The 161,792-nt window shown below is 47.5% G+C and carries 151 protein-coding genes, 6 pseudogenes and 1 riboswitch; of the genes and pseudogenes, 112 read left to right on the forward strand and 45 right to left on the reverse strand.

All coding sequences use genetic code 11. The annotated features are described in order from the left end of the window. The first annotated feature begins 44 nt into the window (after positions 1 to 44). The 5 genes and pseudogenes from JO375_RS05825 to JO375_RS05845 form a co-directional block, all read left to right on the forward strand. Positions 45 to 792 (forward strand): annotated as a pseudogene (locus tag JO375_RS05825) (NAD(P)H-binding protein). Between the two features lie 80 nt (positions 793 to 872). Continuing rightward, positions 873 to 1,253 carry a RidA family protein gene (locus tag JO375_RS05830; protein WP_229523563.1) on the forward strand — a complete coding sequence of 127 codons (381 nt, stop codon included), beginning with the start codon at positions 873 to 875 and terminating at the stop codon, positions 1,251 to 1,253. Between the two features lie 227 nt (positions 1,254 to 1,480). Further along, positions 1,481 to 1,591 (forward strand): annotated as a pseudogene (locus JO375_RS05835) (bile acid:sodium symporter family protein); the annotation flags it as partial. A 251-nt stretch (positions 1,592 to 1,842) separates the two neighbouring features. Beyond that, positions 1,843 to 2,967 carry an NADH-dependent flavin oxidoreductase gene (locus JO375_RS05840; protein WP_229523564.1) on the forward strand — a complete coding sequence of 375 codons (1,125 nt, stop codon included), beginning with the start codon at positions 1,843 to 1,845 and terminating at the stop codon, positions 2,965 to 2,967. Between the two features lie 108 nt (positions 2,968 to 3,075). Beyond that, positions 3,076 to 3,263: pseudogene (locus JO375_RS05845) on the forward strand (GNAT family N-acetyltransferase); the annotation flags it as partial. Here the strand turns inward: JO375_RS05845 and JO375_RS05850 are convergent. The 4 genes from JO375_RS05850 to JO375_RS05865 are packed head-to-tail and all read right to left on the reverse strand — an operon-like array spanning position 3,229 to position 6,209. After that, complete coding sequence (locus tag JO375_RS05850) at positions 3,229 to 4,854, reverse strand: response regulator transcription factor (RefSeq protein WP_229523565.1); 1,626 nt, start codon at positions 4,852 to 4,854, stop codon at positions 3,229 to 3,231. The pseudogene JO375_RS05845 and the gene JO375_RS05850 overlap by 35 nt on opposite strands. A gap of 6 nt (positions 4,855 to 4,860) precedes the next feature. Further along, positions 4,861 to 5,271, reverse strand: a complete 411-nt coding sequence (locus tag JO375_RS05855) for a sensor histidine kinase (RefSeq protein ID WP_229523566.1) — start codon at positions 5,269 to 5,271, stop codon at positions 4,861 to 4,863. After that, positions 5,231 to 5,641: a cache domain-containing protein gene (locus JO375_RS05860; RefSeq protein ID WP_229523567.1), complete on the reverse strand. Its 411-nt coding sequence runs from the start codon at positions 5,639 to 5,641 to the stop codon at positions 5,231 to 5,233. The genes JO375_RS05855 and JO375_RS05860 overlap by 41 nt, the downstream gene beginning before the upstream one ends. Positions 5,642 to 5,699: 58 nt before the next feature. Then, entirely contained in the window at positions 5,700 to 6,209 is a 510-nt protein-coding gene (locus JO375_RS05865; RefSeq protein ID WP_229523568.1) for a hypothetical protein, read from the reverse strand. Positions 6,210 to 6,412: 203 nt separating this feature from the next. On the opposite strand from JO375_RS05865, the gene JO375_RS05870 reads away from it, so the two are divergent. The 3 genes from JO375_RS05870 (at position 6,413) to JO375_RS05880 (ending at position 9,617) form a co-directional block, all read left to right on the forward strand. After that, positions 6,413 to 7,294: a carbohydrate ABC transporter permease gene (locus JO375_RS05870; protein ID WP_229523719.1), complete on the forward strand. Its 882-nt coding sequence runs from the start codon at positions 6,413 to 6,415 to the stop codon at positions 7,292 to 7,294. 1 nt (position 7,295) lies between these two features. After that, positions 7,296 to 8,132, forward strand: coding sequence for a carbohydrate ABC transporter permease (locus JO375_RS05875; RefSeq protein WP_229523569.1), 837 nt, complete (start codon positions 7,296 to 7,298; stop codon positions 8,130 to 8,132). 186 nt (positions 8,133 to 8,318) lie between these two features. Next, positions 8,319 to 9,617, forward strand: a complete 1,299-nt coding sequence (locus JO375_RS05880) for an ABC transporter substrate-binding protein (RefSeq protein WP_229523570.1) — start codon at positions 8,319 to 8,321, stop codon at positions 9,615 to 9,617. A 211-nt stretch (positions 9,618 to 9,828) separates the two neighbouring features. On the opposite strand, the gene JO375_RS05885 is transcribed toward JO375_RS05880, so the two are convergent. Beyond that, on the reverse strand, positions 9,829 to 10,368 hold the full coding sequence (locus tag JO375_RS05885; protein WP_229523571.1) for a dihydrofolate reductase family protein: 540 nt from the start codon (positions 10,366 to 10,368) through the stop codon (positions 9,829 to 9,831). Positions 10,369 to 10,475: 107 nt separating this feature from the next. Here JO375_RS05885 and JO375_RS05890 point away from each other — a divergent pair, with 107 nt between their 5' ends. The 9 genes from JO375_RS05890 (at position 10,476) to JO375_RS05930 (ending at position 20,619) form a co-directional block, all read left to right on the forward strand. Next, positions 10,476 to 11,396, forward strand: a complete 921-nt coding sequence (locus JO375_RS05890; RefSeq protein WP_229523572.1) for a helix-turn-helix transcriptional regulator — start codon at positions 10,476 to 10,478, stop codon at positions 11,394 to 11,396. A gap of 152 nt (positions 11,397 to 11,548) precedes the next feature. Next, positions 11,549 to 14,674 (forward strand): DEAD/DEAH box helicase, encoded by a 3,126-nt coding sequence (locus JO375_RS05895; RefSeq protein WP_229523573.1) that lies wholly within the window; start codon positions 11,549 to 11,551, stop codon positions 14,672 to 14,674. A 21-nt stretch (positions 14,675 to 14,695) separates the two neighbouring features. After that, on the forward strand, positions 14,696 to 15,412 hold the full coding sequence (locus JO375_RS05900) for a phosphoribosylglycinamide synthetase (protein ID WP_229523574.1): 717 nt from the start codon (positions 14,696 to 14,698) through the stop codon (positions 15,410 to 15,412). A gap of 148 nt (positions 15,413 to 15,560) precedes the next feature. After that, positions 15,561 to 16,466, forward strand: coding sequence for a M15 family metallopeptidase (locus JO375_RS05905; protein ID WP_229523575.1), 906 nt, complete (start codon positions 15,561 to 15,563; stop codon positions 16,464 to 16,466). A gap of 92 nt (positions 16,467 to 16,558) precedes the next feature. Beyond that, a complete protein-coding gene (locus tag JO375_RS05910; protein WP_229523576.1) occupies positions 16,559 to 17,083 on the forward strand; it encodes a hypothetical protein in 525 nt (174 codons plus the stop codon). Then, positions 17,083 to 17,424, forward strand: a complete 342-nt coding sequence (locus JO375_RS05915; protein ID WP_229523577.1) for a hypothetical protein — start codon at positions 17,083 to 17,085, stop codon at positions 17,422 to 17,424. The genes JO375_RS05910 and JO375_RS05915 overlap by 1 nt, the downstream gene beginning before the upstream one ends. Position 17,425: 1 nt before the next feature. Continuing rightward, on the forward strand, positions 17,426 to 18,862 hold the full coding sequence (locus tag JO375_RS05920; protein WP_229523578.1) for a glutathionylspermidine synthase family protein: 1,437 nt from the start codon (positions 17,426 to 17,428) through the stop codon (positions 18,860 to 18,862). A gap of 71 nt (positions 18,863 to 18,933) precedes the next feature. Further along, positions 18,934 to 19,347 (forward strand): DUF350 domain-containing protein, encoded by a 414-nt coding sequence (locus JO375_RS05925; protein WP_229523579.1) that lies wholly within the window; start codon positions 18,934 to 18,936, stop codon positions 19,345 to 19,347. Between the two features lie 195 nt (positions 19,348 to 19,542). Then, on the forward strand, positions 19,543 to 20,619 hold the full coding sequence (locus JO375_RS05930; RefSeq protein ID WP_229523580.1) for a Gfo/Idh/MocA family protein: 1,077 nt from the start codon (positions 19,543 to 19,545) through the stop codon (positions 20,617 to 20,619). 1 nt (position 20,620) lies between these two features. Here the strand turns inward: JO375_RS05930 and JO375_RS05935 are convergent, their stop codons facing one another. Then, positions 20,621 to 22,093, reverse strand: coding sequence for an MFS transporter (locus JO375_RS05935; RefSeq protein WP_229523581.1), 1,473 nt, complete (start codon positions 22,091 to 22,093; stop codon positions 20,621 to 20,623). Positions 22,094 to 22,257: 164 nt separating this feature from the next. Here JO375_RS05935 and JO375_RS05940 point away from each other — a divergent pair, with 164 nt between their 5' ends. Together JO375_RS05940 and thrS are read left to right on the forward strand one after the other, a co-directional pair. Further along, positions 22,258 to 22,680, forward strand: a complete 423-nt coding sequence (locus tag JO375_RS05940) for a MarR family winged helix-turn-helix transcriptional regulator (protein WP_229523582.1) — start codon at positions 22,258 to 22,260, stop codon at positions 22,678 to 22,680. A gap of 527 nt (positions 22,681 to 23,207) precedes the next feature. Next, positions 23,208 to 25,121: a threonine--tRNA ligase gene (gene thrS, locus JO375_RS05945; RefSeq protein ID WP_229523583.1), complete on the forward strand. Its 1,914-nt coding sequence runs from the start codon at positions 23,208 to 23,210 to the stop codon at positions 25,119 to 25,121. A gap of 186 nt (positions 25,122 to 25,307) precedes the next feature. On the opposite strand, the gene JO375_RS05950 is transcribed toward thrS, so the two are convergent. The 3 genes from JO375_RS05950 to JO375_RS05960 all read right to left on the reverse strand — a co-directional run bounded on the left by JO375_RS05950 (position 25,308) and on the right by JO375_RS05960 (position 30,135). Further along, complete coding sequence (locus tag JO375_RS05950) at positions 25,308 to 26,108, reverse strand: GTP pyrophosphokinase (RefSeq protein ID WP_229523584.1); 801 nt, start codon at positions 26,106 to 26,108, stop codon at positions 25,308 to 25,310. A gap of 415 nt (positions 26,109 to 26,523) precedes the next feature. Next, a complete protein-coding gene (locus JO375_RS05955; RefSeq protein WP_229523585.1) occupies positions 26,524 to 26,784 on the reverse strand; it encodes a hypothetical protein in 261 nt (86 codons plus the stop codon). 921 nt (positions 26,785 to 27,705) lie between these two features. After that, a complete protein-coding gene (locus JO375_RS05960; protein ID WP_229523586.1) occupies positions 27,706 to 30,135 on the reverse strand; it encodes a UvrD-helicase domain-containing protein in 2,430 nt (809 codons plus the stop codon). A gap of 309 nt (positions 30,136 to 30,444) precedes the next feature. Here JO375_RS05960 and JO375_RS05965 point away from each other — a divergent pair, with 309 nt between their 5' ends. Beyond that, positions 30,445 to 31,287, forward strand: a complete 843-nt coding sequence (locus JO375_RS05965; RefSeq protein WP_229523587.1) for a zinc ribbon domain-containing protein — start codon at positions 30,445 to 30,447, stop codon at positions 31,285 to 31,287. A 65-nt stretch (positions 31,288 to 31,352) separates the two neighbouring features. Then, positions 31,353 to 32,141, forward strand: a complete 789-nt coding sequence (locus JO375_RS05970; RefSeq protein WP_229523720.1) for a TrmB family transcriptional regulator — start codon at positions 31,353 to 31,355, stop codon at positions 32,139 to 32,141. A gap of 8 nt (positions 32,142 to 32,149) precedes the next feature. Here the strand turns inward: JO375_RS05970 and JO375_RS05975 are convergent, their stop codons facing one another. Then, positions 32,150 to 32,782, reverse strand: coding sequence for an NUDIX hydrolase (locus JO375_RS05975; RefSeq protein WP_229523588.1), 633 nt, complete (start codon positions 32,780 to 32,782; stop codon positions 32,150 to 32,152). 172 nt (positions 32,783 to 32,954) lie between these two features. Here JO375_RS05975 and JO375_RS05980 point away from each other — a divergent pair, with 172 nt between their 5' ends. Together JO375_RS05980 and JO375_RS05985 are read left to right on the forward strand one after the other, a co-directional pair. Then, positions 32,955 to 33,248, forward strand: a complete 294-nt coding sequence (locus JO375_RS05980; RefSeq protein ID WP_229523589.1) for a lysozyme family protein — start codon at positions 32,955 to 32,957, stop codon at positions 33,246 to 33,248. A gap of 71 nt (positions 33,249 to 33,319) precedes the next feature. Beyond that, entirely contained in the window at positions 33,320 to 34,021 is a 702-nt protein-coding gene (locus JO375_RS05985; RefSeq protein ID WP_229523590.1) for a histidine phosphatase family protein, read from the forward strand. A gap of 109 nt (positions 34,022 to 34,130) precedes the next feature. Here the strand turns inward: JO375_RS05985 and mscL are convergent, their stop codons facing one another. After that, positions 34,131 to 34,625, reverse strand: a complete 495-nt coding sequence (mscL, locus tag JO375_RS05990) for a large conductance mechanosensitive channel protein MscL (RefSeq protein ID WP_229523591.1) — start codon at positions 34,623 to 34,625, stop codon at positions 34,131 to 34,133. Between the two features lie 150 nt (positions 34,626 to 34,775). Here mscL and JO375_RS05995 point away from each other — a divergent pair, with 150 nt between their 5' ends. Further along, a complete protein-coding gene (locus tag JO375_RS05995; protein WP_229523592.1) occupies positions 34,776 to 35,219 on the forward strand; it encodes a carboxymuconolactone decarboxylase family protein in 444 nt (147 codons plus the stop codon). 19 nt (positions 35,220 to 35,238) lie between these two features. Continuing rightward, positions 35,239 to 36,192, forward strand: a complete 954-nt coding sequence (locus JO375_RS06000) for a sigma-70 family RNA polymerase sigma factor (protein WP_229523593.1) — start codon at positions 35,239 to 35,241, stop codon at positions 36,190 to 36,192. A gap of 106 nt (positions 36,193 to 36,298) precedes the next feature. Here the strand turns inward: JO375_RS06000 and JO375_RS06005 are convergent, their stop codons facing one another. From JO375_RS06005 to JO375_RS06020, 4 genes are all read right to left on the reverse strand, one after another. Further along, positions 36,299 to 36,637, reverse strand: coding sequence for a DUF4870 domain-containing protein (locus JO375_RS06005; protein WP_229523594.1), 339 nt, complete (start codon positions 36,635 to 36,637; stop codon positions 36,299 to 36,301). A gap of 376 nt (positions 36,638 to 37,013) precedes the next feature. Beyond that, positions 37,014 to 37,292: a transposase gene (locus JO375_RS06010; RefSeq protein ID WP_229523595.1), complete on the reverse strand. Its 279-nt coding sequence runs from the start codon at positions 37,290 to 37,292 to the stop codon at positions 37,014 to 37,016. A 30-nt stretch (positions 37,293 to 37,322) separates the two neighbouring features. Beyond that, a complete protein-coding gene (locus JO375_RS06015) occupies positions 37,323 to 38,471 on the reverse strand; it encodes an MGDG synthase family glycosyltransferase (protein WP_229523596.1) in 1,149 nt (382 codons plus the stop codon). Positions 38,472 to 38,515: 44 nt separating this feature from the next. Beyond that, on the reverse strand, positions 38,516 to 39,553 hold the full coding sequence (locus tag JO375_RS06020) for a serine hydrolase domain-containing protein (RefSeq protein ID WP_229523597.1): 1,038 nt from the start codon (positions 39,551 to 39,553) through the stop codon (positions 38,516 to 38,518). A 364-nt stretch (positions 39,554 to 39,917) separates the two neighbouring features. Between JO375_RS06020 and JO375_RS06025 the strand changes: the two genes are divergently transcribed. The 3 genes from JO375_RS06025 to JO375_RS06035 all read left to right on the forward strand — a co-directional run bounded on the left by JO375_RS06025 (position 39,918) and on the right by JO375_RS06035 (position 41,740). Further along, a complete protein-coding gene (locus JO375_RS06025; protein ID WP_014279599.1) occupies positions 39,918 to 40,106 on the forward strand; it encodes a hypothetical protein in 189 nt (62 codons plus the stop codon). 139 nt (positions 40,107 to 40,245) lie between these two features. Next, complete coding sequence (gene map / locus JO375_RS06030; RefSeq protein ID WP_229523721.1) at positions 40,246 to 40,995, forward strand: type I methionyl aminopeptidase; 750 nt, start codon at positions 40,246 to 40,248, stop codon at positions 40,993 to 40,995. A 235-nt stretch (positions 40,996 to 41,230) separates the two neighbouring features. Then, complete coding sequence (locus JO375_RS06035; RefSeq protein WP_229523598.1) at positions 41,231 to 41,740, forward strand: GNAT family N-acetyltransferase; 510 nt, start codon at positions 41,231 to 41,233, stop codon at positions 41,738 to 41,740. Here JO375_RS06035 and JO375_RS06040 read toward each other — a convergent pair. Next, entirely contained in the window at positions 41,732 to 42,991 is a 1,260-nt protein-coding gene (locus JO375_RS06040; RefSeq protein ID WP_229523599.1) for a DUF438 domain-containing protein, read from the reverse strand. The genes JO375_RS06035 and JO375_RS06040 overlap by 9 nt on opposite strands. A gap of 14 nt (positions 42,992 to 43,005) precedes the next feature. Beyond that, a complete protein-coding gene (locus tag JO375_RS06045; RefSeq protein WP_229523600.1) occupies positions 43,006 to 43,233 on the reverse strand; it encodes a DUF1858 domain-containing protein in 228 nt (75 codons plus the stop codon). Between the two features lie 173 nt (positions 43,234 to 43,406). On the opposite strand from JO375_RS06045, the gene JO375_RS06050 reads away from it, so the two are divergent. The 5 genes from JO375_RS06050 (at position 43,407) to JO375_RS06070 (ending at position 47,827) form a co-directional block, all read left to right on the forward strand. Next, positions 43,407 to 44,189 carry a hypothetical protein gene (locus JO375_RS06050; protein WP_229523601.1) on the forward strand — a complete coding sequence of 261 codons (783 nt, stop codon included), beginning with the start codon at positions 43,407 to 43,409 and terminating at the stop codon, positions 44,187 to 44,189. Positions 44,190 to 44,225: 36 nt separating this feature from the next. Next, complete coding sequence (locus tag JO375_RS06055) at positions 44,226 to 44,627, forward strand: GntR family transcriptional regulator (protein WP_229523602.1); 402 nt, start codon at positions 44,226 to 44,228, stop codon at positions 44,625 to 44,627. Positions 44,628 to 44,701: 74 nt separating this feature from the next. Next, entirely contained in the window at positions 44,702 to 45,610 is a 909-nt protein-coding gene (locus tag JO375_RS06060; RefSeq protein ID WP_229523722.1) for an ATP-binding cassette domain-containing protein, read from the forward strand. Further along, the gene (locus JO375_RS06065) at positions 45,607 to 46,509 is read left to right on the forward strand and encodes an ABC transporter ATP-binding protein (protein ID WP_229523603.1); all 903 of its coding nucleotides are present in this window, start codon (positions 45,607 to 45,609) and stop codon (positions 46,507 to 46,509) included. The genes JO375_RS06060 and JO375_RS06065 overlap by 4 nt, the downstream gene beginning before the upstream one ends. Then, positions 46,502 to 47,827, forward strand: a complete 1,326-nt coding sequence (locus JO375_RS06070) for an ABC transporter permease (RefSeq protein ID WP_229523604.1) — start codon at positions 46,502 to 46,504, stop codon at positions 47,825 to 47,827. The genes JO375_RS06065 and JO375_RS06070 overlap by 8 nt, the downstream gene beginning before the upstream one ends. Positions 47,828 to 48,183: 356 nt before the next feature. Here JO375_RS06070 and JO375_RS06075 read toward each other — a convergent pair whose 3' ends face one another. Beyond that, the gene (locus JO375_RS06075; RefSeq protein WP_229523605.1) at positions 48,184 to 48,345 is read right to left on the reverse strand and encodes a hypothetical protein; all 162 of its coding nucleotides are present in this window, start codon (positions 48,343 to 48,345) and stop codon (positions 48,184 to 48,186) included. Between the two features lie 80 nt (positions 48,346 to 48,425). Here JO375_RS06075 and JO375_RS06080 point away from each other — a divergent pair, with 80 nt between their 5' ends. Beyond that, a complete protein-coding gene (locus JO375_RS06080; protein ID WP_229523606.1) occupies positions 48,426 to 48,641 on the forward strand; it encodes a polymorphic toxin type 28 domain-containing protein in 216 nt (71 codons plus the stop codon). Positions 48,642 to 48,795: 154 nt separating this feature from the next. Here the strand turns inward: JO375_RS06080 and JO375_RS06085 are convergent, their stop codons facing one another. Then, positions 48,796 to 50,157, reverse strand: coding sequence for an amino acid permease (locus tag JO375_RS06085; protein ID WP_229523607.1), 1,362 nt, complete (start codon positions 50,155 to 50,157; stop codon positions 48,796 to 48,798). 320 nt (positions 50,158 to 50,477) lie between these two features. Between JO375_RS06085 and JO375_RS06090 the strand changes: the two genes are divergently transcribed. Further along, positions 50,478 to 50,759, forward strand: coding sequence for a hypothetical protein (locus JO375_RS06090; protein WP_377529165.1), 282 nt, complete (start codon positions 50,478 to 50,480; stop codon positions 50,757 to 50,759). 55 nt (positions 50,760 to 50,814) lie between these two features. On the opposite strand, the gene rpoN is transcribed toward JO375_RS06090, so the two are convergent. Then, complete coding sequence (rpoN, locus tag JO375_RS06095; RefSeq protein ID WP_229523608.1) at positions 50,815 to 52,134, reverse strand: RNA polymerase factor sigma-54; 1,320 nt, start codon at positions 52,132 to 52,134, stop codon at positions 50,815 to 50,817. A 183-nt stretch (positions 52,135 to 52,317) separates the two neighbouring features. Here rpoN and JO375_RS06100 point away from each other — a divergent pair, with 183 nt between their 5' ends. The 8 genes from JO375_RS06100 (at position 52,318) to nirD (ending at position 62,339) form a co-directional block, all read left to right on the forward strand. Further along, complete coding sequence (locus JO375_RS06100) at positions 52,318 to 55,110, forward strand: sigma-54-dependent transcriptional regulator (protein WP_229523609.1); 2,793 nt, start codon at positions 52,318 to 52,320, stop codon at positions 55,108 to 55,110. A 200-nt stretch (positions 55,111 to 55,310) separates the two neighbouring features. Then, positions 55,311 to 55,730 (forward strand): PTS sugar transporter subunit IIA, encoded by a 420-nt coding sequence (locus JO375_RS06105; protein WP_229523610.1) that lies wholly within the window; start codon positions 55,311 to 55,313, stop codon positions 55,728 to 55,730. Positions 55,731 to 55,732: 2 nt separating this feature from the next. After that, positions 55,733 to 56,221: a mannose/fructose/sorbose PTS transporter subunit IIB gene (locus JO375_RS06110; RefSeq protein ID WP_025682751.1), complete on the forward strand. Its 489-nt coding sequence runs from the start codon at positions 55,733 to 55,735 to the stop codon at positions 56,219 to 56,221. Between the two features lie 31 nt (positions 56,222 to 56,252). Continuing rightward, the gene (locus JO375_RS06115) at positions 56,253 to 57,023 is read left to right on the forward strand and encodes a PTS mannose/fructose/sorbose transporter subunit IIC (RefSeq protein WP_229523611.1); all 771 of its coding nucleotides are present in this window, start codon (positions 56,253 to 56,255) and stop codon (positions 57,021 to 57,023) included. Between the two features lie 11 nt (positions 57,024 to 57,034). Further along, complete coding sequence (gene manZ, locus JO375_RS06120; RefSeq protein WP_322098700.1) at positions 57,035 to 57,877, forward strand: PTS mannose transporter subunit IID; 843 nt, start codon at positions 57,035 to 57,037, stop codon at positions 57,875 to 57,877. Between the two features lie 266 nt (positions 57,878 to 58,143). Continuing rightward, positions 58,144 to 58,938: a Nif3-like dinuclear metal center hexameric protein gene (locus JO375_RS06125; protein ID WP_229523613.1), complete on the forward strand. Its 795-nt coding sequence runs from the start codon at positions 58,144 to 58,146 to the stop codon at positions 58,936 to 58,938. 609 nt (positions 58,939 to 59,547) lie between these two features. Further along, on the forward strand, positions 59,548 to 61,977 hold the full coding sequence (nirB, locus tag JO375_RS06130; RefSeq protein ID WP_229523614.1) for a nitrite reductase large subunit NirB: 2,430 nt from the start codon (positions 59,548 to 59,550) through the stop codon (positions 61,975 to 61,977). A gap of 41 nt (positions 61,978 to 62,018) precedes the next feature. Next, positions 62,019 to 62,339: a nitrite reductase small subunit NirD gene (gene nirD / locus JO375_RS06135; RefSeq protein WP_229523615.1), complete on the forward strand. Its 321-nt coding sequence runs from the start codon at positions 62,019 to 62,021 to the stop codon at positions 62,337 to 62,339. Positions 62,340 to 62,592: 253 nt separating this feature from the next. Here the strand turns inward: nirD and JO375_RS06140 are convergent, their stop codons facing one another. Next, complete coding sequence (locus JO375_RS06140) at positions 62,593 to 63,144, reverse strand: PadR family transcriptional regulator (RefSeq protein ID WP_267497668.1); 552 nt, start codon at positions 63,142 to 63,144, stop codon at positions 62,593 to 62,595. A 156-nt stretch (positions 63,145 to 63,300) separates the two neighbouring features. On the opposite strand from JO375_RS06140, the gene JO375_RS06145 reads away from it, so the two are divergent. After that, the gene (locus tag JO375_RS06145) at positions 63,301 to 63,792 is read left to right on the forward strand and encodes a phenolic acid decarboxylase (RefSeq protein WP_229523616.1); all 492 of its coding nucleotides are present in this window, start codon (positions 63,301 to 63,303) and stop codon (positions 63,790 to 63,792) included. A gap of 285 nt (positions 63,793 to 64,077) precedes the next feature. Here JO375_RS06145 and JO375_RS06150 read toward each other — a convergent pair whose 3' ends face one another. After that, positions 64,078 to 64,467: a winged helix-turn-helix transcriptional regulator gene (locus JO375_RS06150; protein ID WP_229523617.1), complete on the reverse strand. Its 390-nt coding sequence runs from the start codon at positions 64,465 to 64,467 to the stop codon at positions 64,078 to 64,080. Between the two features lie 162 nt (positions 64,468 to 64,629). Further along, positions 64,630 to 65,973: a glycoside hydrolase family 30 protein gene (locus tag JO375_RS06155; protein ID WP_229523618.1), complete on the reverse strand. Its 1,344-nt coding sequence runs from the start codon at positions 65,971 to 65,973 to the stop codon at positions 64,630 to 64,632. 207 nt (positions 65,974 to 66,180) lie between these two features. Between JO375_RS06155 and JO375_RS06160 the strand changes: the two genes are divergently transcribed. From JO375_RS06160 to JO375_RS06190, 7 genes are all read left to right on the forward strand, one after another. Further along, complete coding sequence (locus JO375_RS06160; protein WP_229523619.1) at positions 66,181 to 66,861, forward strand: response regulator transcription factor; 681 nt, start codon at positions 66,181 to 66,183, stop codon at positions 66,859 to 66,861. Further along, positions 66,858 to 68,630 (forward strand): sensor histidine kinase, encoded by a 1,773-nt coding sequence (locus tag JO375_RS06165; protein WP_229523620.1) that lies wholly within the window; start codon positions 66,858 to 66,860, stop codon positions 68,628 to 68,630. The genes JO375_RS06160 and JO375_RS06165 overlap by 4 nt, the downstream gene beginning before the upstream one ends. A gap of 17 nt (positions 68,631 to 68,647) precedes the next feature. Beyond that, entirely contained in the window at positions 68,648 to 69,172 is a 525-nt protein-coding gene (gene pssA / locus JO375_RS06170) for a CDP-diacylglycerol--serine O-phosphatidyltransferase (RefSeq protein ID WP_229523621.1), read from the forward strand. A gap of 213 nt (positions 69,173 to 69,385) precedes the next feature. Continuing rightward, the gene (gene psiE, locus JO375_RS06175; RefSeq protein WP_229523622.1) at positions 69,386 to 69,802 is read left to right on the forward strand and encodes a phosphate-starvation-inducible protein PsiE; all 417 of its coding nucleotides are present in this window, start codon (positions 69,386 to 69,388) and stop codon (positions 69,800 to 69,802) included. A 56-nt stretch (positions 69,803 to 69,858) separates the two neighbouring features. Continuing rightward, positions 69,859 to 70,866, forward strand: coding sequence for an AI-2E family transporter (locus tag JO375_RS06180; RefSeq protein WP_229523623.1), 1,008 nt, complete (start codon positions 69,859 to 69,861; stop codon positions 70,864 to 70,866). A 194-nt stretch (positions 70,867 to 71,060) separates the two neighbouring features. Continuing rightward, on the forward strand, positions 71,061 to 71,432 hold the full coding sequence (locus JO375_RS06185; RefSeq protein ID WP_229523624.1) for an MmcQ/YjbR family DNA-binding protein: 372 nt from the start codon (positions 71,061 to 71,063) through the stop codon (positions 71,430 to 71,432). A gap of 161 nt (positions 71,433 to 71,593) precedes the next feature. Then, on the forward strand, positions 71,594 to 72,220 hold the full coding sequence (locus tag JO375_RS06190; RefSeq protein ID WP_229523625.1) for a nitroreductase family protein: 627 nt from the start codon (positions 71,594 to 71,596) through the stop codon (positions 72,218 to 72,220). 236 nt (positions 72,221 to 72,456) lie between these two features. Here the strand turns inward: JO375_RS06190 and JO375_RS06195 are convergent, their stop codons facing one another. Further along, positions 72,457 to 75,792, reverse strand: a complete 3,336-nt coding sequence (locus tag JO375_RS06195) for a DEAD/DEAH box helicase (RefSeq protein ID WP_229523626.1) — start codon at positions 75,790 to 75,792, stop codon at positions 72,457 to 72,459. A gap of 196 nt (positions 75,793 to 75,988) precedes the next feature. Here JO375_RS06195 and JO375_RS06200 point away from each other — a divergent pair, with 196 nt between their 5' ends. Further along, positions 75,989 to 77,077, forward strand: coding sequence for a site-2 protease family protein (locus JO375_RS06200; RefSeq protein WP_229523627.1), 1,089 nt, complete (start codon positions 75,989 to 75,991; stop codon positions 77,075 to 77,077). 72 nt (positions 77,078 to 77,149) lie between these two features. Here the strand turns inward: JO375_RS06200 and JO375_RS06205 are convergent, their stop codons facing one another. From JO375_RS06205 to JO375_RS06215, 3 genes are all read right to left on the reverse strand, one after another. Further along, positions 77,150 to 77,833 carry a hypothetical protein gene (locus tag JO375_RS06205; protein WP_229523628.1) on the reverse strand — a complete coding sequence of 228 codons (684 nt, stop codon included), beginning with the start codon at positions 77,831 to 77,833 and terminating at the stop codon, positions 77,150 to 77,152. 76 nt (positions 77,834 to 77,909) lie between these two features. Beyond that, positions 77,910 to 78,524 carry a hypothetical protein gene (locus tag JO375_RS06210; RefSeq protein WP_229523629.1) on the reverse strand — a complete coding sequence of 205 codons (615 nt, stop codon included), beginning with the start codon at positions 78,522 to 78,524 and terminating at the stop codon, positions 77,910 to 77,912. 289 nt (positions 78,525 to 78,813) lie between these two features. After that, a complete protein-coding gene (locus JO375_RS06215) occupies positions 78,814 to 79,722 on the reverse strand; it encodes an AraC family transcriptional regulator (RefSeq protein ID WP_229523630.1) in 909 nt (302 codons plus the stop codon). Positions 79,723 to 79,901: 179 nt separating this feature from the next. On the opposite strand from JO375_RS06215, the gene JO375_RS06220 reads away from it, so the two are divergent. The 9 genes from JO375_RS06220 to JO375_RS06255 all read left to right on the forward strand — a co-directional run bounded on the left by JO375_RS06220 (position 79,902) and on the right by JO375_RS06255 (position 89,879). After that, positions 79,902 to 80,066: a hypothetical protein gene (locus JO375_RS06220; RefSeq protein ID WP_229523631.1), complete on the forward strand. Its 165-nt coding sequence runs from the start codon at positions 79,902 to 79,904 to the stop codon at positions 80,064 to 80,066. A gap of 43 nt (positions 80,067 to 80,109) precedes the next feature. Next, the gene (locus tag JO375_RS24485) at positions 80,110 to 80,235 is read left to right on the forward strand and encodes a hypothetical protein (RefSeq protein ID WP_267497669.1); all 126 of its coding nucleotides are present in this window, start codon (positions 80,110 to 80,112) and stop codon (positions 80,233 to 80,235) included. A 135-nt stretch (positions 80,236 to 80,370) separates the two neighbouring features. Next, positions 80,371 to 82,377, forward strand: coding sequence for a beta-galactosidase (locus JO375_RS06225; protein ID WP_229523632.1), 2,007 nt, complete (start codon positions 80,371 to 80,373; stop codon positions 82,375 to 82,377). A 131-nt stretch (positions 82,378 to 82,508) separates the two neighbouring features. After that, the gene (locus JO375_RS06230) at positions 82,509 to 84,308 is read left to right on the forward strand and encodes a sensor histidine kinase (RefSeq protein WP_229523633.1); all 1,800 of its coding nucleotides are present in this window, start codon (positions 82,509 to 82,511) and stop codon (positions 84,306 to 84,308) included. After that, complete coding sequence (locus tag JO375_RS06235) at positions 84,305 to 85,372, forward strand: response regulator transcription factor (RefSeq protein WP_229523634.1); 1,068 nt, start codon at positions 84,305 to 84,307, stop codon at positions 85,370 to 85,372. Before JO375_RS06230 ends, JO375_RS06235 begins: the two co-directional genes overlap by 4 nt. A gap of 245 nt (positions 85,373 to 85,617) precedes the next feature. Continuing rightward, the gene (locus JO375_RS06240; RefSeq protein ID WP_229523635.1) at positions 85,618 to 86,898 is read left to right on the forward strand and encodes an ABC transporter substrate-binding protein; all 1,281 of its coding nucleotides are present in this window, start codon (positions 85,618 to 85,620) and stop codon (positions 86,896 to 86,898) included. A 39-nt stretch (positions 86,899 to 86,937) separates the two neighbouring features. Continuing rightward, positions 86,938 to 87,822 carry a carbohydrate ABC transporter permease gene (locus JO375_RS06245; protein ID WP_229523636.1) on the forward strand — a complete coding sequence of 295 codons (885 nt, stop codon included), beginning with the start codon at positions 86,938 to 86,940 and terminating at the stop codon, positions 87,820 to 87,822. Then, positions 87,819 to 88,646 carry a carbohydrate ABC transporter permease gene (locus tag JO375_RS06250; protein WP_229523637.1) on the forward strand — a complete coding sequence of 276 codons (828 nt, stop codon included), beginning with the start codon at positions 87,819 to 87,821 and terminating at the stop codon, positions 88,644 to 88,646. Before JO375_RS06245 ends, JO375_RS06250 begins: the two co-directional genes overlap by 4 nt. A 186-nt stretch (positions 88,647 to 88,832) precedes the next feature. Further along, entirely contained in the window at positions 88,833 to 89,879 is a 1,047-nt protein-coding gene (locus JO375_RS06255) for a hypothetical protein (protein ID WP_229523724.1), read from the forward strand. Here the strand turns inward: JO375_RS06255 and JO375_RS06260 are convergent. The 5 genes and pseudogenes from JO375_RS06260 to JO375_RS06275 all read right to left on the reverse strand — a co-directional run bounded on the left by JO375_RS06260 (position 89,876) and on the right by JO375_RS06275 (position 92,591). Continuing rightward, entirely contained in the window at positions 89,876 to 90,184 is a 309-nt protein-coding gene (locus JO375_RS06260; RefSeq protein WP_229523638.1) for a hypothetical protein, read from the reverse strand. The genes JO375_RS06255 and JO375_RS06260 overlap by 4 nt on opposite strands. 2 nt (positions 90,185 to 90,186) lie before the next feature. Beyond that, positions 90,187 to 90,309: a hypothetical protein gene (locus tag JO375_RS24490; protein WP_267497670.1), complete on the reverse strand. Its 123-nt coding sequence runs from the start codon at positions 90,307 to 90,309 to the stop codon at positions 90,187 to 90,189. Positions 90,310 to 90,384: 75 nt separating this feature from the next. Then, positions 90,385 to 90,833: pseudogene (locus JO375_RS06265) on the reverse strand (DUF5695 domain-containing protein); the annotation flags it as partial. A gap of 361 nt (positions 90,834 to 91,194) precedes the next feature. Further along, entirely contained in the window at positions 91,195 to 91,887 is a 693-nt protein-coding gene (locus JO375_RS06270) for a DUF421 domain-containing protein (protein WP_229523639.1), read from the reverse strand. 212 nt (positions 91,888 to 92,099) lie between these two features. Further along, positions 92,100 to 92,591 carry a hypothetical protein gene (locus JO375_RS06275; RefSeq protein WP_229523640.1) on the reverse strand — a complete coding sequence of 164 codons (492 nt, stop codon included), beginning with the start codon at positions 92,589 to 92,591 and terminating at the stop codon, positions 92,100 to 92,102. Positions 92,592 to 92,994: 403 nt separating this feature from the next. Between JO375_RS06275 and JO375_RS06280 the strand changes: the two genes are divergently transcribed. The 3 genes from JO375_RS06280 (at position 92,995) to JO375_RS06290 (ending at position 94,414) form a co-directional block, all read left to right on the forward strand. Continuing rightward, positions 92,995 to 93,579 (forward strand): TetR/AcrR family transcriptional regulator, encoded by a 585-nt coding sequence (locus JO375_RS06280; protein WP_229523725.1) that lies wholly within the window; start codon positions 92,995 to 92,997, stop codon positions 93,577 to 93,579. A gap of 110 nt (positions 93,580 to 93,689) precedes the next feature. Beyond that, positions 93,690 to 93,791, forward strand: coding sequence for a YjcZ family sporulation protein (locus JO375_RS06285; protein WP_229523641.1), 102 nt, complete (start codon positions 93,690 to 93,692; stop codon positions 93,789 to 93,791). A 401-nt stretch (positions 93,792 to 94,192) separates the two neighbouring features. Further along, complete coding sequence (locus JO375_RS06290; protein ID WP_229523642.1) at positions 94,193 to 94,414, forward strand: hypothetical protein; 222 nt, start codon at positions 94,193 to 94,195, stop codon at positions 94,412 to 94,414. Here the strand turns inward: JO375_RS06290 and JO375_RS06295 are convergent. The 3 genes from JO375_RS06295 to JO375_RS06305 all read right to left on the reverse strand — a co-directional run bounded on the left by JO375_RS06295 (position 94,398) and on the right by JO375_RS06305 (position 96,219). Further along, the gene (locus JO375_RS06295) at positions 94,398 to 94,862 is read right to left on the reverse strand and encodes an AbrB/MazE/SpoVT family DNA-binding domain-containing protein (protein WP_229523643.1); all 465 of its coding nucleotides are present in this window, start codon (positions 94,860 to 94,862) and stop codon (positions 94,398 to 94,400) included. The genes JO375_RS06290 and JO375_RS06295 overlap by 17 nt on opposite strands. A 354-nt stretch (positions 94,863 to 95,216) precedes the next feature. Then, complete coding sequence (locus tag JO375_RS06300) at positions 95,217 to 95,648, reverse strand: hypothetical protein (protein ID WP_229523644.1); 432 nt, start codon at positions 95,646 to 95,648, stop codon at positions 95,217 to 95,219. 91 nt (positions 95,649 to 95,739) lie between these two features. Next, entirely contained in the window at positions 95,740 to 96,219 is a 480-nt protein-coding gene (locus JO375_RS06305) for a GAF domain-containing protein (protein WP_229523645.1), read from the reverse strand. 312 nt (positions 96,220 to 96,531) lie between these two features. Here JO375_RS06305 and JO375_RS06310 point away from each other — a divergent pair, with 312 nt between their 5' ends. From JO375_RS06310 to JO375_RS06410, 20 genes and pseudogenes are all read left to right on the forward strand, one after another. Next, positions 96,532 to 97,128, forward strand: a complete 597-nt coding sequence (locus tag JO375_RS06310; protein ID WP_229523646.1) for a GNAT family N-acetyltransferase — start codon at positions 96,532 to 96,534, stop codon at positions 97,126 to 97,128. Beyond that, complete coding sequence (locus tag JO375_RS06315) at positions 97,112 to 97,870, forward strand: energy-coupling factor transporter transmembrane component T family protein (RefSeq protein ID WP_229523647.1); 759 nt, start codon at positions 97,112 to 97,114, stop codon at positions 97,868 to 97,870. The genes JO375_RS06310 and JO375_RS06315 overlap by 17 nt, the downstream gene beginning before the upstream one ends. A gap of 158 nt (positions 97,871 to 98,028) precedes the next feature. Further along, a complete protein-coding gene (locus JO375_RS06320) occupies positions 98,029 to 98,616 on the forward strand; it encodes an ECF transporter S component (RefSeq protein ID WP_229523648.1) in 588 nt (195 codons plus the stop codon). A gap of 57 nt (positions 98,617 to 98,673) precedes the next feature. Beyond that, on the forward strand, positions 98,674 to 100,230 hold the full coding sequence (locus tag JO375_RS24730; RefSeq protein WP_322098701.1) for an ABC transporter ATP-binding protein: 1,557 nt from the start codon (positions 98,674 to 98,676) through the stop codon (positions 100,228 to 100,230). Positions 100,231 to 100,400: 170 nt separating this feature from the next. After that, positions 100,401 to 101,915 (forward strand): MDR family MFS transporter, encoded by a 1,515-nt coding sequence (locus JO375_RS06335; protein WP_229523649.1) that lies wholly within the window; start codon positions 100,401 to 100,403, stop codon positions 101,913 to 101,915. Positions 101,916 to 102,100: 185 nt separating this feature from the next. Continuing rightward, positions 102,101 to 102,493 (forward strand): hypothetical protein, encoded by a 393-nt coding sequence (locus JO375_RS06340; protein WP_229523650.1) that lies wholly within the window; start codon positions 102,101 to 102,103, stop codon positions 102,491 to 102,493. A 251-nt stretch (positions 102,494 to 102,744) separates the two neighbouring features. Continuing rightward, positions 102,745 to 103,412 (forward strand): annotated as a pseudogene (locus JO375_RS06345) (IS30 family transposase); the annotation flags it as partial. 162 nt (positions 103,413 to 103,574) lie between these two features. Then, positions 103,575 to 104,582, forward strand: a complete 1,008-nt coding sequence (locus JO375_RS06350) for a LacI family DNA-binding transcriptional regulator (RefSeq protein WP_229523651.1) — start codon at positions 103,575 to 103,577, stop codon at positions 104,580 to 104,582. A 334-nt stretch (positions 104,583 to 104,916) separates the two neighbouring features. Continuing rightward, entirely contained in the window at positions 104,917 to 105,852 is a 936-nt protein-coding gene (locus JO375_RS06355; RefSeq protein ID WP_229523652.1) for an alpha/beta hydrolase, read from the forward strand. An 18-nt stretch (positions 105,853 to 105,870) separates the two neighbouring features. Further along, entirely contained in the window at positions 105,871 to 106,680 is an 810-nt protein-coding gene (locus JO375_RS06360; protein ID WP_229523653.1) for an alpha/beta hydrolase, read from the forward strand. 40 nt (positions 106,681 to 106,720) lie between these two features. After that, a complete protein-coding gene (locus tag JO375_RS06365) occupies positions 106,721 to 107,677 on the forward strand; it encodes a carbohydrate kinase family protein (RefSeq protein ID WP_229523654.1) in 957 nt (318 codons plus the stop codon). A gap of 12 nt (positions 107,678 to 107,689) precedes the next feature. Further along, positions 107,690 to 109,159, forward strand: a complete 1,470-nt coding sequence (gtfA, locus tag JO375_RS06370) for a sucrose phosphorylase (protein ID WP_229523655.1) — start codon at positions 107,690 to 107,692, stop codon at positions 109,157 to 109,159. A gap of 168 nt (positions 109,160 to 109,327) precedes the next feature. After that, the gene (locus JO375_RS06375; protein ID WP_229523656.1) at positions 109,328 to 110,656 is read left to right on the forward strand and encodes an MFS transporter; all 1,329 of its coding nucleotides are present in this window, start codon (positions 109,328 to 109,330) and stop codon (positions 110,654 to 110,656) included. Between the two features lie 140 nt (positions 110,657 to 110,796). Continuing rightward, positions 110,797 to 111,603 (forward strand): Nif3-like dinuclear metal center hexameric protein, encoded by an 807-nt coding sequence (locus tag JO375_RS06380; RefSeq protein WP_229523657.1) that lies wholly within the window; start codon positions 110,797 to 110,799, stop codon positions 111,601 to 111,603. 43 nt (positions 111,604 to 111,646) lie between these two features. Next, complete coding sequence (locus tag JO375_RS06385; protein WP_229523658.1) at positions 111,647 to 112,450, forward strand: alpha/beta hydrolase; 804 nt, start codon at positions 111,647 to 111,649, stop codon at positions 112,448 to 112,450. Positions 112,451 to 113,003: 553 nt separating this feature from the next. Further along, on the forward strand, positions 113,004 to 113,411 hold the full coding sequence (locus JO375_RS06390; RefSeq protein WP_229523659.1) for a MarR family winged helix-turn-helix transcriptional regulator: 408 nt from the start codon (positions 113,004 to 113,006) through the stop codon (positions 113,409 to 113,411). Between the two features lie 47 nt (positions 113,412 to 113,458). Beyond that, positions 113,459 to 115,222, forward strand: a complete 1,764-nt coding sequence (locus JO375_RS06395) for an ABC transporter ATP-binding protein (protein WP_229523660.1) — start codon at positions 113,459 to 113,461, stop codon at positions 115,220 to 115,222. After that, on the forward strand, positions 115,215 to 117,065 hold the full coding sequence (locus JO375_RS06400; protein WP_229523661.1) for an ABC transporter ATP-binding protein: 1,851 nt from the start codon (positions 115,215 to 115,217) through the stop codon (positions 117,063 to 117,065). Before JO375_RS06395 ends, JO375_RS06400 begins: the two co-directional genes overlap by 8 nt. 567 nt (positions 117,066 to 117,632) lie before the next feature. Continuing rightward, complete coding sequence (locus JO375_RS06405; RefSeq protein WP_229523662.1) at positions 117,633 to 119,135, forward strand: glycoside hydrolase family 68 protein; 1,503 nt, start codon at positions 117,633 to 117,635, stop codon at positions 119,133 to 119,135. Positions 119,136 to 119,212: 77 nt separating this feature from the next. Beyond that, the gene (locus JO375_RS06410; protein ID WP_322098703.1) at positions 119,213 to 120,826 is read left to right on the forward strand and encodes a glycoside hydrolase family 32 protein; all 1,614 of its coding nucleotides are present in this window, start codon (positions 119,213 to 119,215) and stop codon (positions 120,824 to 120,826) included. A gap of 145 nt (positions 120,827 to 120,971) precedes the next feature. Here JO375_RS06410 and JO375_RS06415 read toward each other — a convergent pair whose 3' ends face one another. Continuing rightward, positions 120,972 to 121,436 carry a MarR family winged helix-turn-helix transcriptional regulator gene (locus JO375_RS06415; RefSeq protein WP_229523663.1) on the reverse strand — a complete coding sequence of 155 codons (465 nt, stop codon included), beginning with the start codon at positions 121,434 to 121,436 and terminating at the stop codon, positions 120,972 to 120,974. Positions 121,437 to 121,720: 284 nt separating this feature from the next. Between JO375_RS06415 and JO375_RS06420 the strand changes: the two genes are divergently transcribed. The 4 genes from JO375_RS06420 to JO375_RS06435 all read left to right on the forward strand — a co-directional run bounded on the left by JO375_RS06420 (position 121,721) and on the right by JO375_RS06435 (position 124,397). Next, the gene (locus JO375_RS06420; RefSeq protein WP_229523664.1) at positions 121,721 to 122,155 is read left to right on the forward strand and encodes a hypothetical protein; all 435 of its coding nucleotides are present in this window, start codon (positions 121,721 to 121,723) and stop codon (positions 122,153 to 122,155) included. Positions 122,156 to 122,333: 178 nt separating this feature from the next. Further along, the gene (locus JO375_RS06425) at positions 122,334 to 122,519 is read left to right on the forward strand and encodes a hypothetical protein (protein ID WP_229523665.1); all 186 of its coding nucleotides are present in this window, start codon (positions 122,334 to 122,336) and stop codon (positions 122,517 to 122,519) included. 18 nt (positions 122,520 to 122,537) lie between these two features. Beyond that, a complete protein-coding gene (locus JO375_RS06430; protein ID WP_229523666.1) occupies positions 122,538 to 122,837 on the forward strand; it encodes a spore coat protein in 300 nt (99 codons plus the stop codon). A 225-nt stretch (positions 122,838 to 123,062) separates the two neighbouring features. Beyond that, on the forward strand, positions 123,063 to 124,397 hold the full coding sequence (locus JO375_RS06435) for an amino acid permease (protein ID WP_229523667.1): 1,335 nt from the start codon (positions 123,063 to 123,065) through the stop codon (positions 124,395 to 124,397). A 27-nt stretch (positions 124,398 to 124,424) separates the two neighbouring features. Here the strand turns inward: JO375_RS06435 and JO375_RS06440 are convergent, their stop codons facing one another. Beyond that, positions 124,425 to 125,102 carry a LysE family transporter gene (locus JO375_RS06440; protein ID WP_377529119.1) on the reverse strand — a complete coding sequence of 226 codons (678 nt, stop codon included), beginning with the start codon at positions 125,100 to 125,102 and terminating at the stop codon, positions 124,425 to 124,427. A 155-nt stretch (positions 125,103 to 125,257) separates the two neighbouring features. Between JO375_RS06440 and JO375_RS06445 the strand changes: the two genes are divergently transcribed. Next, complete coding sequence (locus JO375_RS06445; RefSeq protein ID WP_229523668.1) at positions 125,258 to 126,928, forward strand: ribonuclease J; 1,671 nt, start codon at positions 125,258 to 125,260, stop codon at positions 126,926 to 126,928. A gap of 80 nt (positions 126,929 to 127,008) precedes the next feature. Beyond that, positions 127,009 to 127,149, forward strand: coding sequence for a hypothetical protein (locus tag JO375_RS06450; protein ID WP_229523669.1), 141 nt, complete (start codon positions 127,009 to 127,011; stop codon positions 127,147 to 127,149). 23 nt (positions 127,150 to 127,172) lie between these two features. Here JO375_RS06450 and JO375_RS06455 read toward each other — a convergent pair whose 3' ends face one another. Then, positions 127,173 to 128,432: a BaiN/RdsA family NAD(P)/FAD-dependent oxidoreductase gene (locus tag JO375_RS06455; protein ID WP_229523670.1), complete on the reverse strand. Its 1,260-nt coding sequence runs from the start codon at positions 128,430 to 128,432 to the stop codon at positions 127,173 to 127,175. Between the two features lie 291 nt (positions 128,433 to 128,723). Between JO375_RS06455 and JO375_RS06460 the strand changes: the two genes are divergently transcribed. The 3 genes from JO375_RS06460 to nadE all read left to right on the forward strand — a co-directional run bounded on the left by JO375_RS06460 (position 128,724) and on the right by nadE (position 131,954). Beyond that, positions 128,724 to 130,454, forward strand: a complete 1,731-nt coding sequence (locus tag JO375_RS06460; protein ID WP_229523671.1) for a two-component system sensor histidine kinase NtrB — start codon at positions 128,724 to 128,726, stop codon at positions 130,452 to 130,454. Between the two features lie 142 nt (positions 130,455 to 130,596). Beyond that, positions 130,597 to 131,031: a BrxA/BrxB family bacilliredoxin gene (locus JO375_RS06465; RefSeq protein ID WP_229523672.1), complete on the forward strand. Its 435-nt coding sequence runs from the start codon at positions 130,597 to 130,599 to the stop codon at positions 131,029 to 131,031. A 113-nt stretch (positions 131,032 to 131,144) separates the two neighbouring features. After that, positions 131,145 to 131,954 (forward strand): ammonia-dependent NAD(+) synthetase, encoded by an 810-nt coding sequence (gene nadE / locus JO375_RS06470; protein ID WP_229523673.1) that lies wholly within the window; start codon positions 131,145 to 131,147, stop codon positions 131,952 to 131,954. Between the two features lie 83 nt (positions 131,955 to 132,037). On the opposite strand, the gene JO375_RS06475 is transcribed toward nadE, so the two are convergent. Then, on the reverse strand, positions 132,038 to 132,853 hold the full coding sequence (locus JO375_RS06475) for an alpha/beta hydrolase family protein (protein ID WP_229523674.1): 816 nt from the start codon (positions 132,851 to 132,853) through the stop codon (positions 132,038 to 132,040). A gap of 181 nt (positions 132,854 to 133,034) precedes the next feature. On the opposite strand from JO375_RS06475, the gene acpS reads away from it, so the two are divergent. After that, complete coding sequence (gene acpS, locus JO375_RS06480) at positions 133,035 to 133,439, forward strand: holo-ACP synthase (RefSeq protein ID WP_229523675.1); 405 nt, start codon at positions 133,035 to 133,037, stop codon at positions 133,437 to 133,439. 4 nt (positions 133,440 to 133,443) lie between these two features. Continuing rightward, positions 133,444 to 134,682 carry an A/G-specific adenine glycosylase gene (mutY, locus tag JO375_RS06485; RefSeq protein ID WP_229523676.1) on the forward strand — a complete coding sequence of 413 codons (1,239 nt, stop codon included), beginning with the start codon at positions 133,444 to 133,446 and terminating at the stop codon, positions 134,680 to 134,682. A 134-nt stretch (positions 134,683 to 134,816) separates the two neighbouring features. On the opposite strand, the gene JO375_RS06490 is transcribed toward mutY, so the two are convergent. After that, positions 134,817 to 135,431 (reverse strand): superoxide dismutase, encoded by a 615-nt coding sequence (locus tag JO375_RS06490; RefSeq protein ID WP_229523677.1) that lies wholly within the window; start codon positions 135,429 to 135,431, stop codon positions 134,817 to 134,819. A 520-nt stretch (positions 135,432 to 135,951) separates the two neighbouring features. Between JO375_RS06490 and JO375_RS06495 the strand changes: the two genes are divergently transcribed. The 7 genes from JO375_RS06495 (at position 135,952) to JO375_RS06525 (ending at position 141,522) form a co-directional block, all read left to right on the forward strand. Beyond that, the gene (locus JO375_RS06495) at positions 135,952 to 136,377 is read left to right on the forward strand and encodes a GNAT family N-acetyltransferase (RefSeq protein WP_229523678.1); all 426 of its coding nucleotides are present in this window, start codon (positions 135,952 to 135,954) and stop codon (positions 136,375 to 136,377) included. 129 nt (positions 136,378 to 136,506) lie between these two features. Further along, complete coding sequence (gene lepB, locus JO375_RS06500) at positions 136,507 to 137,091, forward strand: signal peptidase I (RefSeq protein WP_229523679.1); 585 nt, start codon at positions 136,507 to 136,509, stop codon at positions 137,089 to 137,091. Positions 137,092 to 137,184: 93 nt separating this feature from the next. Continuing rightward, positions 137,185 to 137,622: a ribonuclease HI gene (gene rnhA, locus JO375_RS06505; RefSeq protein WP_229523680.1), complete on the forward strand. Its 438-nt coding sequence runs from the start codon at positions 137,185 to 137,187 to the stop codon at positions 137,620 to 137,622. 97 nt (positions 137,623 to 137,719) lie between these two features. Then, positions 137,720 to 139,468, forward strand: a complete 1,749-nt coding sequence (gene queG, locus JO375_RS06510; RefSeq protein WP_229523681.1) for a tRNA epoxyqueuosine(34) reductase QueG — start codon at positions 137,720 to 137,722, stop codon at positions 139,466 to 139,468. A gap of 107 nt (positions 139,469 to 139,575) precedes the next feature. Then, positions 139,576 to 139,830 (forward strand): YneF family protein, encoded by a 255-nt coding sequence (locus JO375_RS06515; RefSeq protein WP_007428770.1) that lies wholly within the window; start codon positions 139,576 to 139,578, stop codon positions 139,828 to 139,830. A gap of 53 nt (positions 139,831 to 139,883) precedes the next feature. Then, complete coding sequence (gene folE / locus JO375_RS06520; protein WP_229523682.1) at positions 139,884 to 140,477, forward strand: GTP cyclohydrolase I FolE; 594 nt, start codon at positions 139,884 to 139,886, stop codon at positions 140,475 to 140,477. Between the two features lie 199 nt (positions 140,478 to 140,676). Beyond that, positions 140,677 to 141,522, forward strand: a complete 846-nt coding sequence (locus tag JO375_RS06525) for a lipoate--protein ligase family protein (protein WP_229523683.1) — start codon at positions 140,677 to 140,679, stop codon at positions 141,520 to 141,522. A 19-nt stretch (positions 141,523 to 141,541) separates the two neighbouring features. Here the strand turns inward: JO375_RS06525 and JO375_RS06530 are convergent, their stop codons facing one another. Further along, positions 141,542 to 142,906, reverse strand: coding sequence for a Fe-Mn family superoxide dismutase (locus JO375_RS06530; RefSeq protein WP_229523684.1), 1,365 nt, complete (start codon positions 142,904 to 142,906; stop codon positions 141,542 to 141,544). A gap of 256 nt (positions 142,907 to 143,162) precedes the next feature. Continuing rightward, positions 143,163 to 144,200: an alpha/beta hydrolase gene (locus JO375_RS06535; protein WP_229523685.1), complete on the reverse strand. Its 1,038-nt coding sequence runs from the start codon at positions 144,198 to 144,200 to the stop codon at positions 143,163 to 143,165. Between the two features lie 297 nt (positions 144,201 to 144,497). On the opposite strand from JO375_RS06535, the gene JO375_RS06540 reads away from it, so the two are divergent. Then, positions 144,498 to 145,241: an IclR family transcriptional regulator gene (locus JO375_RS06540; RefSeq protein WP_229523686.1), complete on the forward strand. Its 744-nt coding sequence runs from the start codon at positions 144,498 to 144,500 to the stop codon at positions 145,239 to 145,241. A 96-nt stretch (positions 145,242 to 145,337) separates the two neighbouring features. Beyond that, positions 145,338 to 145,450, forward strand: a riboswitch (TPP riboswitch). Positions 145,451 to 145,633: 183 nt separating this feature from the next. Next, positions 145,634 to 147,421: a phosphomethylpyrimidine synthase ThiC gene (gene thiC, locus JO375_RS06545; RefSeq protein ID WP_229523687.1), complete on the forward strand. Its 1,788-nt coding sequence runs from the start codon at positions 145,634 to 145,636 to the stop codon at positions 147,419 to 147,421. A gap of 187 nt (positions 147,422 to 147,608) precedes the next feature. Here the strand turns inward: thiC and JO375_RS06550 are convergent, their stop codons facing one another. After that, complete coding sequence (locus JO375_RS06550; protein WP_229523688.1) at positions 147,609 to 147,761, reverse strand: hypothetical protein; 153 nt, start codon at positions 147,759 to 147,761, stop codon at positions 147,609 to 147,611. A gap of 538 nt (positions 147,762 to 148,299) precedes the next feature. On the opposite strand from JO375_RS06550, the gene JO375_RS06555 reads away from it, so the two are divergent. Then, complete coding sequence (locus tag JO375_RS06555) at positions 148,300 to 149,136, forward strand: YitT family protein (protein WP_229523689.1); 837 nt, start codon at positions 148,300 to 148,302, stop codon at positions 149,134 to 149,136. A gap of 6 nt (positions 149,137 to 149,142) precedes the next feature. Here JO375_RS06555 and JO375_RS06560 read toward each other — a convergent pair. Further along, positions 149,143 to 149,307, reverse strand: a pseudogene (locus JO375_RS06560) (IS30 family transposase); the annotation flags it as partial. Between the two features lie 85 nt (positions 149,308 to 149,392). Further along, positions 149,393 to 152,104 (reverse strand): aconitate hydratase AcnA, encoded by a 2,712-nt coding sequence (gene acnA / locus JO375_RS06565; RefSeq protein ID WP_229523690.1) that lies wholly within the window; start codon positions 152,102 to 152,104, stop codon positions 149,393 to 149,395. A gap of 406 nt (positions 152,105 to 152,510) precedes the next feature. Between acnA and JO375_RS06570 the strand changes: the two genes are divergently transcribed. From JO375_RS06570 to JO375_RS06600, 7 genes are all read left to right on the forward strand, one after another. Continuing rightward, complete coding sequence (locus JO375_RS06570) at positions 152,511 to 153,506, forward strand: amidase domain-containing protein (protein ID WP_229523691.1); 996 nt, start codon at positions 152,511 to 152,513, stop codon at positions 153,504 to 153,506. A 73-nt stretch (positions 153,507 to 153,579) separates the two neighbouring features. Next, positions 153,580 to 154,668, forward strand: a complete 1,089-nt coding sequence (locus tag JO375_RS06575; protein WP_229523692.1) for a D-alanine--D-alanine ligase — start codon at positions 153,580 to 153,582, stop codon at positions 154,666 to 154,668. Positions 154,669 to 154,735: 67 nt separating this feature from the next. Next, a complete protein-coding gene (locus JO375_RS06580; RefSeq protein ID WP_229523693.1) occupies positions 154,736 to 155,053 on the forward strand; it encodes a hypothetical protein in 318 nt (105 codons plus the stop codon). A gap of 143 nt (positions 155,054 to 155,196) precedes the next feature. Beyond that, positions 155,197 to 156,198, forward strand: a complete 1,002-nt coding sequence (gene uvsE / locus JO375_RS06585) for a UV DNA damage repair endonuclease UvsE (RefSeq protein WP_229523694.1) — start codon at positions 155,197 to 155,199, stop codon at positions 156,196 to 156,198. A gap of 160 nt (positions 156,199 to 156,358) precedes the next feature. Then, positions 156,359 to 157,225 carry an inositol monophosphatase family protein gene (locus tag JO375_RS06590; protein ID WP_229523695.1) on the forward strand — a complete coding sequence of 289 codons (867 nt, stop codon included), beginning with the start codon at positions 156,359 to 156,361 and terminating at the stop codon, positions 157,223 to 157,225. Between the two features lie 37 nt (positions 157,226 to 157,262). Further along, positions 157,263 to 157,505 carry a hypothetical protein gene (locus tag JO375_RS06595; protein ID WP_229523696.1) on the forward strand — a complete coding sequence of 81 codons (243 nt, stop codon included), beginning with the start codon at positions 157,263 to 157,265 and terminating at the stop codon, positions 157,503 to 157,505. Positions 157,506 to 158,635: 1,130 nt separating this feature from the next. Then, positions 158,636 to 161,792 (forward strand): LamG-like jellyroll fold domain-containing protein (locus tag JO375_RS06600; protein ID WP_322098702.1); only part of this gene is annotated, 3,157 nt, incomplete at its 3' end.

Below are 161,792 nucleotides of genomic sequence, written 5' to 3' on the forward strand. Positions count from 1 at the left end.
CGCTGTGCAGGAGCAGGTGTCAAGGTGTACAAAGGAGGTTTATCATGGATCGCAAAGCAGTCGTTGTGGGGGCAACGGGGCTTGTCGGGGATTATGTTGTACAGGAACTGCTGGTGCAAAAGGAATACAGCCAGGTCATGGTTTTGGACAGACGGCCGCTGGAAATCACGCATCCCAAGCTGGAGCAAGTCCTCATCGACTGGGAAACAGCCGCAGAAAGCAGCGTTCGCCTTTAAGGGGGTTCATGATGTTTTTTGCTGTCTCGGGACGACGATGAGAAAGGCTGGCTCCAAGGAGCAGTTCCGTAAGGCTGATCTGGACTACCCGGTTCTGACCGCCCGGCTGGGTAAGAAGGCCGGTGCTGTACAGATGCTCGCTATTTCCGCGATGGGAGCAGACCCAAATTCACGTGTGTTTTACAACCGCACCAAGGGGGGGAGCGGAAGAGGCACTTGCCGCTGTTGGATTGCCTGCGCTGCATTTGTTCCGTCCGCCGCTTATTTTGGGCGCGAGGGGTGAACGGCGTGCTGTCGAAACTGCTGCCGCTGTCGTTATGAAGGCACTGATGGCATGATGACGGGCAAGCTCGCTCCCTACCGTGCTATCCCGGCTCCGGTCCTCGCGAGATCGATGGTCCGAATTGCTCCCGCATAAGCGAGCGGTGTACATATTTATCCGAATGATATCATCCGGGTCATCGGTGCAGAACTGACATCTGGTGAAGATGAAGCTGGCACAGGAATGAGGGCCGGTGCAAAAATGAATGTGTTAAGAGAAGCAGCGATGTATTAATCCACCGCGCAGAATAGTGGCTTTAGGCTACCCATGCTATAATACGGTAAACCCGTATCAGGAAGGAGAAACCAGTAGATATGAAAAAAACAATTGCAACGGAAAAAGCGCCCGGCGCTATTGGCCCTTATAGCCAGGCGGTAGAGGCGGGCGGATTTATTTACGCCTCAGGACAGCTTGGACTGAATCCGGCGACAGGTGAGTTCGGTAAAGACGTACAGGAGCAGGCTCGTCTGTCCCTGAGCAACGTCCAAGCCATTCTGGAAGCGGCAGGCAGCCATATGAACCAGGTTGTGAAGGCGACGGTATTCCTGAAGCATATGAATGACTTTGTCAGTGTCAATGAAGTTTACAGCTCTTTCTTCGAGCAGCCATATCCGGCTCGCAGTGCGGTGGAGGTAGCCCGCCTGCCCAAGGATGCGCTGGTAGAAATTGAAGTGATCGCCTTGAAAGGCGAGTAAGTCCACCAGGTTTGTTTCATGAATAAAAATGTGTACGCCAAACGGGTGCCTCTGCGATAGAGACACCCGTTTACATTTGCCGGGAAAGATAATGTTGAAGAGGCAGTCAAATCAACATGACCGACTAGTCACCATCTTTAAATACGAATATACCCACTTTGCTACCAAATATGTCCTAGCGGGGAAAGCTGCAAAAACCATATTTATGAGAAGGTTTATGTATATTCAGTGCTGTACCGAGTGCGATTTTCAGTGTATGGCACAATATTTCCGGCTCGCTGCTCGCGACCTGGTTTTCTCGCCAAGAGGAGGAAAAGAGCGCAGCCGAAAACCGTTAAATGACTGGCGATGGCTTATGACAGGCGGCTAGAGTTCAGACTTTCCAGACAGTTTAAGAAAGAACCAAAAGGTTAGATTTGACTTTACAGGAGCGGAACATTATACTGTGGTTGTTATAACCACTGTATTTAAGTAAGTGACAGTAGGCAGGCTGATCATTGAAGTAAAGTAATATCGAATTCGAATTCCTATTTGTTTCATATTGTTTGCAGCTCATCTGATCTGACTGAAACTGAAGGAGAGAGAATGAATGAACCCGAAATATAAACCTTTATTTGAAGCTTTTACCCTGCCATCCGGCGTTACATTGAAAAATCGGATTACGATGGCTCCTATGACTAATTTTGCTTCCCATGAAAACGGTGAGGTCAGTGACGAGGAACTGGCTTACTACCGTGAACGCTCTGGCGGGGTAGGCGCAGTTATTACGGCTTGCGTGTATGTGACGCCCGATGGCAAAGGCTTTGTAAACGAGTTTGGTGCGGACAAGGACGAAATGATTCCAAGCCTGCGTCGTCTGGCTGACACGATTCATCAGGAGGGTGCGAAAGCGATCCTGCAAATATACCATGGCGGCCGTCTCTGTCCACCAGATCAAATTCCGGACGGACAACCGATCAGTGCAAGTGCAGTAGCCGAGGAAAAAGAAGGCGCACCTGTGCCGCGTGAAATGACAACTGACGATATCCATCGCGTCATCCGCGCCTATGGCGAAGCGACCCGCCGCGCCATTGAAGCGGGTTATGACGGTGTGGAGCTTCACGGAGCAAACGGTTACCTGGTACAGCAGTTCTTCTCCCCGCACTCCAACCGCCGTACTGATGAATGGGGAGGCAGTCTTGACAAACGTATGGCCTTCCCGCTGGCGATTGTCCATGAGGTGAAAAAAGTGATCGCCGCGCATGCGAAGCAGCCGTTCATCTTCGGCTATCGCTTGTCCCCTGAAGAAGGACACACGCCAGGCATTACGCTGGACGATACGCTGGTACTCGTAGATCGTCTGGCGGATCAAGGGCTGGATTATCTGCACATTTCCGTTAACCACTTCTTCGGCGGTTCGTTCCGTGATCGTAGCGACGAACGGTCACGTACCGTTCTGATCCATGAGAAGGTCGGCCATCGTGTGCCGGCCATGGGAGTCGGCTCCTTGAATACACCGGACGAGGCACTTGCAGCGCTGGAGACGGGGGTACCGCTTGTTTCGCTGGGACGCCCGCTTCTGATGGAGCCGCAATGGGTTCAGAAGGTGCAAGATGGCAGAGAAGATACAATCCGTACGACATTGTCCAGGAAAGCCCAGCAGGAGCTGGTCATTCCGGACTACCTGTGGGGTGCATTAACGACGGTTCCCGGCTGGCTGCCTGTCACGGATTAAATATTCAATAGAGGAGGATACCCTGGGTTGCTGGCATGCACCTGGGGTATTTTTCTTATTCTTTATTCGATGACTAAAAAGCATATCAACAATTATTGAGATCAGACGTCTGAGCTGGAGTTGCACCGTATTCAAGCCGGGGTCATGCCGGGGAATACGCCGTCGATTCGAGGATGGACAAGGCCGGATTTCGCCGCGAAGGGCTGACACTAAAGTATTTGAAGATTAATGGTGACTGGGAAGATCATGTGCTGTATGCGATCACGACTGAAGATGTGCAGCATGGCGTTTCCTGAATTCGCCCGGCGTGACGCCCTCCAGCTTTTTGAATACCTTGCCAAAATATTTTTCATCCTGATATCCGACCATCCCGGCAATATGATGCAGCCGTAGCTTGTCATTCAGCAGCAACAGCTTTGCTTTGTCCATCCTGATCCGGCACAGATAGTCGGACAGGTTAACACCGTATTCCTGCTTGAATTTGCGGGAGATATATTCCCGGCTGAGATAAAAGCGGCTCGCCATATCCTGTAGCGAAATATCCTCGTCGTAGTGAGCTTCCAGATAGCGGGCAATATCGCGGATCGTCGGGTTGTTAGGATTGTGGCTCGGTGTAAGTGCCTGACCGGTTGCCAGCATCCGGTTTTCGATCTGCTTTTTCCATAAAGGCAAAGAAAGCAGGCCGCGATTGTCGATGGGCAGAGCAGGAAAGGCTCCTGCTCCATCAGCCAGTTCTTCGCCTTCGGTATCTCCGGGCCGGTCATTCAGCCAGCGGGCCAGCATCCAGTTCAGCTCCTGGTTCCAGCCGGCCAGCTGCTCCGCCGTTACCGAAGGCAGCTCAGCTATGGCTGCTATCCAGCGGCCTACTGTCGCGGCTACACGACTTGCGCTGCAACTGAACGCGCTAAGCCGTAGTTCCTCTTCCAGCTCGAGTAGCCGGGGGAGACGTACGGGCTGGCGTACAAGGGAGCTATGATGCAGCCAATCTGTGGCCTGAAGCACGTCCCGTTTCCACAAGGCTTGGCGAGCCTCATGGTAGGCTGTAGCTGCCGCCACGGGAAAGGCGCCGAAGGATCCGATCCCGATATGCATATAGCAGCCTAATGCGGTTCTGATGCCTGTGTGAATATCCTGCAAGAGCAGCGGCCAACGGGACGGCTCGCCCCAATACAGCACAATAATTTCATCCATACGCTCCAGATGACGGAATGCAATGCCGATCTGGGAAGCCATGAGAAACTCATTGCAGATGTTAATCAGGGAAAAGCTCAGCAACGGACGCCGGGTTTTGTATTTGTCCAGCATATCGGTATCCAGCTGAGCGATGCTCATCACGGCTGCACTGCACATCTGGATAGCTGCAGGAAGGCGCAGTTCCTCGCGCAAGGGCGTGATGGAGAGAGCGGTATTCGCTGTACCGGACACCAGCTCGGTCAGAAGCTTGTCGGCATAGTGTGGCCTCATCCGGTTTACCTCAATGGCCTGCATTGTCTGCCTGTGCCGGTCTTGTTCTGCTGTTCGCCAGGCTTGAGTGGCTTTAGTCAGAGCCTCGTTAATCTCCACCGGGTCTACAGGCTTGAGAATATAGTCCATACCTCCCCGGCGGATGGCTTGCCGGACCAAATCAAAATCGTCATAGCCGCTTACCACTACGACTCTGGTGGCAGGGGAATGGAGCTGAATCCACTCCATCAGGGCAACTCCATCTTTGCCGGGCATCCGCATATCTGTAAGTACGACAGGTGGGGAAAGGGTAGTGATGACCTCAATCGCCTGATCGCCCGATTCAGCCTCGATTACCTCGGTCACGCCGCAAGCCTCCCAATGTACGAGCATCCGAATGGCATGGCGCACATGCTTTTCATCATCCACAATCAGAACTTTCATGATAGATCACTCTCCCTTAATCTGAATTCCGGTATGAGCTTTGGTACGAATTTCGAGTGTATAACGAACGCCATGAGGCACCATATTGTCTACAGACAGGGTATTGGCACCATCCTCTGAATGGAGCTGAATACGCAGTAAAACATTGCGGAGCCCGATGGAATCCTGTTCGCTGCTGTCCGGCTCCTCGTCGACCGTATGATCCCGCATGTTATAGCGCAGCATTTTGGCAAGGGGGGAGAGCAGGGAATAAATTCGTGGCACCTCATGCTGCAGCGCCAGCGTTCCAATAGACTGGAGCGTATTATATAGAAAATGAGGATTAATTTGCGCTTGAAGCGCTTTCAATTGGTGTGTCTTGTTTGCCAGATCCAGCTTATATTCCCGCAAAATGAGGTTGTTGATGGTGACCATCATCTCTCTGAAGCGACGCGACAGCACTCCGTGCAATGACCACATTGATCCGGGTCAGGCGAGTGGCTCGTAAATAAAGCGCTCGATTCGGAATTTTCTTGACGAGCGTCCAGCCTGACAGATTGGCATCCAGCTTGCCGTACACGTGCAGCGCCGTATCATTCTCAATCACTCCGTGCACGCCTTCATTAGAAATTCGATTGAGCAGGCTGGATTCCTTCCAGTGTGTGCCGATCATTGCTTCATTGCCGCTATATATGATCATTCCGTGCCGATCGACCAGATACAGCTCTTCTGTATCTGCATTATACAATTGACGGCAAATGCTGCGCAGCGGCTTTAGACGAACATCTATAGCCAGTACCCCAAGCATTTGTGATGAGGGGATGTTCCGTATTGCCCGATGGAGGGTGAATACCTGTCGCTGTGTGTCATGTTCTGTATAGGAAACCGCTGAAAAGCCGTACAAATGCTTCGTATGTGACGGCTGTATGAATAATCCGGAAGAACTGTAATGAATAGAGCCCCGGAAAGGGCGTCAGCCGGAATTCCCAAAGAGGGAGTGTGCTGGTAATCAGTGTGGATTGCCCTGCCTGAAAAGAGTGCAAATACACCTGATCGATGCCAGGCGAAGCATTCAGCATGGTCTGCAGCGTTGTGTAATTTTCAGCAACAGCCCGGTAATCATCCGGAATTTTGGCGAGATTGCGCAGAAAATGAGGATCATTATAGACCCCGATGGATGCCCGGTTCAATCCCTGCAAATAGTTATCCAGATTCGTAATTCCCTGAAAAATAAGCCGTTCATTTTCGTGTGTGGCCTGCTCTCGCAAAGATTGCTTGGTGAGAAGGAAGGTCATGGTCATCGACAGCAGCAGTGGCAGGGTGACCGCAATGAGCAAAAACCAGATTAGCCGGGAACGAATGTTATGAAATTCCATCCAGCAGCTCCTTTCACGATTCAAGACAGGCCAGAGGTCAATAAATTCCCCCTAATGGTTCACGATCTTGCGTGTTCTCCAGATCGCTAATTCGACATAATGAAGATGTGAACCACCAATTATACGGCCACAGTACCCAGGCGCTTGATGAGCAAGCCGTAAGGAATTGCAGACACCAACAGACAACAAAAGGGGGGATCGGTTTGAACCGTGCCAAGTCGTCGCAATGGCTCCAGCAATGGATTTTTGTAGGGCCGGCGACGTTATTTTTCGTTATCATTATTGTAATCCCTTTCATCCTGGGAATGTACTATTCTTTTACAGAATGGAATGGGGTTGCCAATCAGGCGAAGTGGGTCGGTTTGGATAATTTCTATCACATTTTATGGGATGATGACAAATTCAGGACAGCGTTCTGGTTTACGGTCCGATTTACGGTGATTGGTGTGGTGGCTGCGAATGTATTTGGCTTTCTGCTGGCGTATTTTTTAACCAAGCCGTTGAAGTCGAGAAATGTGCTAAGGACTATTTTTTTCATGCCTAATGTGATCGGAGGGCTGCTACTTGGCTTTATTTGGCAGTTTATTTTCGTCAAGGGGTTTGCAGCGATCGGGGAGAGCACGAATTGGTCTTTCTTCAATCTGCCTTGGCTGGGAGATGAGATTACGGCTTTCTGGGGCATTGTGATCGTATTTATCTGGCAAACCGCCGGCTATTTAATGGTCATTTATATCTCCTCGCTGACCAATGTGCCACAGGATCTGCTGGAAGCGGCCGAAATTGACGGAGCAAGCCGAATGCAAATCTTAAGGTCTATTATCGTGCCGTTGATTATGCCTGCCGTCACCGTCTGTCTTTTTCTGGCGATCTCCTGGTCGTTTAAAATGTTCGATCTTAATTTATCATTAACCAAGGGCGGACCCTTCGGGTCTACGGAGTCGGTGGCACTCAATATTTACAATGAAGCATTTGTGAATAATCGTTACGGATTAGGGACGGCCAAAGCGCTGATTTTCTTTATCATCGTTGCGCTCGTTACGAGCCTCCAGGTGCGTCTGACGAAAAGCAGGGAGGTGGAAGCGTAAAATGGAAACAAGCAAGCGCTACCGCTTCGGAACATGGGCGACCGAACTGGTCATGCTTCTCGTCGCTTTGTTATTCCTTGTTCCGTTTTATTTTTTGTTCGTGAATTCGGTCAAAAGCTTTGGTGACCTGCTCACCGATTCCGCGGCCTGGCCACAAACTTTTGTATGGAGCAACTATGCCAGGGCGTGGAGCATTACGCGTTTTCCCGAAGCTTTATGGAATTCGCTTGTCGTGACGGTGGTCAGCAATTTGCTGCTGGTGCTGATCAGCTCGATGGCTGCTTACCGGATGGTTCGGCATCCGACGCGTTATAACCGGGTGTTGTTCAGCCTGTTCGTGGCCGCGATGGTCATTCCTTTTCAATCGGTGATGATCCCTTTGGTCAAGGTCGTCAGTACGCTGGACTTGATGAACAGCATCGGTGGCCTGGTGATCTGCTATCTGGGCTTCGGGACGCCTATGTCCATTTTCCTTTTTCACGGGTTTGTCAAAGGTGTGCCCATCGAGGTGGAGGAGGCGGCTACCGTGGATGGCTGTACCCCTTACGGTGTGTTTTTCCGCATTGTGTATCCGTTGATGCTGCCGATGATGGTGACGGTGATGATTTTAAATACACTCTGGATCTGGAATGACTACCTGCTGCCGTCGCTAGTGCTGCAACAGGCTGAGCTGCGCACGATTCCGATTGCGACCTATGCCTTTTTCGGACAATACACGAAGCAGTGGGATTTGGCCTTGCCTGCGTTGGTACTGGGCATTTTGCCGGCCATCGTATTCTTTCTGGTCATGCAGAAATATATTATTCAAGGCATTATGGCGGGTTCGGTCAAAGGCTGAGTGTGGATGAACTGAAAATGTTCATGGTGTGGCACTTTGCAAACGGATGGTACTTACCATCGCTGTTGCCTCCAGATTCCCCTGAATAAACGAATAAAGGCTGGAGCACCATTCCATTTGTTCCGTGTCCATACGAATTTTTCGAGTTCATCTGATTTGAAATTTAATATAGAAAGGAACATGAATATGAAAACGCATTCTTATAAAGGAAAAGTCCGGGCGCTGGTTCTGCTTCTCGCCGCTTTTACCCTCGTTTTGGCAGGTTGTAACAGTAGCAGCAGTGAACAAAGCGCAGGCAGAGAGGAAGTGAAGGAAAAGACGATTCACATTTTTCAATTCAAGGTGGAAATTGCAGAAGCGTTGAATCGCATGAAGGCGGAATATGAGGCATCTCATCCGGGGATCAAGCTCGATATTCAGACGGTGGGCGGGGGCAGTGACTACGGGGCTGCGCTAAAGGCCAAGTTCGCCGCTGGAGAACAGCCGGATATTTTTAACGTTGGAGGCTACCGCGAGCTCGATACGTGGCTGGAATATCTGGAGGACCTGTCCGATCAGCCTTGGGTCGGTGATGTAGTCGATGTCGCCATGGAGCCGATGGCCAAAGACGGCAAGATGTACGGTCAGCCGATGAACCTGGAGGGGTACGGGTTTATTTATAACAAGGATTTGTTCAAAAAGGCGGGGATCACAGAATCCCCCACAACGTTAGCCGAATTGGAAGAAGCCGCTCAAAAGCTGCAAGCCGCAGGGATTACTCCTTTTTCGAATGGATATCAGGAGTTCTGGGTACTGGGCAATCATCTGCTGAACGTGGCATTTGCCAATCAGCCGGACCCGTCTGCCTTCGTCAAGGGACTGAATGATGGAACCGCGAAAATTCCGGGTAACGCCAAATTCGCCGAGTGGATGAAGCTGTTCGATCTGACGCTCAAGTATGGTAATGCGAAGCCGCTGACGACGGATTACAATACCCAGGTCACGAATTTTGCCACCGGCAAGGCTGCTATGATGCAGCAGGGGAACTGGACGCAGGTCCAAATTGACGGGATTAATCCGAAGCTGAATCTGGGTATCTTGCCTATGCCGATTGGTGAAGACGCAGCCGCCGGAGATAAGCTGTTTGTAGGTGTGGCCAACAACTGGGTGGTCAATAAAAATTCTTCGGTTAAAGCCGAGGCCAAGGAATTCTTGAACTGGATGGTGACATCTGAGCAGGGAAAAAAGTACATTACGAAGGAATTTAAGTTCATTCCGGCCTTCAAAAGCATCAAAGGGACAGAGGCCGATATGGGGCAACTGGGTGCCGAAGTTGTGAAGTATAGCCGGCAGAACAAGCTGCTGGGCTGGTTCTTCAACCGCTATCCTGAAGGAGCGCAGCAGGAATTCGGAAGTCAAATGCAAGCCTATGTGGCAGGCAAGTCGGATGCGGCAAAGCTGCTCCAGGATTTCCAAAGCACATGGGATAATCTGAAAAGCAAATAGTCGGAACAAAATCCGAGACTCATACAATCCATGTTTCGTTGCCTGTCGAAGTTAACTCGACAGGCTTTGTTTATTTTAATCATTGATTTTATTTCTAGATTTCCGGAAATTGTTGGGGGTTAGAGCCCCCATATTCCAGGGTGAGGTATGATCCTGAAATATGAGGGTTTTTCCATTAATAGAATTATATAACTATAAAAGCTGCAATTACTTATACAAGATAATGCAATATAACCAGATCCCCGCGGCGTTCTATTTCGTTGAGCCTAAACGTACTTGGCATTGTGCCTTCCGGGAATAACGGTATTCCCTGCCCAAGCACCTTAGGAATAATCGTAATGATCGCCTGAGCCAGTAGCCCCTCTTGTATGAAGGCTTGAACTATCTGGCCGCCACCCACCAGCCATATCGCTCCTTCCGCTTGCTCCTGCAGACGCGGAACAAGTTCGGTCAGAGCCTCGTCCGTAAACGTAACATGTGGTGCCTGCTCATGCTCCGTTAATGACCGGGTGAGTACATAACAAGGCTTGCCAGCGTAGGGGAAGTCATCCGAGAGCTTTAATATTTCCTCATACGTCAGCCTGCCCATCAATACCGTATCCACCGTGCTATAAAAGGCGTCATATCCATTGTCTCCGCCATCCCCTTCGACATCAAACAGCCAGTCCACCGAGCCGTCTGGCAAGGCAATATACCCGTCGAGACTCATCGCAATATACAATACAACTTCGCCTGATTTTATAGCGTTCATCGTTCATCGCTCCTTTCTACTACCTATGTTACAATCTATTTATGACATGGTTTGTCGTGGTTGGATTGATCATTTGAAATTAACTTCTATTTTCAAAGGAGTACGGTATGAACGAACGCAGAATTGCCCTTATGAGGATACTGGATTCCCGAAAAAAATATACGGCACGTGAGCTGGCCGAGCGTTTTGGTGTCTCTGTCAGAACGATACAAAGAGATCTTGACTATTTGCAGCAGACCGGACTGCCTCTCTATACCGAAACCGGGCCCCACGGCGGGTACCGGGCACTTCCCAATCGGCTGCTTCCTCCCCTTCATCTTGCTCGCGATGAGGCTTTTGGTCTTTTTCTCATGCTGCAGCTGCTGGAAAATATCCCGGACATCCCCTTCGGGTCGGTTCGGGAGCATTTATCCGAGCACTATTATGCCGAGCTTCCCCAGGATGTGCAGGACAGCATCGACCAATTCAAGGATTATATCGCTTTTCGGATGGTGCCGACTTCCGCAGAGTCCCCCTACACCTCGCTCATGCTGGACGCTGCGCTCAATAAACGGTGTGTGCGTATGCTGTATCGCTCCGCTTCCGGAGAAAAATGGATTGAAGTATATCCGGTTGGATTATATTTTGATCATGGATATTGGTATATGCCTGCGCACAGCCGCGACCGGATCATGCTGTACCGCTCCGATCGGGTGATTGCAATGACTCTGCTGGAAGACACCTTATCCGGCCTTCCCACCCTTAAGGAATGGCTGGCTTCGGAGGATTCGCGTACAGGAATTCCGTCCAAAATAAAATTTACCTCGTTTGGTGTTCGGATGGCCCAATCAGATCCGCTCTTCCAAAATATTTCCCATCAGGAGTGGCAGGGGCATATTCCGGCTGAAGAGTTAAGATATGTATCCAGGCTTCTGTTGAAATACGGGCCAGACGCTGAGGTCATATATCCGAAGGAACTGCGTATGCAAGTCAAGCAGCTGCTGCAAGACAGCCTGAATTCCTATTTGAAGGACGACGAGGCCAATTAAGAAAGGATAAGTTTCTTAATCATTAATTACATGAATATTAAGGTTATGAATGGCTGGCCTCTTGTATTTAATTTTGCGATAACGTTTTGAAAAGAGTCGGTTTTCGTATATGATGAAGAGTAATAATTCAAAAGGCTGGACGGGAGACAGATATGAATCAACCGCTTTATGGAATATGGCTCGGAGATGTGTTTTTTTGCTTTTCTGGTGAGACGTCAGAACCGCGTGTAGATGCGTGGAGCAGCGTAATCCGCAGGCTAACGCTGAGGGGGGACCTTCGGCCGTTTCGTCAGGCTGTGCTGCGCCTTGCCGAGGTACGGATACCCAACACTGCCCGTGTGGAAACGGCTGGCAGGGGCGGGAAAAGACGTTCCATGCTGGGGCGGACGCTGGAGGGTTTGGCCCTGGAGCCGCGTGATGCCATGGCGCTACTGACCCGCATGGACGAGAAAAGCTGCGCTGCGGCAGGCATTACAGTCGGCGAGGAAATGCGATATTGGCAAAAGGCCGTTTATTTTGCGCTGGAGCTGATGCAGCGGGGCGAAATCGTGCCCTCGCTTACAGAGGCACGTCCCTCCGGACCACGCCGCCGCGGCCCGGAGGCGGCGGTCGGGGTATGGGTCCCCCGGCTGCGCCAAGAGGAGGACATTCGCCGCTTTCATGAGCTGGCTGCTGCGATGCCGGCTGTCTGTATGGCAGCTCCTGCCGTCTTCGCGGGCAAGGAGCCGGAGACACGAGAGCATGCAGCCGAAATCGTGTTATATTCCTTCCTGTGTGCGATTATTCATGCGGAAACGACTGCAGTACTGGCTGCCTCGGAGCGTGAGCTGAGCAGATATCACGCAGAGTATCGGCGCGGAGGGTCGCCGCTGGCAGAGCTGTGGTGGAACAGTCTGCTGACAGGTTCACGCCCGCTTGCGATTCAGGGAACGCCCGTTGAGATGGAGGAACTGGCTGCTCAAGCGTCCTCTCTTGAGGGATGCGCGATGCCTGTTACGGAACGGGAGGACAAGGAACCGATCGAAGGACAGCTGCGTTTGTGCCTTCGTTTGGAGCCTTCGCTGGAGGAAAGCGTGAAGGAATGGCGTATCACCTTTTGGGTGGAAAGCGATGCAGAGCCGGGATTGCGACTGCCAGCTCTGGCGTTGTGGGCCTATCCTGAACGTGATCTGGTTCGCAGCGGAATCGTATATCGCCAAGTGCAGGCCCAGTTGCTGACAATACTTGGACAGGCGGCTGAAGCGGCACCTATACTGCAAGAAGCGTTGAATCGTCCTTATCCCGAGGAGCTTACGGTGGAGCCGGAGATGTTCTACCGCTTTCTGACGGAGGCAGTGCCCGCTATGCAAAAGAACGGCATCACGGTGCAAATGCCTTCACGCTGGAGCCGTGAGGGCCGGAGACGTGCAGGCTTGCGGCTCAAAATGCGTTCGACCGAGCGGCTCGCAAAGCCGGATGGTGTGATCACAGATACATCGTCGGTCGGGATTAACCGCATGATCTCCTTTGATGCCGAGGCTGTGCTGGGCGATACAACCTTGACGATGGAGGAATTGGAAAGCATTGTCGCAGCCAATTTGCCGTATGTGCGCCTCGGGGGAGAATGGATCGAGGTTGATCCCAAGGAAATCCGTCAGGTATTGCGCTTTATCAAGCGCGGGGAAGACGGAGAAATGACCTTGTCCGAATGGATGCATCTGGCCGCGGAAAATGAAAGTGCAGGCGAGGCTTCATGGAAAGGCCTGTCCATTTTCGGCGCGGAATCCGTTGGATTGCTTGCGTCTTTAGCTGAAGGCGGCGTACTTCGTTCCGTGGAGCCGCGGGCTGTGCCCGTGACGCTGCACGGCGCATTACGGCCCTATCAGGAGCGCGGCTTTCAATGGCTGGCTGCGATGCGCAATTTGGGCTTTGGCGTTTGCCTTGCGGACGACATGGGGCTTGGTAAAACGATACAGGTGATCACCTGCCTGCTTGACGGGGGAATCGGGGGCGCGGACCAGCGTCCGGCGCTGATTATTTGTCCGACGTCCTTGCTTGGCAACTGGCAGCGGGAATTGAAGCGTTTTTCACCGGATTTGTCGCTGTATATTCATCATGGCAACCAGCGGCTCCATGGAGAAGCGTTTCAAGAAAGTGTACGCGAATATGATATCGTCCTCACGACCTATCATTTGGCGGGCCGGGACGGCAGCGATTTATCTGCGGTCTATTGGTCCTCCATCGTACTGGATGAGGCGCAATATATAAAAAATGCACGAACCAAGCAGGCTCAGAGCGTCATGAAGCTGTCTGCACCGCACCGGATTGCCATGACAGGTACTCCGGTAGAAAATCGGCTCAGCGAGCTGTGGTCTATCTTCCAATTCCTGAATCCGGGCTACCTGGGCACAGCGTCTTCATTTCGACAGCGGTACAGTATTACGGGTGAGGAACGGGGGCCTGCGCTGCGCGAGCTGCATCGCCTGGTCTCTCCGTTCATGCTGCGTCGGCTCAAAAGCGATCCGGACATACGCAAGGATTTGCCGGAGAAGCTGGAATTGAAATCGTATTGCGTGCTGACACCGGAGCAGGCCGGATTGTATCGCGGCGTGGTGGATCAATTGATGGGAACGTTGGATGGACAGGTCGGCATAGCCCGCAAAGGGCTTGTTCTGTCTTCGCTGACTAAGCTGAAGCAAATTTGTGACCATCCGGGCCTGATCATTCCGGGACGCGCAGATAGCGGTAAAACCGAGAACTCGGGCAAAATGGAGCGATTGCTGGAATTGGTGGAGACCATTCGCGAAAACGGCGAATCAGCGTTGATTTTCACCCAATATGTGTCGATGGGGGAATTGTTGGTGTTGCGACTAGCCAAAATCTTTGGCGAAGAGCCGTATTTTTTGCATGGAGGACTGGCCAAAACCAGACGGGATGAAATTGTTCACAAGTTTCAAGAGGGGGAAGGTCCGGATATATTTGTGCTTTCCCTGCGTGCAGGCGGTGTAGGCCTGAACTTGACGCGTGCCAGCCATGTCATTCACTATGATCGCTGGTGGAATCCCGCGGTGGAAAATCAGGCGACAGACCGTGTATTCCGCATTGGTCAAAGCCGCAATGTGCAGGTGCATAAGCTGATTTGCCAAGGTACGCTTGAGGAACGGATTGACGAATTGATCGAGAGTAAAAAGGCGCTCTCCGAGCAGGTTGTCGGCTCCGGCGAGCACTGGCTGACAGAAATGTCAGACGATGAGCTGCGCGGTCTGATTGCCCTGCAAAATGATGTATGGATTGAGTAAGCAAAAGAAAGGATGAAGGCGATGACAAGGCCGCGAGTGAAGCTGCACGTAGCTGATGGTTGGTGGGTGGCGGAAATAGACGTGAGCAGGACGCAAAGCGGTTCGGCGGTTATGGCTGCCCGCTGGACGGGGCCAGTACCTGTACTGAATCCGGAACAACGAACAGCATGGCTGGAGCAGATCAAAGCGGAACCTTGGGACATTTACCGCTTTTTGCAAGGGGAAGCCTGTCTCTCCTTGGAAGACGTCGTTCAGGCAGCGGCCGAGACATCTGCTTCCGGCATGGAGGCTGGAACGAATGCGGCCCGTGATGTGAAGCAGGTTCTTCGGGCCGGGCTGAAAAGCGAGCCGCACTTCTGTCTGGAGCTGATCGGAATGACGCGGGAAGAGCTACTGGAGTACGTGTTCAGTACCTGGGCAAGAGAGCTGTCCCATGTACAGGGGACCTCTTCCGCACTGGAGCCGACCTCGCGGTCAGAGGGCGGACGCAGCGGGTTAGCGGCAATTAGCGAATGGATTGCTGAATCCGCCGCCGAGGGAGCGCTGCATCGCCCAGGGGCGGGCTTTCATGCGATTGAGATCCGTCTGCCGCGGAAGCTCGCTTTCAAGAATGAAGCAGCGGATATTGCCGCTTTGCTGCCGGGACTTTCCCGCGCGGAAGAGGCAATGAAGCTCATACGTGAGCGTGTAGCCGAACGCGCGCGGGCCGCAATTCCGCAAAAACGTCATGCTCCGTAACATTTCGGGCCTGTGCTTCCCTTTTCGAGCCTATTCACCTGCATCGAACCGGATAACGGTTTCGAAGAGTGCCGAAAGTTCAGTTACAATAGGGGAACGGAAAGATAGCAAGTCATGCATCAATTGCGATATTGGAGGAGATACCAGCATGAAACGACATATACAACAGGCACGCACCCGTCAGCACTGGGGTAAAGTGCTTATCCCGGGGCTGATTCTGCCGGGGCTTCTGCTGGCTGCTTGCCAGCAGGGAGGCTCAGGCGGACAGGAAAGCGAGCCGTTGAAGTCATCTACGACGGTACAGGAAAATGCACCGTCTTCTACCCAGCCGGGGACGGCTGACAGCAGCACTGGTACGGGACAAGCCTCCACGGGCACAGAAAGCGGACAAGCTGATGCTGTGATGGCCATTCGAAGCCAAAATGCGCTGCAGGCGACGGTTAAGGAAGAGGATGGAACCGCGGTTGTAACGAATGCGGAGGCTGACATGGTCGTTGTTAACAAAAAGCGCAGCTTGCCTATAGGCTATGTTCCGGGCGATCTGGTCGAGCCGCAGGTGCCGTTTTCCTTTGAGGGGCCGCATGAGAAGCGGCAAATGCGCAAGGAAGCGGCAAATGCGCTGGAGAAGCTGTTCGCAGGTGCCCAGAAGGATGGTATAGAACTGCGGGCAGTATCGGGATACCGTTCCTATAAGCGACAGGTTTCCATTTTCAACAACAATGTAAAGACAAAGGGACAGGCATATGCCTCTCAAGTCAGCGCCGTACCGGGGACGAGCGAGCATCAGACAGGATTGGCGATCGACGTATCCAGCCCAAGTGTGGGCAATGCGCTGGAGCAAACCTTTGGCGCTTCCAAAGAAGGCAAATGGCTGGCAAAGCATGCGCCGGAATACGGATTTATTATTCGTTATATGAAAGGTAAGGAAGATGTGACTGGCTATGTTTACGAGCCTTGGCATATTCGTTACGTGGGAGAAGATATTGCAGAGGATGTAACCAAGCAGGGATTAACTCTCGAAGAATATTTCGGCGAAAATAATATCAAGCTGTAGCAGTCAAAAGCAAAGCTGTAATCCTGTGGGATTGCAGCTTTTTTACATATTTCTTTTCCAAATTGAACCTTTTCAAGGTAGAATCTCGTATAGTGATTGACGACAGAAGCGTACAGGAAGGGAAGGGAATCATCATTTATTATTCAATAACGTACCGGGAATGGTCAGAAGACTCTCAAAAGGAACTGCGCAGCCTGACACAGGAATCCGTATCGGGAGATGAGCTGTTTTTGCGCAAGCTCGTAGACGCCACGCGTCTCCATGACAAACTATGGGCACATATTTCGAATGAAAGTGAGGAACATACGGAGCATTCCGTCTATGTGACGGAATTTACAGGGGAACGCGCAGAGCCTTATGGCGCTTCGATCACGGACCTCGTGCAGGCCAGTGAAGGGGGCTACGCCTCTTCGTTCAGCGTGCTTTACTGGGTGTGGCGTGAACCTGCGTTCCGAAGCATGGAGCATCGGGAAGGCTCTTTATTTACGCTGGAGCTGGCCCAGCGTTTATTGGACCACTATACCGTGCTGGGTGGCCAAACCTATGAATTCATTTATTCGGTACTGGACCCGCAGGCGAAGAAGGTACATCTGTTTGTGAAGGAGGCCGATCTGTAATGGAGCACTCTTGGGAGGAGATCAAATCCAAACCCGGCTATCGTGCACGGATGGCGGCTTTTGCCCTGATGTTGGCTGTACCGGCCGCTCTGACGGGCTGTGGTAACGACGAGTATTATGACTGCGATGAGCTTCCTGTATCGGAGCAAACAGCGTGTCGGGATTCCGGCAGCAGCGGTTATTCCTATGGCGGATCGACCTATTATAGCGGGTATAGTGGCGGTTCTTCCTACAGCAGCAGTCGTTCTTCTTCAAGTTCTTACCGTAAGAGCTCGTCTTCCGGCTCACACAGCGGCTTTGGCAGCAGTGGCTCAAGCAGCGGCTTTTTCTCTGGAGGTTAAGATGAGTATGCGTAACATTCGCCAACTGCCCTTTGAACATGATGAGCTTTTTAACGGTGAAATCAGCCGCAGGATTCCGTACCATCGCATGTACGGCAAATCCTATTGCGTGCCCGCGTTAACGGTGTATGAGCACGCCGAACTGGCAGAGCTTCAGACTGCAGCTGAGGCAGTACATAACATTTACCGTAAGGTGCGGCACTTCGTCCAGCGCTATCTGCCGGATGAGTACCTGATGGAACGATTGGGTATCCATCCGGGTTTACTGTGGGCTGCGCGGATGGAGGCCGCGCCGGATGGCATTACCCGCCAGGACTGGATTGTAGGGGAAGCGGGTATCAAGTGCATTGAGAACAACACGGATACCCCAACCGGAATCCCCGAGGCAGCGTATCTCGAAGGAAAGCTGCTGGAAGTACTGAATGAGAGCGCAGTGTCAGGGGATGACACCGTCCTGCAGGGACCGTCGGCTGGAATGGACGAGGCGATTCAGCGTGCTATGACCGGCTTGATTCATTTTTATACCAGCAGAGGTTTAGGCACAAAAGTGTATTTTACTTGCTATGATTGGCATATCGAGGATCAGACGAACACGAAATATATCATGCGCCTGTGTGAGCAGGCCGGGTTTGAAGTGGCTTATGCGCCGCTGGAAGAGCTGGAGATTATTCCGGGCGAAGGGCTGTATCATCGGGGAGAGCCCATACACATCCTCTATCGCCTGTATCCGCTGGAATATCTGATTGAGGACCGGGAAGAGGAGACAGGGCTTGAGGTAGGGCAGGCACTACTGGATTTGGTAGCGGATGGAAAAATAGGATTCATCAATCCGCCGCAGCATATAATTACCCAAAGCAAAGGGTTCACCGCCACCGTATGGTCGCTGTATGAGCGCAATGAACAGACACCGGAGTTCTGCGGTTTTCGTTTGTTTGACGACCGGGAGCTGGAGGTGATACGAACCTACCTGCTGCCCACGTATTTTGAGCCCACCGTGTTTAGGCAAAATAATGAGCCTTATGTGGCCAAAGGGATATGGGGCCGGGAAGGAAAAGGGACGCGGCTGATTGAGCATGCCGATAACGAAGATAAGCTGGAGGCTCCAGCGCTGGCGAAACGGCAGGCAATGACTGTCCCGTCTAACAAGCCTGACGAGGCTGATGCTCTGCTAACGCCTGAGCAGGAGGAAGAGGCGCATATTGCCGCTTATTACGAAGGGCAGCCCAAGATTTATCAGCGGCTATGGCCTATGCAGAGCGCAGAGGTGCAGACCGAAGAAGGATTATATCATGGCTACCTTCTGACAGGCGTATTTGTCATCGGGGGGCGGTTTGCAGGCATCCTGCCACGAATCGGGGAAAAGGTCACCGGCGATATGGCCTATTATTGCGCAGCCGCTGTTTCGACCGCAGCTCACGAGGCGTCTCGTCGCTCTTAGTCTTTTCACGTGATGAATCATTCTTGAACATAACTATTTATAGTGTTAAGTATTCAAAAGGAGGAAGAAGATTGGACTCACAGATCAGCTTGGGCAAAGCATTGGGCAATGTAGGCATCGGCCTGCTTATCCTGCTTTCCATTTTAATCGTAGGTTACTTTGTATTCAGCTTGCTGACGCGGTATAACGATAACAAAGAAATCGCTCGCGGCAATGAGGCGGCAGGCATCTATATGGGTGCTAAACTGCTGGGGCTGTGTATTATTGTAGGTATGGTATCATACAGCAGCCATTCATGGCTTGATATGTTGATCTGGTCAGGTGTAGGCATTGTGGTACTGTGTTTGGTCTATATTATTTTTGACCTGCTGACCCCGCGTACCAAAGTGTGCGAGGAAATTGCCAAAGGCAATGTGGCTCTGGCGCAATTGCTGCGCTCGATCATCGTTGGAGTGTCCTTTGTGGTCGGCACATTCTTGATGTAGCTCTGTATAGAGAATTGGTATAGAAAAGGTGTGAAAAGAATCTGCAAAACCGGACAGCGGAATTGCAGGTTCTTTTTTAATGGTTAATCCTCGCTTCGGTGGGGACTATTCTGCCAAGCTACGGGTGATACTGCATACAAAAAGGAATTTGCCGAGGGCATAAAGCCAAATTAAAAAGAAGGGAATTCTGACCACATGAGTACCATCACCCCTCATACAAAACCTATTCACATGGGTGTCATCGGCCTTGGCCTGATCGCTGAATATCACATTGCATCCCTTCACACGATCGCGGGGGTTTCCATTGCAGCCATTAGTGATGTGAACGCCGACCGTCTTCAACAGATGGGAGAGAAATTGCAGCTTCCTGCTTTCAAGCAATATCCCCATTATGAAGCATTAATTCGCGACCCGGAGGTAGATGCGATTTTGTCACTGACACCCAACGATGTTCATTTTGACATTATTCGTATCGCGCTGGAAGAGCACAAAGCCGTGCTGGCGGAAAAACCGTTGACTCTCACGTGGGAGGAAGCAGAGCGGCTAAACAAGCTGTATACAGCGGCCCCCGTGCCTTTTCTGATTCATTATAAGCATCGTTACGGCGCGGCTTTCCAATATGCCAAGCAACTGCTGGATGAACACAAGCTGGGCCAAATCTACAACATTCAATTCCGGTATCTGATGGACGCATTCTCACCGTATCGTCAGCATCCGTATACATGGCGTCATAATTTAGCCAAAGCAGGCTCCGGCGTTGTGGGTGATACAGCCTCCCATATTATTGATCTGGCTCGTTTTCTGGTCGGTGAATTCAAAAGTGTCGCAGCGCTGCTCCATACAATTACACCCGAGCGTCCTGATCCGGCCACAGGTCTGCCTGTAAAGGTGGATGTGGAAGACTTCGCAGCCTTCCATGGTATCATAGGCGATAATACCGTCGGTACATTTATCACCCACAAAAATGCCGTCGGAAAACGCCACGATATCGAAGTTGATATCTATGGCGAGCTTGGTGCGCTGCACGCCAGTCTCAACAATCGCGAAAATATACGCATTGTGCTGCGCGACCCGAAGCATCCGGATGCCGAGTACGAGACATGGGCTGTTCCTGCAATCTATGAACATACGGCCTATGGAGACTTTGTCAAGCTGGTCAGAGGAGAGTCCGTAGATCGTGCCCCATTGTTCGAGGACGGATACAAAAACCAGTGGGTACTTGAGAAAATACTGCAATCCTGGAAAGAGAACGGACGTTTAGTGAAAGTGTAGCTTATTTTTCTTTCGGCGTCTTTGACCGTTTAGCCCTGATCAACCGCCAGCCTGTCAGCAGTGCTCCTGCGAGACAGATGGAGGCAGATGTCATGAAAACTACATGCATCCCGGCCAGAAAGATTTCCGGGCGGCCTGGAATTAGTCCGGTGACGCGATAGCCAGCCTCTTTGCTCATGATATAAAACAGGATGGATGTAGCCAAAGTGATCCCCACCACCATACCGACGTTACGGACCAGCGAGTTGACACTTCCGGCTGAACCAAGCTGTGTACGGGGGACCCTGGACATGATCAGCGAATTGTTAGGCGATTGGAATAAACCACTGCCGACGCCCAGCATGGCGATCAACAGCCCAACAAACGGAACGGAGCTGCCTGCATGGAGGCGAGCCAATCCAACCTGGGCAGCTGCCATGATCACCAGCCCGGCAAATGTGAGCAGCTCGGACCCGATTTTGTCGGAAAGCGCACCGCTGAGAGGAGCCACGATCACCATCGAGATCGGGAACAGCATCAGCAGGAATCCGGCATAAAAAGGCGATAAATTCAGCATATTTTGCGCATAAAAGGGCGAAATGATATTAAAGCAGAAATTAGCGACGAATACGAGAAAAGCGCACAAAATACTGAGCGAAAACAACGGATCTTTGAATAAATTAAGCTGTAGCAGCGGCCCTGGACGATGCATTTCCAAGCGAATAAACACGGCAAAAGCAATTATAGCGATTATCAGCGAAGCGATAATACGGCTGTCTCCGTATCCTGTCTGCTGCCCAAGCAGCAATCCGATGAATAAAGCAAGAATAAAAATCGCAAATACCATGCTGCCAGGAACGTCGATTTTGTCTTTTACCTTGATCAAATCTTTCGGCAGAAGTCTCCAGCCCAAAAAGATGGCTATCAGTCCCACAGGGACATTGACCCAGAAAATGTACTGCCAGCCCAGCGAGGAGAGGATTATTCCGCCCAAGCTCGGGCCGGCGATACTGCCCAGGGACACGAAGGTTCCGATTAAGCCAAGCGCTTTGCCTCGTTCATAAGCAGGAAAGATATCCGTCACAATCCCTTGGCTGTTGGCCATGGTCATGGAAGCTCCGATCGCCTGAATGATGCGTGAGATTAACAGCATGGACAGCGAAGAGCTAAGACCGCACAACAGTGAGCCGAGAATGAACACGATCGTACCAATCTTGAATATTTTGATTTTACCGACCATATCTCCGAGCTTGCCAAAAAATAAAATGACTGTACATATAGCCATTAAATAGGAGGTCGTCACCCATTCAATCTGTGCTATGGGTAAATGTAATGTGTGGGCCAATACGGGAAGAGCAATATTGACAATGCTTCCATCCAGTGTGGACATAAACGTAAACAGATTCAATACAATCAAAATCATCCAGCGCTTCTTCTGGATTTCGGTATTTTCCTGATAGGTTGCAGCGGCAGCGGTTGTAGGGGTTGAACTCATAATCAGCACCTCTTCATCGTTGAGTTATTACTAATTAGTTGCGTGCGCAACTAAATGACGGTTCTAGTTTACAGCAAATTAGTTGCATACGCAACAATATTGTTGTAAACTTTGCTTTGGTTTCAACTGTGGATTTGAATTTTTTAAGCCAATGAGGTGTATTGATGAGAAAAAAACCGATTGGAAAGTTGATTTCCCACCTACAGCGCCGAAATCAAAAAATATTGTCCCAAAAATTGGGTCCATACGGAATCGGAAGTGGCGGCCAGCACAGCTTTTTGAAGCTTATTCTGCAGCGTCCGGGCATTACACAAGAACAATTGACGAATGAACTTAAATTTGACAAGGCCACAACAGCACGTTCGGTGAGACAATTGGAGGAATCCGGCTACATTGAGCGGAAAACGGACCCGAATGACCGTCGTTCCCATCTTTTGTCCCCAACGGCCAAGGCGTTGGAATTTGCTCCTGTCCTCCAAGGAATCCTGGATGAGCTCAATGCCGGTCTTGTCCGAAATTTATCTGACGAGGAAGAAGACCTTCTCATTGATTTACTGCAAAGAATTAGTGCAGAACCCGACGAATAAATGGAATGAAAACTAGCTTGGGACAGGGTAGTAAAAAGAAAAGCAGCTATGACAGAGAATAATGCATGTCTCCAGGAGCGTAGATATTCCATAAACTCCATTCTCATCGGAGGCACATTTACACAAACCCCCTCTTGAAATAGTTGCAAATTTCATCTATAATGCTGTGCATATAGTAATACTCAAGGCATTGACCAAAGACATGATCTCCTTGAAGGACCGTTCAGAGAGAAAAGACAAGGCTGAGATCTTTTCCGGTATCCGCATGTGAAGTTACCCCTTTGTAGCCGTGACGTTGAACGTGCAGCTGTGTAATAGCACAGGAAGCACCAGTAAGCGCCCACCGATTTATCCCCGTTAACGGATACCAATGGAGGGTCACGCATGTTGTGCATGTATGCACAGGAGCGGACCGAACTAGGGTGGAACCACGAGCTGAACGCACTCGTCCCTTGAGGGAGAGAGGCGTTTTTTTGCGTTCAATTTTGATATAGCTATAGCACATAATTGGAATGGAGGCTTTTATCGTGAGTATTCAAGTAAAATTGCCGGATGGAGCCGTACGCGAGTACGAGCAAGGCGTAACAATCGCTGACGTGGCGGGTTCGATCAGCTCCGGCCTGAAAAAGAATGCAGTAGCAGGTAAAGTGAACGGGAAGGCTGTAGATCTGAACACCGTTTTGGATCAGAACGCTGACCTTGAAATTATTACACTGGATAGTGCGGATGGTCTGGAAGTTTACCGCCACAGTACAGCGCATTTGCTGGCACAAGCGCTCAAGCGCATTTACGGTGAGAAAAACGTGAAGCTGGGTATTGGCCCGGTCATTGAAAGCGGATTTTATTATGACATTGATATCGAAACCCCGTTGTCCGTTGACGATCTGGCGAAGATCGAGAAGGAAATGACCAAGATTACTCAGGAAAATTTGCCGATTACACGTCGTGTTGTCAGCCGTGAGGAAGCAACTCGCATTTTTGGAGAGCTGGAAGATCCGTTGAAGCTGGAGCTGATTCGTGATTTGCCGGAAGAGGCGGAAATTACGATCTATGATCAAGGCGAGTTTTTTGACCTGTGCCGTGGTCCGCATTTGCCATCTACCGGCCGCATCAAAGCTTTTAAACTGCTGAGTGTAGCGGGTGCATACTGGAGAGGCGATTCCAACAACAAAATGCTGCAACGTATCTACGGCACAGCATTCCCGAAAAAAGCGATGCTGGATGAGCACCTGCACCTGCTGGAAGAAGCCAAAAAACGCGACCATCGCAAGCTGGGCAAAGAGCTGGAATTGTTCATGTTCTCCGAGGAAGCGCCAGGGATGCCGTTCTATCTGCCTAAAGGTATGGTTGTTCGTACTGCGCTGGAGGATTATTCGCGTGAGATTCAGCGCCTGCATGGCTATGAAGAAGTGCGTACACCACTGATGATGAACAATCGTCTGTGGGAGCAGTCGGGACACTATGAGCATTACAAAGAAAACATGTACTTCTCCGAAGTGGATGAGACTACATTTGCCCTGAAGCCAATGAACTGCCCGGGACACATGCTTGTGTTCAAAAATGAGCTTCATTCTTACCGCGATCTGCCGATTCGTATATCGGAATTTGGACAAGTGCATCGTCATGAGCTGTCCGGTGCATTGAATGGTATGATGCGTGTTCGTACATTCTGTCAGGATGACGCGCATATTTTTGTAACACCAGGCCAGATTGAGCAGGAGATTACCGACGTAATCAAGCTGATTAATGAAATGTACAGTGTGTTTGGTTTTGACTTTACGGTAGAGCTGTCTACACGCCCGGATGACTTTATGGGTGAGCCAGCACTGTGGGATCAGGCGGAGCAGGCTCTGCAAAACGTACTGGATCACCTGGGCATCAACTATCGTATTAATGCGGGAGATGGAGCGTTTTACGGTCCGAAAATCGACTTCCACATTCTCGATGCGCTCAAACGCAGCTGGCAGTGCGGAACGATCCAATTGGACTTCCAAATGCCTGAGAAATTCGACCTTACCTATGTGGGCGAGGATAACCAGAAGCATCGTCCAGTCGTTATTCACCGTGCTATTTACGGATCAATCGACCGCTTCATGGGCATCCTGACTGAGCATTTTACAGGGGCATTCCCATTGTGGCTGGCTCCTGTTCATGCGAAGCTGCTGCCTGTATCCGAGAACTACATCGAGACTGCCAATCAGGTGCAGGAAGCGCTGCTGCAAGCAGGTCTGCGAGTCGAAGTGGACACTCGTAATGAGAAGCTGGGCTATAAAATCCGTGAAGCACAATTGGAGAAGGTACCGTATATGTTCGTTATCGGGGAAAATGAAAAAACAAACGGTACCGTAGCAGTACGCAAACGGGGTGAAGGTGATCTGGGATCACTCAGCATTGCGGATGTCGTTGAGAAAATCAGCACTGAGATTCGCGAGAAGCTGTAAGTTCTGAATAAAAGAATATAGAGCAAGATAAAAGAATTTAGAGCAAAAGAGCACTCAAAACCACGTTGAATGTGGTTTTGAGTGCTCTTTATTTATATTGCAGAATGCATAATTAGCAAGCGTAAAGCTGAATCAAGGCTGTTGACGCCTCAGCCCAATGTTCAACTAATCATGTTACACAAATGTCTAGCAGGTCTGCGACCGGGATTCGGTGTGATCCATGGCGAGGGAAAGTGCCTTCGAAGAAGATTCCATTGTTAGCTGCTCGCGGGATTTTTCTTGATCCTGCTCCTCGCTAAGCGATAGAATCTCGCCTCGCAGCTTCAACATTTTCTGATCCAGCTCATAAGTAGCACGTGCAGCCTCGGATAATCCGTTTACGACATGCTCAGGCACTTTTTTATCGAACTTATAGTACAAAATATGCTCCATACTGGCCCAAAAATCCATAGCCAGTGTGCGCAATTGAATTTCAACCTTGATCCAGCGCGTACCTTCAAACAGGATGAGCGGGATTTCTACAATGATATGAAGGCTCTGATATCCGTTGGGCTTGGGATGGGCAATATAGTCCTTGATCTCGAGAATACGAATGTCTTCTCGTGTACGGAGGTGATCCATCAGACGGTAAATATCTTTTACAAAAGCGCATACTACTCGCATTCCTGCGATGTCATGGATTTCACGTAGTATATTATCCAGAGTAACTTCATACCCTTTGCGCCGAACCTTCTCCACAATGCTGCGTGGCTCTTTGATCCGGGTTTTAATATGCTCAATCGGGCTAAAACCGTCCAACAGCTTCCATTCTGTTTGGATCAGCTTAATTTTGTTTTTTAACTCCTCCAGAGCCAACTGATACAGGACAGGAACTTTTCTCCATTCCTCCAACTGCTTGGCGTTCACACTGTTCTGTTCCAACTGTAGCTGAAATTCCTGCAAGGGCAAAGGGACAGCGTTCAAGTGCTTCCAATCCAATTCATTCACAGGGCATTCTCCTATATGAGGCTTGCGATGTCCTCGATCTATTTCGTAAATGTACCTACTGTATATATTGTACACTATGTGAAAACCCGCAGGCAAAGGAGAGCCGAAGTAAATGAAGATAAATAATATACACGAGGCGATAAAGGGTAGAGTAACTCTGCTTATTAACTCCATCTTCAAAAAGGCCGACACATTGACCGACCTGATTACCGGGACATTGTTGCCTCGATGTGCTTCTTATTTGATTTTCATGATATAAATTTACTACATAAAAAGTCCAGCGACAGAGCATAAAGCAGTCATTTTTCAGTCAATTAGATGTCATCATTAAAACTCCGGCTAAAACCTGTTAAAAGACCAATCGGCAATTGAGTGGTCCCAGGAAAGGTATGGTACTATATGGATTTACATTTCCTTATCTATACTGACCTACAAACGAGATATTATCAATTGTTGCTGAAGGATCAGCAAGACCAACGTCAAAAGTTACGTACCCGTCCATTCTACCGTCAATACCCTGTGAATTTTTTGTATCCACTGAAAGTTTGTCTTTGGACAGCCTGGGTACTGAAGGTGTTACACTTTCAGTATTTTCTTCTGCGAATGCGGACATGGCTGGGAGTAACAACACCATAATAAGCGAAGCGATTACACTTTTCTTAAATCTGATTTTCACAAGTACCCCTCCAATTTTTTTAACATACGATAAAAAATTAATACCATACCGTCTCTACTGTAAAAATATACCATTGGGATATATAGTTTTCGACAAAATGTTGTTATTTTAATCAAAATTAAGAAGTAATTCCTTTTTTTATCTAAAAAAATAGTATGAAGTACCCAAACTAACATATGAAGGAAGCTTAATAATATTGAATTAACTTTGTTACACGATGTTTAAGTAACAAAAATGTTGCGACACAGGCTCTTTGGGCGATTTCTATTTTTCCCAGAATAATTCAAATATGATAAAGTGAATACAATGCAATTTTTCAGGAGGTGTTCTAGCTATGGTAATAAACTTCTCAAGTATATTATTGGGATTGTTGTTATTGGCCCTTCACGTCGCTTTATGTATTTGGGTATATAGAGACATATTGAGAAATGGGAACAGCTATGCATGGGCTTTAGGCTCGGCTATAGTAGTTTGGCTTTTTCCGGTGTTGGGATTTATTGTATACTTGGCGCTTCGTAAACACATGAGATTTCTACACCAGTAAAGCATGTAGACAAAAGGGAGCGCAGAAGCACTCCCTTTTGATTTTATCGGATTATCGCTGTATCCACATTAGAATAGAAAACATGTAAGCGCAGGGCTGCTGCAAGAATTGATATAGCTTCTGTTTTAACCCTTGCAAATGTACTATTGCTCCCCCCATTTCTCCGAAACTGATGTAATCAAACCTACTTTCGCCGTCCAGGCATCTTCACTGAATAACTTCACGTTGCATACAGGATAGTTTACTCACTTGCCAGTTTAGCAGCCGTGATTAAGCTCGGCTTCCTAGATGAAATAAAAGCACCATCATAACCATGTATCTAGTGGTTACAGTGGTGCTTTTATACTTTTTCAGGAAAAGAATGATTTAGCTTATTCTTATCTGGCCGGGATGCTGCGTGTCCCCTCTGTCATCGGGGAGGAGCAGAGCGGACACGCTGGCGGCGTGCTTCCGCCAGCCGCAGCACTTCGGTGTCCGCCCGTTGTATCGCGCCGCATCCACGCCTTGCAGGCGGCGTCGGTGCATTTCCAGACAGGCACGCTGATGCGGGGCTCCGTCCGTGAGCCGTCCACCGACGAGGCCGTTCGCGCCGAAACACTGCCCAGCCCGGGCCTGCCGCTCACACGGGTCGCTACACCGGCTGCGGACGTTTCGCCGCTGGTCCGGCTGCCGTATCCGGCTGTGCGCTTTGGCTGCGCAAAGCTGGTGCGCCGAGGCTCAGGCTTGGAAGCCTCAGGGGGAGTGACCCCATAGGCTTCCAGCAGAAAACGCGACACGGCGGCAGGCTTGCCGTGATTGGAGGCGGGGGAGGTGATGTACAGCAGCTCTTTCGCGCGGGTGACGGCCACATAAGCGAGGCGGCGCTCTTCCTCCAAAGCCGCATCGTTATCCACGGCCGCTGTAGGAGCTGCACCTGCCCGCCGATCCTCCGGCAGCTCGCTATGCAGCGCAGAGCTGTGCGGCAGGATGCCTTCGCTTGCGCCGATCCAGTAGACGCAAGGGAACTCCAGTCCCTTGGCGCGGTGGATCGTCATGAGCCGCACAGCATCGCTGTCTTCCTCTCTGCGCAGCGACTCCATCTGGCGATGGCGCTCGGAAAGCTCGTCCGCAAAGCTGACGAACGCCTCCACCGTGTCAAACCGCTTTGATGCGGTCTCCAACTCCTCCAGGCTTTCCTGCATCGTTTCCTTATAATGAGTCCATGCGCCTGTATCTCCGCTTTCCAAATATTTGTCATAAAACACGCGCCGCATTTCTTGAATGGCAGAGACCGGTTTCATGGTCGCAAGGCTGCGGATTAGACGGATACGTTCTTTTACTTGTTCACGCTGAAAATCGCGGAGTCGATCCCAGCGGCTGAGATGAATGAGCGGATATTTTTTCGCCTGTTGTTTTTCTTGGCGGTTAATCCATTCCATCCCCGCCTCGCGGGAGACATACAGCGGGCCAAGGGTGCTTGGAATAGCCTCCATTCGTCGCGGATTCAGCGACAGCCGCAGGTGGTCCATCAAGGTACGAATCAAGGCCTGGTCATAAAATACCGCCCCTGCTCCATATTGGATAAACGGTACATCCCGCATAATTAATTGTTCAAAAATAGAGCGGCTTCCACTGGCTGTTCGATGTAAAATGGCGATATCCCGGTAGCGGAGCAACCCTTCTTCTACCTGTCCGAGCAGATGGGTAACAATATGTGCCGCCTCTTCCTCCGGCCCGGACGGGGTGGCGAACTGTGGCGGCAAGCCCTCGTGTCCGGCCGCCGACAGGCGTTTGGAGCGCCGATGGACATTTTTGGCGACAATGTTCGAACCCAGCCCCAGAATCCGCGCATCGCTTCGATAATTAATGTCCAGGGTGATCACCTTCGCATCCTTGTAGACCTTGTCGAATTCCAGAATGGACTCCTGACGCGCCCCATTAAAGGTATAGATCGTCTGGTCATCATCACCGACGACCATCAGATTGCGGTGCCTCGCAGCCAAGCGCTGTACCATTTCGTATTGCAGAGCATTCGTATCCTGAAATTCATCGACCATAATGTAGGAAAAACGGCGCTGAAGCGGCTGAAGCACGTCCGGGTCACGCAGCAGAACGGACGCACGCAGCAAAATATCGTCAAAATCCATTTTGCTCCGCTCCTGCTTCCACGCTTCATAAGCGAGTATGGCTCGTTTGGCATCCGATTCTTCGCGTACGGTTTCCGGCAGCTCGTCCGCGCTGCGGCCTTCTGCTTTCCAGGCAGAGAGTGCAGCCAGCAGGCTTTCCGGCTGAAAAGCCTCACTAAGTCCAAGCTGGCGCAGCATCATTTTCATGACAGTGTGCTGGGCTTGCGTTTCACCGAACACTTCATCCTGAACGCCGTGATGACGCAGCATCGCCAAAGCAAACGAGTGGAAGGTGCGCGCCTGAACGGCACGTGCGGCGGCAGGGCGGACACCGGGTAGTCCTGCGATGCGCAGCTTCATTTCGGCGGCCGCCTTGCTGGTGAAGGTCACCAGCAGAATGGATGATGCCAGTACATCCCGCATCGCCATCAGGTAGCCTGCGCGGGCAGCCAGCACCGTGGTCTTACCGCAGCCAGCCCCGGCTAGCGTCAGCAGGGGGCCTTTACCGTGGCGAATAGCCTGAATTTGTGGACGGTTCAGATGAATACCCGCGTTCTCCAAGGCGCGAAAATAGGCCGAGTCCTGGTCACTATCGGGTACGAGCGTCGTACTGGTATCTATGGAAGCACGGCGGGCTCGCGGGCTTGGGGTTGAATAAGAAACCCCGATAGGCCGGGGATAAAAAGCAGGATTCGGGTCCATGATCTTGAAACCCCTTTCGATTCATAAAATCTTCCATTTTCACAAATGGGGGTAGTTTTTGGTATGATAGAGTTCTAGTCAGCTTTCGCTGATAAAGAACAAGATGATAAACTAAAATGATGCTGAAATTCATGCGGATCTCACCGGAAGTCAGGACGTCAGAAGTTGTCGCTGATGCCCGAAGCCTTCCTAGAAAGGCGATACGACCGCATTCCATTATACAGGAGTTTGAGGTTTGCCAACAGAAAAAAACTTTGGGATATGTGGACGGTATGGGGAAATCCGTCCGGATAGGGGGAGGAAATAACAATGAGGCTTATTCAACGTATCAAGGAAAGCGCTAATCGCGCTACAGAGAAGGCGCAGCATGCTGTTGAGATTAGTAAAATAAATTCGCAAATTACTGCGATTCAGCAGGAAATGGATGTTCATTTTTTGCGGATGGGTCAAATTTTTTATGAGGGTTACCGGGCATCCGACATGTCGGTGGCCGAAACGGAGATGACACAGCTATCCACTGCTTGTGATGAGCTGCAGGATGAAATTGATGAGCTGCGCAGCAGAATTGCACAATTAAAAAACGCTCATTTATGCACCTGTGGAGCGGTTGTGCCGCTGGATGCCAATTTTTGTCCGAAATGCGGATGCAAGCTGAATGATGAGCAGACTGCTTCCGGGCAAGTGGCTGCGGTACGCGAAGAGATACCAAAAGACGCTTACTCTTTTGATTTGCACAAGCCAGAGATAGCCAAGAAAGCTGAGCCTGTTTACACAGAGTATACAGAGCATGATGTATATGAGCAGCATGAGCAGGAGCGGGATGAACTGCAAGAAATGCGCGAACCAGCAGGATCAGAACACAATTATGCGGTGTCTGATTTTACACCGGAGGAGAAAGCAGCATTCGATGAAGAGTGGGAGCGTCGCCGTCAGGAAGAGATCGAGAAAGAGCACCGTCGTCTTCAAGAACTGGAGCGTGAGCGGGAACGTCAGGAGGAGCTGGACGAGCGCATTCGATATTGGAAGGCGAACAACTCCGGTGCGGAGAAGCCGGCTACGCAGGTGCGTGAACATGTAAAATGCCAAATTTGCACGGCTGAGCTGCCTAAAGGCTCCAAGTGGTGCCCGCGTTGCGGAGCTGAACAGATTTGACGCAGCCGTACAGGCTGTCGCAGGACACAGACAAAACGCCGGACAGCATAGGGGGAACAGAACATATGGAGCGTTTGCTGCATCATCTGCGAAATCTGGGCTTTACGGAAATGGAAGCCAAAGTCATGGTCGAGCTATCAAGACAGCATGCGGCGTCCGGCTATGAAGTGGCTAAGCGTTTGGGCGCATCGCGTTCCAACGTATACGCGGCTTTACAGCGCCTGGCTGGCCAGGGATATCTCAGAACAAACGCTGGAGAGCCGGTGCGTTACAGCATGCTGCCGTCAGGCGAACTGACCCGAATGATCGAGGGGCGGATGCTGGAGTCTCTGCGCGCGGTAGAGAAGGAAATGCCGAGGGCGGAGCCGGCCAGACCGGCCTTTTATAATGCCGAAGGCGATCGGAATGTGCTGGAGAGCCTGACACGTGAGCTGGAACGGGCGGAGCATGAAATTGTGCTTGATTTATGGCAGGAAGAAGCTGAACTGTTACGGGCCGAATTGGAAAGGGCCGAACAACGGGGTGTGCGCCTGCTATGGTCCTGCGACAGCGGTGAAGGCGTACAGGGATCGTGGCTGCCGCGTGTGCCTGACAACCACGGTCAGGAACCGGCAGGCCGTAAGTTTTCTTTTGTAATTGATCGGCGCTGGTGCATGCTGGGCATGCGGGGAGAGAATTGTCCGACACAGGCGCTCATTACCGAACATCCGGTGATGACAGAGTTGCTGCTGAATCATTTTGCCCAGGATCTTGTTCTGTATGAGATTGAGCATGATATGGGCAGCGAGCTGTCAACCCGGTATGGCTGGCGGTATGAGGCCATTATTGGCAAATATATGTCAGGTGATGAATAGCATCGGGATTACCGGGACGAAAGTTCCAGCAGTGCCCGGCATATTGCTGTAATGTATCCCGCTTTATGAGGCACGAATTGGTCCGATGTGATCAGGCGGCGCGTTTTTTCTGGATTCGGCCCTGAAGTGATACCGTGAGCTTCGAGAAAAGGAATGTCTCCTTCAAAAAGGGCCAGTGCTTGCTCGAGGTCTGCCTCGTACAGCCCTGCCACTTCTTCCTGCTGAAGATGATAAGCCTCCAAAGGCTGGTTCGACAGCAGTCCAAACACCGAGCTTACTTCACGGTCCCAAAAGGATACACCCTGCGCGGTTCCCTTGCTTTCATACCGAACGGTCATTAGTGGTGTCAGTGAGGCGAATGGGACTTGAATGCCCAGCTCTTCCTCCAGTTCACGGGCTGCTTGGGATATATGTTCGCCTGCCGTCAAATGACCGGCTGCCGTAATATCGTAGTATCCTGGGAAGGTATCCTTCGATTCCTGACGCTGTTGAAAGAGCAGGCGGCGGCCTGTGGAGGTTTCCCGTGCCAGCCAGCAGTGAAAGGTATGGTGCCAGTATCCTTTGGCATGTGCTTCTTGCCGGGTGGCTGTGCCAAGGGGCTTGTCTTCATCATCGTAGATATCCAGAAGCTCGCTAGTCATTATGATTCCTCCTATAAAAGGCTGATATAAAAAGGTCTATTTTACAGTATAACGTGTTTCCTGTCCTGACGATATGAAGACGGCTGTGGAATGTGGAGTGGCATTTGGGGTATGCTGGGAACATGGGGATTGGGGTCACAACATCGATTTTGTTCGAAAGGAGTTTTTTTACATGGAATGTATTGTGCATTTTCGAGTCATGCATCCAGAGGAACCCAAGGAGCTGCGCGGGCTGATTATGCTGGAAAGCGGAGGAAAACCGGGGATCGACCAAATCACAGATATGTTTAAAGATATGGGTTATAATGTACGTCCGGATAATCCGGAGGAATTGATTTTCAAGCCGGTTGATGCCGGAGCAGACTATACATATATCCGGGTTATTGAGCTGGATACGGGTGAGGAAGTCTATCATGAAGACCGGAACTTGCGTGCGATCCTGGAAAATTTGCTGAACATCCACTAAGGATCAGGAAAGCTACAGGATACAATAAGTAAAGAGATCCTGCTGTAATTCATAGGAACGGAGTAAAAAATATGAGATTGTACATCATCCGCCATGCCGATCCCGATTACCCGAACAACACGATAACCCCGGAGGGCCATCTGGAAGCCCAGGCGCTGGCCAAACGGCTTTCCAGCCACGGACTGGACCGCATTTATGTTTCACCAATGGGTCGGGCTCTCGATACGATGCGCTACACGGCCGAGGCGCTAGGCATGACTCATGAAGTGGAGCATTGGACGCAGGAGCTGGCCCTGAAGCTGGAAGAAACTCCATATGGCCGTCTGTCCCATTGGGACCTGCCCGGTGAAGTTATTCGTGCTGAGATGCCTCTTCCGACTCATGAATCATGGAAGGAGATTTCCTTTTATCAGGGAACAGAAAGCCCGGAAATCTTTGAGCGGCTGAAGCTTCATTCCGATGAATTTCTGAAACGCCAAGGATTTGAGCGAGTCGGGGGCAGGTACCGGATTCTGAGGCATACCGAGGACCAGGTAGCTGTGTTCTGTCACGGCGGTTTCGGGCTGACCTGGCTTGCCCATCTGCTGGAACTGCCTCTGGCCTTGGTCTGGTCCGGCTTCTGGATGCCGCCCAGCTCTGTAACCACGATCCTGTTTGATGAGCGTTCCAAGGAATGGGCCGTTCCTCGCTGTATCGGCTTTGGTGACGTTTCCCATCTGTATGCCGAGGGATTGCCTGTCAGACCCCGCGGAATTATCGCCAATTACAACTAATCATGCTTTATATACGTTAAAAGCGGCTTAGGACGATGATCGTCTTAAGCCGCTTATTTATAGCCGTATAAGTTGGATTAGACCGAAATACGCTTGGCTGAAAATGGAGTTAGCTGCGTGATTCTACATACCCTTCCAGCTTGGAGGTGCAATGTGCGCAACGGGTCGCCGCTACAGGAATTTCCGACAGGCAATGCGGGCATTCTTTGCTCGTTTTTTCCTGAGGAGGTTTTGCCTCCTCTTTACGTTTCAGCATATTAATCCCTTTGACCAGCAGGAATACGCAAAAGGCCACGATCATAAAGTCGAGCAGGACGTTAAAAAATTGCCCGAACGCCATAACCGCAATCCCGGCTTCCTTGGCCTGTGCCAGAGTCATGCGAGTGTTATCTGCGTTATATGGATTCGCACCTATAGCATAATACAAATCGGCAAAATCAACGCCGCCCAAAAGCTTGCCAATCGGAGGCATGATAATATCGTTGACTACAGAAGTGACAATCTTGCCAAACGCTCCACCGATGATAACACCGACTGCGAGGTCAATCACGTTGCCTCGTACAGCGAATTCTTTAAACTCTTTAATAAAACCTTTTCCGCTCATGTAAGTGCTCACCTGCTTTTCATAAAATCATTAATTTATAATACATGCTATGTCGGCAGAGGGCAATTCCCAATTGATGTATTGCAGTTTGTCACAAAATCATTCGCTCGTTTGTCTCCTGGATGTATACCAATAATGGAGGCGATGATTGTGAGTTTGAGATTCAATTACAGAGCAGTAAGTCCGAGCACGTTTAAAGCAATGATGGAGATGGAAAATTATATTTCCGGCCGTTTCGCGGACAAGGTCCTATATGAGCTGTTGAAAATCAGAGTATCCCAAATCAATGGATGTTCCTATTGTCTGGACATGCATGCCAAGGATTTGCTCAAGCTGGGAGATTATGCGGACCACATTTTACAGCTTGCCTTATGGCGTGAGGTTCCTTTGTTTACGGAAAAAGAACGTGCTATGCTTGAGTTGGCTGAAGCCGTTACCCGTATCTCAGAACAAGGAGTACCTGCCGATTTGTATAAACGGGTCAGAGAGCACTTTACTGAGGAGGAATTCGTGGATTTGATTACCGCGGTGAATGTGATTAATAACTGGAACCGGATTGCCATAGCAACCGGGATGTATCCGGGCATTATTTAAGAGAGCAGGGGGCCATACTTTGATCGGCAAAGAACACGGGATTGAACAGGAATCGGTAGCTTTAAGTCTGGAAGAGCTGTATCAAAAATATCGCAAATATTCTTTTGCCATTGCTTATCGCATGCTTGGGACGGTTACAGATGCCGAGGATGTCGTTCAAGACTGCTTTGTCGAGCTGAAGAATAAGCCCCTGAATGACATACAGAACCCCAAAGCCTATGTCGCCAAAATGACGATGAATCGGTGTCTGAATCTACTGAACTCTGCACGCAAACAGAGGGAAACGTATGTTGGACAGTGGCTGCCGGAGCCGCTTGGCGAAAGCGCAGATCTGCCTGCCGACTGGCTGGAGCGTAAGGATATGATTTCTTACGCTTTTCTGGTTTTGCTAGAGCAGTTAAAACCGACAGAACGTGCTGTCTTTGTGCTGAGGGAAGCCTTTCAATACGACTATAAGGACATTGCGGAATTACTGGGGAAGACAGAGAGCAACTGTCGTCAGTTATTCAGTCGCTCCCGTCGCATTCTAGCTTCCGGGGAATCTGACGCAGCTGCTCCGACAGGCAATCCTGAAAATAATGCTTCCAGAGTAAAACTGCTGGAACGCTTTACCGCCGCCTTTCTCGCCTACGATGTGACTGCGATGCTGGAATTGCTCGCAGAACAGCCGATATTTGTGGCAGATGGCGGAGGCAATGTGCATACGGTGATGAGACCGATGGTTGTACGCAAAGGCGTTCTTGCCCTGCTGACCTCTCGGCGGGTGCTGACCGCATTGCGGGAGCGAGAATTAGTTCACACTGTCATCAATGGCGAGGTACAACTGGCATTTCTGAGAGAAGGCAAAGTAAAAGAAGCCTTATGTATCAGACTGACGCCGGACGGGGAGCAAATCCAAGATTTTTATTTAATGATCAATCCGGATAAGCTGGGGCACATTCGTCTGAGCCAGGAAGAAGCTCATAAGCAATAAAATAACAATCGTTCATCACATCACCCGCATGGAGTGAATTTCAGAGGAATCCGGTTGTCCTACAAGGCCATCAGAGCAGTCTGATGGCCTTGTAGATTGGTTCCTCTTACATCTGCCGAGCCTGACGCAGTGCCAGCTCACCTACCCAGGGAAGTTTGAGCCATTTGCCTTGTCCCGCACGGACTAACAAAGTCATCCACAAGGCAAGCCCTGCCAGCGTCAGCAAAGAAGCGAGCAAAGGACCGAGCAGCGGAATGAATCCGGCCAGCACATGCCCAATCATGAGGGCTACAAACAAAAATATAGATTGCAGAGCGTGGAACAATACGAAGCGGCTTCTCTTTTCCAGCATGACAAAGACGAATGCGCCAAGGAATGCGAACAGGTAGCACAGGATAGCTGCTATATTTTCATCCAATCCCGTGGAAGACTTATAGACGGACATATCAAAAAGAGCCCCCTTCATAAGTTATTCAAGCTCAGACGCTGTACTATACAAACTATGAGATCAGGAATTAGGGATATGCCCGAATGCTAATAAAAAGTTCCACCAGCGTTGTCCATAAAAATATGAAAAAGGCTAAACGAACAGGATTCGTTTAGCCATTCACATAGTTATACACAGGTTTTGCACATGTTGTACGCATTTTATCCACTGTTCCACACTGTTTATCCACAAAACAAACATGTTTTATACACAAATTGTGCACAAAATGTAGACAACATGTAGACAATATGATTTTTATTCACATTCTACGAACATATTACCCACAGGTTATTAACAAAATTGACTTTCTCGTGTGTACTTTTCATCAAAAGTCTTATTGTTGTTTTTGAATTTGACGGCGTGGATGCATGATCTTGCCATCCCTTTGTTTGTCATCCTCTTTGGGAATAAGTCGTTCATCTGTTTGTCCGTCATGATGATTATCAAAGGAGTATTCGGTCATTTTCCACTCGGAAGTACCCAAAACAACATCAGCGGGAAAATGCTGGCCTCTGTGCAAATGCTGTTCATGTCCATCCTCATCTACATAAATACCATCCACTTCCACCTTTTCACCCGTTAGTGGGAGCAAATCCTTTCCTTTGCGTTCCATTCATATCCCCTCCGTCTGGCTTATTCTTTGTTAAGGTGTCCGGATGGAGGTTCTTTTATCCTCAAGCTGATGCAAAATATCCTTGGCAATCTGGTCTGCGGGATGAGGCTTGCGAAGCAGCTTAATCGACTCTTTCATCTCCGCAGCGAGAGAAGGGGCGGAGATCAGGTCGATACAGTGCTGAATTAGCTCATCCGTCGTGCGAGCGATGCGGGCAGCTCCTTTTTGCTCCAAATACAGGGCGTTATTCAGCTCCTGACCGGGGACAGGCTTGAATACAAGAATAGGCAATCCCGATGCGATGCTCTCCGAAAGTGTGATGCCGCCGGGCTTTGTAATCACCATATCGCTTGCCTGCATGAGTTCGGGAACATAGTCTACGAATCCATAGGTGTAGATGTCGGGATGGTCTGCATATAACGCGTCCAATTCCGCTTTCAATTGCTGGTTGCGTCCGCAGACGATCAGCAGCCGCAGCTTGGGCAGCTGGCTTAATTGCTGGCAGATATTCAGTATGCCGGATAGTACACCATAGGCTCCTGACATAATCAGCAGCGTTGTAGTCTCCGGGCTTGGCTGCGGGATATTCTGCTGCAGATCTGCTGATTCCGTAGACACAGGATAAAAAGACGCATGGATCGGGATGCCCGTAGCGATAATACGCTCGATAGGTATTCCTCGCTGTGCTGCCTCCTGGCGAAGATCCTCTGTGGCTACATAGTAGCGGTCAATATCGGGATGAAGCCAGCGCCCGTGCAGGTCAAAATCAGTCACCACGTTGACAATCGGCAGCTTCATTCCCATTTTGCGACGTAACGCGGGAAGAGCTAGCTGAGGGAACGTATGTATGACGAGATCAGGCTTCTCTCTGTCCAGCGTGAGTGCAAGCTGACGCATTCCAAAAGAATGCAGCACATTGCCAAAGGCCGATTTGGCCTGCATCTCGCGCGTGATATTATAAACCCAGCCGTAAAGCTGTGGAATGGTTTTGAAGCTTTGCATGTATACAAATTTGGTCAGATTATTCAACCAGGGATGGGATTCAGCCATCAAGTCGAGGAGCTGTACCTTGCAGTGCCCGAGCTTTCGCAAGCTGTCCATGACTGCCCGGGCGGCCTGTACGTGGCCTTCCCCGTAGCTGGCGTATAATATTAAAATTTTTGGTGCTGCGGCTTCCACGATGTTTAGCCCCCTATTATTCAATCAGCTCACAAAGATTCATTTCAGGAACGTTCCAGGTTGAAGGAGAATATGGCAGGCAAAATATAGCGCTCCAACAGTGAACGCGGATTTTTCCAGCGGCTAACCTTGCTATCTGCTGTAAAAACCACAACTGCATCCACCTCGGGTAAAAGATAAATTTGCTGCCCGCCATGTCCATGCGCACACGCGTAGTCGATGCTATGGAGCCGTCCGGTCCACCACTGGAATCCGTAGTCCCCGAATTCCGGATAGCCTTCAACCTGTGGCTGTGTCGCTTGACACAGCCAATCGGCCGGGATTAGCTCCTGTCCGTTCCAGGAGCCTTGATGAAGACAGCAATCGCCGAATTTAGCCATGTCGCGTGATGTCAGGTACAGACCGATGTGCCCCATAGTGTATCCCTCGGGGTCATGGTCCCAACCGCTTTTTCCGAAACCTAACGGCTCGAAGAGGTGCTGCAGCGCATACGTGTAAGCGTCAGTCCCGCAGCAACGGGTCAGCAGTACGGATAATAGATGCGAATCCACGCTGCGGTACTGGAATACGCCAAGTTGATCGGCCTGCACAGGCAAGCGCAAGGCAAAGGATGGCCAGCTTTTGCTGCGATGAAACCGGCGGATAAAAGGTTCACCGAGCTTTTTACCCGTCTGCCAATACAGCCCGGACGTCATCGTCAGCAGATGGCGGATCGTAATCCGCTCCAGCAACGGGTCGTCCCGCCCGGGCAGATACTCAGGCAGCAGCTTATGCACAGCCGTATCCGGACCGGGCATCTCGCCGCGTGCCATGGCTATACCGACAAGCGTGGAGGTGAAGCTTTTGGTCGCGGATCGCAGATCGTTCAGCGAGCTGGCTTCGTGTCCATTGTAATAGCGTTCCCAGATCAGCTTGCCGCGGTGAAGCACCAGACAGCTGCGCATTTTAGTAAACTTGGACCGGATTTCATGGTCGGACTGTTCGAGCAAAGAGACGTGGACACCCTCCTCCTCACCAGTTCCGGTGTCGGGGATCGGCCTATCTGTAATCGGTGTAGTGAACAGCGGTGTATAGCGGCGCATCCTTTTCCCTCCTTGCTATGTTTATTTATTTTACCCCAAACACATACACTCCAAAAGCCGATATATAAGGTATGCCGTGTGTAAAGCAGTTAATCAGATTACCCCAATAATATGAAACGTAAAGGATAGGTAAAAACAATGTGAATTTGCTGGAAAGCTGAAAGCTTTATTTGAATATGTTATAATGGGGTAGTGATTCAGCCAGAAGAAAATCGGTTAATAATAGTGTCAGGTACATGCCTTGCATAAGGCGTTCCCGACCTAAGCTGCATTAGACGTACTACTTCACTGCATAAGGAAACCTATACTTTTCGGCATTCTCTTCAACGGAGCACTTATTTTCAACGTTTTGGGAGGGAGTTACATGGCAACGAAAGGTCACAATGAAGTTAAGGAAAGTCTGCGGGAAATGACTCGAATTTTCCGGCCCAAGGATCCCAAAAAATTTGTAAAGGAATATGTGCGAAAATACCGGATTACAGGAGGGTATGAGGAAGAGTTGACCATGGTGGTGGAAAACGAACTCGGTCGCATGAATTCTTCAGTATCTTAAAAGATACGGTCCCAGCCCAAAATAGAATTTCGCCTATTTAAACCGTCTATCCACAGAGGAGACGGTTTTTTTGTGTTCATCCTGCATACAATGGGATAGGTTTAGTAAAATTGTTTGCACAAAGGAGGCGGCTTTCCTAATGGAGGTGGCGATACGAACACCGGAGGAAATCGGTTATATCAGAGAAGCCGGGCGCATTTTGGCTGATTGTCATCGTGCACTGGAGAACCGTATTCTTCCGGGGATCACAACGCTCGAAATTGATGCATGGGTGGAACAGTTTTTGAGCAAGCGCGGTGCCACACCGGAACAAAAGGGCTACAAAGGCTTTCCCTACGCAACCTGCGCTTCGGTCAACGAGGTTGTATGCCATGGTTTTCCCTCGGAACGAATACTTCATGAAGGAGATATTGTAACCATCGACATCGTCGTCAACAAGGACGGCTGGTTGGCCGACCGGGGATGGACCTATGCAGTAGGCAACGTCAGTCGTCCGGTAGCACGGCTGCTTCGACAGACCCATAAGGCGCTGATGAGCGGAATCGAGGCCGCACGTCCAGGAAGGACGCTGGGGGATATCGGGCATGCGGTAGAAAAAGCAGCAGGCTGGCGGCGGTTTGGTATCGTCAAGCCGCTGATCGGGCATGGGATTGGTCGCCAGATGCATGAACCGCCGGAGGTTCCGCACTATGGCCGCCCCAGAACGGGATTGTCGCTGCGCGAAGGAATGGTGATCACCATCGAGCCGATTTTTACGCTCGGAACCGAAGGAGCGGTGCTGTGGGGCGATGATGGCTGGACCATCAGTACGGCCGACGGCAGCTGGGGCGCACAATACGAGCATACGATTGCGATCACGAAGAACGGCCCATACATTTTGACCTCGTAATGGATAGGTGTGCCCTAGGGAGTCCAATATGCTGCCCTTGCATAAGGCTCTCTAGGTAGTTTTTCTCCGGTACATATGGAAGAGCCGAACATCACTCTCCAATTCGATTGATGCTTGTTGTTGATAAGTCTTGATATATGTTACGGACAGTAGCCCAAATGTATAGTAAAGTAAGCCTGAGATGGGCTTGTCATAGAATTGAAAGCATCATATTGCAAACAGGAGTGAGAATCGAATGATGATCAGGGAAGCGATGCTATCGGATGCTGCGAACATCGCTAAGGTGCATGTGGATTGCTGGAGAACGACGTACAAAAATATAATGCCGGCCGAGGTTCTGGAACAGCTTTCCTATGAGCAAAGAACAGAACTGTGGAATGCGAATCTTTCTGGTGAAGATGGTCATCTGGTATATGTAGCGGAAAATGAGCAGGGGGAAATTATCGGATTTATAAGCGGAGGTCCGGAAAAGTCAGGTGAATACCCCCCGTATGGGGGAGAAATAACAGCTATTTATGTTTTAAAGGAATACCATTGTTTGGGATTGGGAAAAGGCTTATTTATGCGTCTGCTGCAGCACCTCAGCAGTATGCGCATTCACTCCGCGATCGTGTGGGTGCTAGCGGATAATCCGGCGTGTGCTTTTTATGAAAAGCTGGGGGCTAGGCTTGTCGTAGAGCAGCACCTGATTCATATTGGCGGCAAAAACCTGAACATGGTGGCGTATGGCTGGCGACTATTCTGATAGAATTCGCTTTTGCCCTTCCAAGGAGCGGATCGGCGCGATATTTTGCGTAAATTCCAGTGTTCCCATGTAGCGGCCTTCGGCATCACGGATGGCAAAATAGCGGATATAGACAAACTTGTCCTTAAACGGTATCCAAAAATCCTCAACATCCTTGCGGCCTGCCTTAAAGTCTTCCAGCAGCTTTTCAACGACATGCACACTTTGAGGCGGGTGGCAATTTTGTACCGTACGGCCAATGACGGCTTTTGCGCGGGCAAAAATACGTTCTTTGCCGTGTGAAAAATAGCGAACAACATCATTTTCATCGATAAAGGTCAGATCAACAGGAAGATGATTCAGCAACAGCTCCAATTGCTGCACAGATACAATCCCCGTCTCAAATCGTACGAAGCCTTGCGGCGTTCCGGATGCATCTTCCTTTTGCTCAAGAGCTTCGGCAGGCTCCTCTGCCCGTTCGGGTATCCATTCCCGTTCTGGTGCGGTCAGACAGAATCCGATTTCCGCGCTTTCCTGAGCTATTTTCAGCCATTCATCCTCGGTTAGCTTGCTAAGCGCCATTGGCAGCAAAATATTTTCTTCCTTAAATATCATTTCGTTGACTTCGCTCATGATATGGGCAAGCTTCTTGCCGATCAGCTCACGATCTCCGCTATATTGAGCGAGCAGATTTTTTGCCTCCTTGATGGCGTCACGAATGCCGTCGTCCACTCCCCACATAACTTTGGTTGGGCCGAAAATTCCATATCGCTCCAAATAGGGAAATACCAAATTTTCTTTACGGCTATAGTGCTTGTCGAGATCCATCAGCAGACTTAAATCCTCAAGCAGTTTGTAAATAATCTTGGGGCTGTCATCCCTTTGAAATTGGTCTGCGTGCAATGACAACTGGAAGTTGACCAGCCGTTCGATCTCGCGGTTTTCCAGCTTGAATGTGTGAACAGGATGGCCTGGCTGTTCCTCGGGTCCGGAAGGACGATGAATATCCTCAATCGAGCCCTTGAATATTGACGTATGCACGGAACAGAGCCGCTGGACTTCCGACACAGGGATTCCCTCTTCGGTCATCAGTGCATGCTCCATGGCCGAAATTTCAGCCACGCTTACTCCGCCAACTGCTTCTGCGAAGCGCGCTTTGACTTCCTCCACACTTTTTCCGGCGTGTAATTCTTTGATAATTTCCTTCAGGGTTCGCTGGCGTTCCGTTAATTCCTGCGCTGTATGCTCACGGTTGTTAATTAGCTCGCTCATGTTTGGTAGCTCCTTTATTTTTGAATGGTAAAACCATGCTGCAAAAATGTTTGCTCCACGGTTTCCATGCTCATTTTTTTCAATGCAATTCCTTTGGACAATGTCATAAAACGCCCTGCAGTTTGTAGCATGCCAGGCCTGGCGATATCGTGAAAACCGAGCTCCACCATAATACCCTTGACCTCGGAATGCCGGCTGACAAGGTTAAATATCGGCTCATCCCAATGCAGCAGCTTATCCATTTGACTATCCCCTTAGTGAGAACGTTTATCAGTTACAGAGTAGCACAGGTTGTGGTGAGCCCCTGTGATTGTACGCACAGTTTAATTTCCGTAGTGTTGACAGGTGTGCCTCATCGTTTATATACTGTGTATAAAGATATATACAGTAATAACACTGGTTGCTGTAATGATCCTTGGAAGCCATCAAAGCCGAGTTTGTCATTACAGGCGGTGCAAGAAGGGATCAGGATAAAATAATGACAATCATGAAGCAGGCATGGACGATTACCCGTCAGGATCTTCGCAATAATCCATATGTGCTGTTGTGGACGTTACTTTTTACTATGTATCTGGGTTTTACCATAAGCTTTGTGGTGAGTATAGAGTTAGGCAAGAGTGGAGCTTTAAATCCGGCAGCTGATTTTGTCATGCTGGTGCTGACCCCGTTTCTTGGTTTCATTTATAACCATCGTACCTTTAAATATTTGCAGGAAGATTCCTATACACATATGCTGGCTTTCCTTCGCACATTGCCCATCCTGGTGAGCGCGGTGATTATGAGTCGAATTCAACAAGCGATATTAGCGTTTGTCGGGAACAGCGTGGTATTTTTTATGCTTCTATTTACGCTGTCAGGGACGCTTCGGGTATATGCCGGCCCGGGTTTCTTTATATCATTTGCTCTGACTTGGATAGGCTACGGGATGCTAATTCAGGCCTTATATATTTATTTGGAATTTCTTAGAAGAGGAAAAGCCTACTTTTGGCTATCCCTTGTCATCATGGTGATTTGCGGAATGATTTCGGTTATTGTTCGAATATATGGGGCCAATCTGGTATCGATAACAGCGGTTTTCATCAAGGAGTGGCAGCTATTGTCCCCCGTAATGTGGGGAGCGCTGGCGATGGGGAGTCTGGCTATATTGGTGTCCTATCGAATAACTCTGCGCAGGCTTGTAAGGCGCGATCTGGCATAGCAGTATGTACGCAAAATGCAGAGAGGAGGGAAGTAGGTGAATATACCGGTGTACATTGACGAGAATAGCGCGGAGCCGTTGTATGCACAGATAGAAAAGCAGCTTCGTTCCCTTATCGTTACCGGACAGATTACAGCGGGAACGCTGCTTCCCTCCATCCGGGAGTTTGCGGGGACGCTTCGTTGCAGCGTGATCACTGTCCGGCGGGTTTATCAGGATCTGGAGAACGAAGGCTTGCTTCGTACCCGCCAGGGAACGGGAACCTTCGTCGCTCAGGTTGAGGAAGATATGCGTTCAGACTATCGACTCAAAGCGGTGACTAAAGCATTGGACACAGCGATTGCTACAGGGATTGCTGTACAGATGGAGGAACAGAAACTGTTGGAGCTTTTTGCAGAGATGGTGAAGAAAAGGTATGAAGCCCAAGCAAAGGAGTGACGCCCGTGAAAAACCATGTAAACAATCGTGAGGAAGTTCTGACGGAAATACAGGTGAAAACACCGATTATTGAGATGAACCATGTTTATAAAACCCGGAGAGACCGTCAGATTGGGCCGATTCATTTGACCATTGAGCCGGGATATGTGGTTGCTTTGGTTGGACATAACGGATCGGGGAAAAGCACATTGATTCATTTGCTGGCCCAACTCGTTCACCCGGATGCTGGTGAAATTCGTTGGTTCGGTCAAGCGTATCCAGAAGGTATGCCTGCCGATACGCGGCAATGGATCGGATATGTGCCGGAGCATCCGGCTCGTGAGGAAGATCGGCTCACGGCAGAAGCGGCAGCGGCTTTTCGAGCGGTATGGTATCCCGGCTGGGATGAAACACGTTTTCAGCGTCTGATGAGCCGATTTCAGGTTCCTCCGCATACGAAATTATCGCGCATGTCCAAGGGAGAGCGGCGCAAGTTTGAGCTGGCTGCTGCCTTGGCACCTCATCCTCGTCTGCTGCTGCTGGATGAGCCTTCGTCCGGTCTGGACCCTTTTGCATGGAAGGTTATGCTGGAAGAACTGCGGGGTTGTATGGAAAACGGTAAAACAACGGTTATGATCGCCACTCATATCCTGGATGAAGTCAAGCGCTTGGCCGATTACGTTGTCCTGATGCATGAAGGCCGGATGCTCGGCAAGCTGGAAAAGGACCATCTGCTCGAAAATAGCAAGGAAATGTGGTTTGAGGGCACGCCGGAGGAAGCCTCGGAGCTTCCGGGGGTTATAGAGACGGAGAGTGAGGGCCGATTGCAGCGAATTGTAACTTTAGCGGCCATCGAGGCCAGCTTCGTCTTGGAGCAAGCGGGCATCCACCCCATTCGTGTACGTCGTCTGGAGCTGGATGATATTTTAATGCATTGGTCTGCCGGGCAACTATCGGGAAATGAAGAGACTTTCGCACACAGGAAAGGAGCGGAGCACTTATGAGTAAGCTGCAGCTGGAACAGGTTGTAAAGCAGTATGGAAACTATACTGCGGTAAATGGAATTTCGCTGAATGTGAATGGCGGCGAGATTTATGGACTGCTGGGCGGCAATGGAGCAGGTAAAACGACAACGATGCGGATGGTCCTCGGCCTGATTTACCCTGACGGGGGAAGCATTCAATATGAAGGGAAGCCGTACAGCAAGGAGCTTCAGCGGACGATGGGCTATTTGCCCGAGGAGCGCGGGTTGTACCCTAAAGTAAAGGTGAGCGAGCAAATAATCTATTTGGGCAGGCTGCGCGGCATGTCGGTCAAGGAGGCGGACAAGAGCCTGCGCTACTGGCTGGAACGCTTTGGGGTACCGGAATATTACGACAAGCGGATTGAAGAGCTATCCAAAGGGAACCAGCAAAAAATGGGCTTTATCGCAGCGGTCGTGCATCGCCCGACACTGCTCATATTGGACGAGGCTTTCAGCGGGCTTGATCCCGTGAACGTCGAGCTGCTTAAGGATACGGTGAAGGAGCTGCGGGACGCTGGAGCTGCGATTTTATTTTCGACCCATCGCATGGAGCACGTGGAGGAGTTGTGCCGACATATTACGATTTTGCATCGTTCCAATACAGTTGTGCAGGGAAGTGTACAGGACATCAAAAATCGCTACCCGCGTGAAAAAGTCCGTCTCATCACCACAGGCGGAGTGAACGGACTGGAGCAATTGTCTGGTGTGCGTCGCGTGGAGCCTATGGATCGCGGCTGGATGCTGCATATTGAGCACGCGGATGCGGCAAAGCTGATTTTACAAACGGCTCTGGAACAAACGGATGTGGAGCATTTTGAGATCAAGGAGCCTACACTGAACGAAATTTTCATACGAGAGGTGGGTGATTCGCATGAATAGATTGGGTACAGTGATCGGTTTTACGTTTCGCCAGAAGGCGAGAACCAAATCTTTTATCATTACGACGCTGGTGCTGGCCTTGCTCATTACTCTGGGCATGAACCTGCCGTATTTGATTTCTTTGTTTAAAGGAGAAGGGGCAGGTAGTGCAGGAGGCTTCGGGAAAACAGCACTCGAGCATCAGCGTCTGGCACTGATTGCCGGGAACCAGACAGAGGTTGCGAATCAATTGGAGAAATTCACGAAAGAGCAATCCAATCCGGCAGCGAGTTGGGTGCGTTACGACAGTGCGCAGGCTCCGGCCATGCAGCAGGCATTGAAAGACGGGAAGCTGCAAGGCTATGTCGAGCTTAAGGAGTCTGTCGCCAATGGAGAAGCGTTTCCCCGAGTGGAGTACGTATCTGTACAAAAAGAACCATCCCCCGCAGTTATCATATTGCTGCAGACAGGGCTTCAGGCGGCAAAGGTTCAAGCGATCATTGGCGGCAGCACGTTGACCAGCGATCAAGTTCGTGAAATTAGCACGCCTGTAGTCGTAGATAGCAGAGAGGTGGACAAACCGTCTGAAACAGCGGGGGCGGTAGAGACCAAGGATAAATCAGTCTCTATGATTAACTACGGCCTGGTCTATGTCCTGATGATCCTGTTCTTCACTTCAACGATGATGACAGGCAATATGATTGCATCAGAGGTGACTTCGGAAAAAAGCTCGCGCATTATGGAGATTCTCATCACGAGCGTATCGCCGTTGACCCAGATGTTCGGGAAGATTATCGGTATCTTCTTGGTCGGATTGCTCCAAATCGCGGTTTTTGCCATCGTCGTATGTGCCAATCTGATGCTGCCGCATAACGATGTCATCCTCAGCTCAGCCGGGCTGGACCTGGCGCAGTTGAACACCGCGGTGCTCAGCTACGGTTTGATTTTTTACATCCTTGGATACTTTCTATACGCGGTATTGTTCGCGGCTGTCGGCTCCATCGTTAGCCGCACGGAGGAACTGGGACAAGCGATTATGCCGATTACCGTGCTTTCACTGGCGGCCTTTTATATCGGTATCTTCAATATCGCCGCACCTGACACGATGTTCGTTAAGGTGGCCGGCTACATTCCGTTCTTTTCTCCGACCGTCATGCTGCTGCGCATTGGTTTGGAACGGGCAAGCCTGCTGGAAATATGGCTGTCACTTGCTATTCTGGTCGCCTCGATCCTATTCCTTGGCTGGCTGGCCGCCAAGATTTATCGAACAGGCGTCTTAATGTACGGCAAACGTCCTTCCTTCAAAGAGCTAAGAAAGGCCATGAAAGCTTTTAAATGACAAAAGAAAAGAATTAAAATACGCTGATGTTGTTGAGTGCTGTGGTACTACTGATTCTTTGGGATGGCCATGAGCACAACAGGTTCAATGCTAAAAAAATCCGTTCAGGGAGGAATGATGTGCTTGGGGTCCTTACATGGGACTGTGGTCGTTCGGTAAAAGAAAATAAATAATATTTAATTTCTTCGAATGGGTGGGTTCAATTGCGAACCTACCTTTTTTTATTTAACACAGTTATGGTTCTTTCTGTAACAAAATAACTAATTTGTCCGATACATATATAAAGATGAATTACTGTTAAATATACCCTTGAAAGAGAGTAGATTTAGTCCAAGCTCTAGTCAGCAAACAAGGTGTTACTCAGGTTTTCCGTGATCACTTGGAAAAAGCCATGAACCACCTGCTTCAAACGGAGTTAACGGCCTTTCAAGGTTATTTTTATTTACACAAACTTCTTGACGCTCTAAATAAAGCTTTTGATTACATTGAACAGGTCGATCATGGTCAGATACCACCATGGTTGTCGTGTTTTTGTTATCTTCGCTTTTTCGTATTTTTTTAATTGATAGAGTATGGGACGTATAGGGAAAGTCCTTTTATGAAAGACCTGGATGAAACTGAGCGGAAATCAAAAACTCTGTTAATGAGAAGGGCTACTTTGAATCAACAAGAAAGAACATACTCAAATTTAACCGAAATGGATTTAAAAGGAGCACAGAGAGACCTAGATGGCAACCCTGTTCCAAAACTAGGTGGAGGTTATTATGATCATGCTCAAGAAGTTTCTGACGCATATCGTGGTTCAGTTGTATGAAAAAAAGTTGAGTATCAACTATAATGGTTGCTTACAGTGTTGCAGCTCCATGTCTGTGGAGATTTTGAGATATACAGGAGCATTCAGCTTCTATAAAGGCACGAAAACCGCCCCATCCAGTTGGGCGATTTTCGTGTGAAACGAACTTTATACGCTACTGTTTGTTCGAACTCGAGCTTTTCTTTCTGAGCAGATAGATTGCGGCTACCAGTATGAACCATACCGGCGTAACAAACAACGCCACTCTCGTATCCTCGGCCAATGCCAGGATGACCAGAACGAAGACGAGAAAAGCCAGTACCACATAGTTAGACAGCGGGTACAGCGGCAGCTTGAATGGGTTGCGGCGAGCCAGCTCCGGCTGGGTACGGCGGTATTTCATATGGCTGATCACGATAATTCCCCAAACAAAGATAAAGCAAACGGTAGATACACTCGTAATCAGGGTAAATACCCCCTCCGGCATTACATAGTTCAGGATAATCGCAATCAGAATGACGATACTGGAGAACATCAACGCATTGGACGGAACCATCCTGCCGTTCAGTCGGCTGAGCGAGCTCGGAGCGTTGCGGTCCTTGGCCATGGAATACACCATTCGGCTTGTACTAAAAATAGCACTGTTGCAGGCGGAAGCCGCAGACGTCAGCACAACAAAATTGACAATTCCCCCTGCTGCGGCCATGCCGATGGCTGTAAATACCTGTACAAACGGGCTTTCGCTCGGCACAATCTCGTTCCACGGATAAATACTCATGATAATCAGCAATGCGCCAACATAGAAGAGCAGAATCCGGATCGGAATATTATTGATCGCCTTCGGAATGACCTTTTCAGGGTCCTCGGTTTCCCCTGCTGTCAGTCCAACAAGCTCCATGCCTACAAAGGCGAAGACCACCATTTGAAAAGAAAGCAGAAAACCATGAATCCCTTTCGGGAATATTCCGCCATGACTCCATAGATTCGTGAAGCTCGAAGGTCCCTTGGCGGTGGAGAAGCCTTTGACAATCATAAATAATCCAACGACAATCAAGGCCAGAATCGCCAAAACCTTGATTAGGGCAAACCAAAATTCCATCTCTCCGAACAGCTTAACCGTTGCCAGGTTCATAAGGAGCAGAATCACAAGGGCGATTAACCCTGGCATCCACTGAGGAACCTGCGGAAACCAATACTGAGTATATAGCCCGACTGCCGTCAGGTCCGCCATCGCAATTGAAATCCAACAGAACCAGTAGGTCCAACCCGTAATAAAAGCGGCCATATTCCCCAAATAATCACTTACGAAATCTACAAACGAATGATACTTCAAATTACTGAGCAGCAGCTCTCCCAATGCTCGCATAAGCAGGAACAGAACCATACCTGTAATGATGTAAGCGATCAGGATGGACGGACCTGCCAGGTGGATTGATTTTCCTGCTCCCAGGAACAATCCAGTACCAATTGCCCCTCCGATGGCCATTAGCTGTACGTGCCTGTTTTTCAAGCCCCGTGTCAACGTTTCTCCCTGCATGGTATATCACCACTCTCTTTCTGTAAATATTCTCTGTGGGCTGAAAATTTTTATACCTTTCATATTATAATAATTTGGCCAGAATACCTATCCTTAAGCTGAAATTTTTTAGTTTATATCAAAAAAAGCCTATCTTTGGCGGTTTATCGTGTATTTCAGATCGTTTACGGAACGGTGGAATAGGGTAGGGAAAGATCAAAGAGGTGTGGAGAGCTCGATTAGGTCCGTTTTCCAAGTTGGCTATGGCTCTTGTCGTGATGAATACGGGTCTGTAATCGCGCCATATCTGACGGGTTTTTAATCTAAAGCTTGTCGGGGGTATGCCTATCGATAATTGGCTTTGCTTCTACCGGATTGTGATCGGTTACCTGATCTCCAGGCTGATGAGATGGAATGATGCCGGCCGAACGGCGCTTGTCTTTAACGGCGGCATGCGCAATATCAGCGCAGGAGCCGTGCATGCCATTATCTATTTCCCGGCCCCGGTGGCGCTGCCTGTGGTGCTGGGCATGATTTTTCAGCAATCCACCGCTTCTTTGGTGGGATTTCTGTTGAGCCGCCATGACCGAGTCAAGGCCAGAGGGCGGCGAATCGCCGCCTAGACCTGCTCAATGAGAAATACTTCTGAGGGCTATAACCGATATGGTCACCGAAGCCTTAAAATATCTTTCTCTTACCAGAGGAAAGATATCCGAGTTCTTCCCGGTATTTGGCCACTGTTCTGCGTGACAGCTCTAGCCCTTCTTTTGCCAGCAATTCTGTGATTGCCTGATCCGAAAACGGTTTTCGTTTTTCTTCGTCGTCGATGATTTGCTTAATACGCATTTTTGCGCTCTCCGATGAAGTGGCATCTCCGTCTTTTGACCCCAGGGCGGAGGTGAAGAAATATTTAAGCTCAAACAATCCACGGGGCGTCTGTATGTATTTATTACTGACAGCCCGGCTGATCGTAGATTCATGCAAGCCGGTTATTTCAGCAACCTCCTTTTGGGTCATCGGTTTGAGATAATGAACACCATGCTCGAAAAATTCCTGCTGCCTATCAACAATGGCTTGGGCTACACGCATCAGGGTCAGGCGGCGTTGCTCAAGGCTATGAATAAGCCATAATGCTGTATTCATCTTCTCATGAAGAAACTGCTTCTCTTTCCCCATCCCTTGCTCCCGAAGCATTCGCTGGTAAAAAGGATTAATCCCAACGCGTGGGACTGTGATATCATTAACTGTCGCAATGTAGTCGTTTTTGGATTTCTCTACCGAGATATCTGCTATATGATATTGGTGTTCACATGGGGCGAATGCCGCTCCCGGACAAGGATTCAACTTGCGTATCTGGTTGGTGATTTGCTGTGCCTCGCGAATGTCGATACCCAGAGCGTCCGCGATCTTTTGTATGCGGTTACATGAAAGGTTGACCATGTGGTGCCGCACGACCTCTTCCAGGTAAACATCATCATTGCCGGCATACCGCAGCTGCAAAAGAAGGCATTCCTCCAGGCTGCGGGCGGCGATTCCTGCCGGTTCAAAGCCTTGGATCAGGGCGAGTATATTTTCAACTTCTTCGGTAGGGACACCAAGTATTCCGGCAACTGTATTTACCTCCAGCTCGAGGTAGCCTTTATCATTTAAATTCCCAATAAGAAACATGGCAATCATCTGTTGTAGCTTGGATAACCCGCGGACCATCCCAAGTTGCGCTTTGAGATGTCTATATAAATTATCTGCAGGATTAGAGACAAAATCCAGAATATCTACCGGATTATCGTTTTTTCGTGGTGAATGTTCTTCCTCATTATTTATTCTTTCGATGGACATGTCGATCTCTGTCAAATCAATGATCGGATTTTCATCCGCTTGCTCATGAAGATAGGACATTAGATCGGCTGAAGAATATTGAAGAATCGTGATAGCTTGTCGTAATTCAGGAGTCATAACCAGCCTGAATGCTTGCTCTTGCTGTAATCCGTAGCGTATCATTTTATCTCAGCTCCTTGCTGGGCAACAATATAGCTTTTAGTGAAACTTATTCGTGAAGCTAATGCAATTATACTGCCAACCTCTGATCTTGGAAAAGAAAATTTGTGAGTTTATTTTTTTGTAGAGGATTATTTCTTTTTTAATATACTAATTACATGAGAACTAGTCACCTGGGGGAATACTGTGAAACGAATTGATGAGATCCTAGAGTATATTGCCAAGGGTACAAAGAAACTGTCGGTAGAGGCTTTGCTGGACGGCGATGGCATTACGGCGGCGGAAATAGCCGATCATCAGAATATGCTAAGAAATAATGTAAGCAAGGAGCTAAACAGCCTGCTTCGCGCCGATTTGATTATTAAAATCAAAGGAAGACCCGTCAAGTTTTTGCACAAGCAGATAATTGAGGAGATTTTTAGAGTCCAACTGAAGGAGAAACAAATCCAAGTCAACAGCATTAATGAAATATTGCTGCCTGGAGAGCAAGTCGATCCGTTTCACGCCTTAATCGGTTTCATGGGGAGTATGAGAAATCAGGTGGAGCAGGGAAAAGCGGCGATATTATACCCGCCAAAGGGCCTGCATACGCTGATTGTGGGGCAGACTGGCGTGGGAAAAACGATGTTCGCCAGGTTAATGTATAATTATGGGAAATATATGAAGCGGTTTTCAGAGCAAGCACCGTTTGTCGTATTTAACTGCGCTGATTATTACAATAACCCTCAACTGCTACTTTCCCACATTTTTGGTCATGTGAAAGGGGCGTTTACCGGGGCTGATCGGGAGAGGGAGGGGCTGGTCGAGAAAGCTAATGGAGGCATCCTGTTTTTGGATGAGATTCATCGGCTGCCTCCAGAAGGCCAAGAAATGATATTTTATTTCATGGACACCAACAGTTATAACAAATTGGGCGAGTCAGAGCGCAAGCGGGAAGCGAATGTGCTGCTCATCGGTGCTACGACCGAAGATCCCGGTTCTTCCATGCTTAAAACCTTTATTAGACGGATACCGATTACGATCAACATTCCTTCCCTGCAAGAGCGAACAGTTGAAGAGCGGTTTTTGATTCTAAAGCATCTCTTTGCAAACGAGGCCCATCGTGTGAACAAGCCGATTCGGGTTGAACTGGAAACTGTAAAAGCACTGATTGGCAGCGTAACCTATGGCAATATTGGCCAGTTGAAATCGAACATTCAGCTTGTGTGTGCCAAAGGATTTCTGAACAGCATACATGAAAATAAGGAAGAAATTGAACTTGATTTTAAAATTTTGCCTGGAAATATCAAGGAAGGTCTATTTAATATGGGGAAAAACCGCAAGGAGATTGCCGAAATGGAAATCGTCAACTCCTCGCTGTATATTACTCCTGAAGGTAGCAAAGGAATGGATGAAACAGACGCTTCTGAACTGCCGTTTAACCTTTACAAATTGATTGAAGACAAAATAGGGATGCTTAAGGAAGAAGGACTCGACGATAACTTTATTAATAAATTTATTACTACAGATGTCAATATTCATATCAAAAGCTTCTATAACCGATTCTATACCATCAAAGGGGGACGGGAACGGATCCTTAAAATCGTGGGCAGAAACATCCTGGAGTTCGCTGAACAGATGCAGGAGATGGCTCAAAAAGAACTGAACAGAAAGTACAGCGACAGGTTTGTTTATGCCTTCAGCCTTCATTTGAGTGCCTTTTTAAAGCGAATCCGTGAGAAAAAATATGTCAGCAAACAAATCTATGATCCGATTAATGATCAGGATGAAGAATACAGACTGGCACTCATTATCAAGGATTTGATTGAATCCAAGTTCGAAGTCAGCGTGCCTGATGCCGAGACTACCTATGTGGCGATTCTTCTGAAATCGGTGGAAGAGGAGCATCAGGGAAATGTGGGGATTATCGTAGCTGCACATGGTAACAGTACGGCAAGCAGTATCGTCGGTGTTGTCGACAGCCTGCTGGGAAGCTCAAATATTTGCGCAGTAGACATGCCTCTGGATGTCAGCCCCAGAGAAATCCTGGAGGTTATTATTGAAAAAGTAAAGGATATTGATAATGGCAGAGGCGTATTGCTGCTGGTTGATATGGGCTCCCTGCTTAATTTTGAAGCAACCATTATGGAACGTGTCGGGATCAAGGTTAGAACCATTGATATGGTTTCAACTCCACTTACGTTGGAGGCTGTGCGAAAGGCCAGTATTTTTGATATGAATATAGAGGAAATCTATCAATCTTTGAAGGACTTCCGTGGATATAACAATGGAAACGCCGAAGTGAAAGCAGAGAAGGTCAGTAATAAGGTAATTGTGACGGTTTGTTCTTCTGGTAAAGGCGCTGCAGTCAAGCTGAAGGAGTTTGTGGAGAAGGTCGTATACGACTTAACAGAAGAGAAAATTGCCGTTGTGCCGGCAAAGATCAGGGAATTGGACAAAGTGGTGAAGGATTTACGGACCAAGCATACGATTCTTGCCGTGATTGGAGTTAAGAGTCCAAGCGAGCTGAATATACCGTTTATTCCTTTGGAAAAACTGATCGAGGCAAGCGGTGAACAGGCATTAAGAGAGCTGTTGCTGAATAATCAACTGCCTGTTATGCATGCTAACGAAAGCATTGTCGTTAGAGATCTATGTGAGGATACACTAAAGGAGTTTATGACTTATCTGAATCCCCACAAAATCTTGGGAATCTTGATGAAATTTATCGAGCAGCTGGAACAGGAACTGAAAGTCGACTTTCATTATGCAAAGAAAGTTCAGCTTGTCGTTCATACGGCTCATGCCATGGAACGAATGGTTATTGGAGAAGGGTTAATATATCAAGAGGATGTTTCCTCGCTTGATCAACGAGTTCTTGATGCGGTGAACCGTTCCTGCAATATATTTGCATCCAGTATGAACATGAAACTGACCAATGATGAAAAATATTATATTTGTGAATTCCTAAGCGAAGTATATAACTGTATTCCCGAGTAATGGCGTAAGTGTATAAAATGATGCTGGATGTGTATGAATTATGCGGATGAGCAAAATAAGCAGGTGGTGAGAAAAGACCAAATCCCCGGAACAGCCGAGGGTTTGGTCTTTTTTTTGATGATGGAACGAATCATACAGAATGTTGGCACGAGACTTGCATAGTAAGTATAGACGAAGGATGCAAGGAGGGGGTGAAACAAATGATAGGTGTTATTGTTGGAACACATGGGAAATTTTCCGAAGAGATCTTAAGATCCACGGAAATGATTTTCGGTCATCTGGAAAATGTGGTAGGGGTGACGTTTGAGCCTGGTGAAAGCGTTAACGGACTCGTTGAGAAGTACAAAGCGGCATTGGAAACGATTGATTGGACGGATGGACTTATCTTTCTCGTCGATTTGTTTGGTGGCAGCCCCTATAATGCAGCCAGCAGGATTGTAGCCGGCTATGAAAAAATGGACATTGTAACAGGAGTAAACCTGCCAATGATCGTAGACCTGCTGACAAATAGAGGGCTGGAGAACGTGGAGAATCTGAGTGATCTGGCAATCCGTGCGGGTCAGGATTCGATGAAGTCTTTTCGTGGCATCCGGGACATACAAACAGAGGAGGAATTATAGGTATGGAAATTTCATTTGTTCGTATTGATGACCGTCTGATCCATGGTCAGGTAGCTACTGTATGGGTGAAGGAAACGAAGTGTAACAAAATTATCGCTGTCAGCGATGAGGTCGCTGCGGATACACTACGCAAAACCTTATTGTTACAGGTGGCGCCGCCGGGAATTAAGGCTTATGTCGTCACGATTGCGAAAGCGATTGAAGCTTACAACAACCCTAAATATAACGATTTTAAGACCTTGTTCCTGTTTACTAATCCGACTGATGTACTGCGGGTTGTAGAAGGTGGGGTACCGTTCACATCGGTAAATGTAGGCGGGATGTGCTTTAAAGAAGGCAAAACACAGATTACCGGAGCGGTGTCCGTAGACAAGCAGGATGTAGAGGCATTTCATAAATTGCACGAAAAGGGGATTGAACTGGAAATTAGAAAAGTAGCCAGTGATCCTAAAATCAATTTGATTAACAAGCTTCAGAATGTTCAGTTTTAGCAGCAGGTTGGCATAAGAGAGGGGGTCAAACATGAGTGTTTTTGAAATCGTAATGGTAGCGCTGGTTGCAGCCATTTGCGGAATGGGCAGTGTTTTGGATGAAGGGCAGACTCATCGGCCTATAGTAGCGTGCACACTGATCGGTCTGGTCTTGGGGGATCTCAAAACAGGTATTATTCTAGGCGGTACGCTCGAATTGATGGCTTTGGGCTGGATGAATGTCGGGGCGTCCATGGCTCCAGATGCGGCTTTGGCCAGTGTAGTCTCAACCTTATTGGTTATTGTCGGGCACCAGTCGATCGGCGCCGGAATTGCCGTTGCGATTCCGATTGCGGCTGCCGGACAAGTGCTGACCATTTTTGTTAGGACGATTACCGTGTTTTTTCAGCACCTGGCAGATAAATATGCCGAATCTTCAAATTTCAGAGGAATTGAATTATGTCACTTCATCGCCCTCCTTCTTCAGGGATTACGCGTCGCGCTGCCTGCTGTATTGGTGGCTATTGCAGCAGAAACCGGTCTCGTTACGACTTTACTGGATTCGATCCCGGATGTCATTACAAAAGGGTTGCAAATTGCAGGAGGATTCATCGTCGTTGTAGGGTATGCCATGGTTATTAACATGATGTCAGCCAAATATCTGATGCCTTTCTTTTTCTTGGGCTTTGTCATCGCGGCATTTACAAGCATCAATCTGGTTGGCTTTGGAATCATGGGGGCGGTTCTGGCTCTGCTGTATATTCAGCTCAATCCTAAATATAGCCAGCGAAAAGATCAAATGGGTGAAATTGAAGAGCTCTAAAGAAATACCTAATGAAAGAGTGGGGTACTATGGAAGAAAAAAAATTGACAAAAAGCGATTTAAACAAAATGTTTTTCCGTTCATGGTTCCTGCTGGGCTCGTTTAACTTTGAGCGTATGCAGTCGATTGGTTTTTGTGTCACCTTGATTCCGGCAATCAAGCGGCTATACAGCAAGAAGGAAGACCAAAAAGAAGCATTAAAGCGGCATCTGGAGTTTTTTAATACTCAACCGTTTATCTCTGCACCGATTATGGGTGTAACGGCGGCTATGGAGGAGCAGAAAGCCAATGGCCAGCCGATTGACAATGCTACCATAAGTGGAGTGAAAGTCGGCTTGATGGGGCCTTTAGCCGGGGTAGGGGACCCTATTTTCTGGGGAACGCTGCGCCCCGTTCTGGCTGCGCTCGGAGCCTCCCTTGCTTTATCCGGGAGCGTGATCGGGCCTGTCCTTTTTTTCTTGCTCTTTAATGTTATTCGTCTGGCAACCAAGTGGTACGGACTAAAATACGGCTATCAAAAAGGGACGGAGATTGTGTCCGATATGTCCGGAAACCGGCTGCAAAAGCTTACGGAATCGGCCTCCATCCTAGGACTTTTTGTCATGGGCGCACTCGTATCCAAATGGACTACTCTGAATGTGCCACTGGAAGTATCAAGATACACCCGTTCGGATGGAGTAGAGGTGGTTACGACGATACAGATGATTCTGGATCAATTGATGCCCGGCCTGTTACCTCTCTTGCTGACTTTTTTGTGCATGAGACTGCTCAAAAAGAAAGTGAATGCTATAGCTCTAATTTTTGCTCTATTTGCAATAGGAATTATTGGATACGCTCTTGGTGTATTGGCTTAAGCCAATTTGTAAAGTGATCCGGTCAAGCAGCCATCTTTGACCGGAACCGCTTTTTGAATTTGTAAACGCTTAGATTATACTGGTTAAAATATTCAATAATCTGCAGGCGAATCTACAAGCGTTCAACGATGGCCATGAAAAATTATTGGATCGTTGAAGCGTTACAGCCGGCTCTCTAGAGCTGGCTTTTTTATGAGAAAAAGTGAACCCATGATTGAAATAAAATGGTATAATTGATGCGCATTCTCCATAAGGAGGGGATATGTATGACCATAACCATGGGGCGGATGGTGGATCACCTGACCAAGGGAATAAGCATGCCCAATGCGACGGTGGACTTGCTTGAACCAGGGCATAAGGATGCTGAAGTGCATGGAATTGTAATCGCTTTCTGTGCATCGCAATATGTCATAGAGCAAGCTGTTTCGCTACGCGCGAATTTTATCATTACGCATGAAGGGATTTTTTACAGCCATCAGGGGATACAGGAAGGTTGTCTGCAAGACTCTGTTTTTCAGCATAAATCCCGTCTGATCGCCGACTCGGGGATAGGAATTTATCGTTTTCATGACACCATACACCGTTATCAACCGGATGGAATAATGATGGGACTTCTTCAGGCACTCGACTGGCACACCTGCGTTGCCAAACAGTTGCCGGCGGCCACCATTTTGGAAATTCCAACTATGGAAGTTAGGGAGGTCGCCGAATATATCAAAGCCAAGCTTCATATTCGTTATGTACGGGTAGCTGGCGAGCTTTCGATGCCATGTGAACGAATAGGGGTCGCGGTAGGGTACAGGGGAGGCGGTGAACTAGCCATTCCGTTATTTTCGGATGAAAATGTCGATTTGATCATTGCCGGTGAAGGGCCGGAATGGGAAACGCCGGAATATGTGAAGGACGCAGTGTATCAGGGTCAACGCAGAGCCCTTATCATGCTGGGACATGCCGAAAGCGAAGCGCCTGGTATGAAATATCTTGCGGATACACTTGCCGTCCAGTTTCCAATGCTCCCGATACATTTTGTTGAAGATCGTCCGGTGTTTCAAATTGTGTAGTCGAGCAGATGTCATTTTGTAATGATAAGTCCTGCACTGTTGTGGTATCCGTTCATCCATTTCTATGAAATGGAGGCAAGGTGATGGGAAGCAGAGTGATTACGCCTTCATCACGGAATGGAAATTTATAGAGATGGGTCTCAATGATGCTTTTGCCAATAAAGTATTCCTAATATAGGATTTCTTTACTCATGAAATGTGGGACAGGGTCCGTTTTGCTCATTTATAGGGAATTCATCCATTGAAAAAGAGAACGCCCAATGGAATAATCGTCCTATTAAGGGTATTACCCCTTTTTGTGGAGGACATTAATGGCCCATTCTTTATCGATATGCGGATGAAAATAACCTTTCTGCTGCAATACTTCAATTACATGCAGAATAGGCTCTCTTAGCCTCTGATTTGCACCTTTAATTTCAATTTCTTACCTTTACCCCTTGAATCAGAGTAGGGAAACCCCTTGATGTTTATAATTCGGACTACTTTGTGATCGAAATCACATATAGTCCGGCCTGTTGCTTTAAAATAGAGATATAGACAATATTTATAGGAACGTAGGAGATGTCGTCGGATAGGAAATATCGCCGAATGAATGGAGGGAACCGGTATATGATAAACAGTAAACAGAAGCTTGTTGTTATAGGTAATGGGATGGCTGGTATCAATACGGTCGAACAGATTTTAAAATTAACGGATAAATATGAAATTACGGTCCTTGGAAGTGAGCCACATCCGAACTATAACAGGATTATGCTCTCTTATGTTTTGGAGGGTAGTAAGACCATTGAGGATATCATACTGAACGATTTGCAATGGTACAAGGATCAAGGTATTACTTTATATACTGGGAAAATGGTACAGAGCATCGACGGGGAAAGCAAGAAGATTCACACGGAAGACGGATTGGAAATTGATTACGATCTAGCTTTGATAGCTACGGGCTCCCAATCATTTATTTTGCCTATTCCGGGAAAAGAATTACCAGGCGTCATCGGTTTCCGGGATATCGCCGATTGTACGGCAATGCTCGAGGCGGCGAAAACCTATAAAAAGGCAGCGGTCATTGGTGGTGGGCTGTTGGGACTGGAAGCAGCCAAAGGCCTGGTCAATCTCGGTATGGACGTAACGGTCGTTCATTTGATGGAAGACTTGATGGAGCGTCAGCTGGACCGGGAAGCCTCTTCAATGCTGAAAGAAGAACTGGAACGTCAGGGAATCAAGTTTGCCATGCAAATGCAAACGGCAGAGGTGTTCGGTCAGGAGCGGGTACAGGGACTGCGGTTTTCGGACGGAAGCGAACTGGAAGCGGATTTGGTCGTTATGGCTGTTGGGATCAAGCCCAATATTCAGGTGGCTGTGCAAAGTGGCTTGGAAACGAAACGTGGAATTGTAGTCGATGACTTGATGAGAACCTCCATGCCGGATGTGTATGCTGTAGGGGAGTGTGCTGAACACCGCGGGATTTGTTACGGTCTGGTTGCTCCGCTGTTTGAACAGGGAAGTGTCATTGCCAAGCATTTGGCAGGTGCGGACACTGAAGGCTATAAGGGGTCAGTGGTTTCCACCAAGCTCAAAATTTCAGGGGTGGATGTTTTCTCGGCTGGCGAATTCATAGACCAGCCTGATCATACGGTGATTGTAGCCAAGGATGAGTGGAAGCACACATACAAAAAAGTGCTGCTTCGTGACAACCAGATTGTTGGAGCTGTACTGTTCGGAGATGTGACTGAATCTGTCAGCCTGCAAAAATATGTGCGTGAGCAAACGTTGATGACGGATGAGATATATGGACAGCTCATGGGAACCGGATGCAGTAAAGACGGGGCCAAAGCCTTATCCGCTGAAACGATGGCTGATGATGAAATTGTCTGTGGCTGTAACGGTGTGACCAAAAAAGCGATTGTTGATGCGATCAATGAAAATGGACTGACCACAGTCGACGAAATTAAAGCATGTACCGGAGCAACGCGGTCCTGTGGAGGGTGTAAGCCGGTCGTAGAACAAATTCTCCAGTATGTTCTAGGCGACAGCTTCAAGTCAGCGGCCAAGCAAGGAATATGTGGGTGTACAACATTGAGCCGGGATGAAATTGTTGCGGCGATTAAAACCAAGGGCCTTACAACGACACGTGAAGTAATGAATGTACTAGGTTGGCAAAATGATGAAGGATGCTCCAAATGCCGGCCAGCGCTGAATTATTACTTGGGTATGCTTAACCCGGATACCCACGAGAATGAGGAAGATTCACGTTTTGTAAATGAGCGGCTGCATGCGAACATTCAAAAGGACGGAACATTCACAGTAGTCCCAAGAATGTACGGCGGTGTAACGACTCCAGAGGATTTGAAAAAAATAGCGGATGTTTCTCTTAAATACAACGTTAAGGTTGTTAAAGTGACAGGCGGCCAGCGGCTGGATTTGATTGGTGTCCGTAAAGAAGATTTGCCAAAGGTATGGGAAGAACTCGACATGCCGTCGGGATATGCCTACGCCAAATCGCTTCGTACAGTTAAAACCTGTGTTGGATCACAATTCTGCCGCTTTGGCACACAGGATTCGATGGGAATGGGCGAGGTGCTGGAGCGGAAATTCGAGAGACTGGATTTCCCGGCAAAATTCAAATTAGGGGTTAATGGATGTCCACGCAACTGCGCGGAATCATGTACGAAGGATATCGGAATTGTGGGTAATGATGGAGGCTGGGAAATTTTTATCGGCGGCAACGGCGGTATTAAAGCACGGCTGGCTGATTCGCTCTGCAAAGTGAAGACCGACGATGAACTCATTGATATTGTGGCAAGCGTGATGCAGTTCTACCGTGAAACAGGTCAATATCTGGAACGTACCTCGGAATGGGTGGAACGAATCGGACTTGAAGAAATTCGGAAGGCTGTCGTTCACGATCTGGATAATCGCAAAGCTTTAATCGAACGAATCGAATTTACGCTGAAACAACTTGAAGACCCATGGAAAAAGATCATCAATGATGAGAATTCACGTAAAAACTTATTTGAGGCCGTTTCACCGTCTGTTGTGTGAATTTGTTCAAATCATGCCTGGAGAAGGGAGCAATCAAGCGAATGATCAAACATGCTGAGTGGCTTATTGTTGGTCACAGTAAGGATTTTCCTAATAGAATAGGACGGACTGTCCGGTTGAATGATAAGGAAATCGCAGTATTTCGCACTTCGGAGAACAAGCTTTACGCTGTTGAAAATGCTTGCCCGCATCCTAAGGGTGGGCCGCTTACCGAGGCGATCGTATCCGGTCATTACATTTATGACCCGCTGCGCGATTGGAAGATTGATTTGGAGACAGGTATCGTTCAAGACCCAGATACCGGACAAGTCAAGACATTTGCCATCCGGGAAGATGGAGAAGAAGTGAAAATTTCGCTTTAATATAAAGAGAGTGCCCCGCAGGATGTATCCTGCGGGGCACTTGTCATTTTAGATCAGGTAATCGAAAAGCCTGTGCTCGTAAAACCGGCAACGGTGCTCATAAAGGAGGCTCCCGTGGCACCGCTTATTTGTGTTACTCCGTCTGATCTATGGGTCCTCAGCAGCCTCATTTGAAAATGCTACCAGCATTTCAGCCATTTCACAAACAGGTATAAACCCATTTTTCGAAATGGATTTTTTTGCGTTCCAAAAGCTATTCTTCAAACAGTGACAGCGTTTCTTCCAGCCATGCAATATAGCTTTCTTCCCGATTGATGGCACGACTCAGCACCAGATAATGCCCGAACTGCCGAGAGCCAGGAGCTTGAAGATTTTCGTCCAACAGTTGGAGGGATTTTTTGCTCTCATATAAATGCTCCAGCTTCCTTTTACGTTTGGCGATCTGATCCTCGAACAGCCGCTTGCTCTTTTCCTTGGGGACGGCGGCTGAAAAATACAGCATCAGCATAAACTCATCCTTTTCCGTTTCCGGCAGCTCTTTGGGACTTACCAGCCACTCGATCAGCTCTTGAGTTCCTTTTGGTGTGATACAGTACAGCTTCTTTTCTAGCTTGGCTCCTGTAATGGAGGTGCGATATTCAATTAACTCTTCTTCGGTTAGCCTTTTGAGTTCAGGATAAATCTGGCTGTGCTTGGCACTCCAAAATTGCCCGATTTCCTGCTTGAACTGGCTCGTAATATCGTAGCCGCTCATTTCCTGTTTATGAACCAGGCCCAAAATGGCATATTTCAATATTCGTTTCAACGTAGCTCTCCTCATCATGGGGTATTTGACACTAGTATATCACAGTGCTACAATTTAAATGTAATATAAAACATGTCCATACTTACATGTTTAAAATTATTTTTTTCATTGTCTCATTCAATTCATAAAATCATAATAAGGAAAGAAGGATGTGCGATGGACAAATTTATCGGAAGCCACATGATCTACACCTATGAGAATGGCTGGGAATACGAAATTTACATTAAGAATGAAGATACGATTGATTACCGTATCCATAGTGGCATGGTAGGCGGGCGATGGGTACGTGATCAGAAGGTAAATTTGGTGAAATTAGTGGAGAATGTGTATAAAGTATCGTGGACCGAACCGACAGGCACAGACGTTGTTCTAAACTTTATGCCTGAGGAGAAACGTATGCACGGCATTATTTTCTTCCCAAAATGGGTGCATGAGCATCCAGAGATTACGGTCCGCTATCAAAACGATTTTATTCCGCTAATGGAAGAATCGCGTGAAAAATACGAAACTTATCCGAAGTATGTAGTCCCTGAATTTGCAAACATTACCTTCATTGAAAATGCGGGTGTGAACAACGAGCAATTGATTTCCCAGGCGCCTTACGCAGGAATGACGGACGATATTCGTTCGGGCAAGCTGCGTGCATAATCTAGCCATGGACTGATTGAAGTGTAAAGCCTGAGCCTGTCATGAACAGTCTCAGGCTTTTTTGTGTTAACGGTTGAAGTTCATATGAATCGAGAAACATTATTCGCACAAGGTATAGACTTAATTCAAGAAATCCGAAGGCGGTAGCGATGGGAAGCATCATCCGACTGCGTAGTGGCACCAGAGGTAATTTTTAAGTGCAGATTAAAATGGATACAAAAAGAGCCTCTGCGCCGCTTTATTAGTGGAAACAGAGACTCTTTGGCATGAAGAAGATAAGGCTGATTACACAGGTGTAACGTCCTGAACAACCTCTCCATCTTTCCAAATCACGTTTTCGCGATAGTTTTGCCCCCAGTCGTACATGGCTTTCAGTACCGGAATCAGGCTCTCGCCATGCTCGGTCAGTGAGTATTCCACATGCGGAGGGACCACAGGATAAACTTTGCGAAGAATAAGCTTATCTTCCTCCAGCTCTCGCAGCTGATTGGTCAGCATTTTTTGCGTAATATGAGGGATGAGCTTCTTCAATTCGCCGAACCGCTTGGTACCCTCCATGCCGAGGTGCCACAAAATAATCAGCTTCCATTTTCCGCCGATAACCGCAAGGGTCAATTCCTTATCACAATTAATCAGCTTCAAATCAATCCGGTCTTTTACAGTAGTGATGTTCATCGCCCTCCTGTCTGTAGTTGAATCAAGTATACTATTTATAACTACTATTCGTAAAGGGAGATACATCCCATTTGGAAACTAAGCAGTGTTTTGATAATGATAGACAGGAGGATGATGCTTGATGATGTGCACAATGTAGGATAAATCCAGAACCTGCAACGGTTAAGCAGGAATGACGATGGTGTTAAATGACTCCGGCTCCAGCTCCAGACGGTGTGTTGTTTCTCCCACAGACAGATTCAGCACGCGTGATTCGTGGAACGGGTTAGCGATGACCAGCACCCTTTGTCCGTCAGCATTTTGGAAGGCAACGGCATTTCCAGTCCATGACCCGCGAAGCCCAATGCGTCTGGCCCCTGGCAATACAAAATGAGAAAAATGCTTCATGACGTAATATTCCGGGTTCAAGGTAGGTTTTCGATTCGTTGGATCAACGGTAATCATCGAGTTTTGCTCCCATCCCCATGTGCTTTTGCCTTTTGGCTCCAAAACCATATTCCAGTAGATATAAGCATTGACACCGTTGGTAAAGTAATGCTGGTACAAGTTGTATACATATTTAGCGTAATCCCATGAGTTTTCCCCGTTTCCGCATTCATTTTCAGTCTGCATGTATCGAAGCTCGGGATAGCTGGCAACCGTGCGCTGAATGGCATTTTTGCCTGCCCATTGATAGCCTACGCCTTTAATATATTTGTAGGCTTCCGGGTCACTCAGCACGGTATGGGCATACTCGTCAAATCCGGTGGAAGTCTTCTTCGTTAATTCCTCCCATGGATCGGGGGCATTAATGGTACCGAGCCAAATTTCCGTATCCAGTCCGTGTTCTGCAAAAGCAGGGCCCAAATAGTCGCGAATAAATTCACGCAGCTGTTCTCCCGCCCATACACAGGAAGGGAACTTTTGATCGGCAATAACTTCATTTTGAACATGAATCTGATGGATTGTAATTCCTGCTTCACGATAAGCCTGAACAAATTTGACAAAATACATTGCATACGCTTTCAAAATGTCATGTTCCCAGCGCAGAGTTCCGAAATTGTAGGCTTTGGGCGATTTCATCCATGTCGGCGGGCTCCAAGGTGAAGCGAACAACTTCAAGTCCGGATTGAGCCGCAACGCTTCCCGAATAAAGGGAATGAGATATTGCTGATCGCATTCAATGGAAAAGTGTTTCATCTCCAGATCGCCGTCCGTTTCATTGTGGCTGTACCACTCCAGCGCGTAGTCACTGGCTCCAATGGGCAGCCGGCAAATCGTAAATTTGTGCTCGCCTTCGGGGTGGAAGAGCGAATGGAGCACCTGCTCCCGCTCGGTGCTTTCCAGGTGGTTCAGGGCCACATAACCCAGTTCGTTAAAGCAGCCGCCGAAGCCTTCGACCAGCTGATGCATTTCTTCTGTAATGGTCAGGTTCGCATGCTCCCGGGTTTCGGCAAGGGTATGAGATTTGGATTGCCAAGCCTGGGCCATGGAAGTGGAAAACCACTGAATGGTTGGATTGTTCATGTATTGCCCCTCCTGTTCACTTTGTATCTCTTTTTATTATAGGATAGGATCAAAAGGGAAGAGATGGTCTGAGCCATGACAAATTTGCCCTAATCCAAGGTGGAATCTGCCGTGAACATTTCTGCTGATAGGCAGTGTTAAGAACACATAAAAGACACATCTCTTTGGTATGCTGTTCTCATAGAATGACCGAAAGAGGGAAATCGATTGAATAAAAGAATTCTGCTCGTCGAGGATGAATTACGTATTCGTGAAGTGATTGCGGATTATTTTAAACAGAATAAATGGGAAGTCTATGAAGCAGGCAATGGAAAAGATGCGCTAATCTGGTTTGATTCGGTTCAGCCTGACCTGATCGTCCTTGATATCATGATGCCGGAAATGGATGGGTGGGAGGTGTGCCGTCAGGTACGCAGCCGCTCAGGTGTACCTATTATTTTACTGACAGCCAAATCTGGCGATGATGATAAAATATTGGGCTTTGAGCTAGGGGCGGATGACTACGTTACCAAGCCTTTCAGTCCCAAGGTACTGATCGCGCGCGCGAACGCACTGATGAAGCGGGTGGACGGACAAGTGCAGCCGGAGTCGCATTTGTTGCGATTCGGCAGTGCTATTCTCAATACGCTGGCTCATCGGCTTGAGGTGGATCAGGCAGAAGTCGAGTTGACGCCCAAGGAGTATGAGCTGCTAAGGCTGCTTGTACATCATAAAGGCACGGTCATTTCACGGGATGCGATACTAAACCGGGTGTGGGGGATGGACTTTGAAGGAGACACACGGGTTGTCGATACTCATATCAAAAAACTGCGAAGCAAGCTGGGCCGTGAATCACGTCATATCCGTACGGTTTTTGGTACAGGCTACAGGTTTGAGGAGGAAGAATGAGCAAACGGGGAGTAACCTTCAAGCTGTTCATCATGACCGTTGCATTTTTTCTGTGTTTTTACGGTATGGTGATTTTGTGCCAGCTGCTGTTTTTTGAAGACTTTTATCAGCAGCAGAAGGTGGGGCGCGTGGAAAGCCGTTTGCAGAGCTTCGGTCAGAGCTATGCCAGGGAGGCTTGGGGGTCTGGCAGGGTTTCGCGCGAGGCAGCCCGCTTTATGCTCCAGAACAAGAACCTGCTGGCCATTGTATCAATGGACGGCAAAATCAAGCTGGAAGATCCGTTTCATATTACGTTCAGAAAAGCAGATGGCAAGATCGTCAAGATATCGCTGACTCTATTTATGAGCCATTACGGAGAAGAGCTGAGAGCGGCCCGAATTCAGCCAGGGGATACAATAACGGTTGAAGGTGAAGTACTAGAAAACAATGGAGTATCTTCGACCGATGTGATGTATCCTGCAATCATCCATAAGCCTGGCTTCAAAAATATAGGCGGGTTGGATGAAATCGGTATAAAAGGCAGCATCAAATGGACCGGTACAGTGACGGACATCGTCATGCCTGACCTGAAAACGTTAAGCCAACGGCAGGGATTGCTGTTTAGTGCGCTGGAGGAATGGTTTCCTTTATCGCAGACGCATCTGGAGAAGCTCAAGAACTTCGAAGTACTGGAAGAAGAATGGACAGAACCCTGGACAGGTGTACATAATGTGATTATCGTCTATCCTGTTCGTCAGAGCACGGGAGACATCGATTTGTTGTTCACGGTGACATCGTTGCAGGAAATCAGCGAGACCAATGAAGCTCTGCGTTGGTTTTATTTATATTTGGGTATTGGGGGATTTGCGCTGATTTTGATTTTGTCCCTGTTTTATTCTCGAATGGTCACTCGTCCGCTGATTGCCTTGAACAATACCGCCAAGCGGATGGCCAAACTCGACTTTAGCGCCCATACACCCATCCGGCAAAATGATGAGCTGGGCAGTCTATCCTATAGCATGTATACCTTGTCCCAGAACCTGAATTCCGCTTTGCGCGAGCTTCAGGAGGCCAATCAGCAATTGGTCGAGGACATGGAGCAGAAGCAGCGAATGGAGGCGGTGCAGCAGGACTTTTTTGCCAACGCTTCGCATGAGCTGAAGACCCCGCTGAGTATTATTAAAGGCTTCGCAGAGGGACTACAGGATGGGGTTAGCGCCGGGAAGCAGGATCATTATGTGAAGGTCATTGTAGAGGAAGCGGACAAAATGGAGCGGCTGGTTCAGGATATGCTGGACCTTGCCAAATTGGAATCCGGCACGCTCAGGCTTCGCAAGACGACCTTTATATTGAGTGAGCTGGTGGAGGAGGTAGTAGATAAGCTATTCCATCTGTTAAAGGAAAAAAGGCTGGAAGCGGTCATCATCCCTGCCAACGAGATGCCGATTTATGCCGATGCGGGCTGGCTGGAACAAGTGATTTTCAATCTCGTCATCAATGCCATCCGGCATGCTGAGGAAGGAAGCTCGATCACGATTCGTGTCGAAGGCTCCGGGGATAGGAGTACCTTTTCCATTGAAAACAAAGGGGAGACAATTCCTGAAGATCAACTGGAGCAGATATGGGACCGGTTTTACCGGGCTGAGCTATCACGCAGCCGCCAGACGGGCGGTACAGGACTCGGGCTGTCCATCGTCAAACGAATTCTGGATTTGCACGGATTCCATTATAAGGCGGAGAATACCGAGAGTGGCGTTCGTTTTGTCGTCGTATTCGGAGCTAAGATATAGCAAAGGAGTTAAGTTGTATGAAATGGAAATGGTTGCCATCAATTTGCACGCTTGCAAATCTCGGGGCAGGGGTCTTATCCCTTTACTTCACGGTTCATGGGCATTATATGACCGCCTTTACCCTCGTGGTAGTGGCTGCTTTATGGGATGTGCTGGACGGCTTGCTGGCCAGGCTGCTGCATTGCTCCAGTGATTTTGGCAAGCAGCTCGACTCGCTGGCGGATGTGGTCTCATTTGGCGTTGCACCTGCTTTCTTGATCTTGCTTTACAAGCTGGGAGATACCCATTGGATAGGGCCGACTGTAGCTGTTTTGTTTGTGATATGTGGTGCGGTAAGACTGGCCAGATTCAACCTGATGGCTTTTAGCACAGGCTTTGTAGGTATGCCAATTACAGCTGCGGGTTTGATTGTGTCCTTTATGTTTCTGTGGAGTGAGCATCTGAAGTCGGGGCTGCTGCTCACGCTAATGGTAGTGCTATCGTTCCTGATGGTCAGCCGTATTCCGTTCCCGTCCTTCAAGAAATTACTGAGCAGGAGGTAACGTCTCTATACTGGTCAGCTTTATCGGTGCGATGACGGGGATGATGATCAGGGATGGTTTGCGCGCTTCGGGCTATGGACTATTCTGTTCGGTTATTTTATTCCGGGGGTCAGTAAACTTTCAGTAAGTTGCTTTTAGAGTAATGTAGCATTTTTCACCTGTTGCAACGATAATATAATTAAAGAACTTGTACAACCTGTGAGGGGATCTATATTGAATGTTGTCACGAAGTATATTCAGAAGCTGCCCGGTTTTCTGCAAATGATCTTGAATATCTCGTTGTTTCTGGTCGGACTGGTTTTATGTTTCTTGCTTTTGAAGGAAACCTGGTCCATCTTCTCTTATGTTTTTTTGTACTCAGAGGCAGACAAGAATTACTATGAATTTACGGAGGAACTGCTTGTATTCTTCTTGTATTTTGAATTCATCGCATTAATTGTTAAGTACTTTAAAACCAATTTTCATTTTCCCCTTCGGTATTTTATCTATATTGGAATCACGGCCATCATCAGACTCATTATAATAGATCATGAAGACGCTAAAAGTACATTTTGGTGGTCCATTGCAATCCTGGTCATGGTAGGATCACTATTGATCGCCAACAGTAAATTGTTAAAAAGGGAAAGCTGAATGCTGGAGCAAATGACAAGACTGACAGTCAAGCAGGAGAGAGGGAAAAAATACGAATGGTAAGAGACTGGATGAATCATGCGGGTGTTAGGCGGGGAGCCGTGCTTGCGATAATCATTTTGCTATTGTTCATGTTGAGAAGCATGATGAATATTATTTTGTTAACGCTGTTGCTTACGATCCTGATTGGCAGCATATATAACGGAGTGAACAAGCTGATTAAGCGGTTCGCCAATATACCGCCAATGATTGTGCTGCTGCTCGTTTACGGGCTGCTGATCCTGATCATCGTGTGGGGAGTATACCGCATGGTGCCGCTAATCAGCGTACAGGTCAAGCAGGTGTACCTCATGATTCAGCAGGCGTATATGTATCCCGACCGGAATCAATGGAACGAGACGATTATTGAGTTTATGGACACGCTAAATGTTCAGCGACTATTTGAGCCCGGCTGGAATGCGGTATTGAAAATCAGTCAATTGGGGACACAATTGCTGGTATCGATTATTTTGAGCTTGTTTTTCCTGATGGAAAAATCCTATATTACACGCTTTACAGCTACGTTTGTCGATAGCAAGCTGGGCTGGTTCTTCAAGGAAGTAGCGCATTTTGGACGCATGTTTCTGGACACGTTCGGGAAGGTGCTGGAAGCCCAGCTACTAATCTCACTCATTAACTGTATATTGACCACGACTGCTCTTTGGATTATGGGTTTTCCTAATCTGCTGGGCTTGGCGCTCATTATATTTTTACTGGGATTGGTTCCGGTAGCGGGCGTGTTCATTTCACTAATACCGCTTGGTCTGATTGCGTTTAGTGTCGGGGGAACCAAGTATGTGATTTACCTGGTTGTTCTGATCGTGGTTATTCATGCGATTGAAGCCTATTTCCTGAATCCGAAGCTGATGTCATCCAAAACCAATTTGCCGATCTTTTTTACCTTTGTCGTATTGATTTTCTCTGAACATTTGATTGGGATCTGGGGCTTGATTGTAGGTATTCCGTTGTTTGTTTTCTTCCTCGATCTGATCGGAGTAAAACGAAAGCAAGAGAAGGATACCTGATTCAGCTGCACCGATTCATAATGAATGCCTGCGGAGCCGCAGGCATTTTTTCTGGTGTTGGCTCACCTTCATACACAAGATAATATCCGTTTGAAAAGAAACGGGATGATATTCATGAGGTGAGGGTTTCCCTGCGACCATTGGGCACAAATAGGTTCATAGAGTGATAACTGGAGCAAAGGAGAGAATGCTAGTTGTATGAACAAATTGTAGCGTATGGTCTGAGCAAAAAAGAAGCCGTCAAGGACTATCCTTTTGGTCGCGAGACGCTGGTGCTCAAGGTAGGGGGCAAGATGTTTGCTCTCCTGACTGAAAAGGAAGGCATTTGCTATGTATCTCTAAAGTGTGATCCGGTCATTGCAGAAAACCTGCGTGAGCAAAACAAGGCGATTAAACCGGGATATCATCTGAATAAAAAGCATTGGAACACGGTAACAGTTGATCCTGTGTTTCGTTTGGAGGATTTGTACAGCATGGTTGACCATTCATATGAGCTGGTGTTCAAAAGCTTGACCAAAGCGCAGCGTGAAGCGATTACGATGAGAATACGAGCAACCGAACTGTAACAGGTGGACTTGACGATGATTACCTCAACGGTCACTGCTACAGGGTTAAGTACATTCCTTACTCACATTTTTATAGTTTTGCTTGACAGAAAACTCCTAAATATATATTCTTGATTTAGAGATAATCTATTTGAAAATAATATCAAGGAGTGGAACTGAACATGGGCGAACTGGTGAAAGCAATTCAAGAGAGAAGATCAGCTTCTAAATTTATTCCTGATGTTACTATAGATCAAAAAGAACTGGAAGAAATATTTCAACTGGTGAAGTATGCTCCATCGGCTTTTAATTTACAGCATGCACACTATATCGTGGTACAGGATGCAGATATAAAACAAAGGCTGCATGACGAGGCCAGCAAGCAGTATAAAATATTAACCTCTTCGGCCACCATTGTGGTGCTGGGGGATACAGAAGCTTATACAAAGGTAGCTGAATATAATGAAGGTTTTCTGAATCTGGGCGTGTTGAGCAAGCAGGAGTATGACAGTACGGTGGAATCGGTAACCCAGTTTTATCGTGAGCGCGGGCCTGTCTTCCAAAGAGAAGAAGCGGTCCGCAATGCCAGCCTGTCGGCCATGCAGTTCATGCTGATTGCCAAGGACAAAGGCTGGGATACTTGCCCGATGATCGGCTTTGACCCTGTGAAAGTGCAGGAAGTACTGAATATCCCAGAACATTTTGTACCCGTAATGATGATTACCTTGGGTAAAGAGGATGTGTCTGGCCAGCGGCCACGTGGATACCGTAAGCCGATTGGACAGTTTGTGAGCTACAACGGATTTTGAAATCATAATCATAAGCTTATCTAGGACACAAGCTAATGCTGCCTGAGTGGTACGAGTCTCAGCGTTCCCAGATTTAATCTAATCTGGTTCCCATTGAACCTGGAGTGATCAGACAGGATTAACTCTTGCTTGGGGACGGGATCATCACATCATCAGCAAACAGGTCCAATGGCGGTAACTTTCTACCGTTCACTGGACCTGTTTGCATGTGGAATGGTACTTCGATATGACACTGCTTATATCATAAGCAGCTCGCGAATTTCCAATTCGGTCAATGCCGAAAGGGACTCTTGTCCCGGCTGGATGATCTGGTCGATCAGGTGTTTCTTCTTCTTCTGCAGCTCATACATTTTGTCCTCCACCGTGCCTTGGGTAACAAGGCGAATAACCTGTACGACTTTTTTCTGGCCCATTCGGTGTGCGCGGTTGGTAGCCTGCTCCTCTACGGCGGGATTCCACCACAGGTCATACAAAATGACCGTATCAGCTCCGGTGAGATTCAGCCCAGTTCCCCCTGCCTTTAGGGAAATCAGGAACAGGTCGCGTTCCCCTTCATTAAAGCGGCTGCACAGCTCCACACGTTCCGAAGCCGGCGTCTGCCCATCCAGATAGAAGTAAGGTACCCCTTCCCGCGCAAGCTCACGCCTGATCATTTGCAGCATCGTTGTGAACTGTGAAAAAATGAGCATCCGTTTCCCGGAGCTGAGGCATTCCGCGATGATTTCCAGCAGCTGTTCGTATTTGGCTGAGCTCCCGGTGTACCCGTCGACGAACAGGCCGGGATGACAGCAAAGCTGGCGAAGCCGGGTCAGACCTGCAAGGATTTTGATTCGGTTTTTCTGAAAGCCTTCCTCGTTCAGATGCTTCAACGTTTCATGCTGGAGCTCGGCCAGATAAGCCATGTATAGCTTTTTCTGTTCTGGCAGGAGCCGTGATATTTGAACGGATTCAATTTTTTCAGGCAGCTCCTGGAGGACATCGCTCTTGAGACGGCGCAGCAGAAACGGGCGAATCCGCTTGGCAATCGCATTGCGGGTCAAGTTGTGAAACGCGCTTTTTCCGCCGGGAAATAGCTCAGGAAATACAATGTCGAAGATGGACCACAGCTCTTCCAGTGTATTTTCTATTGGCGTTCCTGTCAGGGCAAAACGGTAACGGGCTTTTATATCTTTAACAGCCTGCGCTGTCTGGGTGGCATGGTTCTTGAACGCCTGCGCTTCATCCAGAATGAGCGTGTGAAACGATGACAAGCTGTACATCTCCGCATCCCGGCGCAGCAGAGGATAGGAGGTGATCAGAACGTCATAGCTGGCGGCATCCCGTATCATCCGGCCGCGGTCTTCCGGGGTACCGTCTGCGATCGTGACGCGGATATGCGGCGCAAACTTCTCCAGTTCATTTCGCCAATTGTACACCAGTGATGCAGGGGATACAATCATGGCCGGAAGCTGCTGGCTGCGGATTTCCGGTAGGACAGAGACAAGGAAGGCGATGCTTTGCAGCGTTTTGCCCAGTCCCATATCATCTGCCAATATGCCCCCAAAGCGATAATGCGCCAATGTTTTGAGCCATTGAAAGCCGTATACCTGATAATCTCTCAGAATGGGAGCGAGCGAATCCGGTACTGGAAAGTCGAGATGGTCGGGATTCCGTATGTTTTCCAGCAGCTGGCGAAAGGCTTTGCCCAAAATCAGATTTTTCGCCTGATCGTGAGGGTCAATCAAGTACAGCCCCTGCGTGACGGGGATGCGAATTTGCGCGGCCTCCAGATCGCTTTTGCGGATACCCGTTTCGTTTATGAACCGGATTAGCTCCTTGTATTCCTCTGTATCGAGCGGCAGCAGGGCACCGTTCGGCAAACGGTGATACCTTTTCTTCTCATTTAACGATTTGAGCAGCTGGCGAACTTCAGATTCGGGTATACCATCAATATCAAATGTGAATTCGAGCAAATCCGTGTGCTCATCCCACTCCACCCGTGCCCTCGGGACGGGCAGCGTGTTGTTGATCTTTGCTTTAACTGCACCTGTGGCATAGATAGCCAGCAGCTTTTCCAGTTGCGGTACGGTATGGTACAAAAAATCAAATTCCGAATCTTCATCTTCCATAACATATCCGCTTTCTGTTTTGGCGAAGGAGCTGTGATCCATCAGTTCCAAAATACGTTGCTCCTGTTCTCCGTCCCGGATCAAAATACGGTTGCTGCCAGACACCTGCTTATCTGTTTCTAACGGGTTGATCACAATATCCCCATATTGGAATTCCAGTGAAGCCAGCAGCTTGTCCCTTACCCGATCCAGATATAGCTTCGCCTTTAGCGGCTGTTGTGTAACCCGATCCGAGACAGAGCGGGTCATATGAACCCGTCCGAACTTCATCAGCCCGGGGACGACCTTATCGATAAAAGACTCCATCTGTGCCGGCGCAATGCGGATCTTCCGCCTGTGATGGACTTCAACCATCCGTTTCAGCTCGGATAAATGCCGCAGCGGATCAGCCTTCAGGGGAACAAGCTTGCCATCAGCAATGACGACACCATAGTCCTCCATGATGGTCAAATCATCGAGTCCCTGAATACTTAGCTGGTAGCCCTCGGTTTCGCCTTCGGCTTCATCGAATTCAAATTGCAGCGGAAGCATAAGGTCCGATTGGGGGATACCCTCACTCATGTTCCCGTGAATCTCAAAATGGACACCCTGTGCCGCTGTCAGCAAGGGAAGCAGCTTTTCCCAGGGGGCAGGGGGAATCAGCAGCATTCGCTCTCCACTCATATGACTGCTGTTTGAGGGCACATACGTACCAGAAGTTTCCCGAATCATACGCTCATTGCGGCAAATCTGTACCAACTGCTGAAGAATGGCGTCATGCTCAAGCCGGAAGCGATACAGCTGAGGCTCGTATGTGAAGCTTTTCGTAAACCTGTAGCTATCTCCGCGGTCGATACGATCAAGAAAGGAGCGGATTTTTTGAACGATATATAATCGTTTGGGCCCTGCTTTGATCTCTATACCAAACATATATTTCTGGTAGCCATAAGCGAAAGGCCGGATCACAAACTGAAAATCCAAGACCGTACGAGTATCCAGCATGGTCGGTGTACTGCGAATCGGTCTTTTGCTGCCGAACAGCTTTAACATCCTGTCCGTGAGTTGGAGATCTCTCGGCGTAATGCCGGAGAATCGATCAGCTTTAGCAGTGTGGCCATAATCCATTCCTCCCGCTGTATCCGGGGTAGTGCCGGGATGAAGCCTGGAAGCATAGGAGCGTACAGACAGACTTTTGCCTCGCAGCATATCATGAGCGTTGATGAGAACAGCAGCGATATGTTTACAATACCGCCCGGTTGTCTGAAATGTACTGCAAGTGCATTCCGCACGGATACTGCCATGGGAACGGATCATCACGGCAACGGCATAAAATTGGCTGCCTTTGACAGTAGCCTCGTACACGCCTTCATCATGATCTATTTGTGTAAAGGCCACCTTTTTGGCCCGGTAATAGGCATCCCCGTCGTCATAAGCGGCTTGACTGCATAGCTGTCTGATGGTCCGCCGGGTAAGTTCAAAGCTCATGGTTCGCGATCCTTTCCTGGTTATTACGGTTTCTTATATGATAACAGAACTGACGGGAGGTTGGACACACAGGACGCCCGCCTCTCGAATCGTCAGGATGAACTCCCAATTCATATATCTGCGGATCAAGGAGGTTTTTACAAGTTGTCCATAGCAGGATACAATGGAGGGTGTTAGAGAAAGGAGACGGGTATTTTTGCCAAAAGAAGACCAAAAAACGGATTCCAAATCCGGCTCATCCAAATGGTATCTCGGCAGTGCGGCAGCATTGTTTTTTTTGAAAGGCAAGTCGTTGCTTGCTCTTTTGAAATTCGGCAAATTTGGCGGTGCGCTGTTCTCTATGGCAGCGACGATTGGCGCATATGCAATTATTTACCCATGGGGATTTGCGGTTGGTATCGTGCTGCTATTGTTTGTGCATGAGCTGGGGCATGTATGGGCTGCCAAGCGCAAGGGACTTCCGGTATCGACACCGTTATTTATCCCTTTTTTCGGTGCGCTGATCACGATGAAACGCCATCCTTTGGATGCACGGACTGAGGCTTATGTGGCCATGGGCGGCCCGTTACTGGGTACGGCTGGGGCTATCGCGGTATACGCAGGAGCTTATGCAATGGACAGTCCGCTGTTATATGCGCTTTCGTATGTCGGATTTTTCTTGAATCTGCTTAATCTGTTGCCGATTCATCCGCTCGACGGGGGACGGATTTCCACGGCAGTGACACGCTGGTTATGGCTGGTGGGCCTACTGGGTGGGATTGTAGTAATTGTGTATTTGAAATCCATTTTATTTTTCCTTATATGGGCGCTCTTCGCCTATGATTTATACAAAAAATATGTCAAACGCAATAAAGGAGAGGCCAAAGTTCTATCATTTACACAAAGTCCGGTGGTTGATGTACAGCATCTGTATGAGCAAGGATATCCGCTGCCGGGACCGGAGCATACACGCAGGTTATCCTTTAATACTTACTCGGATCTGGAAGGGCAGCAATATGTGACGGTATATATGGAAAGTCTGGATGTGGAGCAGACGTTCATGCTGCCACAGCAGTGCCTTGTCCAGCATGCGTTCCTGAACGGTGTGGAGCACATACCGACGCCAGATGCGTACCAGCTCAGATTGCTGTGCGGGATCGATTATATTCCCTACGAAAATGTTAAATATTACGAAGTTCCCACGTCATCACGCTGGAAATTCGGCATTGGTTATTTGGGTTTGGCCTTGTTCCTGATGGGGATGATATATGTGGTACACCAGCATATAGGGAATATTAGGCTGTAAGATGATGAGATGTAAAAAGGCGCGGAATCTGAAATTTAAACCGCGCTTTTTTTTGGAAAAGAAATGTATCTTTTATTTTTTAAAATCAGACACTTCTATAGGCACCTTTCCTTTTATCAGGAACCATTTATGATTTTTGTAATTTTGAATCATTCCAATATCAAATATGATTGAATTTACATTATTTTTTGAAAGGATGTCTCTAGAAATATCAGCCTCTAACGTATACTTAACGAGGTTATCATCTATCTTTTGATGAGAGAATTTTATATTAGAGGTGTACTTCCTAACTTTGGATGGTAATAGATATTCAATTTTGGAGTTTCTATCTTGAGGAAGAATGATGTCTGTCAGCAAGTGTCCATCTTTAAATTTTAAATGGAAATTTCTAACTTCGAGGATTTCTTTATCAAATTCACGAATAAAATTGATATCTACAGTCAATTCATTTTCATGGATCTGAACGATTTTTACATTATCCGAAACGACTTTATTCTCTAATAATAAAGAAGCTTTTTTTATATTCAAACCTTCTATACTATAGGGGAAACTAATTTTAATTTTTTGAGGGTTATTATTATAAGAATTAAAAAAGAAATAACTATTCTCTCGTACACTTACTTGCCGTATATATTCCAACTGGGGATTTCTACTTTTAATTGATTCATTTATAACCTTTTCTTGATTAGTACAGCCAAATAAAAATATAGTATTAGTCAGCAGTAACATGATGATTAGAATAATGCGTAGTTTCAATATATAATCACCTCTTCTTATAATTGGTAAACCCCCCTCATATTGAGGAGGGTTATGTAAACGATTTGTTTTTTAATTAGTTTGGGTTATCATAAAGCCAGTATTCTACACCACCGTTGTTATCATAACTTGAAGCAGTATATTTGGTATCGCCAAACCATCCAGTATCAGTATACTCATAATTTCTTTTTATACCTCTTGCAGCACTTTTCAGTTCAGCTGTATGCCAAGGTTTAACCATCACATCAATGGAAACCTTCTTTCTGTATTCTTGACCGATTCTTAAGCTCATCGAAGCTTCTGCGACTGCTTCAAAACCAAATTTCATAGTTCCGGTTACTTCGCCAGTCATTTTTGACTCCGTTTCCAAGTTCATTTTTACACTTTGATTACTTTTATTGTTAAATCTGTCGTAATCTTGACCTGTGTAATAATTACTTGAGCTAACCAATGTCCATTTGTTTGTACCCATTGGTTGAATCAAACTGTTTTCTCTATTTAAGGTTTGGGTATCTTCTTTTTGCGTTTTATCGAATTTTTTAATGTCTTCAGTAGTATAATATGGGACACCATCAATATACAATTGATCTCCTACTTTGCTTTCGACTGGGGGTCTGAAGTTCCCTTCTAATTCATTCTGATCTGAAGCAGCCTGTGCAGTCAACGCTGATAGATTCAGAACTAAACCCAAAACAAGTGTTGATTTAATGAATTTCTTTAAATCATTTCACTCCTTGTATTTTTTGATATTTTATTCAAATAAATGTTAATAGTTATGTAAAAATGGAACAATCCTACACAGGACCTAAGTTGAACGACTTTCTGTTTCGCAAATATGCATTTTAGACTATTAATGGCTAATAAGCAGTCAGATAAAAAACATGTATACCTGATTCCCCACTCAGTAGTTCTCTATAAAAGACATAATGTCGTAAGCTCTTTGAATAATTAAGAGCCTACGACATTATGTCTGCATCCCCCTAATGCTCAGCAGTAATCGGGCTTAACGATTGACGATACTTGAGCGGACTGGTGCCCGTCCAGCGCTTGAACTGTCTGCTGAAATGAGCCAGGCTGGAGTATCCGAGCAGGGTAGCTACCTTGTTTAGCGGCAGATTGGGCTGCTGGATCAGCACCTTGGCTTCATGCAGCTTGGTCTCCGACAAATAATGCCGCGGCGAATAGCCGTATACCTTGCGGAATACCTCCTGCGCATAGCCGGGACTGATTCCGAGGGAAGCTGCCACATCTTCAATTCGGAATGCCCTCTCGCCGGACTCATCCTTCCGGTAGAGTTTAAATCTGGATTGGATGGCTTCCATAATGGCTTTGGCATAATGAACGGCAGAAGGCGCAATTCCAGGCTCCAATCCGGTAGAAATCATTTGCGAAAATATGCCGAACAGCTCGAACAAAGCAATCTGCATGCGAAAACGGTCTGCTGTCGTATATTCTCCACTCTCCCGCACCATGCCGATCCAGCTATGGACCACCTTTTGCAGCTTGGTATTGGTTTCAGTGCCCGCCGGGAAAAAGAGCTGATTGTTCTTAATCATCTCTTGACGGAACAATGGATCATCGACATTAAAATGGGTGCTAAAATAATACATTCCGTTCGGAGACACACACTGGCTCACATGCTTGAATCCCGGCGGAATAATTAAAATATCACCTTCCCCAACCGAATATGCGTTATTTTCCATAATCGTTTCCTGACGACCTGCTAGAATGAGTGCAATTTCAAAGCCGATATGTGATTCCTCCGGCATGCGCCAATCCGCTTTGACCCGATGAATATGAGCACCAAAAAGTTTTACATTCCAGTCAATATTGGGCAGCCACTGGCAATCATAGAATAGAGCTGGATCTACTTCAGGATTTAAAATCATTCAGATCACCTTCGATTAGGGCAAATTTTACACTGTTTAGACAATCTCATTGTACCTGACATTCAACTATAATAAAAGAGAGCGTTTACAAACGCTCTGCTATAGGCTTTTATATAAAAAATCGCTTGCAAGGTGGAGTTTTAAAAGCGATGCCATATTGTTATCAGGAGGGAGCCCTGATGTCGTTTATGATGCTGTCCATGGCCAATCTGCAAGGGATTGTCGTCAGCTACTTTGCTTTATACAACTTGAAAAATCCTGTTTATATTTCAATACTGATATTCATTTCCTTGGGTGTACAGCTGCTCACAGCATTAATCCTCCCCCCCCCCCCCGATTATTAAAAGATTTGGCAAATGGAAAGTGAACGTATGCAGCTTGCTTGGATTGTTCACTACGGGCTTGTCTTTGTGTGCCAGTGGGACGGCCTTTGCTACCCAAACCTTTACAGGCAAGCTGGGGGAGCAGCAGCCAGATTCAGCGGAACAGGGTGTTACCGCTAAACTACCGTAATGTGTTCATTCAGGAAATCTGGGGGCAACAGCGATGGGAAGCACCATCCGACTGCGTAGTGGCGAATCATGTACATTTCTAGTTCGGCTTATATAGGATGACATTTCTAATACGAATCGGCAGGAGAACGACTTCATGAAAAAACTTTTGTACGGTGTTGCTTATTATGATGAGTATATGCCTTATGACCGTTTGGATCAGGATATCCAAATGATGAAGGATGCGGGGATCAACGTGGTGCGGATTGCCGAATCCACCTGGAGCACGCATGAACCGCAAAACGGAGTATTTGATTTAACCTCGGTGGATCGGGTGCTGGATGCCATGCATAAGGCGGGTATTGCGGTGATTGTAGGCACGCCCACCTATGCAGTCCCGACATGGCTGGTCAAGGAGCATCCCGACGTCTTGGCGACAACCCCTCAGGGACCGGGCAAATACGGAGCTCGCCAGATCATGGACATCACGAACCCGATTTACCTCTTCCACGCCGAGCGAATTATCCGTAAGCTGATTGGACGGGTGAGTCAGCATCCAGCGGTCATCGGCTTTCAGACGGATAACGAGACGAAGCATTACAACACATGTGGACCGAATGTACAGTTGCAATTCGTAAAGTACTTGCGGAAGCAGTTTGCATCACTGGAAGAGCTGAATCGCAAATTTGGGCTTGATTACTGGAGCAATCGCATCAATAGCTGGGAGGACTTTCCTTCCGTGGTCGGAACGATTAATGGAAGCTTGGGGGCAGCCTTTTCCCAATTCCAGCGCAAGCTGGTGACGGACTTTCTGGCGTGGCAGGTCGCGCTAGTAAATGAATATAAGCGAGCAGACCAATTTGTGACGCAAAATTTTGACTTTGAGTGGAGGGGCCATTCCTTTGGCATTCAGCCGGATGTGGATCATTTTGCGGCATCTCAGGCATTCGACGTGACTGGTGTGGATATTTACCATCCATCACAGGATGATCTGACCGGCATTGAGATTTCCTTCGGTGGCGATGTAGCGCGCTCGACGAAACAGAGCAACTATCTGGTGCTGGAAACGGAGACGCAGGCTTTTACCCACTGGGTTCCCTATCCGGGGCAGCTGCGGCTGCAAGCGTTCAGCCATCTGGCTTCCGGGGCCAATATGGTGGCTTACTGGCACTGGCATTCCATCCACAATTCCTTTGAAACATACTGGAAGGGACTGCTGAGCCATGATTTTGAGCCGAATCCTGTGTATGAGGAAGCACAGACCATCGGAAAGGACTTTGCAAGATTGTCTCCGCAGCTCGTCAACCTGAAAAAGAAAAATAAAACGGCCATCCTGGTCAGCAACGAAGCGTTGACATCGATTAACTGGTTCAAATTTAATATGAACAGTCCGCTGAGTTATAATGACGTTGTACGCCGCTTGTACGATGAGCTGTACAAACTGAATATCGGAACGGATTTCGTTCATCCGGGGACCGAATCATTCGATGATTACGATCTCTTGATCGTACCGGTACTCTACTCCGCGCCAAATGAACTGCTGGAAAAGCTGAATCGGTATGTGGAAAACGGCGGTCATGTGGTGTACACGTTCCGAAGCGGATTTACCGATGAGCACGTACAGGTCAGAACGTCCCGGCAGCCGGGCGTGATCAGTGAAGTCTGCGGCATTCACTACAGCATGTTCGTGGAGCCGAAGAACGTGACGCTGAGAGATAATCCATTTGGAGTAGCAGCAGAGGACAATCAGGTAGAGACGTGGATGGAATTGATTACTCCGACGACTGCCGATGTGTTGGCCTATTACGATCACCCGCACTGGGGAAAATATGCTGCGATTACGCAGAACCGCTATGGTCAAGGGACGGCGACTTATATCGGCTGTATCGTCAGCCCGGCGGTCATTCGCGAGTTGTTCCGTTCTGTAGCCCAAAAGGCAGGAGTCTGGGGAGTGGATCAGGAGACGTCATTCCCGATCATTATTAAATCCGGCACGAATGACCAGGAACGGACGATCCGGTATTATTTTAATTATTCCGAACAAGCAGGCTCGGTGGTGTACCCGCATGGAGACGGCAAGGAACTGATCGGGGAGCAGACGGTTACCCGCGGACAAACACTCCAATTGGAGCCGTGGAGTGTTATCATTATCGAAGAAGCGTAAATGATGAGTAATGAGCTGAATCTGACATCATAAAATCATATAGGTGTCCGGCCGGGAATATCCGGCAAATAAAGCGCCCCTGCGAATAGCGGGGCGTTTTCACATATGGCTGAACAGAGGAGTGCATTGCTATGCCAACCCGAGCAGTCCGCTGGTTCCGGGCGCTGATGGCCCCGTATCGACGCAGCATTCAGCTCAAGCTGATTTTAACAATGGTTGTCCTGTCTGTGCTGCCGGTCATTGCCGTCACGGTGCTGGCTGCGGAAAAAAGCCGAGCTTCGATGGAAGCCGAAGTGGTGGAGACCAACATGTCCAATATCAAGTGGACGGGGATTTACATCAGCGACCAGCTCGACCGCCTGAATCAATTGATTTACAGCATTCAGATCAGCCCTGATCTGAGTGATTATTTGAATGAGCGAGAGCCGGACAACCTTTCAAGCGAGTTTAATGCCCAGCGTAAATTGCTGAATACGCTCGCGAATGTGTATTATTCGGCTGGCAGCCATGTAATCGGTATTCAGCTTTATTTGAAGCAATCACAAGCCCTGTGTACCTTCAATGGCATGAATAATGATATTACGACGGTGAACGGTATTCCCCCGCAGTATGCCGAGATGTGGCAGGCGAACAAGGATTATTCAATCCGCACGAGTTCGGCCGATTCGGAACGCTTTACACTAACCCGCAGTATTCGACGTTTTGAGGATCGGAAGCAGACGGGTGTGATTTCACTGGATGTACTGTGGTCGCAATTCGATCAGACGCTCGACCTGCTGGGACGAGGGGATCAGCATCAGGTGCTTATTACGGATGCAGATGGCAGGATCATGTATCCGGCGCAGGCCCGGCAGTCGCCTCCTCCTGCGGGTATATTGGCAGCACTTCGTGATGTTAGGCCAGGTCTCGGCATGATTCAAACAGGTCAGCAATACGTGTTCTATAATGACCTGGATGCGGTTGGACTGAGGCTGGTCAAAATCATACCGACTTCCTCCATTAATCATAGCGCCTTTTTAACGATGCTATATGGCCTTATCGTGGGCGTGATTTCGATCCTTGTTTCCATCTGCATTGCCGTTTTCATCGCATGGCGGACCGCTCGGCCGATTGTTCATTTGGCACGTTCCGTACAGGAACTGGAAATGATCAAGGGGCCGGTTGGCAAGCCGAGCACACGCCCGGATGAGATCGGGCTGCTGGAAAGAAGCCTGCATGATATGTCAGGACGACTCCGTGAGCATATCCAGACGGAATATAGTATCAATTTGCAAAAAAAGACGGCTGAATTGAAAGCGCTGCAGGCACAAATTCATCCTCATTTTCTGCAAAACACGCTGCAAATGATCGGCAGCATGGTATTTTCCCAAAAGCCGAAGGATACCTATGAGGTGATCCGATCGCTGAGTGAGATGTTCCGCTACGTGATACGGGAACCTCAGGATATGGCTACTTTACGCGCGGAGCTCGACCATGTGGGACACTATATGCGTATCCAGCAGCGGCGATTTCCGCAAAGACTGGTATTTCGGGTGGAGACGGATGAGCGGGCGCTGGATATCCGCCTCCCCAAGTTGTCGCTTCAGCCATTGCTGGAAAACGCGTTTCAGCACGGTCTGGATCGTAAAGCAGGGGCATGGCGAATAGGAATCCGCGTAGAGATTAGGAAGGAAGACGTATGGATCACGGTTTGTGATAATGGTAACGGCATGGCCCCGAATGAGCTGGAAAAAGTGCGGGCCAAGCTGGAAACTACTGCGGAGGAACCGATCTGGGCGCAGGGCAGTCATATCGGCTTAAGCAATGTGGCTTCACGCATACGGATGAATTTTGGTGTGAATTACGGGGTGGACATAGACAGTGAGCAGGGAGCCGGTACCCGTGTCACCATCCGCATCCCATTCACCTCAGCAAAGGAGGGTAATGTATGATCAAGGTATTAATTGTCGATGATGAGCCGTGGAACCGGGACATTGTAAAAACATTTGGCGCATGGGACAAATTCGGCATGTCGGTAGTGGGTGAGGCTGAGGACGTAGACGAGGCGTTCAGGCTGACCGGAGAATTGGAACCGCATATCGTCATTACGGACATGCGGATGCCGGGTGCGGATGGAGTAGAGCTGCTGCAAGCACTAAATCATCATTTTCCGGATGTTAAAATCATTGTTGTGAGCGGTTATGATGATTTTGCGTATGCCAAGCATGCCATCCGTTATAAGGCTGTCGATTATTTGCTGAAGCCTATCAATCCCACCGAGCTCAATGCGGTACTGCTCAAATGCAAAAACGATCTCGAGACCAAGGCGGCAGAGCGGCAGCAGACAGCGGCAGAGCTCGATTATGCCTTTCTCCACAAGCTGACCCGGTATAAGCAGTTGCTGCGCCTTTATTTTAAGGAACTGAATCCAGATGGAGTGAATATGACGTGCAAGCAGGTTATCCAGGAACTGGAGAGCTTCGGATCGCCAGGACCTTCGATGCTGGGCAGACTGGTGCAGGAACTGCTTTCCCTGTTAAAAGAACTGGCAGCGGACAACGGGCTGGCTTCCCATGCGGCCAAGGACGGATTTTCGCTGCCGCAGGATGCGCTATCCTCTGCAGAACATGCGCTGGAGTTCGTATCGGCGTGCTATAGCCAGGATTTGGATCAGCTCATTCGGCAGCGGAAATACAAAAACAAGCTGAATCTGGAGGAGGTACGACACTATATGGATCGTCACTTTGCCGAACCGATAACACTGGAGCAGCTCGCGAAAAGTTTTTTTGTGAGCAAAGAGTACATGAGCAAGGTATTCAAGCAGGAATACGGTCAAAATGTAACGGACTATATTGTTCAGCGGAGAATGGAACAGGCTCGGGAATGGCTGGCAGACAAACAGATTTCCATAAAAGCGGTGGCAGAGATGACAGGGTATGAGGATGTGTCTTATTTTTACCGGGTGTTCAAAAAGCATTTCGGCATGGCGCCAGGTGAAATGAGGAAGGAGCGTTAATATAAAGTGTTAGCAGCCGCAGTTTAAAAAAATCCAATTCAACAGGATAACGGTGTCCAATGGCAGAAATGGTTTCCCATTCTATAATGAAAGCGTATACAAAACAAGCGGCATAAGGGATTTAACCTCTATGAAGCTCACACGGAGCATGCAAGAGGTTGAAGACCGGCAACACAGCTGCGTTGGATGACCGCAGATTGAACGGTGGACAGCAGTTATATTCAACTTAGGGGAGGTCATTTTGCATGAAAATGTGGAAAGGTGTATTGAGTACGGTGCTGGTTGGCACGTTATTGGCCGGGTGCGGAGCGAATTCTTCAGGCCGTGACAGCGGCAGCTCCGGCGGAGACGGCAAAACCGTGAATCTCAAAATGTTTATCGCCCAGCCGCGGTTAAAGGAGCATTACGATAAATACATTAATGCGTTCGTAGCGAAGGAAAAGAAAGATAAAAATATCGACGTTACGGTGCAACTGGAGATGCCGCCTGCCGACAATGCTGCTCAAATTTTGAAGACAAGACTTGCATCGGGTGATGCGCCGGATGTATTTGCGCTGCATGCGGTGAATGAAATTCCTCCGTTTTATAAAGCAGGTTATTTGGAGGATTTGTCTGGTCAGCCGTTTGTCAGTAAATTGCTGGACAGTGTGAAGCCTTCAGTGACAACGAAAGACGGCAAGGTTGTAGCCGTTCCTTTAGAAACGATTTCATGGGGCTATTTATACAATAAAAAAATATTTAAGGATTTGGGGTTGAAGCCGCCGGGTACATTGACCGAAATGAAGGCTGTGGTCGAGAAGCTGAAAGCGAACAATGTGAAGCCGTTCCTGTTGTCCTACAAGGAATCATGGATTCCGCAGCTGTTCGTGCCGCTGACAGCAGGTGCGATGATCAACACGCAGAATAAGGATTTTATCGACCGGATGAATCAGGATAAAGGTTCTTTTACTGAAATGAAGAGCATGTTCGACATTATCGATCTGGTGAACAGCAACGGCACAGACAAGGCGCTGGAAATTGGCGGAGATGACGGGTCAGCGGCCTTCGCTGCGGGCAAAGCAGCCATGTGGATTCAAGGCCCGTGGTTTGCAGAAACGATTTTGAAATCGGATCCAAACATGGATTTTGGGGTTGCACCGCTGCCGATCAACGATGATCCGAATGCGACGCTAATCAATCTGTCCACTTCAACTTCACTAGCTGTATCCTCTACAAGCAAAAATAAGGAGGTTACACTCGATTTTGTCAATTATGTACTGGACGACAAGGATTCCAGCGCATTTTATGAGGCATTAAAATTTAACCCGATCTCCAAGGTGCATACGTTCAAAAGCTATTCTTGGGTCAATGGCGCTACCGCATATGTGGAAGCAGGCAAGTCATATCAAGATCCATCTATCCCGCAAGCGGTTAAGGACGAGGCAGGCAAAGCGCTTCAATCCTACTATGCAGGCCAGCTCTCGCAGGATGATGTGATTAGGGCGCTGGATAAGGCATGGAAATCGTATAACAAAGTGAACAAGTAGCGGTAACCTATAGAATGACATCGGGAGGGGGGACACTCCGTGCCGTTTAAAATGTATAAAAAATATGTGATGCTGCTGGCATTTACCGCTCCGGCACTTATATTCTACACTATTTTCCTGCTTATTCCGACGATCAGCGGTATGTACTACAGCTTCACAGACTGGAACGGATTGAATCCGGATTACAGCTTCCTCGGCTTGGGGAACTTTATAGAAGCGCTGAAGGAGGACCCGGATTTTCTCAATTCCCTGTGGTTTACGCTCAAATATGTATTGGTCATGATTGTGCTACAAAATGTGCTGGCGTTGGTGCTGGCGGTGCTCATCGAATCGCGTACACGTTCCAAGGGATTTTTCCGTACGATATTTTTTATGCCCAATATGATTAGTACCATTATTAGCGCATTTATGTGGACGTTCGTATTTTCCTCCGTGCTGCCGCAGATTGCCGAAAAGACGGCCATTGCTTTTTGGGGTCAATCGTGGCTGGGCGATCCGAAGGTATCCTTCTTTTCCATCATTATTGTCTCACTCTGGAATGGTGTCGGATATATGATGATCATTTATCTGGCTGCGCTTCAGGGGGTGCCGCAAAGCTTGAAGGAGGCCGCTATTATTGACGGGGCCAACGCGTTTCAGACATTGCGAAGCGTGACGCTGCCGATGATTACCCATGCCATTACCATCTGCTTCTTCCTGACGCTGAATGGTGCCTTCAAGGTCTACGAGGTTGTCTACGGGCTGACAGGCGGGGGGCCGGGACGCAGTACACAGGTGATTACGATGAACATTTATGAGGAGGCGTTCTCCAACAACTTCCGTTACGGGTATGCGAGCGCCAAGTCTGTTATCTTGTTTGCCATCGTCCTGATCTTCACCCTGATCCAGCTGCGTGTCATGAAGAAGAAGGAGGTGGAGGCATGAGGCTGAAAAAAGCCAATTCCCTACTGATTACGTTGCTGCTGTGCGTAGGCGCAGTGGTGTCCTTCTTCCCCATCTATATGGCGGTGATCAATTCATTTAAAACGCAGGGCGAGATGTTTGCATCCTTTACGGCGCTGCCGACAAAGCTGCATTTTGAAAATTACAGTCAGGCTTTTCATCAGACTCATTTGCTGAACAGTGCTTTGAATTCCACGATCATTTCGCTTATGGGTATTGGCGGTATCGTGGTCTGCTCTGCACTTGCAGGCTACAAGCTGTCTCGTACCCGGGGAAAGCTAAGCGGGGCTATTTTCTTCCTGTTTGTCGCCTCGATGCTGGTGCCGTTTCACTCTATTATGATACCGCTCACAAGGATGGCGAGGGATTTGTCCGTCCAAGGCAGTACGTACGGCTTGGCGCTGATCTATATCGGTTTGGGTGTCAATATGGCCATCTTTTTGTATCACGGGTTCGTCAAATCCATTCCACGTGAGCTGGAAGAATCGGCACAAATGGACGGCTGCAATGAGTTCCAAACGTTTTTCCGCATTATATTTCCACTGCTGCTGCCGATCACTGTCACGATCGCCATTTTGGATTTCCTATGGATTTGGAACGACTTTTTGCTGCCGCTGCTGATGCTGACAGATGTCAATCACTACACCCTGATTCTCTCGACTAATATGCTGTTCGGAGAGTACAACAAGGACTGGTCGCTCATTCTGGCAGTGCTTGTCCTGACCTCTATTCCAGTGATTCTGATCTATGTGTTCTTCCAGAAATTCATCATGGAGGGAATCGCGGAGGGAGCGGTTAAGGGCTAGAAGCCGCTCTCTCGAATAAAGGTTTCCAGGCGAACGGAAGAATTTGGAGCTGTGTACAGGCGACACGGCTCTTTTTTACGTCTAGTTGGCAGCGCAGCGCTCGCCTTTGCAGCGACCGTAGGAACAAATGGAACGCGGAGCGGTCTTAGCCATACAATATTTCATCTGAATGTAAAGGGGATGATGATGATGGCTACCTTCTCGGCCGCCCTGCAAGTGAAAAAGCGGATGGCCAAGCGCGTATTAAAATTATCCGGTGTCCACGGGATTGGTGTAGGATACAAAGACCCTGCTCATCCCAAAAAGGGAGCCGCTGTGATTGTTTATACAGACCGGCTAGCTTCAGCCTCTACCGGACTCTTGTCTGCTACAGCATTGGGCAAGAAAACGAGCGTCCCGGTCCGGATTGTAAAAACCGGAAAGCTTAGAGCCAATGCCACAGACTACAAAGTGCGCATACGCCCGGTCATCGCCGGCTACAGTGTCGGGACGATTGAAGGCTCCGGTTCAACCGGACTGATCGTTGCCCCAACTGGAGAGCCGGCGACACGTTATCTTTTCAGCAATAACCATGTCCTCAATCCCTCCAATACAGATAATCGGGAAGCTATGATTCAGCCCGGCGGAGCAGATGGAGGAACGGTTGCCCAAGATCGGATAGGCCGGCTGTACCGTTATGTACGCTTGAACCCAACCGGGACGAATCTGATTGATGCGGCGCTTTCCCTGCCGACCAGGAACAGCTTGCTCAACCCGCGTTATGCTACCGTAGGAGTAGTTCCGGGCCATGTCACCGCTTATCGTGTGGGAGAACGATTTAAAAAGGTAGGGCGTACAACCGGGCGGGTAAATGGTACGGTAGAATCCGTTTATACGGATTTGCAGATCAATTATGGCGGAAGCCTGGGGTTGCTGACCTTTGAGGATCAAACCGTCATTAGAGGCAAGAATCCTGTATCGCTGCCCGGAGATTCCGGTTCAGTCTGGCTCAGGCAGTCAGATCATTATGCGGCAGCGGTCAACTATGCAGGCACGGCGGATGGTCGCCGCTCCATTGCCTACCCGGTGCAATGGTTCATGCAGGTATTCAACACACGGGTAGCCCGACCCAATGGGGCAGGCAGAGTACTCAGGGTAGATACAGGCTCTTCTCCCCGTTCCTATACAAGACAGCTTACTAATGAGGAACGGACTCGTTTAAGACCAAGAACGACGCGCACGAAAAAGAGCTAAATGTCCCTCAGTTGGAATAAGCCGCTTCCTATAAACGAATCATAAAGCTGCGTGTGAACGGCAGCTCCCGCACTGTCCGCAATGGCGAGGGAGAGCGTGTAGTGCTCAATCTCGTCCGGGCTGCCGTTGTGGTCTGGTGTAGTCTCCAGCTTGAGTGCCTTCCGTTCGGATGCACTGTTAAAATTTAACACCTCCGTAACACCAGTGGCAGATAACGTGCTGGGCAGATTCATCATGAGCCGGGACGTGACCTGTTCCCTGAGTGTGATGCTGATCGGATACGCCGCACTTGCAGGAGGCTTCACGGTCAGATTAATGAAGGGGTTGGCGATATAGCCTGCCAATCCACCAGATCGACGCCGTACCCGTTAATGATACGTCCGAAGCGGTCAATGACCTCGGCATCGCTGCCAATCGCTTGCGGGGACATGCCGGATGGCCTCTAAACCGGGCAGCAATATTTTTCAACGTCAAGCGGACGTTGTTTTTGGACTTGGACACGGTCGGTAATATAGGAGCTGTTATGTCCTACAAAAGAGAGAGAAAGTACCCTTGTCTCATAGATTGTTCGTTATTGCCGCCGGACCAAAATTCATTGAAGGGAAGCGGCAGTCCCCAATCTCCGATTTCCAGCGTTTGATTAGAGGTGTTGGTTACTCTCATTTGCCAATGCAAATAGTCATTAACCAACGAATACGTCTCTGGTAAAGTAAAATTGCGTATTCCCTGGGCATTTGATGAATTTTGATAGGACACCTGAACACTGTTGCCGGAAGAGATGATCTTGCGAGCATCAGCAGAACGGCTTGTCCATGCCCGCGTCTATGCCCCGTTACCAAGATGGTAAGTGAATATAAGCTCACCGAGCCACTGATGGTCCGGCGTGTTTTGATTAAGTGCGTTGGAGCCGTACATAACATAATTCGTATTGAATGAGTCTCCTGCAATATGTAGGAGAAATGCTGTTGTAAACTTATGTGTGGAATTGATAGAAAATAGATTCATATTGACACAAAATAAGATTCGTCAAAGCGGATCTCATGGATTTATTAGTTGCTTATTTTTTTAATAGTCGGCTTTACGGGCTTTGTTGTTAAGGCATTAAGCGCGTCACGCACTTCTGTGGCTCCTTCTCCATTACGGCCAATACTTTCGAAAGAAAAAGCTTGGGGGATTGCAAGAAAGGGTCTGGCCTTTTTCCCTAAAATGATCGGCTTGATGTTATTTCTGACTGTAGATGCAGTACAAACTCCGTTAATGATTTGAGGTGTTGCTTTTAATATAGCAGTAAACTGCTTACAAAGCGGACTATTGTCTATTTGTTAATAAAAAGAGAACCATCTTTTTGAATCTCTGCATAAAAGACTTCTTGTATTGTCTGGATTCCATGTTTCTTTAATTCGTCATGCACCCATTTTTCCGTTAAGTTCAGTTCGATTAGATTCTTTTTTACGATCTTGCCGTCCGAAATAATTTCTGAAGGAAGATAAATAAAAGTTGAGGTTGGTATGTTCATGTCTTCTTTGGTAACTGTTTGCTTAAATTCCTTTTTTAAAACACTAAATTGTCCGTCAGGCTCCAGAATTGCATAATGAACGTCTTGGAGACTAAAGACATCTTTCTTTCGAAGCATCATACTAAGGTCATCAAGATTGAGGCGGTTTCTTTGAAGTGCCTTCTTAAGTATTTTTCCATCCTTTATAAGAATTGTAGGTTGCCCATCAAACAGGATTCGGGCTTTGCTTGATATCAAGCCGATATATTCAATAAGAATTGCAAGAGCACACCACCAAACTAAGCTAATGAGTCCATTAAAAAAAGGCGCCTCACTTCTGCCAGCAATATCCGCTGTGATTGAACCGATAGTGATCCCTGTAACATAGTTAAAATAAGTAAGTTGACTAAGTTGTTTTTTACCAAGAAGCCGCGCTAGTATCAATAGAACAAGAAAAGAAAGGCTTGCCCTTAAACTCATTTCCCAGAAATCCACTTTCAAAAAATCATCCATTCCGAAACACCACACCATTCGTAATATTTATAGATTCCAGTATGGTCTTTACAAATATTGATCATACATCACGGGATTTAAAAGTTCCTATATTATCTATGGATCTTTTAGCTTACGTCTTATTTATATATGTATCTTTATGGAATGAAGATTATTAAAGACGCTCTGATTGGAATCAGAACGTCTCTTTCAGGTATGTAATGCAAATTTACTCAGTCAATTGAAACGATTTGCCACGCTCCATCTTTATCTTTATCAAAATAAAAGGTATAACGTATATCGGGTGAAACTCCTTTTTCTTTATTAAGCCGTTCGCCTACAACAGGTATCAATATTCGATCATTTTCTTTTGCAGCTTTGGCAATACCGGTGAACTTCACGGGCTGATCCAGGAGATAATCGTACCCTGTTTTGACAGCTGGGCTGAGTGCAGCATGGAATTGATCCGCATCTTTTGTAACAAAAGCCGCGATGGTTGCTTTGAGTTTTGTTAACATCCCCTCTTCAATCAAAGGGTCTTGTACTTCATCCCACTTGATCTCGTCCAGGCTTTGCAGGATGATTGTTGGACTGGCTGCTACTGATTCTGGAGCTGCTGGAGCTTTTCTCGTTGGGGGTGAATCTGTTGTGCCCTGATTTCCACACCCAGCCACAACACTCACAGAGAGTATAAAAATAGATATTATTTTGGCAGTCTTATTCATGTGTCTTAACGCATCCTTCCTCTTTATCTAATGAGTATGATGTTAAAAAAAGTCGCAGTGTTCTTATAATAAGATACCATATTTTTTATATTATGTAAAAAAACAAAGGTATCGATCTAATGATATCTTTGTTTCATCGTATATCCTGGCATGGGCATTGATAGGAGGTTGGCGATTACCTTTTAAATCTTCTGCTGCACTGCGGGATATTGATGTTTGATACTGCCCATTGCAAAATCTGTTGACGGCCTTAAGGAGAGAGGCCTATACCTTTTCAGAGTCTTTGGTTTAGCTGTAATAGGACTTTTGAAGGAAAGGTGCATATCATTCTCAAGCCCGTTGTTCTTACGGTAAAGGAACCTTATAATACGGTAGATTTGTCGAGTAAGGGGGTAAGACCGTGATGAAAGCGGGAGTCAGAAGTCGGGAGAGTCGACGGTTGTTACTGGAAGCAGGGGCTGAAGAGTTCGCTCAGACGGGGTTTTATCGGACAAAGGTAAGTTCAATTGCGGCACGTGCAGGATTAACGCAGCCGGATTTTTATATTTATTTTGAAAGCAAGGAACAGATTTATGAAGAGCTTGTTGAGAGCTTTCGGGCTTTGGTGAACGAGACGGCGCAAAGCATGCAGGTAGGATCGGTCCAAAGCAAAGCTGAAATTTTGAAACAGGGACAAGTATTTTTGGAATCTATTTTTCGTATGCTGTCCAATAACCCTGCGATGACCCGTGTCGGATTTTATCAGTCAGCCGATTCGGTACGAATTAAGGCGGAAATGGCTGAGCATATCAAAAGGCATTTGCTGGCGGCGCAGCGATGGGAGGCCTTCCGTGAGGGGCTGAACCCGGAATTGACAGCGGAATGCGTCATCGGTTTGATTGAACGCCTGACGTTAACTCAATTGCTGCCTGGACGCGGAAGTCCATCTGTACTTGCTAATCAGGCACGAGACCTGCTGTATCACGGCATGCTGGAATCCGAAGGCTAGCGGAGGCTGCCAGGAAACTATATTTGGGCGATAGTCGCGGCGTTTGTCCCTATCATGAATAATGGCATACGCATAAGATGCTATTGTAAACCATGAAGGGAGGAATCCGTATGTCTGGATCATGCGCTGGTTATGGAGGTTTTACTTCCACAGGAGCGATTCTGGTACTGTTTATTCTGCTGGTTATTATCACCAAAGCATTTTTCATCTGATTCGCAGCTCAGGTAGCTAATTTTGGAGAAGAGGAGCAAGTAGAGATGGGGGAAGTAGAGAGAGAATGTGGCTGAAGCTACGGCGCTTGGACTTCCACGGGTGTTATTCTGGTTCTCTTCATTTTGCTGGTCATTATCACTCGTAACTTCTTCATCTAATCCTATATTCATGGGCTTGAGCGCCGATGTCTCAGGTTTATGTCAATGTAAAGCCTTATAGCTGGAACCAAACCGCCTTGAATAGAGGTGGTTTCTTTTTTTGAAAAGTTAACGTTGGCGTTAACGTTATATAGGCGTAATATTATATATAAAAGTTTCCATAAGGTAGGTTCCATGGCTACGTATAAAATTGACGCAAGAGCTTCAACGCTACATGTCCGCAGTGAAAGAGATTATAATATATGGGTCCTGCAAGATATAAAAAGCCACCGGATACAGGTGGATTCCCTGAAAATAATCCGGTGGTTTTTATGCACGGTTGTGAATTCTCACCATGGCTGTCTATGATGTTTTGTCGGTTAGCTAAGGTGCTTGCGTATCACGGTTCAAAAGTAGCTGTACATGATGAATCTCTGATGTATACCTATGTAGGATATCAAGCTGCATTTAGAGCAATTTTTTGAGCTGGGATATACGGGCCTGGGAAACTTCGAGTATTTTGGCATATTCGTGCTGTGCTGCATTGGGCTGCTTTTGCATTAGCTCTTTGAGGCTTTCGATCATCTGCTGTGTCGACCGGCGCAGACGCTTTGACTGCTTATCAAACCGATTTCTGCTGGATAAAGCGGATTTTACCGGTCTTGTGATAGGATTCGCAAACGTACCATCCTTTAAACTCTCAATACATTCCTTGCAGATAAAACAGTCTCGAAAATAAGTCAATTGCTCAGTTGAACCACACATTTTACACGTCACTCCGGTATATTTTCGAAAGGCGAGAGTGCCGGTTTCCTCATCGGCAAAAATCTCAACAGGATCACCGACATTGTAATCCATCGCAATTCGCATTTCCTTGGGAATGACGATACGGCCTAACGCATCTAGGGGACGTGTCATACCTGTACTTTTCAAAAGATAACCTCCTTTTCATATATACTTATAATACTAAATGAAGAAGACAAAAAAGAATAGGCTTAGAGGAGCAATCGCATATATTAAGTTAAAAATTGAAAAGTATACAAAAAGACTCCATAATATGTTTGAATATTTTCAAGTTGATGATGAATATCGATTTTCATTTTGCGATGTACTCATCAGAAAGGTTCAAATCAAAGAGTGGATTGCCTGCATAAGGATTTTAGTGTGAAAAAAAAGTGAAGAGTATGAAAAGGGATGAACAGCCGCCAATCCGAGGGCTACTATTCACCCCTTTGGTATGCAAAGAAGCTTTACATGCTGCTGTGTCTCATGTCTTGTTGACTGATGCTACCGTATTTGTTGCATGTTACCACTGCCTGTATGCTGCCCGGTCATACCCATGTGTTGCGGAAAGCTTTGCCCCGTATGGCTTCCTGCACCATAAGAGGAGGGCTGCATACTGCGGGAGGCATAGTTATTGCCAAATCCAGGCTGAGTCATTTGGCTGCTGGAGCGCATGGTGTTTTCCAGTTGGCTGCACAAATGAATGACTTGCTGGTATTGCTGTAAGGCTTGTTGGTGGTGCTGGATGGCAGTCTGGATCATCTGAGCTGCGTTGCGTTCACGTTGCACCAGGTCTTCAAGACTGGTTGCATTTTGTTGCTCCTGCTGCAGCAGTTGTTGGTACATCGCAGTTCCTTGCTGCGTTTGCTGGACCAGTTGCTGGATAATCTGTTCACATTGATGAAGTTGTTGTTGTGGAGCCATGTTGTTATACATTGATCATCAATCTCCTTTTGCCGGATAGTTGCGGGGTTATAGACCCTCATATATTGTGGCGAAGGAAGACCATATATATGCACAACTTGAGTTACAGACTGGATACGAGAATAGACGTAAATTCCTCTAGGAATACACGATCTTCGTCGTCAAAGCGACCTTTTAGCGGGCTGTCAATGTCCAGCACACCAATCAGTTCCCCGTTCTTGATCAAGGGGATTACGATTTCGCTATTGGAAGCAGCGTCACAGGCGATATGTCCTGGAAATGCATGCACATCGTCTACGACGAGTGTTCGCTGTTCTGCCGCGGCTGTACCGCATACACCGCGTCCCAGAGGAATCCGAATACATGCGGGTAAGCCCTGGAAAGGACCAAGTACAAGCTCGGTGCCATCATAAAGATAGAAGCCGCTCCAGTTAATATCCGGGAGAAAATGGCCCAGTAACGCAGAAGCGTTCGCCAGATTAGCAATCGCATTGGATTCATCGTGAACAAGTGCCCGGAGTTGTCCGAGAACGGATTCGAATTGTTCCTGACGTGTTCCTTCGTAAGGGATAGCTTGAAACATGTAGAGTCCACACTCCTAACAATGAATTTTTACAATATCTGTTGTATATATCCCCAAATAAAGGTAACTATGCAAGTTGCTTTTACCATTGGTTAATTAATTTAAGATATAACGATTGTATACATTCAGTCAAGAGGAAAATTCGTCTGTAACCTCTCGGGGACTCACTGGAGTCTAATCTCTTTATCAACCACTCATTTTCGGAAAAATAAAAAAGCTTCTCCGCTTTGAAGAAGGTTGTGTTTGTTGGAGGTGTATGCTTAAATGTAGCGTATATTTATTGTTATTTTGGTGCTGGAAGGATGATGGAACATGTGTGCATATACATGTAAGGGCCATATACCACTGCTGGAAAGCCCGCGTCTTCGCCTGCGCAGGCTGGAATCCGCGGATGCAGCTGCGATGTTCATGTGCTGGTCTGATCCTGAGGTTCGTCGTTATATGAATCTTTCCGGCATGTCTGGACGTGAAGATGCAGAAGATATGATTGGGTTGTTGAATGAACTGGCAAAGTCAGAGGACGCACTGCGTTGGGGGGTTGAACTGAAAGAGAACGGAAAGCTGGTCGGAAGCTGCGGCTTTAATTATTGGCAGACAGAAGGGGCGTATAAAGCCGAAATCGGCTATGAGCTGGCCAAGCCCTACTGGCGACAGGGCTACATGACCGAGGCTTTGCGGCTGGTAATGTCATTCGGGTATGACACGATACAGTTGAACCGGATAGAAGCACTGGTGGACCCGCGCAATACTGGCTCTCAAGCCTTGCTGTTATCCATGGGCTGGACACAGGAAGGGCTGCTGCGGCAGGTGCAGCATACCTCTACAGGCTTTAAGGATATGCTGATGTATTCTTTACTGCATGAGGAGTGGCTCAGACTGGAGGCGAAACCCAATGCTGTTTCAGTATAATGGCGGGTCTTCGCCGCTGCACAGGCTGGGGCCGCTAAGCAAGCTGATATGGGTGGGATGCTTCAGCCTGCTGTCGATGGCGTGGGATACAACGCTGCATGAAGCGGCGCTATTGGTTGTACTGATTGCTGTAGCCAAACTGGGGGCACGATTGACCCTGGTACGCCAACTGCGGACTATGTCGTTTCTGATTGGTTTGGGTATTCCGTATTTTATACTGTCTATTATGGCCGTTCGAGAAGGATATCTATTGATGTCCTGGGGGCCGATTGTAATCACGGTAGAAGGACTGGATATCGCAGGGGCGTTAACGCTGCGAATTTTTGTGCTGTTTTTGGCCTCATATATCTACCTTTCGACCACCGATCCCAGAGATTTTGTACAGTCTTTGAATCTGCGTTGGCGTGTTCCTTACCGGTTCGCGTTTGGTATTTCGGTGGCGCTGACCTTTTTGCCTTTGCTGGAAGAAGAAGGACGTACTATTATGGCGGCACGACGGGTGCGCGGACAGCAACCGCCACGAGGATTGAGAAACCGGTTGGCCTATTGGAGCGGATATGCGGCTGCAGTGCTGGTAAATGCGGTAAGACGGGTACAGCAGACTGCGCTGGCTATGGAGGGAAAAGGCTTTGGGGCTTATGCAGACCGTACCTATCTTCGTACGCTGGACAATGGCCGCTCCGGTTATATATATGCTGTGATTGCTGTAATAGCTACGGCTGTTTTATGGTGGAGCTTATAAACGGCAACTACTTTTGTTGTTTTTATTGTCAACTTGTCAAATAAGTTATGGTTGACAATAAGAGCGCGGGTGAATACATTTATACAGTAGCAGCTTGTACAGAAATCGGGCTGTTATCTTAAACAAGTAGACAATGGAGAGGAGTTCTGAAAATACATATGAAGGAATCTCGTATTTTCACAAAATTTACGACGCTGGATATCGTACTAATGGCGATGTTGGCAACGTTGAACGGTGTCATGACCGTTTATTTGTCGATGATTAACAAAACGTTAAACAGCCTGGGGGGTCCTATTGCAACTTCCGTGATTGTCGGACTATACATGGTATACGGGTTACTGGCCTACTATATTATTCGTAAGCCGGGGACGGCGGTGATTGCTTATTCATTCGGGGCCGTGGTACAGTCCTTCATGGGCTCTGCTTACGGAATCGCAGCTATAATCGCGGCGGCTGTCTGCTACATGATCGTTGCTGAGTTGGTATTTGCCTTGTTGCGTTATCGGCGCTGGAATACGGCTTCGTTGCTGCTTGCGGGCGGTGCCATGGTTCCGTTGTGGTTTATCGTGGCAGCCAATATGTTTGGCTACATGCATTGGGGCTGGAAGGTACTTGCAATTACACTGATTGTGCGTATCCTCAGCGGTATGTTTCTATGCGGCCTGCTCACCAAAGTGTTGGGTGATGGCTTGAATCGGACTGGGTTGTTAAAACGCTTTGAACTGGGACGCGCTTCGCGTGCATAGCCGTGACTGTGTACGAGAATGTATCCTTCAAGAATGGGGACTGAGGGTAACATAGTTATGAATGAACATAGCGATTATGAGGCTGGATGTCATATAGCCGTGTCCTTGAAGGAGTTTGGCTTCCGTTATGATGATCAGGCGGAGCCGGCGTTACATGGCTTGACGCTCGATATTAAGGCGGGCGAGCATGTAGCGATTGTTGGCGCTAGCGGAAGTGGAAAGTCTACGCTGTGCCAACTGCTTCATGGCGGATTGTACCGTTCCGGTGAGGGCGAACGGACCGGGGAATTGACCGTGTACGGCATGGACCCAGGCAAGGCTGACCTGGCTGAGGTCGCATCCACCATCGGGGTCGTGCTTCAGGACCCCGATGCCCAACTGGTGCAGGGCATCGTCGAAGACGAGATTGCCTTCGGACCGGAGAACCTGCGCGTGCCTCCGGCAGACATAGCGCAGCGCCTTGCTGCAGCGCTGGAGGCCGTCGACCTCGCGTCCGAGCGCGGCTCCTTCGTGTGCCGCCTCTCGGGAGGACAGCGCCAACGCACCACCATTGCTGCGGTGCTGGCGCTGGAAACGCCGCTCGTCGTGTTCGACGACGCCGCGGCGCAGTTGGACCCGCCGGCTGTACGAGACTTCGCCCTGCTATGCCGGCGGCTCCATGCCGCAGGCCGGACGGTGGTCACCGCGTCCGGCCGTATGGACGATGCCGCGCGGGCAGCGCAGCGTGTCATCGTCCTGAAGGGCGGGACCGTACAGCTGCAAGGCCCGCCGGAAACGCTGCTGCGCGAGCATGCTGCGCAGCTGGCCGCCTGGGGGCTTCTCCCCTCACATGCCAGGAGGGGAGAAGCGCCGCAGGAGCCGGAGGCGAGGCCCGGCTCGGCGGCTGAGCGCACCGGGCAGCCGTTGCTGGAGGTGAAGGGGCTGACCTTCACCTATCCCGGCAGCCAGCGGGCAGCGCTGAAGGGCGTGAGCCTTGCCCTTGCGGCTGGCGAACGAGCCGTTCTGCTGGGCGAGAACGGTTCCGGCAAAACCACGCTTGGCAAGCTGCTCATGGGCCTGCTGCCTGCCCCCATGAAGTGCATGTGGTGGCAGGGGCAGGATATGGCGAAGCTGCCGATTCACCAGCTGGCCGCCGGGATTGGCTACGTGTTTCAGCAGCCGGAGCACCAGTTTGCGGCAGCAACGGTGTGGGAGGAGTGCTTGTACAGCGTACGTGCCAAGCTTGGTTTACGCACCGGAGAGCCGATCCCCACTGCGTATGAGGAACGGGCACGAAGCTTGCTGACCGCCGCCAGACTGGATCACAGGCTGGATGCCTCCCCGTATTTGCTGAGTGGAGGCGAAAAAAAGCTCCTGAGCGTTGCAGCACAGTTCATCCTGCCTAAAAAGCTGTACATTTTGGATGAGCCTACGGCCGGCACGGATTACGAAGGGGTGGACATGCTGCTACGTATGTGTGCAGAGCAGTCTGCCGAAGGTGCAGCCTTCCTGATCATCACCCATGATATGCAGGTAGCCGAAAGCTTTGCCAGCCATGTTCTGTACATGGAAGAGGGGCATCTTGAAGCAGAAAATAGTGGAATTTATCATACGATTACAGTTGACAATAATTGAGTGTATGTTAGAAAATAATATGTACATCGCATACAACAGGCGGCCTATATAGGCCGCCTGTTTACCATTATGCAGTGCGGGCAAGACCGTTCTGTGCAGGGGAATCGTACAGGTACAACACAGTTTATACAAGGAAAGGATTTGTGATTTGCTTGGGACAAGATAAACCCATGAAGCGCGGACTTGTGCTGACAGGTGTTCTGCTAGCCACTTTTCTGGCCGCGATTGAAGGAACGGTTATTGGCCCGGCAGGGCCGACGATTGTTAGTGCACTGGGCAGTGTGAATCTGCTCAGTTGGATTTTTACGGCATATTTGCTGACGATGGCTGTAACCACACCTATTTTTGGCAAACTAAGCGATTTATTTGGCCGCAAACCGATTTTTTTGGTCGGCTGCTCGTTGTTTGCGCTTGGATCTTTGCTTTGCATGCTGGCTGGCAGTATGGAGCAGCTTATTTTGTATCGGGCTATCCAGGGGATTGGAGCGGGCGGTGTCATTCCCGTTACCTTTACAATCATCGGGGATATATACAAAATGGAGGAACGCCCCAAAGTTCAGGGGATGATCAGCTCGGTATGGGGGATTTCTTCCCTGATCGGCCCTCTCTTGGGCGGCTATGTGGTTACCTATTTTGGCTGGGAATGGATTTTCGGCTTTAACATTCCCTTTGGCTTGGTTGCGATGTTCTTCATCGCCCGCTATCTGCAGGAGCAGGTAAGCAAGCGTGTTGCGCGCGTCGACGTACCGGGAGCGATTACCTTTACCATCGGGATGACGGCCCTCTTGCTCGTATTGGCACTAGGCGGGCAGTATATTAGCTGGGCTTCTCCTGAATTGCTGGCCTTGGCTGCCGTAGCTATGTTGTTCCTAATTCTGTTTTTGGTTATTGAAAAACGCGCTCAGGAACCGATGGTGCCCCTAAAGCTATTCCGGATACGGGATATCGCTTTTTCCTGCGCCGCCGCACTGCTGGTCAGCACCTTGCTCATCGGGCTGACCAGCTATCTTCCATTATGGATTCAAGGCGTGCACGGTGGAGATGCCGCTTCATCCGGTTTGGCACTGGCTCCGATGTCGGTAGGCTGGCTGTTTGGCTCCATGATCGGAGGGCGCATTTTACTGACACTAGGCTCGCGTCGAATCTCGTTGATCGGACTGATCTTGATTGTATTAGGTGCCTTCGTAATGACCTTGATGGGACAAGCATCACCGATCTGGCTGCTCTTTTTGTCTACATTATTGTACGGATTGGGCTTTGGCTTCTCGATGACCGTGTTTACAATTATTGCCCAGTCCTCGGTCGGGTTCCAGCTGCGCGGTGCTTCTACCGCATTGAATACGTTCCTGCGAACGCTGGGACAAACGATAGGAGTTGCAGCCTTCGGTTCATGGCTGAATTATCGCATTGCCGCCCAGACAGCAGATGGACAGCTTATGCAGCAGGGCATTACACAGGAGAATATTAATGGCCTGCTTGCACCTCATGCTTCACAACATCTGAGTGACAAGACAGCGGGATTACTGCGTTCTGTATTGGAAAACAGTCTGCATTCCCTGTTTGTCATCATGGTCGCCATTGCGATTATAAGCTGGTTTGTTGTACTTGGCCTGCGAAATCGACCACCGGGTACAGAAGAAGGGACGGATCAGCGCATCAAATCACCTCAGAGAGAACATGCATAAGAGACTCCTTTACGGGCAATAAAGTTTTGTTGTCCAGCTCCAGCAACGATAAGAAAGTTTTTGCTGGTGGCTCTTAAAGATGTGTTAGGAGCTACCAGCAATTATTTTTACAAAAGAATATACTTATTTTGTCAACTTTGTTTCATATGATAATACATAAGACAAATACTTCAAGGAGGTGCTTCATGGAACAATCTTTTTCATCAATATTGACTTACAGCATACAAGTAATTGCGATATTACTAATCATCTTTAACTTATTGAAAAGGAACGAAAAGAAAATAGGATGGGGAACACTTTCACTACTTTTAGCTTTTCTTGGCATGGCTGTCTCTTTTAAATTTGGCAATTACATATTGGGTGATAAGTTGCTTTCCTTTTTAGGATTACCTGCCTGGTCTAATGTCAATAACACTGGGTTTCATTACACTCTTTTTCTATCTAGTATTCTCTTTATTCCAAGTTTAATCATTGGATATAAAAAACCCGAAGAGCTTGGAGCTAAAATTGGAAAGCTGGTTTCTAGCATATATCTAGCCTTAGTAATAATTATGATTTTATTTTTAATCATAAGCTAAAATATACAGCTCACATTGGCTCTGATCTTTGTTTTAACAGGAGAGAACTGAAGCTGAACTGGGTAGAATCATAGGTAACAAAGTCTATCCGGCAAGACAACGGCATCCCATCACTTTCTGACTAAAAAAGCTCACTATTTGCTTTTAAAAGATCCTTATTTTCCAGAATAAATCCTCCTTTAAAATATCATCGAACCGCAACATAAATTCTCTTCTTCTAACAGGGTTAAAAGTGTATGATTTTTATATGACGGATCGTAGAGCGGTTGCGCCAGGAGGGACAAGCAATCGTATGCTTTAAAACGATCTATCGCTGGCTGTATACAGGCCTTTTGATGAAGGGCCTACTTACCGTCCTGCGGCACAAAGGCAAGCGCCAGAAGCCTGCGGAGACTCGCGGCAAGTTTGCCGTAGGCAAGCCGATCTCCCAGCGCCCAAAAGAGGTGCGGTCTCGAGAAACGTTCGGTCATTGGGAACTGGATACCGTCGCCCTCAGGCCGTGGAAAAAGCAAAAGGTTGCGTGGCCACGTTCATCGAGCGCAAAACGCGTCTGTACACCGCCATTCGAATGCCTGACCGTACGATTGCCTTTGGTGTAGCGGCCTCGCAGTATCCTGCAAAGGTGTTCCAAACCGCTACGGTTGATCGTGGTAAAGAATTTGCCTGTTATGCTAGCCTGGAAGCCCCTCATGGCGTACAGGTGTATTTTGCAGATCCCTATTCCTCCTGACAATGTGGTTCGATCGAGAACGCCAATGGCCTTTTACGCGAATTTTTCCCCAAAGGGACTGATTTCGCTCAAGTGAGGGAAGATGAATTGGCACAAGCATTAGACCTCATCAACCACAGACCACGACAATGCTTGGGCTGGAAGGCCGCTCACGAATCCTTTTCAGAAGAACTGTCGCACTTGGCTTGACAATCCATCAAAAACTTAATCATTAGCAAACATAAATAACACCCATGAAATTATTCCCTTTTGTATCGATTACAAAGTTTGACTTTATTTATGTCAATCGGTTAACATAAACCTCAGAACAATATAGAAGATTAGTCATGTATGTGAGGTGATAGTAAGAAAATGAAAACGAAACCGAAATTAGAAGATGTTGCTAAACATGCCGGTGTTTCACCAACCACTGTTTCTAGAGTGTTGAATAACCGTGGTTATATTAGTGAAGAAACTCGAAAACGTGTTCATAATGCAATGGAAAAAATTAATTATTTCCCTAATGAAATGGCTAGGTCATTATTTACAAAACAAAGTAATATTATTGGATTAATTTTTCCTACAGTAAGTAATCCCTTTTTTGCTGAGTTAATTTATAATATTGAAATTAAATGTGAGGAATTAGGCTACAAAGTATTTCTATGTAATAGCTTAAATAATATGGATAAAGAAAAAAAGTATTTAGACATGCTCCAACGAAATCAAGTAGATGGAATTATTGTTGGAAGTCATAATAGAGGGATTTTTGAACAAGTTTCAACAAGCTTACCTATTGTTGCTGTAGATCAATATATTTCAAATTCAGCGCCAATTGTTTCATCTGACAATTATTTAGGTGGTAAATTGGCAACGGAACATTTGATTAAAAGAGGTTGTAAAAAGATTATTCATATTAGTGGGCCGAGCAGATTAGATACTCCTACACATTTACGAACCTCTGCATACAAGGATATAATGACAGCTTACGGTCTTAAGCCAATTATCTATGAAATCAATAAAACTTTTAATGCTAAAGAAAATCATAAAGTCATTTCGCAAGTTTTTCATGAAAATCCTGATATGGATGGTATTTTTGCAAGTGACGATATTATTGCTGCTAACATATATAATAAAGCTGTAAGAATAGGGAAAAATGTCCCGGAAGAGTTAAAAATAGTTGGTTTTGATGGAACAGAAGCAGTTAGAAATCTTCTTCCACAATTAACCACTATAAAACAGTCTATACCAAAAATGGCAGAAAGGGCAGTTATAATACTGGATAAGAAAATTAAAAATGAGGAAATTTCCTCTCACTTATGTAAGCCTCTAGATATCATACTTGTCGAGGGTGCTTCAACGACAAATGTTTTTGCAACCTAAAATCCCCCCCGTGATTACGGAATCAGTCTTTTAAGTAAATACACTAAGTTTTCCAAAAAGCTACAGGTTAAAAATTAACAGTGGCTTTTTTTTGTTATTCTCTACCTAAAAGAGCAATATTAATTTTCTTTTATTAAAAAAAACCGTATGATAACCGCTTGACACATTGAGTGTCAAGCGGTTATCATACTTTCATAGTATACGTTTTCTTGATATCAGGATAAAAGAAAGATTCATGACAACCGTTTGACATACAAAACGCTTTACATTTATATATTATGAATATGAAAACGCTTTATAGTTGTTGGTATTTCAGTGAAAGGATGTTTATATTATGGAATTTTTAAATAGAGTGAAAGCGGAATTAAGAGAAAATTTGAAAACGGTACCAATCATTCAACTTCCACAGGATTTGGATAAAACGAGGCAAATTCCCATTCCGTCTAATGCGAATTCGGAACACGTTAGAATTACTGAACGTTTTATCCCTGGTGGCGATGGACAAGAAATGTTGATTAAAATTTATGAACCAGTTCAGAGGAGTAAAGAAGAATTACCTGCTGTTCTTTGGAGCCATGGAGGAGGATATGTGTTAGGTCATCCTAATGGTGAAGACAGCCTTTGTGAAAGTATTGTTCAAGCAGTCAATTGTATTGTGGTTTCACCAGATTACCGATTAGCCCCTGAGCATTCGTATCCCGCAGCTATTGAAGACTGCTATGCTACATTGGTATGGATGACGAGTACAACAAATGAATTGAATGTTGATCCAATGAGGGTTGCAATCGGTGGAGGAAGTGCAGGTGGAGGATTAACTGCTGCATTGGCATTAATGACACGCGATAGAAAGGGCCCAGTTATATGTTTTCAAATGCCATTATATCCAATGATTGATGATCGAAATATTACACCATCCAGCTACGAAATTACCGATAGCCATGCGGTTTGGTTCAGGTCAAATAACATATCGGCTTGGGAAATGTATCTAGGGGATTCTGCTCATGGTGAAATCTCTCCCTACGCAGCACCAACCCGCGCGAAGAATTTGGAAGGACTACCACCGACCTATACATGTGTAGGTCAACTAGATCCTTTCCGCGATGAAACAATTGATTATGTTGCACGTTTAGCTCAAGCAGGAGTGGATGTAGAATTTCAATTATATCCTGGATGTTTTCATGCTTTTGAGCATATCGTCCCGGATGCGGAAATCAGCCAGCATGCCAAAAACGGGTACATTCAAGCACTTAGCAGAGCATTAAATGGTTAATTAGAGGAGGAGTCGAATTTGATACATGAAATTATTGATATACGTACAGAACATTCAGAGTCTAAGTTATATACGTATATTTTAGATAATTCTCCAGAAATAGATAATACTCGAAAACGCCCTCTGGTCATTATATGTCCAGGTGGTGGATATGAGTTTACTTCTGATCGGGAGGCAGAACCTATAGCAATCAAAATGAATGCAATGGGATTTCATTCATGTGTATTAAGGTACAGTGTTCGCCCTGCTACTTTTCCAACAGCATTATTAGAACTATCTATGGCAGTTGCTCTTTCTAGGAAGAAAGCAGAGGAATGGCATGTTGACAAAAATAAAATCATTGTGGTTGGTTTTTCAGCTGGTGGCCACTTGGCAGCTAGTTTAGGAGTTTTTTGGAAAAGTAGTTTTTTATCGAAAGCCCTGGGAATCCCAAATGAAATGATAAAACCTAACGGGATTTTACTAAGTTACCCGGTTATTACATCTGGTACGTTTGCACACGAGGGTTCATTTAAAGCTTTGTTAGGTGATAACTATAATGAGCAATTACATCAAGTGTCATTAGAAAAATATGTTTCTTCCGATACTCCACCAACATTCTTGTGGCACACGTATACAGACGAGCCTGTTCCTGTCGAAAATAGTTTTTTATTTGCTAATGCACTTTTGAAGAATAAAGTGAGTTTGGAAATGCATATTTACCCGAATGGGGTGCATGGGTTGTCCCTTGGAACTGAGGAAACTATGGCTTTAGATAATGAAAGGACCATTCAACCTGAAGTTTCCAATTGGATTAAAATGGCGGGACGCTGGATAAGTGGGCTCTAGATTAAAAGTAATAAAAGTTAAATAAATCTGGAGGAACTACATGTATAAGCTGGATGATAAAATCAATTTTCAACATAAAAGGAATGACATCTTAACAGTTGGGGAAATTCTTATCGATATGATATCAACTGATTATGATGATCATTCTAAATCTAACACTTATCAGAAATTTTTCGGTGGATCTCCTTCTAATATTGCTGTTAATGTTAGTAGATTAGGGATTCATTCTCTCGTAGCCTCAGCTTTAGGTAAAGATGGGATGGGAGTATTTTTAACTAATCAGTTACAATTAGCTGGTATTGATACTACATGTGTTCAACAAGTAGACTATTCTACCAGTATGGTTGTTGTTTCGAAAAGCAAATCTACGCCAACTCCCATTTTTTATCGCGGAGCGGACTATTATTTAGCTTACACTCCTGAGCTTGAAGAAGCTGTAGATAATTCTAAGATTGTTCATTTTTCCTGCTGGCCAATCTCTATGAAGCCCGTTCGTCATACGATTGAAAAAGTTATAGAGCGTGCGAGAGAGAAAAACGTTTTAGTATGTTTTGACCCAAACTATCATCCGAAAATTTGGCATAAAGGAGAAGATGGTGTTGAGTACGTAAAATCGATGTTCAAAAAGGTGGACATCGTCAAACCTTCAGAGGATGACGCAGAAAGATTGTTCGGAAAAGACACTCATGAAAATCAGGTTGAGAAGTTTTTAAAATTTGGGGCAAAGCTTGTCATTATGACCTTAGGTAAAGACGGGGCAATTGTCTCAAATGGAAAAGAAATCATGAAGTTAAATACATTAGCTACAGACGTAATTGATACGACAGGAGCAGGGGATGCTTTCTGGTCCGGATTTTATGCAGCTGTTGTGAAAGGCTATACGCTTAGGGAAGCGTTTACGTTAGGGTTTGCTGTAAGTGCTTATAAGTTAAAATATACCGGTGCAATCGTAGCATTACCAAAGCTTGAAGTCATAAAAAATATGTATGGATTATAGGAGGTGTCGCGAATGGCAGTGAAAAATCAGGTACAGTTAATTACCTACCCCGATTCTTTGGGAGGTGATTTAAAGACTCTTAATCAAGTACTTCTAAATTATTTTACGGATATTTTTAAAGGAGGAGTGCATATCCTTCCACCGTTTCCCTCTTCAGGAGACCGGGGATTTGCTCCATTATCCTATTTAGAAATTGAACCGGCCTTTGGGACTTGGAAGGATATTAAAGCTATTGGCGAAAACTTTGATGTTTTAGTAGATTTGATGGTTAATCATATATCTAGACAATCTGAATATTTTCAGGATTTCCTAAAAAAAGGGAGAAAATCTGAATATGTAGATTTGTTTATTACATTAGATAAGGTTTGGGAAGATGGAAATCCTGTTCAGGATGACATTAATAAAATGTTCCTACGACGTTCTCTACCATATTCTACTTTTACAATTGAGGAAACTGGTGAGGAAGAAAAGGTATGGACGACATTTGGAAAGACGGATCCTTCAGAACAAATTGATTTAGATATTAAGTCAAAAAGGGTAAAACAGCTAATTACGGACTTCTTTTTAAATTTTAAGGAAAATAATGTGAAGATTGTCCGTCTGGATGCGGTTGGCTATGTTATTAAAAAATTGGGAACAAGTTGTTTTTTTGTAGAACCCGAAATCTATGAGTTCCTTGATTGGGTCTTAGAACTGGCTAAGTCATTAGATATTGAAATATTACCAGAAGTTCATTCACATTACACTATCCAAAATAAGCTGTCCGAGCATGGATGTTGGATCTACGATTTTATTTTACCTTATCGAATTTTGGATACTTTAATCAATAAATCCAGTATAGCTCTTATTGATTATCTTAAGAATCGACCACATAATCAGTTTACAATGCTGGACTGCCATGACGGTATACCAGTAAAACCAGACTTAGATGATATTATTGATACAACAGAAGCTAGAAAATTGGTAGATGTTTGCCTCCAAAGAGGTTCAAACCTAAGTCTAATTTTGTCAGACGAGCATAAGTCGGAGGATGGATTTGATGTCCATCAAATCAGATGCTCATACTACTCCGTACTAAATAATGATGATGATGCCTATATTTCAGCGAGAGCGATTCAATTCTTTACTCCAGGGATACCTCAGGTATATTATGTAGGACTATTAGCAGGGGAAAACGACTATGAAAGAGTTAGAGAAACAGGAGAAGGTAGAGAAATCAACCGTCACAACTATAGTCTTATGGAGATTGAAAAATCTCTAGAAAAAAAAGTAGTCAAAAGATTATTAAAGCTTATTCGATTTAGAAACGATTATGATGCCTTTAATGGGGAGTTCAAGGTATTAGAATCCAACAAAGATGAAATTTATCTTTCCTGGGAAAAGGACAAGAAGCGTTGTACACTTTATATCGATTTTAAAACGAACAGGCCTGTTATCGATTATATTGATCAAGATGGTAAATATAGACAATATTATGTATAACAAGTTAAATAGATAATGATTAACGAGACAGCCGTACTATTATAAAAGTTTTCTAAACCGCTTTCAATTAATAATTTGGAGGGGTACTAAAAATATTATTTATTTTCGATGAAGATAAAATTAAATCTTTAAGAATTTAAGGATGTATAAATTACAGGGGGGTTTATAATGTCTGAAACAAAAAAAATACCAAAGTTAAGATGGCTTTACTTTTTACCTGTATTATTTCTAATGTGCTTTTTTTCATTTGTAAGTAACTCACTCCTAAGCATTGCCCTACCTGGGGGAATGCTGAAGGATTTAGGTTTTGCTGCAAGCGTTGCTGGGATTGCGGGTGGAGTCGCGGGTATTGGAGGTATGATTTTACAGATCTCCGGTGGACACATTGCTCAACAAGGAAAACTCAAAAAATTTCTTGGCTTTTCAACGATATGCTGGAGCGTAATAACTATTCTACAAGGGTTTGTTACAAACGGTTGGCAACTTATAGTACTCAGATTTTTACTTGGTGTTGCGGAGGGAGCTATTGTACCAGGCATCATGACTCTTATACCCTATTGGTTTCCAGAAAAGGATGGTGAAAGAAGTCGGGCTATAGCCGTTGTGTTTACTGCCTCCGGCATAGCAGCAACACTTACTGGACCAATCGGTGGATTTCTGATAGCAATGTTCAATTGGCAAATGATGTTTATGATTTTAGGTGTTATTAGTTTAATAATTGGTGGAATATGGTTTGCTATAATGTATGACAGACCAGAACAAGCTAGATGGTTAAGCAAAGAAGAAAAAGAATATATTACTACAACCATTCAAAAGGAACAGAGTGCTTTAATGAAAGATGGGGGCAATAATGTAAGTGGGGATAAGCTTCTGCCTATTTTAGGTTATCTATTAAGAAATAAGTATAGCTGGGTTTTGAGTATCGTTGGCTTTTGTGCGGTATTCGGTCAGATCGGATTTTTTACTTGGATGCCAACAGCTATTCAGTCTGTTACGCATGCAGGTATTGGTAATGTAGGATTATTAAGTGCACTTCCATCGATTGCTGCTATTTTAGGATTGGCAGTATGGTCTAGATTAACAGCGAAAATAAAGCAGCGCCGCCTTAGCACAGGGATACCGCTACTGTTGTTTGCTATTGCTCTAGCTATTTTAGGTCTTTTTTCTAATAGTACAAATGCCGCTTTGTACATCGTTTTAATGTGTGTAGCTGGCTTTTTTATACAGGCTTTTATGCCTAGTTTTCATACAATACCTACTCTTATTTTCTCCAAAGAAGTTGAAGGTGCAGCTAGGGGGATAACAGGATTTACTTCAGCATTTGGTGGATTTGCTGGTCCTTATCTTGCTGGAATTTTTATTTCAATCTCAGGTTCCCAAAAAGGAGCTATGTATGTTATGGCATTAATATTGTTCGTAGGGATGCTAGCATCTTTCATTCTTCCTAAGAATCTTGGTTTAGAAGCACAAGGTGAAAATAATCATAAAGCAGCCTGACTTTCTATTAAAAAATCCAAGAAATAATATATCAAATGAATAGTGTTAGTGATACATTCCAGCTTTAATAAATAGGAAAGGAATGTATTACCCTTATATTTATTAAAAAGACAGTCATGTTAATGAAAGTAGGAATAATAATGAATGTACAAGAAGTTATTGATGCAATTCTCTCAGATTCATGTGGCGATATGAGACTTGAAAAAACAGGTGATCAGTTAATATGCGGGAATCCTAATACTGAGGTCCAAGGAATTGGCACAACGTTTATGGCAACGATAGACGTTATTAAGCGTGCTATTGAAGACGGGGTAAATATGATCATTACACATGAACCCACTTTTTATACGGGAAGGGACGAGCTGGATTGGCTCGAGGATGACCCGTTATATCTTGCAAAGAAAAAGTTAATCGAAGAAAACAATATTGCAATTTGGCGGTACCATGATTATATGCATATGGCGAAAACGGATAGAATTTATGATGGCCTTCTGAAAGAAATTGGCTGGGAACATAATTTGCAGGAGGAGAACCAACCTTTCATATACAAAATTAATGAAGTTACTTTGGCTGAACTCTCCAGATTTTTTAAACAGAAACTATCAATGGATGTTATTCAAATTGTCGGCAACCCCGAAATGAAATGTTCAAAGGTCGGGGTACTAGTGGGTGGAGGAAGCTTAGGTTTAGGCAGAGAACAAATGCCAATGGAGTTAATGAGAAATCATAACTTGGATGTTATGGTTTGTGGCGAAATTACAGAATGGACATTGTGTGCTTATGTCAATGATGCAACAATGCTCGGAATGGATAAGGGAATGATTGTGATTGGCCATGAGCGTAGTGAGGAATCCGGCATGAAATATATGGCAGAGTGGTTGAAGCCTTTGGTCAAGAACATTCCTGTCACTTTTATTGATGCGAAAGAACCGTTCCTTTATTTATAAACCTCGGCTTCATTAAAAAATTTAGATATTAGGAGTGAATCAATTGGCCATATCACAAGTTAATTTTTACTCAAAGGCTTTAAAAAGGGAAGTTACATTTAATGCACTCTTACCGCTAGACCGCACTGACATGTTTGGGCATGGAAATACTGAGGAGCGCCCATTTAAATCCCTTTATCTTTTACATGGATATTCTGGTAATTATATGGATTGGCTTAGTCTTTCAAGAATTCGGGATCTATCTCATAAATATAATATAGCTGTGTTTATGCCGTCAGGTGAAAACAATTTTTATTTGGATGACAACGATAAAGGTGAATTATTTGGTGAATATATTGGAAATGAATTGGTGACGTTTACGCGAAAAATGTTTCCTCTATCCACTAAGAGAGAGGATACCTTTATTGGTGGATTATCAATGGGCGGATATGGAGCTATTCGCAACGGATTAAAGTACGCTGGTAATTTCAGTCGTATAATTGCCTTGTCCTCCGCAATCATAACTTACAGAATAGCGGGAATATCTACCGACCATAAAGATGAAGTGGCAGATTATAAATATTATAGAAGAGTTTTTGGTGACTTAAATCTGCTTATGGGCAGTGATCGAGATCCGGAGGCACTCGTCCTTAAATTGATAGAGACTAAAGTGGAAATACCCGAAATATATATGGCATGTGGAACTGAGGACTTCTTGTTAGATGTAAACCAGAAATTTCATGATTTTTTGGTTTCAAAAAAAGTGAATGTCACTTATAGAGAAACAGAAGGGGGCCATACGTTTGATTTCTGGAATAATTATATTGAAAAGGCTATATTATGGGCTACCCATAATAGTGAAAATTGAGTAAAAAACTCTATGACAGATTGTCAAGCCAAGTGCGACAGTTCTTCTGAAAAGGATTCGTGAGCGGCCTTCCAGCTTGCTGCGTTCGATTATACTAAGATGAGTATAGCTCATGGTGGATTTCCCTTGTGTGAATGTGTGGGGTAGGAACCTTCATTCTACACGAATCCGGCCATGGGCCATTTTTTATTTATTTCCAGCAGGTGTCGCACTTCATATTACAATCCGTCAAATAAAAAAGGATAGGAATGGTTGTTGTAAAGCAGATGTCTGGAGAAATTAATAACGTTTGGAGTACTTCTTTCAACTAAAACTGGAAAGAATTTATTAATGGAATCTTTTTTTCGTCAGTTGTCAACCTTGGAAATACAAGAGATGCAAGATCCACATCATCATATCCGATAATTTTCATGAGTTTTTTCTTCCCCAACAATATTTTTTGCCGCATATGTACCGCCTTTTTTGGTTTTCCATATTTTCCCGAATTGACTTTATACCCGAACATCATTATTATCTTACAGTATAAGATAAAAACCAGAAGGTGTTGTGGCCAATGGACTATAAAGCATCAGCAACAGAACTATTCGAGTGTATCGCCAAATCGCGCAAACCGGTATTAGAGGAACGAGTGCACTTCTCCCGTGGTGAAATGGGGATTCTCATCGCTTTGAGTCATCAGGACGGGGTTACTTCGGGCTATTTGAGCGAATACTTGTCTGTCAGTACGGGACGGGTAGCAACGGCGCTGAAAAGTTTGGAGAAGAAAGGATTGGTTGTACGACGTACGGATGTCAACGACAAACGCAAGGTGATCGTATTCATTACGGATTCAGGCAAGCAATTTATGATTGACAGGTACAACGAAGGAGTTGCATGGAGCGAGAAAATTCTTCGAAGGCTGGACGAACAGGATGCCAAAGAATTTATCCGACTCATCAAGCTTATTGTCTCTAAAGGCTAAATTGCCCCAAACACCTAAGACTTTCAGGCAAAAGGAGAACAACAGAAATGCTAAAGATTTTCAAATATCTTAAGAAAAATGAATGGATGCTCGTGTTTTGCAGTCTGGCTTTCATCGTTGTGCAGGTGTGGCTTGATTTGAAGCTGCCTGATTATATGGCCGAAATTACAACCAAGCTGCAAACAGCAGGAACGCGGATATCGGAACTGCTGATTCCCGGTAGTTACATGCTGTTGTGTGCCGTAGGCAGTATGATTGCATCTATGATTGTCGGCTATTTCGCGGCAAAAGTTGCGGCAGGGCTGGCCATGCGTCTGCGTGCGATGGTCTTTGACAAGACCTTATCTTTTTCGATGGAAGAGATGAACAGCTTTTCAACAGCCAGCCTCATCACACGCTCCACGAACGATGTTACCCAAATTCAAACAGTGGTTGCGCTGGGGCTGCAGGTGATCATCAAGGCACCGATTCTGGCCGTATGGGCCATTATAAAGATTGCGGATAAAAACTGGCAGTGGACCGCCTCTACAGGAGTGGCTGTGGCTGTCCTGATCCTGATGCTGAGTGTCATTATTATTTTCGCTCTCCCCAGTTTCCAGAGAATCCAACGTCTCACCGATAATCTGAACAAGGTAACACGTGAGCATCTGACCGGGCTTCGGGTGGTACGCGCTTATAATGCAGATCAGTATCAGGAGGAGAAATTCGGGCAGGCCAATGTCGAATTGATGAATACCAACCTGTTTGCGAACCGGTTAATGGCAATGGTTGGCCCGGGCATGACCTTTATTATGTCGGGTCTGAGTGTCTCTATCTATTGGATTGGCACTTACCTGATTAACGGAGCGGCCGTGCCGGACCGCATTACGCTGTTCTCTAATATGGTCGTATTTTCCTCTTATGCGATACAGGTGGTTATGGCCTTTATGATGGTAAGCATGATCTTCTTCCTGATGCCTCGAGCTTCGATTTCAGCCAAACGGATCATGGAAGTATTGAATACCAAATCCCGCATTGTTGACGGGCATGAGACGGCTGGAATAGAGGGCGTTATGGGTCAGGTGGAATTCCGTAATGTCAGCTTCAAATATCCGGATGCGGAGGAGCCTGTGCTTCGCAACATTAGCTTTACGGCAAAACGGGGCGAGACGGTTGCCTTTATTGGCGCAACAGGCAGCGGCAAAACCAGCGTAATCAATCTGATTTCACGTTTCTACGATGTGACCGAGGGAGAAGTGCTCGTGGATGGGGTGAATGTCAGAAACTATAAGCAGCAGACACTCCATAACAAAATCGGGTATGTCCCACAGAGAGCCGTACTTTTCAGCGGTACAGTGGCATCCAACGTTTCGTATGGCGATGACGGAAGAGCAGGAGCTTCGGAGAAACTCGTCAAAGCAGCCGTAGGGATTGCCCAAGGCACGGAATTTGTTGAAAAAATGGATGGTCAGTATCAGGGACGGATATCACAAGGTGGAGCGAACGTGTCCGGTGGTCAAAAGCAGCGTCTGTCCATTGCTCGTGCCATTTACCGACAACCGGAGATTTATATCTTCGATGATTCCTTCTCGGCACTCGACTACAGAACAGACCGGATTCTGCGCTCCGCTCTTAAAAAAGAAACCGGCCATGCGACGACACTCATTGTTGCTCAGCGGATAGGCACCATTAAGGACGCCGACCGGATTATCGTACTGGAACAGGGTGAGGTTGTAGGGAACGGCACACATGAAGAACTGATGGCGAACTGCAGCACCTATCAGGAGATCGCTTATTCGCAGCTTTCGAAGGAGGAACTCGTACATGGATAAGAATGAACACACCGCCAGCAGCAAGCAGATGAAAATGAAACAGCCAGGTCTCATGAATGGAGGTCCTGCGGGAGGCATGGGTGCTGGTGAAAAAGCGAATGATTTTAAAAAGACCATCAGCCAGCTCTTATCCTACGGCAAGGCCTATGTGCCCATGATTATACTCTCTATGGTGCTGGCGCTGGCCGGTTCCGCCTTCAACGTGATTGGTCCGGGTAAGCTCAGCGATATTGCCAACCTGATCCAGCAAGGAATCGTAACAGGGATTGATGTAAATGCTGTCCAGAAGATTGTTCTTGTATTGGCGTTTTTGTATGGCCTCGGCCTTATCTTTAATTATTTCCAAGGGTTCATTACGGTAACCGTATCACAGCATCTTACAAAGAAGATGCGGACAGAGCTGTCCCGAAAAATCAATGATATGCCTTTGAAATATTTTGATGCTACAAGCTATGGAAATGTGCTTAGCCGTGTGACCAACGATGTCGATACCATCGGCCAAACGTTAAACAACAGTCTTGGCACGCTTGTCAGCGCGCTGGCAACCTTCGTGGGCGCATTGGTTATGATGCTGTATACGAACTGGATCATGACCGTTACCGGGATCGTAGCTACGCTGATCGGTTTTTCACTGATGACCGTAATTATGAAGCATTCACAAAAATATTTTGTAGCACAGCAAGCGGAGCTTGGCCAGATCAACGGTCATATCGAAGAAACCTATGCTGGTCATGGCGTAGTCAAGGTATATAACGGAGAAAAAGCAGCCAAGGAAGTGTTCCATAGCATTAACGGCCGCTTATATACAAATGCTTGGAAATCCCAGTTCATGTCTGGCCTGATGATGCCGGTTATGATGTTCATCGGGAATTTCGGTTATGTCGCGGTCTGTGTCGTGGGCGCTGTGCTGGTGAACCAACATGCGATAACGATCGGAACAATTGTGGCCTTTATGGTGTACATTCGCCTGTTTACACAGCCCTTGTCACAGTTGGCACAGGCCGCAACCAATCTGCAATCGGCGGCTGCCGCCAGTGAGCGTGTATTCGAATTTCTGGGTGAAGAAGAATTGGCGGATGAGAGCGATAAGACCATGAAGCTGGACAACGCCAAAGGGGATGTCGAATTCAAACATGTCCGCTTCGGTTATAAAGAAGACCGTATGATTATCCAAGACTTCTCCATGAAAGCTGAAGCCGGCCAGAAAATTGCCATTGTTGGTCCGACAGGTGCCGGTAAAACGACGCTCGTGAATTTACTCATGCGGTTCTATGAGCTGAATGGTGGGGAAATCTATATTGATGGAACCCCGAGCAGCCAATTAACACGTAAGAATATTCATGAATTATTCTGTATGGTGCTCCAGGATACCTGGCTGTTTGAAGGAACGATCCGTGAAAATATTGTCTTTTCCAAAGAGCACGTTACCGATGAACAGGTAGAGGCCGCATGTAGAGCGGTGGGGCTGCATAGCTTCCTTAAAACACTGCCGCAGGGTTATAATACGGTGTTGGACGACAAAGCCAATCTCTCTGCCGGTCAGAAGCAATTGATTACCATTGCAAGAGCCATGATAGAAGATGCACCCATGCTCATTTTGGACGAGGCCACAAGCTCAGTCGACACGCGTACGGAATTGCTGATTCAACAGGCGATGGACCGGCTTACAGTAGGGAAAACCTCCTTTGTGATTGCCCACCGCCTCTCGACGATCAAGAATGCCGACCTGATTCTGGTCATGAAGGACGGCAACATTATCGAAACGGGCAAGCATGAGGAATTGCTGGCTAAAGGCGGCTTCTATGCCGATCTATACAACAGTCAGTTTGAACATGCGTCCTAAAAATAACGGTTCCTATTTGAAAAAAACAGGATAACAGCTTTTGAGACAAGAATATAAATATTTATACAAAAAAAGGGACAGTCTGGGACACCCAAATAAGGGGGCAGGCTGTCTCTTTTTTATGTCATACGTTTTATATATATATAATTACATAAAAAATAAAATAGTAAATTGGACTTAATCATAGACGAAGCCAACGTATTTCTTCATCGGATAGTGGACTACTAAAGAACTATTTTTTTGAATTCGTTTGCAAATAGCGTTTTTTATGAACGATTTTGAATGATTTTGAAGGAAAATGAAGTAACTGACCTGGCAGCTTTAGATGTGCAAGAAAATCAAGTAACAAATTTTTACGCTTTTAATATGAATGAAATCAAAAATAATTTTCAGAAATTTACTAGGAAAATATGAGGATAAATTTTAGAAAGAATCTTGTTCCTGGTCTGAGATAAAGGGGATTTTCAGTCTATACCAATCGTTTGTCATACCATTTAAAATGGCCCTACCAACAAAAAGTTGGGTTCTTCATGAGAATGAACAACGAGAACAAGGGAGATGAAGTACTTGAAAATCAACAAATTTTTCAGAAAAGCGACTACACTAACGGTAGCAACCACTTTGCTACTTGGAGGAGGCATTCAGGCTTTTGCTGAAAAAAAGGCTGATTCTGATCTTAAAACAGATAGTGCATTTACCCAAATTACACGTCAAGACATGTTGAATATTTTCAAACAACAAGGCAAAGAGAAATATGAGGTTCCTTCCTTCGACGCATCGACCATCAAGAATATTATGTCCGCAAAAGGCCACGACAGCTCAGGCAAGCTGATTGACCTGGATGTCTGGGATTCTTGGCCGTTACAAAATGCCGATGGTACCGTAGCCAACTACAAAGGATATAATATCGTTTTTGGACTGGCAGGCGATCCGAAAAGAGCGGAGGACACATTTATATATCTGTTCTATCAAAAAGCAGGCAATACTTCGCTGAGCGGCTGGAAAAATGCTGGCAGAGTATTTAAAGACACTGATAAATTGCTTGGCAACGATCCGATTTTAAAAAATCAGGCAGAAGAATGGTCCGGTTCGGCTACTTTAACCTCCGATGGAAAAGTACGTTTATTTTATACCAGCAGACAGCCTTATGATCCGAATAACCAATTATACGGCAAACAAACCTTGAGCACGGCGCAAATTAATCTTTCCCAGCCTGATCATGACACACTGAAAGTGGATGGGGTCGAGGATTTGAAACCGATTTTTGACGGTGGAGACGGGAAAACCTATCAAAATGTGGAGCAAAGCGTCGGCGTGGATATGGATAACCATACGCTTAGAGACCCTCACTATATTGAGGATCAAGGCCGCAAGTATATCATTTTTGAAGCGAACACAGGAACGGAGACAGGCTACCAGGGGGAAGATTCTCTGCAAAACCCGGCTTATTATGGCGGCAATAAAAAATTCTTCACGGAAGAACTGCAAAACCTGCTGCATAGTCCCAAGAAAAAGGGAGCTGAATTGGCAAACGGCGCACTGGGCATTGTTGAATTGAATAATGACTATACCTTGAAAAAAGTAATGCCACCACTGATTGCGTCCAATCTGGTAACCGATGAGATCGAACGGGCGAATGTGTTCAAAATGAATGGCTTGTGGTACTTATTTACGAGCACAAGAGGTTCCAAAGTGACCGTTGATGCGATCGGTGATGATGATATTTATATGCTGGGTTATGTTTCCACTTCCTTGACAGGGACTTACAAACCGTTGAATGGAACCGGTCTCGTTCTCCATCAGGACCTGGATCGCGATGATATTACCTGGACGTATGCCCATTTTGCTATTCCGCAAGGCAAAGGCAATAATGTAGTTGTTACCAGCTACATGACCAATCGGGGGCTTTTCCCGGACCACAAATCTACTTTCGCGCCAAGCTTCCTACTGAATATTAAAGGCTCGAAAACCTCTGTTGTGAAGAACCGTATTCTGGAGCAAGGACAAATTGCGATTGACCCTACGAATGACAAAGAGACACCTTCAATGAGTATGGAAAGAAGTAAATAGATATATGCAGTATGTCCGAAGGCGGCAGCTTGGCAACTTACCGATCTGTCGTCCATCGGACGGGTACATATGATGCAATGAAAGGTAAGGAGGATCGTCATCATGAAAAAATAGCTCCCAAGAGCAATTGGATACGATCCGTTGTAGTCATCGCAGGTTTAACGATATTCATAGCTTTGGGCTGGAGTATGTGTCAGCGGGCTGCGAGCCAAACTCCAATACCTCCTATAACGTCAAAAACTCAAGAGACTCAAAGTAAGCATATAACACCGACCTATCGGGCGGTGTATCATTTCACAGTTCCTGACAAGTGGAAAAATGATCCGCAGCGGCCCATTTATATGGATGGGAAATATCATTATTACTATTTATACAATCGGGACTATCCTGAAAAAAATGGTACAGAATGGCGGCATGCCACCTCAACCGATTTGGTTCATTGGAAGGATGAAGGCGTGTCGATTCCCAAATATACCAATCCGAATGGCGACCCATGGTCTGGATCGGTTGTGATTGATGATAACAACAGCGCTGGCTTTGGAAAAGGGGCTCTGGTAGCTGTTGTGACGCAGCCTTCCGCCCATGAAGGGAAGCAAGAGCAATTTCTGTGGTACAGCGTCGACAAAGGTATGACATTTACCTCTTATAGTAATGCCCCTGTGATGCCGAATCCGGGTATCCGTGATTTCAGAGACCCGAAAATCATATGGGACTTGCGCCGCAAAAAATGGATCATGGTCATGACGGAGGGAACAAAGATTGGCTTTTACGAATCTGACAATTTAAAGGAATGGCGTTATATGAGTGGCTTTAGTACCGAAAATATCGGAATTGTGGAATGTCCCGACCTCTACCGAATGCGAGCGGAAGATGGAGCCTATAAGTGGATTCTCGGCGCAAGCGCAAATGGGAAATCAACAGGTAAACCTAACACGTATGCATACTGGACCGGAGATTTTGACGGGAACCATTTTTCACCGGACGACCCTAAGCCGGAGTGGCTGGATTACGGCTTTGACTGGTATGGGGCGGTGACGTTCGAGGATGGAAAAGGCAGCAATCAATACAGTTATCGTTATGCGCTGGCCTGGATGAACAATTGGGATTATGCCAACAACACGCCTACTTTAAAGGAAGGCTTTAACGGGATGGACTCCGTTGTTCGTGAGATCCGCTTGAAGCATGAAGATGGGTCTGGGTACCGTCTGGTTTCACAACCGATCGAGGCTTTGAAGCAATCATCCACTTCAAGGGAGTCATTGGACCAGATCGAGGTCAATGGTACGTACACGCTGCCGATAAAGGCCGATGCTTATCAGTTGGAGACGGTTATATCGTGGTCGGCACTCAAAAATGTTGGCTTGCGATTGCGAGAATCCGAGGACGGCAAACGTCATGTAGATGCCGGAGTTTCTTTGGAAGGTCATTATTCTTACGTCAACAGAGCATATACAGGGCAGCCGGATCAGAGTGGAACTTACGTAGAGAGTAAAGCGCCTTTTGATGTGAACCGCAAAAACGTTCATCTGACAGTGCTGGTCGATAAAACCAGCATCGAAGTTTTTGTAGATGCCGGAGCGGTGGTGCACTCCAATTTAATCTTTCCGCGCATGGATGATCAGGGAATTACCCTGTATACCAATGGCGGTACAGCTAATTTTGAAAATATTGTCATCCGTAAATTTAGGTGACAATTGAGCGATAGGTATGTCCACAGCTAAAGGTTCAGCGCCATAGATAAAAAGCCCGCCCCACTTTGCACGTGGGGCGGGACCTTTGTGAAAAATGCCACAATCATAGTCGGCCATAATCAACGAATGAATCGATTTGGCAAGTTTACTTGTGATAAGGTGACAGGTTATCAGCGCTGCGCCCCAATTTTTTTAGCAAACCGATGAGCTGATCTCTTTCGCTTTCGTTAATTCCGCTAAAGGCGCGTTCAATCTGACGTGTGTAGTCAGGATAAATTTCGTCCATGAGGCGTTGTCCCTCGTCCGTCAATTCTGCATATATAATCCGACGATCCTGGTCGCACGGGTGACGGTGCAAATAACCGCGACTCTCCAGCTTGTCGATAACATAAGTGACATTTCCGCTTTGCAGCAGGAGTTTCGCTCCAATCTGTTGAATCGGTTGCGCTCCCTTGTGGTATAAAACTTCCATTACGGCGAAGGCCGTTGGGTTGAAGCCCACCGTTTTGATGCCAGCAACCGCATGTTCGTTTACACTTTTGAATGATTTAGCAAACACGCTGTATAAATGCATGGATTGCTGTGTCACCAATGTTCGGTAATCGATCATCTTCATTCCGCCTTTATGTATGGATTTGGGCATCCTTTGCCCGCTCGGTTCGGATGGCCGGGCAACCATACCCTAACTACTAGCATAAAGGGATTTACGAAAGGAAAACATGCGATTTGTCACAGTAGCTGTTTTTTTAATTATTTAATTTCAAAGTTTTAAAGTGAATTATTGAAAAATAAAGGAATTGGATGTAAAAATATCGCTCCGATTGGTTATATTAGAAAATAACCTAGTGATAACCCCCGAATAATAAATTAAGCATTTCAGAGGAGATGAGGCACATGGATACGGGTTCTTTTCGTTTTCAATTTCGTGATCCACAGCAGGCTGCAGAGGCCTGTGAAACACTAAAGGAAATCGGATACTCTGCCAGCACGAACGGTGATACGGGTCTCAGTATTCATATTGAGAACCAGGATGTGCTGTCTGCACTGGAAATTTGCCAAGTCTATGAAGGAAGCATGATTGAGTCCGGGATTCTCTCTTTTCGCCCGGATACGACTCCCGGTGAACAAGGAAATACCAGTGTACGAAATCCAGGCTATAGCCCGGAGGATTGGATTATCCCTGCGCACATTATCAATGAGGATTGGAGCGAAGCGTATAAAAACGGCTCCTCGCAAACGTACACCAACACAACACAGGAGCATAATGTCAGCTCGGATCAACAACCGGAGGACGATGTGGATGGTTTTTCAGGCAGCATCCATATCTGAATACACAATACATTGAAGTACAGTATGGGTTCACACAACTGACTATTGGTTTTGAAGGGGCTTTTCTTCATATGAGAAAAAAGCCAAAAAGAACATTCATGAAAACTTAGGTTATTTAGAGCATGCATAATGGTAGGAGCTATAGGAAATAACAAATTTCAGAAAGGAGGTCTTGACCTTGCAAAAATTAGGAGTTCACGAAAAATTAGAATTGCATGAGCTGCTTACGTTTAAAACGACTTGTGTTACAAAAAGTCAAGCTATGCTTCCTTTAGTCTCGGATTCAAAATTAAAAAATATTTTACAGCAAGATATTAGCGGTGGTACACAAGATATTCAACAGCTTAAAAATCTGCTTATGTAATTTTAAAGGAGGATTAACGTGAATTCTTTTATTGAGAATATGACTGAAACGAGCCCTATGACCGATCAGGTGATTGCTTCTGATTTGTTAATTGGAGCTAAAAGTGGAATCAAAAACTACGCTGCTGCGTTAACAGAGGCCACCAGCTCGGAAGTTCGAAATGTTCTTTGTGACCAATTGAGTAAAGCTGTTAATCTTCATGAACAAATTTTTAATTATATGAAGAACAATGGCTACTATAACGCTTATGATCCAGATCAGCAAATTCAAATGGATATTCAAAATGCAGACAAGGCACTTTCTTTACCCAAAGTTTGAACATTTGAGTTTAACGCAACAAAAATAACTACGTGGTCTCAAATGAGTCCCTGACGTTTTATGTAGAAAAGAGCATCAGCAAACCTTTAAGCGAGTTTGCTGGTGCTTTTTTATTGGGGCATGCTAATCACTTGAATCATAATGACATCCACATGCTATATGGTGAAAAAGGCAATCATAAAACGGAAAACTAAGTCTCTAATTCAGGAACAGGGTGATTTTCTTATGGGTAAGTCTTCAACAGGCAGGCAAAAAGATCAAAAATTAAAATGGTGGCAGCTTAGTTTGTTAGGGATTGCAGGTACTATCGGAACAGGATACTTCCTGGGGTCCGGCCTAGCCATTTCCATTGGCGGTCCAGCTGTTCTAATTGCATACTTTTTTGCAGCTGTTGGAACATATGTGGTGTTCGATGCCCTTTCACGTATGACGGCAGATCATCCAGAACAGGGTTCTTTCCGTTCCTATGCACAAAAAGCATTTGGGAATTGGGCAGGCTTTGGCAGTGGCTGGGTATATTGGTTCTCTGAATTGCTTATTAACGGCAGCCAGCTAACTGCGCTGTCTATATTCTCACGTTTTTGGTTTCCCGAGGTACCGATGTGGATCTTTGCGGCAGGCTTCGGCATTCTAGGGCTTGTGATTGTTTTTTTGGGTAATAAGGGTTTTGACCGTATTGAAAATGTACTGGCTATCATTAAGATGGCAGCTATTGTTATGTTCCTGGTTCTGGCTGTTGCGCTTTTGGCAGGCTGGATTGGAAGAGGAAAATATAATCCGAAGCTCCCAATCCATTACAAAGATTTTTTTCCAACCGGCGGGATAGGATTGTGGTCTTCTTTTATTTTTGCCTTCTATGCATATGGAGGTATTGAAGTGCTCGGAATTATGTCAAATCGGCTTCAACAGCCTAAGGAAGCACCTAAAGCTGGAAAGGTGATGCTTATTACGCTGGTTGTAGTATATATGCTTTCTATTGGCCTGGCTGTATCTATGGTACCAATCCGTGTCTTTAATCCACAAGAAAGCCCTTTTGTGCTTGCGCTCAGTAGTGATCATTTGGCTTTTGTCCCCCATTTGTTTAACGGAGTGCTTATTATTGCAGGGTTCTCAACGATGACAGCATCCCTATACGCAGAAACATCTATGATGATTACTCTTGCACAGGAAGGAGATGCCCCCACATTATTTTCACGGAAGTGGAAGGGCAAATACCCTCTTTTTGCACTTAGTTTAATCTCTGTTGGATTAATTGCAGCAATTGTCATGTCGTTGCTGTTACCGGGGAAAGTATATGAATATATTACAACTGCTGCGGGTTTAATGCTGCTATATAACTGGTGCTTTATTTTGTTGTCTTCAGGCAAGCTACTGGAGCCGAGCAGATCAAGCAACATTAAACGTTGGATTGGATTATGGTTAATAGCCATGGCTGTGGTCGGATCTTTTTTTCATAAGCTTAGCCGTCCCGGTGTTTATATCAGCTTCCTGCTTGTCTTATTAGTTGCGATAAGTGACTTCATTGTGCAATGGGTTCGTCAAAAGCATATGAAGGCCTAACTAATACTCATGTCAAAAAACTAAGAATTAGTGGAAAAACAGTAATCGAAATGCCTGCACACCAAAATAAAAGCCAAAGCCTACAAGAGATAAACCGGACAGCCAAGAGATGGTTTTAAGCAGTTTGGTTTTTAGAAAATTGTGGAAAATACTTGAAGCAGCAGCCATGGTCACATCCCAGAGCAGCACGCCTAACACGATGGCTCCGCTAAAGATCAATAACTGTTGTACTGGATATGAATTAGCGACGTTTGCCAGTATTGATCCGTAAATGCCAAGCCAGAAAAGAATGGAGAGAGGATTAAATAGTGACATAAGAAAGCCAGAAAGAAATGAGTTGGTTAGTGTACTACCATTTCCTCTTAAATTGGATTCTGAAATTACACCTGCATTTTTAATGCTTTCAAGACCTGTATACACAAGTACGAAAAAACCAAACATCCATAAAAAAGCTTTGACAAATGGGGAATTCAGCAGGTGAATCATTCCAAAATAAACTAGCAGCATATAGATGATATCTGCGGTTATTGCGCCAAGCCCGATAAACCAGGCGTGCCAAAATCCATTCCTGATTCCTCGATCCAACTGTGCAGCATTAATCGGTCCAATGGGAGCGGAAAGTGACAAACCAAGAAAAACATAACTAATAATTGTATTAATCTTGTTTTCCTCCTTGAGTATTATGGATGTTATGTATTTGTCCATTCTAGTTTATTCGGACAAATCCGTGTGTAAGACCATAATTTTTTGTCGTATATTCCAGGAGTTTCTTTTTGTGTCCGGGAGGATTGTATGATGCATAAGTTTACGTGGAAAATGAATAATATGGATAGCATTTTCCTAAGGAGGAAATAAACCTGATGCTTGCTGATAACAGATTACTCATTGCTGCTCTAGGCGGTGTGAATGAAATCGGGAAAAACATGTATTTCATCCAATACGATCAGGATATTGTCGTAATCGATTGTGGCTCCAAGTTTCCTGATGAAAATTTGCCTGGTATTGATCTCATTGTGCCGGATGTCACCTATTTGCTGGAAAACCAGGATAAAGTTAGAGCGATCATTGTAACTCATGGCCATGAGGATCACATTGGGGGCATTCCTTATTTACTGAAGCAGATTAACATTCCCGTATTTGGGACAAAGCTCACCATCGAATTGTTAAAGATTAAGTTAAAAGAGCACGGTCTTTTACGTGATGCTGAGCTTCATCTTATTGATGCGAAATCAACCATCGATATAGGCACGATCCAGGCTTCCTTTTTCACTACTGTCCACAGCATCCCGGACTGCCTGGGCGTTGTTTTTCAGACACCGGAAGGAAATGTGGTCCATACTGGCGACTTCAAATTCGATATGTCTCCCGTAAGCGGGCCTTTTCCGGATCTTCACCGGATGGCTGATATTGGAAAGCAGGGGGTTAAAGTACTTCTCTCCGAAAGCACGAATGCGGAAAGACCGGGGTTTACGCCATCAGAACGTCTGGTCGGCTCGCATATTCTGGATGCATTCGCCAGAGCCAAGCAGCAGGTATTTATCTCCACGTTCGCTTCTAATGTCAACCGTGTCCAGCAAGTCATTGACGCGGCTGTGGAAACCGGACGTAAGCTGGTTTTGCTCGGACGCAGCATGATAAATGTGGTGACGGTGGCCAAGGAACTGGGCTTTTTGAAGATGCCGGAGGACTTATTAATCGAGCCGGGAGAAACAGAGCGGTTTCCTGTAGAAAAAATTGCAGTTTTATGTACAGGAAGTCAGGGCGAGCCTATGGCCGCACTGTCCCGTTTGGCCAATTCCTTGCATCCCAAAATCGAAATTTTGCCCGGTGATACTGTAATTATTGCTGCGGGGGCCATCCCCGGGAATGAGCGCAACCTTTCCCAGGTCATTGACAACTTGTATGTACTGGGCGCCGAGGTTATTTATGGATCGGGCAACGCCACAGGAATGCACGTATCCGGTCATGGCAGCCAGGAAGAGCTAAAATTAATGATGACACTGATGAAGCCACAGTATTTGATCCCTATACATGGCGAATTCAGAATGTTATATCGGCATCGCCAATTGGCGGATTCTGTGGGGATTCCGATGGAGAATGTATTTATCGTCCATAATGGTGATACCATTCAAATTGAAGAAGGAAGAGCATCCCTGGGCCCTAAAGTGCCATCCGGCAATAGTCTGGTCGATGGGCTGGTGACAGGTGACGTAGGTAACATTGTGCTGCGAGACCGGAAAAAGCTTTCTTCAGACGGAATGCTGATTATTGTCATGACGTTAAGCAAAAACGAGAAACAAATGCTTGCAACGCCCGAGATCATTTCAAGGGGATTTGTATATGTCAGGGATTCCGAAGACCTCATGAAGCAAATCCACGAAACGATCATGTCCACAGTGAGTGAGCTGACAGAAACCGAAATGAGCCAGTGGAGTCTGATTAAGCAGATGCTAAAAGATGATGTGGGCCGCTTTATTTACAGTCAGACCAAGAGAAGACCGATGATTTTGCCTATTATTATTGAGGTATAGGAATAGCGGCAAACATCAAAATAAGATGGATCTTGTTCAAAAATACACCATTACTCCCAAAAAAGACTTAAATCAGCAATATGACTGATTTAAGTCTTTCTAATTGTGCGCCCGGCATGGGCGATAACTTGGCGGTGAAAGTCCGCTACAGGCAATGCCGATTAATGGCGGTTTGCAGCGAAGCGGAGGATTTGAATCTGGAGAAGGGACAGCGATCGTAAGATCAAAGCCTACGCGCAGCGTCTTAATTGTTTATGGCCGCTTGTGTTCCTGCTGTATGCCCTGTCGTAAACGCCGCTGTAATATTATAGCCGCCAGTGTAGCCATGAATATCCAAAATCTCACCACAGAAAAACAATCCCGACATCAGCCTGGACTCCATTGTTTTGGGGTTAATCTCCTTTAAATTCACACCGCCCCCGGTAACAAACGCTTCCTTCAAAGAGAGCGTACCATTCACGCGGATTGGAAACGCCTTGATGTGATGGGCAAGCTCCTGCCACTGCTGCTTGGGAATATGATCATAAGTTGTATCCTCGCGCAGCCCAGCTTGCTGGAGCAATAAAGGAATTAAGCGTTCCGGTATATATGGCTTAAGTACGTTCTTGATCGCCTTTTTGGCATCAGCTGCTGCCAGCGCCAGTGTTTCGCGGTAGACTTCATCAGCATGCTTGTGAGGCTGCAAATCGAGAGTCAGCAGCACCGTGCTGGTCTTGTCCTTTTTCATCCCTTTGACGACAAACTGACTGCACCGCAGTGCAGTTGGCCCGGACAGGCCGAAATGTGTGAAAATCATATCTCCTTCGTGAACGATCACTTTCTTGTGCTTGGCATTCCATACAGTCAGGCTGATATCGCGCAAGGATAGTCCCTGAAGTTCCTTCGTCTGGATAAACGGCTCGCCTGACGTCAACGGTACCTCCGTTGGATACAGCTCTGTAATCGTGTGCCCGGCTTGTTCGGCCCAAGCATAACCGTCGCCTTCCGAGCCTGTATGTGGGACAGATTTGCCGCCGACGGCTACAATGACGTTACGGCTGCGCAGGATTTCCCCGGAACGCAGCCTCACACCAGCCGTATGACCTTCTTTATAAATAACTTCTTGTACGGGGCAGCTTGTACGAATGTCGACTCCTTGAGAACGTACTTTGTTGACCAAAGCATCAACAACTGTCTTGGCTTTGTCCGTCACTGGGAACATGCGCCCGTTGTCTTCTTCTTTCAAGGCTATACCCATCCCCTCAAAAAAGGCGATGATGTCCCGATTGCTGAATGCCGCCAGTGCACTGTGCAGAAAACGGCCATTCCCCGGGATATGCCGGATAAGCTCGTCCAGCTCCTTGGCATTAGTGACATTGCAGCGTCCTCCGCCGGAAATACCGAGCTTGCGCCCGAGTTTATTCCCCTTTTCCAGTAAAAGCACCCTGGCGCCCTTACCGCTGGCTGCCGCAGCGGCCATCAACCCGGCTGAGCCGCCTCCGATCACAATCACGTCGTAAATCATGAAATCTCTTCCTTTTCGTTGCCAATTTTCAAAAAAATTTAGAATGGTGTAACAGTTCTTTCATTATATCGTAATAGCGTCTCTTTAAATAAGCTTTAGCGTCATATTGCATGTGAAGTTCCCATTTTTCGGGTCTGAGCATACGTAAAAACGCTTTCGTTCTATTTAATTGTCGTTTTGCGGATTTTGTCGTTCTACACCGGAATTTTAACACATATATTGTAATATATTGTAGCCTGTGCTTTAATTCAACTAACGGCGTCAAGGAAAGATGAGGAGGAGGAAAAGTCCTTGTTAATTGCGTTGAAGGAAAGTGTGCTCCAGGTTCTCCTTGCCGTTATATCGGCGGGTTTTTTCTCTATATTAACGGATTCTGGGGATAAGAAAAAGGTTTGGGGTGGTCATCTGCTTCCCGGTCCTAATCAAGGAATACTTTACTTGTGTTGCTTGCCAGCCATCATGCTATGCTCTCTCTTTCAATATCAGTCTCCATATGGTCTACCTTCCAATCTCGGAATTATACCCCTCACAGTCGGCATCATGTACGGTAGACGTCGTACCGCCATTGCGCTCGCCGCTTCTGCATTCATGGGGATCCTGATTATAGCCCAGGCGATAGGCATGTCGCCGATGTATGTGGGCACAGGTTTTATTCTTTTTCCTTTTATGCTACTTCATGTCAGGTTTTTCCAAAGGGGAACACTGTTGGACAAAAAGCTTCTGATCTCCGCTTACGTAGTAGGTGATATGCTGCTTAAGGCGTTATTTCCGCTATTGTGGGGCAAACAGGATGTATGGATATATGTTCCCGATGTGCTTACTACGCTATGGAATATTACCACAGGTATACTGGCAAGCTTTTTGGTTGTGAACCTGATGCATGACGCTTTCGAGAAACTGGCGTTGCGGCGCGATGTGAGCAAATTTACGAGCAAATACTTAATTGAAGCAGATAAGCTGCGTCAGGTCATGGATTTGATGCCTTTATCCCTGGTCACTCTGGACAGCGAAGAGCGAATTGTACATATGAACAAAACGATGCTGGAATTTTATCGGGACTTCGATCCTCTCGTTACACTGCCCGAGTTAGTGGGTCGTCCATTGACCTCGTTACATGACTTTAACATTCCACCGCCGGTTAACGAACGAATCGCGAAAGCACTGGAAGGGGAGGCGAGTGCTGATTTTATTAATGTACCGCCTAAAGTGTTCTTTTGCAACTTTCTTCCCATGCATGACAAAGATGTAGAAAAACCGACAGGTGCTATTATAACTTTGCAGGATATTACAGAGCTGGAGACACTCCGCAGTGAACTGGGGAATTTCGAGAGGCTTAGTCTGGTCGGCCAGATGGCAGCAGGCATCACTCATGAAATACGCAATCCCATGGCGGTGGTACGTGGATTTTTACAGCTTATGCGTGAGAAAAGCCCGGATTCTCTTGGCCATTACTACCGTATTGTGATGGAGGAACTGGATCGGGCCAACGGAATTATTAACGATTTTCTTTCACTTGCCCAAAATCGGATTGTAGAGAAGGAGCAATGCCATCTTCATGATATTATTCGTGAGCTCTCGCCTTTATTGTGGGCAGATGCGAATCTGAGGGGACAGACGATTGAGCTAAAGCTGGAGGATCATGTGACGACGCTGCATCTGAACCCAAAGGAAATGAAGCAATTGCTGCTTAACTTGTCGCGTAATGGGATGGAGGCTATGGAGGAAAAGGGTGTACTAACCATTTCCACTCATGAGGAAGAGGATTTTGTGGAGCTGGAAGTAAAGGATACAGGATCGGGAATTCCGCAAAAACAGCTTGAAAAGCTGTTCCAGCCTTTTTATACCACCAAAACGAAAGGCACGGGCCTGGGACTGGCCATATGCCAAAGCATCGTGGAGCGGCATCACGGTACAATCACCGTAGATTCCGTGGAGGGAGCAGGCACGCAGTTTAGAGTCCGATTGCGTAAAACCATCCCAACCTACAGGGAGCCTTCTGTCGTGAATTCCATACAGAATTAATTATACAAATATATAGGTCCTTATTTTTTTGCAAATTACGTGAAAAAGATTGTATAATGGAGATTAAGTTTCCGTGTCTTTAAGACAGGAGGATCAACTGAACCACGTAGTATACATGATTTTGTAAAAGGAGCGGGAAAATATGTCTATGTCTTTTGACCAATATATGAGAGATTCAGTTCAACCAATGCGCGATGAGCTGACCAACCTTGGATTTCAGGAGCTGCGCACTGCAGAAGAAGTGGAAGCCAAGCTGCCTACTGCCAAAGGAACAACGCTGGTTGTTGTAAACTCGGTATGCGGCTGTGCCGCTGGTCAATGCCGTCCGGGTGTGGGCGAAGCGCTCAAGCATGATATTACACCGGACCACCTGTATACGGTCTTTGCCGGACAGGAAAAGGAAGCAACGGCGAAGGCTCGCGAATATTTCGCACCGTATCCGCCATCTTCTCCTTCCATCGCGCTGTTGAAAGACGGCGAGCTGGTACACTTCATCGAGCGTCACCAGGTAGAGGATCGCTCGGCAGATCAAATCGCAGCTGATTTGACCAGTGCATTTGATCGTTTTTGCCGGTAAGACTGCTCAAGCTATGCCCCGCATTTTTCGCCTGCGAAATTTGCCGGGGCTTTTGCATGTTGGCTTGCCATGTTGCCTTGTGAAGTAAATTCCTAAAAAGAGGTGCATATCTGATGAGTTTGCAGGAACAGATTATTGCTGAACTAGGAGTACAGCCTACGATTAATGTAGAGGCAGAGGTTCGCAAACGCGTGGATTTCCTCAAGTCGTATGTCACGAAAACCGGAAGCAAAGGACTACTGATCGCCATCAGCGGCGGGATTGACAGTGCTGTAGCGACTGCTCTGTGCAAGCGGGCTACAGATGAGCTGACGCAGGAGCAAGGGGAAGAGTACAAAACATTGGGCGTGTTCCAGCCGTATGGCAAGCAGGAGGATATCGAGCATAGCTATGCAGTTGCCAAAGCATTCGACCTGAAATACGCCGCGGAAACGAACATTAAGGAAGCGGTAGACAAGGTTGCCGTGGAAGTGGAGCACTCGCTAAAGGATATCGGTCTTGAGCGTTCCATTACTCCGCAGGTGAGAGGGAATGTAAAGGCAAGAACACGCATGGTGGTTCAGTACGCGCTCGCTAATGAGCTGAATCTGCTTGTTGTTGGCACGGATCATGCTTCTGAAGCCATCACTGGCTTTTATACAAAATGGGGCGATGGTGCAGTCGATATTACGCCGCTTAGCACGCTGAACAAACGCCAGGTGCGTATGCTGGCGAGCCACCTTGGAGTTCCGCAGGCCATTTTGGACAAAGCGCCTACAGCGGGATTGTGGGAAGGCCAGACAGACGAAAAAGAATTGGGCATCACCTATGAGGCCAACAGCGACTATCTGGAAGGGAAGGAAATTGATCCGGCGGCACGCGAAAAGCTGGAAAGCTTCTTCCTGCGTACAGCCCATAAGCGGACAAGCATTCCGGGAGTGTAAGCACGAAATCTTATGAATGGTAAAAACCAATACAAACGGCGATCCGCCCGGCGGATCGCCGTTTGTATTGAAGGGGCTGTAGCTTACTTGGCGATCCATTCAATGAAGCGGCGGGTTTCAGCAATAGCCTGGTCGAGCGGAAGGCTGGTTCCCTGGAATGGATGCACGGTATTGAAGGTATGATTGCCACCTTGAATTTGTACCCATTCAATATCGGGACGAACAGAGGTGAGCAGGGTAGAGCCTTCCCGCAGGCGTTTGGAGTCTTCGGTCCCCTGGATAAGCACGGCCGGAAGCTGACTGTTGGCAAGCCTGTCCACGATGGCAAAACGCGAGCGATTTTGTTCCAGATCGTCCAGAATGACAACATCCAGCGGAAGCTGCTGTCCGGTTCTGGCGTTGTTCACATAGCTCCGTCCCTTGGTGCGCATCTCTTCCTTTTGCGGCAAGGTGAACAGATCCAAATCTGTTACGCCGTTCCATGAAATGACACCGGATACTTCCCCGGGATGATCAAGAGCATATACGAAACAGCTTCCTGCACCTCGGCTATGACCTAACAGAAACAACGGCAATTCTCTGAACTCGTGGCGTGCTCTCAGATGGGTCAGCAGGATATCCAAATCCTCTTGCTCGCGGCTATAGGTGTTGCGAGCGAACTTTTCCAACTCGGTAAAATTTTCCAAATCCTCACCTATGCCATTATGTGAAAAGTTGAAGGTCACGACATGATGATCCGCACTTAATGCTTCTGCTATAAAGGGGAACATGCCCCAATCCTTAAATCCCTTGTAGCCATGAGCGATGACGAGCAGGCTTTTGGCTGTACTTTTAGCGGGAAACCAGGAGGCCCGAATCACCGCATCTGTTCCTGCTTCAACAACAATGGTTTCTGACATTCTATCTTTCCTTTCTACAGGAATTTTTAAAACGGCATATCGTTGAACTTTAAATATTCATCTATAGCCTTTCTCATTTTAACATATTTTGGTGCTGCTTTTGGGTGTTTGTTGCTCGCCATGATGTGGATGCGCTGTTACAATAGGTGCAGTAAAGTATAAAAGGACGGGGAATACCCACATGATCTACGGAATTGGACATGATGTACTGGAAATAAGCCGTATGGCTGATGTTTTGGCAGGTAAATATGCAGATGCGTTTTTGAAGCGGGTGTTGACCCCTGAAGAACGTGAGCTGGCTGAGGAACGCAAGGGCAGGCTGGCTGAGTTCGTGGCAGGGCGCTTTGCTGCCAAAGAAGCGATCACGAAAGCCTTCGGTTGCGGAATCGGGCAGATGATCGGGTTCGGTGATATGAATATTTTGCCGGAGCCTGGGGGGAAGCCCGCAGTTTATTTGTCTTTATCCGCGTGGGATAGGCTGGGATTGCCAGGTTCAGGGGAATCGGATTACAGCATTCACCTGAGCATTACACACCAGCCCAACATTGCCTCTGCTTTTGCGATTGTCGAATATAAGGAGACGTGATGTGATGCCCACAAATACATTGGAACAAAAACGGTACTTCAGCTTTGAGCTGTTGAACTGGTATTCACGCAGCAAACGGGATTTGCCGTGGCGCCGCCATCGGAACCCATTTTATATCTGGATTTCGGAAATTATGCTTCAGCAGACGCGGGTCGATACGGTAATTCCGTATTTCAATCGCTTTATTGCACGTTTTCCAACGATTGAAGTGCTGGCGGAAGCACCTGAGGAGGATGTGCTCAAGCTGTGGGAGGGACTGGGCTATTATTCACGGGCCCGGAATTTGCAAGCTGCGGCCAAGCAGGTGGTCGAGCTTCACGGCGGACAGGTGCCGGATGATACGCAGGCGGTTGCTGCGCTCAAAGGGATCGGACCGTATACAACAGGCGCGATTATGAGCATTGCCTTCAATCGGCCAGAGCCGGCAGTAGATGGCAATGTGATGCGTGTGCTGTCGCGCTATTTCCTCATTGAAGAAGACATTATGAAAGGCAGCACACGTGCGCATATGGAAAGTCTGGTGCGGGGGCTGATTCCCGAAGGGAGGGCCTCCGATTTCAATCAGGCCCTGATGGAGCTGGGCGCGCTGGTGTGTACGCCAAAGTCGCCCCAGTGCCTGACCTGCCCGGTCATGGTGCACTGCTCTGGGCGGCTGGCAGGCCGCGAGGAGACGCTGCCAGTGAAGACGAAGGCGAAGCCGCCGCGGCTGGAGCCGCGTTCCGTCGCCCTCATCGAGGGCAGCGGCGCGAATGCAGGCCGCCTGCTTGTGCGGCAGCGCCCGGCCAAGGGCCTGCTGGCCCGCATGTGGGAGCTGCCGCACGAGCTTGCCGGGCCGGAGGGCTACAACGGCCCGGTGCCGGATGAGCCCGCCATGGACCATCTGGCGGCTCATTTGCTGGCAGCGGGCGTGTCTGCGCGCCCGGTACGGTTTGTACGTGAGGCGGAGCACACGTTCAGCCATATCCACTGGAACCTGCGTGTGTTCCAGTATGAAGAGCTCGCCAGCCCCGGCGGGAAGGCAGGCGGACAGACGCTGGCTGCTGAGCAGCGAACAGACTACAGCACCGGGGCGAAGCCGGATGCGTTGATTGCGCTGGTAGCTCAGGAGGAGCAGGCACACCCTGTGCTGCCTGCGGGATACCGCTGGATCAGCGAGGCAGATATGGACACCATGGCGTTTCCCAAGGTGTTCCTCGATCTGATCACTGAATATTATGCTAACCCAAAAGGGACCTTGGCGTAGGTCCTTGAAAGCTGCCGGGAGAGGTTCCGGCAGCTTTTTTTGTCTATCCATTTAAATTAAAAAAAGGCTGCCTCATTTGTAGAAAGTCTACAATTGAGACAGCCCATGATTGCAGGCGGTGATCTGCTACCGGCTTATTTTTTTGCAGCCGCGTAACGTTTGTTCACTTCATCCCAGTTAATAACATTGTAGAATGCTGCAATGTAATCCGGGCGTTTGTTTTGATATTTCAGGTAGTAAGCATGCTCCCAAACGTCCAGTCCAAGTACCGGAGTCAGACCTTCGGACAGTGGGCTGTCCTGGTTAGGAGTGCTAGTGATCGCCAGTTTGCCGTCTTTGCCGACAACCAGCCAAGCCCAGCCGCTGCCGAAGCGTGTTGTAGCTGCTTTAGTGAAGTCCTCTTTGAACTTGTCATAACCGCCCAACTCGTTGTTGATGGCATCAGCAATGGCACCCGTTGGTTGTCCGCCGCCATTAGGACCGATAACTTCCCAGAACAGGCTGTGGTTGTGGTGCCCGCCACCGTTGTTGCGAACCGCAGTGCGGATGCTTTCAGGAACGCTGTCCAGATTGGAGATCAGATCCTCGAGGCTTTTGCTTTGCAGTTCTGGAGCGTTTTCCAGCGCTGCGTTCAGGTTCGTTACATATGTGTTGTGGTGACGATCATGGTGAATTTCTACTGTCAGTGCATCAATATGCGGTTCCAGTGCGTCTTTTGCGTAAGGAAGTTCTGGTAATTGAAATGCCATTGTAAAATCCCTCCTGAATTATATGGTTGGGGTAAGGTATTCCTATGTAATAATACCCTCTACAGTTATATTAAACCGCATTCAGGCTATTTTTTCAACATTTTTGTTTGTAAAATAGCGAACTGGGAAATACGACCTGGTAGCTAGCATATCCAAAAATCCGACAGAAATATACAAAACTTAGGCAGTAAGAGGGAAATTGCGCGACAAAAAAATGTAAACGTTTTATATACAGCGCTTTCACGAGAAAAAGGGATGTATTCCGAGTAAAAGTGTGGTTTAATGATCAAAGAAGCAGAATTTCGGTTTTTTTGTCGTCTGCTATAACTTGTCATGTCTCTGGACCTGACGTGAAGGTAGATACTTTTTGCTGTTCTTCATTTCTTATATAGCAGATCGTATGCATTTTTATCATAATGCCTCGTGATTAACGCCATGATAAAGAACTTTAAGGATTTATGTAAAAATGACGGTGCTGTCTCATTTTTTAATTATGCTTACGAAAAGGGAGATATTACTTATGCACATTCGTTCCTTTCAATTAAGTGATGTGAATCCAGTAACGGAACTTATGCAAATTGCCTTATCCGAGGAGTGCTACAAAGAAACGGTGGGTGCTTTTGCCCGCCAGCTTTCGTGGGATTCCGGTTTGATCGTGGTTGCGGAAGAAGAGGAAGAGATCGTCGGTACTCTGATCGGCACGATTGATCATAATCATGGTTGTTATTATCGTATTGCTATTCACCCGGATCGTCGCCGGATGGGCATTGGCAAATCGCTGGTAGAAGTCATGGAGCAGCGTTTCCAGCAACGTAAGGTAAGCCGTATTTGGGTAGCCGGGGACAAGCATAACAACGCGGCCATGCCTTTGTATAAAGCAATGGGTTATGGAGCAAGCCAGATTTTAGAGACATTCCAGAAGCTCAGTATTTTAGCGCCTCATTAAATGGCAACTATATAAAGAGAATCGAATATTTTAAGGCTGATTTTTCCAACTTAGAGCATATCTGTGTAACCGTTGCAATCGGGTACGGGATATGCTTTTCTATTTATAACAGGGTTAAGGAGGATGATTATGAACGCTTTGGCTCCTTCGTCAGGCCCGCTTCCTTCACCGGAAACATCCAAACGGGCAGGGCGCTCTGGTTATATACGCGATTGGTTGATTACTCTTTTGATTGCGATGATCGTTTTGCTGCTTCTGAATCTATTCGTGTTCAATTTGTCCACGGTCAGGGGACATTCGATGCAGCCGACGTTAATGGAAAGCCAGCATCTGTTCGTGAACAAGCTGGTTTACAATTTTCATGATCCGGCCAGGGGGGATATTGTGATTTTAAAAGATCCCGACTCCAAGCCATCCAGTCCAAGATTTTTAGTAAAAAGAGTGATAGGTACTCCCGGGGATGTGATCCGGGTTGAACATCATCATTTGTATGTGAACAGTGAGCTGCTGTATGAGCCTTACACCAACTCTGAGGTGGAAGATGGTGATTACGGCCCTTTTACGGTGGAGCCGGGGCACTTTTTTGTCATGGGTGATAATCGCCATACTGCTGCAAGCAAGGACAGCCGCTATTTTGGCAGCGTTAAATCCCAGGATTTACTGGGGCGTGCAGAGTTTATATTTTGGCCTATATCTGATTGGAAGTGGCTGTAGAGCAGCAATGGCTTGAAATCAATGCGACAAGCGCGTGTCAACCGGTCAGGATGATGCGGAGCAGGGGTTACGATTCAGGAAAGGAAGAGGAATATGAAAGAAGTGATGGTATATACCGACGGCGCGTGTTCGGGAAATCCGGGCCCTGGAGGCTGGGGAGTCATTTTGCTGTATGGAGAACATCGTAAGGAACTGTCCGGGGCTGAGAAAATGACAACAAACAACCGCATGGAGATCAAATCTGTGATCGAAGCGCTGAAGATGCTCAAGGAGCCTTGTCATGTCAAAGTACACAGTGACTCTGCCTATGTCGTAAATTGCTTCAAACAGGGCTGGATCAAAAATTGGCTTCGCAACGGCTGGCGCAACAGTAAAAATCAGCCGGTTGAAAATAAAGAGCTGTGGGAAGAGCTGTGGGAACTGATGGGCAAGCATAAGGTTGAGTATATAAAGGTGAAGGGGCACAGTGATAACGAGCTGAACAATTACTGTGATTTTCTGGCGACCAGTGCTGTAAAAAATTTACGGTAGCATCTGCTGCTATTTTCTGTTGAAATTTGAGATATGAGGATTTTTACAAATTCTCAAATGAGCAATTACAAAGGTATGGAAGAGAGGTGAGTATCGGATGCAACGCGGATTGATTCAGACGGCTGCCGGAACCGCTTCGACCTGGGCATCACTCAAACAGGAGATCATTGAAGCGGCTCCGGGACTGGGGATCGACTCCATCGGCTTCGCATCCGCCGACCCCTTTCTGTCTCTGAAAGCTATATTGGAAGAGCACCGGGCTAAAGGTTATGAATCAGGCTTTGAGGAGCCGGATATCCATAAGCGGGTTTATCCGGAGCTGAATGGCTCGCAGCCGGCATCCCTGATTGCCATTGCGGTGGCGTATCCTTCCAAAATGAAGAATCCGCCGAAATCGGACAAGGGCAAGTACCGGGGGATTATAGCACGTTCGGCCTGGGGAAAGGATTATCATCTGGTGCTGCGCGAGGCGATGGAAAAGCTTGAGGCTTTTATACGCGAGCGGGTGCCTGATGCGATAATGAAGAACATGGTGGATACCGGGGAACTGTCGGACCGGGCTGTAGCGGAACGTGCAGGTATCGGTTTTAGCGGTAAAAACACGATGATGATCTCTCCTACGCTGGGATCATGGATTTATTTGGGCGAATTGCTGACGAACATTCCCTTTCAGCCTGATGAACCGGTCACGGACAGCTGCGGGGAATGCACCAAATGCCTGGATGCGTGTCCTACGGGTGCGCTTGTTGGCCCTGGGCAGTTGAATGCCCAACGGTGTGTATCTTTCTTGACACAAACAAAAGGCTTTCTGGATGAAGAGTTTATGCTGAAGATAGGGAACAGGCTGTATGGGTGTGATACATGCCAAATGGTCTGTCCCAAAAATCGGGGTCTTAATTGGGATCACCACCCTGAGCTTACACCTGATCCTGAAATTGTGAAGCCGCTGCTGCTGCCGCTCTTGGATTTGAGCAATCGGGAGTTCAAGGACCGGTTTGGTCAAAGCGCGGCAGCCTGGCGGGGGAAAAAGCCAATTCAGCGCAATGCGGTTATCGGGCTGGGTAATTTTAAGGATATCAGTGCCGTCTCCAAGCTGACGGAGGTTCTGTTGAAAGATCCGCGTCCCGAGCTTCGGGGCACGGCGGCTTGGGCTTTGAGCCGAATAGGAGGAGAAAACGCGATGAAAGCGGTCAAGCAAGCAGCAGAGAAGGAACAGCATGAGCAAGTACGCGAAATGATCGCGCAAGCGCAATTCAAACTGGAGGAGCAAGAGCAGGCAGTACAGCAAAAAGTTACTGAACTATTAGGCTCAGAAGTGATGACCGGGGATTCACAGGGGCGAACTACAATTTATTATGATGAAATAGAGACACCCGTAGGCCCTTTGACGTTGTGCGCAACCGATCAGGGGCTGTGCCGAATAGAGTTTGGCATCTTTTATGCGAAGGAGGCATTGCTTCAGCAGTGGGCCCGAACGTGGATTGGGGAATATGTCTATGTGAAGGAGCCTGAAAAACTGCGCGGGACCACGGACCAGCTGCGTGAATATTTTGCCGGAGAACGACGGGAATTCAGTATAGCCTATGATTTGAGAGGGACTCCTTTTCAAATGCAGGTGTGGCTTGCACTGAAAAATATTCCGTATGGACAAAGTGTGTCCTACAAGGATATTGCGGAGTCCATCGGTAGAGCCAAGGCGGTGCGTGCAGTCGGCGGAGCGAATAACAAAAATCCGCTCCCCATCCTGATTCCATGTCACCGGGTATCAGGGGCAAACGGAAGCCCGGTCGGTTATGCCGGGGGTTTGCAAGTCAAAACAAAGCTGCTGGATTTGGAAAAAGAATGAGGACATATGTTTGCAAATTGTGATTTGCTAGCTGTGCCATGTTTTGCTATGATAGGTTCGTGTGTAATGCATGATGTTTCATATAAATATACAGAGGTGACGACTTCGTGGTGTGGAATATTGTCATTCCGATTATTACCCTGATCGTAGGTCTGGTCGGGGGATTTTTCATCGGTGCTTATTATCTTCGCAAACAGCTTGAGAAGATGCAAAACGATCCTGAAACGCTGCAAAAAATGGCCAAGCAGATGGGTTACAACCTGAATGGAAAACAAATGCAGAGAGCTCAGCAAATGATGAAGAACCAGCAGTTCTCCAAAAATCAGCCTGGTGCGCGTAAAAATCAGGGCCGTCGGAAATAATGAGCAGCGTGAGCACGGATGTCCATGAGGTTGCTGCATAGAGGAGGATTACTGTGGCTGGCGTAAAAGATTATATTAACCGCAAAGCTGCGGATAACCGGGATAAAATTGAGTACCATGTGGAGCAGATTTTACAGCTGATCGGTGAGGACCCTAAGCGTGAAGGACTGTTGGAAACACCGGCACGCGTAGCGCGCATGTATGAGGAAATTTTTGCGGGCTATGAGGTTGATCCCCGGGATGCGCTGGGTGTGACATTCGACGAAAATCACGAGGAGCTTGTGATTGTGAAGGACATCGTCTACTACAGCCAGTGTGAGCACCACATGGCTCCTTTCTTCGGAAAAGTGCATATCGGCTATGTACCCAGCGGCAAAATTGTCGGCTTGAGCAAGCTTGCCCGTCTGGTAGAGGCTGTGACCCGCCGCTTGCAAGTTCAGGAGCGGATTACATCACAGATCGCGGATATTCTGGATGAAGCGGTTTCTCCTCACGGGGTAATGGTGGTTGTAGAAGGCGAGCATTTGTGTATGTGTGCAAGAGGTGTCAAAAAGCCTGGCAGTAAAACGGTAACGTCTGCGGTACGCGGCTCGTTCCGTAATGATGCAGCACAACGGGCAGAATTCCTGTCCCTGATCAAGGAATGATCGAAGCCAGCTTGACGGTTATGTAATGAAAAAGGGTGGTTTGCGCAGAGGCGTAGCCGCCCTTTTTTGCTAACACCCTTTTTGCTAACATAGGAATAGACAGATGGACTTAATCCAACATTTGGAAGTGCAGCATAGCTGTCTTAATATTTATAATTAGTCTATGCATAACAGTTATTTTTAGGATAGGGGATACTGTATGGAGAACGTACATAGCTCAGCAGCTAAGACAACCGTTTTGCCTGATTTGCAGTGGTATGAAGCGCCGCTGACCGATACCCGGATGGACGTCTTGTCTCCGTTGGCCTGGGAGGAACTGGCCTGTCGGCAAGTCGGTAAGGGAGCTGCGCCTGTTATGCATCTGTGGCGGCATCCATCTGCGCTGGTTATCGGTCACCGGGACCGCAGGCTCCCGTATGCGCCGCAGGCAATGGAGCGCATGCGCAGCGCGGGAATCTCAGTGTGCGTGCGCCCTTCGGGCGGAGCGGCCGTTATGCTGGACAGGGGAGTGCTGAACCTGTCCCTGATCCTGCCGAATCCACAGCGGGCGATCAGCCTGCATGAAGATTTCCGGCTCATGGCGGGGCTGATTGCCGAGGCGCTGGCCCCATGGTCTGCCGAAGCGCAGACCGGAGAAATCACCGGGTCCTTTTGTCCCGGTGATTACGATGTCAGCGTCAGAGGCCGCAAATTTTGCGGTATTGCGCAGCGGCGTCAAGCCAAGGCTTATATCATCACGGCCTTTGTGATGATTGAGGGCAGTGGCACAGAACGTGCACAGGCGGTGCAGCGGTTTTATGCGGCGGCAGCCGGGGATACGCCGGCGGACATGCACCAGCCGGATTACCCCCGGGTGAATCCGGCAACGATGGGCAGCCTGGCGGAGCTGGCTGGAGTGCCGTCGGTTGAGGCTTATACGGCATCTTTGCGCCGGGTGATCGAAAGCCGGGCTGCGATTATGTCTGTCGATCGCTCGCTGGTGCAGCCGCAAGGCTGGGCAGAGCAGATGGCGGCGCTTAGAGACCGCTACGATCTGCACATTTAGCGGCAGCGTATGATCGGGATCAGAAAGGCTGCCATCTGAGCTTGGAGGCCTGCGCATAACGTTTTTCGACCTCTGGCCAGTTGACGACATGCCACCAGTCTTCAATGTATTTGTTGCGCTCGTTCTGATGCTTTAAGTAATAGGCGTGTTCCCACACGTCCAATGGGAGCAGCGGAATGGACTCCCACTGGGTCAGGTTCTGGTGCTTTTCGGACTGCAGAATTTCAAGCCGTCCCGCGCGCGGACTCCACACCAGAATCGCCCAGCCGCCTCCTTCAACCTTTTCGGCTGCCGAACTGAAATGCTTCTTGAATGCCTCGTAGCTGCCAAAATCCTTTTTGATCTGCTCAGCCAGCGGCCCGCTTGGTTTACCCCCGCCTTGAGGACTCATAATCGTCCAAAAAAGAGTGTGCAGGTAATGACCTCCACCGTTAAATGCCAACTCCCGTTCCCAGTGCTTTACGAGATCAAAATCACCTGTTCTACGGGCTTCTTCCAGCTTCTTCTCCGCTTTATTCAAATCATTCACATAGCTCAAATGATGCTTGTCATGATGAATATGCATCGTCTTTTCATCAATGTACGGCTCAAGCGCGTTATAAGGGTAGGGGAGCGGCGGCAAGCGATGTCCACCGATCGGAACCGCACGATCGGAGGAAGCTTCGGTCGCCGAAGGCTGCGCCTGACCGGACTGTACGCCCATGGACGCCCATTTACCTTCTCCACGTATATTTGCCTCCCGCTCTCGAAACGCTTCCTCAGGGTAATATCCACCCTCTGCTGCAGCATGATACAGCCCAGCGGCCCGCGCGATGGAGCCCGGCTCATGGAAGGGGGTTGTCGAGAGCAGGAAATATTGGCTCTCATGGGCCGCGTGCAGCACAATTCCGGCAGCTTTGGGCTGCTGCCGCAACGCAAGGCTGTGCTCGCCCAGCAGGCCAAGCTGGCGCACGTACTCCTGTGACTGACGGTTTGCAGATTGCAGCAAATCGTCCAGTCGATGCTGTAGAATGTGTGAAGCGGTTCCTGACCACGGAGCCTCTCCAGTTGACGATGCATCTCCCGATTCCCTTGCCTGCCCTGGTTGTTCAGCAAGCTCATGCGTGTGGGCTTGTGGAGCAGTGGACAATGGTTCCTGTGGTTGCTGCTGCCACGCCGGATCTGCCGGTTCAAGGGCGGTTCGCTGCTCTTCAAGCAGCTCTATAGCAGCGCGCTCTGTCTGTTCAAAAACAGTCCGCCAATCATCAAGCAGCTGCGCATAAGCAGGCTCCAGCCCATCAGTGGCGGACTTAATCACTTCTACATGCCAACTTTCCTGCTGCTTCCAATGCCGGATTTCCTCCAGCACCCGCAAAGGCAAAAAAGCCCCGTAAGTACTCAGCATTGTTATTTACCTCCCGTATCCCGCTGTGGCTATCCGGGCAGAGATGGAATTGGCCCCGGATGCATACGTACACAGTATATTCGTCGTCTTATAGGGAATATGTCTACAAACTCTCTCTAGCAGGCCACACATGCCAATTAGAAGCATTAATACGATCGGGACGTCAAAAAGCCCGACTACGGCACAAATTCAGTGTCCATAATCGGGCTTCCACGAGCTGATGATAATATAGCTTGAAAAATAAAAATTCATTGTATTAATTCGCAGCCGTTTGCTTATTCGCATTAGCAATGGTTTTCTTATCCTCCAGCTGTTGTACGCTGCTTAAAAACGTCGATACCCGCCGCAAGTATTCACGCGGGTGCTCTCTGAAAATAAGCTCATGTCGTCCGTTTTTGACAATCCACACGCTGGAAAGCGGATTGGTCTGATTGGCAGCAAGCTTTTCCGCGATGGGATAAGGCGCTTTTTCATCCTGTGTACCATGCACAAACATGATCGGGAACGGATAGTTTTCCTTTTTGACTTCCTGATATGGGATCTGGTCCAGGCTGGTGCCGTTCAAAATCGGAAACAGTAACTCCAGGATTTCCAAAGACGGATGGCGTGGCAAATCAATTTGATTATGAATGTTATGGTACAGCGTATCCGGCTCCAGCAGGAAGGTGCTGTCCAAAATCATCGCATCCACATCTTTGGTTTGCAAGCCTGCCTGCAGGGCGGTTCCTGCCCCCATCGAGAAGCCCCATACGATAATCTCCGAAGAGCCGCGCTGCTTGGCAAGCTGGATCGCTCCAAGAAGCTGCTGGGATTCCGCTTTCCCGCCGGTCGCGACCGCTTTGCTGTTTTGGGACGCGAATCCATAGTCGAACATAACCACATTAAAGTTCAAACGATGGGCATAATGCGCCAGATCATACATGGGAATCCAGCTTTCTTCGCGATTGGCCCCATAACCATGGCTGAAAATAATCGTTTTCCGCGATTGATTCGCCGGGATATACCATCCTTGCACCATGCGGCTGCCGTCCTTGGCGGGGAAGCTGACTTCCTCATAGGCCATTCCCTTCGCCTGCATCGGGTTGGAGTACAGCGGTGCTACGGTCGGATTAGTGAGTACCCATGCAATGTAGGCGTGCAGAGTGATAAAACAAAACAACAGAAAAAATACAACCGATAGCAGTAGCGCAATAACAATATGCTTGAACCGCAGCAGACGGGGATTAATCAGTGGAATGGACGGCTCCTGAACAGCGGCTTGTAGCTGAGAGCTGCGCTGGGATGTCGAAATCATGTAAGAGCCTCCTTATATAAAATGAGCTTCATGCTATGAAATTTAGGTACAAATTCACTTGAAATTGATAGTGTATGTCCATATTGATACCTATTATCGTATGATGGTGGTTATCCAAAGTCAACGCTTGAACCGGAAAAGTAAAAATGATGCAAAGAATTGTCGATATTTGTTCTTTTTCTGTAATATAGCTGTCACAAAAGCATCGGTTTACAGTGGCCGCGAGTATTCTATATAATTTATGTAACCATGTTTCATGGTGTGAAACGAAAATGGATACAAAGGGAGCGGTTCACGATGGAAGAGCGTAAATTAACCGTTCGCGCTGTGGAGCGTGCACTTGATATATTGCTGTGTTTTACCGCAGATTCAGATCTTGGTCTGACGGAGATAGCCTCCAAAATTGGGCTACATAAAAGCACGGTTCACCGGCTGCTGACTACGCTGGAGGACCGCGGCTTTGTCGTTCGGAATACCGCGACAGAAAAATACCGGCTTGGCTTCCGCATATGGGAGCTGTCCACCCATCTGTCACAAAGCGACGAGCCGGCGGTGCTGCTGCAGCCTGCGATGGAGGAATTGCGTGACCGTCTGGGCGAGACGGTCAGCTTGTACCTGCGGGACGGCAGCATGCGTATTCGCATACAGGCCGTGCAGAGCAACCAGGCCATTCGCCGCGTTGCGCCTGTGGGCGCTCGTATGCCGCTGGCTGTGGGGGCTTCCAGCAAGGTGCTGGCAGCCTTTATGCCGCCACAGGAACTGGAAGCCCTGCTCAGGGGGGATGAATGGCCGTCCTCGGTAGACCCGGAGGTCTATAAGGCTCAGTTACAGGATATTCGCGAGAAAGGCTATGCAACCAGCTATGAGGAACGGGAGCCAGGCGCAGCCGCTGTGGCTGCGCCTGTGGTGAACCGGAAGGGACAGGTTGTTGCGGCCTTGTCCGTATCTGGTCCGGTCAGCCGGCTTGCACCTGGAACGCTGGATAGTTTTGCCCCGGTTTTGATCGAGGCTGCGAAGGAAATGGGGTTTATGCTGCCGTAACAGAACCGGCGAAGGGTTGCCAAAACAAGAAATTTAAAGTAATCTGATAGGGATGGCGGAATGTCTGGTATCGCCGTCTCATATGAATCGAAGTATCACAGTTACTGGGGGAGCCTGTAATGCCGGGCTGAGATGGAATCGTGCAAGATTCCGGACCCTTTGCACCTGATCTGGATCATACCAGCGTAGGGAAGTAATCGGCCATTGACATGTATGCGCAGCTGCTGCCTATGATGGCACATGGGAGTATGATTATTCCGCATGTGCACGAGTTGGATAGCTCTCGTTAGATTAGCCGGTTCCCTGAGGAACCGGCTTTTTTGCATAGATCAGCCACCCTGGGAATGATTCCGGATCGGTGTGTCATTTCATCGAAACGGGAGGAATGGACCATGAATCCGACAAAAACAGAGGGAACTGAAATGAAGACAGCAGAAGTGAAGAACTTTCCGGGGAGCCGCAAGGTGTATATCCAAGGCTCGCGGCCGGATATTGCCGTGCCGGAGCGTGAAATCGCGCTGCATTCCACCCATACACCGCAGGGCACGGAGCATCATGAACCCTTGCGTGTATATGATACGAGCGGTCCGATGACGGATGTAGCCTACCAGGTCGATATCCGTCAGGGGCTGCCCCCGTTGCGGCGGGCATGGGTGCTGGAACGGGGCGATACGGAAGCCTACGCGGGACGCACTGTTAAGCCGGAGGATAACGGGTTAAAGCCCGGTTCCACACAGGCGGCTACGGAATTTCCCGGCGTGACCCATCGTCCGCTTCGTGCGTTGCCAGGGCGTACAGTGACGCAAATGCACTATGCCCGCAAGGGAATCATTACACCCGAGATGGAATTTGCAGCGATCCGCGAAGGAGTAGAGCCGGAGTTTGTGCGACAGGAGCTGGCAGCGGGGCGGGCCATTTTGCCCTCCAATATCAATCATCCGGAAGGCGAGCCGATGGTCATTGGACGTCATTTTCACGTGAAGATCAATGCGAATATTGGTAATTCTGCGGTTACGTCCTCTATTGAGGAGGAAGTCGAGAAGATGACCTGGGCGGTGCGCTGGGGCTCGGATACGGTCATGGACCTGTCTACAGGCCGCAATATTCATACCACGCGTGAATGGATCATCCGGAATTCTCCTGTGCCGATTGGAACGGTACCGCTGTATCAGGCGCTTGAAAAGGTAAATGGCCAAGCTGAGGCACTGACATGGGAGCTGTACCGCGATACACTGATTGAGCAGGCGGAGCAGGGGGTGGATTATTTTACGATCCATGCGGGCGTGCTCCTGCGCTACATCCCGATGACGGCGAAACGAATGACGGGAATTGTATCACGTGGCGGGTCGATCATGGCGGCTTGGTGCCTTGCGCACCATCAGGAGAATTTTTTGTACACGCATTTTGAAGAAATATGTGAGATCATGAAGGCTTATGACGTAGCCTTTTCCCTTGGGGATGGTCTGCGTCCAGGCAGCATCTATGATGCGAATGATGAAGCTCAGTTTGCCGAGCTGGAAACGTTGGGTGAGCTGACGCAAATCGCGTGGAAGCATGATGTCCAGGTCATGATCGAAGGGCCGGGACATGTTCCGATGCACAAAATCAAGGAAAATGTGGATTTGCAAATGGAAATATGTAAGGAAGCTCCATTTTACACGTTGGGACCGCTCACGACGGATATTGCGCCTGGCTACGATCATATTACCTCAGCCATTGGAGCAGCCATGATCGGTTGGTTCGGGACATCCATGTTGTGCTATGTTACACCAAAAGAGCATCTGGGCCTGCCGAACAAGGATGATGTTCGTGAAGGGGTCATTGCCTACAAAATTGCGGCACATGCCGCCGATTTGGCGAAAGGCCATCCACGGGCGCAGCAGCGGGATGATGCTTTGTCCAAGGCACGCTTTGAGTTTCGCTGGCGTGATCAGTTCAATCTCTCGCTCGACCCTGAACGGGCCTTGTCCTATCATGATGAAACGCTGCCAGCCGAGGGGGCCAAGGAAGCCCATTTTTGCTCCATGTGCGGCCCCAAATTCTGCAGCATGCGGATTACGCAGGACATTCGCGCCTATGCGGCGGACAAGGGACTGAAGCCGGAAGAGGCTGTAGCTACCGGGATGCGTGAAAAGGCGGAGCAGTACCGGGATGCCGGACAGCACATCGGCAGCGAGTAATCAACTAAAAAAGTCAATCAGCCAGCACTGAGGCAAGCTATTTTGAGGTTTGTTTTTATGGGTATGAAGTTATGCACATAATAGAGACGTACGAATAACAAAAACCGTGGTTTTCTACAGACAATGTAGGAAGCCACGGCTTTTGAGTTTATGTGAAGCAAGATGAAGCGGCCGAGATAAGGACGCTTTATTTTTTACCCATTTTCTCATTCAAAATGTCCTGAAAGCTGAGCTTCTTCTCCGAGCTGTCTTCTTTCTTCTGCATACTCACTGCGTTGGCACGTTGGTATTGGTGGTGAAAGGGCATCAGGGCGTGCACAGTTAGGTTCGTTATATTCATATAGGTCGTTCCTCCAATTCCATTTTGTCAATTTCAGATTGAGTTGCTCAGGACGTCTGTGTAGGACTATTTGTATGTACTTGATGTCGTAATACATATAGGTTGCTTGGTCATGCTGGAATCATTATACTCGTATTTTTTCAAAGTAAAACGCTATCGATATAAAACAGGAAGATGGTCATATGCGTCCAAAATGTGTGTTAGGAGGATTGTCATTTGGAGGGAGGATGTGCCTAGGTCCGAAACAAGGGCTGAAGGCCCGCTTTCTTAGCTTAACCATCGGGACTGTAATTTTTTGCCGAAATGGCTTGATTTCGTCTATATTTGGTTCTTTGGAGCGTCTGGAATCGAATTTGCTAATATTCTGAAGTCGGGATTATGGCAGTCTAGTGGCGAATTAAAGTGTCAAAGTTATATTGACTTTAGGTTTGCAAGTAGATACCATGAACTGGTTGTAAGCGTGCTTTGGATACCCGAAGTCAGCCCGTTGATCTGGCCCATCATTCGATGAAATGTTTGAGAGAGGATTAGAGCATATATGAAAAAGAATCTTGCAGATATTGCACTTATTATTGCAGGCGCCTTTTTTTTCGCGCTGGCTGTTAATTTGTTCGTGATCCCGAATGAGTTTGGCGAAGGAGGCGTTACAGGGGTTACGATTATTTTGTACTACCTGTTCCAGTGGTCTCCCTCGATCGTCAATCTGGTCATCAACGGCCTGCTGTTGGTTATCGGATATAAGTTTCTGGATGCGAGAACTACATTATATACCATTATTGCGGTCGCATTTAACTCATTGTTTTTACATCTAACCGTCCATTGGCGGATTGATTCGCATGAGCCGACGATTAATGCCGTGTTTGCCGGGGTTTTGGTGGGAGTCGGGATTGGCTTAATCGTGCGGGTAGGAGGCACAACGGCGGGAACCGTCATTTTAGCGCGGATTGCCAACAAATATCTGGATTGGAACATCAGTTATGCCCTGCTGTTTTTTGACCTGATTGTAGCGTTCTCTTCCTATTTTATTATTGGTCCGGAAAAGCTGATGCTGACGATCGTTATTCTGTACGTGGGTACCAAGGTTATGGATTTCATGATTGAGGGGCTCAACCCTAAAAAAGCAGTGATGATTATCTCCCAGCATCAAGATAAAATTGCAGAGATGGTCATTACACAAATGGATCGTGGAGTGACTGTCCTGTCAGGCCACGGATATTACACCAAAAATCCGAAGGAAGTTCTGTATATCGTCATTAGTAAACAAGAGGTGTCGGTACTTAAAAAGATTGTAAGAGCCGTCGATACAGCAGCGTTTATTACGATTCATGACGTGCGGGACGTGTTTGGAGAGGGTTTTTTGGATATTTCGAAGTAACTGGCGGTGTGAAAGTATTATGAAAAAGGATTCGTGAGCGGTTCTCCTGCCCAGACATTGACGTGGTCTGTGGTTAATCAGATCAAGAGCATGGTGTAGGGCTTCATCCGTAACTTGAGCGAAATCCGTTCCTTTAGGAAAGAACTCTCGCAAGAGGCCATTGACGTTTTTAAAAGCTTGAAGCATGTAAAAAAATCCCCTCTCAATTTGCAGCTTCCACTGCATTTTGGAGGGGATTTCGTCATTTATACATTTGTTACTCTTGAATCATTTGGCGCAATACCGTTTGCAGAATACCACCGTTGTGATAGTAGTCGATGTCGACAGTGCTGTCCAGACGGGCAATGACCGTGAAATCGAACTTGGTGCCATCCTCGCGTTTGGCTACAACCGTAAGCTCTTGGCCCGGCCTCACGTCATTGTCGATACCGAGGATGTCGAAGGTTTCGCGGCCGTTCAGTCCCAGACTGGACCAGCTGTAGCCTTCATGGAATTGCAGTGGCAGCACGCCCATGCCAACCAGGTTGCTGCGGTGAATCCGCTCGAAGCTTTCGGCGATGACAGCTTTAACGCCCAGCAGAAGCGTACCCTTGGCCGCCCAGTCACGAGAGCTGCCTGTACCGTATTCTTTGCCGGCAATAACGATCAGGTTTTGATCGGCTGCCTGATATTTCATGGACGCATCGTAGATGGACATGACTTCATCCGTCGGCAAGTATTTGGTCACGCCGCCTTCAGTGCCAGGGGCCACGTTGTTGCGGATACGGATGTTGGCGAAGGTACCGCGCATCATGACCTCATGGTTACCGCGACGGGAGCCGTAGGAGTTGAAGTCCTTGCGCTCCACACCATGCTCCTTCAGGTACAGACCTGCCGGGCTGGAAGGGGCGATGTTGCCTGCTGGCGAGATATGGTCTGTTGTAACCGAATCGTTCAACAGGGCAAGCACACGGGCATTACGGATTTCCTGGATATCCTGTACGCCGTCCTGAAGCCCTTCGAAGAACGGCGGATTTTGAATATATGTCGAGTTTTCATCCCATTCATACAGTTCGCCTTCAGGGACTGAAATGGAGTTCCATTTTTCGTTGGCTGTAAATACATTTTCGTATTTGCTGCGGAACATGTCCGGGCTGAGCGACAGGCTGATGGCTTCCTTGATTTCCTCGGAAGTAGGCCAGATGTCTTTCAAGTATACCGGCTGATTGTCCTGATCGTAACCGAGCGGATCATTCACCAAATCAATGTTCACTGTGCCTGCCAGCGCGTAAGCGACAACCAGCGGCGGTGAGCCGAGATAGTTGGCTTTGACCTGCGCATGCACACGGCCTTCAAAATTCCGGTTGCCGGAAATGACTGCGGCCACGGTCAGATCGTTGTCTGTAATGGCCTGGCTGACTTCGTCAGGAAGCGGTCCGGAGTTGCCAATGCAGGTCGCACAGCCGTAACCGGCCACATGGAAGCCCAGTTGTTCCAGTGGAGCGATCAGCCCGGCCTTTTGCAGATACTCCGTCACGACGAGGGAACCCGGCGTCAGGCTGCTTTTAACATAGCCCGGCTTCTTGAGCCCGCGCTGCACCGCTTTTTTGGCAAGCAAGCCCGCACCCAGCATAACGCTTGGGTTGGAGGTGTTCGTGCAGCTTGTGATGGCCGCGATAACCACTGCGCCTGTGCCCAGCTCGCTGGTAGAACCGTCCGGATGAGTCAGCGGAATTTTTTGAGCGATCTTCTCATCGCTCAGACCATAGCCGCCTTTGTCCACCGAAGTACGGATAATGCCTTCGAAGTTTTCCTTCATGCGGCTCAATTCTACGCGGTCTTGCGGACGTTTGGGTCCGGCAAGGCTCGGTACAACCGAAGCCAGATCCAGCTCAATCGTATCACTGAACACAGGGTCCGGCGTATCGGCTGTACGGAACATGCCCTGAGCTTTGTAATATTCCTCTACAAGACTGACCTGCTCATCAGAGCGTCCGGTACTGCGCAGGTAAACCAGGGTTTCGGCATCAACCGGGAAGAAACCGATCGTCGCGCCGTATTCCGGTGCCATGTTGGCAACTGTCGCACGGTCGGCCAGGCTGATGTTAGCAAGTCCGGGACCGTAGAATTCAACGAATTTGCCGACCACGCCTTTTTTACGCAGCATTTCAGTTACCGTCAGCGCCAGATCCGTAGCGGTGGCCCCTTCCGACAGACTACCCGTCAGCTTGAAGCCAATTACATCCGGAGTGACAAAATACAGCGGCTGTCCCAGCATTCCTGCCTCTGCCTCGATACCGCCGACGCCCCAGCCGACAACACCCAGCCCGTTAATCATCGTGGTATGGGAGTCCGTTCCCACGAGGGAATCCGGGAACACGACCGTTTCGCCGTCAATGGTTTTGGTAGCGGCAACGGATGCGAGATACTCCAGATTCACCTGATGGACGATACCGGTGGACGGCGGTACGGCGCGGAAGTTGTTGAACGCCGTTTGAGCCCAGCGCAGAAAACGGTAGCGCTCCTCGTTGCGCTCAAATTCTACATTAATATTGTAGTTCAGCGCATCGCTAGTGCCGAAAGCATCAACCATAACCGAATGGTCGATGACGAGATCGACGGGAACGAGCGGGTTGATTTGTTTCGGGTTGCCGCCCGCTTTTTTCACCGTATCACGCATGGCTGCCAAATCGACAACCACCGGAACCCCCGTAAAGTCCTGCAGCACGATGCGTGCGGGGATGAATGGAATTTCCTTGTTGGTGTCACGTTCCTCGGCCCATCCTGTCAGCTGCTGTACATGCTCCTCTGTAATAGCGCGTCCGTCAAATTGGCGGACCGCTGCTTCCAGCAACACTTTAATGGAGAAGGGCAGGTTGGCAACACCGCTTTTTCCTTGTTCCTCCAGTGCCTTAAGGCTGTAATAGCGATAAGACTTGCCGTTGACTTCGAGACTGCGGGCAATGGAGAATTGATCTTTTCCTGACATAGGTATTACCTCCTTGAAGTGAATGCTTGTGGGGTGATAGAAATGCCGTTTTTTTGATGACTTGCACAGTTGGTTCAAATTGGTTGCGTTCTCATTTTCATCTTCAGCGATTCATTGCGTGTGCATAGATTGAGATAATGCAATCCGTTTCATTAGATGAAACCCGATTTCAAAATGATTGCTTTTGCATTAAGTATACCGTTTTCAGGCGGTTCCGTAAAGTTTTTTTGACCTAAATGATTCGCTCTAAACTCGAAAATAAAACGTTCCATATTCTCGCGTTTCGATGTTCATATCAAGCTTTAGAGATTCATACTTATAGATAGAGAGCATATGGCTATAGAGGGAAGATATCATCCCGGCTATTTGCCGAGAAAGGTAACGGGACGAACATGGAGGGATAGGGATGGGGGAGCGGGAATGGAAGCAGGCTCTTTTTGCCTACGTGAATCAATACAATCGCAGTGAAGTGAATGGTGTACCACAGCCGGATGAATATCTGGAAGTGGGTCAGCGGATGGAACGGGCGGCGCGTGCGGCCAGACTGGAGCAGTGGTATGACGAACGGGATGCTGTTCCCCTGCGCAGCGAGACACGTGCCAAGCCGTTACGGATTGTGCAGGATGCCCAGGATGAAGCCGTCATCGATGTACAACTGCACGTCCGGCTCTTTTATGAGAAAGGCGGCATGACCCATCGGGAGGACCGCATTGAACGGGAGCGGCTGACGTTCACGCGTGAGGGCGAAGCCTGGCAGGTGACGAGAATCGAGCGGGATCCGGCAGAAAGGAAGCCTGCGGGGGAAGACGTACCTTTTGAACAGGCGCCGTTTAATCAAGGAGGGAGTCTGCCGCTGCTGAATCGCGGCGTACTGGGCTTTGGCACATCGGCACGTCCCAGCCGATATCGCCGCGAGGAAGCGGCAGCCTATGCAGATCAGTGGTGGGATAGCATCAACCCGGAGTTTGAGGGATTTGATGTGGATTGCACCAACTATATCTCGCAATGCCTCTTTGCAGGGGGCGCACCGATCCACTATACTGGTAAAAGAGAATCGGGCTGGTGGTACAAAGGGCGGGTCGCCGGGCGTGAGCTGTGGAGTTATAGTTGGGCGGTTTCCAACAGTCTGGAGCGGTATTTGGGCTCCAGTTCATGGGGATTGACCGCTGAACAGGTGAGCCGTCCAGAGCAGCTTATGCTGGGAGACATCATTTTTTACGATTGGGACGGTGACGGAACCTTTCAGCACAGCACGATCGTAACGGCCTTTGATGCGGGCGGTATGCCGCTTGTCAATGCACATACGGTAAGCTCCAGACATCGTTATTGGGACTACAAAAATTCGTATGCATGGACAGACAACACGGTATATCGCTTTTATCACATCGCTGACTATTTTTAAATGAGACGGTAGAACCAGGCACAAAAGACGCAAATCAGGCACAATGACGAAAGCAGGAAAGCGGAGGATAGGCATGGCAAAACAAAAATTAACCGTAGGGCTGGTGTACGGTGGCAAATCAGGCGAACATGAGGTTTCGCTGCAAACGGCGTATGCTGTAATGAACGCGTTTAATTATGAGAAATATGGGATTATTCCTTTTTATATTACAAAGGCTGGCGATTGGCGCAGAGGGCCGCTGCTCAGTGCACCTCTGGCTTCTGTAGAGCAATTGAAGCTGGAACGTGCGGAGGGTGGCACCAAAGCGGCACTAGATACGTTGTTTGGCAAGTTGTACGGAGAGCAGACGCTGGATGTGCTGTTTCCGCTGCTGCATGGCACTTTTGGCGAGGATGGAACGATTCAGGGCCTGTTCGAAATGGCGGATATGCCTTATGTTGGTGCAGGAGTGCTGGCTTCCGCCGCAGGGATGGACAAAGGCGTCATGAAGAAGCTGTTTGAGCATGCTGGCTTGCCGCAAGTGAAATACTGTTATTTTAATGGTACTCAGTGGGCACAAACCAGTCATGATCTGGTGCGCAGCATCGAAACTGAGCTTGGTTATCCGTGCTTTGTCAAACCGGCCAATCTGGGATCAAGTGTCGGTATTTCCAAAGCCAGTAACCGGGGGGAACTGGAAAAGGCTGTAGAGCTGGCTTTGCAATTTGACCTGAAGGTGATTGTGGAGGAGTACGTGGATGCGCGTGAGATTGAGGTCAGCGTGCTTGGCAACGACGAGCCGATTGCTTCCGTACCGGGTGAAATTGTATCGTCCAGCGATTACTATGATTATGCTGCCAAATATACGGACGGGCAATCGGAAATGCTCATTCCGGCACCGCTGGACGAGGAAGTGGCAGATCGTATTCGTGAGGCCGCTTTACAAGCATTCCGTGCTCTGGAGGGCTGCGGGATTTCCCGAGCCGATTTCTTTGTCAGGCGCTCGGATGGACATATTTTGATCAATGAAGTGAATACCATGCCGGGCTTTACACCGTTCAGCATGTATCCATTGCTGTGGAGAGAAACCGGAGTATCCTACCAAAGCCTGCTGGATCGGATGATTGCGCTCGCACTGGAGCGTTATGAACGCAGGTCCGCGCTGCACTACGAGAACTCATAAAACGAACAAAGGGGAGCTGATTACTCCCCTTTTTATTCATATATATGGAAAGGTGGCGGAAGCTATTATGGGCTTTCAAACTGAATTTAACTCAGTATGTAAATTCAAGAGCGAACAGGAGCTGTACGAACTGCTGGAATACGGACGCGGGAAAATGGTTAAATCCGGTCTGCGTGTGTTCCCGACAGGCCAGAAGGTGATCGCTTACAGCGTGGACAACGTGGCAGTAGCCATCGTACAGATTGTGGGCTGTATTGCTGAAATCAATTTTCAGGGCGACGAAGTGACCGAGGTTGAAATGATCCTTATTCGCAAGCTGAATGAAGAGGAATCGAGAATTCAGACCGCATTGGCGGATGAAATGTTTTTTGGAGCACAGCAGTAGTCCTAGTGGTGTTTTCCTGCAATATGTGCAATGTCACCGAATCAGCAGGTGCTTTTCCGGGTATGATCAGTAGAAAAAGGCTTGGGTAACAAACTGAAAACGGTCTTGCAGCTATTGCGATCTGCTGAAAGGAAGGACACCCTATGATAGTAAGATTCGGCTATGTAGCTATGTCGGTTACCGTGCAAAATGCATCACCCTCCAAAACGATGACGATGGCCAGCTTCAACAAGATTGGAGACCGGGAGGCCGCGATTCGCAAGCTGGAGCGGATTGCAACCGAAAATCTTCATAATACCTTGAGGCTTTTGCGTCATAATCGGGCAAATGATGTCCAGGTCTATCGTTTCTCGTCCAAGCTGATTCCGCTGGCGACCCATCCGGATTTGTGTGGTTGGGACCCCTTTCAGGCGCTTGCTGCTGATTTTGCAGAGGTGGGGAACTATGTCAGGGCGAATGGAATGAGAGTGTCGTTTCACCCGGATCATTTTACGGTGCTGAGTACCCCTCGTCCTGAAGTGCTGCAAAGCTCGATTAACGACCTCAAGTATCATAATGCCATGCTTGAGGCAATGGAGCTTGGCGCGGATGCCAAGAACAACATTCATATCGGTGGGGCATACGGAGATAAGGTGACCTCGGGGCAGCGTTTTGTAGAGCAGGTCGATGCGTTGGAGGTTTCCTTAAAAAAACGATTGACACTGGAAAACGATGATAAGACCTTCAATGCTGTGGAAACGCTGGAAGCGTGCAAGCTGACAGGACTGCCGATGGTTCTCGACATTCATCATCAATGGGTGAATAACGAGGGTGAGAAGCCGTGGGAGCTATGGCCTGACATTTTGACTACCTGGAAGGGGGAATGGGCCCAGGCTGGGTCTTCTCCTGATCATCCCTTGCCGCCCAAGGTCCATGCATCCAGCCCCAGAAGCGAAAAAGATCCCCGAAGTCATGCGGACGGTGTTGAGGTCGAGCCCTTGCTTACCTTTTTGCGCAATATTGCCGGATATACGGATCGGATTGACGTCATGCTTGAGGCCAAACGCAAGGACGAAGCGTTGTTTGGGTTGATGAATCAATTGCGCCTTCAGGAGGGGAACGGGGTTAAAGTGTTGAATGGAGCATCTGTGGAAATTATGCTTTAGCGAACAGAATTGTGCGGATAAATCCCCCAGATAGAGAAACTTTATGAAACTGATTGTGTATACTAGAATGTGTAAGCTAGCAAAGCTGCACTTTTGAGACTGTGCTGTAGGGCAGCTTCGCAAAGCATGTAACAATGATATAGAAAGTAGAGTGAACACGTTGAACGAACATGAAAACGAAAAGGTTCCCTATATCGTATCAGGAAAAAGCTATACCGCCGTGGCTATTAACGCGGCATCCAAAGCCGGGGAATGGATTAAGAGCAGACTGGGAACGGTTGAACAATTGAACACCAAGCAATCTCCTGCGGATCTGGTGACCGAGGTTGATAAAGGTGCGGAGCAGATGATCCGCAGGCTGATTCTCACCCATTTTCCCGATCATGCTATTTTGGGCGAAGAGGGTGTAGAGCCGGGAGCTGAAGCTTCCGCACGTGCATTGGAGGCTGCTCGGGAAGAGGAATACTTATGGATTATTGATCCGGTAGACGGCACCACCAATTTTGTACACAGTCTGCCATTCTACAGTGTGTCCATTGCCTTGGCCCACCGTGGAGAGGTGATTGTTGGCGTGATTTATGATCCGTCCCGTGATGAAATGTTTGTGGCGGAAAAAGGAAAAGGTGCCTATGTTCATGGCAATCGGATGCAGGCATCGAGTGAGGAAACACTGGGAGATAGTCTGGTGTGCATCGGCTTCCCACCGGATCGTACGTATGCACAACCGCTGAATATGAAAATTACGCAGGTCCTTACGCCGCAGGTACGAGGGATTCGGGCGCTCGGCTCGGCAGCCCTTCATCTGGCTTATGTGGCGTCAGGGCGATTGTCAGCCTATTGCGAAATCGGTCTGAATGCCTGGGATGTGGCAGCGGGCGCTTTGCTGGTGCAAGAAGCGGGTGGAACGATCACAGATACGCTGGGCAGACCTTATGATATGAGCGTGCGGCATATTGCAGCTACGAATACAGCTATTCATTCCCAACTTATTCAAGTGTTGAAAGAAGCAGATGCAACCGGGTTATAATACACCTAAATCGCTTATCGCTGAAGGAGGAAGGATGATGGGCCAATCCGAGGATTTGGAGCGTGAGCTCAGTGAATTGCTGACAGAAGGCGAAATTCGTGAGAATGAGGCCAAAAAAAGGGAACGGCTCAGCCCTAAATATGAGGTGCGTATTCAAACGGATATCGATCCCATTGTCGAGGAGACCCGCAAATACCGCAGTATGGCACGGGAACTGGACGACCGATACGATGAATATATGAGCAAGGCGAAGCAATCGGAACCCACCGCCCGAGGCTAAGCAAACACAAATACCTCTTGCCGAATGGCCAAGGCATGAAGTACTTTGTATGCTATAAGCGGAGGAGGGCATTCACTGATGACCAATTTGAAGAGCGCTTACAAAAAAACTGGAATCCATCATACCAAGCTATAAATTCGCGGGTAAGTTAGCGGAAGTGCGTATCTAGAATTATCCCCTGACTGCTGGAGATATTCAGTCTGGTATGAACTGATCTCTCAGTGGAGATGAAGCTGGTTGATTGGGGCATGGAACCCAGACTCGTTGACTACGGGACTAAACCTATGTACTTAAACGAATTCAATCATTTACCAAGGGACGGATTCTACTTTTACAGATACAGGGTTGACGGCATCAACGACCTACACGTACACGTTGGTAGCTAAGAGAGCGTCGGAGAAAGCAGTCCGAACAGACCGGATAAAATAAAAACCAAAGACATCACTGCTTCGAAGATTAAGGTAGTCTGGACAGCAAATGGGAACTCAAATGAAACCGAGAGAAGAAATGATCATCCAAAGAAGTTGGCTTTCGAGCCGGCTTCTTTTTTTTGTATATGAGAGCCGATCTGCCAACTGCACCAATTAGCAAAGGTGGGAAAAGTATGGACAAGAGCAGTCTAGCAATACATAAAAGGGAATAGCTCATGGATGATCTTTGGCAAGTTTGCAAATATGAAATTAAGGAATACATTCGTAACCAACTGGTAGAAGACAAGAATTACGAACAGCTAGCGATGAAAGAGCTGGTTGACTCATTCACGGAGGAGTCGGTGAGAAAGCTTTATCCCAATTTCACTAATTTCATCATTAAAATAAAAGATTTCTTATCCGATAATGATAAAGAGATTATTTTGTCGAATTTTCCGTTCAGAAGGAATATCTGAAATTTATCATTTACAAAACGGGAATAGAGAAGGGAATTTCTGTGTGAGATTGTTTCAATCTATCAGGGCAATTCGATGATGCTTCTCTTTTCGGCGGGACCGTTTCCCCCTTCTATCCCCTCTCATCGGGGGACTGAAACGTCGAGGGGTTGAAACATGCTTGACTGCAAGCGACCATCAATTTTTATGATAAACGACGAGTTGTTTTTGCAGAAAATGCTAGACGGAACAGGGGAAGGAACATATGAAATGCAATAAAATAGCAAACGCTTCTTTAGCCTTAATTATGTTTTTGGTGATCATACTGCCTATTTTTATTCCAACAAGTTTGGTACGTGCAGCAGATGGAGTGCTTGACCCTGAAACAACTAATTTGTCATTTGATGGGGTTGACGACACGATCAGACTGAACAATCTTCCAATCAACAGTGATGTAAACGGGAAGAACACGGTTGAATTTTGGATGTATTGGAATGGAAAAAATGCCACCATGCCGTTTGGATGGAACACAACCTATGATCTTTATTTCTTAAATGGTTATTTCGGTTTCAATAACGGAGCAACTATTATTGGTGGAATAACTTCTACAGATTTGAAGAACAAGTGGGTTCATGTAGCTGCTGTTTTCCCCAATGGAGTCCCGAGCGTAGACAACTGCGAGATTTACATCGATGGACAAAAACAAACACTATCTCCTGTGGGTACGGGCGATACAGTCAGATCAGCAACTTCAAGTGCTTTTATCTCAGGATGGGGTCCAAGCGGAAAGTATAAATTTGAGGGAAAGTTGGCAGGATTCCGCATTTGGAATTATGCTCGTACCGCAACGGAAATTCAAGCGGATATGAATCGTACGCTCACTGGACAAGAAAATGGATTGGTAGGAGACTGGCGGTTGGATCAAGTTTCAACTGAAACAGCATATGATTCGTCTACCCATCAAAATCACGGTACCAGTGCCGGATTTGTATCTCTAATTAATCCTGTTGTTAAATTTTCGACGGATCAGAAAATCAGCCTTGATTGGGATGATATTGTTCCTGGTGTTACTTACGTGTTAACACGCGATGGAGTTGTTGTATATGAAGGGGGAGACTCATTTTTTGTCGATAAGGGATTAACACCGACAACTACCTACACGTATAGTCTTTACACAAAAAGTCTCTATGGGCAGAGCAAATCTGTATTAACAGACAAGACAAATAACAATCCAGCCCCGGCTGTCCCAACCCATTTTACGGGAGTTCCGGGCTCAAACAGTGTTACTCTTACATGGGACACTGTTCCGGGGGCGACATCGTATATGCTTCTGAGAGACGGAAAAACGGTTTACTCTGGATCAGATACAACCTTTACAGATAATCGGCTAGCGGGGTCTACCAAGTACAGCTATTCATTGATGGCTGTAAACGTAGAAAGCCCAGGTGATCCTGCTTTTACAGAGGTAACAACTAAAACGTATACTCCTGTGGAACCTGTAAACTTTATTACTACTGATGGGTCAGATGACACAATCAAAATAATCAATCTTCCTGTTAATAACACACTGGGAGCCAAGACTACCGTAGAGTTCTGGATGTATTGGAATGGGAAAAATTATGTCAAGCCGTTTGGTTGGTATGTCTCTAATCTCTATTTTGCCAATGGATACTTTGGATTTAATCAAGGTGATGGAAGTGTCTTGGGAATTCCTTCTGCTGAATTGAAGAACAAATGGGTTCATGTAGCAGCAGTCTTCACGAATGGTGCTCCAACGGCTGATACAAATGAGCTTTACATCAACGGAGAGAAACAATCCATTAGTTTATTTCTCACCCAACAGACTGAATCTAAAACTGTTACTCCAATGGCCGTCATATCCGGATGGGGGAACAACTCAAACTATAAATTCGCGGGCAAGTTAGCGGAAGTGCGTATCTGGAACCATGCCCGGACTGCTGAAGATATTCAGTCTGATATAAACCGACCTCTCAGTGGAGATGAAGCTGGTTTAATTGGGGCATGGAACCTGGATTCGTTGACTACGGGAATTGTTTATGATGTTACCAAGAGAAATAATAATGGAGTTGCTGCAGGTTTTGCTGTTCCGCCCTTTAACTTGCAGATCACAGAAAAAACAGATCAGAAAATGGTACTAATCTGGGATAAAATCGCAAATGCAGAAACCTATGTTCTCAAACGGAATAATTCAATCATTTACCAAGGACCGGATTCTACTTTTGCAGATACAGGGTTGTCTCCATTTACCGATTATACGTACACGCTTATTGCCCGGAATAGTAACGGGGAGACCAATGAGGCTAAAATAATAGACAAAACGAATAAATCGGTATTACCAACTCCGGCAAACATCGCAACCACCGCTACAAATTCGTCTATCACGCTGGATTGGGATAATGTTGCTGGGGCTACGACTTATGAGTTGAAGCGTGACGATGTTAGTATCTACAGCGGAAGCGAATCCAAATTTATCGATAGTACAGGGTTGGCGGCAGCAAAGACCTACACATACACATTGATAGCCAAGAGCAGCACCGGAGAAAGCAGTCCCGCATCGGTACAAGTAAAAACAGCGGATCCAGCGCCAGCAACCCCAGCGAATCTGACTGGTACAGCCACAACAACGAGTATCAAGCTCAGTTGGGATGTGGTAGGCTACGCACAAAGTTACGAATTGCAAAGAGATGAAAAAGTAGTCTACAGTGGAAGCGACCTGACCTATACGGATACAGGGTTAACGGCATCCACGCCCTACAGGTACAGATTGGTAGCGAAGAATGGAACGGGAGAAAGCAGTCCCGCCTCGTTGCAAGTAAAAACAGCCGATCCGGCGCCAGCAACACCGGCCAATCTGGCTGGTATAGCTACTGCAACGAGTATCATGCTCAGCTGGGATGCGGTGGACAATGCACAAAGCTACGAATTGCAAAGAGATGGAAAAGTGGTGTACACGGGAAGCGAACTGACCTATACGGATAAAGACTTGAAGGAGTCCACGCCCCACACGTACAGATTGGTAGCCAAGAACGGAACGGGAGAAAGCAGTCCTGCCTTGTTGCAAGTAAAAACAGCCGATCCGACGCCAACTGATCCGACACCGACCACTCCGGCGCCAGCGGCTCCGACGAATCTAATAGGCACTGCCACAACAACGAGTATTACGCTCAGTTGGAATGCAGTAGCCGACGCACAAAGTTACGAATTGCAAAGAGATGGAAAAGTGGTGTACACGGGAAGCGAACTAACCTATACGGATAGTGGGTTAACGGAGTCCACAAACTACACGTACAGATTGGTAGCGAAGAATGGAACGGGGGAAAGCAGTCCTGCGTCATTGCAAGTGAAAACAGCTGATCCGACGCCAACTGATCCGACACCGACCACTCCGGCGCCAGCGGCTC

The organism is Paenibacillus farraposensis (genome assembly GCF_020736845.1).
In the GTDB taxonomy this organism is placed as follows: domain Bacteria; phylum Bacillota; class Bacilli; order Paenibacillales; family Paenibacillaceae; genus Paenibacillus; species Paenibacillus farraposensis.

What these genes read in the sequence shown, in the direction of transcription:
- JO375_RS05830 (WP_229523563.1), top strand. Translation starts at nt 873, where the DNA reads ATGAAAAAAACAATTGCAACGGAAAAAGCGCCCGGCGCTATTGGCCCT.
- JO375_RS05840 (WP_229523564.1), top strand. Translation starts at nt 1,843, where the DNA reads ATGAACCCGAAATATAAACCTTTATTTGAAGCTTTTACCCTGCCATCC.
- JO375_RS05850 (WP_229523565.1), bottom strand. Translation starts at nt 4,854, where the DNA reads ATGAAAGTTCTGATTGTGGATGATGAAAAGCATGTGCGCCATGCCATT.
- JO375_RS05855 (WP_229523566.1), bottom strand. Translation starts at nt 5,271, where the DNA reads ATGATGGTCACCATCAACAACCTCATTTTGCGGGAATATAAGCTGGAT.
- JO375_RS05860 (WP_229523567.1), bottom strand. Translation starts at nt 5,641, where the DNA reads ATGCTTGGGGTACTGGCTATAGATGTTCGTCTAAAGCCGCTGCGCAGC.
- JO375_RS05865 (WP_229523568.1), bottom strand. Translation starts at nt 6,209, where the DNA reads ATGGAATTTCATAACATTCGTTCCCGGCTAATCTGGTTTTTGCTCATT.
- JO375_RS05875 (WP_229523569.1), top strand. Translation starts at nt 7,296, where the DNA reads ATGGAAACAAGCAAGCGCTACCGCTTCGGAACATGGGCGACCGAACTG.
- JO375_RS05880 (WP_229523570.1), top strand. Translation starts at nt 8,319, where the DNA reads ATGAAAACGCATTCTTATAAAGGAAAAGTCCGGGCGCTGGTTCTGCTT.
- JO375_RS05885 (WP_229523571.1), bottom strand. Translation starts at nt 10,368, where the DNA reads ATGAACGCTATAAAATCAGGCGAAGTTGTATTGTATATTGCGATGAGT.
- JO375_RS05890 (WP_229523572.1), top strand. Translation starts at nt 10,476, where the DNA reads ATGAACGAACGCAGAATTGCCCTTATGAGGATACTGGATTCCCGAAAA.
- JO375_RS05895 (WP_229523573.1), top strand. Translation starts at nt 11,549, where the DNA reads ATGAATCAACCGCTTTATGGAATATGGCTCGGAGATGTGTTTTTTTGC.
- JO375_RS05900 (WP_229523574.1), top strand. Translation starts at nt 14,696, where the DNA reads ATGACAAGGCCGCGAGTGAAGCTGCACGTAGCTGATGGTTGGTGGGTG.
- JO375_RS05905 (WP_229523575.1), top strand. Translation starts at nt 15,561, where the DNA reads ATGAAACGACATATACAACAGGCACGCACCCGTCAGCACTGGGGTAAA.
- JO375_RS05915 (WP_229523577.1), top strand. Translation starts at nt 17,083, where the DNA reads ATGGAGCACTCTTGGGAGGAGATCAAATCCAAACCCGGCTATCGTGCA.
- JO375_RS05920 (WP_229523578.1), top strand. Translation starts at nt 17,426, where the DNA reads ATGAGTATGCGTAACATTCGCCAACTGCCCTTTGAACATGATGAGCTT.
- JO375_RS05930 (WP_229523580.1), top strand. Translation starts at nt 19,543, where the DNA reads ATGAGTACCATCACCCCTCATACAAAACCTATTCACATGGGTGTCATC.
- JO375_RS05935 (WP_229523581.1), bottom strand. Translation starts at nt 22,093, where the DNA reads ATGAGTTCAACCCCTACAACCGCTGCCGCTGCAACCTATCAGGAAAAT.
- JO375_RS05940 (WP_229523582.1), top strand. Translation starts at nt 22,258, where the DNA reads ATGAGAAAAAAACCGATTGGAAAGTTGATTTCCCACCTACAGCGCCGA.
- JO375_RS05960 (WP_229523586.1), bottom strand. Translation starts at nt 30,135, where the DNA reads ATGGACCCGAATCCTGCTTTTTATCCCCGGCCTATCGGGGTTTCTTAT.
- JO375_RS05965 (WP_229523587.1), top strand. Translation starts at nt 30,445, where the DNA reads ATGAGGCTTATTCAACGTATCAAGGAAAGCGCTAATCGCGCTACAGAG.
- JO375_RS05970 (WP_229523720.1), top strand. Translation starts at nt 31,353, where the DNA reads ATGGAGCGTTTGCTGCATCATCTGCGAAATCTGGGCTTTACGGAAATG.
- JO375_RS05975 (WP_229523588.1), bottom strand. Translation starts at nt 32,782, where the DNA reads ATGACTAGCGAGCTTCTGGATATCTACGATGATGAAGACAAGCCCCTT.
- JO375_RS05980 (WP_229523589.1), top strand. Translation starts at nt 32,955, where the DNA reads ATGGAATGTATTGTGCATTTTCGAGTCATGCATCCAGAGGAACCCAAG.
- JO375_RS05985 (WP_229523590.1), top strand. Translation starts at nt 33,320, where the DNA reads ATGAGATTGTACATCATCCGCCATGCCGATCCCGATTACCCGAACAAC.
- mscL (WP_229523591.1), bottom strand. Translation starts at nt 34,625, where the DNA reads ATGAGCGGAAAAGGTTTTATTAAAGAGTTTAAAGAATTCGCTGTACGA.
- JO375_RS06005 (WP_229523594.1), bottom strand. Translation starts at nt 36,637, where the DNA reads ATGTCCGTCTATAAGTCTTCCACGGGATTGGATGAAAATATAGCAGCT.
- JO375_RS06010 (WP_229523595.1), bottom strand. Translation starts at nt 37,292, where the DNA reads ATGGAACGCAAAGGAAAGGATTTGCTCCCACTAACGGGTGAAAAGGTG.
- JO375_RS06020 (WP_229523597.1), bottom strand. Translation starts at nt 39,553, where the DNA reads ATGCGCCGCTATACACCGCTGTTCACTACACCGATTACAGATAGGCCG.
- JO375_RS06025 (WP_014279599.1), top strand. Translation starts at nt 39,918, where the DNA reads ATGGCAACGAAAGGTCACAATGAAGTTAAGGAAAGTCTGCGGGAAATG.
- map (WP_229523721.1), top strand. Translation starts at nt 40,246, where the DNA reads ATGGAGGTGGCGATACGAACACCGGAGGAAATCGGTTATATCAGAGAA.
- JO375_RS06035 (WP_229523598.1), top strand. Translation starts at nt 41,231, where the DNA reads ATGATGATCAGGGAAGCGATGCTATCGGATGCTGCGAACATCGCTAAG.
- JO375_RS06040 (WP_229523599.1), bottom strand. Translation starts at nt 42,991, where the DNA reads ATGAGCGAGCTAATTAACAACCGTGAGCATACAGCGCAGGAATTAACG.
- JO375_RS06045 (WP_229523600.1), bottom strand. Translation starts at nt 43,233, where the DNA reads ATGGATAAGCTGCTGCATTGGGATGAGCCGATATTTAACCTTGTCAGC.
- JO375_RS06060 (WP_229523722.1), top strand. Translation starts at nt 44,702, where the DNA reads ATGAACCATGTTTATAAAACCCGGAGAGACCGTCAGATTGGGCCGATT.
- JO375_RS06065 (WP_229523603.1), top strand. Translation starts at nt 45,607, where the DNA reads ATGAGTAAGCTGCAGCTGGAACAGGTTGTAAAGCAGTATGGAAACTAT.
- JO375_RS06070 (WP_229523604.1), top strand. Translation starts at nt 46,502, where the DNA reads ATGAATAGATTGGGTACAGTGATCGGTTTTACGTTTCGCCAGAAGGCG.
- JO375_RS06075 (WP_229523605.1), bottom strand. Translation starts at nt 48,345, where the DNA reads ATGGTGGTATCTGACCATGATCGACCTGTTCAATGTAATCAAAAGCTT.
- JO375_RS06080 (WP_229523606.1), top strand. Translation starts at nt 48,426, where the DNA reads ATGAAAGACCTGGATGAAACTGAGCGGAAATCAAAAACTCTGTTAATG.
- JO375_RS06085 (WP_229523607.1), bottom strand. Translation starts at nt 50,157, where the DNA reads ATGCAGGGAGAAACGTTGACACGGGGCTTGAAAAACAGGCACGTACAG.
- JO375_RS06090 (WP_377529165.1), top strand. Translation starts at nt 50,478, where the DNA reads ATGCCTATCGATAATTGGCTTTGCTTCTACCGGATTGTGATCGGTTAC.
- rpoN (WP_229523608.1), bottom strand. Translation starts at nt 52,134, where the DNA reads ATGATACGCTACGGATTACAGCAAGAGCAAGCATTCAGGCTGGTTATG.
- JO375_RS06105 (WP_229523610.1), top strand. Translation starts at nt 55,311, where the DNA reads ATGATAGGTGTTATTGTTGGAACACATGGGAAATTTTCCGAAGAGATC.
- JO375_RS06110 (WP_025682751.1), top strand. Translation starts at nt 55,733, where the DNA reads ATGGAAATTTCATTTGTTCGTATTGATGACCGTCTGATCCATGGTCAG.
- JO375_RS06115 (WP_229523611.1), top strand. Translation starts at nt 56,253, where the DNA reads ATGAGTGTTTTTGAAATCGTAATGGTAGCGCTGGTTGCAGCCATTTGC.
- manZ (WP_322098700.1), top strand. Translation starts at nt 57,035, where the DNA reads ATGAAAGAGTGGGGTACTATGGAAGAAAAAAAATTGACAAAAAGCGAT.
- JO375_RS06125 (WP_229523613.1), top strand. Translation starts at nt 58,144, where the DNA reads ATGACCATAACCATGGGGCGGATGGTGGATCACCTGACCAAGGGAATA.
- nirB (WP_229523614.1), top strand. Translation starts at nt 59,548, where the DNA reads ATGATAAACAGTAAACAGAAGCTTGTTGTTATAGGTAATGGGATGGCT.
- nirD (WP_229523615.1), top strand. Translation starts at nt 62,019, where the DNA reads ATGATCAAACATGCTGAGTGGCTTATTGTTGGTCACAGTAAGGATTTT.
- JO375_RS06145 (WP_229523616.1), top strand. Translation starts at nt 63,301, where the DNA reads ATGGACAAATTTATCGGAAGCCACATGATCTACACCTATGAGAATGGC.
- JO375_RS06150 (WP_229523617.1), bottom strand. Translation starts at nt 64,467, where the DNA reads ATGAACATCACTACTGTAAAAGACCGGATTGATTTGAAGCTGATTAAT.
- JO375_RS06155 (WP_229523618.1), bottom strand. Translation starts at nt 65,973, where the DNA reads ATGAACAATCCAACCATTCAGTGGTTTTCCACTTCCATGGCCCAGGCT.
- JO375_RS06165 (WP_229523620.1), top strand. Translation starts at nt 66,858, where the DNA reads ATGAGCAAACGGGGAGTAACCTTCAAGCTGTTCATCATGACCGTTGCA.
- pssA (WP_229523621.1), top strand. Translation starts at nt 68,648, where the DNA reads ATGAAATGGAAATGGTTGCCATCAATTTGCACGCTTGCAAATCTCGGG.
- JO375_RS06180 (WP_229523623.1), top strand. Translation starts at nt 69,859, where the DNA reads ATGGTAAGAGACTGGATGAATCATGCGGGTGTTAGGCGGGGAGCCGTG.
- JO375_RS06190 (WP_229523625.1), top strand. Translation starts at nt 71,594, where the DNA reads ATGGGCGAACTGGTGAAAGCAATTCAAGAGAGAAGATCAGCTTCTAAA.
- JO375_RS06195 (WP_229523626.1), bottom strand. Translation starts at nt 75,792, where the DNA reads ATGAGCTTTGAACTTACCCGGCGGACCATCAGACAGCTATGCAGTCAA.
- JO375_RS06215 (WP_229523630.1), bottom strand. Translation starts at nt 79,722, where the DNA reads ATGATTTTAAATCCTGAAGTAGATCCAGCTCTATTCTATGATTGCCAG.
- JO375_RS06220 (WP_229523631.1), top strand. Translation starts at nt 79,902, where the DNA reads ATGTCGTTTATGATGCTGTCCATGGCCAATCTGCAAGGGATTGTCGTC.
- JO375_RS06225 (WP_229523632.1), top strand. Translation starts at nt 80,371, where the DNA reads ATGAAAAAACTTTTGTACGGTGTTGCTTATTATGATGAGTATATGCCT.
- JO375_RS06230 (WP_229523633.1), top strand. Translation starts at nt 82,509, where the DNA reads ATGCCAACCCGAGCAGTCCGCTGGTTCCGGGCGCTGATGGCCCCGTAT.
- JO375_RS06235 (WP_229523634.1), top strand. Translation starts at nt 84,305, where the DNA reads ATGATCAAGGTATTAATTGTCGATGATGAGCCGTGGAACCGGGACATT.
- JO375_RS06240 (WP_229523635.1), top strand. Translation starts at nt 85,618, where the DNA reads ATGAAAATGTGGAAAGGTGTATTGAGTACGGTGCTGGTTGGCACGTTA.
- JO375_RS06250 (WP_229523637.1), top strand. Translation starts at nt 87,819, where the DNA reads ATGAGGCTGAAAAAAGCCAATTCCCTACTGATTACGTTGCTGCTGTGC.
- JO375_RS06255 (WP_229523724.1), top strand. Translation starts at nt 88,833, where the DNA reads ATGATGGCTACCTTCTCGGCCGCCCTGCAAGTGAAAAAGCGGATGGCC.
- JO375_RS24490 (WP_267497670.1), bottom strand. Translation starts at nt 90,309, where the DNA reads ATGTCCCCGCAAGCGATTGGCAGCGATGCCGAGGTCATTGACCGCTTC.
- JO375_RS06270 (WP_229523639.1), bottom strand. Translation starts at nt 91,887, where the DNA reads ATGGATGATTTTTTGAAAGTGGATTTCTGGGAAATGAGTTTAAGGGCA.
- JO375_RS06275 (WP_229523640.1), bottom strand. Translation starts at nt 92,591, where the DNA reads ATGAATAAGACTGCCAAAATAATATCTATTTTTATACTCTCTGTGAGT.
- JO375_RS06280 (WP_229523725.1), top strand. Translation starts at nt 92,995, where the DNA reads ATGAAAGCGGGAGTCAGAAGTCGGGAGAGTCGACGGTTGTTACTGGAA.
- JO375_RS06285 (WP_229523641.1), top strand. Translation starts at nt 93,690, where the DNA reads ATGTCTGGATCATGCGCTGGTTATGGAGGTTTTACTTCCACAGGAGCG.
- JO375_RS06290 (WP_229523642.1), top strand. Translation starts at nt 94,193, where the DNA reads ATGGGTCCTGCAAGATATAAAAAGCCACCGGATACAGGTGGATTCCCT.
- JO375_RS06300 (WP_229523644.1), bottom strand. Translation starts at nt 95,648, where the DNA reads ATGTATAACAACATGGCTCCACAACAACAACTTCATCAATGTGAACAG.
- JO375_RS06305 (WP_229523645.1), bottom strand. Translation starts at nt 96,219, where the DNA reads ATGTTTCAAGCTATCCCTTACGAAGGAACACGTCAGGAACAATTCGAA.
- JO375_RS06310 (WP_229523646.1), top strand. Translation starts at nt 96,532, where the DNA reads ATGTGTGCATATACATGTAAGGGCCATATACCACTGCTGGAAAGCCCG.
- JO375_RS06315 (WP_229523647.1), top strand. Translation starts at nt 97,112, where the DNA reads ATGCTGTTTCAGTATAATGGCGGGTCTTCGCCGCTGCACAGGCTGGGG.
- JO375_RS06320 (WP_229523648.1), top strand. Translation starts at nt 98,029, where the DNA reads ATGAAGGAATCTCGTATTTTCACAAAATTTACGACGCTGGATATCGTA.
- JO375_RS24730 (WP_322098701.1), top strand. Translation starts at nt 98,674, where the DNA reads ATGAATGAACATAGCGATTATGAGGCTGGATGTCATATAGCCGTGTCC.
- JO375_RS06335 (WP_229523649.1), top strand. Translation starts at nt 100,401, where the DNA reads ATGAAGCGCGGACTTGTGCTGACAGGTGTTCTGCTAGCCACTTTTCTG.
- JO375_RS06340 (WP_229523650.1), top strand. Translation starts at nt 102,101, where the DNA reads ATGGAACAATCTTTTTCATCAATATTGACTTACAGCATACAAGTAATT.
- JO375_RS06350 (WP_229523651.1), top strand. Translation starts at nt 103,575, where the DNA reads ATGAAAACGAAACCGAAATTAGAAGATGTTGCTAAACATGCCGGTGTT.
- JO375_RS06355 (WP_229523652.1), top strand. Translation starts at nt 104,917, where the DNA reads ATGGAATTTTTAAATAGAGTGAAAGCGGAATTAAGAGAAAATTTGAAA.
- JO375_RS06365 (WP_229523654.1), top strand. Translation starts at nt 106,721, where the DNA reads ATGTATAAGCTGGATGATAAAATCAATTTTCAACATAAAAGGAATGAC.
- gtfA (WP_229523655.1), top strand. Translation starts at nt 107,690, where the DNA reads ATGGCAGTGAAAAATCAGGTACAGTTAATTACCTACCCCGATTCTTTG.
- JO375_RS06375 (WP_229523656.1), top strand. Translation starts at nt 109,328, where the DNA reads ATGTCTGAAACAAAAAAAATACCAAAGTTAAGATGGCTTTACTTTTTA.
- JO375_RS06380 (WP_229523657.1), top strand. Translation starts at nt 110,797, where the DNA reads ATGAATGTACAAGAAGTTATTGATGCAATTCTCTCAGATTCATGTGGC.
- JO375_RS06390 (WP_229523659.1), top strand. Translation starts at nt 113,004, where the DNA reads ATGGACTATAAAGCATCAGCAACAGAACTATTCGAGTGTATCGCCAAA.
- JO375_RS06395 (WP_229523660.1), top strand. Translation starts at nt 113,459, where the DNA reads ATGCTAAAGATTTTCAAATATCTTAAGAAAAATGAATGGATGCTCGTG.
- JO375_RS06400 (WP_229523661.1), top strand. Translation starts at nt 115,215, where the DNA reads ATGGATAAGAATGAACACACCGCCAGCAGCAAGCAGATGAAAATGAAA.
- JO375_RS06410 (WP_322098703.1), top strand. Translation starts at nt 119,213, where the DNA reads ATGAAAGGTAAGGAGGATCGTCATCATGAAAAAATAGCTCCCAAGAGC.
- JO375_RS06415 (WP_229523663.1), bottom strand. Translation starts at nt 121,436, where the DNA reads ATGATCGATTACCGAACATTGGTGACACAGCAATCCATGCATTTATAC.
- JO375_RS06420 (WP_229523664.1), top strand. Translation starts at nt 121,721, where the DNA reads ATGGATACGGGTTCTTTTCGTTTTCAATTTCGTGATCCACAGCAGGCT.
- JO375_RS06435 (WP_229523667.1), top strand. Translation starts at nt 123,063, where the DNA reads ATGGGTAAGTCTTCAACAGGCAGGCAAAAAGATCAAAAATTAAAATGG.
- JO375_RS06440 (WP_377529119.1), bottom strand. Translation starts at nt 125,102, where the DNA reads ATGGACAAATACATAACATCCATAATACTCAAGGAGGAAAACAAGATT.
- JO375_RS06445 (WP_229523668.1), top strand. Translation starts at nt 125,258, where the DNA reads ATGCTTGCTGATAACAGATTACTCATTGCTGCTCTAGGCGGTGTGAAT.
- JO375_RS06450 (WP_229523669.1), top strand. Translation starts at nt 127,009, where the DNA reads ATGACTGATTTAAGTCTTTCTAATTGTGCGCCCGGCATGGGCGATAAC.
- JO375_RS06455 (WP_229523670.1), bottom strand. Translation starts at nt 128,432, where the DNA reads ATGATTTACGACGTGATTGTGATCGGAGGCGGCTCAGCCGGGTTGATG.
- JO375_RS06465 (WP_229523672.1), top strand. Translation starts at nt 130,597, where the DNA reads ATGTCTATGTCTTTTGACCAATATATGAGAGATTCAGTTCAACCAATG.
- nadE (WP_229523673.1), top strand. Translation starts at nt 131,145, where the DNA reads ATGAGTTTGCAGGAACAGATTATTGCTGAACTAGGAGTACAGCCTACG.
- JO375_RS06475 (WP_229523674.1), bottom strand. Translation starts at nt 132,853, where the DNA reads ATGTCAGAAACCATTGTTGTTGAAGCAGGAACAGATGCGGTGATTCGG.
- acpS (WP_229523675.1), top strand. Translation starts at nt 133,035, where the DNA reads ATGATCTACGGAATTGGACATGATGTACTGGAAATAAGCCGTATGGCT.
- mutY (WP_229523676.1), top strand. Translation starts at nt 133,444, where the DNA reads ATGCCCACAAATACATTGGAACAAAAACGGTACTTCAGCTTTGAGCTG.
- JO375_RS06490 (WP_229523677.1), bottom strand. Translation starts at nt 135,431, where the DNA reads ATGGCATTTCAATTACCAGAACTTCCTTACGCAAAAGACGCACTGGAA.
- JO375_RS06495 (WP_229523678.1), top strand. Translation starts at nt 135,952, where the DNA reads ATGCACATTCGTTCCTTTCAATTAAGTGATGTGAATCCAGTAACGGAA.
- lepB (WP_229523679.1), top strand. Translation starts at nt 136,507, where the DNA reads ATGAACGCTTTGGCTCCTTCGTCAGGCCCGCTTCCTTCACCGGAAACA.
- rnhA (WP_229523680.1), top strand. Translation starts at nt 137,185, where the DNA reads ATGAAAGAAGTGATGGTATATACCGACGGCGCGTGTTCGGGAAATCCG.
- queG (WP_229523681.1), top strand. Translation starts at nt 137,720, where the DNA reads ATGCAACGCGGATTGATTCAGACGGCTGCCGGAACCGCTTCGACCTGG.
- JO375_RS06525 (WP_229523683.1), top strand. Translation starts at nt 140,677, where the DNA reads ATGGAGAACGTACATAGCTCAGCAGCTAAGACAACCGTTTTGCCTGAT.
- JO375_RS06530 (WP_229523684.1), bottom strand. Translation starts at nt 142,906, where the DNA reads ATGCTGAGTACTTACGGGGCTTTTTTGCCTTTGCGGGTGCTGGAGGAA.
- JO375_RS06535 (WP_229523685.1), bottom strand. Translation starts at nt 144,200, where the DNA reads ATGATTTCGACATCCCAGCGCAGCTCTCAGCTACAAGCCGCTGTTCAG.
- JO375_RS06540 (WP_229523686.1), top strand. Translation starts at nt 144,498, where the DNA reads ATGGAAGAGCGTAAATTAACCGTTCGCGCTGTGGAGCGTGCACTTGAT.
- thiC (WP_229523687.1), top strand. Translation starts at nt 145,634, where the DNA reads ATGAATCCGACAAAAACAGAGGGAACTGAAATGAAGACAGCAGAAGTG.
- JO375_RS06550 (WP_229523688.1), bottom strand. Translation starts at nt 147,761, where the DNA reads ATGAATATAACGAACCTAACTGTGCACGCCCTGATGCCCTTTCACCAC.
- JO375_RS06555 (WP_229523689.1), top strand. Translation starts at nt 148,300, where the DNA reads ATGAAAAAGAATCTTGCAGATATTGCACTTATTATTGCAGGCGCCTTT.
- acnA (WP_229523690.1), bottom strand. Translation starts at nt 152,104, where the DNA reads ATGTCAGGAAAAGATCAATTCTCCATTGCCCGCAGTCTCGAAGTCAAC.
- JO375_RS06570 (WP_229523691.1), top strand. Translation starts at nt 152,511, where the DNA reads ATGGGGGAGCGGGAATGGAAGCAGGCTCTTTTTGCCTACGTGAATCAA.
- JO375_RS06575 (WP_229523692.1), top strand. Translation starts at nt 153,580, where the DNA reads ATGGCAAAACAAAAATTAACCGTAGGGCTGGTGTACGGTGGCAAATCA.
- JO375_RS06580 (WP_229523693.1), top strand. Translation starts at nt 154,736, where the DNA reads ATGGGCTTTCAAACTGAATTTAACTCAGTATGTAAATTCAAGAGCGAA.
- uvsE (WP_229523694.1), top strand. Translation starts at nt 155,197, where the DNA reads ATGATAGTAAGATTCGGCTATGTAGCTATGTCGGTTACCGTGCAAAAT.
- JO375_RS06595 (WP_229523696.1), top strand. Translation starts at nt 157,263, where the DNA reads ATGGGCCAATCCGAGGATTTGGAGCGTGAGCTCAGTGAATTGCTGACA.